The 230686-nt window shown below is 35.6% G+C and carries 233 protein-coding genes and 1 tRNA gene (1 of these 234 cut by a window edge); 99 read left to right on the forward strand and 135 right to left on the reverse strand.

All coding sequences use genetic code 11. The features are described from left to right. Nucleotides 1-360 precede the first annotated feature (360 nt). The gene (locus tag GZ212_RS10730) at nucleotides 361-744 is read right to left on the reverse strand and encodes a hypothetical protein (protein WP_053971541.1); all 384 of its coding nucleotides are present in this window, start codon (nucleotides 742-744) and stop codon (nucleotides 361-363) included. A gap of 106 nt (nucleotides 745-850) precedes the next feature. Here GZ212_RS10730 and GZ212_RS10735 point away from each other — a divergent pair, with 106 nt between their 5' ends. Beyond that, a complete protein-coding gene (locus GZ212_RS10735; protein WP_053971542.1) occupies nucleotides 851-1291 on the forward strand; it encodes an Lrp/AsnC family transcriptional regulator in 441 nt (146 codons plus the stop codon). On the opposite strand, the gene GZ212_RS10740 is transcribed toward GZ212_RS10735, so the two are convergent. Together GZ212_RS10740 and GZ212_RS10745 are read right to left on the reverse strand one after the other, a co-directional pair. Then, nucleotides 1278-2246 (reverse strand): YpdA family putative bacillithiol disulfide reductase, encoded by a 969-nt coding sequence (locus GZ212_RS10740; protein ID WP_166959960.1) that lies wholly within the window; start codon nucleotides 2244-2246, stop codon nucleotides 1278-1280. The genes GZ212_RS10735 and GZ212_RS10740 overlap by 14 nt on opposite strands. A 3-nt stretch (nucleotides 2247-2249) precedes the next feature. Further along, a complete protein-coding gene (locus tag GZ212_RS10745) occupies nucleotides 2250-3482 on the reverse strand; it encodes an MFS transporter (RefSeq protein WP_166959963.1) in 1233 nt (410 codons plus the stop codon). Nucleotides 3483-3703: 221 nt separating this feature from the next. Between GZ212_RS10745 and GZ212_RS10750 the strand changes: the two genes are divergently transcribed. Then, a complete protein-coding gene (locus GZ212_RS10750) occupies nucleotides 3704-4306 on the forward strand; it encodes a DUF1684 domain-containing protein (protein ID WP_166959966.1) in 603 nt (200 codons plus the stop codon). Nucleotide 4307: 1 nt separating this feature from the next. Here the strand turns inward: GZ212_RS10750 and crcB are convergent, their stop codons facing one another. After that, the gene (gene crcB / locus GZ212_RS10755) at nucleotides 4308-4679 is read right to left on the reverse strand and encodes a fluoride efflux transporter CrcB (protein ID WP_166959969.1); all 372 of its coding nucleotides are present in this window, start codon (nucleotides 4677-4679) and stop codon (nucleotides 4308-4310) included. Between the two features lie 8 nt (nucleotides 4680-4687). Then, entirely contained in the window at nucleotides 4688-5719 is a 1032-nt protein-coding gene (locus GZ212_RS10760; RefSeq protein ID WP_166959972.1) for an SRPBCC family protein, read from the reverse strand. Nucleotides 5720-5837: 118 nt separating this feature from the next. Here GZ212_RS10760 and GZ212_RS10765 point away from each other — a divergent pair, with 118 nt between their 5' ends. Next, nucleotides 5838-7847, forward strand: a complete 2010-nt coding sequence (locus GZ212_RS10765) for a dipeptidyl peptidase 3 (protein ID WP_240923803.1) — start codon at nucleotides 5838-5840, stop codon at nucleotides 7845-7847. Nucleotides 7848-7914: 67 nt separating this feature from the next. Here the strand turns inward: GZ212_RS10765 and GZ212_RS10770 are convergent, their stop codons facing one another. After that, nucleotides 7915-8100 (reverse strand): hypothetical protein, encoded by a 186-nt coding sequence (locus GZ212_RS10770; RefSeq protein ID WP_166959978.1) that lies wholly within the window; start codon nucleotides 8098-8100, stop codon nucleotides 7915-7917. A 49-nt stretch (nucleotides 8101-8149) separates the two neighbouring features. Here GZ212_RS10770 and GZ212_RS10775 point away from each other — a divergent pair, with 49 nt between their 5' ends. Continuing rightward, nucleotides 8150-8536, forward strand: a complete 387-nt coding sequence (locus tag GZ212_RS10775) for a nucleoside triphosphate pyrophosphohydrolase family protein (protein ID WP_166959981.1) — start codon at nucleotides 8150-8152, stop codon at nucleotides 8534-8536. A 34-nt stretch (nucleotides 8537-8570) separates the two neighbouring features. Here GZ212_RS10775 and GZ212_RS10780 read toward each other — a convergent pair whose 3' ends face one another. Further along, on the reverse strand, nucleotides 8571-9641 hold the full coding sequence (locus GZ212_RS10780) for a branched-chain amino acid aminotransferase (protein WP_166959984.1): 1071 nt from the start codon (nucleotides 9639-9641) through the stop codon (nucleotides 8571-8573). A 113-nt stretch (nucleotides 9642-9754) separates the two neighbouring features. Between GZ212_RS10780 and GZ212_RS10785 the strand changes: the two genes are divergently transcribed. From GZ212_RS10785 to GZ212_RS10800, 4 genes are all read left to right on the forward strand, one after another. Further along, nucleotides 9755-10261, forward strand: a complete 507-nt coding sequence (locus tag GZ212_RS10785; RefSeq protein WP_166960023.1) for a DUF4920 domain-containing protein — start codon at nucleotides 9755-9757, stop codon at nucleotides 10259-10261. Then, the gene (locus tag GZ212_RS10790) at nucleotides 10261-10692 is read left to right on the forward strand and encodes a hypothetical protein (RefSeq protein WP_053971553.1); all 432 of its coding nucleotides are present in this window, start codon (nucleotides 10261-10263) and stop codon (nucleotides 10690-10692) included. The genes GZ212_RS10785 and GZ212_RS10790 overlap by 1 nt, the downstream gene beginning before the upstream one ends. 1 nt (nucleotide 10693) lies before the next feature. After that, entirely contained in the window at nucleotides 10694-11401 is a 708-nt protein-coding gene (gene mnmD / locus GZ212_RS10795; RefSeq protein WP_166960026.1) for a tRNA (5-methylaminomethyl-2-thiouridine)(34)-methyltransferase MnmD, read from the forward strand. Between the two features lie 119 nt (nucleotides 11402-11520). Then, entirely contained in the window at nucleotides 11521-12426 is a 906-nt protein-coding gene (locus GZ212_RS10800; protein ID WP_166960029.1) for a TIGR01777 family oxidoreductase, read from the forward strand. Between the two features lie 49 nt (nucleotides 12427-12475). Here GZ212_RS10800 and GZ212_RS10805 read toward each other — a convergent pair whose 3' ends face one another. Next, nucleotides 12476-13129: a YceI family protein gene (locus GZ212_RS10805; RefSeq protein WP_166960032.1), complete on the reverse strand. Its 654-nt coding sequence runs from the start codon at nucleotides 13127-13129 to the stop codon at nucleotides 12476-12478. A gap of 159 nt (nucleotides 13130-13288) precedes the next feature. On the opposite strand from GZ212_RS10805, the gene GZ212_RS10810 reads away from it, so the two are divergent. From GZ212_RS10810 to GZ212_RS10850, 9 genes are all read left to right on the forward strand, one after another. After that, a complete protein-coding gene (locus tag GZ212_RS10810) occupies nucleotides 13289-13834 on the forward strand; it encodes a nucleotide exchange factor GrpE (RefSeq protein WP_053971557.1) in 546 nt (181 codons plus the stop codon). 3 nt (nucleotides 13835-13837) lie between these two features. Then, nucleotides 13838-14965: a molecular chaperone DnaJ gene (gene dnaJ / locus GZ212_RS10815; RefSeq protein ID WP_053971558.1), complete on the forward strand. Its 1128-nt coding sequence runs from the start codon at nucleotides 13838-13840 to the stop codon at nucleotides 14963-14965. A gap of 305 nt (nucleotides 14966-15270) precedes the next feature. After that, nucleotides 15271-16203 carry an ABC transporter ATP-binding protein gene (locus tag GZ212_RS10820; RefSeq protein ID WP_166960035.1) on the forward strand — a complete coding sequence of 311 codons (933 nt, stop codon included), beginning with the start codon at nucleotides 15271-15273 and terminating at the stop codon, nucleotides 16201-16203. Further along, complete coding sequence (locus tag GZ212_RS10825; RefSeq protein WP_166960038.1) at nucleotides 16200-17510, forward strand: ABC transporter permease; 1311 nt, start codon at nucleotides 16200-16202, stop codon at nucleotides 17508-17510. The genes GZ212_RS10820 and GZ212_RS10825 overlap by 4 nt, the downstream gene beginning before the upstream one ends. Before the next feature lies 1 nt (nucleotide 17511). Continuing rightward, nucleotides 17512-18336 (forward strand): mechanosensitive ion channel family protein, encoded by an 825-nt coding sequence (locus tag GZ212_RS10830; RefSeq protein WP_053971561.1) that lies wholly within the window; start codon nucleotides 17512-17514, stop codon nucleotides 18334-18336. A 6-nt stretch (nucleotides 18337-18342) separates the two neighbouring features. Further along, on the forward strand, nucleotides 18343-19239 hold the full coding sequence (locus GZ212_RS10835; protein ID WP_232635537.1) for a DUF6268 family outer membrane beta-barrel protein: 897 nt from the start codon (nucleotides 18343-18345) through the stop codon (nucleotides 19237-19239). A 1-nt stretch (nucleotide 19240) separates the two neighbouring features. Further along, nucleotides 19241-20404: a sigma-54 dependent transcriptional regulator gene (locus tag GZ212_RS10840; RefSeq protein ID WP_166960041.1), complete on the forward strand. Its 1164-nt coding sequence runs from the start codon at nucleotides 19241-19243 to the stop codon at nucleotides 20402-20404. Between the two features lie 110 nt (nucleotides 20405-20514). After that, nucleotides 20515-21393 carry a polyphosphate kinase 2 family protein gene (locus GZ212_RS10845; RefSeq protein WP_166960044.1) on the forward strand — a complete coding sequence of 293 codons (879 nt, stop codon included), beginning with the start codon at nucleotides 20515-20517 and terminating at the stop codon, nucleotides 21391-21393. A 69-nt stretch (nucleotides 21394-21462) separates the two neighbouring features. After that, the gene (locus GZ212_RS10850; RefSeq protein WP_166960047.1) at nucleotides 21463-22866 is read left to right on the forward strand and encodes a M20/M25/M40 family metallo-hydrolase; all 1404 of its coding nucleotides are present in this window, start codon (nucleotides 21463-21465) and stop codon (nucleotides 22864-22866) included. Here GZ212_RS10850 and GZ212_RS10855 read toward each other — a convergent pair. Beyond that, complete coding sequence (locus GZ212_RS10855) at nucleotides 22863-23762, reverse strand: mechanosensitive ion channel family protein (protein ID WP_053971565.1); 900 nt, start codon at nucleotides 23760-23762, stop codon at nucleotides 22863-22865. The two genes, GZ212_RS10850 and GZ212_RS10855, sit on opposite strands and share 4 nt — an antisense overlap. A gap of 260 nt (nucleotides 23763-24022) precedes the next feature. Between GZ212_RS10855 and nadA the strand changes: the two genes are divergently transcribed. The 3 genes from nadA (at nucleotide 24023) to GZ212_RS10870 (ending at nucleotide 27242) form a co-directional block, all read left to right on the forward strand. Next, a complete protein-coding gene (gene nadA / locus GZ212_RS10860; protein ID WP_166960050.1) occupies nucleotides 24023-25009 on the forward strand; it encodes a quinolinate synthase NadA in 987 nt (328 codons plus the stop codon). Between the two features lie 7 nt (nucleotides 25010-25016). After that, on the forward strand, nucleotides 25017-26588 hold the full coding sequence (gene nadB / locus GZ212_RS10865) for an L-aspartate oxidase (protein WP_166960053.1): 1572 nt from the start codon (nucleotides 25017-25019) through the stop codon (nucleotides 26586-26588). A gap of 81 nt (nucleotides 26589-26669) precedes the next feature. Continuing rightward, nucleotides 26670-27242, forward strand: a complete 573-nt coding sequence (locus GZ212_RS10870) for a hypothetical protein (RefSeq protein ID WP_166960056.1) — start codon at nucleotides 26670-26672, stop codon at nucleotides 27240-27242. Between the two features lie 6 nt (nucleotides 27243-27248). Here the strand turns inward: GZ212_RS10870 and GZ212_RS10875 are convergent, their stop codons facing one another. From GZ212_RS10875 to lysA, 10 genes are all read right to left on the reverse strand, one after another. Then, complete coding sequence (locus GZ212_RS10875; protein ID WP_166959949.1) at nucleotides 27249-27992, reverse strand: DUF6090 family protein; 744 nt, start codon at nucleotides 27990-27992, stop codon at nucleotides 27249-27251. Nucleotides 27993-27996: 4 nt separating this feature from the next. Then, nucleotides 27997-28806, reverse strand: coding sequence for a DUF6090 family protein (locus tag GZ212_RS10880; protein ID WP_166959952.1), 810 nt, complete (start codon nucleotides 28804-28806; stop codon nucleotides 27997-27999). A gap of 3 nt (nucleotides 28807-28809) precedes the next feature. Beyond that, nucleotides 28810-29535, reverse strand: a complete 726-nt coding sequence (locus tag GZ212_RS10885; protein ID WP_166960059.1) for a DUF6090 family protein — start codon at nucleotides 29533-29535, stop codon at nucleotides 28810-28812. A 91-nt stretch (nucleotides 29536-29626) separates the two neighbouring features. Next, nucleotides 29627-31042 (reverse strand): MBOAT family protein, encoded by a 1416-nt coding sequence (locus GZ212_RS10890; RefSeq protein ID WP_166960062.1) that lies wholly within the window; start codon nucleotides 31040-31042, stop codon nucleotides 29627-29629. A gap of 2 nt (nucleotides 31043-31044) precedes the next feature. Then, entirely contained in the window at nucleotides 31045-32082 is a 1038-nt protein-coding gene (locus tag GZ212_RS10895; protein WP_166960065.1) for a hypothetical protein, read from the reverse strand. A 20-nt stretch (nucleotides 32083-32102) separates the two neighbouring features. Then, nucleotides 32103-33146: a hypothetical protein gene (locus GZ212_RS10900; protein ID WP_166960068.1), complete on the reverse strand. Its 1044-nt coding sequence runs from the start codon at nucleotides 33144-33146 to the stop codon at nucleotides 32103-32105. Between the two features lie 4 nt (nucleotides 33147-33150). Next, on the reverse strand, nucleotides 33151-34401 hold the full coding sequence (locus GZ212_RS10905; protein WP_166960071.1) for a DUF418 domain-containing protein: 1251 nt from the start codon (nucleotides 34399-34401) through the stop codon (nucleotides 33151-33153). Next, nucleotides 34385-35746, reverse strand: coding sequence for an MFS transporter (locus tag GZ212_RS10910; protein WP_166960074.1), 1362 nt, complete (start codon nucleotides 35744-35746; stop codon nucleotides 34385-34387). The genes GZ212_RS10905 and GZ212_RS10910 overlap by 17 nt, the downstream gene beginning before the upstream one ends. 151 nt (nucleotides 35747-35897) lie before the next feature. Beyond that, entirely contained in the window at nucleotides 35898-36623 is a 726-nt protein-coding gene (locus tag GZ212_RS10915; protein WP_166960077.1) for a hypothetical protein, read from the reverse strand. Between the two features lie 221 nt (nucleotides 36624-36844). Further along, on the reverse strand, nucleotides 36845-38050 hold the full coding sequence (gene lysA / locus GZ212_RS10920) for a diaminopimelate decarboxylase (protein WP_166960080.1): 1206 nt from the start codon (nucleotides 38048-38050) through the stop codon (nucleotides 36845-36847). Nucleotides 38051-38231: 181 nt separating this feature from the next. Between lysA and sucC the strand changes: the two genes are divergently transcribed. After that, entirely contained in the window at nucleotides 38232-39422 is a 1191-nt protein-coding gene (gene sucC, locus GZ212_RS10925; protein ID WP_053971583.1) for an ADP-forming succinate--CoA ligase subunit beta, read from the forward strand. A 194-nt stretch (nucleotides 39423-39616) separates the two neighbouring features. On the opposite strand, the gene GZ212_RS10930 is transcribed toward sucC, so the two are convergent. Then, on the reverse strand, nucleotides 39617-39991 hold the full coding sequence (locus GZ212_RS10930) for a hypothetical protein (protein ID WP_166960083.1): 375 nt from the start codon (nucleotides 39989-39991) through the stop codon (nucleotides 39617-39619). Between the two features lie 277 nt (nucleotides 39992-40268). Here GZ212_RS10930 and GZ212_RS10935 point away from each other — a divergent pair, with 277 nt between their 5' ends. Both GZ212_RS10935 and GZ212_RS10940 read left to right on the forward strand, forming a co-directional pair. Further along, complete coding sequence (locus GZ212_RS10935; protein WP_166960086.1) at nucleotides 40269-40865, forward strand: hypothetical protein; 597 nt, start codon at nucleotides 40269-40271, stop codon at nucleotides 40863-40865. A 388-nt stretch (nucleotides 40866-41253) separates the two neighbouring features. Beyond that, nucleotides 41254-41655 (forward strand): hypothetical protein, encoded by a 402-nt coding sequence (locus GZ212_RS10940; protein WP_053971586.1) that lies wholly within the window; start codon nucleotides 41254-41256, stop codon nucleotides 41653-41655. On the opposite strand, the gene uvrB is transcribed toward GZ212_RS10940, so the two are convergent. From uvrB to GZ212_RS10985, 9 genes are all read right to left on the reverse strand, one after another. After that, entirely contained in the window at nucleotides 41652-43658 is a 2007-nt protein-coding gene (gene uvrB / locus GZ212_RS10945; RefSeq protein WP_166960089.1) for an excinuclease ABC subunit UvrB, read from the reverse strand. The genes GZ212_RS10940 and uvrB overlap by 4 nt on opposite strands. 18 nt (nucleotides 43659-43676) lie before the next feature. Further along, complete coding sequence (locus GZ212_RS10950; RefSeq protein ID WP_166960092.1) at nucleotides 43677-45992, reverse strand: T9SS type B sorting domain-containing protein; 2316 nt, start codon at nucleotides 45990-45992, stop codon at nucleotides 43677-43679. Between the two features lie 67 nt (nucleotides 45993-46059). Then, a complete protein-coding gene (locus tag GZ212_RS10955) occupies nucleotides 46060-50898 on the reverse strand; it encodes a T9SS type B sorting domain-containing protein (RefSeq protein WP_166960095.1) in 4839 nt (1612 codons plus the stop codon). Between the two features lie 119 nt (nucleotides 50899-51017). After that, complete coding sequence (locus GZ212_RS10960; protein WP_166960098.1) at nucleotides 51018-55844, reverse strand: T9SS type B sorting domain-containing protein; 4827 nt, start codon at nucleotides 55842-55844, stop codon at nucleotides 51018-51020. A 116-nt stretch (nucleotides 55845-55960) separates the two neighbouring features. After that, nucleotides 55961-57790, reverse strand: a complete 1830-nt coding sequence (locus tag GZ212_RS10965) for a gliding motility-associated C-terminal domain-containing protein (RefSeq protein ID WP_166960101.1) — start codon at nucleotides 57788-57790, stop codon at nucleotides 55961-55963. Nucleotides 57791-57828: 38 nt separating this feature from the next. After that, nucleotides 57829-60276: a T9SS type B sorting domain-containing protein gene (locus GZ212_RS10970; RefSeq protein ID WP_166960104.1), complete on the reverse strand. Its 2448-nt coding sequence runs from the start codon at nucleotides 60274-60276 to the stop codon at nucleotides 57829-57831. 5 nt (nucleotides 60277-60281) lie between these two features. Then, nucleotides 60282-63584 carry a T9SS type B sorting domain-containing protein gene (locus GZ212_RS10975; protein ID WP_166960107.1) on the reverse strand — a complete coding sequence of 1101 codons (3303 nt, stop codon included), beginning with the start codon at nucleotides 63582-63584 and terminating at the stop codon, nucleotides 60282-60284. A gap of 27 nt (nucleotides 63585-63611) precedes the next feature. Further along, on the reverse strand, nucleotides 63612-64439 hold the full coding sequence (locus GZ212_RS10980; protein WP_053971593.1) for an ABC transporter permease: 828 nt from the start codon (nucleotides 64437-64439) through the stop codon (nucleotides 63612-63614). 29 nt (nucleotides 64440-64468) lie between these two features. Beyond that, nucleotides 64469-65362: an ABC transporter ATP-binding protein gene (locus GZ212_RS10985; protein WP_053971594.1), complete on the reverse strand. Its 894-nt coding sequence runs from the start codon at nucleotides 65360-65362 to the stop codon at nucleotides 64469-64471. Nucleotides 65363-65456: 94 nt separating this feature from the next. On the opposite strand from GZ212_RS10985, the gene GZ212_RS10990 reads away from it, so the two are divergent. Further along, nucleotides 65457-66518 (forward strand): hypothetical protein, encoded by a 1062-nt coding sequence (locus tag GZ212_RS10990; RefSeq protein ID WP_166960110.1) that lies wholly within the window; start codon nucleotides 65457-65459, stop codon nucleotides 66516-66518. Here GZ212_RS10990 and GZ212_RS10995 read toward each other — a convergent pair. From GZ212_RS10995 to GZ212_RS11015, 5 genes are read right to left on the reverse strand one after another with little or no spacing between them, the layout of a single operon-like run. After that, nucleotides 66515-67030 (reverse strand): plasmid pRiA4b ORF-3 family protein, encoded by a 516-nt coding sequence (locus tag GZ212_RS10995; protein ID WP_166960112.1) that lies wholly within the window; start codon nucleotides 67028-67030, stop codon nucleotides 66515-66517. The two genes, GZ212_RS10990 and GZ212_RS10995, sit on opposite strands and share 4 nt — an antisense overlap. Before the next feature lie 36 nt (nucleotides 67031-67066). Then, on the reverse strand, nucleotides 67067-68083 hold the full coding sequence (locus tag GZ212_RS11000) for a COX15/CtaA family protein (RefSeq protein ID WP_166960115.1): 1017 nt from the start codon (nucleotides 68081-68083) through the stop codon (nucleotides 67067-67069). Continuing rightward, nucleotides 68080-68538: a GNAT family N-acetyltransferase gene (locus tag GZ212_RS11005; protein WP_206080435.1), complete on the reverse strand. Its 459-nt coding sequence runs from the start codon at nucleotides 68536-68538 to the stop codon at nucleotides 68080-68082. Before GZ212_RS11005 ends, GZ212_RS11000 begins: the two co-directional genes overlap by 4 nt. Beyond that, nucleotides 68531-69964: a CCA tRNA nucleotidyltransferase gene (locus GZ212_RS11010; protein ID WP_166960118.1), complete on the reverse strand. Its 1434-nt coding sequence runs from the start codon at nucleotides 69962-69964 to the stop codon at nucleotides 68531-68533. The genes GZ212_RS11005 and GZ212_RS11010 overlap by 8 nt, the downstream gene beginning before the upstream one ends. A 43-nt stretch (nucleotides 69965-70007) precedes the next feature. Beyond that, complete coding sequence (locus tag GZ212_RS11015; RefSeq protein WP_166960121.1) at nucleotides 70008-70604, reverse strand: L-threonylcarbamoyladenylate synthase; 597 nt, start codon at nucleotides 70602-70604, stop codon at nucleotides 70008-70010. A gap of 10 nt (nucleotides 70605-70614) precedes the next feature. On the opposite strand from GZ212_RS11015, the gene GZ212_RS11020 reads away from it, so the two are divergent. Genes GZ212_RS11020 through GZ212_RS11030 form a run of 3 tightly spaced genes read left to right on the forward strand, consistent with a single transcriptional unit; the run spans nucleotide 70615 to nucleotide 73568 of the window. Next, nucleotides 70615-71499 (forward strand): polysaccharide pyruvyl transferase family protein, encoded by an 885-nt coding sequence (locus tag GZ212_RS11020; RefSeq protein ID WP_166960124.1) that lies wholly within the window; start codon nucleotides 70615-70617, stop codon nucleotides 71497-71499. After that, nucleotides 71500-72645, forward strand: coding sequence for a glycosyltransferase (locus tag GZ212_RS11025; RefSeq protein WP_166960127.1), 1146 nt, complete (start codon nucleotides 71500-71502; stop codon nucleotides 72643-72645). It abuts the gene before it with no gap. A gap of 11 nt (nucleotides 72646-72656) precedes the next feature. Further along, nucleotides 72657-73568 carry a hypothetical protein gene (locus tag GZ212_RS11030; RefSeq protein ID WP_166960130.1) on the forward strand — a complete coding sequence of 304 codons (912 nt, stop codon included), beginning with the start codon at nucleotides 72657-72659 and terminating at the stop codon, nucleotides 73566-73568. Here the strand turns inward: GZ212_RS11030 and GZ212_RS11035 are convergent. Beyond that, complete coding sequence (locus GZ212_RS11035; protein WP_166960133.1) at nucleotides 73565-74521, reverse strand: hypothetical protein; 957 nt, start codon at nucleotides 74519-74521, stop codon at nucleotides 73565-73567. The two genes, GZ212_RS11030 and GZ212_RS11035, sit on opposite strands and share 4 nt — an antisense overlap. Nucleotides 74522-74614: 93 nt before the next feature. Here GZ212_RS11035 and GZ212_RS11040 point away from each other — a divergent pair, with 93 nt between their 5' ends. Both GZ212_RS11040 and GZ212_RS11045 read left to right on the forward strand, forming a co-directional pair. Then, nucleotides 74615-75520 (forward strand): hypothetical protein, encoded by a 906-nt coding sequence (locus GZ212_RS11040; RefSeq protein WP_166960136.1) that lies wholly within the window; start codon nucleotides 74615-74617, stop codon nucleotides 75518-75520. Continuing rightward, complete coding sequence (locus GZ212_RS11045) at nucleotides 75520-76305, forward strand: glycosyltransferase family 2 protein (protein ID WP_166960138.1); 786 nt, start codon at nucleotides 75520-75522, stop codon at nucleotides 76303-76305. Before GZ212_RS11040 ends, GZ212_RS11045 begins: the two co-directional genes overlap by 1 nt. 3 nt (nucleotides 76306-76308) lie before the next feature. Here GZ212_RS11045 and GZ212_RS11050 read toward each other — a convergent pair whose 3' ends face one another. Continuing rightward, nucleotides 76309-77055 carry a glycosyltransferase family 2 protein gene (locus tag GZ212_RS11050; protein WP_166960141.1) on the reverse strand — a complete coding sequence of 249 codons (747 nt, stop codon included), beginning with the start codon at nucleotides 77053-77055 and terminating at the stop codon, nucleotides 76309-76311. Nucleotides 77056-77136: 81 nt separating this feature from the next. Between GZ212_RS11050 and GZ212_RS11055 the strand changes: the two genes are divergently transcribed. Continuing rightward, nucleotides 77137-77856: a polysaccharide deacetylase family protein gene (locus tag GZ212_RS11055; RefSeq protein WP_166960144.1), complete on the forward strand. Its 720-nt coding sequence runs from the start codon at nucleotides 77137-77139 to the stop codon at nucleotides 77854-77856. Here GZ212_RS11055 and GZ212_RS11060 read toward each other — a convergent pair whose 3' ends face one another. After that, the gene (locus GZ212_RS11060; protein ID WP_166960146.1) at nucleotides 77857-78594 is read right to left on the reverse strand and encodes a glycosyltransferase family 2 protein; all 738 of its coding nucleotides are present in this window, start codon (nucleotides 78592-78594) and stop codon (nucleotides 77857-77859) included. It lies immediately after the preceding gene. An 80-nt stretch (nucleotides 78595-78674) separates the two neighbouring features. Here GZ212_RS11060 and GZ212_RS11065 point away from each other — a divergent pair, with 80 nt between their 5' ends. Both GZ212_RS11065 and GZ212_RS11070 read left to right on the forward strand, forming a co-directional pair. Further along, nucleotides 78675-79493: a glycosyltransferase family 2 protein gene (locus tag GZ212_RS11065; RefSeq protein ID WP_166960148.1), complete on the forward strand. Its 819-nt coding sequence runs from the start codon at nucleotides 78675-78677 to the stop codon at nucleotides 79491-79493. 8 nt (nucleotides 79494-79501) lie between these two features. Then, complete coding sequence (locus GZ212_RS11070; protein ID WP_166960150.1) at nucleotides 79502-80320, forward strand: glycosyltransferase family 2 protein; 819 nt, start codon at nucleotides 79502-79504, stop codon at nucleotides 80318-80320. On the opposite strand, the gene GZ212_RS11075 is transcribed toward GZ212_RS11070, so the two are convergent. Further along, nucleotides 80311-80898 (reverse strand): class I SAM-dependent methyltransferase, encoded by a 588-nt coding sequence (locus GZ212_RS11075; RefSeq protein WP_166960152.1) that lies wholly within the window; start codon nucleotides 80896-80898, stop codon nucleotides 80311-80313. The two genes, GZ212_RS11070 and GZ212_RS11075, sit on opposite strands and share 10 nt — an antisense overlap. After that, on the reverse strand, nucleotides 80895-81956 hold the full coding sequence (locus GZ212_RS11080; RefSeq protein ID WP_166960154.1) for a glycosyltransferase family 9 protein: 1062 nt from the start codon (nucleotides 81954-81956) through the stop codon (nucleotides 80895-80897). Before GZ212_RS11080 ends, GZ212_RS11075 begins: the two co-directional genes overlap by 4 nt. A gap of 77 nt (nucleotides 81957-82033) precedes the next feature. Between GZ212_RS11080 and GZ212_RS11085 the strand changes: the two genes are divergently transcribed. Next, nucleotides 82034-82813: a lipopolysaccharide kinase InaA family protein gene (locus GZ212_RS11085; protein WP_166960156.1), complete on the forward strand. Its 780-nt coding sequence runs from the start codon at nucleotides 82034-82036 to the stop codon at nucleotides 82811-82813. A 49-nt stretch (nucleotides 82814-82862) separates the two neighbouring features. On the opposite strand, the gene GZ212_RS11090 is transcribed toward GZ212_RS11085, so the two are convergent. Then, on the reverse strand, nucleotides 82863-83678 hold the full coding sequence (locus GZ212_RS11090) for a 2,3,4,5-tetrahydropyridine-2,6-dicarboxylate N-succinyltransferase (protein WP_166960158.1): 816 nt from the start codon (nucleotides 83676-83678) through the stop codon (nucleotides 82863-82865). Between the two features lie 110 nt (nucleotides 83679-83788). On the opposite strand from GZ212_RS11090, the gene ruvX reads away from it, so the two are divergent. The 4 genes from ruvX (at nucleotide 83789) to mazG (ending at nucleotide 86206) form a co-directional block, all read left to right on the forward strand. Then, nucleotides 83789-84199 (forward strand): Holliday junction resolvase RuvX, encoded by a 411-nt coding sequence (ruvX, locus tag GZ212_RS11095; protein WP_053971616.1) that lies wholly within the window; start codon nucleotides 83789-83791, stop codon nucleotides 84197-84199. Between the two features lie 89 nt (nucleotides 84200-84288). After that, nucleotides 84289-84879, forward strand: a complete 591-nt coding sequence (def, locus tag GZ212_RS11100) for a peptide deformylase (protein WP_166960160.1) — start codon at nucleotides 84289-84291, stop codon at nucleotides 84877-84879. A gap of 40 nt (nucleotides 84880-84919) precedes the next feature. Next, nucleotides 84920-85345, forward strand: coding sequence for a DUF5606 domain-containing protein (locus GZ212_RS11105; RefSeq protein WP_053971618.1), 426 nt, complete (start codon nucleotides 84920-84922; stop codon nucleotides 85343-85345). An 87-nt stretch (nucleotides 85346-85432) separates the two neighbouring features. After that, nucleotides 85433-86206 carry a nucleoside triphosphate pyrophosphohydrolase gene (mazG, locus tag GZ212_RS11110; RefSeq protein ID WP_166960163.1) on the forward strand — a complete coding sequence of 258 codons (774 nt, stop codon included), beginning with the start codon at nucleotides 85433-85435 and terminating at the stop codon, nucleotides 86204-86206. 250 nt (nucleotides 86207-86456) lie between these two features. Here mazG and GZ212_RS11115 read toward each other — a convergent pair whose 3' ends face one another. The 13 genes from GZ212_RS11115 to GZ212_RS11175 form a co-directional block, all read right to left on the reverse strand. Further along, nucleotides 86457-88376 (reverse strand): DUF349 domain-containing protein, encoded by a 1920-nt coding sequence (locus tag GZ212_RS11115; RefSeq protein WP_166960166.1) that lies wholly within the window; start codon nucleotides 88374-88376, stop codon nucleotides 86457-86459. A 92-nt stretch (nucleotides 88377-88468) separates the two neighbouring features. Continuing rightward, nucleotides 88469-89209, reverse strand: a complete 741-nt coding sequence (locus tag GZ212_RS11120) for a shikimate dehydrogenase (protein WP_166960169.1) — start codon at nucleotides 89207-89209, stop codon at nucleotides 88469-88471. Then, a complete protein-coding gene (locus tag GZ212_RS11125) occupies nucleotides 89202-90224 on the reverse strand; it encodes a DUF368 domain-containing protein (RefSeq protein ID WP_166960172.1) in 1023 nt (340 codons plus the stop codon). The genes GZ212_RS11120 and GZ212_RS11125 overlap by 8 nt, the downstream gene beginning before the upstream one ends. Continuing rightward, complete coding sequence (locus GZ212_RS11130; RefSeq protein WP_166960175.1) at nucleotides 90225-91238, reverse strand: DUF368 domain-containing protein; 1014 nt, start codon at nucleotides 91236-91238, stop codon at nucleotides 90225-90227. It lies immediately after the preceding gene. A 58-nt stretch (nucleotides 91239-91296) separates the two neighbouring features. Then, nucleotides 91297-92682, reverse strand: coding sequence for a tetratricopeptide repeat protein (locus GZ212_RS11135; RefSeq protein WP_053971624.1), 1386 nt, complete (start codon nucleotides 92680-92682; stop codon nucleotides 91297-91299). 143 nt (nucleotides 92683-92825) lie between these two features. Beyond that, nucleotides 92826-94028: an aspartate aminotransferase family protein gene (locus tag GZ212_RS11140; RefSeq protein WP_240923804.1), complete on the reverse strand. Its 1203-nt coding sequence runs from the start codon at nucleotides 94026-94028 to the stop codon at nucleotides 92826-92828. After that, complete coding sequence (locus tag GZ212_RS11145; RefSeq protein WP_206080436.1) at nucleotides 94015-95832, reverse strand: OstA-like protein; 1818 nt, start codon at nucleotides 95830-95832, stop codon at nucleotides 94015-94017. The genes GZ212_RS11140 and GZ212_RS11145 overlap by 14 nt, the downstream gene beginning before the upstream one ends. 127 nt (nucleotides 95833-95959) lie before the next feature. After that, nucleotides 95960-97231, reverse strand: coding sequence for an adenylosuccinate synthase (locus GZ212_RS11150; RefSeq protein ID WP_166960178.1), 1272 nt, complete (start codon nucleotides 97229-97231; stop codon nucleotides 95960-95962). Nucleotides 97232-97246: 15 nt separating this feature from the next. Next, complete coding sequence (locus GZ212_RS11155) at nucleotides 97247-97696, reverse strand: Fur family transcriptional regulator (RefSeq protein ID WP_053971627.1); 450 nt, start codon at nucleotides 97694-97696, stop codon at nucleotides 97247-97249. Nucleotides 97697-97724: 28 nt separating this feature from the next. Continuing rightward, nucleotides 97725-99941, reverse strand: a complete 2217-nt coding sequence (locus GZ212_RS11160; protein WP_053972120.1) for a bifunctional (p)ppGpp synthetase/guanosine-3',5'-bis(diphosphate) 3'-pyrophosphohydrolase — start codon at nucleotides 99939-99941, stop codon at nucleotides 97725-97727. 91 nt (nucleotides 99942-100032) lie between these two features. Continuing rightward, a complete protein-coding gene (locus tag GZ212_RS11165) occupies nucleotides 100033-101265 on the reverse strand; it encodes a M48 family metallopeptidase (RefSeq protein WP_166960181.1) in 1233 nt (410 codons plus the stop codon). A 4-nt stretch (nucleotides 101266-101269) separates the two neighbouring features. Continuing rightward, the gene (locus GZ212_RS11170) at nucleotides 101270-102064 is read right to left on the reverse strand and encodes an RNA methyltransferase (protein WP_166960184.1); all 795 of its coding nucleotides are present in this window, start codon (nucleotides 102062-102064) and stop codon (nucleotides 101270-101272) included. Beyond that, the gene (locus GZ212_RS11175) at nucleotides 102064-103131 is read right to left on the reverse strand and encodes a DUF3810 domain-containing protein (protein WP_166960187.1); all 1068 of its coding nucleotides are present in this window, start codon (nucleotides 103129-103131) and stop codon (nucleotides 102064-102066) included. Before GZ212_RS11175 ends, GZ212_RS11170 begins: the two co-directional genes overlap by 1 nt. Nucleotides 103132-103206: 75 nt before the next feature. Between GZ212_RS11175 and GZ212_RS11180 the strand changes: the two genes are divergently transcribed. Continuing rightward, complete coding sequence (locus tag GZ212_RS11180; RefSeq protein WP_166960190.1) at nucleotides 103207-104667, forward strand: aminoacyl-histidine dipeptidase; 1461 nt, start codon at nucleotides 103207-103209, stop codon at nucleotides 104665-104667. Nucleotides 104668-104730: 63 nt separating this feature from the next. Here GZ212_RS11180 and GZ212_RS11185 read toward each other — a convergent pair whose 3' ends face one another. Genes GZ212_RS11185 through GZ212_RS11195 form a run of 3 tightly spaced genes read right to left on the reverse strand, consistent with a single transcriptional unit; the run spans nucleotide 104731 to nucleotide 107470 of the window. Then, on the reverse strand, nucleotides 104731-105885 hold the full coding sequence (locus GZ212_RS11185; RefSeq protein ID WP_166960193.1) for a peptidylprolyl isomerase: 1155 nt from the start codon (nucleotides 105883-105885) through the stop codon (nucleotides 104731-104733). 27 nt (nucleotides 105886-105912) lie between these two features. Next, a complete protein-coding gene (gene gldI / locus GZ212_RS11190; RefSeq protein WP_166960196.1) occupies nucleotides 105913-106458 on the reverse strand; it encodes a gliding motility-associated peptidyl-prolyl isomerase GldI in 546 nt (181 codons plus the stop codon). Further along, the gene (locus GZ212_RS11195; protein WP_166960199.1) at nucleotides 106451-107470 is read right to left on the reverse strand and encodes a bifunctional oligoribonuclease/PAP phosphatase NrnA; all 1020 of its coding nucleotides are present in this window, start codon (nucleotides 107468-107470) and stop codon (nucleotides 106451-106453) included. The genes gldI and GZ212_RS11195 overlap by 8 nt, the downstream gene beginning before the upstream one ends. Before the next feature lie 88 nt (nucleotides 107471-107558). On the opposite strand from GZ212_RS11195, the gene GZ212_RS11200 reads away from it, so the two are divergent. Beyond that, a complete protein-coding gene (locus GZ212_RS11200; protein WP_053971635.1) occupies nucleotides 107559-107978 on the forward strand; it encodes a nucleoside-diphosphate kinase in 420 nt (139 codons plus the stop codon). 101 nt (nucleotides 107979-108079) lie between these two features. Beyond that, complete coding sequence (locus GZ212_RS11205) at nucleotides 108080-110629, forward strand: M4 family metallopeptidase (RefSeq protein ID WP_240923805.1); 2550 nt, start codon at nucleotides 108080-108082, stop codon at nucleotides 110627-110629. 59 nt (nucleotides 110630-110688) lie between these two features. Here the strand turns inward: GZ212_RS11205 and GZ212_RS11210 are convergent, their stop codons facing one another. Genes GZ212_RS11210 through GZ212_RS11220 form a run of 3 tightly spaced genes read right to left on the reverse strand, consistent with a single transcriptional unit; the run spans nucleotide 110689 to nucleotide 112480 of the window. Continuing rightward, complete coding sequence (locus GZ212_RS11210) at nucleotides 110689-110985, reverse strand: DUF721 domain-containing protein (RefSeq protein WP_053971637.1); 297 nt, start codon at nucleotides 110983-110985, stop codon at nucleotides 110689-110691. Further along, nucleotides 110985-111398: a hypothetical protein gene (locus GZ212_RS11215; RefSeq protein WP_166960202.1), complete on the reverse strand. Its 414-nt coding sequence runs from the start codon at nucleotides 111396-111398 to the stop codon at nucleotides 110985-110987. Before GZ212_RS11215 ends, GZ212_RS11210 begins: the two co-directional genes overlap by 1 nt. Next, nucleotides 111395-112480 carry a DNA replication/repair protein RecF gene (locus GZ212_RS11220; RefSeq protein ID WP_166960205.1) on the reverse strand — a complete coding sequence of 362 codons (1086 nt, stop codon included), beginning with the start codon at nucleotides 112478-112480 and terminating at the stop codon, nucleotides 111395-111397. Before GZ212_RS11220 ends, GZ212_RS11215 begins: the two co-directional genes overlap by 4 nt. Before the next feature lie 133 nt (nucleotides 112481-112613). Between GZ212_RS11220 and GZ212_RS11225 the strand changes: the two genes are divergently transcribed. The 8 genes from GZ212_RS11225 to GZ212_RS11260 all read left to right on the forward strand — a co-directional run bounded on the left by GZ212_RS11225 (nucleotide 112614) and on the right by GZ212_RS11260 (nucleotide 119036). After that, on the forward strand, nucleotides 112614-113393 hold the full coding sequence (locus tag GZ212_RS11225) for a tol-pal system YbgF family protein (protein WP_053971640.1): 780 nt from the start codon (nucleotides 112614-112616) through the stop codon (nucleotides 113391-113393). Nucleotide 113394: 1 nt separating this feature from the next. Next, a complete protein-coding gene (ribH, locus tag GZ212_RS11230; protein WP_166960207.1) occupies nucleotides 113395-113877 on the forward strand; it encodes a 6,7-dimethyl-8-ribityllumazine synthase in 483 nt (160 codons plus the stop codon). A 97-nt stretch (nucleotides 113878-113974) separates the two neighbouring features. Continuing rightward, complete coding sequence (locus tag GZ212_RS11235; RefSeq protein WP_053971642.1) at nucleotides 113975-114196, forward strand: hypothetical protein; 222 nt, start codon at nucleotides 113975-113977, stop codon at nucleotides 114194-114196. 8 nt (nucleotides 114197-114204) lie between these two features. Continuing rightward, nucleotides 114205-114486 carry a riboflavin synthase subunit beta gene (locus tag GZ212_RS11240; protein WP_166960210.1) on the forward strand — a complete coding sequence of 94 codons (282 nt, stop codon included), beginning with the start codon at nucleotides 114205-114207 and terminating at the stop codon, nucleotides 114484-114486. Beyond that, the gene (mutL, locus tag GZ212_RS11245; RefSeq protein WP_166960213.1) at nucleotides 114486-116354 is read left to right on the forward strand and encodes a DNA mismatch repair endonuclease MutL; all 1869 of its coding nucleotides are present in this window, start codon (nucleotides 114486-114488) and stop codon (nucleotides 116352-116354) included. The genes GZ212_RS11240 and mutL overlap by 1 nt, the downstream gene beginning before the upstream one ends. Before the next feature lie 11 nt (nucleotides 116355-116365). Further along, the gene (locus GZ212_RS11250) at nucleotides 116366-117127 is read left to right on the forward strand and encodes a rhomboid family intramembrane serine protease (RefSeq protein ID WP_166960216.1); all 762 of its coding nucleotides are present in this window, start codon (nucleotides 116366-116368) and stop codon (nucleotides 117125-117127) included. Then, nucleotides 117124-117999, forward strand: coding sequence for a rhomboid family intramembrane serine protease (locus GZ212_RS11255; protein WP_166960219.1), 876 nt, complete (start codon nucleotides 117124-117126; stop codon nucleotides 117997-117999). Before GZ212_RS11250 ends, GZ212_RS11255 begins: the two co-directional genes overlap by 4 nt. 14 nt (nucleotides 118000-118013) lie before the next feature. Next, a complete protein-coding gene (locus GZ212_RS11260) occupies nucleotides 118014-119036 on the forward strand; it encodes an endonuclease/exonuclease/phosphatase family protein (RefSeq protein WP_166960222.1) in 1023 nt (340 codons plus the stop codon). On the opposite strand, the gene GZ212_RS11265 is transcribed toward GZ212_RS11260, so the two are convergent. From GZ212_RS11265 to GZ212_RS11295, 7 genes are all read right to left on the reverse strand, one after another. Continuing rightward, entirely contained in the window at nucleotides 119019-119330 is a 312-nt protein-coding gene (locus GZ212_RS11265; protein WP_166960225.1) for a DUF6122 family protein, read from the reverse strand. The genes GZ212_RS11260 and GZ212_RS11265 overlap by 18 nt on opposite strands. Further along, complete coding sequence (locus GZ212_RS11270; RefSeq protein ID WP_166960228.1) at nucleotides 119331-119954, reverse strand: WbqC family protein; 624 nt, start codon at nucleotides 119952-119954, stop codon at nucleotides 119331-119333. It lies immediately after the preceding gene. 25 nt (nucleotides 119955-119979) lie between these two features. Beyond that, complete coding sequence (gene lepB, locus GZ212_RS11275) at nucleotides 119980-121578, reverse strand: signal peptidase I (protein WP_166960231.1); 1599 nt, start codon at nucleotides 121576-121578, stop codon at nucleotides 119980-119982. A gap of 65 nt (nucleotides 121579-121643) precedes the next feature. After that, entirely contained in the window at nucleotides 121644-122345 is a 702-nt protein-coding gene (dapB, locus tag GZ212_RS11280) for a 4-hydroxy-tetrahydrodipicolinate reductase (RefSeq protein WP_166960234.1), read from the reverse strand. Between the two features lie 3 nt (nucleotides 122346-122348). Continuing rightward, nucleotides 122349-122972 (reverse strand): DUF5683 domain-containing protein, encoded by a 624-nt coding sequence (locus GZ212_RS11285; protein ID WP_166960237.1) that lies wholly within the window; start codon nucleotides 122970-122972, stop codon nucleotides 122349-122351. Beyond that, entirely contained in the window at nucleotides 122962-123861 is a 900-nt protein-coding gene (locus GZ212_RS11290; protein WP_166960240.1) for a ParB/RepB/Spo0J family partition protein, read from the reverse strand. The genes GZ212_RS11285 and GZ212_RS11290 overlap by 11 nt, the downstream gene beginning before the upstream one ends. A 3-nt stretch (nucleotides 123862-123864) precedes the next feature. Further along, entirely contained in the window at nucleotides 123865-124629 is a 765-nt protein-coding gene (locus tag GZ212_RS11295) for a ParA family protein (protein ID WP_053971654.1), read from the reverse strand. Nucleotides 124630-124802: 173 nt separating this feature from the next. Here GZ212_RS11295 and GZ212_RS11300 point away from each other — a divergent pair, with 173 nt between their 5' ends. Continuing rightward, entirely contained in the window at nucleotides 124803-127568 is a 2766-nt protein-coding gene (locus GZ212_RS11300; RefSeq protein WP_166960242.1) for a pitrilysin family protein, read from the forward strand. Nucleotides 127569-127641: 73 nt separating this feature from the next. Here the strand turns inward: GZ212_RS11300 and GZ212_RS11305 are convergent, their stop codons facing one another. The 6 genes from GZ212_RS11305 to GZ212_RS11330 are packed head-to-tail and all read right to left on the reverse strand — an operon-like array spanning nucleotide 127642 to nucleotide 132203. Continuing rightward, nucleotides 127642-128310 carry a hypothetical protein gene (locus GZ212_RS11305; protein WP_166960244.1) on the reverse strand — a complete coding sequence of 223 codons (669 nt, stop codon included), beginning with the start codon at nucleotides 128308-128310 and terminating at the stop codon, nucleotides 127642-127644. A gap of 10 nt (nucleotides 128311-128320) precedes the next feature. Next, nucleotides 128321-129685: a methylmalonyl-CoA mutase subunit beta gene (locus GZ212_RS11310; protein ID WP_370520483.1), complete on the reverse strand. Its 1365-nt coding sequence runs from the start codon at nucleotides 129683-129685 to the stop codon at nucleotides 128321-128323. Beyond that, a complete protein-coding gene (locus GZ212_RS11315; protein ID WP_053971658.1) occupies nucleotides 129675-130001 on the reverse strand; it encodes a septum formation initiator family protein in 327 nt (108 codons plus the stop codon). The genes GZ212_RS11310 and GZ212_RS11315 overlap by 11 nt, the downstream gene beginning before the upstream one ends. A gap of 1 nt (nucleotide 130002) precedes the next feature. Further along, entirely contained in the window at nucleotides 130003-130611 is a 609-nt protein-coding gene (udk, locus tag GZ212_RS11320) for a uridine kinase (RefSeq protein ID WP_053971659.1), read from the reverse strand. A 50-nt stretch (nucleotides 130612-130661) separates the two neighbouring features. Further along, nucleotides 130662-131081 carry a cytochrome c gene (locus tag GZ212_RS11325; protein ID WP_240923806.1) on the reverse strand — a complete coding sequence of 140 codons (420 nt, stop codon included), beginning with the start codon at nucleotides 131079-131081 and terminating at the stop codon, nucleotides 130662-130664. A 3-nt stretch (nucleotides 131082-131084) separates the two neighbouring features. Beyond that, nucleotides 131085-132203, reverse strand: a complete 1119-nt coding sequence (locus GZ212_RS11330) for a PQQ-dependent sugar dehydrogenase (protein ID WP_240923807.1) — start codon at nucleotides 132201-132203, stop codon at nucleotides 131085-131087. A gap of 78 nt (nucleotides 132204-132281) precedes the next feature. On the opposite strand from GZ212_RS11330, the gene GZ212_RS11335 reads away from it, so the two are divergent. The 21 genes from GZ212_RS11335 (at nucleotide 132282) to GZ212_RS11435 (ending at nucleotide 150276) form a co-directional block, all read left to right on the forward strand. After that, a tRNA-Pro gene (locus GZ212_RS11335) sits at nucleotides 132282-132356 on the forward strand. 152 nt (nucleotides 132357-132508) lie between these two features. Then, nucleotides 132509-133075 carry a porin family protein gene (locus tag GZ212_RS11340; RefSeq protein WP_166960247.1) on the forward strand — a complete coding sequence of 189 codons (567 nt, stop codon included), beginning with the start codon at nucleotides 132509-132511 and terminating at the stop codon, nucleotides 133073-133075. 173 nt (nucleotides 133076-133248) lie between these two features. Further along, the gene (locus GZ212_RS11345) at nucleotides 133249-133803 is read left to right on the forward strand and encodes a hypothetical protein (RefSeq protein WP_166960250.1); all 555 of its coding nucleotides are present in this window, start codon (nucleotides 133249-133251) and stop codon (nucleotides 133801-133803) included. A 109-nt stretch (nucleotides 133804-133912) separates the two neighbouring features. Then, entirely contained in the window at nucleotides 133913-134539 is a 627-nt protein-coding gene (locus GZ212_RS11350) for a hypothetical protein (protein ID WP_166960253.1), read from the forward strand. 227 nt (nucleotides 134540-134766) lie between these two features. Continuing rightward, the gene (locus GZ212_RS11355) at nucleotides 134767-135054 is read left to right on the forward strand and encodes a hypothetical protein (protein WP_166960256.1); all 288 of its coding nucleotides are present in this window, start codon (nucleotides 134767-134769) and stop codon (nucleotides 135052-135054) included. Nucleotides 135055-135161: 107 nt separating this feature from the next. Continuing rightward, nucleotides 135162-136376, forward strand: coding sequence for a serine hydrolase (locus GZ212_RS11360; protein WP_166960259.1), 1215 nt, complete (start codon nucleotides 135162-135164; stop codon nucleotides 136374-136376). Nucleotides 136377-136739: 363 nt separating this feature from the next. Then, nucleotides 136740-137168, forward strand: coding sequence for a peptidylprolyl isomerase (locus GZ212_RS11365; protein WP_166960262.1), 429 nt, complete (start codon nucleotides 136740-136742; stop codon nucleotides 137166-137168). 250 nt (nucleotides 137169-137418) lie between these two features. Then, nucleotides 137419-137970 (forward strand): SRPBCC domain-containing protein, encoded by a 552-nt coding sequence (locus tag GZ212_RS11370; RefSeq protein ID WP_166960265.1) that lies wholly within the window; start codon nucleotides 137419-137421, stop codon nucleotides 137968-137970. A 136-nt stretch (nucleotides 137971-138106) separates the two neighbouring features. Further along, nucleotides 138107-139174, forward strand: a complete 1068-nt coding sequence (gene rsgA / locus GZ212_RS11375) for a ribosome small subunit-dependent GTPase A (RefSeq protein ID WP_166960268.1) — start codon at nucleotides 138107-138109, stop codon at nucleotides 139172-139174. Nucleotides 139175-139294: 120 nt separating this feature from the next. Beyond that, a complete protein-coding gene (locus GZ212_RS11380) occupies nucleotides 139295-139828 on the forward strand; it encodes a GNAT family N-acetyltransferase (protein WP_166960271.1) in 534 nt (177 codons plus the stop codon). A 69-nt stretch (nucleotides 139829-139897) separates the two neighbouring features. Further along, nucleotides 139898-140461, forward strand: a complete 564-nt coding sequence (locus GZ212_RS11385) for a Crp/Fnr family transcriptional regulator (protein WP_166960273.1) — start codon at nucleotides 139898-139900, stop codon at nucleotides 140459-140461. Between the two features lie 60 nt (nucleotides 140462-140521). Next, entirely contained in the window at nucleotides 140522-141100 is a 579-nt protein-coding gene (locus GZ212_RS11390) for an NAD(P)H-dependent oxidoreductase (protein ID WP_166960276.1), read from the forward strand. A gap of 134 nt (nucleotides 141101-141234) precedes the next feature. Then, entirely contained in the window at nucleotides 141235-142377 is a 1143-nt protein-coding gene (locus GZ212_RS11395) for an alpha/beta hydrolase-fold protein (RefSeq protein WP_166960279.1), read from the forward strand. Nucleotides 142378-142577: 200 nt separating this feature from the next. Next, nucleotides 142578-143240: a hypothetical protein gene (locus GZ212_RS11400; RefSeq protein WP_166960281.1), complete on the forward strand. Its 663-nt coding sequence runs from the start codon at nucleotides 142578-142580 to the stop codon at nucleotides 143238-143240. Nucleotides 143241-143328: 88 nt separating this feature from the next. Next, nucleotides 143329-144501: an amidohydrolase family protein gene (locus tag GZ212_RS11405; protein ID WP_166960284.1), complete on the forward strand. Its 1173-nt coding sequence runs from the start codon at nucleotides 143329-143331 to the stop codon at nucleotides 144499-144501. Between the two features lie 71 nt (nucleotides 144502-144572). Further along, nucleotides 144573-145310, forward strand: coding sequence for a hypothetical protein (locus GZ212_RS11410; RefSeq protein WP_166960286.1), 738 nt, complete (start codon nucleotides 144573-144575; stop codon nucleotides 145308-145310). 42 nt (nucleotides 145311-145352) lie between these two features. Further along, complete coding sequence (locus GZ212_RS11415) at nucleotides 145353-145724, forward strand: DUF2200 domain-containing protein (RefSeq protein WP_166960288.1); 372 nt, start codon at nucleotides 145353-145355, stop codon at nucleotides 145722-145724. Between the two features lie 138 nt (nucleotides 145725-145862). Further along, on the forward strand, nucleotides 145863-146246 hold the full coding sequence (locus GZ212_RS11420; protein WP_166960291.1) for a hypothetical protein: 384 nt from the start codon (nucleotides 145863-145865) through the stop codon (nucleotides 146244-146246). Between the two features lie 136 nt (nucleotides 146247-146382). Beyond that, on the forward strand, nucleotides 146383-147228 hold the full coding sequence (locus GZ212_RS11425; RefSeq protein ID WP_166960296.1) for a hypothetical protein: 846 nt from the start codon (nucleotides 146383-146385) through the stop codon (nucleotides 147226-147228). Next, a complete protein-coding gene (locus tag GZ212_RS11430; RefSeq protein ID WP_240923808.1) occupies nucleotides 147212-149218 on the forward strand; it encodes a TonB-dependent receptor plug domain-containing protein in 2007 nt (668 codons plus the stop codon). Before GZ212_RS11425 ends, GZ212_RS11430 begins: the two co-directional genes overlap by 17 nt. Nucleotides 149219-149412: 194 nt before the next feature. After that, complete coding sequence (locus GZ212_RS11435; protein WP_166960299.1) at nucleotides 149413-150276, forward strand: SdiA-regulated domain-containing protein; 864 nt, start codon at nucleotides 149413-149415, stop codon at nucleotides 150274-150276. A gap of 30 nt (nucleotides 150277-150306) precedes the next feature. On the opposite strand, the gene GZ212_RS11440 is transcribed toward GZ212_RS11435, so the two are convergent. Further along, nucleotides 150307-151674, reverse strand: a complete 1368-nt coding sequence (locus GZ212_RS11440) for an NAD-dependent succinate-semialdehyde dehydrogenase (RefSeq protein WP_166960301.1) — start codon at nucleotides 151672-151674, stop codon at nucleotides 150307-150309. Between the two features lie 243 nt (nucleotides 151675-151917). On the opposite strand from GZ212_RS11440, the gene GZ212_RS11445 reads away from it, so the two are divergent. From GZ212_RS11445 to GZ212_RS11460, 4 genes are read left to right on the forward strand one after another with little or no spacing between them, the layout of a single operon-like run. Beyond that, complete coding sequence (locus GZ212_RS11445) at nucleotides 151918-152253, forward strand: YtxH domain-containing protein (protein WP_166960303.1); 336 nt, start codon at nucleotides 151918-151920, stop codon at nucleotides 152251-152253. Further along, nucleotides 152253-152603 carry a hypothetical protein gene (locus GZ212_RS11450; protein WP_166960306.1) on the forward strand — a complete coding sequence of 117 codons (351 nt, stop codon included), beginning with the start codon at nucleotides 152253-152255 and terminating at the stop codon, nucleotides 152601-152603. The genes GZ212_RS11445 and GZ212_RS11450 overlap by 1 nt, the downstream gene beginning before the upstream one ends. Before the next feature lie 4 nt (nucleotides 152604-152607). Then, nucleotides 152608-152820 carry a DUF6327 family protein gene (locus GZ212_RS11455; RefSeq protein ID WP_053971678.1) on the forward strand — a complete coding sequence of 71 codons (213 nt, stop codon included), beginning with the start codon at nucleotides 152608-152610 and terminating at the stop codon, nucleotides 152818-152820. Between the two features lie 48 nt (nucleotides 152821-152868). Then, nucleotides 152869-153303 (forward strand): hemerythrin domain-containing protein, encoded by a 435-nt coding sequence (locus tag GZ212_RS11460; protein WP_166960308.1) that lies wholly within the window; start codon nucleotides 152869-152871, stop codon nucleotides 153301-153303. 98 nt (nucleotides 153304-153401) lie between these two features. On the opposite strand, the gene GZ212_RS11465 is transcribed toward GZ212_RS11460, so the two are convergent. Further along, complete coding sequence (locus tag GZ212_RS11465) at nucleotides 153402-153806, reverse strand: arsenate reductase family protein (RefSeq protein ID WP_166960310.1); 405 nt, start codon at nucleotides 153804-153806, stop codon at nucleotides 153402-153404. Between the two features lie 188 nt (nucleotides 153807-153994). On the opposite strand from GZ212_RS11465, the gene trxB reads away from it, so the two are divergent. The 5 genes from trxB to GZ212_RS11490 all read left to right on the forward strand — a co-directional run bounded on the left by trxB (nucleotide 153995) and on the right by GZ212_RS11490 (nucleotide 159948). Further along, nucleotides 153995-154975: a thioredoxin-disulfide reductase gene (gene trxB / locus GZ212_RS11470; RefSeq protein ID WP_166960311.1), complete on the forward strand. Its 981-nt coding sequence runs from the start codon at nucleotides 153995-153997 to the stop codon at nucleotides 154973-154975. 129 nt (nucleotides 154976-155104) lie between these two features. Continuing rightward, nucleotides 155105-157270 carry a prolyl oligopeptidase family serine peptidase gene (locus GZ212_RS11475; protein ID WP_166960313.1) on the forward strand — a complete coding sequence of 722 codons (2166 nt, stop codon included), beginning with the start codon at nucleotides 155105-155107 and terminating at the stop codon, nucleotides 157268-157270. Between the two features lie 173 nt (nucleotides 157271-157443). Further along, the gene (locus GZ212_RS11480; protein WP_166960314.1) at nucleotides 157444-158010 is read left to right on the forward strand and encodes a YceI family protein; all 567 of its coding nucleotides are present in this window, start codon (nucleotides 157444-157446) and stop codon (nucleotides 158008-158010) included. Between the two features lie 25 nt (nucleotides 158011-158035). Then, nucleotides 158036-159334, forward strand: a complete 1299-nt coding sequence (locus GZ212_RS11485; RefSeq protein WP_166960316.1) for a hypothetical protein — start codon at nucleotides 158036-158038, stop codon at nucleotides 159332-159334. 29 nt (nucleotides 159335-159363) lie between these two features. Next, complete coding sequence (locus GZ212_RS11490; RefSeq protein ID WP_166960318.1) at nucleotides 159364-159948, forward strand: YceI family protein; 585 nt, start codon at nucleotides 159364-159366, stop codon at nucleotides 159946-159948. Here the strand turns inward: GZ212_RS11490 and GZ212_RS11495 are convergent. The 5 genes from GZ212_RS11495 to GZ212_RS11515 form a co-directional block, all read right to left on the reverse strand. Then, nucleotides 159943-160773: a GIN domain-containing protein gene (locus GZ212_RS11495; RefSeq protein WP_166960321.1), complete on the reverse strand. Its 831-nt coding sequence runs from the start codon at nucleotides 160771-160773 to the stop codon at nucleotides 159943-159945. The two genes, GZ212_RS11490 and GZ212_RS11495, sit on opposite strands and share 6 nt — an antisense overlap. An 85-nt stretch (nucleotides 160774-160858) precedes the next feature. Next, nucleotides 160859-161575: a head GIN domain-containing protein gene (locus GZ212_RS11500; RefSeq protein WP_240923809.1), complete on the reverse strand. Its 717-nt coding sequence runs from the start codon at nucleotides 161573-161575 to the stop codon at nucleotides 160859-160861. Between the two features lie 100 nt (nucleotides 161576-161675). Beyond that, the gene (locus tag GZ212_RS11505; protein ID WP_166960324.1) at nucleotides 161676-163448 is read right to left on the reverse strand and encodes a PspC domain-containing protein; all 1773 of its coding nucleotides are present in this window, start codon (nucleotides 163446-163448) and stop codon (nucleotides 161676-161678) included. Continuing rightward, nucleotides 163441-163785, reverse strand: coding sequence for a PadR family transcriptional regulator (locus GZ212_RS11510; RefSeq protein ID WP_053971690.1), 345 nt, complete (start codon nucleotides 163783-163785; stop codon nucleotides 163441-163443). Before GZ212_RS11510 ends, GZ212_RS11505 begins: the two co-directional genes overlap by 8 nt. A 52-nt stretch (nucleotides 163786-163837) precedes the next feature. Then, a complete protein-coding gene (locus tag GZ212_RS11515; RefSeq protein ID WP_053971691.1) occupies nucleotides 163838-164284 on the reverse strand; it encodes a DUF4870 domain-containing protein in 447 nt (148 codons plus the stop codon). 144 nt (nucleotides 164285-164428) lie between these two features. Between GZ212_RS11515 and GZ212_RS11520 the strand changes: the two genes are divergently transcribed. The 3 genes from GZ212_RS11520 to GZ212_RS11530 all read left to right on the forward strand — a co-directional run bounded on the left by GZ212_RS11520 (nucleotide 164429) and on the right by GZ212_RS11530 (nucleotide 166082). Beyond that, entirely contained in the window at nucleotides 164429-164884 is a 456-nt protein-coding gene (locus GZ212_RS11520; RefSeq protein WP_166960327.1) for a DUF4442 domain-containing protein, read from the forward strand. Nucleotides 164885-164949: 65 nt separating this feature from the next. After that, nucleotides 164950-165750 carry a TIGR00266 family protein gene (locus GZ212_RS11525; RefSeq protein ID WP_053971693.1) on the forward strand — a complete coding sequence of 267 codons (801 nt, stop codon included), beginning with the start codon at nucleotides 164950-164952 and terminating at the stop codon, nucleotides 165748-165750. A 134-nt stretch (nucleotides 165751-165884) separates the two neighbouring features. Beyond that, nucleotides 165885-166082 carry a hypothetical protein gene (locus GZ212_RS11530; RefSeq protein WP_053971694.1) on the forward strand — a complete coding sequence of 66 codons (198 nt, stop codon included), beginning with the start codon at nucleotides 165885-165887 and terminating at the stop codon, nucleotides 166080-166082. Between the two features lie 55 nt (nucleotides 166083-166137). Here GZ212_RS11530 and GZ212_RS11535 read toward each other — a convergent pair whose 3' ends face one another. After that, a complete protein-coding gene (locus GZ212_RS11535; protein WP_166960330.1) occupies nucleotides 166138-167079 on the reverse strand; it encodes a LysR substrate-binding domain-containing protein in 942 nt (313 codons plus the stop codon). A 114-nt stretch (nucleotides 167080-167193) separates the two neighbouring features. On the opposite strand from GZ212_RS11535, the gene GZ212_RS11540 reads away from it, so the two are divergent. Next, nucleotides 167194-167673 carry a Dps family protein gene (locus tag GZ212_RS11540; protein ID WP_166960333.1) on the forward strand — a complete coding sequence of 160 codons (480 nt, stop codon included), beginning with the start codon at nucleotides 167194-167196 and terminating at the stop codon, nucleotides 167671-167673. Nucleotides 167674-167724: 51 nt separating this feature from the next. On the opposite strand, the gene GZ212_RS11545 is transcribed toward GZ212_RS11540, so the two are convergent. The 7 genes from GZ212_RS11545 to GZ212_RS11575 form a co-directional block, all read right to left on the reverse strand. Next, nucleotides 167725-168147 carry a DUF2141 domain-containing protein gene (locus tag GZ212_RS11545; protein WP_053971697.1) on the reverse strand — a complete coding sequence of 141 codons (423 nt, stop codon included), beginning with the start codon at nucleotides 168145-168147 and terminating at the stop codon, nucleotides 167725-167727. A 110-nt stretch (nucleotides 168148-168257) separates the two neighbouring features. After that, nucleotides 168258-169589, reverse strand: a complete 1332-nt coding sequence (locus tag GZ212_RS11550; RefSeq protein WP_166960336.1) for a DUF58 domain-containing protein — start codon at nucleotides 169587-169589, stop codon at nucleotides 168258-168260. A gap of 11 nt (nucleotides 169590-169600) precedes the next feature. Further along, nucleotides 169601-170584, reverse strand: coding sequence for a MoxR family ATPase (locus GZ212_RS11555; RefSeq protein WP_166960339.1), 984 nt, complete (start codon nucleotides 170582-170584; stop codon nucleotides 169601-169603). Continuing rightward, complete coding sequence (locus GZ212_RS11560) at nucleotides 170566-171795, reverse strand: DUF4350 domain-containing protein (RefSeq protein WP_166960342.1); 1230 nt, start codon at nucleotides 171793-171795, stop codon at nucleotides 170566-170568. Before GZ212_RS11560 ends, GZ212_RS11555 begins: the two co-directional genes overlap by 19 nt. After that, complete coding sequence (locus GZ212_RS11565) at nucleotides 171792-172523, reverse strand: DUF4129 domain-containing protein (RefSeq protein ID WP_166960345.1); 732 nt, start codon at nucleotides 172521-172523, stop codon at nucleotides 171792-171794. Before GZ212_RS11565 ends, GZ212_RS11560 begins: the two co-directional genes overlap by 4 nt. Further along, nucleotides 172524-173393, reverse strand: a complete 870-nt coding sequence (locus GZ212_RS11570) for a hypothetical protein (protein WP_166960348.1) — start codon at nucleotides 173391-173393, stop codon at nucleotides 172524-172526. Next, complete coding sequence (locus tag GZ212_RS11575; protein WP_166960351.1) at nucleotides 173371-174357, reverse strand: stage II sporulation protein M; 987 nt, start codon at nucleotides 174355-174357, stop codon at nucleotides 173371-173373. Before GZ212_RS11575 ends, GZ212_RS11570 begins: the two co-directional genes overlap by 23 nt. A gap of 33 nt (nucleotides 174358-174390) precedes the next feature. Here GZ212_RS11575 and GZ212_RS11580 point away from each other — a divergent pair, with 33 nt between their 5' ends. Further along, entirely contained in the window at nucleotides 174391-175107 is a 717-nt protein-coding gene (locus GZ212_RS11580) for an RDD family protein (RefSeq protein ID WP_166960354.1), read from the forward strand. A 3-nt stretch (nucleotides 175108-175110) separates the two neighbouring features. Next, on the forward strand, nucleotides 175111-175752 hold the full coding sequence (locus tag GZ212_RS11585) for a trimeric intracellular cation channel family protein (protein ID WP_166960357.1): 642 nt from the start codon (nucleotides 175111-175113) through the stop codon (nucleotides 175750-175752). On the opposite strand, the gene GZ212_RS11590 is transcribed toward GZ212_RS11585, so the two are convergent. Continuing rightward, nucleotides 175742-176446 (reverse strand): peptidylprolyl isomerase, encoded by a 705-nt coding sequence (locus GZ212_RS11590; protein WP_166960360.1) that lies wholly within the window; start codon nucleotides 176444-176446, stop codon nucleotides 175742-175744. The genes GZ212_RS11585 and GZ212_RS11590 overlap by 11 nt on opposite strands. A gap of 170 nt (nucleotides 176447-176616) precedes the next feature. On the opposite strand from GZ212_RS11590, the gene GZ212_RS11595 reads away from it, so the two are divergent. Next, nucleotides 176617-177132: a CoA pyrophosphatase gene (locus GZ212_RS11595; RefSeq protein ID WP_336245953.1), complete on the forward strand. Its 516-nt coding sequence runs from the start codon at nucleotides 176617-176619 to the stop codon at nucleotides 177130-177132. A 49-nt stretch (nucleotides 177133-177181) separates the two neighbouring features. Next, nucleotides 177182-177994, forward strand: a complete 813-nt coding sequence (locus GZ212_RS11600; protein ID WP_053971710.1) for a 1-acyl-sn-glycerol-3-phosphate acyltransferase — start codon at nucleotides 177182-177184, stop codon at nucleotides 177992-177994. Here GZ212_RS11600 and GZ212_RS11605 read toward each other — a convergent pair. Next, nucleotides 177991-178632, reverse strand: a complete 642-nt coding sequence (locus tag GZ212_RS11605; RefSeq protein ID WP_166960363.1) for a hypothetical protein — start codon at nucleotides 178630-178632, stop codon at nucleotides 177991-177993. The genes GZ212_RS11600 and GZ212_RS11605 overlap by 4 nt on opposite strands. Nucleotides 178633-178636: 4 nt before the next feature. Then, on the reverse strand, nucleotides 178637-179131 hold the full coding sequence (locus GZ212_RS11610; protein WP_053971712.1) for an RNA polymerase sigma factor: 495 nt from the start codon (nucleotides 179129-179131) through the stop codon (nucleotides 178637-178639). Nucleotides 179132-179257: 126 nt separating this feature from the next. On the opposite strand from GZ212_RS11610, the gene GZ212_RS11615 reads away from it, so the two are divergent. Next, nucleotides 179258-180535: an NAD(P)/FAD-dependent oxidoreductase gene (locus GZ212_RS11615; protein WP_166960366.1), complete on the forward strand. Its 1278-nt coding sequence runs from the start codon at nucleotides 179258-179260 to the stop codon at nucleotides 180533-180535. Between the two features lie 65 nt (nucleotides 180536-180600). Here GZ212_RS11615 and GZ212_RS11620 read toward each other — a convergent pair whose 3' ends face one another. The 21 genes from GZ212_RS11620 to GZ212_RS11720 form a co-directional block, all read right to left on the reverse strand. Then, complete coding sequence (locus GZ212_RS11620; RefSeq protein ID WP_166960369.1) at nucleotides 180601-181263, reverse strand: lysoplasmalogenase; 663 nt, start codon at nucleotides 181261-181263, stop codon at nucleotides 180601-180603. Nucleotides 181264-181303: 40 nt separating this feature from the next. Continuing rightward, the gene (locus GZ212_RS11625) at nucleotides 181304-182035 is read right to left on the reverse strand and encodes a sulfite exporter TauE/SafE family protein (RefSeq protein ID WP_166960372.1); all 732 of its coding nucleotides are present in this window, start codon (nucleotides 182033-182035) and stop codon (nucleotides 181304-181306) included. 122 nt (nucleotides 182036-182157) lie between these two features. Beyond that, nucleotides 182158-182430, reverse strand: coding sequence for a DUF4242 domain-containing protein (locus GZ212_RS11630; RefSeq protein WP_053971716.1), 273 nt, complete (start codon nucleotides 182428-182430; stop codon nucleotides 182158-182160). A gap of 267 nt (nucleotides 182431-182697) precedes the next feature. Further along, nucleotides 182698-183294 carry a diheme cytochrome c-553 gene (locus GZ212_RS11635; protein WP_166960375.1) on the reverse strand — a complete coding sequence of 199 codons (597 nt, stop codon included), beginning with the start codon at nucleotides 183292-183294 and terminating at the stop codon, nucleotides 182698-182700. A 228-nt stretch (nucleotides 183295-183522) separates the two neighbouring features. Beyond that, a complete protein-coding gene (locus GZ212_RS11640; RefSeq protein WP_166960378.1) occupies nucleotides 183523-184161 on the reverse strand; it encodes a YdeI family protein in 639 nt (212 codons plus the stop codon). 76 nt (nucleotides 184162-184237) lie between these two features. Further along, entirely contained in the window at nucleotides 184238-184630 is a 393-nt protein-coding gene (locus GZ212_RS11645; RefSeq protein ID WP_053971720.1) for a DUF302 domain-containing protein, read from the reverse strand. A gap of 208 nt (nucleotides 184631-184838) precedes the next feature. Beyond that, a complete protein-coding gene (locus GZ212_RS11650) occupies nucleotides 184839-185615 on the reverse strand; it encodes a DUF1206 domain-containing protein (protein ID WP_166960381.1) in 777 nt (258 codons plus the stop codon). 248 nt (nucleotides 185616-185863) lie between these two features. Continuing rightward, nucleotides 185864-186661, reverse strand: a complete 798-nt coding sequence (locus GZ212_RS11655; RefSeq protein WP_166960384.1) for a DUF3667 domain-containing protein — start codon at nucleotides 186659-186661, stop codon at nucleotides 185864-185866. A 137-nt stretch (nucleotides 186662-186798) separates the two neighbouring features. Beyond that, on the reverse strand, nucleotides 186799-187482 hold the full coding sequence (locus GZ212_RS11660) for a CPBP family intramembrane glutamic endopeptidase (protein ID WP_166960388.1): 684 nt from the start codon (nucleotides 187480-187482) through the stop codon (nucleotides 186799-186801). A gap of 143 nt (nucleotides 187483-187625) precedes the next feature. Then, entirely contained in the window at nucleotides 187626-188399 is a 774-nt protein-coding gene (locus GZ212_RS11665) for an NAD(P)-binding domain-containing protein (protein WP_166960391.1), read from the reverse strand. Nucleotides 188400-188526: 127 nt separating this feature from the next. Continuing rightward, a complete protein-coding gene (locus tag GZ212_RS11670; protein WP_166960393.1) occupies nucleotides 188527-189030 on the reverse strand; it encodes a hypothetical protein in 504 nt (167 codons plus the stop codon). After that, nucleotides 189011-189229, reverse strand: coding sequence for a hypothetical protein (locus tag GZ212_RS11675; RefSeq protein WP_166960396.1), 219 nt, complete (start codon nucleotides 189227-189229; stop codon nucleotides 189011-189013). The genes GZ212_RS11670 and GZ212_RS11675 overlap by 20 nt, the downstream gene beginning before the upstream one ends. Before the next feature lie 17 nt (nucleotides 189230-189246). Next, entirely contained in the window at nucleotides 189247-189966 is a 720-nt protein-coding gene (locus GZ212_RS11680; RefSeq protein WP_166960399.1) for a hypothetical protein, read from the reverse strand. A 74-nt stretch (nucleotides 189967-190040) separates the two neighbouring features. After that, on the reverse strand, nucleotides 190041-190352 hold the full coding sequence (locus GZ212_RS11685; RefSeq protein WP_166960402.1) for a hypothetical protein: 312 nt from the start codon (nucleotides 190350-190352) through the stop codon (nucleotides 190041-190043). Nucleotides 190353-190463: 111 nt separating this feature from the next. Further along, nucleotides 190464-190919 (reverse strand): hypothetical protein, encoded by a 456-nt coding sequence (locus GZ212_RS11690; RefSeq protein ID WP_166960404.1) that lies wholly within the window; start codon nucleotides 190917-190919, stop codon nucleotides 190464-190466. Nucleotides 190920-190998: 79 nt separating this feature from the next. Next, nucleotides 190999-191787 (reverse strand): TlpA disulfide reductase family protein, encoded by a 789-nt coding sequence (locus GZ212_RS11695; RefSeq protein WP_166960407.1) that lies wholly within the window; start codon nucleotides 191785-191787, stop codon nucleotides 190999-191001. Between the two features lie 185 nt (nucleotides 191788-191972). Then, a complete protein-coding gene (locus GZ212_RS11700; protein ID WP_166960410.1) occupies nucleotides 191973-192521 on the reverse strand; it encodes a hypothetical protein in 549 nt (182 codons plus the stop codon). Between the two features lie 43 nt (nucleotides 192522-192564). Beyond that, entirely contained in the window at nucleotides 192565-193347 is a 783-nt protein-coding gene (locus tag GZ212_RS16145; protein ID WP_240923810.1) for a hypothetical protein, read from the reverse strand. A 6-nt stretch (nucleotides 193348-193353) separates the two neighbouring features. Then, nucleotides 193354-193893, reverse strand: a complete 540-nt coding sequence (locus GZ212_RS11710) for a hypothetical protein (RefSeq protein WP_166960413.1) — start codon at nucleotides 193891-193893, stop codon at nucleotides 193354-193356. A gap of 109 nt (nucleotides 193894-194002) precedes the next feature. Beyond that, nucleotides 194003-194296: a hypothetical protein gene (locus GZ212_RS11715; protein ID WP_166960416.1), complete on the reverse strand. Its 294-nt coding sequence runs from the start codon at nucleotides 194294-194296 to the stop codon at nucleotides 194003-194005. A 247-nt stretch (nucleotides 194297-194543) separates the two neighbouring features. Next, nucleotides 194544-195329, reverse strand: a complete 786-nt coding sequence (locus tag GZ212_RS11720) for a DUF6090 family protein (protein ID WP_166959955.1) — start codon at nucleotides 195327-195329, stop codon at nucleotides 194544-194546. Nucleotides 195330-195659: 330 nt separating this feature from the next. Here GZ212_RS11720 and GZ212_RS11725 point away from each other — a divergent pair, with 330 nt between their 5' ends. From GZ212_RS11725 to GZ212_RS11740, 4 genes are all read left to right on the forward strand, one after another. Then, the gene (locus GZ212_RS11725) at nucleotides 195660-196988 is read left to right on the forward strand and encodes a 2TM domain-containing protein (protein ID WP_166960419.1); all 1329 of its coding nucleotides are present in this window, start codon (nucleotides 195660-195662) and stop codon (nucleotides 196986-196988) included. A 2-nt stretch (nucleotides 196989-196990) separates the two neighbouring features. Beyond that, entirely contained in the window at nucleotides 196991-197302 is a 312-nt protein-coding gene (locus GZ212_RS11730) for a 2TM domain-containing protein (RefSeq protein ID WP_053972122.1), read from the forward strand. Between the two features lie 32 nt (nucleotides 197303-197334). Beyond that, nucleotides 197335-198087 carry a LytTR family DNA-binding domain-containing protein gene (locus GZ212_RS11735; RefSeq protein ID WP_166960783.1) on the forward strand — a complete coding sequence of 251 codons (753 nt, stop codon included), beginning with the start codon at nucleotides 197335-197337 and terminating at the stop codon, nucleotides 198085-198087. A gap of 90 nt (nucleotides 198088-198177) precedes the next feature. After that, a complete protein-coding gene (locus tag GZ212_RS11740; RefSeq protein WP_166960422.1) occupies nucleotides 198178-199779 on the forward strand; it encodes a lipocalin-like domain-containing protein in 1602 nt (533 codons plus the stop codon). A 3-nt stretch (nucleotides 199780-199782) separates the two neighbouring features. On the opposite strand, the gene GZ212_RS11745 is transcribed toward GZ212_RS11740, so the two are convergent. Further along, nucleotides 199783-200961: an LETM1-related biofilm-associated protein gene (locus tag GZ212_RS11745; RefSeq protein ID WP_166960425.1), complete on the reverse strand. Its 1179-nt coding sequence runs from the start codon at nucleotides 200959-200961 to the stop codon at nucleotides 199783-199785. Nucleotides 200962-201113: 152 nt separating this feature from the next. Between GZ212_RS11745 and GZ212_RS16185 the strand changes: the two genes are divergently transcribed. The 4 genes from GZ212_RS16185 to GZ212_RS11765 all read left to right on the forward strand — a co-directional run bounded on the left by GZ212_RS16185 (nucleotide 201114) and on the right by GZ212_RS11765 (nucleotide 206030). Next, a complete protein-coding gene (locus tag GZ212_RS16185) occupies nucleotides 201114-201764 on the forward strand; it encodes a DUF4331 family protein (protein WP_166960428.1) in 651 nt (216 codons plus the stop codon). Between the two features lie 20 nt (nucleotides 201765-201784). Further along, nucleotides 201785-202360, forward strand: coding sequence for a DUF4331 family protein (locus tag GZ212_RS11755; RefSeq protein ID WP_166960430.1), 576 nt, complete (start codon nucleotides 201785-201787; stop codon nucleotides 202358-202360). 88 nt (nucleotides 202361-202448) lie between these two features. Further along, on the forward strand, nucleotides 202449-203753 hold the full coding sequence (locus GZ212_RS11760) for a cell surface protein (RefSeq protein ID WP_166960433.1): 1305 nt from the start codon (nucleotides 202449-202451) through the stop codon (nucleotides 203751-203753). A gap of 48 nt (nucleotides 203754-203801) precedes the next feature. Continuing rightward, entirely contained in the window at nucleotides 203802-206030 is a 2229-nt protein-coding gene (locus tag GZ212_RS11765; RefSeq protein WP_166960436.1) for a TonB-dependent receptor plug domain-containing protein, read from the forward strand. A 99-nt stretch (nucleotides 206031-206129) separates the two neighbouring features. On the opposite strand, the gene GZ212_RS11770 is transcribed toward GZ212_RS11765, so the two are convergent. The 4 genes from GZ212_RS11770 to GZ212_RS11785 all read right to left on the reverse strand — a co-directional run bounded on the left by GZ212_RS11770 (nucleotide 206130) and on the right by GZ212_RS11785 (nucleotide 209361). Then, nucleotides 206130-207344, reverse strand: a complete 1215-nt coding sequence (locus tag GZ212_RS11770; RefSeq protein WP_166960438.1) for a glycoside hydrolase family 172 protein — start codon at nucleotides 207342-207344, stop codon at nucleotides 206130-206132. A 5-nt stretch (nucleotides 207345-207349) separates the two neighbouring features. Then, entirely contained in the window at nucleotides 207350-208147 is a 798-nt protein-coding gene (locus GZ212_RS11775) for an anti-sigma factor domain-containing protein (RefSeq protein ID WP_166960441.1), read from the reverse strand. Further along, entirely contained in the window at nucleotides 208144-208680 is a 537-nt protein-coding gene (locus GZ212_RS11780; protein ID WP_166960444.1) for an RNA polymerase sigma factor, read from the reverse strand. The genes GZ212_RS11775 and GZ212_RS11780 overlap by 4 nt, the downstream gene beginning before the upstream one ends. 99 nt (nucleotides 208681-208779) lie before the next feature. Further along, nucleotides 208780-209361 (reverse strand): superoxide dismutase family protein, encoded by a 582-nt coding sequence (locus GZ212_RS11785; RefSeq protein WP_166960447.1) that lies wholly within the window; start codon nucleotides 209359-209361, stop codon nucleotides 208780-208782. Nucleotides 209362-209499: 138 nt separating this feature from the next. Between GZ212_RS11785 and hemN the strand changes: the two genes are divergently transcribed. After that, complete coding sequence (gene hemN, locus GZ212_RS11790; RefSeq protein ID WP_166960450.1) at nucleotides 209500-210864, forward strand: oxygen-independent coproporphyrinogen III oxidase; 1365 nt, start codon at nucleotides 209500-209502, stop codon at nucleotides 210862-210864. A gap of 64 nt (nucleotides 210865-210928) precedes the next feature. Beyond that, a complete protein-coding gene (locus GZ212_RS11795; protein ID WP_166960453.1) occupies nucleotides 210929-211762 on the forward strand; it encodes a universal stress protein in 834 nt (277 codons plus the stop codon). Between the two features lie 2 nt (nucleotides 211763-211764). On the opposite strand, the gene GZ212_RS11800 is transcribed toward GZ212_RS11795, so the two are convergent. The 9 genes from GZ212_RS11800 to GZ212_RS11840 form a co-directional block, all read right to left on the reverse strand. Then, a complete protein-coding gene (locus GZ212_RS11800; protein ID WP_166960456.1) occupies nucleotides 211765-212589 on the reverse strand; it encodes a universal stress protein in 825 nt (274 codons plus the stop codon). Between the two features lie 46 nt (nucleotides 212590-212635). Then, nucleotides 212636-213337, reverse strand: a complete 702-nt coding sequence (locus GZ212_RS11805; RefSeq protein WP_166960458.1) for a sulfite exporter TauE/SafE family protein — start codon at nucleotides 213335-213337, stop codon at nucleotides 212636-212638. Continuing rightward, on the reverse strand, nucleotides 213338-213784 hold the full coding sequence (locus tag GZ212_RS11810; protein WP_166960461.1) for a FixH family protein: 447 nt from the start codon (nucleotides 213782-213784) through the stop codon (nucleotides 213338-213340). It lies immediately after the preceding gene. Nucleotides 213785-213802: 18 nt separating this feature from the next. Then, nucleotides 213803-215227 carry a cytochrome c oxidase accessory protein CcoG gene (gene ccoG, locus GZ212_RS11815; protein WP_053971744.1) on the reverse strand — a complete coding sequence of 475 codons (1425 nt, stop codon included), beginning with the start codon at nucleotides 215225-215227 and terminating at the stop codon, nucleotides 213803-213805. A 6-nt stretch (nucleotides 215228-215233) separates the two neighbouring features. Then, the gene (locus GZ212_RS11820; protein ID WP_053971745.1) at nucleotides 215234-216199 is read right to left on the reverse strand and encodes a cbb3-type cytochrome c oxidase N-terminal domain-containing protein; all 966 of its coding nucleotides are present in this window, start codon (nucleotides 216197-216199) and stop codon (nucleotides 215234-215236) included. Continuing rightward, complete coding sequence (locus GZ212_RS11825; RefSeq protein WP_053971746.1) at nucleotides 216196-216381, reverse strand: cytochrome c oxidase subunit IV; 186 nt, start codon at nucleotides 216379-216381, stop codon at nucleotides 216196-216198. Before GZ212_RS11825 ends, GZ212_RS11820 begins: the two co-directional genes overlap by 4 nt. Before the next feature lie 6 nt (nucleotides 216382-216387). Next, complete coding sequence (ccoN, locus tag GZ212_RS11830; RefSeq protein ID WP_053971747.1) at nucleotides 216388-218583, reverse strand: cytochrome-c oxidase, cbb3-type subunit I; 2196 nt, start codon at nucleotides 218581-218583, stop codon at nucleotides 216388-216390. A gap of 2 nt (nucleotides 218584-218585) precedes the next feature. Then, on the reverse strand, nucleotides 218586-218780 hold the full coding sequence (gene ccoS / locus GZ212_RS11835) for a cbb3-type cytochrome oxidase assembly protein CcoS (protein WP_053971748.1): 195 nt from the start codon (nucleotides 218778-218780) through the stop codon (nucleotides 218586-218588). A 79-nt stretch (nucleotides 218781-218859) separates the two neighbouring features. Further along, a complete protein-coding gene (locus tag GZ212_RS11840; RefSeq protein WP_166960464.1) occupies nucleotides 218860-221232 on the reverse strand; it encodes a heavy metal translocating P-type ATPase metal-binding domain-containing protein in 2373 nt (790 codons plus the stop codon). 101 nt (nucleotides 221233-221333) lie between these two features. Between GZ212_RS11840 and GZ212_RS11845 the strand changes: the two genes are divergently transcribed. After that, the gene (locus tag GZ212_RS11845; protein WP_053971750.1) at nucleotides 221334-222011 is read left to right on the forward strand and encodes a Crp/Fnr family transcriptional regulator; all 678 of its coding nucleotides are present in this window, start codon (nucleotides 221334-221336) and stop codon (nucleotides 222009-222011) included. A 100-nt stretch (nucleotides 222012-222111) separates the two neighbouring features. Here the strand turns inward: GZ212_RS11845 and GZ212_RS11850 are convergent, their stop codons facing one another. The 10 genes from GZ212_RS11850 to GZ212_RS11895 all read right to left on the reverse strand — a co-directional run. Beyond that, complete coding sequence (locus GZ212_RS11850; RefSeq protein WP_166960467.1) at nucleotides 222112-224076, reverse strand: prolyl oligopeptidase family serine peptidase; 1965 nt, start codon at nucleotides 224074-224076, stop codon at nucleotides 222112-222114. 232 nt (nucleotides 224077-224308) lie between these two features. Then, nucleotides 224309-224626 carry a GIY-YIG nuclease family protein gene (locus GZ212_RS11855; RefSeq protein WP_166960470.1) on the reverse strand — a complete coding sequence of 106 codons (318 nt, stop codon included), beginning with the start codon at nucleotides 224624-224626 and terminating at the stop codon, nucleotides 224309-224311. Between the two features lie 133 nt (nucleotides 224627-224759). Next, entirely contained in the window at nucleotides 224760-225275 is a 516-nt protein-coding gene (locus GZ212_RS11860) for a GNAT family N-acetyltransferase (protein ID WP_166960473.1), read from the reverse strand. A 154-nt stretch (nucleotides 225276-225429) separates the two neighbouring features. After that, the gene (locus tag GZ212_RS11865; RefSeq protein ID WP_166959957.1) at nucleotides 225430-225891 is read right to left on the reverse strand and encodes a hypothetical protein; all 462 of its coding nucleotides are present in this window, start codon (nucleotides 225889-225891) and stop codon (nucleotides 225430-225432) included. 311 nt (nucleotides 225892-226202) lie between these two features. After that, nucleotides 226203-226769 carry a hypothetical protein gene (locus tag GZ212_RS11870; protein WP_166960476.1) on the reverse strand — a complete coding sequence of 189 codons (567 nt, stop codon included), beginning with the start codon at nucleotides 226767-226769 and terminating at the stop codon, nucleotides 226203-226205. 108 nt (nucleotides 226770-226877) lie between these two features. Further along, complete coding sequence (locus tag GZ212_RS11875; protein ID WP_166960479.1) at nucleotides 226878-227393, reverse strand: SMI1/KNR4 family protein; 516 nt, start codon at nucleotides 227391-227393, stop codon at nucleotides 226878-226880. 271 nt (nucleotides 227394-227664) lie between these two features. Next, nucleotides 227665-228255, reverse strand: a complete 591-nt coding sequence (locus GZ212_RS11880) for a hypothetical protein (protein ID WP_166960482.1) — start codon at nucleotides 228253-228255, stop codon at nucleotides 227665-227667. Nucleotides 228256-228535: 280 nt separating this feature from the next. After that, the gene (locus tag GZ212_RS11885) at nucleotides 228536-229150 is read right to left on the reverse strand and encodes a hypothetical protein (protein ID WP_166960485.1); all 615 of its coding nucleotides are present in this window, start codon (nucleotides 229148-229150) and stop codon (nucleotides 228536-228538) included. A gap of 153 nt (nucleotides 229151-229303) precedes the next feature. After that, complete coding sequence (locus GZ212_RS11890; protein ID WP_166960488.1) at nucleotides 229304-230131, reverse strand: hypothetical protein; 828 nt, start codon at nucleotides 230129-230131, stop codon at nucleotides 229304-229306. A gap of 51 nt (nucleotides 230132-230182) precedes the next feature. Next, nucleotides 230183-230686, reverse strand: the 3' portion of a protein-coding gene (locus GZ212_RS11895; RefSeq protein ID WP_206080437.1) for a DUF1214 domain-containing protein. It continues 534 nt past the right edge of the window; 504 of the gene's 1038 nt are visible here — the last part of the coding sequence; the start codon falls outside the window, past its right edge; its stop codon occupies nucleotides 230183-230185.

Here is a 230686-nt window from a genome sequence, read left to right on the forward strand (position 1 = left end):
GCATTGTGGGAGAGTAGGTCGCCGCCTTTTTTGAAAGCACTTGTCATTTGACAGGTGCTTTTTTTGTTTTTAACAATATGGGAAAGAAATAATCTCCTTTACAATCTATATATAAATATTTATAGATAATGGTTATTCTAGCTAAACAACCAAAAGTGTGATTGATATACTTATCTTCTGGATAACTAACTAATTAGTTTATTGAAGGATACGTTGATTATATAGATCAACTATAGTAAAAATATATAGTTTGTAGGGCTCTCAGGGCCAGAACCGAAAATTCCCTCACATCTTACCATGTGATGAGCAATAGTATAATACTAAGCAGTATACTTAACTAGGTTTAAATGAAGCGTTTACTTATAGGGTAAGTGACCAAGCTCGCTCCAACTTTCTGAACTTGTGAAGTTCTCTTCGAAGTAACCATACATAATCACGTCCGTTGCTGTTGCAGTTTTCTAATCTTCTACAGCTATGATATAGACGGTTGGTTAGTCTTCTAACAGAGGCAATGTGTTTATATTTTTTCTCGCTACAGATTTCTTGTTCTGCTTTTGCAATTTCAGGAGCCAAAGAAATCGATTGTTGGACAATATCACCAGAAAAGTATATGTGACGATTTTCCTTTCCATCTGTGTAGATTTCAGAAAGATCATGATTCAAATAGCTGGAAATACTCCTTGAAAGGACAAATATTTCTAGTGCTTTTTGATAAATAGGTTGTTCTGTAAAATGTGATATCATATCTTTTCTAAGCAATTATTCAAAATTAGTGACAACTAATGAATTCCTGCTTTAAATATTAAATTAAAATGATATATTTACTTTAATATTTAATTAAGATGTTGACATGCCCATAGATAATTTAAACTGGAAAATCTTAAAATGTCTTCAAAGGAATGCTAGACTATCTCATACCGCTATAGGTAAGGAGGTAGGGATAAGTTCGCCAGCAGTATCAGAACGAATAAAGAAAATGGAAGATGCTGGAATTATAGAGGGATATTATACTGCAATATCTTATTTTGATGTAGGATATCAATTAAAGGCTATAATTACGATTAGAGCTTTTATGGGGAAATTAAAACCATTTTTGGAAAAGGTTAAAACCTTTGATGAAGTCATTAATTGTTATCGTATCACAGGCCATGAGAATATTGTAATGGTAGTAATATTTAAGAATCAAAAACATTTGGAAAGCTTTATAGATCAATTAATTGTCTATGGAGAAACCAAAACACAAATTGTTTTATCTGATGTCGTTAGAAATGGAGAGGTTAGACCTCTTTAAGAGTTTTGGATAAATTATTGGCTATCAGTTTAGCATGAATTATTGAATTTTCTATGAACCATTTGTGAGTTTCTTTACCTCCACAAATGACGCCAGCTAAGTAGATACCTTTTACATTACTTTCCATAGTTTCACTATTGTAGACTGGGATATCATGATGGTCCTTCTGTAATTGAATTCCTAAATTTTTAAGAAATTCAAAATTTGGTTGGTAGCCTGTTAAAGCTAAAACATAATCATTATTTATTGATTTTAATCCAGTAGGTGTTTTTATAATTATTTCTTTTTCTTTTATTTCGGTAACTTCAGAGTTATAGAAAACCTTAATGCTTCCTTCCTCAATTCGATTCAAAATATCTGGTCTGACCCAATATTTAACACGCTCTCCTATTTGATTTTTACGTATTATCATGGTGACATCTCCTCCTTTTCTCCAAATTTCAAGGGCCGCGTCAACAGATGAATTGCTTGCGCCAATGACAGCCACTTTTTGCATGGAATAAGGATGGGCCTCTTTATAATAATGAGCCACTTTATCCAAATTTTCTCCTGGAACATTTAATAATTTTGGAATGTCATAGAAGCCAGTTGCAACGATAACATTTTTTGCTTGAATGTCTTGTTTAGTGGTTTTAATTAAAAAATGAAGGCCTTGTTTCTTAACATAAACCACCTCTTCATATAAATTAATAGTCAAATCATTATTGGAAACAACTCTTCGGTAATACTCAAGAGCTTCATCTCTATTTGGTTTAGGATTTGTGCTCATAAACGGAATATTATCAATCTCCAACCGTTCAGAAGTGGAAAAGAAAGTCATTTTTAAAGGATAATTAAACAAGGAGTTTGTTAATGCTCCCTTGTCTAATACCAAATAATCCCAACCTTTTTTCTTACATTCAAGAGCACAAGCGATTCCGATAGGACCAGCTCCAATAATAACGACATCTTTCATAATTTATAATTCCATTTCAAAATGAGGGCCTAAATTTTTTCTTCTTTTCATGTGAAGATTAAGAAACATCAAAAGTAATACACATAGGACTGCTAAAAAAGTTATGAGTAACCAAGTTGTGTTAAAACCTAACCCATCCACCATATGTAAGCCGGCATTATGGGCAATAATGTGAGAAATAGAAAAAGCAACACTGTAAAGTGCCATGTATTCTCCTTGGTTTCCTCTTTTGGCCTGTTGTAATGCAAAAGCATTTGAGAAGGGAAAGGTTATCATTTCTCCAACAGACATTAAAACCATTCCAACAATTAAAATTCCTACCCAAGAGAACATGTTTAAAATAATAAAGCTTAAACCTGTTAAAAGTGCCCCAAAAAGCATCAACCCAGTTTTGGTAAAAGTTTTTGTTTCTAACCACTTAATTAATGGCATTTCTATTATAAAAATTAAAAAGCCGTTGAGTCCCAAAAGCAGTCCTATATATTTTTCATTTAAACCATACACCTCCTTGTAATATATGGGCATTGTGGAGAAATATTGTAGAAATATGACACCAAATAGAATCATGGCCAATAGGAAAATCATAAATGGGAAATCTGTAAAGGCTGATTTTGGTTGCATATTTTTATAGTCATCTAAAACTTTAACTTTTTTGGGATGCAATACTTTCAAAAGGACTAAGCTTGCTGCAATACAAGTAATACCATCCACCCAAAAAAGACCTCCATATGACATGGAAGTTATAATATAACCACCAATGGCTGGACCAGCAGAAAAACCAAGGTTTATTGCAAGTCTTATTAATGTAATAGATCTTGTTTTATTTTCAATTTTGCTATAGCTGTTTAGAGCTACAAACATGGCAGGTCTAAAAAGATCGGCAACGGTCATCACCAAAAATATTCCCAGGCAAATCAGATTGAAAGTTTTTAAAAACTGTAGCCAGATAAATAATATTCCTGATAAAAAAAGACTGAAAACCATGACTTTATAAAAGCCAATTTTATCAGTGAGTTTTCCTCCCAACCAAGATCCGGCTACTGATCCTAACCCAAAGGCACTCATAATCCATCCAACCTGTCCCAAGGAAAAATTTAGGTCAGTGGTTAAGTAAAGTGATAAAAATGGTATAACCATTGTACCCGCTCTATTGATTAGAGTAATCAAGGCCAACCACCAAACCTCTCTGGATAGACCAGAAAACGTATTGAAGTACATTTTTATTAATTTAATCATGACTCTAGGATATAAAAAAAGTCCAACTGTGAAGTTGGACTTTTTAAAATTGTTTTCGTTAACAGTTATAGCATAATCACAATAGTAAAACCATCCATCTTCCTGATTCAGAAGCGGTTCTTTGTTTGCAAATTGTGACGTAAGATTTCATTTGATTTTATTTTGTCAATCAAAACTAGTAAAAAATGTTTTAAGTTGTACTTTTAGAAACAAAAATAACGATGAAACTTTTTCAAATTTTCTTTCTATTATTAGCGATTTCTGCATGTTCCCAAAAAAGAGAGACTTTACCTGGAGACACAGAATGGCAAAAACAAATGAATGCTGATTTTAAAGATGCTACTAAATCACCTTTAAAAGAAAAGGATAGAAAATCGTTTAAAGGATTGGAATTTTTTTCTATTGATTCCATCTATGTTGTTGATGCGATACTTACAAGAACACCAGAAGAAAAGCCATTTAAAATGAAAACAACGACCGACAGGCTTGCCGACTATGTCAAATACGGAATTGTTCAGTTTGAAATTGAAGGCCAATCCTTTAAACTAGATATATATCAAAATTTAGGTTTAATGGAAAAGGAAGGCTATGAAGATTATTTATTTCTACCGTTTTTAGATAATACTAATGGCAAAGAAAGCTATGGTGGAGGCAGATATGTTGAAGCTCATATTCCAAAAGGGAATAATATTGTTATCAATTTTAATGAAGCCTACAATCCTTATTGTGCTTATAATGATAAATATTCGTGTCCTATTGTACCAAGGAATAATTACTTAAATAGGAAAATAGAAGCTGGCGTAAAAGCATATGATAAGCACTAAACTAAAGCCATTTTACAAGATACATTCCTGCAAAAACAGCTAAAAACCCTGTAATAAAACTGGCAATGGTATAAATAGCAAAGCTGGTGAAGTCTCCTGTTTTTAAAAACACATGATTTTCGTAAGCAAAGGTGGAGAAGGTTGTAAAGCCACCACAAAAGCCCGTTGCCATCAAAAGGGTTTGTTCATGAGATAGTCCATTATTTTTAGAGGCATATCCAAGTATCAATCCAATGAGAAGGCTACCTAAAATATTAGCTACAAACGTACCATATGGGATTCCTGTTTCTGAGCTGTTTAAGAATTTTCCAATTAAAAAGCGAAGGACACTACCCAGTCCGCCACCCAAAAAAACAAGAGCTAAGTGTTTCATTAAAACAATTATTCTGCTGGTTGTTCTATAGCCACATATAATTCTGTAATCCAGTTGGCAGGATTGGGCTCCCGAGTTGGATCGGTGACATAAGATTCAATCATTGGACCTGTTTCGGCGGATTTTAAATCGTATTGTTTTAAATAGGCCATGGTTTGGTCCCAAGCTTGAGAAAGGTTGCTGTAATCTCCTTTCAAGGTAGTTTTGACACCTTTAAAGGGATCCAATTGCCCCGTTAAAATATCCCCTTCAGGTATAATCACCCTATCAGTAGTAGGAACACAACAAGAAAACATAGTAGTGCCTAATGTTTCATCCCAAGAATGGTAAATAGTAAATGGCGGGCCTGCCATGGTAAGGTTATTTTTCATGGCATAGGAGCTTACTTCGGTCATCATTTTTTCAATAGCTGTGCTCATTTCATCGAATCTACTGGATGTGGTCTTATAAATGTAAAAACCACCTCCGTGTTCGGAAATACCATTCACTTTAATGTCAAATTTCTTCATGGCGGCCATGGATACACTATCTAATTTTTCTAGACCTCGTTCAAAATCGGGACCAACCATTTTATCGAAACCTCCACTTAATGCAGCAAAGCCTTTAAAAATAAATGGGAGGTTATCACCTGTCATGGTCCAAGTTACATTGGTTTTTCCATCATCTGTAGGTTCAAAATCCCACAAAATATGGGATGGTTCATAATCATCAAATTGGATTTCCTGTATGATAGATTTATCAGTGTTAGCTGAAAGAGTTTTCATTTTTCCAATACCATCTTTGCCTTCCCAAGAATAGGAGCCTCCTTCGCCTTCAGTTTTATCAGCATAAGCTAATTTGATTGTGGGCTCCTTTTCAATCCAAGGAGACCAAGCTTCCCATTTTTTTAAGTCAATGACTTCATCGTATACTACCGACGGTGGAGCGTCAATGGTTTTGGTTCTAGAAACTTCATAGGAGTTTGGTTGAACAGCTACATAAATGGCAACACCAATAAAAGCTATAAGTAGTATAAAAACTATTAATTTAAGGAATTTCATTAGAGAGAGTTGATTGTTAACAATCAAAGATAATCAATTTTACAAACATGTATGAAATGCTTAATTTTGTGGGAATACTAATTTAATTAAAATGATGTTTAAAACAAGTTTAAGGTTAATGCTGGTACTTCTACTAGTATTATCATGTGGTAAAGAAAAGTCTGAGCCAGAAGTAATGGTTACAGAGGAAAAATCAGAATCCTTTGAGTACGTTGTTGATCAATTTGCTGACCTTAAAATTTTAAGGTATCAAATTCCTGGATGGGAACAATTAAGTCTAAAAGAGCAAAAATTGGTTTATTATTTAACCCAAGCCGGTTTATCAGGTCGAGATATTATCTGGGATCAAAACTACCGACATAATTTAACAATCAGAAAAGCTTTAGAGACGGTTTACTCTGATTTTTCTGGAGATAAAAATACTGAGGAGTGGAAGGCTTTTGAAGAATACTTAAAGCGTGTTTGGTTTAGTAATGGAATTCACCACCATTATTCCAACATGAAAATTAAACCAGGATTTTCAGCAGATTATCTAAAAGAACTATTAGCAGCTTCTGGAGCAACTTTAGAAGGAGATGCATTTGATGTTATATTTAATGAAAATGACTCAAAAAAAGTGAATTTGGCTCAAGGTGTTGATAATATTGCTGTTTCTGCCACCAACTTTTATGGTCCTAATGTGACTAGTTCTGATGTAGAAACTTTTTACGGGAACATGAAATCCCCAAATCCTGAAAAGCCATTGTCATTTGGTTTAAATGCGCAATTGGTCAAAGAAAATGGAGTGGTCAAAGAACGTGTTTATAAATCTGGAGGTTTATATGGAGCAGCCATTGATGAAATTATTAAGTGGTTGGAATTGGCCAAGGGAGTTGCCGAAAATCAACCACAGGCCGATGCTTTAGGATTATTGATTGAGTATTATAAAAGTGGTGATTTAAAAACTTGGGACGACTACAATGTGACTTGGACAGCTGCTACAGAAGGTAATGTGGACTATATAAATAGTTTTATAGAGGTTTATAATGATCCGTTAGGGTATAAAGGGTCTTATGAAAGTATCATTCAAATTAAGGATTTTGACATGTCTCAAAAAATGGCAGTGCTTTCAGAAAATGCCCAATGGTTTGAAGATAATTCTCCATTAATGGATGATCATAAGAAGAAAAATGTCGTTGGAGTAAGCTACAAGGTTGTCAATGTAGCTGGAGAGTCTGGAGATGCTTCTCCCAGTACCCCTATAGGGGTCAACTTGCCAAACTCTAGTTGGATTAGAAAAGAGGTAGGTAGTAAATCTGTTTCCTTGGGAAATATTATCCACTCTTATAACAACGCAGGAAGCACTGGTAGGTTAAAGGAATTTTCCAATGACGAAGAAGAAGTTATGTTGGAAGAGAAGTATGGTCAATTGGCCGATAAACTTCATACAGCATTACACGAGGTGATAGGACATGCTTCAGGACAATTGAATCCAGGTGTTGGAACAACCAAAGAAACTCTAAAAAATTATGCATCAACCTTGGAAGAAGGTCGAGCTGATTTAGTAGGATTATATTATTTATACAGCCCAAAATTGCAAGAATTAGGATTAGTTGATGATTGGAAATCTGTAGGGAAGGCTGCATATGATGGGTACATAAGAAATGGTTTGATGACTCAACTTATTCGATTGGAATTGGGTGATGATGTTGAAGAGGCCCATATGAGAAACCGCCAATGGGTGAGTGCCTGGGTTTTTGAAAAGGGAAAGAAAGATAACGTGATTGAAAAAGTATCCAGAGATGGGAAAACGTATTTCAATATCAATGATTATGAAAAGCTTCACGAATTATTTGGGGAACTATTAAGAGAAACACAACGTATTAAATCTGAAGGTGATTTCAATGCAGTTCAAGAACTTGTGGAGACTTATGGAGTCAAAGTAGATCAAGATTTGCACTCTGAGATTTTAGAAAGAAATAAACAATTTAATTCAGCCCCTTACAGTGGTTTTGTAAATCCTGTATTGGTTCCAGAGATGGATGATCAAGGAGAAATTATCGCCATTAAAGTAACGCAACCGGATTCCTTTGAGGAACAAATGATGAATTACAGTAAACTATATCATTTTTTACCAGAGGTAAATTAAGTTATATGTTGAGACAAAAAAGAAAGAGGATGTGAAAACATCCTCTTTTTTATTTTTAGTTATTGGTTTACATGAATATAAACTTCAACATGGCAATAAAAGCAATAAACGATATAAAAGCAATCAAAACCCATATGGTACCTTTGTAGTATTTTTTATGAAGTTTTAAATCTCGTCTGTAAGTATAAGCAATCACTACAAAAAACACAACTGCAAATAAAATTGCAAAAACCCATTGTCCTTTACTGAACATATATTTATTTTTAAGCAAAAATAGACAAACAAGATATAATTATTGTGAAATGAAAGATAAAATTGAAGCCGTTAAACAATTCCATACAGCCTTTAAATTGGGATATTTAGAAGCGCCTAAGGCAGATCTCGGACAGGATAAAAATTTACTTCGCTACAAGTTGATGCGTGAAGAGAATGAAGAATATTTGGAAGCTGCCAATAACAATGATTTAGTAGAGGTCGCAGACGCTTTAGGAGATATGTTATATATATTATGTGGTACCATAATAGAACATGGACTTCAACATAAAATAGAAGAAGTCTTTGAAGAAATACAAAGAAGTAATTTGAGTAAATTAGGTTCTGACGGGGAGCCTATTTATAGAGAAGATGGTAAAGTTTTAAAAGGGCCTAATTATTTTAAACCAGATATAGAAACCATTCTTAACAAATAAAAAAAACGGAACCTTTAAGGTTCCGTTTTTTTTACTAGTCAACTTTGACTCTCCAACCAAATGGGTCTTCTGAGCGATTATATTGTATATCGGTAATTAATTTTTTCAATTTACTAGCATAACTATCTGTTAATTCTGGAAGATCATAGTCTGTTCCTTCATAGCCAAAGCCTGCAATAGGAGAAATAACGGCTGCGGTTCCAGATCCAAACATTTCTTTAAGTGAACCTTTCTCGGCAGCTTCAATAATTTCCTTAACAGAAACTTTTCTAACCTCTACAGGGATGCCATTGGCTTTTGCAATTTCAATAATACTTTTTCGGGTTATTCCGTCTAAAATTCTATCACTTGTAGGAGCGGTTAATAAGGTGTCGTTAATTCGAACAAAAATGTTCATAGCACCAGCTTCCTCAATAAACTCATGGGTGTTATCGTCTGTCCAGATAACTTGGTTATATCCTTTTTCGATGGCTAATTGAGTTGGATAAAATTGACCAGCATAATTTCCGCCAGCTTTTGCATATCCTACACCACCATTAGCCGATCTCGAGTATTTTTGCTCAATAGCTACTTTAACTTTTCCAGAGAAATAAGAACCAGAAGGAGCAGTAGCAATAATAAAAGTATACTCCTCAGCTGGTGAGGCATGGAAGCCATTTCCTGAAGCAAAAATAAAAGGTCTAATGTAAAGAGAACTGCCACTGTCTGTGGGTATCCAATCGGCATCTACCTTTAATAGCGTTTTTAATCCTTCCATGAAGTAGTCTTCTGGTACTTCTGGGATGGCTAATCTTTTAGCAGAAATATTCAAACGCTTGCAGTTATCTTCTGGTCTAAATAAATAGATATCATTATTCTCATCTTTATAGGCTTTCATTCCTTCAAAGACAGATTGACCATAGTGAAAAATCTTACTTGCAGGATCCAAAGTAAGGGGTTGATATGGTACAACTTTAGGCTCATTCCAAGAACCATTCTTGTAATGGCAAATTAGCATGTGATCAGAAAAAACTTTTCCGAATGATAAATTGTCAAAATCAGTTTCAGATAATTTTGAGTTCTTGGTTTTTTCAACCTTAATGTTTTTAGCTAAAATTGTAGACATTTTTTAAAAGTTTAAGAAGAGGCAAAAATACTGAATTTAAGCCTGATATAAAACTTAATGTTTACTTAAAAATACAGTATATTTGGCCCTAAATACTTTAATATTAAGCTATCATGAAACATCTTTTAAAAATTTTATTTATTACATTATTTATTATTTCCTGTAAAAACGGAGGGGAAAATAGTCCAGAACCTTCTGAGGCTCAGGATGAAATAGCCTATGTGTCTTTTGGTGAAAAAATTCAAGCCGATCAGGCCTTGGCCGCTAAGGAGATGAATGAAAAATTTAAAGATTTAACACCAGGAGATAGTGTTCGGGTTAAAATGACTTCTAAGGTAAATGGTGTTTGTCAAACTAAAGGTTGCTGGATGCGTTTGGATCTTGGAAATGAAGAAGAAGTCATGGTGAAGTTTAAAGATTACGGATTTTTTATGCCAAAAAATATTGCAGGCCAAGAGGTAATTATTGATGGTACTGCTTTTGTTGATGAAATGACCGTAGAAGAGCAAAAACACTATGCTCAAGATGCTGGTAAATCTGAAGAAGAAATAGCAGCTATTACTGAACCAAAAAGAACCTACACCTTTGTTGCTGACGGTGTTTTACTAAAAGAAGAATAATGAGAATACCAAGTATAGTCATCGTTCTTTTAATCTTTGCTACTGCTTGCAAAAGCAAGGAGACGGAAACACCAAAAGATAAAAAGGTCTATGATATGTATGAATTTTCAGAGATGGCTCTTTTGATGGAGCAAATGTATGGACATAATCAAAGAATCAAACAGGAAATTTTGGAGGGAAAAATTCCCACGACATTTCCTGTCGATTTTTTAAGAATTCACTCAGCAGAGATGACTAAGCCTGAAGAGCGTAATGCTAATTTTGAGGCATTTTCCAAAGTGTTTTTAGAAGCACAAAAGGAAATTTTTAATGATTCATCTAAAGTGTCTTTACCCGACAGGTTCAACACCATGGTAGATGCCTGTATTTCATGCCATCAAACTTCATGTACGGGGCCAATTCCAAGGATCAATAAATTACGTATCCAATAGTTTGAAACGTCAAATAATTACAACGGGTGATGGTTCAAAAACCATTCAAATTGAAGAGTGGAATGAGCAGTATCATTCTGTCCATGGCGCCATTCAAGAGGCAAAGCACGTTTTTTTAAAGCATGGTTTACATTATTTTTTAGATCAGGGACAAGTTGTAAATGATGACGGTAAAACCCTTTCTCAAAATGTTTCAATTTTAGAAATAGGTTTTGGTACGGGTTTGAATGCGTTTTTGACACTTTTGGAATCAAAGTCCAATAATTTACTTATAAATTATGTTGGCGTTGAAGCTTATCCCGTTTCTGAAACTGAAATTTCAGAATTGAATTATCCAGATCAACTTCAATTAGAAAAAGGTTCAGATTTATTCGAAAGGTTGCATCAAGTATCATGGGAGAGACCTCATTTAATTACTTCAGGTTTTCAACTTACCAAAATTCAAAAATTCTTTCATCAGATCACATTTAAGGAAACATTTGATATTATTTACTTTGATGCCTTTGGGTCTCGGGTTCAGCCCGAATTGTGGACGGAGTCAATTTTTGAAATAATGTTTTTAGCATTAAAAAGCGGTGGAGTTTTGGTCACTTATTCGGCAAAAGGTTCTGTGAGAAGAGCTATGCAAGCTGTAGGGTTTTTGGTCGAAAAATTACCTGGTCCACCAGGAAAACGAGAAATGCTAAGAGCGGTCAAGCCTTTTTCTTAAATTTTTTTTGAATAGATTATTTTCTGTTAAAAGTTTCAAATAGTCGTGTTAAACCTAAATTAAATGATACAAGTATACTCTTACAAATATGTACCTTTGTTGACATATATTGTGAGTTTATGAGGGTTTTAATTACAGGAGCGACTGGTTTAGTGGGGAAGGAGATAGTAAAAAAATGTCTTGAGAATGATATTTCCGTTCATTATTTGACAACTTCAAAACATAAACTTCAAAATCAAAAAAATTATAAAGGATTTTACTGGAATCCTTCCAAAAATGAATTGGATGCAGGTTGTTTTGATGGTGTTGATGCCATAATCAATCTTGCTGGTGCCACTATTGGAAGTCGATGGACCAAAAGCAACAAACAAGCTATTTTAGAGAGTAGGACCCAGAGTCTTCATGTTTTGAAGGAGGCCCTGTCAAAACATGATCATTTAATAAGCCACCTTATTACAGCCAGCGCCATTGGAATTTATAAGGATTCCTTGACCAAATATTATGAAGAAGGATGCAACCATTTATCAGGTAATTTTCTAGGGATGGTTGTTAAGAATTGGGAAGCAGCTGCAGATGAATTCATGGATTTGGGAATAGCCGTTGCAAAAGTAAGAATCGGTTTAGTACTCGATACTAACTCTGGAGCCTTACCGCAAATGGTAAAGCCAATTAAATATGGTTTGGGCGCTGTTTTTGGTAAAGGCAATCAATGGCAATCTTGGATTCATATTGAAGATTTGGCTGATATTTTTGTTTATATTTTAAGAGAAGAATTGCATGGGGTATATAATGGAGTAGCTCCAAACCCCGTCACCAATCACGAACTAACACATTCTATCGCTAATGTTTTAGATAGGCCATTATGGTTGCCAAATATTCCTAAAGTTTTGATGAAAACAATCCTTGGAGAAATGCATATACTATTGTTTGAGAGCCAAAGGGTGAGTAGTAAAAAAATAGAAGAAAGAGGTTTTGAATTCAGTTTTCCAAATTTAAATCCAGCACTTCAGGATTTGTTAAAATAAAGAAGCCAGCTATAAAGCTGGCTTTTCTTCTAAATTTATATAAAATGTATTAAGACTTATTAGCAGTTAAGCTAATTTTTAATTCTACATCATCGTTAATAAATTTATCTCCTAAATCATCAAAAAATGATTTAGAGCCATATTTTACATTCCACTTAGAACGATCAATGCTGAAAGTTTCACTTGTTAAAGTCACGCTATCTTCAGTTTCATTCAAAGTAACTGGAATTGTAATGTTATTAGTAGCATCTTTCATTTTTAAATTTCCAGAAAGCATTAAAGCACCATCTTTTTTCTCAGATCCTGTTACAGTGAATTCTGAAGTTGGGAATGCTTCAACATCAAAGAAGTCTGCACTTTTCAAGTGACCAGTTAACTTTCCGTTCATTTCATCCTCTACAGGAATATCATTAACTTCCAAAGATCCCATGTCTACCTTGAAAGTTCCGCTTTCAACCAATCCGTCTTTAACAGTTAAAACACCACTTTCTAGAGCAATAACTCCATGGTGCGATCCGGTTGGTTTGAAACCTTTCCAAGTAATGGTAGAGGCAGTAGTATCTACGGTATATTCAGTTGAAACGACAGTTGCTTCGGCTGTTTCTTCGGCTGCTGTAGTCTCTGCTTCTTTTGCTTTTTTACATCCAACAATAGCCATGGTAATAGCCACTACCATTAATACATTTAAAATTCGGTTTTTCATAATACAGGTTTTGTTTTAGTGTTAAGTGTAAAAGTAAACATTGGTCAATAATTTTTACATAAAAAAATATTAAAATTCTTTGGTGACATTTTGACATTTTTCCAATAATGGCAGTACTTTTGCCAAACTAATTTGAGAATTTAACGTTGAGTTAGAACCATGAGCAAGAAAGATAAAAAAGCTAAAGATTTGACAGATAATCAAGTGGAAGAACAAAATGTGGCCACAGAACAAGTAGAGCAAGCTTCAGAAATTTCTACAGAAGAAAAACTCCAAGAAGAGTTAAAGTTAGAAAAAGATAAGTTTTTAAGGTTGTTTGCAGAGTTTGAAAATTATAAAAGACGTACTTCCAAAGAGCGAATTGAACTTTTCAAGACAGCTAGTCAGGATGTCATGGTGGCCTTGTTGCCAGTTCTTGATGATTTTGAGAGGGCTTATAATGAAATTGCAAAAACCGAGGAAAAAGAACTTCTCAAAGGAGTCGAATTGATTAACAACAAACTTAGAAACGTTCTTAAAGGTAAAGGTTTGATGGAAATTGAATTGAACCAAGGGGATGATTTCAATGCAGATGATCACGAAGCGGTTACTCAAATACCAGCCCCGTCAGACGATTTGAAAGGAAAGATCATTGATGTTGTTGAAAAGGGATATAAATTAGGTGATAAGGTAATTAGATTTCCTAAAGTTGTAACTGGAAAATAAGATATGGCAAAGAGAGATTATTACGAAATATTAGGAATAGATAAAAGTGCCAATGCCTCTGAGATAAAGAAGGCTTATAGAAAGATGGCATTAAAATATCACCCAGATAAAAATCCGGATGACAAGGATGCTGAGGCCAAATTTAAAGAGGCTGCAGAAGCTTATGAAGTTTTGAGTGATGCTGATAAAAAGGCCAAGTATGATCAGTTTGGACACCAAGCATTTGATGGTGCAGGCGGATTTGGCTCTGGAGGTATGAACATGGATGATATCTTTAGTCAATTTGGAGATATTTTTGGAGGAGCTTTTGGAGGTGGAGGTTTTTCTGGTTTCTCTGGATTTGGAGGAGGTCAGCAAGTAAGGCGAGTAAAAGGAAGTAACCTAAGAATTCGCGTTAAGCTTACTCTGGAAGAAATAGCCAATGGTGTAGAAAAGAAAGTTAAGGTTAAAAGGAAAGTTCAAGCTAAAGGAACCACATATAAAACTTGTGGAACTTGTAATGGTTCTGGGCAAGTTACCAGAATAACCAATACCATTTTAGGTAGAATGCAAACAGCGACCACTTGTAACGTTTGTGGTGGCGCAGGTCAAGTTATTGATAAAAAGCCTTCAGAAGCAGACGCTCACGGTATGATTGTTAAGGAAGAAACCGTAGCCATTAAAATACCTGCGGGAGTTGTAGACGGAATGCAGTTAAAAGTTTCTGGAAAAGGGAATGAAGCTCCAGGAAATGGAATTGCTGGTGATTTGTTAGTTGCCATTGAAGAAGCTAGACATGAAACCTTGCAACGTGAGGGGGATAATCTTCATTACGACTTGTATGTTAGTTTGCCAGATGCGGTCTTGGGTACATCTAAAGAGATAGACACCGTGACAGGTAAGGTACGTATCAAAATTGAAGCAGGAGTGCAATCTGGGAAGATTTTGAGATTGAGGGGAAAAGGAATTCCGAGTATCAATGGATATGGCAAAGGAGATTTATTGGTGCATGTCAATGTATGGACTCCAAAGAATCTGAATAAACAGCAGAAAGAGTTTTTTGAATCCATGAAGGATGATGAAAACTTCACTCCTAAGCCAGAAAGTGGTGATAAATCATTTTTTGAAAAGGTAAAAGACATGTTTTCTTAAAGGAAATTGAAATAGAAATAAAAAAAGCCACAACTACTTGTGGCTTTTTTATTTTATAAGGGATAAAATTATAATAATTAAATATTTATTTATAAAAAAGTACTATATTTGGTTTATCACTATTTCTAAATAATAGTGGTATTTTTCTTTTTCATAGCAATTTTTTCCCATCCTTGAATTTATTTAAGGGTGGGTTTTGTTTTAAGGGTTTTCCCTATATTAAACTCAAATTAGGGAGTAAACCTTTAGTAGTTTTAATATATTTACACAATCGATTTAGCTTTAGCTTTTAATGATATAATTTTATGGATAACTTATTAGAAACGCATGCAGTTTCTAAAAAATTTGGAAATTTTACAGCACTTAATGAAGTTTCCATTTCTGTTCCAAAAGGAAGCGTATTTGGGTTACTTGGTCCAAACGGAGCAGGAAAAACCACCCTAATAAGAATTATTAATCAAATTACCATGCCTGATACTGGAAAGGTGATTTTAGATGGAGAACCTCTAAAAAATCATCATATTCAGGATATTGGTTATTTGCCAGAAGAGCGTGGGTTGTACAAGTCCATGAAAGTTGGTGAACAAGCCATGTATTTGGCAAGACTTAAGGGGTTAAGTAAAGCTGAGGCCAAAGAAAGGCTTCAATATTGGTTTGATAGATTGGAAATTCATGGCTGGTGGAACAAAAAAATCCAGGAGCTTTCAAAAGGGATGGCACAAAAGGTGCAGTTTGTAGTAACTGTATTGCACAATCCCAAATTACTCATTTTTGATGAACCATTTTCTGGATTTGATCCCATAAACGCCAATTTAATAAAAGATGAAATCTTGAGGTTGAAGGAAAATGGATCTACTGTGATTTTTTCAACACACCGCATGGAATCAGTTGAGGAATTATGTGATCACATTGCCTTAATTCACAAGTCCAATAAAATTTTGGATGGCCCATTGACAGAAATTAAGAGAACCTTTAAGAGTAACATCTATGAGGTAGGTATAAAGAGTCAAAATGATGTAGCTTTGGAGCAAGAACTTGCCTCCAAGTTTGAACTTTCCAAAGCAAATTTTAAAACCCTGGGAGAGGAGTTAAAACTAAATGTAAAACTTAACGCCGATGAATCAGCAAATGATTTGTTGAGATATTTAACTTCTAGGGGTGAGGTTTCTCATTTTGTTGAGCTTATTCCAAGTGCTAACGATATTTTTATTCAAGCGGTTAAAAATACCAAAATATGAACCATTTACCATTAATCATACAACGTGAATACCTTAACAAGGTTAGGAATAAATCGTTTATAGTGATGACCATTTTGAGTCCTATCATTATGATTATTTTGGTTGCCTTTGTTGCTTATTTATCACAATTAAATAACAATAAGGAAAGAACTATCGTCGTATTGGATGAATCTGGTTTTTTGGAGGATGCTTTTCAGTCTACCGACAATACTACTTATAAATTTATAGATGATCTTTCCCTCGATGAAGCAAAACGAGATACTGAAGCTAATGGAGATTATGGTCTTCTTTATATTGAGGATGTCGATGATTTCAATGAATTGGGAGAACATATAAAATTCTTTTCTACGGATTCACCTTCCTTGATGTTAATGTCTGATTTGGAAAACAATATCCAAAAGGAGCTTTCTGAGATGAAATTAATTGAGGAAGGAATTGATATTGATAAAATTAAGGAATCAAAACTAAGAGTAAATATTGCCCAAGAGAGTTTTGTGGGTGAAAAAACATCTAAAATAGACAGTATAGCTAAACTATTTTTTGGTTGTGCGGCTGGGTATCTCTTGTTCATGTTTATTATTATATATGGTAATATGATAATGAGAAGTGTGATAGAGGAAAAGACCAATAGAATCATTGAAGTGATAATTTCATCTGTTAAGCCTACTCAATTGATGTTAGGAAAAATCATAGGGACTTCCTTGGCTGGTATAACCCAGTTTCTTATTTGGCTTATCCTAGGAGGTGTTTTGGTTTCAATTGTTTCGGCTATTTTTGGGGTGGATGTCCTACAAACTCAGCCAGTGGACCAAGAGGCTATGAGACAAGCCATGGAAAATACTAATTCTCCAGAGTTTCAATCAATAGTAATAGCAATTAACAACCTTCCTATTGGTAATCTTGTAGTGGCGTTTCTATTGTTTTTTCTTGGTGGTTACTTGCTGTACAGTTCTCTTTATGCTGCCATTGGGGCAGCAGTTGATAGTGAAACAGATACCCAACAGTTTCTTTTGCCAATTTTGATGCCCCTCATCTTAGCCGTTTATATAGGTGTTTTTACGGTTATAGAAGATCCTCATGGGACTGTTTCAACCATATTTTCGTTCATTCCATTTACTTCTCCGGTAGTCATGTTAATGAGAATACCATTTGGCGTACCTATTTGGCAGCAGCTACTTTCGTTTGGTTTGTTGGTGGCTACCTTTCTTTTTGCAGTTTGGTTTGCATCAAAAATTTACAGGGTTGGAATTTTAATGTATGGTAAAAAGCCTAGTTATAAAGAACTAATTAAATGGATTAGATATTAGAATGAGGGATTTCCTTAAATTTTTAAATAGAAATTTTGAATTAGGCAAAGACATTTCGCTAAGCTTGATGGATGTTATCATTGCTTGTATGGTGCTTTTAATGGCTACTATATTGTTGAACATCCTTAGAAAAATTATAACAAGGAACCTCCCCCTTGATGATAGTAAAAAGTTTAAAGTTGTTTTTTCCTATGCGAGATGGCTTGTTTACATATTGATTCTGCTAATCACTTTTCATATGATAGGTGTTAATGTGACGGGAATCTTTGCAGCATCGGCAGCTCTTTTGATAGGAATAGGTTTGGCACTTCAAACACTTTTTCAAGATATCATATCGGGTGTCTTTATACTGGTAGATCAAACGGTTCATGTTGGTGATATTATAGAGATTGAAGATAAGGTGGGAAGAATTGAAGAAATTAAATTACGTACAACTAGAGCTGTAACCATAGATAATAAGGTCTTGGTGATTCCAAACCATTTGTATTTGACCAATACCCTTTATAATTGGACCCAAAATGGTACTACCACTAGGGAGTTTGTAACGGTAGGAGTCGCATACGGAAGTGATGTTCAGTTAGTTAAAAAACTTTTAATTCAAGCTGCAGAATCTTCACCAGATGTACTTCCAGATCCACCACCTACTGTGGTTTTTACAGATTTTGGAAGTAGTTCATTAGATTTTAAAGTAATATTTACACTTAATGATAGTTTTAAAGGGCAATTTCCAAGGAGTGAAATACGTTTTGAAATAGATAGATTGTTTAGACAACATAATATTACGATTCCTTTTCCGCAGAGGGATATACATATCATTAAACCATAAATGCCTATGCCCAACCGACTCTTACGCCATGTCCTAATCTTTTTTTTGTTGTTTGCTATAGCTTTTTCGGCTCAGGCACAATTAAGTGATTTGGCAAGGTTGGAGTATTCATTTGTTCCCAAAAAGGAGTCAGAGGATGAGTATTACAGGTTAAGAGGGTTGGTCAATTTCCCAATTAGAGTCAAAGACAAGAATTTTATTGTTGTTGGAGCTGAATATAATGGTGTGATAATGCACCTTGAAGATCATTATCCATTTCCAAAGTCAGAATTGGATCGGTTTCATATCATTGATTTCAGTTTGGGATATACCTTTGTCAATAAAAAGGATTGGCGTTTCGGTGGTAAAATTGTACCCAGAATAGCTTCAACTTTTTCGAAACCTTTAACTTGGGAAGATTTTTTTATCAATGCCGGTGTTTATGCTGTTAAAGATAGAATGAAAGATGAAACAGCACGAAAGCCCAATCGTTTGATTCTAGGTGTTACCTACAACAGTACAACTGGTTTGCCTTTTCCATTGCCTTATGTGAATTATCACAGAAGATTTCATCCACATTGGTCCTACGTTCTTGGGGTTCCCAAATCAAATATGAAATATCATTTTGACCCACAAATGGACAAGGATGTTTTACAATTGTATGTTACTTTAGATGGTTTTTATGGTCATGTTCAGAATAAGATTATGGTTTATGATAAAGAAGCCGAGTATATGTCTATGAGCATGGTTGTGACGGGTTTGGGCTATGAACATAGTTTTACAGATCACCTCGCTTTCTATATTTATACGGGTTACACCTTAAGGCAAAGGACCATATTAAGGGACAAAAATAACGACGAAGTTTTTAGATTAGATGATTTAAACACCTTCTACTTTCGTGGAGGTTTAAAATATAAAATATAAGATGCCAAAAATTTTAGTAATAGAAGACGAAGCAGCCATTAGGAGAGTCCTCGTGAAAATTCTCTCAGAGGAAAATGATAAATATGAACTTGAAGAAGCCGAAGATGGACTAAAAGGACTCGAAGCTATAAAAAATGAGGATTATGACTTAGTTCTCTGTGATATTAAAATGCCAAAAATGGATGGAGTTGAGGTTCTTGAAGCCGTAAAGAAAATTAAACCGGAAATTCCAATGGTGATGATTTCAGGACATGGGGATTTGGATACGGCTGTAAATACCATGAGATTAGGAGCGTTTGACTATATTTCAAAACCACCAGATTTGAACAGACTTTTGAATACTGTCAGAAATGCCTTGGATCGAAAGGAATTGGTTGTTGAAAATAAGAAGCTAAAAAGAAAAGTCAGTAAGAATTACGAAATGGTAGGAGAGAGCGCAGCCATTTCCCAAATTAAGGATATGATTGAAAAAGTGGCACCTACTGATGCTAGAGTTTTAATCACTGGGCCTAATGGAACAGGTAAAGAGTTAGTTGCTCATTGGCTCCATGAAAAAAGTGAACGGTCTGTAGGCCCGATGGTTGAGGTCAATTGCGCTGCCATACCAGGAGAACTTATTGAAAGTGAATTGTTCGGTCATGTAAAGGGGTCTTTTACGGGAGCCAATAAAGATCGTGCAGGAAAGTTTGAGGCTGCCAACGGAGGGACCATTTTCCTTGATGAAATTGGAGACATGAGTTTGTCTGCGCAGGCTAAAGTTTTAAGAGCCCTTCAAGAAAATAAAATTCAAAGGGTAGGTAGTGATAAAGATATTAAGGTAAATGTCAGGGTTGTAGCTGCTACCAATAAAAATCTGCAGAAGGAAATTGAAGATGGTAAATTTAGAGAAGACTTATACCATCGTTTGGCGGTTATTTTAATTAGTGTGCCAGGGTTGAATGATAGAAGAGATGATATCCCTCTTTTGATTGAATATTTTTCCGAAAAAATTGCAGAAGAGCAAGGGACTTCAAAGAAAACATTTTCAAATAAAGCGGTTAAGTTACTTCAAGAGTATGATTGGACTGGAAATATTAGGGAATTGAGAAATGTGGTTGAACGGTTAATTATTCTTGGAGAAAAAGAAGTCACCGAGAATGATGTCAAACTGTTTGCTTCAAAATAAACCAAAAGGCTGTTCAATACGAACGGCTTTTTTTTTTGCATTGATAATTAAATCTTTTTTTCACTGAGGTGAGATTTACTTATCTTTCAAAGAAGAACAAAAATTATAATATGAAGGATATATCAGTTGATTCATTTATTGCACCAAACACGGTACATTTAGACACTATTGACACCAAGTATGATTTGGATGCTTCCGAAAAGAAAATAGAAAAGGAATTGGAGGAGGTGCGTGAAAAACTAGGTAAGTTTCAAGATAAACTCTATGCACATTCAAAGTATGCCGTACTTATTTGTATTCAGGGTATGGATACAGCGGGTAAGGATAGCTTGATACGAGAGGTGTTTAAAGATTTTAATTCCAGAGGTGTGGTTGTTCATAGTTTTAAAACACCAACAGATCTTGAACTCAAACACGATTATCTTTGGAGGCATTATATCGCACTTCCTGCAAGAGGGAAATTTGCTGTTTTCAATAGAACACATTATGAAAATGTGTTGGTAACTCGGGTACATCCAAATTATATTTTAAACGAAAATTTACCAGACATCCATTCTGTAGCTGATATCAATGAAGCCTTTTGGCATAGTCGCTTTGAACAAATCAATAATTTTGAAAAACATATTGCTGAAAATGGCACTTTAATTTTTAAATTTTATTTACATCTGTCAAAAGAAGAGCAAAAAAACAGATTGATTAGAAGGCTTGATAAACAAGAGAAAAATTGGAAGTTTTCGCCAGGTGATCTTGAGGAGCGTAAACTTTGGGATGATTATAAGGCCTGCTATGAAGACGCGATTAATAGAACCTCTACACCCCATGCACCTTGGTACATTGTGCCTTCAGACGATAAACCAACCACACGATATATCATTGCAAAAATTCTTTATGACACCTTAACTCGATATGAGGATATCAAAGAACCAGAATTAGATGATGACATCAAGGACAAAATCGATTTTTATAAGAAGCAATTACAAAGCGAATAGATTTTATAATTTCTTTTACAAAAGGGTTCTTGTTAAGTGTTATTTTAGTGTCCTAAACCAATCAAGCTTATGAAATTAAAACTTGTAGCCTTACTATTTTTAGTATCTCTCACGGGGTTTGCCCAAACCGATGAAACCTTATTAAAAACAATTTATACCAATTCGTTAACCAAAGGAAAAAGCTACGAGTGGTTAAATTATTTGTCCAATACTATTGGTGGTCGATTGTCGGGGTCATTAAATGCAGAAAGGGCTGTTCATTATACAAAGGATGAATTGGAAGCTTTAGGTCTAGATAGGGTATGGTTACAACCTGTTATGGTACCGAGATGGGTAAGAGGCGCCAAGGAGTATGCTTACATTAAATCTTCTTCGGGACAATCAACTACGGTTAATATTTGTGCTTTGGGAGGTTCGGTGGCAACAGATGCAGTAGGCCTAACGGCTAAGGTTGTTGAAGTTAAGAATTTTGAAGAATTGGAGAAATTAGGTAAGGAGCAAATAGAAGGCAAGATCGTTTTTTATAACAGGCCCATGCAAGCCGATTTGATTCAAACATTTGAAGCATATGGTGGATGTGTCAATCAAAGGTATAAAGGGGCTGTTGAGGCTGCTAAATATAATGCCGCTGGGGTCATCGTGCGTTCCATGAACTTACGTCTGGATGACCTGCCTCATACGGGTAGCATGACTTATGACAATCTGCCCAATTCAAAACGAATTCCATCTGCAGCTATAAGTACTAATGATGCAGAAATGCTCAGTAGTATGCTAGCTTTGGACAAAAACTTGGATTTTTATTTCCGTCAGAATTGCAAACAAATGTCCGATGTGGAATCTTTCAACGTTATTGGAGAAATGAAAGGGTCTAAATATCCAAATGAATATATCATTGTTGGCGGACATTTAGATTCATGGGATTTAGGAGATGGGTCTCATGATGATGGGGCCGGAGTTGTCCAATCTATGGAAGTTTTAAGACTGCTCAAGGAAAGTGGTATTAAGCCGCAAAGAAGTATTAGAGTGGTTTTGTTTATGAATGAAGAGAATGGACTAAGAGGTGCTACTAAATATGCTGAGGTAGCTAAGGCTAAAGGGGAGAACCATATTTTTTCTTTAGAAAGTGATGCTGGTGGCTTTACACCAAGAGGGTTTAGTTTTGATTGTTCTGATGCTGTTTTTAATAAAATTGAAGGATGGAAACATCTTTTCAAACCCTATTTGATTCACTATTTTGAAAAGGGTGGAAGTGGAGCCGATGTGGGTCCTCTAAAAACCGAAACCAATGTTACTGCTGGATTAAGACCCGATTCACAAAGATATTTTGATCATCACCATGCATCCAATGATACCTTCGATGCCGTGAACAAACGTGAACTGGAACTTGGAGCTGCAACCATGACTTCCTTGGTCTATTTAATTGATAAATACGGAATTTCACCGATAGCAAATAATCCGAGCTTAAAAGATTAATCTGTATTTGGTTTGGTTTCGGATACCAATTGTAATTTGTTTTTTCCAAAGTCCAAGGTTCTGATAGGGAATGGAATATTGATGCCTTCTTTGTTGAAATGCTGTTTGATTAATTTGATAGCTTGATGTTTGGCTTCTAATTTGGGTTTGGGCTTGGTACTGTCTATCCAAAACCTGACAACAAAATTAATTGAGCTATCACCAAATTCTGTAAAGAAGAATTCAACCTCCTCATTTCTATTTTGCTTGAAGTGGTCGGTAATAATTTTTCTAACCAAATCTTCTACCTTTTGAAGGTCACTTTCATAGCCAATTCCGCATGCTACATCAATTCTTGATCTTTTTGACCAGGAATAATTGACAAAAGGGTTTTCAATAACCATAGAGTTTGGAATCACCACAAACTCATTGTCGGTTTGCCTAATAAAGATGTTACGTAAACTAATTTCTTCTACATAACCAGAAATATCACCAGTTTGTATAAAATCTCCCAACCTTATTTTTGGGAGAAAGGATAACAATAAACCAGAAAAGGAGTTATTCAGGGTGGCTTGTAGCGCTAATCCAATGGCTAGACCAATCACTCCTGCACCCGCTAGTACCGAGGTTAAAACTTTGTCCAAATCCATCACCCCTAGAGCAATAAAAAAGCCTATTATCAGAATGACGGCAAATAGAATTCGGCTTAGAATGTCTTTGATAGATTCCTGACTTATTTTCTTGAAAAGCACTTTTTTGGAAAATCTTCTGATAAACTTGGCCAGAAAATAGAACATGAACATGACCAAAACAGCCACGACAAAGTTTGGTAATTTTAAAATAATGGCTTCAAACCAACCATCTAGTTTATCAATAAGATTAGAAATAGCTTTCGTTATTGAGAAATTCTTTTCCATTTGGAACTATTTGAAGGTTTATTGTAAGGGTGCGATAAAAGATAATTAAATCTGAAAAATCATTTTGTTAAAAATAAAATAAAAATGTTCAAAAGTCCGCTTCTAATGAAGAAAAAGAGCTAAATCATAATTTTTCCTTTGCTTGATTTTAAGGGTGTTTTTATATGAAAAAAGGATATGGTTATTTCCCATTTTTTTGATAGGAATTAAAATCTCCTCGCCTAAAATTCCGTAAATTTAGGGCTTATAAATTTTGGCTTATGGATGTTGTAAATGATGTGTATAAAAGAGGCTATATACCTTTGATAGATTCTGAAAAAAAAGTGGATTTGGTATCGGAAATTAAACGATTAAAGAAGGAAAAAAATGCGGTGATTTTGGCTCACTATTATCAAGAGCCAATTATTCAAGATTTAGCAGATTATGTGGGAGATAGCTTAGGCTTATCACGTAAGGCGGCAGAAACTGAAGCAGATATTATTTTATTTGCAGGTGTTCACTTTATGGCTGAAACAGCAAAGATTCTGAACCCAACTAAAAAGGTCATTTTACCAGACCTTAATGCAGGATGTTCATTGGCTGATTCTTGTAATGCTGAAGATCTTGCCAAGTTCAAGGAAAGGTATCCCAATCATTTGGTGGTTACCTATGTGAATACTTCTGCAGAGGTCAAGGCTATTAGTGATATTTGTTGCACATCTTCAAATGCCGAAAAAATTGTGCAATCCATACCTCTAGACCAACCCATAATTTTTGCTCCTGACAAAAATTTAGGTTCCTACATTAAGAATCAAACAGGTAGGGATATGGTACTTTGGGATGGAGCCTGTATTGTGCATGAAGCATTTTCATTGGAGAAATTAATAGCACTATACCAAAAACATCCAAAGGCTCAAATTATTGCGCATCCAGAATCGGAGGCCCATATTTTGAAAGTTGCTAACTATATTGGCTCTACTTCTGAACTTATTAACTATGTAAAAACCAATCCCAATAGTGAGTTTATTGTCGCTACTGAAGCTGGCGTTATTCATGAAATGCAAAAGGCGGTGCCAAATAAAGTATTGGTTGCAGCTCCTGCCAAAGAGGATAACACTTGTGCCTGTAGTGAATGCGCTTACATGAAAATGAATACACTTGAAAAAGTTTATAGTTGCTTAAAGTATGAACTTCCTGAAATTCATGTGGACCAAGAAATCCAAGAAAGGGCATTGATTCCAATTCAAAGGATGCTAGACATATCTTAGAGGTAATATGACAAAATACGAAACAGATTTTTTAATTCTTGGATCGGGAATTGCAGGTTTAACTTGTGCCATACGTTTGGCTCAAGCAATGCCCGATAGAGTGATTTCCGTCGTAACTAAGGCAAATGAAAATGAATCTAATACTAAATATGCCCAAGGAGGTATGGCTGTGGTTTGGGATAAATTAGATTCATTTGAAGATCATATCAATGATACCTTAGTGGCCGGAGAATTTCATAATAATCCAGAGGTAGTGAGAATGGTGGTTGAAGAAGCTCCAAATTGTTTAAGACAATTAATTTCTTGGGGTGCAGATTTTGACGCTAACACCAAAGGTGAAATTGATCTTGGAAGAGAAGGAGGACATTCAGCCCATAGAATAGTACATCATAAGGATATCACGGGATTTGAAATAGAAAAAACGCTACTGAAAAAGGTAGCAAGTTTAAGTAATATTTCAATGTTTCCTTATCATTTTGCTATCGACCTAATTACCGATCATCAACTAGGGCATGTTACTGGGGAAGGTTCTGATGTAGGCTGTTATGGGGCTTACATTCTCGATCAAAAGACCAATGAAATTAACCGGTTTATGGCATCACAGACCATTTTGTGCACAGGGGGCATCGGACAAGTTTATGCTTCGACAACCAACCCTCTGATTGCAACTGGTGATGGGATTGCTATGGCCTTTAGGGCTGGAGCCAAAGTAAAAGATATGGAATTCGTTCAATTCCATCCCACGGCTCTTTTTGAACCAGAACAGAGTCCTTCATTTTTGATTTCAGAAGCGGTAAGAGGTTTTGGTGCTTATTTAAGAAACAAAAACGGTGAGCGATTTATGGTTGCTATTGATGATCGTGCCGAACTTGCGCCAAGAGATGTAGTTGCAAGAGCTATCGATAACGAGATTAATACTTCAGGAGATCGGTTTGTTTATTTAGATTGTAGGCACTTAAATTATGAAGCTTTTTTAAAGCATTTTCCAAATATTAATGAGAAATGCTTAGAAATGGGAATTGATATACGGGAGCACATGATTCCCGTTGTTCCGGCAAGCCACTATGCCTGTGGTGGTATAGAGGTCGATACTAATGGAGCCACCAATTTGATTAATCTTTACGCAGCTGGAGAATGTTCTTGTACAGGACTTCATGGTGCAAATAGATTGGCATCCAATTCATTACTAGAAGCTTTGGTTTATGCCAATCATATTGCAGATGCTATTATTGAAAAGGAAGAAGAACTGCAAGGATTTCAAGGAGATGTTCCGGTTTGGAATGATAAAGGGACTTCTAAGCCTAAGGAACTGATATTAATTACCCACTACCGCAATACGATTCAAAGTATTATGTCTGATCTAGTGGGTATAGTCAGGGCTAATGACCGCCTCAAAGAGGCCGCGAAGCATTTAGTGTATGTAGATCAATCCACACATGATTTATATGTGAATTCCAAACTATCCGTTCAAATTTGCGAATTACGAAATTTAAATACCATTGCAAGTCTTATTGTGAATCAATCACAAAAACAAACCAAAAATTTAGGAGGATTTTATAACATTGATTTGCTTCAATGATTCCTATTCTAGGGTGAATTTTGGTATATTGGCAATCAAAAATAAGTTTCGCTTTATAGTAGCTTTCCAAATCCTTAACAAATGAAAAAGAAGTATCTTTTAGTTTTATTAATGTTCATTTCTTTAATCCCAATGCAGGCACAGGAAAACACGTTGCCTTACAGAGAAATATCTGATGATTTAGAAACCTACACGGCCGGAACTGTAGCGGCAAGAATGATTGATGGTTTGGGCTTTAGGTATTACTGGGCTACTGAAGGATTGACAACGGCCGATTTAAAATTTAAGCCAAATTCGGAGGCCAGAACTTCTGGAGAGACCGTGGATCATATACTTGGACTTTCTCGTGTCATTGTTAATGCCACTCTTCAAAAAGCAAACACCAAAGTGGATGATTCTGGTCTAACATTTGAAGAAAAGCGTGAATTGACACTGAATAATTTGAAAAGAGCAGCAGATATCTTGAGGGATAGTGAAGATATTTCAAAGTTTCAAATTGATTTCGGAAGTCAAAAATTTCCTTTTTGGAATGCGATTAATGGACCAATAGCTGATGCCATTTGGCATTGTGGCCAAATAGTTTCTTTCAGAAGAAGTTCAGGGAATCCATTTACTTCAAACGTGAGTTTGTTTTCAGGAAAGTTAAAAGAGTAATAGGCCTTAATTGTCCAAACTTTGGTTGATTAAACCTATTAAACCGATGGTTTGTTTTTTGGTTCTAAGAACCCCTTTGAGAGCAAATCTTTTTCGGAACAGACTCGTACGGATCCTATTTCTCGTGTTTATAGTTTTCAGGAGGGAGTCAAAAATTTGTTTTCTTTGATTTTCAGAATTTATGTAATCAAATTCATCACTGAGGTATGGGGTTTCAAAGGCTTCATTGTAGTACCAGTAATCGGCGTCCTTTTTAGAAAATTCAGCTTCCCATTCAATTACGGAGTTGAACCGATCCACTTGACTGGTATAATAATAAGTTATGGAGTCCATTAATTTTTCATGTCCTTTGATTTCTAGGATACCCATACTTCTCATTTTCTGAAAAGTTTGATCGTTTATTTTTATTTCATCGTATCGTGGTTGAAAAAGTGCGATTATGGAATCCATATTAAGATTTGAAACAGTTTTGGTTTGTAATAATTGGGACCTGTTTTTAGCTAAGTAGTTTAGGAAATCCATGTAGTCATTGAGTTTTAAGGTATCTGAAGCCAAATCTAAAATCATACTTTTCAAGTACTTTTCTGATTGAATCTGCTCCTTTCTTTTTTCGTTCCAATTATTGACTTGTAAAGCAATCAAGATTCCGATCACTACTAGAATTATTTCACCAATAGCATAGCGACTGTAGGCCATGAATTTGTTTTCGGAGGCTAGTTTTTTACGAATGTTTCTAAAGAGTTTTATCATTATTTCACTGCTTAAGATATTCTTCAATTGATATTACCAAATCCATAGCATATGATTTTGCAGTGGTGGCCCATATACAGTGATAATTTACTTCAAGAGCTAGGTAGCGTAATTGGTTCTCAACATCTTTCTGTCCTTTTAATTTTTCCATTGGGTTTTCTAGATCAGATACGTCTAAAGTAAAAATGCCATAATTGTCCCTAAGAAATCGCGTGGTTTCATTAGCCCATTCCTCATGCTCTTCTATAGCATAACCTTCAAGGCGCTGACTTAAAAAACTGTAATAATCTCCTATTTTAGTTTTTAGGGGTTGATTTTGAATATTAGTAAATGAGCCTGTTGAATAAAGTTCATTTATGACTGATTTGTTGAAAGAAGCACTTCCAAATCCACGACCAATCATGGAAAATGCCAAATAAGTAAATTCAGGGTTTAGAGAATCAGGGAAAGCCCCTTTCCAAATAGTATTCATGGCATCATTTTTGGAAAAATCTATCCATTCTATTTCTGTAAAAGGTTGAGTGTTCAAATTTGAATGTTCCAAAATGTAGAAGAGTCCTTTTAGCCTTGTTTTGTTGAAAGTAATGCTTGATTGTAGGGATTCAATGTCATTGTTTAGAGCCTCTTTTAAGTTGCGTAAATAATTATTTGTTTCCTTATTTTCTATCCGATTTGCGTTCCAATTGTTTATTTGAAGCGCAATCAAAATACCAATGACCACGAGAATAATTTCTCCAATGGCATATTTAATATATTTCCCAGTTCTACCTTGGTTGAGAAGGGTTTTCCTAATATTTCTATAAAGTTTTATCATATGTCAATTCAGGGCATTATTAATTTCAGACATGAGTTTTTTATTTTTTCCTTGGGTCTCTCCAATAAAATTGTTTTGGTAATCAATGGTCATAAACATACCATATAAATCGGTGTAGAACTTATTATCCTTGGTTACATCCATATCGTTTATTGATGGAAAGTTATTAGGGAATGGTGTTTTCTCTTTGATAGAAAAATGACTGAAATAATTATCAACGATGGCTCTAGTTCCCTGCCATACCCTTTCCTGATAATTTTCATAATCAAACTCATAATAATCTATTAATTGGTTCCTGATGGTTTCATTTGAAATTAAATTCAAGTTTTCTGATGAGATTAAATTTTTGAAGGCAGTTTCTTTTGGTTTAAATAGCTCATATTTGGTAAAGGAACCTGCATTTTCAATAAAAAGATGGAAGCGCTCATCGTTAGTTAAAGTAGCGTCAAAAATTCCCATGATGTTCTGGGTCACTTCGCTTTTTTGCTTATTAAATATTAGGACTTCCTGAAGTTTCAGGGAATCTACCTTAAGATTAACCACAATTTCAGAAAGAAATAGCTTTTCTTTCTTTTGATCTTGCTTCAATTTATTCCAGTTATTTATTTGAAGCGCAATTAAAATACCAATGACGACGAGAATGATTTCCCCAATGGCATATTTGAGGTATTTGCCAGTTTTGCCCTCATTGAGTAGATTTTTACGGATATTTCTAAAGAATTTTATCATATCAATTCAGTAATTGAAAATGTAAACAGTAAATCCAATATAATCAGCATTGTAGGGTTTATTTTATTTGCACATTACAGTTCCTTTTAACTTAAAACTGGAAATAAATAAACTGTTCGCCACTACCTTGGGCAATAACTATTAAAAAGGTCATGATGGCCCAAACAACTCCTAAAACCCACGGTGAAGTTTTAAGTGATAATTCTTTCATGGAAGAATTTCTCATAAACCAATGACATAGAAACATGATTAGAATAAGTGTGGTAACTTTTAGGATAGTAAAGGTTTCTAGAATTTTCTCTCCATCGGTTTGCATGTAGAACATAGATTTGATCATGTTCCAAGCCGTTTCAAATTTTCGAGCTCTAAAGAAAACCCAAGTAATGTTGACACAACTAAAAGTGATAAATGCCAAGAAGATGCCATTGTATTTAGTGATTTCAAAAGGCAGATACCTTCTTTGAAGTCGCTCTAAGATGAGGTAGGTGCCATGGAGTCCACCCCATACCATAAACGTCCAAGCGGCTCCATGCCAAAGACCACCTAAAAGCATAGTAAGCATCAGGGCCACATATAAGCGGGTAATTCCGTGACGATTTCCTCCCAAGGGGATGTATAAATAATCCCGTAACCAACTGGATAGGGAGATATGCCAACGGCGCCACAAGTCTGAAAATCCTAGGGAAGCATACGGGTATTTGAAGTTGTCTGGTAAAATAATTCCCAACATCAGGGCAATACCAATGGCACAGGTAGAGTAACCGGCAAAATCAAAAAAGATTTGTCCAGAAAAGGCAATGGTGCCCACCCAAGCATCAACTCCATGTAACAAGCTTTCGCTTCCAAAGACTTGATCGGCGGTTTCCGACAATAATGTGTCTGCCAAAACCACCTTTTGAAAAAGACCTATGGTGAGAAGAAATAAGCCCCAGATAAATTGATTGGCAGTCGCTTTTTTCTCTTCATAAAATTGAGAAATTAACTCTTGAGCCCTCACAATTGGACCGGCAACCAATTGAGGAAAGAAGGTGACGTATAGCGCAAAATCCAAAAACGTTTTGGCTGGTTTTATTTTGTTTTTATAAATGTCTATGGTATATGACATGGTCTGAAAGGTGTAAAATGAGATTCCCATGGGGAGTATGATATCCATAGGTTTTGCCTTAAAATCTAATCCAATCAGATTCATGAAATAAACAAAGTTTTCCAAAAGGAAATCTCCATATTTAAAGAATGCTAAAAATCCCAAGTTAACAAGCAAACTGAGCATGAGCCAAAATTTGCGAGATTTGGTATTTGTGGTTTTAGACAATTTTTTACCTGCTGTCCAATCCACCACAGTAGAAATCCATAGTAATAAAATTAAGGGAGGATTCCACATGCCGTAAAAAACATAGCTGGAAACGAGCAACATGGCTTTTTTACCTTTCCAGCTTAAAAGCGGAGCATAATAAAGGGCCAAAACAATGATTAAAAACAGAACGAAACTTAAAGAATTAAATAGCATGGTTAGTTGGTTTTAAGGTTAGTCAAGGCTCCATCATGTTCCATGATTTTGAGCATTTCAAGGGTGAAGTATTCAGCATCTTCTTTTGAAAGGTGCGATTCTTCAGGACAGGTTAATTCCTTTAATTGCGGATAATCTTCAAAGTGATAGGAGTCTACCTTGCTTAATTCGACCAATTGGTCCCAGAATTCGTTTCTTGGTAAGAATTTATTTTCTGCAGCTCGTAATCCACCGCTAGAGGGGCATCTCACCAATATGGCTTTACCTCCCTTAGCTTTAAATGCTTCAAGATCTTTTAAGAAAAATTCGGTAGTTGATTTCTTATCAGGTGGCGGAGCTAAACTTCCAAAGAATTTCCACACCCTGATCACTGAATTGGCAAAAGCGGTATCGGTTGCCGTCTTTTGAGCCATACTCATATTGCGATCTAAATTGACATCACCAAAGTAATAGAAAGGCGGCGCCGGGTCTTTTCCCAATCTACTTTTCAAGTGGATTCTTCTAAGTAATGATTTCAAATCAATATCATCATCCCATTCTTCTTCATCCGCAGACATGAAAACAAAATTCTGTTGCAGAGGGATGGAAAGTTGATAGTTCAACCATTGTGCATGGGTTTTATCGAAGTAATAATCTACCTTGTTTTGCCCTCTGGACCAAGGAGAAGCCTTGGGATATGTTGTGGAAAAGAAGAGTCCAGGGGTGACGCCAATAATGACCGTTCCTGTAAAATTGGTGTTATTTACCAAGTCATGCAAGGTTGGTAGGGGTGAGGTACCTGGAATAGCAAGTTGAATGGGAGCCTTTCCGTAGAAATTTTCAAAGGTTTTGACTTGAAAATCAAAATAAGCTCGAGAGGAGCCAAATATGACAATATCATTTTTTTGAGCGTCATCAACTTTTTTGCGATGTTCGCTCCAAAGGTCTTTGTCATCATTTAAAGTTGGATAATATCCTTGGGATCGCCAATACCATTCCCAAGCAGTAATTCCTGTTAAAAACAGAATTGTAGCTAGAATTAAAGAGTTTTTCAGATTCATAGTTAGTGAGGTTTAGTTAGTTATTTTTTAAGATGTCCATCATTAATAAGTTGATTGACCATATCTCTGGTATAGACTTTGGCATCTTCCATATTGAGATGAGACCAGTCGGGTAAATAGTACTTGGACATGAACGGGTAGTCTTCAAAATGATAGCCGGGACAACCAGACATTTCAATGAATTTATCCCAAACCAAATCACGAGGGAGCATTCTTTTGGAATATTTGTTCCATCCCTCTTCGGCTTTATGTCTAATGAAAATGATTTTACCTCCCCGTTTTTTAAACTTATCTATAAGGATTTTATATTCTTCAAATACCCGAGGAATTTCATCTTTAATGTCCTCATAAACGGGTAAAGTAGGGATCACTTTATCCCATTCATCTGTAATTTCCTTTTGATAGAATTTATTGCCTGTAAGCCTAGGAAACATAAGAAGGTTTCTTTTTTCATCATTGTAGCCTATGTTTGGTAATTTAAATTCAAAATTGTCGACTCTGTGATCGTTAATGGAGATGGTGCCAATAAGTGATTTCAAATCCAAATCGTTATAGGACTTAGCTTCAGAGGCAGATAGAAAAACAAAAGTTCGCTGTAAGGGTTTAGATAAGGTGAACCCTAATTTCTGTGTGGGAGTTCTGTTATAATAGTGATCTACCCATAGATTGGCGACTCGCATTCTGTCGTCCATACCAAAAACATCAAAAAAGGCAATTGGGGTGACTCCAATAATCAAAGTGCCATTAAAATTGGTATTGTTTACGATATCCTTAAAAAAGGGTTTGGGAGGTTTTCCATTGGCAGTAAGGTGAATGGGTTGAATGCCCATTTCCTCCTTCCATATCCATGAGTTAAAATTATAGCCTGTTCTAGAAGCACCCAGCAAAATAATATCTTGAGAGGTCGCCGTTTCTGCTTTAGCCCTTTGTTCGGCATATAGATTTCTGTCGTCCTCCAAATAGGCCGTATAATAATCGGTGTTCGAGCGCCAATAGAGTTCCCAGGAAATGAGACTAATCAAGCTTAATGCCATGGCGATTAAAAGTGATTTCTTGAGATTCATACCATCATCTTTTAAATTTTAAGGATATACCATAGGTTAATTTTCGCCATAACCATTCCATGGGGCCATATTTGAAATAGGATAACCAAACCTTACTAAAAATCATTTGCAGGAAGAAAATGGTAAAAACAATAATCATAATCATTGTAAAGCCTAATTTCCCAGCCAATCCAAATCCTATTCCGTAAAAAATTATAATAGAAATGATGGTCTGTGATAAATAGTTGGTAAGTGCCATTTTCCCCACAGGTTGGAACCACTTCAATACACCAGCACCTTTTCTTACCCAAAGAGCTATCCCTGCTGCATAGGCCATGGCTAATGGTACGGTGCCTAAAGCATAATATAAAATCTTAAGAAATTCTTGTTCTTTATTACCATCACCATAAAATTCCAAACTAGCGCGTAGAAAGTTGAATGGTAGCCCTATAAGGAGTCCCCAAATGAGAACTTTTCTCAAAAATGATTTGTTATTGAGAAGCTCTTCGTTTAAAATTTTTCGTCCAGTCCAAAGCCCTATTAAGAATACGCCAAATACTTTAAACTCCCTACCTTCATCTAGTATTCGACCAATGCGCACAAAGCCTTTACCGAGACTCATTTTGAAATGATCAATTAAATTTGGGTTTTGTAAATAAGCTGGGAAGTTAGTTACCTCTCTACCATTCCACTCCATCGTGGGCATTCCAAAATGGTGAAAAATCACCAAACTTTGATCGAAAGCAATTCCGGGATAGTAGATGCCTGTTTCCTCCATAAAGACCCAATTGACAATTGGGAAGAAAATAAGAAGGGCCGCTAAAGAGAGGAGTGTTCTATTTTCCATTTTGATAAACCAAATTAGAATAAAACCTAACACGGCATAAAGAGTTAAAATGTCACCTGGCCAAAGCAAAAACAGATGAATGCATCCAATAGCCAATAACCAGAACATACGTTTTCTGAAAAAGGGAGGAAAAGGTTTGTTGTGATATGTTAAATTTTGAAACTGAATCACGCATCCAATCCCAAACAATAGAGAGAAAATGGAATAAAACTTTCCGTCAATTAGGGCATACATGATAAAATCAAACGATTTATCAAATGCGAGATTGGCCCAACCAAATCGAAATTCTTCGGGAAAGAAGAAAATGCCAGAAAAGAAAGGGATGTTTGCAGTAAAAATAAATAATATGGCGATACCTCTTAAGATATCCAAATACACAATTCTGTCTTCCTTGGAAATGGGTTTTACTATGTTATTTTCCTGATTCATGTTTTTTTGAGGATTGATTGAAAAATTCAATTGTTTCTAAATGTTTCTTAATTTTTATAAATCGGAAAGTCAAGAGTCCGAAAACAATGAAGGCTAATGTGAAAATGAAAATCAAAGGCCAAGAAAATTTTTCTTGAACCCATCCATAAATAATGGCTCCGGCAGAAATTCCTAAGTTATTCATCATCATGAAAAGAGTGAATTGGGTTGCCGAGATTTTATTCCAGCTTAATTTCATAGATAAGGCTATGGCGGCAATATTATAAAGTGTTATAGATAAACTATACAGGATTACAAAACTGTAAATTATAAAGGTGCTGTCCCAATAGGAGGAAACCAAACTAAAGCTTAGTATCACGATGCTCATAAAGGTTAAGATGATGGCTATCATTTTTTTTGTTCCGAAGAGGTCAATGATTACACCGCCCGCAAACATGCCTATGAACCCTGCCATAATGGTAGCCAGAGAATAAACATTAGAAAATTCGGTATTTGTCCAACCTAAATTTTGAACGGTGAAAATAGGGAGCAAGGTTTCATATATTCCAGAAAATGTTCCTATAATGAACATGCTAATCGCTAAAAGGAAACTGGAGGGTAAAATAGTTACTTTGAAAAGGCTTTTAAGTAGATCCTTCCAATTTGTTGATTGTGCCTGAACTGCCGTTTCGTTGGGTTTTCCAGAAGTCCATGGAAACAACTTTTCTCCAGGGCGCTCCCTAATGAATAAAGGCACCATAATCAACAAAATTATGATGAAGGACATGAAAGTGATAGCGTTGGAAAAGCCGATAGTATTAATGAGAGCGGTTCCTCCTAGTAAGGCTAAAGATTGCCCAATGACTCGAGATCCCCACATGACTCCATTGGCTCTGGCTTGTTGATTTAAAGGAATAACATCAACGGCCATTCCATCTATACCAATGTCTTGCATAGCACCAAATAAAGACACAATGAAACCAACGGTCATAAGCAGTCCTAATTCATTTAAAGGGTCTTCCACCATTCCAAACGCCAGAAATCCAAGAAAGAGACACGCTTGACTAAAAATAATCCATGGGCGCTTCCTCCCCATGGGTAACCAAGTGTAGCGGTCCATCATAGGAGCCATAATTAGCTTAAAACTCCAAGGTAGCGTAACCATGGCAACATAACTGGCAATATCACTTGCGGCAATTCCATTCATGGCCAACCAAGCTGGTATGGCATAAAAAAGAACGCCTATTGGAATACCTTCACAAGCGTACAGAGCGGAGAAAACTAAATATCTTAAAACAGCATTTTCGGTGAGAAACCCCCTTTTTTTTAGTTGGTTTATCTCAATTTGTGCATCATGAGATTTCATTTGGATTGTTGTTCAAGCTCAAAACACACCATTCAAATTTTGTGAGGTTTAATGGGCTTAATTTATAGTTTGTCAGTTTGGAAATTTCAAAATAAAAGATAGAATCCCACGGAATACACCCTAGGATTCTAAAGGTTTTATAAATCTTAGATTAGTTGGACAAATCTGCCATTCTTTTATACAAATAAGACCAGGCGTCATCCAGACAGCCACGAAGTTTGTCTCTGGTTTCCAACATTTTTTTCTTACCATGTGCCTTTTCGTAAACTTCCCAAACGCTGGCTTCGTCCATATCTAGGTCTGAGAATTTTTCATAAGGATTGCTGATAAAATAATCGGCGCCTTCAGGATCACCACCTATTACGCGATACCAATAGGCAGGTCTATTTTCACCTTGAGATACCATGGCAGCTCCAACATCGCTAACCACTTCAGCAAAAGCATTTGAGTTGTTCACTTTAAAATAAGTTACCCAAACTAAACCAGTATTGGCTAAACCTTCTGAACTACCCCAATCCGGGATGCTTCTGGCAATTGATGAATTAATTTTTTCAACATGCGGCATAATTAAATTCATAACCACATGGTAACATTCTTTATTGGCATCTTTTGGTGGAGCATCAAACTCAGCCCAATTTGCCATTCTACCGGTTATAATATAAACAGAACCCTCGCCTTGAATTCTTCGCCACATATTCCATTTATCTTCTCCGTTTTTTTCTAGGTAGCATTCTTTCCAGGCTTTTACACCTTGAATAAAACTGGCTTCTTCTCCTAATTTGACTGTAATTTCAGTGGCATCAAGGATAAATCCTTTGTTTTCTTGCGCCAAAAAGAGCATAGGCACAAAAAACAATACATACATTAATTTTTTCATTGGTTTTGGTTTTAAATTGATTAATAGAAATATATAGTACTTGCAGAGCAAGAATTTATTTGTCCTTAAATCAATTTAGGGCAACCAAATAACTAAAAATAGTGAAGGGGCATTCCGATAAAAATGGGGAATACTAGAAGTTTATTCTGTGGGAGAATACTTAAATGTACAAAAAAATATTTTAAAAAAATAAAGGCAGCTAATTTAGCTGCCTTTCCCTTTTAAAAATCTATTTCAATTTGATTTTTTATAATATCATCAAAGGTTTCCCTTTTTCTTATCAATTTGGCTTCGTTATTAGTCCACAACACTTCAGCTGGACGGTATCTAGAGTTGTAGTTTGAAGCCATGGAATAACAATAGGCACCAGCATTTTTAAATGCTAATATATCACCTTCTGTTATTTCATTGATTCGTCTGTTGTTTGCAAACGTATCTGTTTCGCATATATATCCAACGACACTGTAGAACCGTTCACGTCCATTAGGATTGGAAATGTTTACGATTTCATGTTGCGAACCATAAAGCATGGGTCTTATTAGGTGATTAAATCCTGAGTCTATTTGCGCAAAAACCGTTGAGGTAGTTTGCTTAACCACATTTACTTTGGTTAAGAAGTAGCCACATTCACTCACCAAAAACTTACCGGGCTCAAAAGCCAGAGTAAGGTCTTTTCCATACTCTTTACAGAACTCATTGAATCTTTTAGTCAATTTTTTTCCAAATTCCTCAATGTTGGTTTCAATATCGCCCTCTTTGTAAGGCACTTTGAAACCAGACCCAAAGTCCATAAACTCCAATTGTTTGAAATGTTTCGCCGTATCAAAGAGAATTTCACTGGCATAAAGGAATACATCAATATCCAAAATATCACTACCAGTGTGCATATGGATTCCATTGATTTTCATCTTGGTATTTTCAACAATTCTTAAGATGTGCGGAATTTGGTGAATAGAAATGCCAAATTTGCTATCAATATGTCCAACAGATATATTGGTGTTACCGCCTGCCATGACATGCGGATTGATTCTAATGCAAACTGGTGTGTCTGGGAACTTGGTTCCGAATTGTTCCAAAATGGAAAGGTTGTCAATATTGATTTGAACACCCATACTAGCGGCTTGTTCTATTTCTTCCAAAGAAACCCCGTTAGGCGTATAGATGATTTCTTTTGGTTCAAATCCTGCTGCAAGTCCGAGTCTTACTTCTTGTATGGAAACGGTATCCAAACCAGAACCTAAACTTTTCAATAATTTTAATACAGAAATATTTGAAAGCGCTTTACAGGCATAATTTACTTTTAAATGTTTGACCTTATTAAAAGCAGAGGTTAAGCGTTTGTACTGGGAAATGATTTTTTCGGCATCATAAACATAAACGGGACTTCCAAAGTCTTTTGCAATTTGTAATAAGGTATTTGCTTTCATATTGAAATTAAAAATAAATAAACTACAAAACTACATAAGTAATCTGGATTCGCATAAATAAAATGTTAGGTATCTATAAATTATTGAAGATATGTTATCACATTGATACAAACTTTAAAAATTATTGGTAAAATGGCATAGGATACTTACTTTTGTTTGACTTTAAATTTGACAAAACAAGATGAATTTACACGAATATCAAGGAAAAGAAATTTTAAGCAGTTTTGGTGTACGAGTTCAAAGAGGAATCGTTGCTCAAAATGCTCACGAAGCTGTAGCAGCAGCTAAGCAGTTAACTGAAGAAACAGGAACAGGTTGGCATGTTATTAAAGCTCAAATCCATGCTGGTGGTCGTGGTAAAGGTGGCGGTGTAAAATTGGCCAAAAACCTTAAAGAAGTTGAAGAATTAGCAGGTCAAATCATCGGAATGAACTTGATTACACCTCAAACTTCTGCAGAAGGTAAAAAAGTACATCAGGTTTTGGTTGCTGAGGATGTTTACTATCCTGGTGACAGTGAACCAAATGAATTCTATATGTCAGTACTTTTAAATCGTGCGACAGGAAAGAATATGATTATGTATTCAACCGAAGGTGGTATGGATATTGAAACGGTTGCAGAAGAAACGCCTCATTTGATATTTACAGAAGAAATTGATCCTTCAGTAGGATTGTTACCATTCCAAGCAAGAAGAATTGCTTTCAATTTAGGACTTTCTGGAAATGCTTTTAAAGAAATGACCAAGTTCGTTTCGGCGCTTTACACGGCTTACGTGAAATCAGATTCTTCTTTGTTTGAAATCAACCCAGTTTTAAAAACAAGTGATGATAAAATTTTAGCTGTTGATGCTAAAGTAACTATAGATGATAATGCGCTTTACAGACATAAGGATTATGTAAACCTTAGGGATTTACGTGAAGAAAATCCTATTGAAGTAGAGGCTAAGGAAGTCGGATTAAATTATGTTGACTTAGACGGAAACGTTGGGTGTATGGTGAACGGAGCTGGTCTAGCAATGGCAACCATGGACTTGATTAAGCAAGCTGGTGGAGAGCCTGCTAACTTCCTTGATGTTGGAGGAACAGCTGATGCTGCCAGAGTAGAGGCTGCTTTCAAAATTATTTTGAAAGATCCGAACGTGAAGGCTATTTTGATTAATATTTTTGGAGGTATTGTACGTTGTGACCGTGTGGCACAAGGTGTTATAGATGCTTATAAAAATATGGGAACTATCAATGTGCCAATTATTGTTCGTTTACAAGGTACCAATGCCGATGTTGCTAAAGAATTAATTGATAATTCAGGATTGGATGTGTTAAGTGCAACCCAATTCCAAGAAGCAGCAGACAAGGTTCAGGAAGTATTGGCTTAATGGTCAATAAAGGATATAGATTTAAAAGCTCCCAATTTGGGAGCTTTTTTGTTTTAGAGTGCAACCTTTTGATTGTTGCTGCTCACTGAGGAGGAAATGGCAACGTTCTTTTCTACTTTAGATAGAAGCCCTATCAAAGATGAGCACTAGCGGAGGGTACGCAATATGATCGCTTACCAGGGGGCATTACCAACTTAGGGGGCCATACCCAATTGAACTTTGTTTTTACTATATTTAGAATATTTACCCAACTGAATTTTACTTAATTTTGGATTCCTAGTTGAATAAAGTAATTTGAAAGTTTCACCTATGCACCCTTCAGTACCATCTTCACATTTGAAATATACTGTATCCTCTTCACCCTTATAGGATACATTATTAATATAGTATTCATACACAATTCTATATGAAGTTTTATTAACAAATCTAAACTCAACAACCTTACACGTGGTTTCTTCACCGTATTTTTCCAGTTCATTATTCCTTTTAATATTCCTATATACCGCTAATAAGATTAACAACAATAGAAATAAAGCAAATACAATTTTTTCTTGTTTTTTATTACTCATTGTTTTGCAACAAAATTAATACCTATAGACGAACTTAATTCGAAAAGAAATTTATAATAGTACTTAAAGGAGTAAGTGAACTCCTTCAAGCCCCCGCTGCCGCACGAATCCTTTCGTGTGGTTTCAGATAAAAAACCTTTTCCAAAATAACGAAATACTAAACAACATCCAAAATTGGAGAAACCCATCAAAGATGAGCAATAACTGGACTTTTTTTTATGTGTATATAACGCAACCTTTTAATGCTTCAAGCATCTAATTATTAAAGCTATTATCTATGAAACCAACTTCCGCATTTTTGATATTTATAAGTATTCTTTTATTATCCTGTAATGATAGTGATGACTGTTGTGTGACACCTCCAGATAACTTTGAAGGTAATAAATTGGCTTATCTCAAAGTGGATTATACAACCAATCAATTTCAAGGAGGAATGGTTTTTTCCTTTGGAGATGATCAACCTGATACCTTCGCTATTTCTTCTGATTATCATGCACCTGGTGATTTTGGAAGTGTTCAATTATACTATACACCATTGAACGAATTGATTTTTGATGGGACTATTATTTGGATGGGATTGGGAGAAATGCAATTTCCAGAAAGCTTGATGTCTGCAAGTTCATTTGAAACCATTTCCCAGCCGGTTTCCATTCCGGATGAAACTTTGTTGGAACCTGTTATGTATGATGAATATGCCTATTATCCAGAAGAGATTGACTATACTTCTATTTGGGAAAATATTGATAACCTAAATCTTGTTAAGAGTTTTAGGGACAGCAATCCAGAATCTTCAGTAAAATTCTTTCTTTATACGCCAAGTGTCGGAGTAGGTAATCCCGAAGATTGGTACTGGTTGGTCTTGCTTAAAAATTAATCATAAGAAATTGGTTGTGATACATTCATAGCTTAAAATTTTAGTATTGGTTTATGAAATAAAGTTGACATAGCATCTTGAGACCTCTAAAATTGCATTTTTAGAAGTTTATCTTTTATGAATACTTGTTTCACACTCAATCTTTTGCTTTAGAGAATAATACACACTTGATTAAATTACTGATATACAGTTAAATAGTTGGTTTTAGATTAGTCTAAAATCTTAGAAAATTTGCATGAAAACTATGATTATCAGTGTGTTATAGTTGATGAAAGTTAAAATAATCCGATAAAATGTCAATTATTTTTCGACAAGTTACAAATTCTTGCCGATTATAAAATGGGGCTTCTCCTTATCTTTACATAGTCTAATTAATCCAATTCCTCACATGATAAATCGGGTAGAAAAACTAAGCCTCTTATCTGAAATGATTTCGTTTGCCAAAGGCGATCAGGAATTAAAACCTATTGAGTATAATTTTTTGTTGTCTATTGCGAAGCAACTGGATATTTGCCGTGAGGATTTTGACTATCTAATAGAGAATCCTATTAATTATATCCATCTTAATTCCCATAGCGAACGTATTGTGCAATTTCATAGGTTGGTTTTATTGATGAATATTGACAATGAAAAGGACCCTAAGGAAATTTTACGATTGTACAATTATGGTTTGAGAATGGGTTTAAGCCATGAAAGTATCTCTCGTGTTCTATATTTAATGGAGAGTTTCCCTAACAAAATTGTTCCGCCAGATGTTCTTATAGACATTTTCAAGGTGCAATACAATTAATCCTGTTTGAGCTTATCCAGTTGATCTTGATAAGCTTTTATTTTATCCCTGAATTTAGCGGCTTCCAAAAAGTCTAAAGATTTGGCTGCATGTTCCATGTGCTTTCTATTTTCACGTACCAGTTTTTCTAAATCTTTTTTGGATAAATAATCATTTTCCGGTTCTGCTGCTTGGGCAACTTCGCTTTCATATTGATACGTCTTTAATCCAGACTTGGCCAAGGCACTGTCGATACCTTTTTTAAGAGGCGTAGGTGTTATGTTATTTGCGGTATTGTAATTTATTTGTTTTTCGCGTCTGTAATTGGTCTCGTCAATAGTTCGTTGCATGCTATTGGTAATTTTATCAGCATACATAATGGCTTTCCCATTGATATTTCTTGCAGCACGACCAACAGTTTGTGTTAAGGATCTTTCTGATCTCAAAAAGCCCTCCTTATCAGCATCCAAAATGGCGACTAACGATACCTCGGGTAAGTCAAGCCCCTCTCTTAAAAGGTTGACGCCAACCAAAACATCAAATAACCCTTTCCTTAAATCTTGCATAATTTCGACCCGCTCTAAGGTGTCTACATCACTGTGAATATACCTTACCCGTATTTGAATTCGTGCTAGATACTTGGTAAGTTCTTCGGCCATACGTTTTGTCAGGGTAGTGACCAATGTTCGCTCATCTTTTTCAACACGTTGTTGAATCTCTTCAATTAGGTCATCAATTTGGTTTAAGCTAGGTCTTACTTCAATAATAGGATCCAATAAGCCAGTAGGTCTAATCACTTGCTCCACATAAATACCTCCAGATTTTTTTAGTTCATAATCTGCTGGCGTAGCACTTACGTAAATAACCTGATTTTGTAAAGCTTCAAATTCTTCAAACTTCAAAGGACGGTTATCCATGGCAGCTGGAAGTCTGAAACCGTATTCCACCAAATTCTCCTTTCTGCTCCGGTCACCGCCGTACATGGCATGAACTTGAGAAATCGTCACGTGGCTTTCATCAACAACCATTAAATAATCATCGGGGAAATAATCCAACAAACAGAAAGGTCTGGTTCCTGGTTTTCTGCCATCTAGATACCTAGAATAATTTTCAATTCCCGAACAGTATCCCAATTCCCGAATCATTTCCAAATCAAATTCGGTTCGCTCCTTTAATCGTTTGGCTTCAAGATGTTTGCCAATATCCTTAAAATAATCGTATTGTTTTACCAAGTCATCCTGTATGTCCTTAATGGCATTTTGAAGTACTTCAGGAGAGGTTACAAACATATTAGCTGGATAAATATTGAGTCTTTCATAATGTTCAATAACCTGATTTGTTTGCACATCAAAGGCCTCAATATCTTCTATCTCATCTCCAAAAAAATGGATTCTGAAAGCATTATCAGCATAACCGGGAAAGACGTCAACCGTGTCTCCCTTTATTCTGAAATTTCCGTTGTTAAATTCGGCTTCAGTTCTTGAGTACAGACTTTGAACAAGTTGGTGCAATAGTTTGGTTCTTGAAATGACTTGATCACGTTCAATGGTAATCACGTTTTTTTGAAATTCAACAGGGTTACCGATACCATATAAACAAGATACCGACGCGACAACCAAAACATCTCTTCTTCCAGAAAGTAAGGACGAAGTGGTACTCAGTCTCAACTTTTCTATTTCTTCATTTATAGATAAATCTTTTTCTATATAGGTTCCCGTAACTGGAATGTAAGCCTCTGGTTGGTAATAGTCGTAATAGGATACAAAATACTCAACGGCATTATCTGGAAAAAACTGTTTAAACTCTGAGTAAAGTTGGGCCGCCAAAGTTTTGTTATGAGCTAAAACCAAGGTAGGTTTCTGAACATTTTCTACGACATTGGCAATGCTAAATGTTTTACCAGAACCAGTCACACCCAAAAGGGTTTGGTATTTTTCATCAGAATCTATTCCCTCTGTTAATTGCCTGATGGCTTGGGGTTGATCTCCAGTTGGCTTAAATTCAGATTTGACTTGAAATTTCATAGGTTCAATGTAATAGAATTATCGAATCAATGCAAAATGTCCCAGATATACTTTTCCATTTGGTAAAGTCGCTTTATACCAATAATCATTACTGGGCATTAATTGATTTTCATAGAAACCACTCCAACCAGCATCGTTCCCAAGAAGTGTTGTTAACAGTTTTCCGTAGCGGTCAAATATTTGAATGGTCATGCCATAAAATTCGGGACTTACACCATAAGGATTCCAGGTGTCGTTTTCACCATCGCCATTGGGGGTGAAAAATTTCGGGAACCCCAGAATAGCCAATTCTTCGGTAACCGTGCCACAGCCATCCAAGTTTAGAACTTGAACGGTATGAAATCCAGCTGGAACGTTGAAAAAAATATGAGATAGCTGGAATTGGCCGCCATCCAACCCAAATAAATAATCTCCATTACCAGTAGCGTTGACAGTTAAGGTGCTAGGAGCATCCGTGGTTTGTATGTTCTCAATTTGAGCTGGTTCTGATGCTAGAACATCAAAATTCCTGATAGCTGAACAACCGTAAAGATTGGTGGCCGAAACACTGTAGGTTCCTACCTGATTGATTTCAATATTGGGTGTGTCAAAACCTAAAGGCATTCCATTTAAGGTCCATTCATAGGTAAGTGGAGCGGCATTATTAGGATTGGCAGAAAGTGTTATGGTTTCGGGATAAAAGTTTGTACAATATTTTATTTCTTCGTCGGGAGGTAAAACAGGGTTCTCATAAACCTGTAATATCAACTCAGCAATACTATAACACATACTGTTGTTATCAATCCTTACATAAATGGTTTGGTAATAGGCTTGCTCGTTGGTATAGATCGAAGGCAATGAATTTACACTGAGTTCGGCATCTTCCAGTGAATAGAAATAGGTGACTTGCGAACCATTTGGTACGAGGGTTTGAATTTCAGTTGTGTAAGCACTTAAGTTAAAATCGGCAAAGCCATCATTGGGACTATCATCACATTGGGTGAGAGCCTCTAAATCCATATCATTTTGAGAAACATCCAATGTTATTTCAGCAATTGCAAAACATCCAAAAGTGTTTTCGACTCTTGCGTAAACCACTTCGGAAAGTGACGAATTGCTATAGTTTGTCATGTTTTCTATAGGAGAATCCTCTTCTTGTGCCTGTTCCAGACTATTGTAAAACCCCGAAATGAATTGGTCATTGTTTGTGATCATCATTTCTTCGGCAGTGAGTAAGTTGTATGTACTCAATCCATCACCGTTGAAATCACAATTAACCAAGTTTGCATTAGTTGGGTTGGGATTCTCAGAATACTCAATTGTAATTTCGCCATAGGAAATGCAATTGTTTTCTAAGTTAACTTCAACATGATATGTTCCTGCTTCTGTCACTTCATATTCCGTACAATTCAGACATGGGATAGTAGGGATGGGGTCTCCTTCTTTGTACCACAAGTAAGAAGCACCGTTGGATGGTTCTACGCTTAGGATTAATGACTCGCCTTCGCAAAGTGGATTGCCTGTTGATATTAATCTATCGGGGCCTAAATCGGATCCAAGTTGAAAGCTGCCTGCTTCTAAAAATACGGCTGAGTCATATCGGTAGTTTTGTTCATCAGCGATCACTAACTTAACATGATACGTTTGATTCGGGATGACATTTGCTTCTGCCGTCAAAATGCTTGTTTGTCCATTAAAGTTTATAGGTGCAGATGGACCGTTCCAACTACCAAAATATTCTTCATTGATTGGGTTACATCCTCCTGGAATGCCAGAATGAACTGTAGTAACCTTAACCGGAGTTTGCGTGTTGGGGACTAAAGCAATATTGGTGTATTGTTGTTGGTCTGCTGGTCTGATTAAAAACCCGAATAGGTCTGAATATTGACAGGTGTTGCTATTACCCTCTTGATACTCTTCTGAAGCAAAAATGTATCTGAATTTTATTTGGTCAGCTACAGAAACAAAATCAAATTCCAGAATGGTAGCATTGGTTGTATTTGATTCGTCCAAAATATTTTCCAAATCTTGATCTCCACCCCAATTGGGTGCATCATCGTCACTTAAGGTGGTATTGGGACCTGGGACATTTTGAAGCCTTCCAGTACTTAGAACGAGCCCACTATCAAATGGAAAACTGGATCCGTTGGCTTCAAAATAACCATAACTCTGATCGGAACCTCCAAAATTACCACCTACCACATTGGTTACTACAATATCAGTAATACAATCACTGTTGATAAGAATATCTTCAATGAGTTGTTGTGGGGTATAGGTTTGGCTATCCACGGTTACATTCTGTGAAAAGCTTTTTATGGAAAAAAAAATAAAGAATGCTAAAAAGTAGTTCTTCATTAGGGAAAATTATGGGGCAAAGATAGCCATAATTAATAGCCAAACAGGTATAAAAATCTGTTAAACCTTAGCGTTTTAAGGTGAAATGACTCTTTACGTCAAACGTTCTTTGACCTTTCACCACCTTTGCAACAAACCAGTAATCGGTAGCCGGCATATTTTCTCCATTATAGGTGCCATCCCAACCTGGAGAATCGTGGGTCAAAGCAGTTAATAATTTTCCGTATCTATCAAAAATATAAATGATGGTACCCACAAGTTGGTCAACACCTGCAATATGCCAGGTGTCATTGTCCCCATCATTATTGGGTGTAAAATAAAGTGGATAATCTATAACAACAATTTCTTTGATAGCTGAGGCACATCCATTAATGTCAATCACTTCTATGGTGTGAAGGCCCCAAGACACATTATAAAACACGTTTGATTCTTGTGGTGTTCCACCATCAATAGCATATAAATATTCGCCAATACCATTCACCGTTACCGTGACATTATTCGGATCTGCAAAGTCTACAGACTCGGTGAATTCTATGGTGGCCGTTTCTGATTCAATGACTTCAAATGATGTGGTTGTGGAGCAACCATCAATAGTTGTAACCGTAACAGAATAGGTTCCTGGATAGATTATTTGAGTTTGAGGAGTGGTTTGACTATTGGACCAAATATAGGTGTCGGTGTCGAAACCAGTTTCTGCCGAAACTACCAAGTTTTCAGCATTTAAACATATGGTTGAATCTGGGATTTCAACCAATGGAATTCGATGGACAAAAAGCTGAAAGGTCGTGATGCTGAAACAGCTTGTTTCATTATTCTCCACCCGTATAAATATGGTTTGTCCGTCAAAGGCATTGTAATTCAAATCCAAAATTTCATTATTACCATTAATGGCATTCTGAAGTGTTTCATAATAACCAGTGGTATAATTCTGTGGATTCAAACTTCCCAATACCTGGGTGGTTTGCTGAGATAGGTCGAAAGTTAACAGGCCATCAAAATCATCATCACATGACTCTAGGTTATTTGGTTGATTGATATTAGGGTTTGGATAGGTAACCAAATTGAATGGGTAAACCGTATAGCACCCAGTTTCCAAATTTTCAATTCTAATGAAAATTGTGTCGCTATTGGATATGATTGTGTAATTGGTGTCTAATGGATTAATATTGGCATCTGCATCCGCTCCATTTGAATGATATGTAATACCCAACCCATTGGGGTCATCAACAATAATAGTGTTGATGAGGTTCAGGTCAAAAGCAGAACTGTTACCTTGGCATAAAGGATATTCTTCAAACTCGTTTATTTCAGGGGGAAGGTTCAAATTAATGTTTATGGGCACTACAGCGTAGCAATTGGAAACCGTATTATTGATTTTAACGTAAACGGTTTGTGGATTGGTAATGTTGGTGTAGCTTTCTGGGTTTGGAATACTAACGACGTCATTTTCGACATCTTCCATCGTTTCATGATATGAGATGACAATGTCATCTTGCCTGACATCCAAGATTTCCAATTCGGCAACGGTAAGATCATGGGTAGCATATCCATCATCATCGCAAAACTCAATGTCTGAAGGAAAGTTAACTTCAGGTACCGGAATAACGTTGATATCAAAACTTGTGATAGCATTACAAAAGGTACCATTTGCTATTCTTACAAAAATTTCTTGAGGATTTGAGGTGTTAGTGAAATCTAAATTTGTGATGGGGGAAACGTTATTGGTAGCGTCATATCCTGAAAAGTGGAAACTAATTTCAAGATTATCATTAATTCCCTGAGAGATTTCATCTATTTTGGTATTGAGGTCCACCGCAATAACACCATCATTAGACATGTCATCACATAAAAATAAATCTAACGGTTCATTGTAGTCAGGCTCCACTCCAACATTTAAATTAAATGAAGATACTCCAAAACATCCCTGATCTGTCAAGTTTTCTACTCTACAAAAAAGAATTTGTGGATTAGTTGTATTTTGATATATACTATATTTATCAATGATATTGACTCTATTGATGGCGTCATTTTCAGTTTCAAAATAAAGCACTTGTTTACCGGTTTGACCATTCAAAATTTCCTCATCCTTTTCATATAAATAAAAATCACCAACATCACTAAAATTTGCCTGACAATTGATGAAATCTGAAATACCACCTTCAGGAAAAACTGGTAGGGTATTGATGTAAGCATAAAATGAAACGAAAGTATAACAACCTGTGCCTTCATTTTCTATTCTCACATGAAGTTGTTGGGTTGCCGTTGTCACATTAGTTGGGTCTGGAACGGGATTTATATTTGCAACAGCGTCCTCAAAATCGGTGAAAAAAGTAAAGGTTAATCCAGTGGTGTCATCGATAATTTCTGGAATTTTAGTTTCTAAATTGACCGTAAAATAACCATCGTCATCATCGTCACATTCTATAATGTCACTTGGAACATTGACATCAGGAACACCAATAATTTCAATTTCAAGGGGTACTATATCATAGCAGTTGGTAGAAAGGTCAATAACTTTAGCCCAAATGATTTGTGGGTTTGCTACATTAAAGAAAATGGGCGGAAGCAAATTTTCAACATTGGTGGCATCTTCTTCGGTTAAAAAGAATTGTACAGAAGATTGGCTAATATCTCCAACAATCAGTGGTATGATACTTTCTAGGTCAATGGATGTATATCCATCGTTAATATAATCATCACAATAAAGGATGGGTTCTACTTCATCCAATTCAATGGGCGGACTGAGAAAAACATTTACTGAAATTAATCGTTCACAATCCTCCCCAAAAATGGTTAAATATAATGTTGTTGGACTTTCAGTAATTGTATAAGGGACATTTTGGGGAATCGCGTTAATTTCGTCTACTTGATTTTCGAATGACTCATAATATATCACCTCAAAAGATTCAGAATAAACACCAATAAGTTGGTCGGTAATTTCCGTTAAGTCTATTTCTTGAATTCCGTCGTTACTACTATCATCACAAAAATAAAACGAAGAATTTGAAAATTCCGTATTAATAAGGTCTGCAAATAATGTTAAGGGAACAATAGTAAAACAGCCGGTTTCATCATCTACAATCCTAATATAAACCGTTTGAAGTTCTTGAACCACATTTTGATAATTTGATTCATTGGCAATCGGATTACTTCCCGTTTCTGCATTTTCATAACTTTCATAGAAGCTAACCGAAACACCTGTTAAGCCTTCTAAAACATCATCGATAATGGAGGTTAAATCAAAGATATCAAAACCATCTTGATCTTCTTCACAAGCATTTATCCAAAAGGGCTCAGAAGTGTCCACGTCCGGATTCGGAATTACAGTAATGTCTATGGTAGTTGTTACAAAACATCCTGTTTCAGCATCATAAATTCTAATGTAAAGTGTGTTTTCGGGATTGGTGTTTACGTAAGAAAAAATAGGATTGTTCCCCAGAGTGGCATCTTCTTGATTGTAATGGTAGCTGATGTAGATATCAGGATTTTCTTGAGATATTTCATCAGAAATAGGTCCTAGATCAATTTCTGCGAAGCCATTGGATTCTGGCCCAGAACACACTGTTACGGGCTCAGGTTCAGAATATTCTGGTAGCTGGTTGACAATAAGGTCAAAACTGGAATAGGCCAGACAACCATTTTCTGTATCTAGAATTCGTATATATATCGTTTGGGGATTACTTGTATTTTGGTAGGGGGACGATAAGGGATTACTTCCACTCTGAGCTTCTTCCATACTTAAATGGTAGCTTATATTGTAACTAGAGGGAGGTACAGAACTTAGAACTTCACTGTTCTTTATGTTCAGGTCAAACAATTCCAGACCATCTTGGGATGGATCGTCGCATAATGAATAATTGGAAATCGGTTCAAAGGTTTGCTCTGAGTTAAGAATAATTTCCGCTTGGTCTTCTATGGTACAACTCGTATTGCTTATTTGAAAGGAAATTTCGACTTTGTAAACGCCCGACTGTGTTACGGTCAAAGTTTCATTTGTTTCTCCGCTGATTGGTACACCATTTAAAAACCACTGATAATTAGCATTTGGATTTTCTATATTAGCATTTAGAACATAGGATTCTCCACAGGTGTTGATGTCAGGGCCTAAATCTACTGTTGGGTTAAAACTGTTTCCTTCGATAAATACTGCTGAGTCATAGTTTTCATCTGTTTGATCAGCAATAACCATTTTAATATGGTATTGAACGTTGGGTTCTATGGATGCGGTAGCAGTCATGACTACCGTTCTTCCATTAAAATTGGTATCTCCCATATTGAATCCAGCAAAATATTCTACATTTTCTTCTGGACAAAACTCAACTATTTCCGAGTGAATTGTATTTGTGTTTACTGGGATAGAAGTGTCTGGAATTACGGCTATATTGGAATAAGGGTCGGAAGTACCAGCCTCTTTAATCAGCAACGCAAACCCATCTGAGTAATTACAAGGAAAATTTGCATAATATTCTTCGGAGGCCAAAATGTAACGAAATTGAATGACGTTGGCTATGGTGACAAAATCAAACTCAATAGAAGTTGCATTTAAGGTGTTGTCGATACCTAATGCGTTTTCCAAATCGGGGTCTGTACCCCATGAATCATCACCTTCGTTTAGGTGTGTACCTATGAATGTGTTTCCAGCCGATTGAATGGTTCCGGTTGATAATATAATTCCATCTTGAAAAGGAAAGTTTGAAGTGGCCTTTTCAAAATATCCGTAAGAATTTATGTTGATGTTTTGCCCATTGACATCACTTGAAATATTAGAAATCTCCACACAACCTTGGCCTAAATTCTGTTGAATTAAGGTTTCTAAAGTGGCCGTTGAAGTCGTGATTTGCTGAGCATGTATGTTAAAAAATATACCTAGCAAAACAACTAAAAAACAAATAGATGGTTTGCTCATTTTATTGTAGCAATTTTAATTTTTTTGAAAATGAGAAATTTAAATGTAACAAAAAAATCCCCGATTAGGGGGATTTGTAGATTATATTTGATAAAAAGTGATTTTTCTTTGCTAAGTCATTATCTTTTTAGGGTAAAATGATTCCTTACTTCAAACTGTTTTTCTCCTTTTTTCACTTGAGCTAAGAACCAATAATCATCAGAGGGCATGTTGTGACCATTGTAGGTTCCATCCCAACCTTTTGAACTAGAATTCATGGTTTGTAAAAGTTTTCCGTAGCGATCAAAGATATAAACCATAGTGCCTTCAAGCTGCTCTATTCCGGCTATTTGCCATAAGTCATTGTCACCGTCGTTATTTGGAGTAAAGAAGGTGGGCGCATTGATTACCATGATTTCTTTGAAAGCGGAGGCACATCCATTTAAGTCTATAATTTCGATGGTGTGAAGACCCCATGAAACGTGGTAGAACACATTAGATTCCTGAGGTGTACCACCATCTAAAGTGTATAAATAATTTCCAATTCCGCTAATGGTAACCGTAATATTACTCGGATTGGAAAAGTCGATGGTTTCTGTGAAATCAATACTGGCTTGTTCTGATTCCATTACCTGGAAGGTAGTCGTTGTAGAACACCCATTTTCAGTAGTAACCGTAACAGAATATTCACCAATTTGGTTTATTTGAATTTCTGGTCCTATTTGATTGGTAGACCATAAGTAACTATCATTGTTATAGCCTGTAAAAGCTGAAACTACTAAAGGCTCTTCACTATTCAAACAGATGGTCTGGTCTGGGATATCAACCAAAGGAATTCTATTGACAATGCAGTTAAAACTGGTGATGCTAAAACAGCCTGTTAGATTATTGGTTACTCTAGCAAATATGGTTTGTCCATCAAAAGCTAAATAATTTAAATTTGAAATAGGATTGTCTCCAGCTGCAGCTTCTTGAAGAATTTCATAATAGGTAATTGTAAAATCTTCGCTTCCTTGATTTCCTAATATAGTATTGTTTTGTTGGCTTAAATCAAAAACCAACATTCCGTCAGAATCATCATCACAGCTTACCAAATCATTTGGTTGATTAGCATTCGGTAGGGGATTGACGTTTAGGTTGAACGAACCAATAGAGTAACATCCTGACAGACTACTTATAGCTCTTACATAAATAACAGAATTGTTGGAAGTGTAGTTAAAGGTATCTCCTAACGGATTCGCGTCGGCCTCTGCATCTGCTTGAGATGTGTAAAAAATAAAAGTTACGTTTTCTGGTTCTTCCACTAAAGAATCAAAAGCATTGGGTAAATAGTAACTTGTTGTAGAATTGTGACATATTTCTTCTGTGAAAGTGTTAATTACAGGAGGAGCATCCACAATAAGGTTAACAGGAACAGTTACAAAACAAGAGGTAGTAGGGTTTGTTACCCTGATATAAATAGTTTGTGGATTTGATAGGTTCTCATAGTTTTCTGGATCTTGAATAGAATTAATGTTTGCTTCTAAGTCCTCTTCACTTTCATGGTAAGAAATAATCAAGTCATCCTGTCTTACCTCTAAAATTTCTTCCAAGGTCACAGATAAATCAAAAATACTTGTTCCATCGTGGTCTATATCACAAATCACAAAATCAGATGGCATGTTGACTTCTGGAGCTTGAATAACATTCAATCCAAATTCAGCAATACCATAACAGTAACTTCCATTTTCAATTTTTACATAAATCTGCTGTGGATTCTGAATATTGGAATAGTCTAATGGTAGTTCATTCTCTGAATTTTCGGCATCTTCAATCGAATCGTAAAAGGTTATTGTTAAGTCGTCTGAAATTCCTGTCGAAACTTCATTAATGACTTCTTGCAAATCAAATACCTCCGATCCATCATTTGTATAATCATCACATAAATATTTGTCTTCAGGTAAGTTGAAAAGTGGTAAAGAGCCCACCTCTATAGTAAATGAGGATACCCCAAAACAACCATGGTCGGTTATGTTTTCAACACGAACCCAAATGGTTTGAGGATTAGATAGATTGCTGTATGCAGTATTCTTGTCAATTGCATTTTGTCGGTTTAGAGCATCAATTTCACTCTCAAAATAATATGCAATTTTACCAATTTGTCCATTAAGAATCTCACTGTCCTTGTTTACAAAATAAAAATCAGCGGTTTGATTACCATCAGATTCACAGTTTTGATAATTTGAAATGGCAGGGAATTGTGGTTGCGTATTTACTATAACATCAAAAATAGCTAGGGCATGACAACCAGTTTCAAGACTTTCCACTCTCGTATAAATGGTTTGAGTATTAGAATTGAAATTGGATGGATTAATAATAGCATTGGTATTTGAATTGGCATTACTTTGAGACGTATGAAATGAAATGGACACGTCACTATCATTTCCAACTATTTCTGATATTTTGCTTTCTAGGTCAACTTGATAATATCCGTCATAATCATCATCACAAATGATTATGTCACTGGGTTGATTTATACTCGGAGCAGCTAGAACGGTAATTTCAAGTGGTTGTACATCATAGCATTTGGAGTTAGAGTTAGTGACTCTTACAAATACATTGAAAGGGTTTGTTGTGTTCGTATAATTAGATGGTAATTGATTTTCATTGTTTTCGGCATCTATCTCAGTTAAAAAGTATCTGACCTGGGCATTTGGAATGCCTTGATTAACAAATCCATTAAAATCTGATAGGTGAATAGAGGTAAATCCATCTTCATCATTATCACAGTATGTAACAGGTTCTAAAGGTTCCAAAAAGACACCTGGTGCAACAATTAAATTTAAATCAGTGTAATATAGGCAATCATCTTTATGAAAGGTTACATACAAGGTATGTGGGCTATCATCAACAATGTATGGAATTGACTGATCAATGGCATTTTCAAAGTTATCTTGATCGTTTTCTGTTTCGTAATAAGTTACTATGATGCCTCCCATACCATTTATCATGCTTTCTGCAATCTCTTCGAGATCAAAATCTTCAATTCCATCATTTGATTCGTCGTCACATGCAAATTGGTTGGTTACATTTGATCCTTCATTCAAGGCGTTGGCCAAAATATTAATTGGGGAGTAAGAAGCACAACCGGTTTCTGGATTTACAACACGGATATATACCATTTGAGAATCAGCAACTGTATTATCATATGATTCTGGGGTGTCTATAGGATTGTCCCCTGTTTGGGCATCCTCCATAGTTTCATGGTAACTAACTATCATGCCAGATAATCCGGCTAATACATTATCCAAAACAGATGTTAAGTCAAATGTTTCAAAGCCATCTCCGTCTTGTTCACAGGCGTTTATGGTTTGGGTTTGGGTGTTAATTCCCGGAGCATCTAGTATATTTATAATAAAGCTGCTGGTAGTGTAGCACCCTGTCTCTGAATCTTCAACTCTTACAAAAATTTGTTCAGATGTATTAGTATTGACATAGGGAAGTGGAATAGGGTTTGCGCCACTTTCTGCTTCATTCTGCGTTGTATGATACGTAACTATATAGTTTTCATTTCCTTCACTTATGGCCTCCGTAGTTTCTGCAAAGTCTATTTCTGCAAAACCATCCGCACTACCATTGTCGCAAATATCAATCTCCTCAGGTGTGTTGATTTCTGGAATGTCATTTACTATTAAATTGAAACTAGCATAAGAAACACAACCATTATCTAAATCTTGAATTCTAACAAAAATTGGTTGTGGGTTTGAGGTATTAGTGATTGGAGCTGTTATAGCATTTGAATTGTTTTGGGCATTTGATTGAGAGGAAAAATAGGCAATTTGGAAATTGGTTCCAGAAACAACATCTAGAACTTCATCGTCCATATTTGATAAATCAAAACTTGCCGTATTGTTATTTCCAGAATCACATAATATATAATCTGGAATACCTTCAGCCGTTTGTGCCGAATTTAAAATGACTTCAATGGTGTCTTGAATTTCACAAGAGGTGTTATTAATAGGCATAGATATGCTTACAGTATAGCTTCCCGAGTTGACTGCAGTTATTTGGGGACTTGTTTCAGAAGGGAGTAGCTGACCATTGTAATACCAGCTATAAACAGCTAAATCATTGTCTGTTTCAGCATTTAGATTGGTGCTATTGGCACAGGTTGTAATATCTTCACCCAAATCAACACTGGCATTAAAACTATTAGCTTGAATGAAAACTGCTGAATCATAATTTTCATCAGATTGATCTGCAATAACCAATTTAATATGATACTGAACGTTGGGTTGAATGGCGGCACTTGCAGTCATAACAACGGTTCGTCCATTAAAGTTGGTGTCACCAAAATTATATCCATCAAAATATGCTTCATTTTCGGCTTGACAAAACCCTACAATTTCTTCATGAATGGTACTGGTATTCACAGGGATATCGGTTCCTGGAATTAATGCAATATTAGTGTAGGGTTGTGATGATCCAGCTTCTTTGATTAGAAAGGCAAAACCATCGGAATATTCGCAAGGGTAGTTAGCGTAATACTCCTCAGAGGCCAAAATGTAATTGAATTGTACTAAGTTAGAAACCGAAACAAAATCAAATTCTACAGAAGTAGCATTAAAGGTATTGTTAATTCCCAAGGCATTTTCCAGGTCAGAGTCTGGACCCCATTCAGGTTCTCCTTCATTTAATGTATTGCCATTGGCAACATTTCCCGAGGATGTGATAGAGCCAGTAGAAAGAATCAAACCGTTTTGAAAAGGGAAATTTGAACTTGCTTGTTCAAAATAACCGTAACTATCGATACCCATAGGAGCACCATTAGCATTTGATTGGACGTTAGAAATTTCTACACAACCTTGTACCAAGTATTCTTCAACTAAAGTTTGAATACTAATATTAGAATTGGTTGAAATTTGTTGGGATTGGGCACTAAAAGCCAGTATACCAACCAATACCATAAGTAGGTAGCACTTTTTCATTAGTTCAGTTGTTTATGATTGGTCTTGCGACCAAGATTTGGGATTAATCAGGTACAAATATAGATAAAAATAGATTAAATGCAAAAAAATACGACGAAATGCATTTTTTTATACGATTATCTAGTCAAGTAAACCCAACCTGTTAGGATGTCATAGGCCGGATCATTAAGGTTTAAAATATAAAAATAGGTGCCTGTTGGAAGCGGTTTATGAAGGTTATTGAGGCCTTTGTTTGCCTCTCCAAACCACTTGGTGTGGTTATTGCCTTCAAAAATCAAGGTGCCATATCTATTGTAAATCAGTAGGTTATGATTTTCAAAGATGTTGTAGAGACCTTGGATGTTGAACCAGTCATTATACCCATCCCCATTAGGTGTGAAGACTTCTGGAATATATGGTGGGCAGTTTTCAGTTGTTAAATCGAAGGTGTAAATATTGAAGCAAGAGTCGCTTGGGATTTTAACAAAAATAGGTTCTGGATCTAAGCTGTTTTGATAATTTTCCGGGTCAATAATCTCAAAATCACCTAAAAACAGGTCATCTAATGATGTAAAAAATTCAGATTCTGAATAATTAGGGAGGTCTTGAATATGCGCTACTAAATTGAAAAAGGCTTTATTAAAACCTAAATCACATCCCTTCATGGGGTCTAGTTCAAGAATTTCAAAAGGTGAAATTTCTAGACCAACCAAATCGAAATTATTGGTTTCGTTGAGTTCTGTAACTATTCCGGTACCATCGCCAATATCATCGGCCATCACAGTGATGGTAATATAATTTTCGAAGTTTGAGGGCAAATCAATCACTAACTCAAAATATTCTGATTCACCAATTTCAATGTCATCATATGTATACACCGTATCTAAAAGGGTGTTGTCAGCATAAATAGATACCTGAGTGTTTGCGGGCAAATAATCGGTGGCGTTGAAATTATTTATATAGAAGTTCAGGGCTATCTGCTGGTTGCCGCAAAGAACTTGAGCCTCTGTTATATCTGTTGTGGCATCCGGAAGTTGACTATTTAAAACAGTAATAATGTTATTCAAAATGATGAGGTCTGCAGCAAAGTTGCCATTTTCATTGTAATCACCGGTCGTAAGTGTTATTTCTACGGTAGTATCCCCGATATTGATATAATTTTGAATGTTATAAAAATCGATATCACAATTATAAAGTTCGGAAGAATTGTTGAACGAATTAGTGCCATTAAAAGCATTATTACTTGGATTTAATGGAGGATTGGACAAGAGGTTTCCATTTAAGAAAAGTGATTCTCCGTAATTAAGTGCGGTGTCTCCTTCCCAAGCCAAGAAACCAATTTTAGCTCCTTCGTTGTCTAAAATGTTAACATCTTCGAGATAAATAGTTTTTTCTTGCACATTCCTATTTATAATTTCCAAACCTTGAAAAAGATTTATTTGGTTTAAAGGAAGTGTTTCATCTTCAAATACTACATATATGGACCATCCTGCAAAATTGGTTCTATTAGCACAATACCCAGGATTAGATTCTAGCACTTCAGAAAGATCTAAATTGGATAATGTGTAATCTATATTTCCGTTCTCAAGTATAAATTCCGTTATATCTGCAAAACAAGAAAAATAGGTCAAGGTACCATTGATAGCATCTTCATAATCCACGGTATATGTTTCTGTAGCAGTAAAATCTGTATCATTCAAGGTGATATCCAAATCCCCAGATCCAGATCCCGCCCAATATAAATAAGCAGCTACTATATTAGAGTTATCATCTAAGTTTAAATTAGCGCTTGACTGTGGTAGTATTTCGCAAAAGGAATTCCCATTGTTTTCAGCTTCGTTTAATGTGTTTCCAATTGCCAAATAATCATAATGACCATTGAATTGTTGGAAAAGGGAAATTTCCTGACAGTAAATCAAGTTTGTTAAAAGGAAGAAGCTTATTGTTTTAAGCCACGGAAATTTCATGAGAAAAGTTTCAAATAAATGTACTAAAGATTTTTCATTTATCTTTTAAGAGTAAAGTGGCTTTTAAAAATACGTCCATCCTGTAGAGTAATAAAGAACCAGTAATCATCTGTTGGTAGAGGTTCCCCGTTCAGGGTACCATCCCATCCCATTCCCAGAGGATCAATTTTTGTAATTAGTTTTCCGTATCTGTTGAAAATGAGTATTTCGGTATTTGGTTGGGTAAATTGAGTAATCCCAATAATCTGCCAAAAATCATTTTGACCATCATTGTTTGGTGTAAAATATTTTGGGAAGCCAATGACCGAGACCATATTTTCAACCACCCCGCAATCATTTTTCACATCCCTTACGGCGACTGTGTAAATACCCGGAGGAACGTTTTGAAATGTCGTTTGTGGTTGGAAATCGGCAAATAGCCCATTCTGATTGAAAAGAGCAAATTCATATGTACCCTCTCCTGAAACAACAATTGAAATGGTATTGTTTTCTGAAGCATCAGTAACATGTATGGCTTCGATAGTTGCTATATTGGAGGGCGATACAACTATGGTCCTGCTCTTGCTGCAACCCCAAACATTGGTAGCTGTAACCGTGTAGGCTCCCACGGTGTTTACCTCGATATCTGGTGTTGTTTCCCCAGTAGACCATTCAAAGGAGTTATTGGTGCTTCCATCAAAAATGCCGGCATTCAGTGTAATGGACTCCGGTGAATCATTCAGGCAATAGAAAACCTCAACGTCACTTTGCAGGTTAGGAAGTTCGTGCACCCGTAAGGTCACTTCGGCAATCCCGTAGCATGCATTATTGTTTTCTGCGCGTGCATAAATAACCTGAAAGTAGGGAATTGAATTGGTGTATGAGGCTTCAAGGGCATTTTCTTCTAATAGGGCATCATCATATGAGCTGTAGAAAGAAATAGGGAAACTGATGTTGTTGTTATTCTGTATTTGTAATGCCACCTCGTTTAAATCAAACGTATTGATACCGTCTTCAGAGTTGGGCTCATCACAAACACCGGGGACTTCATAGTCTGAAATTTGGGTGGTGCTAACTTCAAGACTTACCTGAGAAACGCTGTAACATCCTGTTGAGGGGTCAAATACCCTGGCAAAAATGGTTTGAGGGTTAGTTGTATTCAGATAGTTGTAATCCAAAGGTTGCAGATTGTCTTGAGCCTCCTCAAAAGATTCAAAATAGGCAATGGAAACTTGGTCAGGCGTGTTTGAAACTAGGCTGTTAGCTTCATTCAAATTGAACAGGGTAATTCCGTCAGGGCTAAAGTCTTGGTCACACTGCAAAAGAGTCCCTTCAAAGGCTTCTGGAGCTGGCAATACAGTTAAGTTAAGGGTGGTAGTACTAAAACAATCGGGGAATTGTGAATCTTCTATTCTAACATAAATGATTTGGTCATTGGGAGATGTATTTGTAAAATCGTTTGGCAATGGATTGGTATTGTTTTGAGCATGGTCTAATGACTCATGAAATGAAATATTTAAGGAATCATTTTCACTATTGCCTTGTATTTCTTCTATCGTAGCGGTAAGATCAAAGCTTGTATATCCATTTAGATTATCTCCGTCAGAAAAATCATCACAAGACGAGAGATCTGTTGGGGTGACAAAACTAGGACCAGAAGTTACGGTTAATACAAATGGAATGACTTCAAAGCAACCTGTGAGAGTATTTTCCATTCTTGCAAAGACCTCCTGAGGGTTGGAAGTGTTATGGTAGATTCCAGAAATGGCATTTTCATCAATGTTGGCATCACTTTCTGATTCATAGTAGGAGACGCTTACATTAGTTTGACTACCAATAATTCCTGGAGTGTTTGAATCTAAATTGAACTCAGTAACTTCATCATCAAATGGAGCCAAAGTATCACAGTTTTCCAAGTTTAAAGCTTCAAAAGAACCAGTTTCATTTGTTGGTGGGCTTGAAAATTGAGCAGTTCCGGTCCATTCCAATGTGAACGGGCTATTGCCAATGGGCCTGTCTATAACAATGAAATAAGAATCTCCGGCCTCAACATCTAACCATCTTACAAAACTGTTGCCATTGGGGCCTGGACCTTCAGAAGTATCTGTTTCTGTACCATTCATACCGGTTAAGTTATTATTTTGGCCAGCAGCTTGTGGGTTGGTAGTTGAGCATCTAATAGCTTGAGGTAGGTTGCCACAATCAGCATTTGGTCCAAAAACAAAAAAATCATAGTCTTCTTGGATTGAAAAACTTTGAGGCGTCAGATTAAAACCAAGGGTTCCCGAAGTAATCGGAGTTACTTTTAACCAAACACTATTGTTTTCCTGGCTAGAACAACTATTTAAACCAGAAAGTTCCTGTATTCCGATGCCTGAGACATCCAAGTTTAATTCTGAATTACCACAAACTACTATGGCATTGGTACAGTCGGTAGGAGCTTGAGAAAATAAGTTGGTGATCGGGAGCAATAGCATACAAATTGCTATCAATGTTAGTTTTTTCAAAGAAATTATCTTTTAAGAGTAAAGTGGCTTTTAAAAATACGTCCATCCTGTAGGGTAATAAAGAACCAGTAGTCATCTGTTGGTAGAGGTTTTCCGTTCAGAGTGCCATCCCATCCCATTCCCAGAGGATCAATTTTTGTAATTAGTTTTCCGTATCTGTTGAAAATGAGTATTTCGGTATTTGGTTGGGTAAATTGAGTAATCCCAATAATCTGCCAAAAATCATTTTGACCATCATTGTTTGGTGTAAAATATTTTGGGAAGCCAATGACCGAGACCATATTTTCAACCACCCCGCAATCATTTTTCACATCCCTTACGGCGACTGTGTAAATACCCGGAGGAACGTTTTGAAATGTCGTTTGTGGTTGGAAATCGGCAAATAGCCCATTCTGATTGAAAAGAGCAAATTCATATGTACCCTCTCCTGAAACAACAATTGAAATGGTATTGTTTTCTGAAGCATCAGTAACATGTATGGCTTCGATAGTTGCTATATTGGAGGGCGATACAACTATGGTCCTGCTCTTGCTGCAACCCCAAACATTGGTAGCTGTAACCGTGTAGGCTCCCACGGTGTTTACCTCGATATCTGGTGTTGTTTCCCCAGTAGACCATTCAAAGGAGTTATTGGTGCTTCCATCAAAAATGCCGGCATTCAGTGTAATGGACTCCGGTGAATCATTCAGGCAATAGAAAACCTCAACGTCACTTTGCAGGTTAGGAAGTTCGTGCACCCGTAAGGTCACTTCGGCAATCCCGTAGCATGCATTATTGTTTTCTGCGCGTGCATAAATAACCTGAAAGTAGGGAATTGAATTGGTGTATGAGGCTTCAAGGGCATTTTCTTCTAATAGGGCATCATCATATGAGCTGTAGAAAGAAATAGGGAAACTGATGTTGTTGTTATTCTGTATTTGTAATGCCACCTCGTTTAAATCAAACGTATTGATACCGTCTTCAGAGTTGGGCTCATCACAAACACCGGGGACTTCATAGTCTGAAATTTGGGTGGTGCTAACTTCAAGACTTACCTGAGAAACGCTGTAACATCCTGTTGAGGGGTCAAATACCCTGGCAAAAATGGTTTGAGGGTTAGTTGTATTCAGATAGTTGTAATCCAAAGGTTGCAGATTGTCTTGAGCCTCCTCAAAAGATTCAAAATAGGCAATGGAAACTTGGTCAGGCGTGTTTGAAACTAGGCTGTTAGCTTCATTCAAATTGAACAGGGTAATTCCGTCAGGGCTAAAGTCTTGGTCACACTGCAATAGAGTAGTATCAAAGGCTTCGGGTGTTGGATTTATTTGCACTGTAAAAAAGTCAATATCAAAGCAATCCTCATTGTTAACATTTTTCATTTTTACATAAATATCCTGTAAAAAAGGTGTGCTATTATAATAGTTTAATGGAAGGCTATTTTCATTATTAATGGCATCGTTTTCAGATTCATAGAATGTTATAGAAAACAAATTGGGATCTTGTCCATTATATATTAAATCAATAAGAGAGGATAAATCTATTTCAGCCTGTCCATTAGTTTGGTTTCCATCGTTCAATCCTTCATCACAGAAAACGATATTTTGTAGCTCGGGGATGATGGGGGTGTCAAAAACAGTGATAAAAAATGAGGACAGATCATAGCAATTAGGGCTTCCGGTTAAATCAACCCTAACAAATATTTCTTGCGGATTGGTTGAATTGATAAAAGGGGAGTCTATTTCATTTTCTTTATTTTGTGCGTCTTCTGAAGATGGATAAAAGTGAACGCTGTATACCTCTGGATCTTGTCCGTTTAGAGCTTGATCTCCCAAAGTGGAAAAATCAAATTGTATAATACCATCATTGTTATCGTCGCACTCTAAAATATCTTCTACTTCATGGGAAATAGGATTAGGGAAGTATTCAATTAAGGCCTCTCCTTCCAAATAATCACAGTCTCCATCAATAAATTCAATTATAACATTATAGAATCCTGCCTGATTAATAACAAGATTATAACTAGTTTCTGGAATGATGTCGCCGTTAAACCTCCATGTATAGATAGCATTATCTAGTTGTGGAGCCGTAAGTGTAAAAGAGGAGCCTTCACATAATGGAAGGTAGGTGGATGTTACTTCTTGATTTCCTATAATGTCGACCTTTTCAGTGAAAAAGGATGTTATAAAAGGCGGTAGACCTTGGGTTGCCAAATTGCTCTCGAGATTTATAGCATTGTTTTCGTAATCGCAATTTATGCCCGCAATATTGGGGTCATTTATAACACTTAAAAAAGGAAGACCTAATTCATAAGTGGCACTCATGGTCCTATATATTTTTCCATTAGGACCTAACTGTAAGGCACTTCTATATAAATTTTGTTGGTCAAGAAGTACTTGAGAATTGTTAATGTTTGTTGCTGTTAAATCAAATTGGACAAGTTTAGAGTGATGGTTGTTGGGATTCTGATCACCTTCGCCAAATAGATCATTTGAAGAAGAAGCATAAAGAAGTTCGCTACTAGGAGAAAATTCAATCCCATAAGGCGTATTGTTGTTCCCGTTAATGAGTAGTTTAAGAGAATTTGATACCACCCCAGTTGCTTTATCAAAATCAAAAATATAGAGTCCATCTTGTCCATTGGCAGCAGCCATTTTAGTGCCATCGGGTGAGAACTTTAAATATCCTCTCAAATCATTAACGTTCAAATTTCCAAAACTTGAAGTAATGGCCGTCGAAGAAACCCCATTTTCATCTACACCAAATACATGAAATGTATTCATTGAGCTTGCTGAATTACCCGTTGGATTGGATAAGGTAACAACCCAAACCTTACCTGTTTCACAGCTTTGTAAAACTGCAGAAATTTTTTCTGAACATTGGTTAAGCAGATTGATATTCTTTTGAACGACATCACCGTTCCCGCCATCCAATGTCATATCTACAATTGAATATTTCAACCCAGTCAAGGATTGATTACTTCCTACCGTAAATATATAATAAATGTTAGGGTCATCAGGTTTGGGGACAATAATGGCCGACTGACTACTAGAAGAATCCCCTAAAAGGCCAAAGCCATTTGGCATAAGGGTATGTAGCTTATTGTAAACAAGTGTTCCATCGGTATACAACAAAAGATTCCCATCATTATCTGAAATCGAAGCACAACCCTCCAAAGTGGTCAGTTGCCCATCATTTACAGATGTAACAGTTCCATCATCATTAAATGTTATTCCAGCATTTTGACCAAAATACCAATTAGAAGCTTCTTGTTGGGCATGGATTTTACTGAAAAAAAGGAGTATGAATATGCCGAGGGTAATCGATCTCATTTTTGATAGCAATAGCTACCAAATATATTATAAATCTCGCTTTTTTAATAATCTAAAAGATAAAAATACAAATATACCCGTCCAAGCCATTACGGTCAATATTTCATGCCAATGGACTGCGTAATCATAGGTAAGGTCTATCTTGTCAGGATACTTGGTCATGATGATTCTTTGAAAAGGTTGGTCTATCAATTTATACATAGAGCCTAAAGGCAATCTATTCCATACTTGCCAGGCTGCATTGGTGCTTTCGGTGATTTCATAAACTCCCCAATAGATCAACCATTCTACAATATAAAGGATAAATAGGAACCCTAGTGCAAACGCAGATTTTCTTAAAAGCATGCCTAAAAGAAGACATAGACTGAAGAAGCCAGTCAGTTTCATAAAATAGGCCAATAAAAAGTCCATTTCTCTAAAGATGATTGAGGCTTCAGTATAACTTGAATAATAGAGGCCAATAAAGAATGTCGCTAGTCCAATTAATAAGGTTGCGACCAGAGAAAAGAATACAATGGTATAAAATTTTGATAGTATGAATTCTTTCTTGCTCAAACCGTCAATAAGGTTTTGTTTCAAGGTTTTATTGCTATATTCATTACTTATCATGCTTACCACAACGATGGCAAAGAACAGTTTAAAATAAGAAGCAAAGAAAGTTGTTATGTGCCAAATTATTGGGAAATTGAAAATTCCCAACTCTCCCAATTCCAACGTGAAAAAGCCAAAGAAATTAATTTTGATGGAGGATAGTATCAAAACAGTAAATGGCAAAATGAATGATATAAATATCAAGATTTTACTCGTTCTGTTAAGAAGCAATTTTTGTAATTCTAAATTAATTAGACGTAACATATGATCTGATAGTTTTAGATGGGTTGGAATTAATTGTCGGTTAGTTGAAGGAATTGTTCTTCTAGGCTTTCTTTTCGTTTAACCAAATGGGAAAGTGTAATGCCATTTTCAAACATCAATTTATTAATGTCTTGGGCCTCCATTGGTTGGTCTAGGAAGGCCACTATCAACCCTTCTTCAATTTTGATCTTTCCAAACATTTTTTTCTCTTCTAAGAACTGAATCAATTTATCTGTATCGTTTGATCGAAGTTCCAAATAGCCATGACTACTGATCATTTCGTCTACAGGGCCTGAATAAAGTTTTTCGCCTTTTCTTAAAACAACCACATGAGAACATACTTTTTCAACTTCATCTAATAGGTGGGATGCAAGCAAAATAGTCGTGCCGTCTGACGCAATCTTTTTAATTAGGGATCTAATCTTATGAATTCCTTGTGGATCTAAACCATTGGTGGGTTCGTCCAAAATCAAAATTTCAGGATCATTTAAAAGTGCAGAGGCGATAGCTAGCCTTTGTTTCATCCCCAGAGAATAAGTTCTGAATTTATGGTCCTTTCTATCCCATAAATCTACAAGCTCCAATTTTTCTTGAATTTTGCTGTAATCCACTTCTTTTATTTTACAAACCAGCTTTAAATTTTCGTAAGCTGTCATATAAGGATAAAAGTTAGGTCTTTCAATAATGGCGCCTACTTTTTTCAAAGCTTCATGTGTTGACAAATTGCCATTAAACCATTGAAATTCGCCAGTGGTTTTGTTAACAACATTTAAAACAATGCCTAAAGTAGTTGATTTACCACTTCCGTTAGGACCTAAAATACCATAAACATTTCCTTTATTTATAGTAAATGATAAATCCTTAACAGCAGTGAGGTAGCCAAATTTCTTGGTAAGATGATTGATGGTGAGTATTGGTTCCAAATTGTTTTTGATTGTTTAGTTAAAAATATGACGAACTTGTCTTCAGAATGTTACAATTTATTTGAAAAACCTAAATTTAGTTTAAATTTAAGCTATGGATGATTTAAAGATATCAAAAAAGAAACCGACTTACCCAGTAAGTAGTAAATTACATGATTATCTGCAGGAATATAACAGAAATATACGCCTGCCCATATTCTATGATGACCTGTTAAGGTTTCAAGGATCCATAGTGGTTTATGATAAAAATGATGAGGACACTATGTGGATTCGAGTTTATTATAATGAATTTGACAGGGAAGAGATTGACCTAAGTTTAAAACGAGTCTATTCTATCTTAATTTCAGATGGAAACGAAACGATCTTTAAATATCTGAATGTAGACTCTATAGACTACTGCACTTTTGGTAACTCTAAACCTTTTAGAGTTAAAGTTAGAAACATACTAAATGACAACTATACTTATTTCTATGTGAAAAAGGCCGATGCATCTAGGGTATATGGTTTGGAGTTGGAGCATATGTTATCACCCTATAATTTGAATTTTTTGGTCTATAAAGATACTTTGATAGAGGAGCACATTGCTGGAATACCAGGGGATGAATTTATCAAACATATGTTGCCTGAATGTAGTCACGCTGAGAAATCTCAAATAGCCAAGGAATTTGTAAAGTTCAATGAACGCTGTATGATAAGGTTGCTAGGTGATATGCGTTCTTATAATTATGTCATTGTTCCCATTCATGATTTTGACCATGTGGTCTATAAAATTAGAGCCATTGATTTTGATCAACAATGTTATGAGGGCAAGTTAAAAATATACCGACCGCAATTTTTCAAGGAAAACTTTAAAATGGTGGAGTTGGTCAAGGAGAAAATTCAAAAGGAGTCCATTGAACAGTATAAAATAGAAGAGCGATCCATCGTTGCCAAAAGAATGATCAGTTATCATGAAAGAATAGAAGAACTTTTGGATTGCATGCAAAATGATACTTTGTCAACCCCTGAGCACATAGCCATCTTAAAAGAGGAAATATATAATTACACGATGGATGTCGAATTTAGGAGAAGTAAGGGAATGGGGCAGATAATGAAAAATGCCTTGGATTTCGTCAAGCGAAATTACCAAGGCATGAATATGCAAAACTTTTTTTAATTCCAGTTTTCGTCAAAATCTAGACTTTCATAATCATCAATGTCGTAATCGTCATCAAACTCATCATTAAAATCGTCTAAATCATCGGCTTCAAAACTCCTTTCTGGTGCTTCATCTGGAATTTGTCCATGGACAAACATTAAATTCGGATAATCGGTCCCTTCAGCCTCCTCAACAATTTCAGCTAATTCAACTAAAAATGTCCACATACTGAAAAAATCGTAAATATAGATAAGCCTGGTTTGAGCCTCATGAACCACATCGTTTAGGGTCGTTTCATTCATTAACCGGGCATTGGCTTCATCACTAATGTCGAACAATGAAATTTCTTCACCTTGTTCCCACTCATCATTACTAACATAAAACGAGGCCATTTCACTACCATCAAACCCAAAAGATTGAGTAATAGTATTATGGAAATCTTCTAATGTGTCATTTTCACGAATCTCGATATCTCTAAAAATATCGTCTTCTGTATCGTTATCCAAAATGACTCTAAATCTGTAAATCATAGCTTTCTTTATTAATGCAAAGTTAGTAGTTTCCTTTTATTTGCTGAAACGATGCAGTGTAAAAGTCATGCCCGTTAACAAGAAAAATGCACCTACTTGGTGTGCCACACCAAGCCAAACAGGAACTTGAAGCAAAATGGTGAAAACGCCCAGTAAAAATTGCAGTCCTACCAGAACAAGTAGATAGTTGATAGATTTTTTTTGTAAATCTGTTAAGGTCAATTTTTTAGATTGGTTCCATATGATCAAAATCATAAGAACTACGATATAAGCTAGTGTTCTGTGTACAAATTGAACGCCACTTTTTCCTTCAAAGAAATTAAGCCATACTGGAGATTGTTCAATTAAAACGGTTTCATGCATAAATTGACCCTCGCTCATCATGGGCCAATGGTTATGAATAAATCCAGCATCTAAACCAGCTACAAAGGCACCATATATTATTTGAATTAACAAAATGACCATGCTCCATCTTACTAAATTTCTAAAAGAAAGATTTACAGTTTTTCGGTTGGGATAAATTAAATCCAAAGCCACCCAGAAGGTATATGCAAAGGTTACAAAAGCGGTTGTTAAATGAGCTGCCAACCTAAAATGACTAACGTCTGGCCGGTCAACCAATCCGCTTTTTACCATGTACCAACCTAAGAACCCTTGGAACGCTCCCATTCCCAAAAGGATGATTGATTTTTTAATGGTTTTTGAAGTTAACTGCTTAGTTATTAAGAAATAGATAAAAGGAATTAGGAAGACAACACCTATTAACCTTCCTATTAATCTATGAAACCACTCCCAAAAATAGATGTCTTTAAAATCTTCTAAAGAAAAATGGGTGTTGAGCTTTTGGTATTCTGGATATTGTTTGTAGAGGTCAAAAGCTTCATGCCATTCCTGCTCTGTGATAGGAGGGATAGCTCCCGAAATCAATTTGTAATTTGAAATGGATAATCCCGAGTGCGTCAATCTGGTAATGCCACCTACAATAACCATTATAAATATGAGAAAACAGCCCGTAAAGAGCCAGTAAATCACTTTTTTGTTGTCTTTCTTCATGATTTATTTAATTGTTTTTCAAAACAAACACTATTTTCAATTCCTTGATAGGGACCATAGTTTTCGATAATCTGATACCCATTTTTCTTGTAAAGTTGAATGGCTTCAGGTTGTTTTTTTCCGGTCTCCAATACGGCTTTTTTGAAACCTATTTCATTGGCCCAATTTTCTAGACCTAATAAAATGGTTGAGGCAAATCCTTTTCCTCTGTAATCAGGAAGTACATACATTCTTTTAATTTCGACGGAAGTAGAATCCATTTTTTTAAAGGCACCACAGCCTATAGCCATACCTCCCTGATAAAAAATTAAACAATGGTGTAGGGTGTCAATACCGTTAAATTGCGCATAAAATGAATGCTCTTCGCCATCTCTTAAAGCCAAATCCAAATCCAAAGCTTTCACTAATTCAATGAAGTCTGGATGAGAGGAATCGGTTCTAAGTAGGTCAATCATTGCTTATTTCTTGATTTATGGTAAGTCCTAGTCTTTTTCCTTCTTCTAGCATCAATTGGAAAGCAGCGTCATGTTCATTTGGAATGTCACCTTCCAGAATGGCTTCCTTAATCGCTTCCTTAATGATACCAATTTCTTTGGATGGCTTAATATTGAAGGTGTTCATAATATCTTCGCCACTAATAGGCGGTTGAAAGTTCCTTACATGATCGCGTTCTTCAACTTCAATAATTTTGTCTCGTACAACTTTGAAGTTGTTATGGTATTTTCTGAATTTCTTTGGGTTTTTTGTGGTAATATCGGCTTCACAAAGTGTCATTAAATCATCCACAAAGTCACCAGCATCAAAGACGAGTCTTCTAACGGCAGAGTCGGTTACTTCTTCATTGGCTAGTACGATAGGACGCGAACTCATCATGACCATTTTTTGAACGAATTTCATTTTTTCGTTCAATGGCATTTTAAGTCTTTTGAATAATCTGTAGACCATTTTTGATCCTTCAAATTCATGACCGTGGAAGGTCCATCCAATTTTCTTATGGAATTTTTTGGTAGGGGCTTTACCTATATCATGTAAAAGAGCAGCCCAACGTAACCAAACGTCATCTGTATTTTCTGAAATATTGTCAACGACCTCCAAAGTATGATAAAAATTATCCTTGTGACGTTGGCCTTCAACTTCGTCGATACCTTTTAAAGCTGTTAGTTCGGGTAATATTTTATCTAAAAGCCCTGTTTTTTCCAAAAGAAGAAAACCTTTTGATGGTTTGGGGCTTTCCAAAATTTTATGAAGTTCGGTAACTATGCGTTCTTTGGTGATTATTTTGATGCGCTCGTTGTTCCTCTCAATCGCCTTTAAAGATTCTTCTTCAATCCAAAAATCCAATTGGGTAGCAAATCTAATAGCTCTCATCATTCGCAAAGGATCGTCACTGTAGGTGATATCTGGATCTAAAGGAGTTTTTATTGTTTTGTCTTCTAAATCCTGGATTCCATTAAACGGATCCAGCAATTCTCCAAAAGCATTTTTACCTAGGTTTAAAGCCAGGGCATTGATGGTGAAGTCTCTTCGATTTTGATCATCTTCCAAAGTACCGTCTTCAACTACCGGATTTCGGCTATCTTCATTATAACTTTCCTTTCGAGCACCTACAAATTCAATTTCCAAATCTTCAAAACGCAACATGGCTGTTCCGTAGGTTTTAAAGACCTGGACCTTTGGTTTGTTTGGTAAATTTTTTGAAACCTGTTTGGCTAAGGCAATGCCGCTTCCAACGGCTACAATATCAATGTCTTTTTTGGAGTCTCTACCTAATAGAAAATCCCTAACAAACCCTCCAATAACATAGCTATCTACTCCTAGTGTTTGAGCAGATTCAGAAATAATTTGAAAAATGGGGTGTTGTATGGCTTCTTTGTAATTCATGAGAATGAAACACTTTTACCTCGTCTTTGGTTGTAAAAGGTTGTTATTTTCTAATCACTTGAACTTTACCATCATTGCTTAATTTGATTATTGCTGATGGCTTCGTTCCAGATTTTACATTCGGCAAATTTACCACATAATCTACACCTTTTAAAATCTCCTCATTAATTTCTTTGAAGGATTTTGGAGTACTTTCACCACTGATATTTGCAGAAGTAGAAACAAGAGGTTTTCTTAACTTTTTTATGAGTTGATGAGCAAAACCTTCACGTATAACTCTAATGGCAAGTGTGTCATCTGCAGCTACCAAATTTTCAGCTACTCTTATGGGCCTATCATAAATAATAGTTGTTGGTTTTACGGCATATTTTAAAATGTCATAGGCAACTTCAGGAACATCCTCAACATACTGATTTAACATCTTAAAGTCGCTTACAAGACAAATCATAGATTTACTTTCAGAACGGCGCTTTAGTTCATAAATTTTATTGATGGCGTCAAAATTGGTAGCGTCGCAGCCAATTCCCCAAACAGTATCTGTTGGATAGAGAAGGGTACCACCTTGTTTAAGGGTTTCCAGAGAATTTACTAGTTCTTTTTGAAATGCAGTATTCAACTTATTTATATCTTTGAAATTCATGCAAAATTAAATGAATCTAATTTATTATACGTCCAATAAAGGAAATTTTGGAGACGATTTAAATAAATGGCTTTGGCCAAAGGTGTTTGGAGATCAATTTCTTGATGAAAATAGTGATACTGCTTTTTTGGGCATCGGGTCTATTTTAATGAGGGATTCAAACTATCTTCATAAGGCATCAGAATTTTCGAAGAAGGTTGTTTTTGGAACTGGTTTGAGATCAATTGATGAGGATTTGGTTTTTGACGAATCTTGGGATTTGATGTTCTTGAGAGGGCCTTTTAGTTCTTTAAGATTGCAAAGGCAAGCCGATAATTATATTACAGACGGAGCTTATTTTATTGCGCTCCTTGAACAATATGAAAAATATATCAATATGCCAAAGCGGCATGAAGTGAGTGTTGTTCCTTATTATCAATCTGTGGATAAGGTTGATTGGAATGCAATCTGTAAGGCTAATTCCTGGAACCTTATTTTACCAACAGGTGATGATGTAGAAGGGTTCATTGAGGAGATTGCTGCAAGTAAGTATGTTATTTCTGAAGCAATGCATGGTGCGATTATTGCCGATGCACTAAGAGTTCCTTGGAAACGATTTAAATTCTACTCTCATAAAATGGAAGGTGATAAGGTAGCCGAATGGAAATGGAATGATTGGATGTTTTCTGTAGGAATTTATGAGAGCCAATATATCGATGCTGAAATAAAGAGAGAGAAATTAAAATATAAGTTGGTCCCTTCCTGGTACCAGGCACGAAATCAAAAGAAAATTTTGGAGAAATTCCAAAACCATGAATTGGTACCTTTTACGTTATCATCTGATGATCGATTTAAGGAAATCGTAAGCCAATTGGAAAGTAAAAAACAGGAATTCATTAAAAAATACCTGTCATAGATGAATAAGGATCCCAAGAAAATTCTTTTTTTTTATCCTGAGAACCCACTTCAGCTTCATCAAGGTAACAATGCTCGGGCGCTTGCTTTATTGAAATATTTCAGGGAGCGGGAATTTGAAGTTGATTTTGTAGGTGAACAAAAGGAAGGAATTTCTTTTTCAGAACTGGAAAGTCTGAAAAATCTTGGATTTGTAAACAATTGTTGGCTGTTACCTGATACTAAAAGCGGAGGCCTTAAATACCTTTTTCAAGTATCACTACCTAAAAAAATGTCTAAAATTCCTAAAGCCTTTGATAGAAGAAAATTAGGACAACAACAAGCATTTAATGATATTCTGAAAGGAAACAATTATGATTTTGTTCTTATTTCCTATTCATGCTGGATTCCTTTAGTATTAAATAATCCTTATTTAAAAGATTCCCAAATCATAGTGGATACTCATGATTTGCTAACCTCACAATTTAAATCTTACAAATCTTTTGAATTAGGTAGTTTTTTTAGCGCTGAGATGCAATTATTGGATGCAATGGATCGGGTTTGGGCGATTTCAATTGAGGAAAAGTACTTATTTGAACAATTTCTGAGTAGTAAGGTAGATTTAGTACCTCATATTCAGCAAAAACATGAGTTTCACGTAGAAAAGAGTATTGATATCCTTTATGTGGCAAGTGATAATGAACATAATCGTATTGGAGCCCGTTGGTTTTTTGATCATGTTTATCCAATGTTGTCAAACGATTTGAAAATTACGGTAGTAGGTAAAGTTGGAGATTTCATTCCAGATGGTGACCAAATTAAGAAGATTAGATATGTAGAGGATTTGACAGAGGTTTATGCGCAAGCAAGGGTTGTTATTTGTCCTATGTTTAGTGGAACCGGATTAAAGATTAAGGTCGTTGAAGCCTTGTCTCATGGACTGCCAGTAGTGTGTAACGAGAGGGGAGTGGATGGTTTAATAAATAAAACAAGGAACGGTTGTTTAGTGACAAACTCTCCAACAAAGTTCTCTGGTTTCATAGATAAACTTCTGAATGATATAGATTTTTATAAGGAGCATAGTAGTTTAGCTCATTCTTTTTTTGATGAGCAATTCTCCAAAGAGCAGGTTTACTCTAAATTAGATAGTATTTTTGAAATTGAATAGGATTGGGATCAATGAAAAAGATTAAAAAGACATGGTATAAGCTTGTTGATAGGGACAAGTATTTGGAAATTAAACAAGAGATCAGACAGGATAAAGTAAGGGATAAATTTTCTCCAAGCTTAATGAATGAGTTAAGCAGAATTAATAATCAGATCGCAACAAAAACATCCTTGAATTTTGTGCATTCCGGTCATATGGGAGATTTACTATATGCCCTACCTGTCATCAAGGAACTTTCCAAAACAAAAGAGTGCCATTTGTATGTCAAGTTAGATGAACAGTATAAGGAGACCTATTACAAACACCCTTCTGGAAATACTTTAATTTCTAAAAGGTCATATAATATGTTGGAGCCCTTATTGCAGGCTCAAACTTATTTAAAGTCGGTAAAACCTTACCAAGGGGAATCCATTGATGTTGATTTAGATTTGTTTAGGGCGTTACCTATCTCAAATCAATTTCATTCTTTTAGATGGTATTTTCATGTAACGGGTATTCATGCGGATATGGCAGAACCCTATTTGGAAGTAACGCCACATGAACAAGTAAAGAATAAGGTTGTTATCGTAAGAACTTTTAGGGCAAGGAATAGTTTCGTGGATTATGGATTTTTAAAGAATTATAACGATTTACTTTTTTTGGGGACTATAGAGGAGTATGAGGAGCTTCATAAGAGTATCCCAAATTTGGAGTTTTATGATGTTAAGGATTTCTTGGAAATGGCTCAAATAATTAAAGCTTCAAGGTTTTACATCAGTAATCAAACTATGGCTTATGCCATTGCAGAAGGCTTAAAGGTGCCAAGATTATTGGAGGCCTTTCCAGATTTTCCCGTTATGTTTCCGACGACAACCAATGGTAGGGATTTCTATTTTCAAGATCAATTTGAAAATTATGTGAAAGAAATGTTTGACAGATATTAAAGACTAAAGATATTTGTTACCCATGATTTTAAAGTGTATTCTTGATATATTTCTTCTGGTAAATTTTCATAATCAGTCGATATAAATGCTTTTGAGGGTACTTTTGAATCTTCCAAAACAAAAATGTTTTCTGGTTTATAAAAGTTATATGCCTTAACAGATTTGTTGTTAGTAATGATTTTCTTTCTTAAACCCATAGCTTCAAAAAACCTAAAACTTAAGCCTGTTTGATTTTTTCTGATCAAATCAATAATGCAATGGCATTGTTCATAAAATGCTAGCATCTCACTTTGTGAAAGTGGTTGAAATTGGAAATCAATAAGATCACCGTAAGATTCAATGAGTTTTGAAAGTTTTCTTTCTTTTCCAACCACAATGCATCTATGCTTAATATTGTATGGTTTTAATTGTTTCAATAGAGAAATTAATTCATCAAAGCGGTCGTCATAGGAACCGACAAAACCTATATCGTAAATCTCATTAGTTTGAATGGTGTTGTCAATGTAATTATAGTTTGAAGTTGGAAGGAAACCGTATTTCGCTATATCCTCTAGGTCAAAGGAATAAATTTTATCAAAAACCCCGTTTAATAAATGGTCAACGGAATATCTGGACATACTATCATAAAGGTAGGCCATATAGTTTTTTGTGAATTCTTTGATCTTGAGATGGTATTTCAACTCAATAATCTCGGGGTTGATAACCAAAATCTGGTCTTGTTGACCAAGTTCCTTTAATCTTTGGATAATATACTCCTGTCTTCTTATTTTTTTTAGGTTTTTTTTGGCGAAAGTTTTACTTAATGCATTCGTTATTTTGTCTTTAAGGCTTTGGTGCTGGTAGTCTCCAATTTTGATATGATGTGCTTCATGCCCAAGGTTATTTAGGCAATTGACGATGTGATAATCATAATTCCAATGATCAAAACTTATGATGCAAATTTTTTGAGGCATTTATCAGGAATTTGAGTTAAAAATAAAGGAAATTAATTTATTGATGACCTAGCCTAATGTTTTTTATATTTTTGTTTGAAACATTCAAGTTCTATGAAAAAGATCCAAGTGGGATTTCTATTGTCCTATGATTATGAGAAACTCAAAAAATCTATTCCAGCGGTGTATGATGAAGCAGATTCTATTTTCTTGGCTTTGGATCAAGAAATGCGAACATGGTCTGGAAAATCATTTACTATAGAGGATTCTTTTTTTAAGTGGCTTGAAGCATTTGATCAAAAGGGGAAGATTCAAGTTTACAAGGATAATTTTTATGTACCTGAACTATCTCCACTTCAAAACGATACAAGAGAAAGGCATATGCTATCCATGAAAATGGGCATTGGAAATTGGTTGGTGCAAATCGATGCAGATGAGGTCTTTACAGATTTTAAAACATTTGTTGCCAAATTAAGAACATTAAATCATTATTTAGATCGACCAGAAACCCATCCCATTCAACTAGGGGGATGGCATTTAAATCTTTATAAGAATCTGGAAACGGGGGTTCTATATGTGGAAAATCCTACTAAGATGGTAATAGCTACCAATTACCCCAATTACAAAGTAGCGAGAAAGACTAAGGAACGTATTATTTACACAGATGCGTTGTTAATACATGAATGTTTAGCAAGAACAGAAAAGGACCTTGCTTTTAAATTGGAAAATTGGGGTCACAGTCATCAAATCAATGAGGAATTCTTTGATAAATGGAAAAAGGCTAACGATACAAACTATGAGCAGTTTTCTGATTTGTTTTATTTAAGTAACAAAGACCTTTGGAAATCCTTAGGGTATTTCAAATCAAAGGACTTAATTGATGTTAAAAGGGAAGTTGAAAATGCACCTCATTTAAAGCCTTCTAAATTCTTTTTAGCTAAAAAGAATTTTGGTCAATGGTTTAAACATTTAAAGATTTTCAAATTGGGTAAAAAGCCTGAATTCGAATCCTATTTCTAATGACAAGTACATTAATCATAAGTACCTATAATTGGCCTCAAGCTTTGGAATTGGTTTTGAAAAGTATTCAAAATCAATCGAAGATGCCAAGTGAAATTATTGTTGCTGAAGATGGGGAGGATGAGGAAACTAAATCATTATTGACCTCTTATTCGGAAAAGTTTGAGATTCCTTTAATTCATATTTGGCATGAGGATAAAGGGTTTAGAAAGGCGGTCATTCTAAACAAGGCAATTGCTAAAGCTAGTGGTGACTATATTATTCAAGCGGATGGTGATTGTATTCTACATAGGCATTTTGTGAATGACCATTTGAGTTTTGCTTCAAACAATATGTATTTATATGGTAGCAGGGTAAATATTCAAAAAAATTATTTAGAAACCTTGTTTGAAAATAAACAGATAAAGTTTTCTCCATTTTCTCGGGGAATAAAGAAAAGAACGAGAGCTCTGTACTTACCACTATTAAGCTCATTATATAAAGAGCACTCTGAATTTTCAAGCAAATATAGAGGATGTAATACATCTTACTTTAGAGAAGATGCCATAAGGGTAAATGGTTATAATGAGTCCATTCAAGGATGGGGTAGAGAAGATTCAGAATTTGCAATTCGCTTACTTAATTCTGGTGTCAATGGAAGACGATTGAGGTATAGGGGCATTGTATTTCATATATTTCACCCAGAAAAATCAAGAGATCAATTAGATCGAAATGATAAAATTGAAAAGGAGACCATTAAAAACAATATCACTTGGTGTAAATTGGGAATAGACCAATATTTATAATCTTTAATTCAGGTGCCTGTACATTAACCATAGTTTAATGTATCTTTTAAAAACGGCAAAAGCATTAACATAACAGAGAATAAACCCTTCTTTACCATCCAAAAAACCTAATCTGAAAACATAATTTTGAACAAATTTGTACCACGGTTTAAATAGAAAGTGGTACAAATTGGGCCTGACATTCTTTTGATATAAATCTTTAGCTTGTAGGTCACTGTATTGCGTTAACTTGTTGTTGTAATGGTCAAACCCTTGATAGCCATAATGCTCCAAAGGTTGGTTTAAAACGCCTGTGGAACCCTCACAAATTAAAGTTTCATGAACCAAGTTGGAATTGTAATGACAATAATTTTTGTTAAACAGACGAGCAACTTTATCGGTTTGAAAACCAGAATGTTTAATGCGTTTTCCCATAAAGTGAAAGTTCCTTTTCACCTCATACGCTTGGAATTTAGGTTCGTTTTTAACCGTAGAAATTATTTCATCAGCTAAACTTGAGTTGATTAATTCATCCAAATCAAAAAAGGTAACCCAGTCATGTTTGGCCAATGAAAGCGCAAAGTTTTTTTGATCTGAAAAATTTTCAAACGTTCTTTGAATCACTTTGGCTCCCAAGGATTCTGCTAGTGAAACCGTATTGTCTGTACTATGGGAATCTACAATAATTATTTCGTCGGCAAATGATAAGCTTTTAATGTATCGCTCAATATTCTGGCTTTCGTTGTAAGTGATGGCAACCGCGCTTATCATGTTGGTTTCTGGAATGGGCTTATTATCTTTGTGTCAAAAGTAAGAAATAAGCTTAAATTTATTTGAATTAAAACCTAAACCATGGCAAAATTACCTGTTTTGATGTATCATAATGTAGTAGATAGCACTAATGAAAGTGAGGGATTGGCGGTTAGTGTTTCAAAACTAGAGGAGCAATTTGCTTATTTGAAAAGTCATGGGTACACTTCCGTGCATTTTAAAGATTTGTCCGTTTTTAAATCTGAGGCTGATTTTCCTGAAAAAGCAGTCATTATTACATTTGATGATGTCTATGAAAATCAATTAATTCATGCTTATCCCTTATTGGAGAAATATGGACTAAAGGCCTGTTTTTATATTCCCTTTGCTTATGTTGGTGGCTTGGATAATTGGAATACAGGTAAGGAAAAAATCATGACGATTGACCAATTAAAATCCTTAAATGAAGAAATAGTTGAGTTGGGGCTTCATAGTTTTAATCATGGGAAATATGATCAAATGAGTGTAGAAGCAATTCAAGAGGATTTTGATCTCTGTAAGGAATTTATTCAGAATAATAGCTTAGTTGTTCATAATACATTGGCCTATCCGTATGGAAAATATCCTAAAAAAGGAGAAGAGCAAACAACTTTTTTTAAGCTCCTTCATGAAAACAAAATAGGATATGGATTAAGAATCGGAAATCGCGTCAATCAATATCCGTTTAAAAATTTGTATGAGATACAGCGTATTGACGTGAAGGGAGAGTATGATTTGAAAACTTTTATTAAACGGCTTAAAAAAGGAAAAAGTTGGTTTTAGTTAACTCATGTTTTTCTTCAGTAACATCAATTTGGCATATCTGGAAAAAACACCATAAGCATTGATGCTCGCAATGGCTAATCCTGGAATGCCATCCAAGAATCCACCCCTTAAAATATAACTACTGAAAAACCGGTAAAACGGTTTAAAAGCCAAATGAAAATAAGTAACCTTTTTATTTTTCTTCAATAATTGTTCAGCCTGAAACCACGCATAGCTATCTTTTTTACCGATATAATGTGCTAAGCCTTTATAGGTGAAATGTAGTACTGGAGTTTTAAGTTTTCCGATGCTGCCATTTACAATCAATTTTTCATGCACCAATCCCTCAAAATGACATTTTTCTCTTAAAACTAGACGTGTTACATCATTGTCGTGATGATATAAAAACCGATTCATAAAAAAATGGGGGAAATTAAGTTTGTAGGCAGTATGTGTACCTTTTTCCATCGCATCATAAATTTCCTTTTTTAAAGGAAAGGTGATCCTTTCATCAGCATCAACAAACAAAATCCAATCCCCAGTAGCATAGGATAAAGCATGGTTTTTTTGATTGGAAAAGTTGTCAAATTTTCTAGGTAAAACTCGGGCTCCAAAGGATTTGGCTATTTGCACTGTTTTATCGGTACTCATGGAGTCTACGACTAATATCTCATCAGCAAATTGGACCGAATGCAACGCATCAGCAATATAGTGTTCCTCATTAAAGGTAGGAATGATGACCGATAAGGTAGGCATAGGCTGTTTTAAGGCAAAGTTATTAAAATAACTTTATCTTTGTGGTATCAAATAAAAGGCCTTTTAACAGCAGTATTTTCATGAAAATTGACACATCAATAGTAATAAGCACATATAATTCTCCTGAATGGTTAGAAAAGGTTCTTATTGGATATAATAACCAGACTTATAGACAATTTGAAATAGTAATTGCAGATGATGGGTCGGGTAAAGAAACCTTTGATTTGATTGAGGAAATGTCAAATAAGGTATTTTATAAAATTCAGCATATTTGGCATGAAGACAACGGTTTTCAGAAATCACAAATCTTGAATAAAGCCATTGTTGCATGCTCTACAGATTATATTTTGATGTCTGATGGCGATTGCATTCCAAGGCAAGATTTTGTTGAACAACACGTTAAATATAGAGAGGAAGGGTTCTTTATTTCTGGAGGTTATTTTATGTTGCCCATGAATATTTCAAAACTTATTACTGAAGAAGATATTAATGAAGGGAAGTGTTTTGATGTCGCTTGGTTAAAGCATCATGGATTAAAATCGTCTTTCAAGAATAATAAGTTAACTGCTTCGGGATTTAAAGCTGCTTTTTTAAATTATGTAACACCTACTAATGCCAGTTGGAATGGTCATAACGCCTCGGGCTGGAAAAAGGATATTATTGCTATTAATGGGTTTGATGAGAGGATGCAATATGGAGGCCAAGATAGAGAGTTGGGAGAGCGATTATTTAATTACGGTGTTAAAAGCAAACAAATAAGATACAGTGCAGTTTGTGTGCATTTGGATCATAAACGAGGCTATAAAAATCAAGATTCCATAGACAAAAACCTGCTGATAAGAAAGGAAACTAAAGAAGAGAAAAAAGTCTGGACCGACTTTGGAATCATCAAAAAGTAGTTTGATGTATGAAATATGATGCATCAATAATAATCAGTACTTATAACCAACCAGATTGGTTGTACAAGGTTTTATTGGGGTATGCGCAACAGACACATCAAAACTTCGAGATTATTGTAGCCGATGATGGTTCAAAAATGGATACTTATCAAATCATTCAAAACTTCAAAAAGCAAACCTCCTATGCCATAAAGCATATTTGGCAAGAAGACGAAGGGTTTCAAAAGAACCGAATTTTAAATAAGGCCATAAGGGCGTCCAAGTCGCCTTATCTAATCTTTACTGATGGTGATTGCATCCCAAGGAAGGATTTTGTAGAAAAACATTTGACTTTAAGAAAGCCCAAAGCGTTCTTGTCTGGGGGCTATTTTAAATTACCTAAAATGATTTCCGAAAAGATTTCAAAAGAGGATATATGTAATCAATATTGTTTTGATAAGTTTTGGTTGATCAAGCAAGGATTAAAGAAAAATTTTAAATTGAACAAATTGACATCTAGGGGATTAAAGGAAAATCTACTTAATCAATGGACTCCTACCAAAGCCACATGGGATGGGATGAATGCATCAGGCTGGAAAAAGGACATTCTAGCGGTAAATGGATTTGATGAGCGCATGAAATATGGTGGGGAAGATAGAGAACTGGGTGAACGCTTAATGAATCTAGGTATTAAACCTATTCAGGCCAGATACAGTTTGATTTGTGTTCATTTGCATCATGAAAGAGGGTATAAAAATACTGTAGATTTCGACCGGAACAAACAAATAAGAAAGGAAACCAAATCAAAGAAAAAGACCTGGACAGATTATGGTATCAATCAGTCCTGAAGCTTTTTAGAAAACACACCGATTTTCCAATATTTATCTGAAACTTCACTCTCTACAGTTTTAAAATCAACAGCGTGAAGGTCTTTTCGTTGAAAAAAGTCCCAACATTCAGGGCGCTCTCTAAACATGGAAACTATTATAATACCGTTGGGATTCAGATAAGATTTCATCAATTCTAGAACTGGTTTTTTCTTGGAATCCATGATGTAATAAAAAATTTCATTGAAAATGATGATGTCAAACTTTTGTTTTGGTTCAAACAATTGAACATCGTTGGTTTCAAATTGAGCTTTAAAATGTTGCTTTTTAATAGCTTTTTCAATCGAAATCGCTGAAAAATCTACGCCATAAAAAAGATTGTAATCTTCAGGAAGTAAATAATCCAATAAAATAGCCTCTCCACAACCTAGAGCCAAAATATCAGGGTTTGAAATACCATAGGTTCTAATGTGCTCTGAAATGGTGAGGTATCTCACACTTTCAGACTCATCCTTGAGTAAATCCCAACGGCCTGATTTATACTGCTTATCCCAGCGGAGTTTTCTTCTCCAAGAATGAAATCTATCTATTGTGTTCATAAATTCATCTCTAAAAATGATTTCAATTTGGGGATAATCATATCGGGGGTTAATTTTTTATAAAGCTCGTGGGGATCTTTTTCTATTTTTCGTCTTTCTTCAACAGTAAAAGAATCATACAGGTTGGGTTTCTCTTCTAAAAGATGAATCGATTGATGTATTTTGCCATCCTCAAAAGTGGCCCAATGATCTTTATTGACATAAGGAGAAAAAATGGTGAAAGTTGGTCTATTCAATGCCTTGGCAATATGAACCACACCTCCTTCGTTTCCTACTAGTAATTGGCATTGGTTTAACAGCTTAATTAATCCCCTTACGCTGTCTTCATAAATGTCTATAATAATCTTGTCTTTATTTTCACACTGGTTATAAATTATTAAGGCTTCATCCTTTTGGTGTGGGGCATAATTAAATATGATATTCAGGTTGTAGGTGTTAGTTATAAAGTTAATAATTTCTACAATAAAATCATAAGGCATGGTTTTTTGGGGGGTACTACCCAAAACTCCAAGCATAATGCAAGGTTTGTATAAATCTATTTTATTGTAATTTTTTTCCTTTTCTGTTAAAACAATTTTGGGTTCGTAGTCAATTTGGTCTTCCATAAGGTCAAAGACCGATTTAACCATATTTACACGATCTTCAATGGCTTTTCCACAACTTTTAGATTTCTTTTTTAGTAAGGGAATGTTATGAGTGTAAAAGTTTAAAGGTGGTTTTTTTTCTCGTTTTTTAAAACCAATTCTTGTAGGGGTTTTTGATAATAGGCAAATAACTCGGCTTTGCAATTTGGCATAAGGATCAAAAATAATATCATACTTATCCTTCCTTATTTTTAAGGCTAACTGTATAAGATTGTCGGCTTTTTTAAGTTCTTTTTCATTGATTTCAATGATGTTGTCAATGGCCGGATTATGTCTTATGACATCTGCTGTATAATCATATACCAGATAATCAACCTGAGATTTTGGAAAAACCTTTTTGATGTTTTGAGCGATAACAGATGCGATTAAAACATCTCCAATTCGCTTGTTTTGTATGACCAGTATTTTCTTCATTGATGTGTAAACATACATGCAAATTATTGCTTTTTCTCCTTTTATTAAAAAATCAATTCATATATCTTTGATCGCGTATGAGTGATTCTAAAAGACATGTGGTTGTTCATCCTGATTATAAGGAATTTGAATCTGAAATTTTGGATTGTATTGAATCATTCAAAAAGGAAGGGGATCTGGTTTTAGATGGAGGAAGAAATATTATTAAATCCTTTTCATTAGGTAGTGAGATTATTAACATCAAATCGTTTAAAAAACCACAATTTTTTCAAGCATTTGTTTATAAGTATCTTAGAGAATCGAAGGCCAAAAGGTCATTTGAATATGCGAGAAAACTTATAAATCTGGGAATTTCTACGCCGTTTCCAATTGCTTATGTAGAAGATTTTTCATCAATAGGTTTGGATTCCAGTTTCTATGTAAGCAAACATATAGACTATGATTTTGACTTTAGGGATTTGATTCATCAACCTCGGTTTCCTGATCGCCAAAATATCTTGGAACAATTTACCGAGTTTACTTTTCAATTACATGAGAATGGTATTAATTTTTTAGATCATTCTCCTGGAAATACTTTGATTTTGAATCAAGGCCAAGGAACATATCAATTCTTCTTAATCGATTTGAATCGTATGGTATTTGAACCGATGGGTTTTGAAAAACGGATGCACAATTTTAGGCGGTTGTGGCTTTCCAAGACCATGGTTGATATCATGTCAAAAAAATATGCCAAGCTATGTAATAGACCTGAGAGTGAAGTTTATGATGCTATGTTTAAGCATAGTAGGGCCTTCCAAAAGAAAATAAATAGTAAAAAACTTAGAAGAAGCGGAAGGAAAATGAATTTTAAAAAATAAAACCCAAAAGCGTTACACCTTTGGGTTTTCAAATTCGGTTAAATTTATTTTAAACCGCAACGTCATATTCACGAAGCGCGTTGTTTAAAGAAGTCTTTTTATCAGTGCTTTCTTTTCTTTTACCAATGATTAAAGCACATGGAACATTAAAGGTTCCTGCAGCAAATTCTTTAGAATAACTTCCTGGAATAACCACCGATCTAGCAGGGACAATACCTTTCATTTCCACAGGTTCATCGCCTGTAACATCTATTATTTTTGTTGAAGCAGTCAAAACCACGTTGGCGCCCAATACAGCCTCTTTTTCTACTTTTACGCCTTCCACAACGATACATCTACTACCTATAAAAGCATTGTCCTCAATAATAACAGGAGCTGCTTGCAATGGCTCTAAAACGCCACCAATACCAACGCCTCCAGAAAGGTGTACATTTTTGCCGATTTGTGCACAACTACCAACGGTAGCCCAGGTATCAACCATAGTTCCTTCATCTACAAAAGCGCCAATGTTAACATAACTAGGCATCATAATAACTCCTTTAGAAATGTAAGCACCATGACGTGCCACAGCATGAGGAACAACCCTAATTCCTTTTTCTGCATATCCGGTTTTTAATGGAATTTTATCATGGTATTCAAAAATTCCAACTTCAAAGGTTTCCATTTTTTGAATAGGGAAATATAAAACTACGGCTTTTTTAATCCATTCATTTACTTGCCAGCCATCCTCGGTAGGATTAGCAACTCTTAAAACACCTGCATCTAAAAGTGAAATTACTTCTCTTATAGCGTTAATGGTGATTTCTTCTGTTAGCAAGGAACGATCATCCCAAGCTTTTTCTATAATGTTTTTTAAATCGGTCATCTCAAAAAATTTATTTGTGCAAAGATACAGTTTAGATCAAATATCAATAGTGCAAACAGTATAATTTGGAAAAATAGCTTCATAATGGATACTTATTATAAATTTGCAGAATGGGAAGATTATTGGCCATAGATTATGGAAAGGTACGCACAGGAATTGCAATAACTGATGAACTTCAAATCATTGCCTCTGGTTTGACTACCGTTGAAACCAAAGAGTTGTTGCCTTTTCTTAAAGATTATTGTGAGAAGGAGCAAGTGGAAAAGTTCATTGTTGGGGAACCTAAACAGATGAACAATCAAGAGTCTGAAAGTGAAGTCTTAATTAAACCTTTTTTGGAGAAACTTCAAAACCAATTTCCTAAAATACCCATAGAGAGAGTAGACGAGAGGTTTACTTCAAAAATGGCTTTTCAAACCATGATTGATAGTGGATTGTCCAAAAAAAAGCGGAGAGACAAATCGTTAATTGATGAAATTAGCGCGACCCTAATTCTTCAAAGTTACCTGTATAATCAATAGAGATGTTTAAAGCTTTCTTAAATCCCATAATTATTATGTGATTAAGCTTTAAGAATTGTATTTTTGTGCCCAATTATAAATGAATTAAAATGGTATTACCAATTGTTGCATACGGAGATCCGGTTTTAAAAAAGGTAGGGGAGGAAATAAGTAAAGATTATCCCAAGCTTAATGAACTGATTGATAATATGTATGAGACCATGGATCAAGCGTTCGGAGTTGGTTTGGCAGCACCTCAAATTGGTTTGGCCATCAGATTGTTTGTTGTGGATGCTTCTCCATTTGCAGAAGACGAATCTCTTTCAGATGATGAGCAAGCTTATTTAAAAACATTTAAAAAAACCTTCATCAATGCGAAAATTTTAATGGAAGAAGGTGATGAATGGGCGTTTAATGAGGGCTGTTTGAGCATTCCAGATGTGAGAGAAGATGTGTTTAGAAAACCGCGAATTACGATGGAATATCAAGATGAAAATTTTGAATCCCACACCGAAGTTTTTGATGGATTGGCGGCTAGAATTATCCAACATGAATACGACCATATTGACGGCATTCTTTTTACTGATAAACTTTCCAGTTTGAAGAAACGTTTAATAAAAGGGAAACTATCCAATATTTCCAAAGGAAATATCAAAGTGGACTACAGAATGAAGTTTCCTAATATGAAAAAAAGAAGATAACACCCTTATTGAAGATTAATTAATTAGACTTTACAAATTTATGAGTTTAGAAAAAGTATTATCTATTGCTGGTAAACCAGGATTATACAAATTATTAACACAAACCCGCACGGGTTTTATTGCTGAATCTTTAATTGACAAGAAAAAAATATCAGTGAGTATTCATCAAAATGTTAGCCTATTAAGTGAAATTGCAGTTTATACGCTAACAGAAGAGGTGCCACTTAGGGAGGTTTTCAAAAAGATTAAGGAAAAGGAAGATGGAGGGGCAACGTCTGTTTCTCATAAGGATTCTAAAGACCAATTGGAGGAATACTTTTTTGAAGTATTACCGGATTATGATGAAGATAGAGTGTATGTGAGTGATATCAAAAAAGTAATCCAATGGTATAACTTATTACAAAAACACGATATGATGGACTTTGAAGCTAGTGAAAAAGTTAAGGCTTCAGACGAGGAAGAATAGTCCTATCATATGTTTAAAAAATATTTATAAAATCTGGTTCTTTCAACCAGATTTTTTTCATTTATAACCTATCTTGAAAATAAAAATATGAATACAAGAGCAGACCAATTAAAGGCATTTAATAGATTGTTGGATATCATGGATGATTTGAGGGAAAAATGCCCTTGGGATAAAAAACAAACCATGGAATCTCTAAGGCACTTGACTATTGAGGAAACCTATGAGTTGGGAGATGCTATTTTAGACAATGATTTGCAAGAGGTTAAGAAGGAGCTAGGTGATGTGTTGTTACATATTGTTTTTTATGCCAAAATAGGAAGTGAAACCAATGATTTTGATATCGCCGATGTCTGTCACAGTATTTGTGATAAATTGGTAGATAGGCATCCCCATATTTATGGAGATGTACAGGTTAAAGATGAAGAGGATGTGAAGCGCAATTGGGAAAATCTTAAATTAAAGGAAGGTAAGAAGAGTGTTTTGGAGGGAGTTCCTAAAAGCCTTCCTGCTTTAGTTAAGGCAAATCGCATACAAGACAAGGTTTCTGGGGTTGGATTTGATTGGGAAGAACCACATCAAGTCTGGGAAAAATTAAAGGAAGAGATTGAAGAATTGCAGCATGAGATAGTTGAGGATAATAAAGATGCCATAGAAAGTGAGTTTGGTGACGTGTTGTTTTCTATGGTGAATTATGCAAGATTTTTAAAAGTCAACCCTGAAAATGCTCTTGAACGAACGAATAAAAAATTCTCTAAAAGATTTCAATATTTAGAAGGTAAGGCTAAGGAATTGAACAAAGAATTAAAGGACATGACCCTCGCAGAAATGGACGTTTTTTGGGAGGAAGCAAAAAAAATATAATTTTTTTTAATCTTCGAAATCCAAAACAGTTTTATCCCCGTATATAATACCAAATGACACGTTCATATTCATAAGTAGATTAATAGCAGAATCATTTCTTACCTTAATTGTGTCATTTAACGTAAGTAGGTTATTTTTTAGTTGGGAAAAAAATAACTGTTTAGTTAGTTTAGTTAGAAGCTAAAACCCTATTTGGAAACTCCAGATAGGGTTTAGTTGTTTTTAGAGGTGTGGTAAAATTAAGAGTTGATTAATACAACTCTTTAATTTTAACCAATTTTGTTTTCCAAATCTCAAGAGAATCTTTGTGTTTCTGAATATTATCAAGGACTTCTTTTACCATTGGATTTGTTTCGTCAACATTAGAGAAAAACTGAAGGTTGTTTTCCAATTGATTGATTTCACTCTTGACTTCCTGAATTTTCTTTCTAATAAAGGCTCGTTCGTTATCCAGTCTTCGGCTATCATCTTCATTGTTTAGGACTTCCAATTTATTATCGAACTTAATTAATTCGGCCTCACTTCGGTCCATTTTTAATTCCTTAAAGATATGGTCGAGGGCATTGTTAAGTTTTCCTTCAATGTATCTTTTGTTAGAAGGGACATTTCCAGCTTCTTGCCACTTACTTATATATTCTTTGATAACCTCAATGGTTTCTTCTTTATTTCCTGTTAATTCAAGCCCTTTAATTTCTTTTAATAGATCATTCTTTTTGTTGTAAGCCTCCATACCTTCTTTATTGGCTTCATCTTTGGCTTCATGGAGTCTGTCAAAATAGTGATTACAGGCTTTTTTAAATTGCTTCCAGATTTTGTCACTGCTTTTTCTTGGTACATGACCAATTTTTTTCCAATCATTTTGGATTTTCTTCATGATTGGAGTAGTGGCTTCAAAATCTTCATTTTCTTGATTGTCTTCAGCAATTTGAATTAATTCAAGCTTTTTCTGTAGGTTATCATATTGCTCCTTTTTAAGATTCTTATAAAAGGCATTTTTATTTCTATTAAAGGTCCTTACGGCTTGTTTGAATTTGGCCCAAGTAGCTTCATTCACTTTAATAGGGACTTTTCCCGCACTAAAAAATTCTTCTCTTAGAGCTTCAATTTCCTTAATTTTCTTTTGCCACTCATTATGAGATTTGGCTCCTCCAGAAGTTACAGCCTCTATTTTTTCTATGATTTCCTGCTTTTTTTCTAGATTCTTCTCGTAATCTTTTTCCAATTCTGAGAAAAAGGCTTGCCTTTTTTGATGGATGGCTTTAGTTGCCGCTTTGAATCGATTCCAAACTTCTTCACGATGTTCTTTACCAACCGGTCCTAACTCTTCCTTCCACATTTTATGTAAAACCTGTAATTCTCTGAACGAATGATTGACATCATTTTCTTTGGCCAATTCCTCGGCGCGTTCTATGATTTTTAATTTCTGTTCGTAATTGTGTTTGAAATCAAGATCCCTTAGGTCTCTATTTAAATGTAAAAAGTCATAAAAGCGTTCAACGTGATGGTGGTAATTGTTCCAAGTATTGTTATATCTATCCCGAGGTATGGGACCAGCGTGTTTCCATCTTTCTTGTAATTCCTTGAAGTGTTTATAGGTTGAATTGATATTTTCTTCAACATTTAATAAGCCTTTAATCTCTTCAATAATTTCTTCCCTTTCAACCAAATTATCCTTTAAGCTTCGTTCAATACTTTTATAATGGGTATTTAGTTTATTACGATATTCCCTATAAGTATCCTTAAATCTTTTTTGAAGTGGACTTGAGTAATAAAAATCAATCTCATTGCCTCCATCATTTACAAACTCTTCTTTTTTCTCATCCAGAAAAGTATCAAACTTAGATTTGAACTCATTTTTTATGTCTTCTACATGAGATTTTATGGCTTGAACCTTTTCATTTTGTACCAGTTTGCTCAATTCATCGACGAGATCATCCATAGACATTTTGTCATAATCCTTTTTGACTATAACGTGTCTATCTTGGTTGCCCTCATCCTCTGCGTCCTCTGCATTGGAATCATCGATTTCTGAAATACCATCATCCTCCTCTTCGGTGGCGTGCTCATTATTTTCTGAAGCACTTACTTCATCCTTTTTGGTTTCTTCAACGATGGGTTGTTTGCTTTCTTCTATTCCATCTGCTTCTGGCAGGTTATCTTTCTCTGACATTTCTGAAAATGTTTAGGTTCATAAAAAATGTGTAGCGTTAAAGATAATAACAAGTTGAATATTTACAAAGACTTCAAGTCTATTTAGAGGTATTAAGATTTCCTATTCCAGATTTTCCAGGCCTTTTCGGCTTGTAACTCTAACATTTGAAGTCCGTTGATGGTTATTGCTTTTTTTTCTCTTCCGAATCGTAAAAATGTTGTTTCATCCGGATTGTAGATAAGATCGTACAAAATATGATTAGAAGTTATACCTAAGTATGGAATGTTTGGATGGTCTTCAATTTTTGGGAAGGTTCCTAGTGGGGTACAATTTATAATTATTTGATGAGAGGAGATGATATCCGAAGTCAACCCTTTATATGTGAAGTCCACTTTTTTGCTTGCGGTTCTCGAAACAAATCGGTACTCTAAATCCAACTTTTTTAATGCATAGGCAATGGCTTTACTAGCACCTCCAGTGCCTAAAATAAGGGCTCTTTTGTGTTTTGGTTTTAAAAGGGGGGTTAGAGAGTTTTTGAAACCATAATAATCCGTATTGTGCCCAATAAGCTTGCCGTCTTCATTAATTTTGATCGTATTGACAGCTCCAATTTTTTTAGCTTTTTTATCCAAACCATCCAAAAATGGAATGATGGATTCTTTATAAGGAATGGTGACGTTTAGTCCCTTTAGATCCCGATTATTTTTTATTATTTCTGGAAATTTTTCAATTTCGGATAGATCGAAATTTTCATAAACGGCATCTATGTTTTGTCTTTCAAACTTGGTGTTAAAGTAATTTCTAGAAAAGGAATAAGAAATATTTTTTCCTAAAAGACCGTATTTATCCATATGACTTTCTGGTTTTGTCTCCGTAGACACCCAATCCCCAAACTATGGCAATGCCTATTACGATGAATGCAAAAGCGATGTATGTTTCTCCAGTCAATTCCGGAAGAAAACGTCTGTAATTTTTAATGACCTTGGCTCCTCCAGAATCATGAATGAATTCACCAGAAGCATTTATTTTATAAACCGTTTCTTTCCAAGGCCAAACGACTCCTAGCGAACCGATGATAAACCCTATAATGGATGCTGTTGTTATGCTTTTGTAATGCTTTAAAATATAATTCAAGATGTGTGAAAAAGTAACCAATCCAGCCAAGGATCCGATGGTGAAGACGGCCAGTATTTTTAACATTCGCATTCTTTCTTCATTATCAAGGAAACTGAAATCCCATTGGATGACATTCTTTATGGTATCATAAAGCGCGTTAACGGAATCAACCAAAAGCAGTACATAATTTCCTAATAAAATTAGAATAAAGGACCCAGAGAATCCCGGTAAAGTCATGCCTGTAACACTAATCATACCGCAGAAAAAAACAAATAGAAGATGATCATTTTCGGTCGCTGGGGGAAGAAAACTAATACTCAATCCTACAATTACCCCAATGAGAACTGCGGCTCGTGTCTTCTTATTCCAGTCATTAAAGTCTTTATTAATATAATGTATAGAACCCACGATCATACCAAAAAAGGCACTCCAAACATATAACTCATAATTTCTGATAAGAAAATCCAAAAGTTTGGAAACACTAAAATAGCTGACAACCATTCCAAAAATCAGAAGGCTAAGAAATCGTCCATTGGTATATAAATAGAAGCTCTTAAAGCGTCTATTGATTAATAACTTAAGGGCCTTTCCGTTTATCCTTTGTAAGGAAAAAATAAACTCCTCATAAAAACCAGCAACAAAAGCGACCACCCCTCCAGAAACTCCAGGAACCTTATTGGCAGCTCCCATTGCTAGTCCTTTAAGAACCAGAAAGAATTTGTCTTGGAATGTCCTTATTTTGTGTTGCATTTATTCTTGTTTGTTACCTATTCTTTCCAATAGGAAAATAGTTAAAAAACCTAAAATGGTTAAAGCAATAGCCCATCCCAATTGGCTTTCGACCAATTGATTATTTATAGTACTATAATGAAATGGCGAAACGCTCTGTTCAGTTACCGTTTTCAGGGTTTCAAAATTTTGCATGTCTTTTTGATAAACGGCTAATGTTCCAAAATCGGATATGGATTGAAAAGGAACTACTTCTCCAGTCTCATTTTTTAATACGGTTAAAGTCTCTTTCCATGGCCAAATTTTATTCAGAGACCCAATAATGAATCCTGTTAATAAAGCCAAAGTCGTATTATAGTAATTTTTGAAGAGCCATTTTAATATCCTGCTGAATGTAAGCAATCCTACAACTGCCCCGGCTATAAACAACAAAATCCTTTTGAAATCAAAATTATGAAGAGCATCGCTTAAAGTTTTATACGCACCTAAAATGACTAATATAAAGGAGCCTGAAATACCAGGTAAAATCATGGCACAAATAGCTAAAGCACCAGTTAAACTCAAAAACAAAGGATGGTCATTTCCTCCCAAAGAAGGCAATGTTGTTACGTAAAAGGCGATTAAAGAGCCAATAATGATTGAAATAAAGGTGAGCGGGTTCCACTTTTTTATTTGCTTTCCAACAAAATAGATGCTGGCCAATATCAAACCAAAGAAAAAAGACCAGATAAGAACTGGGTGATATTCAATAAGGTATTTAGCCAGTTGCATGAAGGTTACAAAACTGGTGACAATTCCTAATAGAAGTGCTATAAGAAATCCGCCGTTTAGTTGATTCCAAAAGGCTTTAAGCCCATGTTTTCTAAAGGTTGTGAATAAACTGAAATTAACATTGCCAATAGTATTGATGAGTTCCTCATAAATACCAGCAATAAAAGCAATGGTTCCCCCAGAAACACCTGGTACGGCGTCAGCGGCTCCCATAGCAACGCCCTTTAGGGATATGATAAAATAGTCCTTGAGATGTCTTTGCATTCTTTGGAATTAAAAAAACGAATTCCAAAGGTATACAATTTTGGATACACCAATTTGTTTAACTTGCCTTTTTCAGTAAGTTTTTAACTTGGGTTGTTTCATAAATATTAGGGAACAATTCTTCCAAAATAAACGCGTATTCCGAATTTGATTTCATGGCGTTTTTCAGATGGTATCTTCCTTTATCATTTTCATGGATAAAGTAGTAAAGTCCGCCTAATCTAAATTCTATTTCCGGATTTTCAGGGTAGAATTCAATGGCTTGTAAAAAGTTGTAAATGGCAGCTTCAGGTTCTCCTAGTTTCAATAAAATATCGCCTCGAGTCAACCAAGTGTTGAGCTCATAGTTTCCCAATTCCAAGGCTTTCTTATAACCATTTTCAGCTTCTTCAAGAAAATTTAAACGATGGTTCAGTTGGGCATATTGCTTCCAGTACAAAACATTTTCTGAATCAATATTGATAGCCTTATTGATATAATACAGGGCTTTCTTGTAATTATGTTTTTTAGTATAAAACTTTGTAATGGCAAGCCAACCTTTATCTAAAAGGGGATCTTCATGGACTGTACGTGTGAAATATTGAATGGCTAAGTCATCTTGATTTAGCTTTTCATAGCAATGTCCAATTCTTAATAGGGCAAAAGAGGTGGGTTCTTCTAATTTTAATGTTAAAGAGTAATATTCCAAAGCTTCTTCATAGCGGCCTAGTTTTTCTAAAACTTTTCCTTTTTCTAGGTAGGCTCCTACAAAAGTATCATCAGAAAAAATGGCAAATTCGTAGGCGGCCAATGCTTTTTTATACTCCTTTAATGAAAAGTATTGTTTTCCTAATTGATGCCAAGCTACCTCACAATAGGGATTTTGGTCCAAAAAGGTATTTAGATATTCAATAGCTTCTTCATGTTGCTCTAGGAAATCAAAACAATAAATCATGTTGTAAAGTGCTGAAAAATCGTTTTGATCGCACTCCATGCACTTCATGAAATAAAATTTGGCTTCTTCAAAATTGTCCAAGAAAAGATATTCCATACCGATAAGAGAATAAATATCTTCCACGTCATCCGTCAATTCTAAAGAATACTTTAGAACTTCAATAGCTTTTTCGTGCTCATCCTTTTTGGATAAAATATTGGCTTTTTGAATGTAAACCTCCTCATTAGTAGGTTCAAGGTCGTGTAACTCATCCAGTAGGACTTCTGCTTCTTCAAACTTGTTTTCAAACACATAAAGTTCAACTTTATAAAGTTTCAAGTTTGATGAGGTTGGATGCTGTTGCAACCCAAGTTTAAGCGCTTTTTTAGCTAAAGCAATTTTTCCTAAAGAAAGATAGTGATGGATGATGTCTTCAAATTCCTCTGAATCAAAAAATAAAACATTGTTAGTCTTAAGCATTGACTCGAACTTTGTCAAGGGTACATTGTTCTCGTTGGGACTAAACTCCATAGGCACATTTATAAGATTTATGCTATTAAATGTAGCATTCAAATTAGGTCATTCGTTAAAATTTTGTAAATGTTTTTAACAAAATAATCAACACGATGACATTTTAAAATTGTTACAAGCTGATAGTCAGTTGATTGGTTCTTTTATCCGTTCTGGATTTCATCAAGTACTTCTTTGATGATTTGACACCCTTTTATAATTTCTTCATTTGAAATGGTAAGGGGAGGGGTTATTCTTATTGCTTTAGGTTCAAATAATAACCAAAATAAAATCAATCCCTTTTCTTGACAACGCAAAACAACTTCATTTGTTATATCAGCTGACGGAGTCATGGCTGCAAGCATCAAACCTTTTCCTCTGATACCGGTTATTAATGGGTGAGACAGTTCTTTTCTAAAAAGTGCTTCCTTTTCAAGGGCTTGGGTCATCAAATTATGTTGGGTAACCTCCTTTAGTGTTGCAAGAGCAGCGGCGGAAATAACAGGATGCCCACCAAAAGTGGTAATATGTCCAAATTTAGGCTCACTCATTAAAAGGTCCATTAATTTTGTAGAGGCGGTGAAGGCACCTACAGGCATGCCTCCTGCGAGTCCTTTTCCCATAACCAAAATATCAGGTACACAGTTGTAGTGTTCAAACCCAAAAAGCTTTCCTGTTCTTCCAATACCTGGTTGAATTTCATCAAGTATCAGCAAAGCACCAACTTTTTCGCAACGCTCTTTTACTTTATTTAAGTAATCATTCTTGGGAGTAATAAAGCCGGCACCTCCTTGAATGGTTTCTAAAATAACACCTGCAGTTTGCTTCGTAATTAGTTTTAAGTGTTCCTCATTATTAAATTCAATAAATCGAATATCAGGGAGCAATGGGCGGAAGGCTCTTTTGCGTTCTTCATAGCCCATAACACTCATGGAGCCCATGGTATTTCCATGGTAGGCATTTTTGGCAGAAATAATCTCGCTTCTGCCGGTTGCACGTTTAGCAAGTTTTAAAGCGCCTTCAATCGCTTCTGTCCCAGAGTTTGTTAAATAGGTTTTTTCTAATGGACTTGGAAGGTTTTTTCCTAAAAATTTGGCTAGCTCAACAGCTGGTTTTTGAATGTATTCCCCATATACCATAACATGAAGATACTCTTCAGCTTGATGTTTGATAGCCTCAACTACACGAGGATGGCAATGACCTAAAGTACAGGCAGATACTCCTGCAACAAAATCTAAATAAGCCTTTCCTTGACTATCATATATAAAGGATCCCTTCGCATGGGAAATTTCCATGGCCAAAGGATTAGGCGAGGTTTGGGCTTGATATTTAAAGAAATCGTTAGATGTCACGTTAATTGTCATCATTATTTTTCAAGGGTTGGGACAATTGATCTTTAGGGTCTTTTTTTAATTCTATCAATTCCTTTTTTGGAATTTGTCTTGATGCTTTTGTGGGATCTTCTTCCTTTATATTAGAATTAGATTTTCTTTCCTCTTCCTCTGCTTTTTTTACTCGTTCCATCATCTCTTCATCAAAAAACTCTTCCTGAGGCACATAATCATCAATACCTTTGATTTTTGGTAATTCCAAAGGAGGGTCGTCAGAGAATAAATCTTCAACACTCATAGGTCTTTCGTCGCCTCTCCAATCAAAATCTTTCAGTTTACGGGCATTTTTTGGAAATTGCGATTCTGGGTATGTGATAGCATCTGGTTGTTGCGCCCTGTAATAGCTTTCTAATTCACCATTGTTAAACTCAATAGTAATACTACCAGATTTAGCTTTGTCAATGCCAATTAATTCCTGCTTGTCATCACGAGCGTAAAAAATAGACTCAGCATTTTTGTTGATATAAACTGTTTTAAGTTTATTCGTCTCATCAAAAAAACCAGTAAGGGTTTTTCCTTTTACTTGATTAAAGCCATCTTCACTTATGGTGTCTTGACTCACCAAAAAGGCATCATAAAAAACATATAAGGAATCAATTGTTTCTGTTTTAGGATTGGAATATATGTGAATGGTATCCCCGGTCATTTGATTTTCCTCATTCCATAGAACAGGACGTCGCTTTACGGCAAACGCATCTTTGGACGATAATCTCGCCAAATTAATCATTTGGGTCAATCCTTTTTCGTGGTCAACATGTATCGAATCTGCTTTTCCACTCATGTCTGATTTATACATCTTCACATTTCTAAATGCCCTAGTAATCCGTTTTTCTGGCTTTCCCGTTACCATTAAGGTATCCGCATGCATGTAAATGGAATCCTTTTCCTGAACGGAAATAGCAAGGGCTCTTTTGGTGATGAACACGGAATCTTTGTCTTTGTAAACTTCGGCATAATGGCCTTTAATAACGCTATTGTTGATGGTGTCAGTTACTTTAATGTTGTTAGTGGCAGAAGCAAAGCTCCGGTTGTTATCAAAGTACATACTATCACCTTCAAAAATTCGGTTGTCATAATCAATTCGGGTATTCTTGACTCCATGACCTATTTTCCGTTCCGTATCATAAAACCCTTTTTCACAATAAGTTTTACTATCGGCAGTCGTAATGGTTGAAGGGCCATACAAATAGGCATAACCCGATTCTGAATAGAAATCAAGTTGGTTGGTGTTGATGGTGTATTCTGGATGAACAAGAATGACATCCTTGACAAATTGATATTTTTTACTTTCCATGTAGTAACGACCGATTCTACTAGTAATTGTTCCTGAAGAATCTCTTACCACACGTCCTCCCGTTCTATAAAAGGATTGTTGTTTTAACCGGTCAAAGTAAAGGGTGTCTGTAGTCAATGTAGAATTAGGTTCGGTTAGAACTACATCACCACTGGCAAATGCTAATTTGGTTTGACCACTATATTCAGCATATTTAGCAGTCATATTAATGGTGTCTCCCTGCTTCATGCTTACATTCCCGTAAGCTTCCAAAAAATTCTCATTGCTGTAAAGAAGCGCTTGATCACAGTACATGTCAACTCCTTCGTGAACTACATGAACTTGACCGGAATCGTCCCTTGTCATCACTTTTAAGCCAGGTGTTTCCTCTTCTTTGATTTCCAAAAAACCACCGTACTTTATTTCAATTTTCTTAGGCTCTTGAGAATAAATTTGGGTAGCAAATAGAAAAAAGGAAAAAATAAATAACGACTTCAATATCTTCAAACTAGCTAAAATTTGGTGTCAAAAATAGTGATAAATATGATGTTTTATCGTGTGTTGTGATTTTTTTAATAATAAAAAAACCTGCCAAAAAACTTTTAGCAGGTTTGAATTTCTTTATAAAAGAAAATTATCTGAAAATCGTTTGTTTTCTATCTGGACCTACAGAAACAATGGTGATTGGGATTTCCAATTCTTTTTCTAGGAAGGCAATATAGTCATTAAGTTCTGCTGGTAATTGAGATGCTTCAGACATTTCTGTTAAATCTGCTTTCCAACCTTTAAAGTCGGTGTAAACGGGAGTGACATTTTCCTCTTCTATATTATATGGTAAATGAGTAATTGTATCTCCTTGATAGTTATAAGCGGTACAAACTTTTAAGGTCTCAAAGCCCGAAAGTACATCAGCTTTCATCATCATTAACTGGGTGACACCATTTACCTGACAAGCATATTTAAGAGCTACTAAATCTAACCAACCACACCTTCTAGGTCTTCCTGTAGTTGCACCAAATTCATGACCTACACGTGCCATGGTTTCGCCATTCTCATCAAATAATTCAGTAGGAAATGGTCCGGATCCAACTCTTGTGGTGTATGCCTTGAAAATTCCAAAAACATCTTTAATTTGGTTTGGAGCAACACCTAAACCTGTGCAAGCCCCAGCTGCTGTTGTGTTACTTGAGGTTACAAATGGATAAGTTCCAAAATCGATATCCAATAAAGATCCTTGGGCACCTTCAGCTAAAATAGTTTTATTCTCCTTTTGAGCTTGGAAGATGTATTCTTCGGAATCAATAAGCTTTAAAGATTTTAAAACGCTCACAGCTTCAAAGAATTCCGTTTCCAACTCTTTTAGGTTATACTCGAGTTCAACGTTGTAGAACTCAATCATGGCTTCATGCTTATCTGCTAGAGCTCTATATTTATCTTTCCAATCTGCTAGTTCTAAATCACCAACACGAATTCCATTTCGTCCCGTTTTATCCATGTAAGTAGGGCCTATTCCTTTTAAGGTAGAGCCGATTTTGGCCTTCCCTTTTGAGGCTTCACTCGCAGCATCCAGCAAACGATGGGTTGGTAGGATGATATGAGCTTTTCTGGAAATAAATAATGTTTTCTTATAATCGACGTTTTGTTCGTCTAATTTATCAAGTTCTTTTTTAAAAATGACAGGGTCAATTACAACTCCATTTCCAACTAGGTTAATGGCATCTTCATGGAAAATTCCCGATGGGATGGTGTGTAACACATGCTTTTTTCCATTGAAAACTAGAGTGTGTCCCGCATTTGGGCCTCCTTGAAATCTTGCAATAATATTGTATTTAGAGGTTAGAACGTCAACAATTTTTCCTTTGCCTTCGTCACCCCATTGTAAACCTAGTAGTAAATCTACTGCCATTTTAATAATAAGTTATTAGTTGTTTTTTCTATTCCCGTAAAAGTAAAGTGAGTGGTTTTTTATTTCAATATCAAACACTTCTTCAATGGTTTTTTTAATGCTTTGAATCCTTGGATCACAAAACTCAATAACCTCTCCAGTATCGGTAAGGATGACGTGGTCGTGTTGTTTATCAAAATAAGATTTTTCATAGTGGGCTTGGTTTTGGCCAAATTGATGCTTTCTTACCAATCCACATTCTAGAAGTAACTCAATGGTGTTATAAAGTGTTGCCCTACTAACACGATACTTTTTGTTTTTCATGTTAAGGTAGAGCGATTCTATATCAAAATGTTCTTCACTATCATAAATCTCTTGAAGGATGGCATATCTTTCAGGTGTTTTACGGTGCCCTTTTTCTTCTAAATAGGCCGTGAAGACATTTTTTACAATTTCTTGATTTTTACTATCTGTTTTTACACTCATAATTCCAACTGCAAATTTACACTAATTTTTAAACTCTAGACACTTTCTCGATACCATTAATTTTTTTCAAATGATCCATAAGTTTATTGAGCATGTTATTGTTCTTGACTACCACATTTATTTTTCCGTGAAATACACCGTCGTCACTTTCAAAACTGATGCTCTTCATATTAACATGCATGTTTGAGGATATTACCTGAGTGATATTGTTGACGAGTCCCAAATTGTCAATTCCTGAAAGTTTGATTTGAGTGGTAAACTCCTGTTGAGATGAATCTACCCACTTAGCAGACATGATTCGGTATGCATAATTTGATTGCAAACTCAATGCATTTGGACAATTTTTCTTATGCACCTTTAAACCATCGTTAATGGTTAAGAAGCCAAAAACAGGGTCTCCTGGTATCGGATTGCAGCAACTGGCCAATTTGTACTCCAGTCTTTGTTCATCTTTACCAAACACAAGCAAATCATAATTGGTTGTAATTTCGTCCCTTTCTAATTCTTCCTTGGGAATAGAGTGGGTTTTACGTCCAATTTTTCCTTTGATATAACTCATCAAGGCATTACTTCTTGAAGAAGCATATTCCTTGATCATTTTGCTGTCTATCGTTCCTATTCCTACCCGATAAAATAAATCTAAACTTGTGCTCAATTTAAAGTAATTGACCATTTCATTAATAGACCTCTCATTGAGTTCTATTTTGAGCTGTTTTAATTTCCTTCGTAGTATTTCCTTGCCATCCTCGGCAATTCGCTTTTTATCGGCTTTAAGAACAGATTTTATTTTACTTCTGGCTCTGGCTGTTGTGGCGTAATCCAACCAATTGGTACTGGGTTTGACTGACTCTGAAGTTAATATTTCTACACGGTCACCACTTTTTAATTCGTAACTCAAAGGAACCAACTTGCTATTCACTTTGGCACCTCGGGTTTTCATTCCTACCTCCGTATGTATGCTGAAAGCAAAATCAAGTGGAGTTGCACCCTTTGGCAGAGATTTTAATTCACCCTTAGGTGTGAACACGAATATTTCTTTGGAGTATAAGTTTAGCTTAAACTGTTCAACAAAATCCACGGCACTGCCTTCAGGATTTTCTAAGGCATCCTGTAGTTTTGAAATCCAGCCGTCCAAAGAATCATCATTATCATCTCCTTCTTTGTATTTGTAATGAGCGGCATAACCTTTTTCAGCTATTTCATTCATTCGCTCACTTCTTATTTGAACTTCTACCCAACGGCTTTTTGGACCAATAACTGTAATATGAAGTGCCTCATAACCTGTTGATTTTGGTGAAGAAATCCAATCTCGAAGTCGAATTGGGTTGGGTCTGAAGTGGTCTGTTACAATCGAATAAATCTTCCAGGCCAGAAATTTTTCATTCTGCCTATCACTTCTATAAATGATTCTAACGGCGAACTTGTCATAAACTTCGTCAAAGGAAACCCCTTGATTCAACATTTTTCTCCTTATCGAGAAGATGGATTTAGGACGTCCCTTAATCACATAGTTCAAACCTTCCTTATCCAGTGATCTTTTCAAGACATCACTGAATTCAGCAATGTACTCATCCTGCTCTTCCTTACTTTCTTTCATTTTGGTAAGGATATCATTATAAGTTTCAGGTTCGGTATATTTCAAACCTAGGTCTTCTAGCTCAGTCTTGATGTTATAAAGACCAATTCTATGAGCCAAAGGTGCATAGATGTAAAGCGTTTCAGAAGCTATTTTTTCCTGTTTGTCAGACCTCATGGAATCCATGGTTTGCATGTTGTGAAGTCTGTCAGCTATTTTAATTATTATTACTCTCACATCATCATTAAGAGTGAGAAGCATTTTTCTGAAATTCTCAGCTTGAAGCGAAATATCACCAGATTGCTTTAAGGAAGAAATTTTAGTTAGCCCATCAACAATTCTGGCCACTATGGGTCCGAACATGTTATGGATGTCTTCAACAGAATAATTTTCATTGTCTTCAACTACATCGTGAAGAAGAGCAGCTGCAATAGAGGTAGCATCAAGACCAATTTCTTGAGCCACGATTTTAGCAACCGCAATAGGATGAAATATATATGCCTCACCAGACTTTCTGCGTTGATCTTTATGGGCTTCTAAAGCAACTTCAAAAGCCTTTCTTATCAATTTTTTATCCGTGGAAGAAAGGGTTCTGTAACTTACCTTAAGTAATTCCCTGTAAGCCTTGGCAATGGCAGCATTTTCCTTCTCTATGTCTACATCGGTCATCATATATCTAAAATAGCAATAAGAAAATTAATGAACAATATTTTGGTCAGAATTTAAGATGAAGTCTGGGTTTGAATAGATAAATGGTTAACTACTTTTTTAAATTCTTAATACGTTGTAACAAAGTAGGGTGTGAATAATGTACAAACACATAGCTTGAATGCGGTGTGAGATTGCTCAAGCTGTTTTTGGATAACTTTTTTAGTGACGTAATAAGAGGTGCTGCTCGAAAAGTATTTTTGGCATAATCATCGGCTTGATATTCAAATTTTCTAGAGAACCAATTCATAATAAGTCCCGTGATTTCCGAAATAGGAGAGTAAAGCAATCCGAAGGCTACAAGGGCAATATGAAAGCTGTGTTTTTCAACGCCTAATGCTTCAGAAAGTAAAGGGTTGGAAATAAAAAGGGATAAAATATAAAAGGTGAATCCCGTTAATAAAATGGACGTTATTAAGTTGAAAATAATATGCTTCTTTTTGTAGTGACCCACCTCATGAGCCAAAACGGAAACAATTTCATCTTCATCCAAATCGTTGATTAAAGTGTCATAAAGCGTGACCCGCTTTTCGCTACCAAAACCCGAAAAATAGGCGTTGGCTTTAGTGCTCCTTTTAGAACCATCAATAACAAAAATTTTGTTTAGGTGAAACCCAACGGATTCAGCGTATTCTGAGATTTTATTTCTTAAAGATCCTTCTTCTAAAGGTGTCTGTTTGTTGAAAAGTGGTACTATTAATCTGGAGTAAAACATATTCATAAAAACAGTGAATACGGTTACTATTCCCCAAGCGTAAAACCAAAAATAATTTCCTGTCGATTTATAAAACCAAATGATAAGAGCTAAGATGCCTCCACCCAAAACAGCCGACATAAGCCATCCTTTTATTTTATCTAAAAAGAAGGTTTTTTTGGTGGTTTTGTTAAATCCAAAGGCTTCTTCAATTACAAAAGTTTTATAATATGAAAAGGGTATAGTGATAATGCTGCTTGCCAGCATGATGATTCCGAAGAAAATCAAGGCTACGAAAATATCATTATCAGTTAAGGTTCTGGCTAAATTATCTACAATTTCAAATCCATCCAAAAGGATAAAGCCAACTGTTAAAATCAATGAAAAAGTTGAGGACAACAATCCAAATTTGTAATTGGTAGCTTTGTAATGTTGTGATTTCTTATACTCTTCTGGATCATAAACATCCTTTAACTCATCAGGAAGATGGTCATTAAAATGTTTGGCATTAAGGCCATCTAGAATTTTATCGATGATAAAATCAATGATAATAATAGCTAAAATGATGTATAAAAGGGAGGAGGCAGTCATTGGGTTATAAAAAATTGCGTTGTCTTTTGGCTTCAAAAATAAGAATTCCTGCTGCAACCGATACGTTCATGGAATCAATTTCTCCTTGCATCGGGATCACTATATTTTGGGAGCTGTTATTTAACCATAAATTACTAAGTCCGGTCGCTTCGGTACCAACTACAATAGCCGATGGCTTGGTGAAATTTTGTGTCTGATAGGGGATGGAGGCCTGTAAAGCGGCACAAAAAATAGCGACTTGATTTGACTTAAGAAAGTCAATGATTTCTTGTGTGGATCCCGTAGCTATGGGCTTAGTAAAAACACATCCCACACTTGAACGAATGATGTTGGGGTTGTATAAATCTGTTTTTGGGTTGGCAATAATTACGGCATCTAAGTTGGCTGCATCTGCGGTTCTTAATAAAGCACCAATATTTCCAGGTTTTTCAGGAGCTTCAGCAACCAAAATTAAGGGGGCTTCATTTTTAAATATCAAATCACTTAAATGATGTGATTTTGATTTGGCAACAGCAATCACACCTTCAGTGGTGCTGCGGTGAGCTAATTTTTGAAAGACTTCCAGTGAAATTTCTATGATGGAAGTCCCTTTTTTTTCATATTCTAAAGCATCAGATTCTGAAAAAAGCTTTCCATAGAAAAGCAACATGTCCAATTGATAACCGCCTTTAATGGCTAGCGCCAATTCTCGTTGTCCCTCAATTAAAAATAGCCCCGATTTTTTACGATCGCGGGATTTGTCCTTAAGTTGAACCAGTTGTTTAATTAAAGGGTTTTGCGGACTAGAAATGTGTTTCATCAGAGTGCATTATTTTCAAAATAATTTACCACCAAAGCTACAACATAACTATAGCTTTTCATACCATCTTGTTGATTGTTGACCTTCAAAAAATGGTTGTAACTGCTTTGGAACAATGGTTCCAACGGATTTTGGTATTCCATCCAAAAATTTTGAACCTCTTGATAATTTTTTAAAATACCAACATGGATTTTTTCCTTCAAAATTTCATAGGCTTCAGGGTCTCTTCTGTAAACCTCTAGCAAGCAGTGTTTTAAAGCGAAAGTGTAGCCACAATAATTAAAATAAACATTTGGATGGTTGATAGCCGCTAAACTACCAATAAAGTTAGCCTCATTTTCTGCAGCATACCCCAGTTGATGAGCTACCTCATGAGAAGATACAACAGGAAATCTATAAATAGGAATGTAACCATCCACATGGGCTTCATTGGTTAGCGGATTTAAATAGCCACTAAATCCCATGTAGGTCAGCGGCAAGCTAAATAATGATTTTTTGATGCTTTTAGGTTTATAGTCTAAATCTGGAAATTCTTCCCTTAGACGATGGTAGCCCTCAGGAACCATTTTAAAAACTTCCATTTCTTTGAATGGTACTTGCACTTTTACAGAATCATTTTTGGCAAGTTGAAGTTGTAAAGCATTGGATTTTTCAATCAGTTTTTCCGTGACAGCCATAAGTTGTTCAGTGGAATAATCAGCTTCCAAATTCAATTTTTGATGAAGTGGAAGTCGGTAATAGTTCATTCCCCATAGCAGGTGAAATGCAAAATAGATCACAGAAAAAGCCGAAAAAACATCCAGAAACCAACCTTTGGTGTCTTGTGTAATTCTTTTGGCATTGAGTATGAGCCATCTTAACATATAAATGATAGCAATGGCGTAGAAAAGGTCTCCAAAAGAAAAAGGTAACCATCCTAAGGTGAATCTGAAAACTTTTGAAACTATGGGATAAAATCCCAAACTATAATGGGTTTCCACGGTTTCAGGATAAACGGAAATCCACTTAATAAAAAGGATTTGTGGAATAATGGCAAGTGCTAGGAATAATTTTGGGCTTTTCCTCATAAACCCAAAAATAGGGAATTGTTTGTAATACTTTTATGCTTATCCATACCTTTGTGAAACATTTAATACACAACTATGAATTCAGATATAAAATCTTTAGTACCGCAAGAATTGTGGCAAAACTTTGCAAAGCTTAATGCTGTACCTCGAGCCTCTAAAAAAGAAGAAAAGGTCATTGCTTTTATGAAAGCATTTGGTGAAAAGCTGGGACTTGAGGCCTTTGAGGATGAGGTTGGTAATGTCATTATAAAAAAGCCTGCAACTTCTGGCATGGAAGACAGAAAAACCATCGTTATGCAATCGCATTTAGATATGGTGCACCAAAAAAATAATGATACCCAATTTAATTTTGATACCCAAGGTATTGAAATGTTTGTTGATGGCGATTGGGTAAGGGCAAAAGGAACTACATTAGGAGCTGATAATGGATTAGGTGTGGCAACAATTATGGCTATTTTAGAAAGCAAAGATATACCGCACCCAGCGATAGAAGCACTTTTTACCATAGATGAAGAAACGGGTATGACTGGTGCTATGGGTCTAAAAGGGGGCTTGCTTCATGGTGAGATTTTATTGAATTTGGATACGGAAGAAGATGATGAGATTGGTGTGGGATGTGCAGGAGGAGTTGATGTTACGGCTACTAGAACTTATCAAGTTGAAGAAACTGCTCAAGATCAGATTGGGTTTGAAATTAATGTGAAAGGTCTTCAAGGCGGGCACTCGGGAATGGACATCCATAAAGGGCTAGGAAATGCCAATAAGATTATGAATCGCTTGTTGTTTGATGGATTTGAGAATTTCGGATTACGAATTTCTGAAATTGAAGGAGGGAGTCTGAGAAATGCGATTCCTAGAGAAAGCAAAGCTTTAGTTGCTATTGATAGCATTCATGAAGACGCATTTATAATGGAAATGGCCCAATTGTCACAAACTATAAAAACGGAGTTAAGAACCATGGAACCCCAGTTGGATATTTCGGTATCTAAAACCAAAGTACCCAAATTGGTCATGGACTTGGGTGTTCAGGAAGGTTTCACAAAGGCTGTGTATGCTGCATGTAATGGCGTGTATAGAATGAGTGCTGATATTCCAGGATTGGTTGAAACCTCAAATAATATTGCTAAAGTTTTAGTTAAAGACGGCGAATTAAAAATTGAATGTTTAACTCGTTCATCAGTGGAGAGTTCCAAATGGGATTTGGCCAATTCCCTTAGGTCATCATTTGAAATGACCGGGTGTGATGTTGCTTTTTCAGGAGATTATCCAGGTTGGACTCCTAATATGGATTCTCCAATTCTGAAAGTGTTAGAATCTCTATATATTGAAATGAACGGAGAAAAGCCACATGTGGCAGCTTGTCATGCTGGTTTGGAATGTGGTATACTTGGACAAAATTATCCAGAGATGGATATGATCAGTTTTGGCCCCAATATTAGGGGAGCTCACTCTCCCGATGAAAGAGCTCAAATATCCTCAACTCAGAAATTCTGGGAGTTTGTAAAAGAAATTTTAAAGAATATTCCAAAGAAGTAGGTTGGAGCAAATAAAAAAAGGAGCTTGATTTCAAGCTCCTTTTTTTATTTAACGGTATTTCGTTTATTCATCAATCGCCGTTAATTTGATATCAAAAATCAAATTGGAGTTAGGCGGTATTGGACCATATTGTCTATCTCCATAACCTAAATAAGATGGGATAAATGCTTTTACTTCCTCTCCAATTTTCATTTGCAACATACTTTCCCTAAAACCAGCTACAAGAGAAGCTGTTTCATTATAAGGCATCGAGAAGGGTTTGTAAGCCCCCTTATTGTCCGCTACCTCTTGATACATATTGTTTTCTTGAGCCACCTCTTTCCAAGTTGTCCAAAACAGTTTTCCATTTTCAAAATATCCCGCACAATCAATTAACACACGTTGACTAGGATCAGGCTTAATACCATCGGTTTCTTTGGTAAAGATCATGGCTAAACCGGTAGGCGATTTTATCACTCGGGAATCTTCGGTTGCATATTTTTCAAGAAATTTCTCAGCAGAAACAGCAGCATCTTCCTTTAATTTCTGTTTCTTTTCTTCCTTAATTTGTTGTTGTCTTTCCTCAACTTTAGGAAGTTCTTCAGTATATACCTTGGCCGCATTAAAAGCTTCGGCTTCACTACCTTTTCTGATGATGTTTAGTTGAGAGATTATTACATCCTCAACTGGTTTGTTTGATCCGGGTGTTACTTTAACATTAGAGATGGAATCCAATACTTCTAGACCTATCACCAATTCTCCAAAGACAGCATGTTTGTTGTCTAGGTGTCCCGTTGGAACCTCGGTAATAAAAAATTGACTTCCGTTTGTATTTGGACCTGAGTTGGCCATAGATAAAATACCCGGTTTGTCATGCTTAAGATCAGGATAGAATTCATCAATGAATTTATATCCAGGGTCTCCCATTCCTGTTGCTGTTGGATCACCTCCTTGAATCATAAATTTGTCTATGACTCTATGGAAAGTAGTACCATTGTAATATTTCTTGTTTTTCAATGAATCTGTAACATTTGGGTGCGTTCCTTCTGCGAGAGCAACAAAGTTGGCAACAGTTACAGGTACTTCTTTGTAAAATAATTTAGCAACCATAGTCCCTTTATTCGTTACGAACTCAGCATATAGTCCGTCTCCTAAATCGGGATATTTCTGACTGCAAGATGTGAAACTTGCCAATAGGGCTAGCATTAAAATTCTAAATGAATGATTTAAAAATTTCATAAATATAAATTGTAAATAAGTATAATTTTAAGGTGTGTTATTATCAATAATGGAGTGTATGGTTACTTCACAAACCAAGGGAACATTCATCCCGATACGGTTCTCGTCACCATAGTACCCATATGCTTTTTGTGAAGGAAACAAGAATGTCACTGTTTCTCCAGATTTCATTAATTTGAGACCTTCTCTCAATCCTGAAAACAGTTCTTGCTTATCCATAATGTAGTTTTGGGTTTTCAAATCCTTCTTTGAGTAAATAAGGTCGCCATTGATGGTTTTGATGTTATAATCAAATTTAACCAGGTCCCCAAAATTTGGTTTTATCAAAGAGTCTTCAATTTTGGTGTTGTAAAAATACCAAAAACCATTCTGGGAAGAGAAATAGTTGATTTCAGGATTGTCTTGCATCATTTTTTCAAATACGGCTGTTTCCCTAGCATTCAATTCGATATTTCTGGCAACTGATTTATCGATAAATGAACCGCTTTTGGCAGATACTGGTCTTCTGGCTTCTGGAGATTTGCATCCCAACAGCAACAGGCCAAATATGAAACAAGTGATGAGACTACGCATTGTTTAGGGCTTTTAAATAGTTTGGTAATATACTAATAAATTTTTCAACTGTAGCCTCTAAGCTCAATTCGCTTCTTCCACCGGCAGCATTGATGTGTCCTCCACCATTGAAATGTTCCCTTGCAAAGGCGTTTACAGAAAACGTACCTTTTGATCTCAAGGATATTTTAATGATGTCATTGCCTTTATCTTCTATAAATATGGCAGCAAAGGCAATGTTTTCTATAGATAAAGCATAGTTGACAAAACCTTCGGTGTCTCCTTTTTTGTAATTATATTGATTTAATTCTTCTTGGGAAAGTGTAATAAAAGCGGTTCTGTACTCTGGTTTGACCTTTAGGTTGTTTAAAGCTCTTCCTAAAAGTTGCATGCGGTCAAAGCTGTTGGTATCAAAAACGTTGTTGTAGATTTCAGAATGATTGGCTCCTTGTTCTATCAGATAAGCCACCACGCGATGGGTTTCACTGGTGGTGGAAGGAAATCTAAACGAACCAGTATCAGTCATCATCCCTGTATAGAGACAAGTAGCAATATTTTCGTCTATTAATGATTGGTCTCCCATCCAAGTTATAAAATTGTAGACCATCTCACAGGTGGAACTCATTTGCACATCAGAATACATGTAAGTAGCGTAATCTGCAGGTTCTTGGTGGTGGTCAATCATGATTTTAATTGCTGAGCTTTCAGTAAGAAATTGCTCCATATCACCAACACGGTTTAACGCATTGAAATCTAAGGTGAATATGATATCAGCTTCCTTTATAAGTTGGTCAGAATGATCTTTTTCCAGCTCATACTTTAAAGAAAGATCATCAGCTGGCATCCATTTCAAGAATTCTGGATAATCGTTAGGGGCAATAACGGTTACTTCTTGTTCATGTTTTTTTAAATAGTGATATAGTCCTAAACAAGATCCCATGGCGTCTCCATCAGGATTCTTGTGGGGTACAACAACTATTTTTTTTGGAGAGCTAATCAGGCTTCTTATTGCAATTATATCATCTTCAGTCATAGGGGACGAATATACAATTTTTTAAAATGTTGCATTCTTGTTTTTTTAGATAAATCCATTACTTTTGCAGCGAATTTAAAACAAGAAAATGGCAACAAATAGAACATTTACAATGCTTAAGCCAGATGCTGTTGAAAAAGGGCATGTTGGTGCAATTTTGGAAAAAATCAACGCTTCTGGGTTTAGAATTGTAGCAATGAAGTTAACCCAAATGACAAAAAATGATGCTGAAACTTTTTATGCGATCCATAAGGAGCGTCCATTTTTTGGAGAGTTGGTTGAGTATATGACAAGAGGTCCAATAGTTGCAGCAATCTTAGAAAAAGATAATGCTGTTGAAGACTTTAGAACATTGATTGGTGCTACAAATCCTGCTGAAGCAGCAGAAGGAACTATCAGAAAATTGTATGCAGCTTCAATTGGTGAAAATGCTGTACACGGAAGTGATAGTGATGATAATGCTTTAATTGAAAGTACCTTCCATTTTTCTGGTAGAGAAATGTTTTAACTAGAGGTAATACCAAGAATAAAATGAAAGCTCGAAATAAAATTATTTCGAGCTTTTTTTTTTAAATAATAACTTATCTTGCCGACCCAAAAAGAAGATACATGAAAAAGACAATTAGTTTTTTTATGCTCCTTGGAGTGTTCATTCAATTAGCTATAGCTCAAGATAAGAGTTTCTCTTTAGCAGATTTTAAAGCACAGACAGGAGCCGAAGTTTCTGTAAACAGGCAAACTGGGACTCCAGAGTTTATACGTTTTTCCAACAATCATTTTCTACAACTTTCTGGTAGTACGTTGATTCAAAAGGTTAATGCTTTTTTTCAGTTTTATCCCATTTTTAAACATGCCGATTTCACCCAGGACTTTGATGTTCAACAAGTGAAAGAGGATAGGAATGGATTCAAAATAGTTATCTTGTTACAAAAGCATAATGAGGTGCCTATTTTTGACGGTGTCCTAAAATTTCACTTTAATAATGAAAATGAACTAACAGCTATTAACGGGAACTATCTAGAGCAAATAAAAATAAGTTCGGAACAAGAATTAAGTGTTAATCAAGCTAATGCCATTGCTATTAATGAGGTGCAGAGTCAAGGTTTGAATGGTTCGGGAATTGACCTAGAAGCATTTCAAAGTGATTTGATGTATTTTCAAAAGGGATTGGTTCAAAATAATATTGCAGGTGTTTTCCTTGTGTATAAGGTAGAAGTAACCAACAAACAGGATGTGCGTGAATTTGTTTTCGTTGATGCACATACTGGACAAATTGTTGAGCAATTTACGGGAATGGCACATGCTCTTAATAGAGAATTATATGAGGCCAATACATTTAATTTGATTTGGGAAGAAGGAGATCCATTTCCTGGCACTTTAGATATCTGGCAACAAAATGAAGTGGAAGCGACTGGACATATTTACCATTTAATGAACAATGCGTTTGGTTTTGATTCATTTGACGATGCAGGAGCCACAATGATTACTATTAATAACAATCCGAATATCAATTGCCCAAATGCTAATTGGAATGGATTCACTACCAATTATTGTGATGGTACAGCTTCTGATGATGCTATTGCACATGAATGGGGACATGCCTATACCCAATATACGAGTGGGTTGATTTATGCTTATCAATCAGGAGCTATTAATGAGTCGTTTTCTGACGTCTGGGGAGAAACGGTTGATCTTATTAATGACTATGAAGATGAAGATGAAGATTTGTCTCTCCGTACTATTTGTGGAAGTTCAGATCGTTGGATTATAGGTGAGGATGCATCTTCTTTAGGTGGTGGTAACGGTATAAGAGATATGTGGTTGCCTACGTGCTATGGAAATGCGGGAAAAGTAACTGATATTCAATATTATTGTGGGTCAGGGGATTCTGGTGGTGTCCATTTAAATTCAGGCGTTCCTAATCATGCCTATGCCCTTTTGGTTGATGGTGGTAGTTATAATGGGTATGCTTTTTCTGGTTTGGGATTAACCAAGTCGGCTCATATTTTTTGGAGAGCTCAAAGTGAATATTTAACGGCAACAAGTGATTTCTATAACCTTGCTGATGCCTTGGAAGCTGCTTGTACTGATTTGATAGGTGTGAATTTAGAAGGCTTATCAACTACAAGCACACCCGCAGGTCTTTCAGGCGAAATACTTTCTGAAGAAGATTTAACGACACTTCAAGAGGTTTTATTAGCCGTTGAGTTACGTTTGGATACCAATTGTGGATATGAAACCCTATTGGCTGAAACGGAGGATCCTTGTGAGGCTGCGGGGTCTAATCCAATATTCTTTGAAAACTGGGAAAATGGATTGGGAGATTGGACTGCGACTGAATTGCCAGAAAATCCTTCTACTTGGGAATCAAGAAATTGGATTATAGAAAGCAATCTTCCTGATGGAAGAGATGGGCAAGGAATATTTGCTTCAGATCCTGTTAATGGCGATTGTAACACAGATTTGCAGAACGGAATCTTAAGATTGGAAAGTCCGGTGATTACCATTCCAGATTATCCTACTGGGACCTTTGAAATGATGTTTGCCCATAATATGGCTACGGAGTTTGAGTGGGATGGTGGTAATATAAAATATAGCTTGAATGGAGGAGAGTGGACTTTATTACCCTTAGAAGCCTTTACGGCTAATGGTTACAATGATGAAATAAATGGCATTTTTGCCGGTAATGATAACCCGATGGCCGGACAGGTCGCTTTTACTGGAACGGATGAAGGTTCGGCATCAGGAAGTTGGGGTAGGAGTTATGTGGATTTATCAAGTATCGGAGTTTTACCTAATGATACGCTTCAACTAAGATGGGAATTGGGAACTGATGGATGTAATGGTAGAGTCGGTTGGTATTTGGACGAAATAGCTATTTACAATTGTGAGTATCTTTTATCTATAAATGACAATCAATTATCAAGTCTTTCGGTTTACCCTAATCCGTCAAACGGCAGTTTTTACTTAACGAATCCACAAGGTCAATTGTTAGAAAAGGCAGATATTTTTGATATAAATGGACGATTAATTCAAACGGTTAAACTTGGAGCGGAACCAAAACACGAGATTCGTCTAGAGGGTATTGCTTCGGGAATATATTTTATGAATATTCAATCCAATTCTGCCAATGAAGTCATCAAACTAATTGTAGAGTAGAATAGGATTAGAGAATTACTATTTATAAAAAAAGCTTGTATTTAATACAAGCTTTTTTTTTACCTCAAAATCAATTCATCGATAAGTTCCTTTTCAAGGTGCTCATTGAGCATGCTAATAATTTTGGATTTTCCGTAGCTGAGTTCTTCCCTAAGCGTACTCGAACTCAGTTGAACATATAGGGTTTTTCCTTTAACGGTAATGTTTGTTGTATAGTTATTTACCCCATTACCCATCATTTCTTTCCAAGCATCCCTAATATTAACCTGGTCTAGGCCTTTATCTAGATGGTTTACCTCTACAAATTCCTTAAGAACGTCCGATAGTTTGAGATGTTCGGTGTGCCTTTTGCTCATTAATCTAAAATTAAAGGTTGGTAATGTTTGTATGTATAGATTATTTGGTTTTGGTTGATGACTTTTAAGTACTCCTCATTTAGCATCAATATGGTTTCTTTCCATTGACTATAAGGTGTTTTGTAATAGAGGTTTAAACTATCATTTTCTTTTCTAACTTCAAAGGATTCTTTTAGGTTGGATCCTTCAAAATCTCCATCAATTTTTGGCTTGAGTTTTTCTCTTATCCCGTTTACGGAATCTGTTAATTCTATATAATCAATGGTATTGTTGTACGTGTAGTCCCTTTGAGATCCATCAGGTAATTGAACTTCTTCAATTTCCCAATATCCGTTTAATTGCATTAAATCAACATTTTTTTCCTTACAGTTGAAGAAAACAATGAGAAGTAAAAGAGAAGCTGTTTTTTTCATGAGCCTAATTTGAATATTTCATAAGATTGGTGAACTTGTTTAACAACTTGTTCAGTTCGATCTGCATGGGTATCACTAATAAAAAGTTGTCCAAAATTTTCATCATCTACCAATTTAATTATTTGAGATACACGTTGCTCATCCAATTTATCAAAAATGTCATCGAGTAAGAGAATTGGTATTTCTCCACTTTGCCTTTTGATGAAATCAAATTGAGCTAATTTTAAAGCTATCAAAAGGGATTTTTGTTGACCTTGACTTCCAAATTTCTTAATGGGATGTCCTTCAATTTCAAAAATGAGGTCATCTTTGTGAATCCCAACACTCGTATATTGTAGTGCTTTATCTTTATTTAAATTTTCTTGTAATAAATGGTCTAAGGTTTTTTCCTGTAAGTCACTAGAATAAACAATCTCCACCTCTTCATTTCCATTGCTGATAGCTTGGTATCTGGATTTAAAAATAGGAATGAAAACTTTGATGAATTCCTTTCGCTTTTCAAAAACAGCATGTCCCAATTCGTTGAGTTGAAAATTATATACTTCAAGCGTGTCTTTGTTGAACGTATTGTTTAGTGCAAAATACTTCAGCAAGGAATTTCTTTGAGATAAAACCTTGTTGTATTTAATAAGGTTTGTAAGATAGGCTTTGTCGCTTTGTGAAATAACACTGTCTAAAAAGCTTCTTCGTGTGGCACTTCCCTCAATAATTAAATCCCTGTCCGCTGGAGAGATAATGACCAATGGCAAAAAACCGATGTGGTCACTAAACTTGTCATAGGGTTTCCCGTTTCTTTTGATTACTTTTTTCTGTCCCTTTTTTAAGCTTACAATGATTTTTTCTGCTTCATCATTTTTATTGTAATCTCCCGAAATTGCAAAAAACGATTCGTCATGTTTAATGTTTTGTGAAGATACTGGGTTGAAATAACTTTTTCCGAAGGATAAATGATATATAGCATCTAGGACATTTGTTTTGCCAACACCATTATTTCCAACAAAGCAGTTAATCTTATCATTAAAATCAAATGTTTGACTGTCGAAATTCTTGTAATTGGTTAATGTCAATGACTTTAAAACCATAGAGTTAAAAAAATAAAAGGTATATGCTGAATATTATATCAAAAAGATGTGCAAATTATTGAAAATAATCAAATAATAAGGCTTTTATTTTTTAAGAAAAATTATATTTTTGCGGCGCATTAATAATGAACATATGGCGACGTACAAAAAAAGAGGCTATAAACCTAAAACAAAGAAAGAGAAGGAAGAAGTAGAGGAAGTAATTGATGGTCACTCAACTACTGAGGAGGTATTTAATACCTTAGATGAGTCTGCATCAAAAACAGAAGATTGGGTTATAGCTAACCAAAAGTATATTTTTGGAATCATTGGCGTTGTAGCTGTGGTTGTATTAGGGTATTTAGGTTACAATGAATTTTTAGCCAAACCCCAACAAACGGAGGCTATGAATGAGATGTTTCAAGCAAAAAAATATTTCAATGAGGCGGTAACTGGTACCGAAAAAGATTCACTTTACACTTTAGCACTTAACGGTGGTAATGGTAAAATGGGAATGGTGGACATCGCTTCTGAATATAGTGGTACCTCTGCAGGAAACTTAGCAAACTATTATGCTGGTATGGCTTACTTAAATTTGAAGGACTACAAAAATGCCGTTTCTTATTTGAGTGATTTTAGTAGTGATGATCAAGTTTTATCCGCTATGGCTAAAGGTGGAATTGGAGATGCTTTTATTCAATTAAACCAAGCTAAAGATGCCTTAGGTTATTATGAGCAAGCTGCAAAAATTAAAACCAATGAGTTTACAACTCCTATGTTTTTGTTAAAAGCAGGAACTACTGCCATGGAACTTGGAGAAATGGATAAGGCTTTGACTTATTTCAATCAAATAAAAGAAAACTACCCATCTTCATCACAAGCTGCTAATGTAGATGTGTTGATAGGGAAAGCAACAGTATTGGCTAAAAAATAATATGGCAACAGCTAATAAAAATTTATCAGTTTACGATAAAGAAACAATCCCAGACGCGAAGCAATTTCGGTTTGGGATTGTTGTTTCAGAATGGAACGATTCTATAACGATTCCGCTTTGTGAAGGTGCTATCGAGGCCTTAAAAGAAAACGGTGTCTTGGAAGAAAACATTATTAAATGGGATGTTCCGGGAAGTTTTGAATTGATTTATGGCTGTAAAAAAATGCAACCTTATGTAGATGCTGTCATCGCTATAGGTAGTGTGATTCAAGGTGAAACTAAACATTTCGATTTTGTATGTGAAGCCGTTTCGCAAGGAATTAAGGATTTAAATGTACTGCATGAAACTCCGGTCATTTTCTGTGTTTTAACAGACAATACCATGCAACAAGCCATTGATCGTTCTGGAGGAAAACATGGTAATAAAGGAACTGAAGCTGCCATTGCAGCCATAAAAATGGCACAACTAAGGAAGGAAGCATAAAATCCTTTCCCTGTACTGTTAACAATTTTTGGCACAACCCACTCTTTATTTCTTCGTATTTTAAGTAACTTTGAGGTTAAACAAAGGAAGCTTTGGTATGCTTTTTGGACAACGAAAGAACAAACAGTTCAATTATAAATCAAGATTTAATACTGACAAAGAATCTGCTTCGGAAAACAAACCCAAATTTGAATTTCATTGGGCCGAAGAGAGCAAACTGAGACAGCAAAAGGCGAGTAAAATTTTTTCACTCCCTATGCTAGTCTTGTTTTTGGCTATGATTTTGATTCTTTGGTTTGTTCTAAGTCGTTATGAATAATCAGCGTTATGGGTATTTTCAAGCAAAGAAAGAATAAGAAATTTAGTTACACACCTCGACATTATCAAGGGGAAGGTAATCCCTTTGAGATTAAGCATAAGTTTGATGAATATAGAAAGACTGTTGGTAATGCAGGTGGTATTAAAGGTAAATTCAACGATGCCTTGGATGATTACAAAAACAACGTTGATGAAAAAGCGAACAAACGCGTTTTAATTATAATCGGTATCCTTATTTTACTCTTCCTTATTTTCATAGAGTTTGATTTGTCAATTTTCTTTAAAAGCTAATGGCAGATATCATTCAGTTATTACCAGATCATGTTGCCAATCAAATAGCAGCAGGTGAAGTTGTTCAAAGACCTTCATCCGTTGTTAAGGAATTGATGGAAAATGCTATAGATGCTGGTGCTTCTACAATAAAACTGGTCATAAAAGACGCAGGTAAAACTTTGATTCAAGTCATTGATGATGGCTGCGGTATGAGTGCTACCGATGCTAGGTTGAGTTTTGAGCGTCATGCTACTTCTAAAATTCGCTCTGCTGAAGATTTATTTCAATTACACACCAAAGGATTTCGAGGAGAGGCCCTGGCCAGTATTGCGGCTATCGCTCATGTAGAAATGAAAACAAAGCAGGATTCCAATGATTTGGGAATCCATTTAATTATAGAAGGAAGTGAAGTAGTTTCCCAAGAGGTTATTGTTACTCCTGATGGAACGTCCATTGCTGTTAAAAACCTTTTTTATAACATTCCTGCCAGACGAAATTTTTTAAAATCCAATCAGGTGGAGTTACGTCATGTAATTGATGAATTCCATCGGGTGGCATTGCCTCATCCGCAAATAAAATTTGTTCTTATTCATAATGGTAGTGAGGTCTTCAATTTGCCTTCCAGTAATTTTAGGCAGCGGGTAGTCAATATCTTTGGAAGTAAGACCAATGAGAAATTGGTGCCTGTAAATGAAGAAACCGAAGTCTTAAAAATTGATGGTTTTGTTGGGAAACCGGAGTTTTCAAAAAAAACCAGAGGTGAGCAATTCTTTTTTGTGAATGATCGCTTTATTAAAAGCAATTACTTAAATCATGCTATTTCCTCGGCTTTTGAAGGATTGTTAAAAGACGGGCATCATGCCAGTTACTTTTTATTTCTTCAAGTTGACCCCAAATCGATAGATATTAATATTCATCCCACCAAAACGGAGATCAAGTTTGATGATGAGCACACATTATATGCCATTTTAAGAGCCTCGGTAAAACATAGCTTGGGACAATTTAATGTAGCTCCTATTTTAGATTTTGAAAGGGATTCCAATTTGGATACCCCTTATAACTATCAGAACAAGGAAGTGAATACACCTCGTATTGAAGTGGATAGTAATTTTAACCCCTTTGCTTCCAGCTCCAGTAAAATTAGTAGTAAGCAAACCCAAACTACCTTCTCACGAAAACAGACTCCCAATGATTGGGAAAGTTTGTATGTAGGTTTAAAAGATGAAGATGCAGAAGGAGAGCCTTCTAAAGAGTTTACTGAAATACGATTTGAAAGTGAAGAGCAAACCCTTTCAGTTTTTGATGAGGTGTCGCATGTTGATAAGGTGTATGCTACTTATCAATTACATAACAAGTATATAGTAAGTCCTATCAAATCGGGAATGTTATTGATAGATCAAAATAAGGCACACCAAAGGGTTTTATATGAAGATTTTCTTCAGAATATTACCGTTAAAGAGAGTGTCAGCCAGCAATTGTTGTTTCCAGTAGAATTGCATTTTACACCTCAGGAAATTGAGATTATTAAGCAAGTTCGTGAAGATTTGGAATATGCTGGTTTTATCTTTTCTAATTTTGAAGTAGATAGAATAGAAATTTCTGGGGTTCCTGTGAATGTGCCATCTAGTGAGGTGACTATTATTTTGGAGCAGATAATTAGTGATATTGAAAATGATATTCCAGACAGTTGCTTTAGTGCAGCCGATTTGTTGGCCAAATCCATGGCTAAAAGTTTATCGGTCAAAACAGGACAATCTTTATCAATAGAAGAACAGGAACATTTGGTAAATAGGTTGTTTGGGTGTAAAGAACCTAATATGACCCCTAATAATAGACCAACTTTCGTGACTATGAGTATGGAAGAGTTGGACAAAAAGTTTATTTAGAATACAAACAAATGAATTTAAGAATTTCAGAAACCGTCAAGCATTTACTGATCATTAATGTGGTCATGTTTATAGGAACAATTATCGTTGGAGATGGTATGTTGTTTAACAGGTGGTTTTCAATGTTTTTTCCGAAAAATAATTGGTTTGAGCCTTGGCAAATTATTACTCATATGTTTATGCATGGAGGTGTAACCCATATTTTGTTTAATATGTTTGCTTTGTGGATGTTTGGTACACCTGTAGAACAGCGTCTGGGAAGCAAAAAGTTTTTATTTGTTTATTTTTCCGCCGGATTGGGAGCTGTTATTTTACAAGTAGGCTATTCCTATTTTCAGTTCAATAATTTGATTTCTCCTCTCGTGGAGCATGGGTATACTATGAAAGAAATAGTTGCTGCTTTAAATTCCGGAGGCTTGAATAAAAGTGTGGTTAACCCAATTATTGGTCCAGATAACCTAGATAGTTTAAATAATATTTTTTATGGAAGGCTTGTGGGAGCCTCAGGCTGTATCATGGGGATTTTAGCAGCTTTCGGAGTTTTATATCCTGAAGCTAAGTTGATGATGATCTTTTTGCCTATCCCAATTAAAGCCAAGTATTTTATTCCAGGAATCATCCTATTGGACCTAATTTCGGCTTTAAGCGGTAATTCGTTCTTTAGCCCAAGTAATACGGCTTATATGGCTCACGTGGGTGGAGCGTTGGTTGGGTTTTTCATTATGTGGTATTGGAGAAAGAATCAGTTTAATAATAATAGATGGGATCTATGACATCCTTAAATCAAGACATATCCAGTAAGTTAAAAAACCTTAACGGCCTAGAAAAATTGATTGCTGTTAATGTGTTCGTTTTTTTTATTGTAACCATTTTAAGGGCACTAGTTGGTCGTTTTATGATTTTGGATTGGTTGGAATTGCCAAGTGATTTCTACAGTTTCCTTATCAAACCATGGACGCTAGTTACCTACTCTTTTTTACATTATGATTTCTTTCATATCCTATTCAATATGCTTTGGCTGTATTTTGTGGGTAAAATGTTCTTGACTCTTTTCAATGTCAAACTAGGAATGAACGTCTATTTTTTGGGGGCCATATCTGGTGGGTTGCTTTATTTGTTGGGATATAATGTGATACCTTCTTTCTTTTCGGGACCTAGCCGATTAGTTGGTGCATCTGCGGCAGTAAGAGCCTTATTGATTTTTATCTGTGCCTATTCGCCATTTATGGATGTTCGTATGTTTACCTTTAAAATCAAGCTATGGCATATTGGAGTGGCCGTGGTTGCTATAGATATCCTTGGGCTTTTCGGAGCCAATTCAGGAGGGAATCTAGCTCATTTGGGAGGTGCGATTTTAGGGTATGGTTATGCCGTACAACTTCGTAAAGGCAATGATATAGGGAAGGGGTTTGAAAAAATGATGGACTCTCTGTCTAGTTTATTTTCAAAAAAGGAAAAGTCTCCCTTGCGAACCGTTCATAAAACCAGAGGAAGAAAGGAAAAAATGGCAGGATATTCAAAGGAGGAATTCAGTGAATTCAATACCCAAAAGAAAATCGATGTCATTTTGGATAAGATTAGTAAAAGTGGTTATGATAGTTTAACGAAGGAGGAAAAAGATTTTTTGTTTAGAGCAGGTAAATAATTAACTTTCCCCTTATGAAAGGACTCAAGTGGTTTGATAAACTTATCTATTTCTTAAATGCGCTTTTGGCCTTTGCTCTCTTACTATCTTACATACTTCCATACCTGCCACCCAAAACATTCGCCATATTATCTGTGTTGAGCCTAGGAGTTCCCTTATTGATAATGGTTAATGTGATTTTTTTATTTTATTGGTTAGTCAAGCTTAAAAAGCAGTTGCTTTTATCCCTCTTGGTCTTAATGGTTGGCTATTTTTTCTTAGGAGGTCTGTATAAAATATCTTCTGAAGAGGAAGTGACATCATCTGACTTATCAGTCATGAATTATAATGTACGCCTTTTCAATGTATATGAATGGATTCCCAGAAAAGGAGTGGAAAACGATATTGTCTCATTTATCAAGGATAAAAGCCCTGACATTTTGAGTATTCAGGAATACCATCCACACAAAAGTATCGATTTGTCTTTTTATAAATATAAGTTTGAAAATGTATCTGGTCAACGTGTCAAATACGGTCAGGTTATTTTTTCGAAATATCCCATTATTAATTCAGGGTCTATAGAATTTCCAAACACCTTTAACAATGCGATTTATGCTGATGTGGTAAAGGGTGAAGATACTGTCAGGATATATAATTTACACTTACAATCCTTGGGGATAGATCCGAATATCGATCACCTTAAAAAGGAGGATTCTGAAAAATTATTTGGGCATGTAGGGAATACGTTCAAGATGCAACAGTCTCAAGCTGAATTATTTTTAAAGCACAAGGCTAGTTGTCCTTATAAAATGATTGTATGTGGCGATTTCAATAATACAGCTTTCTCCTTTGTTTATAGAAATATTAAGGGAGATTTAAAGGATGCTTTTACAGAAGAAGGAAATGGTTTTGGACGAACCTATAATTTTAAATTTTTTCCCATTCGGATTGATTTTATACTAAATGATCAATCCTTTGAAGTAGAATCCTTTAAAACTTTTGATGAAAACTACTCAGACCATTACCCTATCATGGCTAGATTAAAATTGGGAGAGTAAACAATCCACACCATCTGATAGCATATGGATGATTAAACCCAGCGCCACCAGTCTTGTTTTTTTGGGGATAAGCATAAGGAAATAAACAGCTATGGCCCAATACGTATGAAGGGGGTGAAAGTTAATACTACATCTATTGGGATCAAATATGGGAGTCGCCAATAGGTGATCCAAGTCAACTAAAAATGCAGCAATCATTATGAAATAGGCTTTGACCCAATGAGCTCTAAAACCAAAAAGGGCTACAAATAGGGGAAGAATAAAATGGCAACCGTAATGAATGAAACCCTGCATTTAGAATGATATTCTTTGGGATTCCAAATAATTTAAACTGTTAGGACCTTCATTAAAAAGTAAATCTAAAATACTCAGGTTTTCAATAAAACCGTGTTTGCTTTCAAAGACTTGGGTGTAATGCTCCAAGGCATTTGAAAACTTGTGTTTGACATTTACCAGCGATCGAAAATCCAAAACGTCTATAGGAGATTTATCATAGATTTCTGTTTTCTGGAAGTCCAAATCCAATTGCAAACAATCACAAACAGTATCAATGCATTTAAAATTAAAATCCATTAGATTGTCTACTTTCTCAAAAAAAAGAGGTTTCAACTCATCCTCATAAAACTCAAAAAATGGAGATGTTTGATAGGCTGATTGCAAGGATTTCCAGTGGTTGAGCTGCCAGTTTTCTTGATCCATGACCATTTGAACTGACTTGTATTTTTTCCGTTCTTTTTGAGAATGCCACACTGGAATATTTAATAGCAAAGGCCCATTAGCAGCATAAATATATGTTCGGCTTCTTAAAGTTTGTTTTTCAAAATTATCCTCCATTTCCCATAGAACCTTATCGGCTTGAATCATAGCCGAAAAATGCGCTATGTTTGGAAAATAGGTTGGATGTAAGAGAACCTTCATGTCTTAATAAAGGAATTAGTAGTACCTATGCCTGTTCCTTTTTTCTTTTTCTGAATTTGTTAAATCCGTAACCTACAACCATCAAAATTAGGAATGGAATGAAGTAGGAGGTTGGTTTCCCACTGCCATTTACGGTTGTAAACAAACGATCCCATCTTATTTTTTCTCCAATACCTTTACCATGTTGGTTATAACTCATCCAAATAAAGACGGGTTTACCAACGATATGATCCATAGGAACATAACCCCAAGAACGAGCGTCTTGTGAGTTATGACGGTTATCACCCATCATCCAGTAATAGTCTTGTTTAAATGTATAGGTCGAAGTTTGTTGTCCGTTTATAAAGATTTGATTGCCTTTAACCTGCAATTCATTGTTTTCATACTCAGTAATCAATCTTTTGTAAAGAGGCAAAACATCAGTGTTTAACTCAATAGTGGCACCAGCCTTAGGGATGTATAAAGGACCAAAGAAGTCATTATTCCAATTATAGGCTGGATCATGTGGGAACACACTGCCTTCACGCTCCCCTTTTTCACGCATCAAAGGTTCTATTTTGGCAACATTAGGGTGGTTCTTAAATTTCTCGACGGTTTCATTAGTGATACCAGGGAAATAACACACCGTGTAATTTTGATTGTAATGAGGGAAATCAGTGATGCCATATCGTTTAGACAGTTCGTAATTATCAAACGGACCATTTTTAGTTTCTACTTTATAGGAGAATTGCAATTTGGCTCGGTCTGGTAATTCGTTCTTTTGTCCATTAATATATACATAACCGTTACGTACCTCCAAAGAATCTCCAGGAAGTCCTACACAGCGTTTTACGTAATTGGTTTCTTTGTCTATCGGTTTTTTATAGGCTCTATTGGCAGGCTTGTACATGTTGTACAAAGTATCAACAGGCCAATTGAAAACAACTATATCATTGCGTTCTACGTTTTGAAATCCGGGTAATCGCAGATAAGGCAATTGAAATTTATTGATTAAAGAGGTCTTTTCTTCTTTTGCATTATCGTTGTATAAATATGATTTTGTTCCTAAAACAGGTATGGTATCATGAACCATTGGAGCTGCAAGAGTAGTCATGGGAATACGAGCGCCGTAGTGAAATTTACTCACAAATAAGAAATCACCAACCAATAATGACTTCTCCAGTGAAGAAGTTGGAATGGTATAAGGTTGAATGAAATAGGTGTGAACAATGGTTGCGGCCACAATGGCAAATAAGATGGAACTTACCCAATCTCCAGTTGCTGTTTTAGGATGCAAATCCCTATTTTCAATATAAGTTAGATTGTCACCCGCATAATTAAGGTAGTAATTATAAAAACCGAGACTTAAAATGGCTAGCCATGTATCGGTAGTAGAGCTTTTTCCAAAACTTCTGGCAGTTTCTACCCAAATTACAGGGAACATGATCAAGTTTACTATTGGAAGGAACAGAAGAATGGTCCACCACCAAGGTCTGTTGATAATTTTCATTAAAATGACAGCGTTGTACACAGGGATAAATGCTTCCCAAGCTTGCCTACCTGCTTTTTGATATAATTTCCAGGTTCCTAATCCATGAATTACTTGAATGATTAGGATAAAAATAAACCACTGTACAAGAGTCATAATTGTTTTCTTTTATTTTTTGGTTAGTGCAAGAACTGTTAAAATTGTTACTTTTCCAAGAGAAGTTAACCAATATTTAACACATCTTTCATAGTGAAAACGCCTTTTTTGCCAACCAACCATTCGGCGGCAATAACTGCTCCTAGAGCAAAGCCATCCCTACTATGTGCTGTGTGCGTCATTTCGATGGTGTCTGTTTTACTGCTATAGGTAACCGTGTGTGTACCGGGCACATTTTCGATTCTTTTGGCTGTAATTGGAACAGCATTTGGTGCGTCTTGATCCAATACCCACTCTGAATAATTTTGGTGTTCCTTGATGATGCCTTCGGCAAGAGATATGGCTGTTCCGCTAGGAGCATCCAATTTTTGAGTATGATGAATTTCTTCCATGGAAACTTTATACTCATCAAGCGGTCCCATCAACCTAGCTAATGTTCTATTAAGCTCAAAGAAGATGTTCACGCCCAAGCTAAAATTGGAGGCATAAATAAATCCGCCGTTTTCTTCTTTGCAAAGTGCCACGGCTTTATCATAGTTATGAAGCCACCCAGTAGTTCCCGAAACCACGGGTACACCATGCTTTAAACAATTGGCGATATTAAAAAAGGCTGCATTAGGAACGCTAAAATCTATGGCAACATCTGCTTGAGTGATATCATACCCACCTTCTTCCGAAGTGGCTATAACTATCGTGTGTCCTCTTTGTTTGGCAATGGCTTCAATTGCTTTTCCCATTCTGCCATATCCTAGAAGCGCTATTTTCATAATCTAAAATTTAAAATTTAAAGTGAGGCCCACGTCTCCTTTGTTGTTCAAATCATTAATCTTATAGTGGGGCCTTACAGTCAATGCATCATCCACATTAAACTGCATAAGGTGAGCATTTACATTGGCTTCTATGATATTTAAAACATAGAAACCTAAAGTAACCAGCAAGGAAATTTCCTTATTTCGTCTTAGTGTTTTTTGGGCTCTTACCAGACCATCATCGGTTACTACTCCATAAAATTCATCGGTAGTATAACCTGCTAGTCTGCTTTTATAGGCATCCCTATAACGGTCATATTCTCTATCGTTATCAAAATAGAAATAAAGACCACCGCCAATGAATGCATATACAATAGGGATTTTCCAATATTTTTTATTGTAAGCTTGTCCTAAACCAGGTAAGATGGCTGAATAGAATGCTGCTTTGGAAGGCGCTAAAGGGTCAATAGGCTTTTTGTCCATTGCCGCTTGCTCCACCACTAAATCCTCTGTATCAATATAAGATTTGGATTTTCGTACGTTTTGCTGCTCTTCTGTTTTTTCCTCATCGTTTTCTTGAGAAAAACAAACTGGAATAACAGAGATACAAAACAGAATTGTTATTATGAATAGCCTACTTGTCACGTTTTACAAGTTTCATGATACGGTTAAAGTCTTCTTCGGAATGAAAGGGGATGGTAATATTTCCTTTTCCTTTATTAGATACCTTAACGCTAATTTTATGACCAAAGTATTCTGAGAATTCCTTAATTCCTTTCTTAATATATTTCGGAATTTCTTTATCAATAGGATCCTTCTCGGGAGTATCTGAATGAAAGTTTCTTACCAAAGCTTCAGTTTCTCTAACCGATAGTTTTTTGGTAATAATTTTCTCATATAAATCCAATTGATCTGTCTGATCTTCAATGTTGATTAAAGCTCTCCCGTGTCCCATACTGATGAAACCATCGCGCATCCCAGTTTGGATGATTGGGTCCAATTTCAACAATCTGAGGTAATTGGCTATGGTAGAACGTTTTTTTCCCACACGATCACTCATTTGTTCTTGGGTCAAATTGATTTCGTCAATCAATCTTTGGTAAGAAAGAGCTATCTCTATAGGATCTAAATCTTGACGTTGAATGTTTTCAACAAGCGCCATTTCCAATGATTCTTGGTCATTGGCAATTCGGATGTAAGCTGGAATAGATTCCAGTCCTAATAATTTAGAAGCGCGAAAACGACGTTCTCCAGATACCAACTGGTATTTGTTGAAGTCTAGTTTTCTTACTGTTATGGGTTGAATAACACCTAATTCTCTAATGGAAGATGCAAGTTCTTTTAGAGATTCTTCGTTAAAATTTGTTCTAGGTTGAAAAGGATTGAGGTCTATGGCATTCATGTCCAATTCCACAATATTTCCTATAACCTGATCAGCATTTTTATCTTTTGCAGAAGAAATATCGTTATCAGGATCTTTTAATAAGGCTGATAACCCTCTACCTAAAGCTTGTTTCTTCGTTGCCTTCGCCATAAATTAGGAGTTTTTGGTAATGATTTCTTTGGCCAAACTTAAGTAATTTGAAGCGCCTTTGCTTGCTGCATCATAATTTATAATGCTTTCACCATAACTTGGGGCCTCACTTAAGCGTACATTTCGTTGAATAATGGTTTGAAAAACCATGTCGTTAAAATGCTTTTGTACTTCCTCAACTACTTGGTTTGAAAGTCTTAACCTAGCGTCATACATGGTCAATAGTAAACCTTCGATATCCAACTTTTGATTGTGTATTTTTTGAACACTTTTAATGGTATTTAATAGCTTGCCTAAACCTTCCAATGCAAAATATTCACATTGAATCGGAATAATTACAGAGTCGGCCGCAGTTAAAGCGTTCAACGTTAAAAGCCCTAAAGAAGGTGCGCAATCAATTAATATAAAATCATAATCATTTTTGATGTCTGCCAAAGCCTTTTTTAGCATGTATTCTCTTTCATCCTTATCAATCAACTCGATCTCTATAGCCACAAGATCGATATGTGCTGGAACGACATCTAAATTGGGAGTGTCTGTATTAATAATAGCTTCCTTAACATGGTTGGTATGCTCTAAAAGTTGATAGGTTCCAATCTCTACGGATTCAACATCAATACCTAAACCTGAAGTGGCATTGGCTTGAGGGTCTGCATCGATAAGAAGCACTTTCTTTTCTAAAACTCCTAGTGAAGCAGCTAAATTAACTGAGGTAGTGGTCTTTCCAACACCTCCCTTTTGGTTAGCAATAGCTATAATTTTGCCCATTAAACGATTTGGTTTTAATAGCGTAAAAATACAATTATTTATCAGTTTAGAAAACGTAAGTTGTTAACAGTATCTTAATTGATAAGTGCTTTATTTTAAGGCAATATTAACAATGCTTTGTGGGAACTTTTGTATTAAGTTGTATCTTTAGTCCACTATTTAAATCACAATTTATGAATCAATTTTATCATCAATCTAAAATGATGCTAGCCAGTTTATTGTTTTTGGCTGTCTCATTTTCTACTCAGGCCCAATTAAAGCAAACGGCGAGCGTAGAAGGTATCACAGAGTATCAACTTGACAACGGACTTAAAGTCTTATTATTTCCCGACAACTCTTCACAAACCATTACGGTGAACATTACCTATAAGGTAGGTTCAAGACATGAGGGTTATGGAGAAAAAGGAATGGCTCACCTTTTGGAGCATATGTTATTTAAAGGATCTACAAATCATACTGATATTCCTCAAGAATTAACAACCAGAGGGTCTCGACCTAATGGTACCACATGGTATGATCGCACCAATTATTATGAAACTTTTAATGCTACTGAAGATAATTTAGAATGGGCTTTAGATTTAGAATCTGACAGAATGGTCAATTCTTTTATTGCCCAAAAAGATTTGGAATCAGAATTTAGTGTGGTAAGAAATGAGTTTGAAAGTGGAGAGAATTCGCCTTCAGGTGTATTGATGGACAAAGTAATCGATGCTGCTTATTTATGGCATAACTATGGAAGTTCAACCATTGGAAACAAATCTGATATTGAGCGTGTACCCATTGAAAACTTACAAGCATTTTATAAAAAGTACTACAGACCGGATAACGCCATCTTAATGGTTACTGGTAAATTTGACAAGGATAAAACCTTAAAACTGATTGAAGAGAAGTTTGCTGGAATTAAAAATCCGGCAGAACCAGTAAGAAAATCTTATACAGTAGAACCAGCTCAAGATGGTGAGAAATATGTAACCCTAAGTAGAGTAGGGGATTTACAGATTGTTTCTGCACTTTATCACACCCCAGCAGGTTCTCATGAAGATTATGCTGCAATTGCCATAGCAGAGCAGATTTTATCTGATAATCCATCTGGGCGTTTGTATAAGGCTTTAGTAGATGGAAAAAAAGCATCAGGAATTTGGTCTTTTAGTCCGTTTACTCATGACCCTGGATTTATTTATTTTAATGTTAATGTGCCATCAGATAAGTCTTTGGATGAAGCTGAAAGTACATTATTGACTGTTTTGGATGATTTCTCCCAAAAGCCTGTGAGTCAGGAGGAATTAAATAGAGCTAAGGCTAATCTTTTAAAGCAAATTGACCAAATAAGTAGAAACTCTTCTTATTTAGGAACTTACATGAGCGAATTTATTGGTGCTGGAGACTGGAGATTGGCATTTATTCACCGTGATCGTATTGAAACGATGACTGTTGAAAAAGTAAATGCAGCGATTCAAAGATATTTTATCAAAACCAATAGAACAGTAGGGAAGTTTATTCCAACCAAAACACCAGTAAGAGTAGAGATAGAACATACAGAAGGCCTGGAAGATTTGGTTTCTTCCTATAAGGGAAGAGAAGGATTTGATGCAGGAGAGGCTTTTGACCCATCTTATGACAATATCAACCAACGTTTGGTACAAGGTACTTTGAGTAACGGTATTGAGTATGGATTCATTAAAAAGAACAACCGTGGAAATACTGTGAACCTTTCATTCGTTCTTAGAGCAGGAAACTTAGATCAATTAATGAATATAGGATTGGCAGATAGTTATACCGCAAGAATGTTGAATAAAGGAACTACTTCAAAATCAAGACAGGAAATTGAAGATAAGTTAAGTGAATTAAAATCATCTATTAACTTTAGCGGTAGTAATGGGCGCCTTTATGCTCGAGTAAGTTCAACTGAAGAAAACCTAAAATCAACATTGGACTTAATGGTTGAAATGTTGAAGGATCCTGATTTTAAGCAAGAAGAACTTGACAAAATCAAAACGCAAGATTTGGCAAGAATTGAATCCAGCAAAACGGAACCTACTTTCTTGGCTGGAATGAAATTGAGGCAAATTAATCAACAATATCCAAAAGGACATCCAATGTATGCTATGTCTCTTGAGGAGAATATCGAGGCTATTAATGATGTCACCATTGAAAAGATTAAGAAGTATTACAACACTTTCTACGGATTATCAGATTGGTCTAGTGTGGTAGCTATCGGTAATTTGGATGAAGCATTCTTGAAGACTTATTTTGTAGAGCAATTCAAAGATTTTAAATCGGGATTGAAATACAAAAGAGTTGCCGACAAATATTTCGAAAACAAAGCTGTAACTGACGAAATTTTAACACCAGATAAGAAAAATGCCTTTACTGTTGGAGCCTTAACTTTTGAGGCGAGTCAATATGACGAGGATTTTGCAGCCTTGGAAATGGCTGGAGCTATTTTTGGTGGTGGTTTCTTAAACTCTAGAATCGCTACGAGATTGCGTCAACAAGACGGTGTGAGTTATGGAGCAGGAGGTAGTGTTAATGTAGATGGCAATAAGGATGATAAATCGTCTTCTATATTTGTTTATGCTATTTATGCACCTGAGAATGAAGCTAAGGTAAAACTTGGATTTGAAGAGGAAGTTGCTAGATTTATCAATGAAGGTATTACCGAAGAGGAATTGAAGAATGCCAAAGAAGGTTGGATTCAAAATGAGAGTGTCTCAAGAGCGAAAGATAATGAGTTGCTTAACACAATCAGTAACAATATGTATTATGACAGAGACATGAATTTCCAAAAAGACATTGAAGAAAAGGTTAAAAAATTAACCGTGAAAGATGTTAATAAGGCGATCAAGAAATACTTCAAGACATTTGATCAGTGGACTGTAGTTTATGCTGGAGATTTCGAAAAAGCCGATATCAAAAAGGAAGAAGAAAAAGTGGATTAATATATTTTGATACCATTTGAAATAAAAAGCCCATCTCTTGAGATGGGCTTTTTTATTGTAGTCAAATTAAGACTTATTTTTCTGATTGGGAAGATTGAATCCTTTCCGCATTTTTAAGTTGTGTAGGGTTTACTTTGGGTTCGTTTTCATTGGCCGGTTTTTCAGTAACCTGAGTAGGATCTACATCAAATAATTTGGAGTAATACCAATCTAAAGCAACAAAGGTGGCTAAATATCTGTCTTTTGGAGCTCTTCTGATTTTTGTTCTTAATGGAGCGGCAATTAATGGCGCTCTCATACTGTTGGTCGCAACCAGGGCTTTAAAAGTAGTTTGGAAATCTTTATCTGAAAAATTGTTGCTTACACATTCAAAGATAGGTGCTTGGTAATTCACCGAGTGGTCTTCGTTAAATAATCCAGCTTCGGCTTTAAGGGCTTCAAACACTTCCATAGAATGTGGTGAAACAGCAGCTTGATAATCCATTCTTCTATTGTTTACATTAGCAAGAAAGGAGCTGTATGCTTTGGGTAAATTATTGGTTGACTGATTGAAATATTTTTTAATGTCTTCCTCAAAACTCAATACAGCCTCTTCAAATAACTTGGTGTTTGTATTAGGACAGTTTATGCTGGAACCATCTTGGGCAAATTTATAATCAAGCGTTGGTTTGGTTTCCGTTTTACAACCAAACAGGCTTATTCCTAAGGCGATAACAAATACTTTAATCATCGTGTGTTTCATAATGTAATTTTTATTCGGTTTTTAATCTATTTTGTTCTTGGGGGTCAGAAATTCTTTTTTCAATAATGGGTTCTAAAAGGGTTTTTCGAGGAGCCATTTTTAAGAAGGGATATAGCTCCAGTTGGTCGGTCATTTGGTCCTGAGGGTTGATGTATTTATTGGTTCCTACCAGTACCAATTCCTTATTGTCAAACTGTTCCAGTTCTTTTTGGGAACTTTCCTTAATTTTTTTCTGGATAACGCCATCTTTAAGTTGCGTTAAAAAGCCGCCTCCGGCCTCAATATCTTTAAAAATGTCCAAGGCTTTTTGGGCTAATTGGTTAGTGAGTGTCTCTATGTAGTAGGCTCCTTCTGTAGGATTGACGACTTTATCGAGATAGCTTTCATGTTTAAGCACTAACAATTGGTTTAAGGATATGCGCTCTCCAAAATCATTTACCTTTTTAAAAACGGTATCATAAGCCAAGTTGTTGATGGTATTGGCACCGCCTAAAATAGCACTCATGCATTCTGTTGTGGTGCGCAGCATGTTGGCATTATAATCAAATAGCGTTTTGTTTCTTTTTGTGGGTTGTGCAAAAATATGGCAAGAGCTGTTTGCTTGATATTCTTTTGATAGACATTCCCAGAGCAGCCTCATGGCCTTCAGTTTGGCAATCTCAAAAAAGTAATTGGAACTAATGGTCATTTTAAAGGAGAATTCCAGTTCCTTCATTTCTTTTTCCGTGCTGTTTGAAGTCAAATGGTCTAAATAGGCATTGGCATGTGATAAGGCGTAAGCCAATTGCTGGGTTATATTGGCTCCAGCATTTTGATACAAAGCAGCGTCAATACTTATTTGTTTGGTGTTTTTGATAATTGCTTCAAACTTTTGGTGGTCATCCTTTAAGTTTGTGAACCAATTACCGCTCCTGGCCAAATTCCCAATGATGTCGGTTTCTAAGTTTGAATTGGGATGGGTTTTTTTGACCTCTGCTACCAATTCAGGATTAAGAAATTGAAATTCAAAATAAAGAAGCGTTTCCTTAGGAATACCTTCAAGCAGTCCCTTAATGTCGATATCCTTTTGAGGAAGGATAAATTTGATCGTATCTGCTCCCTGTCTAAGAAGCGCTATGGCATGCTGGTTAGATTTTTCAACGTCTGCTACAAAGATGGTTTCACATATTTGCCATTGTGTGCAATCCACTGATTTTTCGATGGGCAGATTTTCAATATCCTCTGAAACATAAAAAGGTTTGACGTCAATACCTTCATTGGAATGCCATATTAAAAGGTCATTATAGTCGGCACCTTTTAAGTCAAACTGTAACTTTTGCTTCCATTGTTTTGAAGAAATATTGGGGAATTCGTCAAAAAGTGATTTACTCATCATGTTTTGTTTTTACAAGGCTGTCCTGGTATTCAATGATGTAAATTTCTTCGTTTTCCCGTTTCATATAGTAGGTTTCCCTAGCCAGTTTTTCAACACCTTCCTCAGTGCTTAGCTCCTTAATAGCCTTTTTGTCTTTATTGATTTCATTTTGATAGTATTCCTTTTCATTTTCAAGTTCATTAATATCTGAATTCAGCTCGTAGTGAATCAAAAACGAATTGGCATCGAAGAAAATCATCCAAACCGCAAATACAACGAGTATCAAAACAAAAATGTTTCTAAAGGGTTTCAGGTATTTGTTGTTTTTAATGCCCATATCAAATAAGACGTTCGTTAATGATGGTTTTCACAATATCAACGGCTACTGTATTGTATTTGTTATTAGGAATAATAATGTCTGCATATTCTTTTGAGGGCTCTATAAATTGCTGATGCATGGGCTTCAGAGTACGTTGATACCTAGTGAGCACTTCGTCAATGTCTCTGCCTCTTTCTGAAATATCCCTTTTTAACCTCCTTATCAAGCGTTCATCACTATCGGCATGAACAAATATTTTGATGTCAAACATGCTCCTTAACTCAGGATTGGTTAGTATCAAAATACCCTCAACAATCATCACTTTTCTTGGGTGGGTCACTATGGTATCTCCTGTTCTGTTATGTTTGACAAAAGAATAGACGGGTTGCTCTATGGTCTCTCCTTTTTTTAATTCTTTTAAATGCTCTTCCAGCAATTCAAAGTCTATGGACCTTGGGTGGTCAAAATTGATGGCGGTTCGTTCTTCAAAAGTCAAGTGGGAGGTCTCCTTGTAATAAGAATCTTGAGTGATGATTCCAACCTCACCTTCTGGCAGTTCTTCTAGAATTTGGTTGACTACAGTGGTTTTACCACAGCCTGTTCCTCCAGCAATACCTATAATTAACATGAATGATGCATTTAAATAAGTAACACAAATTTAAATATTTGGAACAAATGTCACCGTTCAATTTTGGAAACTTGTTTAGGAGTTATTAACGTCTCATTGGTATTGCCCCAAGAATTGGTTACATAGTTAAGAATATCTGCCACTTCTTCATCCGAAATTCCTAAAGGTGTCATAACGCTGTTATAGGTTTGTCCGTTGACGGTGATTTCTCCCTGCTGGCCATATTTGACGACATGTATGGCACGGGGAATGTCTTCCATCAAGAAATCAGATTTTGCTAGGGGAGGAAACACGTTTTTTACACCTTGTCCTTCCTGCATGTGGCAACTGATGCAATAGACGTCATAAAGTTGCTTTCCTTTTTCCATGCTGGCCTTTAAGTTTTTCTCTGATTTACTTCCTTGATTTGAATTGTTGCAACCAACCATGAAGGTGGCGGTCAATAGAAGGGCTTTAAAAATATGTCGCATAGGTTAACGCTGGAGCTTAATAATTCCTAATCCTTCTATACCAGCATAGATGTAGCCATCTGGGCCTTGTTCTAGAGAACGAACTCGTCCTATGCCTTCTAGAAGTTTCTTTTCTTTTACCACGGAATTTCCGTCTAAAAAGCAAAGTGCAAGATACTGAAATTTCAGGGAACCGACTAACAGATTTCCTTTCCAATTGCCATATTTATCACTGGTTATAAAAACCATACCGCTAGGGGCAATTGAGGGGTCCCAATAATGAATGGGCGGTTCTATGTCGGGTAGGGTGGTGTACGGCGTTAACTGAGAGCCGTTGTAGTTTTTTCCGAAACTTGCTTTAGGCCAGCCGTAGTTCTTTCCGGTTTTGATGATGTTTATTTCATCACCTCCCATGGGGCCATGTTCATGGATCCAGATGTCTTGGGTGACCGGGTTGCGTTTCATTCCCTGCGGATTTCTATGGCCGTAGGTGTAGATGGCTTTTTTGGCATTTGATTGGTTGCTAAAGGGGTTGTCATCAGGGATGGTGCCATCGTCGTTGAGACGGTATATTTTACCGCCATCCCTAGTGATATCTTGCGGGTTTACGTCTCTATTGCCACGTTCGCCAACACTGAAATAGAGATAACCTTGGTCGTCAAATTCTATTCTGGAACCAAAATGCCTGCCGTCTGTGGAATTGGGTTGTGCCTTATATAGTAGTTGTTTGTCTACCAATTGGTTGTTTTTTATACGGGCCCTCATGAGTGCGGTATGGCCTCCTTTTTTATCTCCTGCTGGGGAGGCGTAAGTAAAATAGAGCCAGCCATTTTGGGCATAATTGGGATGAAGTTGCAGGTCTAGTAAGCCCCCTTGGCCTCTTACATAGATTTCTGGAAGTCCCTTGATATCGGTTTTTTTACCGTTGATGAAATGAACGAGTTTGCCTTCTTTTTCGGTGTAAAGAATGGAGTTGTCTGGGAGAAATTGAAAGCCCCAGGGGATGTGGAGATCTGGAACGATGAGCTCATAGGACAGCTCTTGGCTGCCTTGATTGGCCGCTAAGGTTTTCTTTTTTTTCTGTTGGCAAGAACCTGTAAGTATGGCGCCTAACAACAGTGGGATAACCATTTTTTTTATCATAGTTCTGGGATTTCTATAAAATTAAAAATAATATTGTTTGAAATTCGAGAAATAACAATATCTTTGCAGTCCAAAATTCGGGGTGTAGCGTAGCCCGGTTATCGCGCCACGTTTGGGACGTGGAGGCCGCAGGTTCGAATCCTGCCACCCCGACAGAAAGCTGAACAGAAATGTTCGGCTTTTTTTATGCTTTTTATTTGGTTTATGGAAGTCCCTAGTTTGAGTAGGAAATTTTTTTATTTTTGAAGGCCCATACATAAACTAATTAAACACCTTAGAGCGTTTAACGCCTGTTGTAACAACTTATGAGAAGAGCCCTAATACTATTAATTGTTGTACTGACGTCAAATTTAACTGAAGCACAATTTATTAAAGAAAAATCGATAAATGCGCAAATTGGATATGGCTTAAGTGCCCCAAATAATAGTGTTGATAATATCGTGAACGATGGATTTTTTGCCCAAGGGGAACTAGTGTTGAAAGTAACTTCTTGGTTCCAATTAAGACCTTATGTAGGTTTTATTTTTACAAACTCTGATGGAAAAGATCTAGATGATAATCCAACCGACGAAAAAGCGGAAACAAAGGCATTTTTGCTTGGTGGCAAAGTAAGATTACTTGCGCCAATTCCTTGGGTAGCACCTTACTTTGAAATTGGGATAGGTACTTCAATTGGAAAATTTGAAACATTTACGGCTTTCGACAATATTGACAAGGGCGGCATTATTTATCACATACCGATTGCAATCGGTTTGGCATTAGGAAAAAATAATAATGTTGATGTAGCAATTTCCTACAATATTCAACCGTCTGTAGAACAGTACGTTGGTGCATTTGCGATAGGACTAACATTTCCGCTTAATAAAAAATAATCTTGTACAATACAGTATTTGAAAAATGGCTTCTGATTTTGCTATTGCCAGTTTGCACTTCGTGCTTGTGTCATAAAAGAAAATACTTGGAGACAAAAGCGCCTACTTTTTCATATATTAACTGTTGTGGCGCAATTAATAAAAACATTTTGAATTTAAACAAAGCCCTTTTTTTGCCGATTTTATTTTTGCTGTTTAACTGCAATCTGAAACAGCAACGAACTGAAAAAAAACTCAATTCTGAATCTGAATTGAAAACTTGGTCGGAATCGGAAACTCCAAATTATAAGGAGGATGTTTCTGAATTTGCTATGAATTTTTTACCGAAAGGAGCAACTTCTTTGGACTCAATTCCCGGAAACATCATTAAAGGATTTAGAGAATTAAGAACTATTGACAAAAGTGCTCACAAAAAATATGTGACTTTGGTTTTTACCAAACTTTATGCTGAGCATTTACTATGTTGTCATCAATCCTATGTCATTGAACATTTCCCCAAGGACAAATCGGAATATGATTTTCACAAGCTAACTATGGTAAATGAGTTTGCTTTTATGTCAAATTATCTGGACAATGAAAAATTACCTGAAATTTGGACTTCAGGAATTATCGAAAAATGGTTGGCTGAAAATCCAGAGTTGTTGGAATTTGAACCAATTAAAAAATATAATCAATCCATCAAAACAATTTCTGAAAAGATTAAGAATGGTGATTATTGGGACAATTAAAAAGAACATACTATGCGACCACAAAGACCATAGTTCATTGAATCTAATTTTTCTCACAAGAACTTCTCACAATTTTGCTACCTTAGTTTTTTACCATTAGTGATATAATATGAGATTAACATTGATTTTTATTCTGTTTGCTTATTGGGGTTTCGCCCAAGAAAAACCAATTGTTTTTTACAATGAAAGTGGGGAGAAAGTAAATAGACGGAAATTCATAGAGGCTAAAGATTATAGTAAAAATTTAGACTTATATTTTGAAAATGATACAACTCAAATAGGTTTGTTGGTAACAAGAGAAAAATTCGGTCAGCTCGATGAAAGTACATTTGAGAATCTCAAATCATACTTGACAGAATTGACCGACAAAACAATTGACTCAACTCAAAATATTGTGATAAACTATTTAACTGCATTTCCGAAAAAAGCTGATAACACCAAATCAAGTTCTACCTGGAATGTTTTAGATAAGGACTATTTAAAAAAACTTCATAAAATTGCTGATATAAATCAATTTTGGATAAATTCACCTGAATCTGACAATCTTGAATATTACCATCAAAATAAAATTAATTGGATAGCAGATAAAGAGAGTTTATTTGAAAAATTATTTTTTCCTTACGAAATAAGATATGGAAATTTTATTCTGATTAAACCAGACGGAAAGTTTTATTATTATCTAGGAGAGCATAGTAAATATGAAATTTGGGAAAAATCGAAAAAGTATTTTAATTAAAAAACGATTTGCCAACACTGTGAAAAATTATTGATTGCTTCTAGGATATTTGGAAAATCCTAGCAGATTTTCCTCTGGTTTGTTCCATATTTACTAAGTTAGTTTTTTTTTGAATATAGAACTATCCTAACACAAACCGTTAGCCGCAATATCAATAAAAAATGTGATTTTGATTTTAAGAACACTTAAATCAAAAAAACAAGCAGTTTTATGCTTAGTATTAAATAATGAAAAAAATAATAATCACACCGTTTTTAATTGTCATTGGAATATTGGAAGTATTGCTCTTCTTTATGGCATTTTACTACCTGCTAATTGATAATAATGGAGGAAAAGCTTTGGGAGGAACAATTGCCTTTATAGGATTTATATTATTTTTCATTATTTTAGTTATTGAGCAATCTATTCTCATAAATAGAAAAGAAATAAAAAAGCAAAGTATCTGGATTATTGAAACCATAATTTTGATTTGTCTAGCTATTTACATTTGCATAAACGGAATATCTATTGGCTAAAAAAATCATCAGCTAACACTAGGTGAAAATAAAGCCAAATTAGTTGCTTGAAGATACAACTACCCTTCCACAAACCGTTATTTCAAGCTAAAAAATGCACTGCAAAAATGAAAAACATACTTTTTATCTTCTTAATCATTTTATCGGTCTCTTGCCAAGATAAAAAGAATGATAAGCCAGCATCTCAAATTGAAAAGACGAAAGATTTAGCAGATAGGTCATTTATCAAAAAATTGGACAGTTTGTATGATATAGGTGTTTTTAATGGCTTTTCTGCTGCGGTAGTGGATACAACGGGCATACTATACAATCAAGGGTTTGGATATGCTGATGTAGATAATAGGGCAAAATTTACAGAGAACACAATCATCAATATTGCTTCTATTTCTAAAGTCTTTGTGGGAGTTGCGCTTTTAAAAGCAGAAGAATTAAGTCTTATAGATTTAGACGACCCCATCAACAAATATTTACCATTTGAGGTTGTAAACCCCAATTTTCCAAATGAACCAATTACGGTTAGGCAATTGGCTACGCATTCAAGTTCTATTATCGATACCGATATGTATATGCAGACGGATTACATCAATAAGGACGACGTAGATATAGCTGAAAATCTAAAAGAAAAATATGGCTTGTATTATCAAAACCCTTCAAAGGATTGGGTTCCTTTGTCGCAATACCTTGAAAAACTTTTAGATAAAGGAGGTGCGCTTTATGATGCTTCAACTTTTGCAAACAGAAAACCCGGCAAAGTTTACGAATACAGCAACATTGGAACTGCTTTATGTGCTTTGGTTATTGAATATGCATCCAAGCAACCATTTAACGAATTTACCAAAGAATATATTTTTAGCCCTTTGGATATGTCATCTACTGGTTGGTTTTTTGAAGAAGTAGATCGTGCGAAGTATTCAAAATTATATTATGATGACCAAGTTTTGCCATATTATAAAATCCTTTCTTATCCCGACGGTGGCCTTATAACTTGTAGTACAGATTTGAGTAAATTTTTAGTGGAGCTAATCAAGGGCTATTCTGGAAAGGGAACCATTTTAAATACTGATAGCTACAACGAATTTTTTAAATCCCAATTAAAGGAAAAAGCGTTTAAGAAAGCAAATTACAATGTGGGAATCTTTATAGAGAAAGAATTGGCTTATCATGAGATTGGGCATACTGGTGGCGACCCAGGAACGAATACCCTAATGTATTTTAATACGGAAACCAAAAAAGGAAAAATACTTATTTTAAACACTGACTCTAATAAGGAAAATAGTATGGATGTTTATTGGGGTATTTGGAAAACACTTGATGAATTTTAAAAATCCCGCAGGTAACAAAGCACTGGGTTTTTATACTATTTCGTTTAGTTCTATTGTGCCATACGGCGTTGGTTCTACAGTTTGTGCTTGGTGCTGGCGGATTTTATTCATTTTATGCGTGTCTACTTACGGTATTCAATAATTTGTTGGTCTGCTAGTCTCGACATCATGGATGAATCATGAATAGGATGCTGCATTTTTCCATTATCATATTCATGGCACAACTTCAAGATCATTTAGGGGTTGTTAAGGTTTTAGGATTTCGTTTGAAATATTCCTAATTCTCTGGGATAGTTGCGTATTCTTATGGGGGTTCCATATATATGTGGTAATTTTGTATAAATCATTGAAAAATAATTTATTATGAGTCGAGTAAAGGAAGACGATACGGTAAAAGTACATTACACTGGAAAGCTAAAGAACGGTCAAGTTTTTGATACATCTCTTCAAAGAGAGCCTCTAGAGTTTACTTTGGGCCAAGGAATGTTGATTCCTGGGTTTGAAAATGCCGTGGTAGGAATGGAAGTGAATGAAAAGAAAACTACAGAAATCCCGATGGACCAAGCCTACGGAGATATTAATAAAGAATTGTTCCACAGAGTAGAAAGGAATCAATTGCCTCAAGACATTACACCAGAATTAGGGATGGGATTAACTTCTCGTTCTGAGGATGGGAGAGAGCACCAATTTAAAATCGTTGATGTAAAAGATGATCACATCATAGTTGATGGGAACCACCCATTGGCTGGACAAGATCTTACTTTTGAGTTAGAGCTTGTAGAAATTTTATAAGTTACAAAGAGCCCATAATTCACGGCAAAAAATATTGAAAACCACAGTTTAAACTGTGGTTTTTTGTTTTAATTCCATCGTGTATTTTCAATAATCCCTTTAGGACCTAGTTAGCTAGGTGACTAATTAAAATTTACTAACTTTATTTAGCCTAAGCTTTTACTTCTAGAAGTATAGGGACAATGGATTAAAACAAGTTAAATTCGGCGTCTATTATTAAAAAAAATGGGTGTCTAAAATTTAAATTTAAATGAACAATAGACTGACCATACTCCTTTCACTTTTTCTGGTTTCAATCACATTTGGACAAGAGAAAAGAGTGATATCGAAAATTGATTCGACAAAAACATCTGAAATAGTTCTCATTCAAGAACTAACTGTTAAAGCATCCATTGATGCGGTTTGGGATGCCTATACTACTAAAAAAGGTTGGGAAAGTTGGGCTGTGCCGCTTGCAGAAATAGATTTGAAAGTAGGAGGATTTATTAAAACAAATTATAACGAACAAGGCCAAATTGGGGATAGCACAACCATTGTCACCCATATTATAAACTATGTACCTAAGAGACTTTTAACTCTCCAAGCTGAATTAACCGACAATTTTCCCGATTTTATGAAAGACGATGCCAAGGATTTTTATAATGTCATTTATTTTGATGAGTTAGAAAATGGAAGCACACATATTAAATCATTCGGAATTGGATATAAAAACACGCCAAAATATCTCTCATTAATGAATTATTTTATTCCTGCCAATGAAAAGACCTTGCTACGTTTGATAGCTTACTTGGAAAACGATTGAAAAAGTGTAAAACTGCAATTTGCATGATATTATGAAGAAAGATTAAACCTATCTCTAAATTTGAAAGCAGTTAATATGGCTCAATGAACATCCTTTAAATCATATTTAAGGTTAAGGCTAAAACATACGGAAAGTAATGACACTAGAAGAATTAGGATATACTTTAGAATTTGAAAATTATAGAAAGGAACAAAATCTTGATTCTTTTGGAGTGGGCCGTGTTATCTCAGAGCACAAGGAAAGATACGTTGTAAAAACCAGTGACAAAGAATATGATGGTGAAATAATTGGGAACTTGCGTTTTACAGCCCAAAGCAGGTCTGATTTTCCCGCTGTGGGTGATTGGGTTGCGATTTCTGAATATGATGAAAATAAGGTACTTATTCATTCTGTTTTTCCAAGGAAAACGATTATTGAACGGCAAGCCGTAGGAAAACAAGGGGAGAAACAAATTATAGCGACAAATATCGATTATGCCTTTATTGTTCAGGCTGTTGATAGGGATTTTAATATCAACCGAATTGAAAGGTATTTGACCATTTGCAATACATCTAACGTAAAGCCAATTATTATTCTCAATAAAATTGATTTGATAAATGAAAGCGCTTTATCAAAGCTGATAACAACTGTTCAAGAAAGGATAAAACAAGTACCCGTATTCCCCATAAGCAATGCGTCACGACAAGGATTTGAAAAACTGATAAAGCATATAGAAAAGGGTAATACCTATTGTTTGTTAGGCTCATCGGGAGTAGGGAAATCAACCCTTTTGAATAGCCTTTTGGGGAAGCAATTGATGAAAACCAATACCATTAGTGCAAGCACGAGCAAAGGACGACACATTACAACGCACCGTGAATTATTGGTGCTCGAAAATGGCGGCATTCTTATTGACAATCCGGGAATGAGAGAAGTGGGAATTGCAGATGCTACCGATGGATTAGAATTGACATTTGAAGCTATAATTGCATTGTCCAAAGATTGTAAGTTTAAAGATTGTACCCATACGTCTGAAGTGGGTTGTGCCGTTTTGAAAGCAGTTGAAAGTCATGATATAGATAAATCGTCCTACGAAAACTTTTTGAAAATGGAACGTGAAAAGGAGCACTTTGAGTCAACAGTTGCTGAAAAACGCAAGAAGGACGGGGATTTTGGGAAAATGATAAAGAATTATAAAAAGCGAAATAAGCACAACAATATTTAAAAGTAATTGTTTATCCTCCTCTAATTCTGAAAACCCGTGGTATTTTTGGTGTTCATCAATTTGCTCAAATTGAAACTTGAAAATGACATAGAAACAGTTACCGCACCTTAAAAAAACTTAATGGATCATTATATTTTCAAATCGGATAGACTGGGATTTAGAAATTGGACTGAGGAGGACAAATCTAAAATGGGAATGATTAACTCGGACCCTAAAGTGATGGAGCATTTTCCGTCAATACCAACTCAAAAACAGACGGATGAATTCATTGACAGAATGAGAGATCAATTTTCTAAAAATGGATTCTGCTATTTTGCTGTTGACAAACTTGAAAATAATGAATTCATAGGCTTTATTGGAATTGCAGAACAAACTTTTGAGTCAGATTTTACCCCCTGTGTAGATATAGGGTGGAGATTGGCTCAAGCTGAATGGGGAAAAGGATTTGCAACAGAAGGCGCAAAAAAATGCTTAGAATTTGGATTTAATGAGATGGGACTGGAGAAAATAAAATCAATCTGTCCTGAGATTAATACCCGATCAGAAAAAGTAATGAAAAAAATAGGAATGAAAAAATCTAAAAGTTTTAATCATCCCTTTCTTTTTGAATATAAAGAATTAGAAAAGTGTGTGCTTTATGAAATTGAAAAATAACGTTTGGAAATATAAAACTGAGCTAAAAATTGTGATTTCTAGCAACATATCTGTAGTAACAAAGCAAAAATGAAAAACTATTTAGCAACCTTTGGTATACTGACGGAAGAGGAAATAGATCTATTTGAGAGAAAGGTTGTCCATAAAAAATTAAAAAAGGGAGATTTTTTTATCAAAGAGAGGCAAACCTGTCAAGAGGTAGCTTTTGTAACCTCTGGATTGTTCAGGTCATTTTATTATTCATCGTTAGAAGAGGAGGTAACTTATTGTTTTACATTTTCCAACTCGTTTGTTAGTGCCTATTCTTCATTTTTATCCCAATCTAAAACTGTTGAGAATATTCAAGCTTTAACTGATATTGAACTTTTATCCATACCACGTCATGAAATTTTACAATTGGAGCAATCTAGTGTGAATTGGTTGAAATTTTTTAAACATTTAGCAGAACAAGAATATATCCAGATGGAAAAAAGAATTTTCTTGTTGCAAAAGGAATCCGCTGAAAAACGGTATCTCGACTTACTCCATAACCATCCCAAATTTTTACAATTAATTCCTCTTAACTTTCTGTCATCTTATTTAGGGATATCACAAAGACATTTAAGCCGGATAAGAAAGTCGATATCGAATTAGACAAATGTCCTTTCAAAGCTTTTTGATTGTGTAGTTCTTTGTGAAAAACATAGAACAATCATGAAACAAGTATTAATAATCAATGGACACCCCGATAAAGAAAGTTTTAATTATGCTTTATCAGAGGCCTATAAAAAGGGAGTAAATACATCTAACGCAATGGTCACTCAGATTAACATTTCAGAATTGGAATTTAATCCTAATTTAAAGTTTGGTTACCGTAAAAGAATGGACTTGGAACCTGATTTAGTGGCGGCCATTGACAAAATCAAAAAGGCAGACCATATGGTATGGCTATTCCCTATGTGGTGGTATGGTTATCCCGCAATTATGAAAGGTTTTGTTGATAGAACCTTTCTTCCTGGAATCACTTATCAACCTATTGAAGGAAAACCGCTCCCAGAAAAACTCTTGAAAGGAAAGTCCGCCCGTTTAATCATCACAGCTGATACGCCAAAATGGTATGATTTCTTAATTATGAAGCGACCTGCCATAAATCAATTCAAGAAGGGCACTTTGCAATTTTGCGGTATCAACCCGGTTAAGGTGACTTACATCGCGACCATGAAGAACTCCAGTTCCGATTTAAGAGAAAAATGGTTAAGAAAAATATCGGTATTAGGAGAACAACTCAAATGACTTTACTCATAATAGGGTGTTTTTATAAAGTGCTCATTATTAGTTTCTTTTTCTATCTTTAAGCGAGAATAAATAACAAAGAAGGGATTGTTGAAATGTAGATTTTATTTCAATGAACCAAAAATAAACTATAAATGAACAAAACCTATTTCTCGCTTTTTTTGACCCTTTTTTTAAGTCAGATGCTTCTAGCACAGGATTATCAAGTGTATAAGTCAAAAAAGGACACCACTTTTGTGTCATCCCATTTAGGCTACGAGAAGAAGATCTCAATCATATTGCCAGATGACTGGCAAAATAACAATCAAAAAAAATACCCGTTGGTTATAATTTTTGATAGGCAAAATAAAAGAAGTTACGGTCAGATTGTAAACACCATAGATTATTTAACGGCTGCAGAACAAATGCCTCGTTCTATTATTATGGGCATTGAGTCTGATAATTCTAAACGAATAAGTGAGGCGAAAAGCCCCAAGTCTTCTAAAGACGGTAAAGCACATCTCAATGAAAAATTTCTCTTTGATGAAACTATAAAATTGGCCGAAACAAAATACAAAGCAAGTTCGTTTAGAGTCTTAGTTGGTCATTCCTGGTATGGTCATTTTAGCACATCCATGTTTGTTAAGAATATTCATCGTTTATCCGCGGTGATAGCCTTAGATCCATTTTTTAAGCAAGAAAACATTTCTCTAACTGATTCCCTTTCGGATTTAAACAAACGCGAATTAGAGCACACCAAATACTTCCTTTATGCCATAGGCAAAGATTATCCTCAAGATTATAAAGCTGTTGAAAAGGTTAAAGTTGAAAATACCAATTCAAAACTTGATATTCGAGGAACTTATTTTCCCAAAGCATTTCATCATGCCGTTCCGGGCTTGGGAATTGGGGAGGCCTTATATGATTTATTTGAATATTGGTCCGTTCAGCAATATACTTTTTTTGAACCCTCAAATAAAAATGTTGACTTATTTGATGAATTAAAAGGCAATTTGATCAATCATTATGGCTCTAACTTGGATTTTTCGTTGGGTGTCTTGAATGGGAAAGGTTGGGGTTTTTACAATGACGAAGATTACCTGAAGGCTATCAAGGTTTGGGAAGAACTCATTAATCAATATCCAAGCTTTTCTGAAGCTTACCTTTATATCCTAGATGCCCAACAACAATTGAATCAGGATACTTCAGAAACCATAAGCAAATTCAAAGAGAGCTTGAAACAATCTCAATTTTATTCAAAAGAAGAAAAGGAAGAACTACTTTCTGAATTAAAATAATGACATATCTACCTCATTTATAGCGACATGAGAATCTAATTTTTATAACTTTAACAAAATTCAATTCCTGTTCCTAGAAAATAGCAAATCCTATTATTGAATCACCTAGTCCTTTTAGATGTTACTAAATTGGTTGGGTTTTATTGTTGGAGAGCGTGGAATTTAAAGTTAAATGAACTGGAATCAATAACATTTTGAAAATGGAAATACAGATAAAACCTGAATTAAGAATGGGAGGCCTCCTTTTAGGTTTAGGAGCCTTAATAACCATAATCTGCATACTTCTTGAGGTCAATGCGGGATGGGCATCACTGGTTGTTGAAATGAAAAGGACAGATTTGGAAGCTGGGAAATTTCTCTACGAAAATTGGGATGAAATGAATTCTATTTGGAATTGGGCCCTATATGGGAACGTATTTTTGGCTTTGTCATCTATGATTCTTTTTAAGGTCAACCAGAAAATAGGTTGGTTTCCATTAAGCCTTTTTTGGGCAGTGTATTTTTTAGGAAGTTTAATACTCATTATTTCATTTGCACTTAGTTTAGGTAGCTATCCTCATGCTTTCAAGGTCTTAGATGATGAATTGTATCTGTTTGAGGCTTTGCGTGGGGCCCCTCTTTTTCTTTTTAATTTGGGAGCTTTATTTCAAACAAGTGTCTTTATCATATATTTTTTTGAAGGATTCAGCAAAAAGGGTAGGGTACCTCAATGGATAGCCGGTATAACACTTTTACTTATGGTCGGTTCTTTTGTTGCAGTCATTCTTGGAGCAGTGTCCTTTGCTGTTTTTGCTATAACATGTTTTGTTCCGCCATTAGTTTTAGGTCTCTTCTACATGAAGGAAACTCGGAAGACCAAATAGTTAAGCCATATAAATTTATTAACTTATAAGACATTATTCAAAATCATTGGATATGTTACTGATGGTTTTGAATTTGAAATCAATAAAAATGAAAAGAATATCCATTTTACTTCTCATAGGGTTAGCTTTTAGTTGCTCCGAACCTGTCCGTCACGATATGGTCATAGAAAATATTCATTTTTTTGATGGTCATAAAGATCAAGGTGTTGTGAACATTGCTATTAATGGAGATACCATTGCTGCCATTTCATCCACAAAGCTCGAAAGTGATTCATTGGTTAATGGGAATGGAAAATTTTTAATGCCTGGTTTGGTGAATGCCCATGTACATGCTTCCAAATTAGAAGATTTAAAAGCTGGATTTCCTCTGGGTATCATGTATTTGTTGAACATGCATACTGGATTGGAAGACAGGGAAAGTAAATGGAAGCATATGTCAAGCGATTCTATTGGCTATTCAATCCTCTATGGATCGGGTCATGCAGCAACCGTTCCTGGAGGACATCCCACTCAATTTAGTCCTGATATGGAAACCATCAATGATTCCCTTTCAATTCAAGAATGGGTAGACCATCGCATTGTAAATGGCGTCGATTATATTAAAATAATTCATGTGGATCACGGATTTATGGGAGATCCTGCTCCACCTAGTTTAAGTTATAGGCAAATCAAAGACATTATTGCATATGCTCATGACAATGGGTTTAAAGTGGTAGTTCATGCAACCACAGCAAAAGAAATGATAGAAATAGCCAAATTCAAACCCGATGGATTTGTTCATATGATTGATTTTAAAGATGAATTGCCTTTAGACGATCACTATTATAAGATTATTAAAGAAAGCGGCGTGTTTATTGTGCCAACAGGGGGCATCTCCTTAAAATCTTTGGATGGTCTGCCACCTTTTATGGTCGAATGGGTACAGGATAATCTGTTAAATGCAGAAGAACGAGCAGCAATAATAAAAAAGTATCATGAAAATAATATTTTACTTGTCGCGGGAACTGATGCTCAGGAAGGACAAATGGATTTTGCTGAAGATTATTTTCTGGAATTAGAGTTATACCAAATGGCTGGATTGTCAAATCTAGAAATTTTAAAGGCAGCCACAGGAAATGCAGCCAAAGCTTTTGAATTGCCGATTGGAGAATTACGTCCAGGAAGTAAGGCGACCTTTTTAGTCTTGAATAAAAACCCTTTGGAAGACATAATGAATATCAAAACAATTAATCAAATTTGGAAGAACGGTAAAACCAAATGATTCATTGATGGAGCCAATAATTGACTTTTTATAAAAATCATTAACTAAACCAAGCTAAAATTTAATGAATTATGAAACGATTAAAAAAACGACTATTTCTATTTTTCGTTTGTATAAATTTTGTGGGTTTTGCTCAGCAAAAAAAAGATACGCTTAGAGTACACTTTGTAGGTAATAGTTATACTTATAAATCGAATATTCCGCACCTAGTGTCTTTAATTTCTGATCATACCAATACAAAATTAATTACTTCAAAGAGTGTGGCAGGAGGTGCGTGGTTGTTTCAGCATTATAAAGGAGAAAGAAACCTTCAAACCCTAGATAAAATAAAAAGTGGGGGTTACGATATCGTAGTGCTTCAGGATCACAGTATGGGAGCGATAGCAAGACCTGATAGCCTATTGCTTTATGCAGGGAAGTTTTCAAAGTATATCAAAGAATATGGTGCTGAACCTTATTTTTATGCCACTTGGACCAAGGAAAAAGTACCGCAGTACCATGACACTATAAGAAAGGTCTATACTCAGGCTGCTAAAGAAAATGATGCAGGGATTGTATACGTTGGAGATGTTTGGGAGAAGGCTAAAACGCTTCGTCCTAATATTGAATTATATGAGGATGATGGAAGTCACCAATCTGATTTGGGAGCTTTTTTAACAGCTTGTAAATTTGTAAAGGAATTAACAGGAGAATTACCAAACGATTTACCTGAGTATTACGATTGGAAAGATGAGAATGGAGAGTGGATTTCACTCATTGAACTCGACCGGTTTGATGTGGTCTTTTGTGTTAAGGTTGTCAATGAGTAAATTTAAAAGATTAAATTTAGCCATTAAAATAGAAACATCAACATGAAAGTTACGGCTGAAAAGAATAATCAGGTTGCCCAGATGACCTTCGCATCCATTTATCCCCATTATGTGAGAAAAGTTGAAAAAAAGGGGAGGACCAAAGAAGAACTTCACCAAGTAATCTCTTGGCTGACTGGATTTGATGAGGAGCGATTGCAAGACCTGATACAGGAGAAGGCCACTTTTGAAACCTTTTTTCAAAAAGCGACTTTACATCCTAATGCGCATCTTATTAAAGGAGTCATTTGTGGGTATCGCATTGAAGATATTGAATTTGATTTGTATCGAAATGTGAGATACTTGGATAAGTTGGTTGATGAATTGGCAAAAGGTCGAGCTATGGAAAAAATTTTAAGAGAAGAAAAGAAATAGTTTCTCTAAAATAAGTCCATTCAAGATTGCTTCAACTTTCACAAGTTTTATAGCCCTAGATCTCAAAATTTAACTTAAAAAAGTTGACAATTTTTTGATTGCCGTTGAGGTAAGTTTTATTTTTGCACCGTGAAAATTTTGACACATCAACTCACCGCTTTAATCTTGGTGGGTATCTTACTTTTTAATAACCTCAATGCGGTAGTGATTGTGGTCAATTTTTTGGCCAACCAAGAACTTATTTCCAAAACTTTATGTGTTCAAAAGGATAACCAGCAAGGGTGTAATGGGAAATGTCATCTTAAAAAGCAGCTGGCCCAAAATGAAACTGGAGCAGAGAATCAAACACCGCTTCCAGAATTAAAAAGGTTAAGTTTGGATGCTTTTTTTATCTCAGAAATTCATGTGGTTGAGCCCCAACAATGTTTATGTTTAAGCACAAAACATGCTTCTGTATATAAAATCCCTTTTTTATATGAGAGCTTTATTTCTATAGAGACACCACCTCCCAATTTGGGTTAATTCATATTTACAAATAGAACGGAATCACACTTGCTTAATAAAGTTGTGGTGATTTCGTGTATTATCAATTTAAGTTAAGGGCTGTTTGGGCTAAGGACCTGAGCAAGCACTTAACCTACCATAAATTTGAATTAAAATGAAATTACAATTTATATACCCAATTATTTTATTGGTGTTATTTTCTGTGGCCTGCTCAGAAGATGATACTGAATTTTTTCCAACCAACGAACTTGAGGGATTAACCAAGATTCAAGAACTTTCCAATGACTCCCATGTCGTTGAACTTTATAGTAAATCGGGAACGCTTTCTACAGGATATAATGTGGTAAGTGTTAGAATCAAGAATCTATCCAATAACACGTATGTAGAAAACGCGGAGATCACTTGGTTACCAGTCATGCAAATGCCAACTATGAATCATTCCTGTCCCAAATCTGATCCATTGCAAGTCACTAATATGAATACCCTATATCAAGGTTTTATGATTTATCAAATGACCAATAGCGATGGATCTGGATGGTCGCTTACCATAGATTATACCATCGAAGATGTCTCTTATACCGTTAGTTCTGAACTTATGGTTTCTCAAAGCAATTTACAAAACGTCAGTAGTTTTATGGGTAGTGATGATTCTCGCTATGTTGTAGCTCTAATAGAACCAGAAACGCCTATCATTGGAATTAATGAGATGGTTGTTGGTGTCTACAAAATGGAGACCATGATGTCATTTCCGGTAGTTGAAAGTTATTTATTGACTTTAGATCCCAGAATGCCAGGAATGGGAAATCACAGTTCGCCCAATAATACCGATTTGACATATCAAGTTGAGGATGAGTTGTACCGAGGAAACTTGTCACTAACCATGACCGGTTATTGGGTGCTTAATCTGAAATTGTTGAATGAATTAGGAGATGTTTTAAAAGGAGAAGATGTTACCGAAGACAACACACAAAGCAGTTTGTATTTTGAGTTGGAATTCTAGGTTTACCACCGTTCTTTTCATGTTTTTTGGTTTTTATTCTTGGTCACAAGAAGTTGAGCCAAGGGTATCACCTGATACGCTTAATTTACAGGAAGTTATTGTTCTAGCTCCGCATAAATTAAATCATTACAAGCAAGATAAACCCTTGTCAAGTATTGATGATTATTTGGAAAAGGCCCAACGAGTGGGCATGATCAAACGAGGTCGATATGCTTGGGAGCCAAGTTTGAATAACATGACAAGCGAGCGTCTCAATGTTACCATTGATGGCATGTATGTTTTTGGAGCCTGTACCGATAAAATGGATCCCATCACCTCCTATGTGGATGTGTCCAATATTGAACAGGTGACCGTTTCCTCTGGACAGGAGGGTACAGAACATGGACATAATATTGGAGGCGCTATCGATTTGAAATTTCCAGAAGCGAAATACGGCCCTAAAAAGTTTAAATCGAGTCTGGATTTGGGTTATGAAACCAACGGAAACTATAAAACTACGGGGATGGACTTAGCTTATACCAATACCTCGTTTTATTTGAATTTAGATGGTATTTACAGGCACGCAGATAATTATGAGGCCGGTGGCCAAGAAGAAGTGCTTTATTCTCAATTTGAGAAATACAATGTATCGGGTCAAATGGGGTATCTGTTTAATGCAAATCATGCATTAGAAGCTCATTTTATCTATGATAAAGCCACAGATGTTGGATATCCTGCGCTACCCATGGATGTTTCTTTGGCAGAAGCTCTGATTGGTTCAATTGGCCATAACTACCAAAGTGATTCCACTTTAGTCAAGCAATGGGAAACCAAACTCTATGCAAACACCGTTACCCATATAATGGATGATTCCCAACGTGTAGATGTACCTATTAGGATGGATATGCCAGGTTGGAGCGATACATATGGTTTTTATAGTAAACTTCAAGCTGAGCGATTTCATCACGATTTAAGCTTGAATCTGAATGGGTATTATAACCGGTCCTTGGCAGAAATGACTATGTACCCCAATGATTCTTCTCAACCTAGTATGTTTATGTATACCTGGCCCGATGTAAGAACATGGTACACGGGATTGTATGTGGAAGATCGTTACCGTTTTACTCCTTCAAAAATTTTGTCGGCATCTATGAGGTTAGGATACCAAAACAACCGAGTTGCTAATGACGAAGGATTAGAAAGTTTGAAAATCTTTTATCCAAATATGGGAGATGGTAAAAATAGGATGCTATTTGCTTTTTCTTCTAATTACCATTTTGTTAAGAAGGACTTTGAAGCCATTTTTGGTTTGGGTTACGGCGAAAGAGCGCCATCGGTTAGTGAGGGATATGGGTTTTACTTGTTCAATAGTTTTGATCGATTTGATTATATAGGGAATCCAAACTTGGCGAATGAAAAATCCCTCGAGGCTCAGTTCAAAACCAATTACCGTTTGGATCACTTTCAGATTGGGTTGGAGGCTTCCTATTTCCATATTATGGATTATGTGATAGGTGAGATAGACCCTAGCTTGAGCGTTATGACCATAGGAGCTAATGGTGTCAAGCTGTATACGGCTTTGGATTATGCAACTATTTTTGATGTATATCTTCATGCCAATTTCCATTTCTTTAAACGGTTTTTGTTACATAGTGCTCTGGGGTATAATTATGGAAAAGGCAGTCATGGAGGGAATCTGCCTTTAATTAAGCCCTTTTCTTATATAGCTGAGGTATCTTATACCGCTCCTTATTTCAACGTGGCTTTGCAGTTGCAAGGAAATGGTAACCAAAGCAGGTATGGTTACAATTATGGGGAAGATGAAACTCCAGCCTATGGCATCCTGAATATGAATTTGGGACATGTTGTCCCTTTCCATTCTAATAAACTGGTATTCAAATATGGTATTGAAAACGTTTTAGATACCTATTATTCAACCTATGCCGATTGGAATAACATACCTCGGGAAGGAAGAAACTTCTATATTAATTTGTCTGTGGTTATGAATTGATATTTAGAAATTAGAGCGAGTGTTCTTCTTTTGATAGAATTTTGGTTCCAGGTTTAAACGTTTCATGTGACCTATTGTTTCTTGAAAAGCTAATGATAAAGACTGTATTTTAAGATTATTTTAAAATACAGTCTTCTTTTATAAGCGTGAATAATCCTAAATTTGTTAGAATCACACCCTTAAGGTGATTTTATATGAAGATAGCAAAGATTCTTATATTAGTTGGAGGCCTTATTATTTCAGGGCTATTTATTTCCTTGATAGCCGAACCAAATTTTTACAGTCAGATTGAGCCCAAAGAAAAATATCATTACACCACTATTAAAACATGGGATGTACCAGGAGTTCTGGAGGAGATATCTGGTATTTTTTGGTTAGGGGATCAAAAAATGGCAACCATCCAAGATGAGGATGGTGTTATTTTTATCTATGATTTGAAAGCTAAAAAGATAAGTGAAGAAATACCATTTGATAAAGGAGGTGATTATGAGGCTTTGGCCATTGTGGATGATGTGGCTTATGTGATGAGAAGTGACGGAAAGTTGATCGAGATATCAAATTATATGAATGAGGATAGGGAGTTAAAAGTCTATGATTCATTCTTTGATGAAGAAAATGATATGGAATCCCTTACTTATGATAAAAAGCATCATAGATTACTGATGATTGCTAAAGATGAAGACCCCAATTTTAAAAAGACAAAAGGGATTTATGCCTTTGATTTGAAAAGTAAAAAGTTCTTGTCAAAACCCGTTGTTTCTATTGATTTTAAGGATGATGGTTTTAAAGATTATAGACATAAGGACGCATATAAAACGTTTCGACCATCTGATATGGCCATCGACCCTAAGTCAGGAGATTATTATCTTTTAGAAGGTGTTGATCCGAAAGTCTTGATTTTAAATTCGCAGGGTGATTTTAAATCTATCTACAAATTGGATAATGATGATTTTGAGCAACCTGAAGGTATCACCTTTGATAATTATGGTGAATTATATATTTCCAATGAAGCTGTAAATCATTCCGCGAATATTATACAGCTTCGATTGGATAAGTAAGGTTGTTTATGATTTATTTTTTTATGAGCATTATTTATTAATGTAAACGGCTTTTTTGTTTACAAACTCCATAATACCTTCTATCGAGAGTTCCCGGCCATAACCAGAAGCTTTGGTACCTCCAAATGGCAATCTTGGGTCTGATTTAACCATTTCGTTAATGAAGAAAGAGCCATCTTCAATGCTGCCAATTCTTTCAAAGGCATCATCAATATCTTCAGTAAATACCATAGTTCCTAATCCAAATCTTGTGTTGGAGGCCAGTTTATAGGCTTCGTCCTTATCTTTAACTTTCATGATGGCCGCTACGGGACCAAAGGTTTCTTCGGTAAAAACGGGCATGTCCTCAGTGACATCAGTAACAACCGTTGGTTGATAATAGGCTTTATCTCGATGGTTACCATAGGCAACCACGGCACCTTTATCTACAGACTTTTCTACTTGTTTAAAGAGTTCTTCAGCCAAGTCCTCTCTGGCAAGCACCCCAACTTCTGTTTTCTCTTTTTCTGGGTCGCCAGATTTCAGGTTTGAAACTTTTTCTAAGAAACGGGCTAGGAATTCATCATATATTTTTTCCTCAACTATAAATCTTTTGGCGGCTATGCAACTTTGTCCTGAGTTTTGCATTCTGGCATTGACCATAGTATCTAAATAGGCGTCCAAATTGGCATCATTTAAAACGATACAAGCGTTATTTCCACCAAGTTCTAGAACCAATTTTTTTAAGTTTTTACCAGCAATTTCAGCAATTTTCCTGCCTGCTCCTTCACTTCCCGTTAAGGATATGGCTTTAATGCGGTCATCAGAAATTAACTGTTCGATAGCATCATGTTTTGCCAATACGGTTTGGAAACATCCTTCGGGGTATCCAGCATATTCAAAAAGGTTTTGAATTAATAAAGCGCAACCCGAAACATTGGAGGCATGTTTTAGGATAGCTGTGTTACCCGCTGTAAGAGTTGGTACGGCAAATCTCATAACTTGCCAAAAGGGGAAGTTCCAAGGCATAATGGCTAGGATGGTCCCCATGGGGTCATAACTAATAAAACTCTCATTGGCTTCTGTTTCAATCAAGGCATCGGCTAAAAACTGATCGGCATTTTTGGCATAGAAGTCACATAACCATGCGCATTTTTCTACTTCGGCTTTGCTTTGGGAAATGGGTTTACCTACTTCTTGGGTCATAAGCAATCCGTAGGAATCCTTATTTTTTCTTAAAAGCTTAGCTAACTTCTTTAGCAGTTTGGTTCGCTTGGATATATCAGTTTCTTTCCAAACCTTAAAGGTACTATCGGCCTTTGCTAATATATGTTCTATGTCTTGTTTGGTATGTAGGTTATAGGATTGTAAAGTTTTACCTGAGTAAGGATTTATGGTGGTGATTGTGGATGTTTCCATGGGATTGAATTTTAATAGTAAGTTAGGATTAATCTTCTGAAATGAAGAATGCTTTGACTTAATATTAACGTTTGAAAAGGAGAAAAGTTAAATAGTATTAAAATGTACTTTGAATGGGGTTTAAATACTTATTTTATAAAGGGTTAAGTGTCAAATTTTATAAATTATTTAACGACATTGAGTAGGTAATTTCTTAACTTAGAATCGTAAAACTTATTGTCTAATTTAAAACGAACGAAAATTATGGGAAAAGATAGCAGCACGATATTAGGTCTTTTGGCTGGAACAGCAATTGGAGCTACTCTTGGTATTTTATTTGCACCGGATAAAGGTGAAAAAACAAGAAAGAAAATTGCAGATGAAGCCAATATAGCCAAAGAGCGTCTTACGGAAAATGCAATGCATTTAAAAGATGCTGTAGTAAGTGGTGTTTCTACAAAAAAGCAAACTTTGGATGAGCAAGTTGAACATATTGTTTCTGATGCCAGTCATAAGGCAGAAGATGTTATTACAACTTTGGAAAGAAAACTTGCAGATTTAAAAGCTAAGAATAAAAAATATCAAAAACCAGTCGTTTAATGAGTAACGTTTTTGAGTCGATTAGTGAAAATTCTTCCAAAGCAACCGACCTTGGGGAGAAATATATAAAGAATACTCAGGACTACATTAAACTTAAAGTTTTTCAACAACTTACTATATCAATTAGTATGGTTGTGAAAATGTTTATAGTGGGGAGCCTATGTTTTGTAGGCTCTCTATTTCTAGCTGCGGCAGCAGCTTGGTCCATTGGAAAACTTTTAGGCAGTTTGGCCTTAGGTTGTCTTGTAGTGGCTTTTTTATTCTTCATTTTGGGCTTGATAGCCTATCAATTCAGGCAAAAAATCAATTCAGTGGTTATCACCAAAATGTCTGAAAAATTCTTCAATTAACATTATGAATAAAAATTACCAATCTTTTGAAGACATAGAATATGATTTAAAACGTCTTAAGTTAGAGCGCCAAATCATACAGGAAGAACTGAAGGGTGTCCGTAACGATTTGCAGGACGATTTGACACCGGCCAATTGGGTTCAAACCGTATTTAGTGCGTTTAGCAAGTTTGGACTATTTATGCTAATGAAAAAATTCTTGACAAAAAGCAAGTAAATCCTTTTTGCTTGCCGAAATAATTAAAATTCAAAATCTATATTACGTATGAACATATTTGAAGCTATCAGAAAAGATCACGACATTCAAAGAGATTTACTCGATAAATTGGTTGATACTTCCGGAGATAGCAAAAAAAGGGATGAACTCTTCAAAAAAATAAAAAAAGAACTCCAGGTGCATGCTAATGCTGAAGAAAGGCATTATTACAAGCCTTTAATAGATGTGGATGTCATGCAGGAAAAAGCCAGACATGGTATAGCCGAACATCATGAAATAGATGAACTTATTGAGGAACTTGAAGAAACTGAATATGATTCTTCGGCATGGTTAAAAATAGCAAAGGATTTAAAGCATAAAGTAGAGCATCATTTGGAAGACGAAGAGCATAAATTCTTTCAACTTTCTGGTAAGGTTCTTTCAGAAAACCAAAAAACCGCTTTAGCCAAGGAATATATGGATTATATGGAGGAAAATAGGTAGTTATAACAACCTTATACTTTATCAATTTCAGTGAAAACAGTTTCTATGTGAATTGTGTTGGTCATTGCCTTTAAGATTGGAACCATTAAAATTCCAATTTAAAGGTATTTTTTTTCGTCAATGGCTTTGCTGTCGAAACTTAATTGTTCCACGATATCAGAAGGATTTTTAATCTGTAAATATTTCTCTCCAAAAATTAAGATTGGGTAAGCTAATACTTCAGGGTGTTTATTCAAGATCTTGATCCAATCATTTTCATCCAAATCTAAATCTTCATCATAGTTTTCAGTAAATGTGGGATGTTGCTTGTCAACTAATTCACCTATGGATTTATGTAAACCATCGGCCAATTCCTTCCATTGGGTTCCTGTAACCTTTGTTTGAAGTATATCAATCGTCAATAATTCATGGTCTGAAGCTTGTAGGTAGCCAAGTACTTGCTTCCCTAAACTGGATTGCGAATTGAAGAATAGTTTATTGGTGCTTTTGTTGGTAGAAATCACAGACATCATTTTTGTTGTTAGACATTACCCTTAAAATTAAGCTATTATCTTGGAAGTTTCTGTTAAAGTAATTTTAATTCCTCTTTAATAAGAAAATCAAATAGTTCTATTAGAACTGTTAATAACTTATAAGTAAGGTTTTCACCAAAAAACCTACTTTTGTTTAGTGTAATTAACGATAAGAGATTATGTCAGATTCAATAGAAAGAGTGAAATGTTTAATTATTGGTTCAGGTCCTGCGGGTTATACGGCGGCAATATATGCATCAAGAGCCAATATGAATCCTATTTTGTATCAAGGAGCCCAACCTGGTGGTCAATTGACAACCACAAATGAAGTAGAAAATTTTCCTGGTTATCCTGATGGAATTACTGGTCCAGAAATGATGATGGAATTACAAAAACAAGCAGAGCGTTTTGGAACCGATGTAAGAAATGGATGGATTACCAAGGTGGATTTTTCTGGAGAGGTTCATAAAGTTTGGGTTAACGATGAGAAAGAAATTCACTGTGATACCGTTATTATTTCTACAGGTGCTTCTGCCAAATATTTGGGATTGGAATCTGAACAAAAATATTTAAAATTAGGAGGTGGAGTTTCTGCATGTGCTGTTTGTGATGGTTTCTTTTATAGAAATCAAGAAGTAGTTATTGTTGGAGCTGGAGATTCTGCTTGTGAAGAAGCACATTATTTATCAAACCTTTGTAAGAAGGTAACCATGTTGGTTAGACGAGATGAATTTAGAGCCTCTAAAATCATGGAAGCCAGAGTTAGAAATACACCTAATATTGAAATATTGATGAATACCGAAACTGAGGAAGTGATAGGTGATGGTCAATTAGTAACAGCAGTAAAGGCAAGAAACAAAGAAACGGGAGAAGTTATTGAAATTCCTGCAACCGGATTTTTCGTTGCCATTGGTCATAAGCCTAATACTGATATCTTTAAAGGCTTTTTGGAATTGGATGAAACCGGTTACATTATTAATAAGCCAGGTTCTTCGCGTACCAATATTGAGGGCGTGTTTGTAAGCGGTGATGCAGCTGACCATGTGTATAGGCAGGCTATTACGGCTGCTGGAACAGGCTGTATGGCAGCTTTGGATGCAGAAAGATATTTAGCTTCAAAAGATGCTACATTTGAAGTAAGTACTTCAACATACAACTAGAAATACAAACTAGATATTTTGTAAGTTATTGAAACCGAAGCATATGCTTCGGTTTTTTTTGTATATTAGAAGGAGATTCCCTGTAGTAGTCTATTAATAGCATATTAAAAACACTCTAAAACCTCTAACATGAAACGAGTATTATATGCTTGGTGTCTCTTTGTAAGCGCCATGGTTTGGTCTCAAAAATTGGCTCAACCAGAAGTCCTTCCTCAAAACATTGTAAAGAATACCTACCATGGTGTTACCATTGAAGATCCATACCAGTATCTGGAAAACTTAGATGACCCTGCGGTTATCAATTGGATGAAGGGTAATGCCCAATATGCCAATTCTGTTTTGGATAACATTTCTGGCAAACAAGAAATGCTGGACAAGATGATGGAATTGATTAATAGAACATCTGCGGCCATAAGCAGTTTAAGGATTACAGATGATAATACTTACTTTTATTTAAAGCGCGTTCCTGGAGAAGAGATTTTTAAAATGTATAAACGTGATGGTTATGAGGGCAAGGAAACGCTCTTTTTTGACCCTAACAAATACAAAAAAGATTCTGGAAAGACATACACCATTAATGGGATTGCCCCTAATGTTCAAGGGGATAAGGTTGCCGTAACGCTGGCAGCTAATGGATCTGAAAATCCAGAAACACTTATTTTTACTAGTGAAGGAGAGAAATTTAAAGAAACCATAGAATTGGGACGCGGGATTTCTTGGCTGCCTTCAGGAGATGCATTCTACTACAACAAATTCCATTCTGCCGATGTGACTGACATGAACCGAAAAATGTTTACGAATGTCTATGTGCATCAATTGGGAACCGAACAAGAAGCGGATACCATATACTTTTCTAAAAAAGAATACGGGACTTTAGGTGTCGATGGGATGGAGATTCCAATGATAATTTATGACAAAAACGCAGGAATGAATGTTTTGGTTATAGTTTCCGTAGATAAAAACACAAGAGCTTATTTTCAATCGCCATCTGGTAATTCAAAAGTATGGAAGTCCTTATCCCAAAGGTCAGACCTGATTGTTGATTATGAAGTCAATGATAAGCATCTTTATTTCATGACGTATTTGGATAGCCCCAATTACCAGATTAAAAAAGTATCTCTACAAGATTTGGATATATCTAAAGCAACTACTGTAGTTCCCGAATCCAAGAATGAAATTATTACAGGGATGAAATTAACAAAAGATGGCTTGTACTATACTACCATGAAAAATGGAGTAGAGGCTCAAGTTTATTTTTTAGCATACAATTCATCTACTCCTAAGCAATTAAAACTACCTTTTACGGCGGGTGATGCTTCTTTATCGAATAAGGGCTCAGAATTTAGTGATATTTGGATTTCCATCTCAGGATGGACTTCACCAGACAAGCGATATCTTTATCATCCTAAGGACGATGTATTTGAATATCAACCGCTTTCTACTCCAGCAGAGTACCCAGAACTTAAAGACTTAATAGCTAAAGAAGTGATGGTTGCTTCTCATGACGGGGTTATGGTGCCTGTTTCTATTATTTATAATAAAAACATCAAATTGGATGGCTCCAATCCTGGGGTAATCTATAGTTATGGCTCTTATGGAAATTCAACAAGTCCGTTTTTTAGCCCTATTACATTGGCTTATACTCTTTATGATGGGGTTTTGATAGTTCCTCATGTAAGAGGCGGCGGAGAGTTAGGAGATTCATGGCATAAAGCGGGTCAAAAGTTGAATAAGCCTAATACGTGGAAAGATGCCATAGCCGCAGCAGAATATGTTATTAAAGAAGGATACACATCTTCTGATAAATTAGCCATTTTTGGAGGTAGTGCAGGGGGGATCTTGGTGGGACGCTCTATAACTGAACGTCCAGATCTTTTTGTGGCTGCCGCACCCATGGTAGGAGCTATGAATACGGTAAGAATGGAAGAGACACCTAACGGACCAGTAAATACGCCTGAGTTTGGAACGGTTCAAGATCCAGAAGAGTTCAAGGGTTTATTGGAGATGGATTCTTATTTAAATCTCAAGCCGGGAACAGACTATCCAGCAACCCTTATTACTGCTGGGATTAATGATCCTCGAGTTATAGCCTGGCAGCCAGCAAAATTTGCGGCCAAGTTACAACATGATAATGTAGGTGACTCACCGGTTCTTTTCTTGACAGATTTTGAAGGCGGACATGGAGGCGGTGTCGCCTTAACGAAGGCATTAAATAATTTTTCGAATGTGTTTTCATTTTTTTACTGGCAATCGGGACACCCGAAATTTAAGATGAAAGAACCCATTAAGGACTAAAAATATAACCCAAAACCTAGATTGTTTAGTCTAGGTTTTTTATTTTTTAAAAGAAGTTTTAGAACTATAACGGTTTAGTAAAGGTTGTGTGATAAAAGTTACACATAGTATGATTTATGTCATGTTTTTGAATTGCATTCCGTATTACATTTGTATCAAACAATTAATCAGATATGAGACATTTTATCCAATTAGCCATCGTGGCTTTGTTGCTGTGTCCAATTTCTTCAATCGGGCAAAGCTTTAAGATCCAAAAAACAGGATCATCGATCATTATTTCCGGAACATCCAGTCTACATGATTGGGATATTGAAGCCGAAGATTATTCAGGAACTATTGAGTTTAGTGATTTGGCTGCCGGTCAAATTTCTAACCTTAACATGTCAGTTGTTTCAGAAAGTTTAAAAAGTGGAAAAAGCGGTATGGATAGCAATACCTATAAAGCTTTGAACACTAAAAAGTACAAAAACGTAACTTTTAAATTTTCTAAAGTCAACAAACTGGAAAAGGTAGATGACTCCACCTTTAAATTGAATGTGGCAGGAACATTAACGATTGCGGGGGCATCTAAGAAGGTCAACTTTGAAATGCTTTTAACTAAGCTTCCAAGTGGCGTTAACTTAACAGGTAGTGAATCCATAAAAATGACGGATTTTGGTATCGACCCGCCTAAAGCTTTAATGGGAACCATTAAAACTGGAGACAAGGTTACCATCAAATTTAATACAACTTTTAAATAAATACTTAACAAAAACGAAACTAGAAATGAAAAATTTTAAAAAACTATCGGTTTTATTTCTATTGGTGCTTTCTTTTAGCGCCGTACAAGCACAGAAAAGACATTTGGATAATTATAGAGATCCAGATCAAAGAGGTATCAATGTATTTGAAGCGCCTAAAGATACTATCTCCACATTTGATGGAGTAAGGGTTAGAATAGGTGGATCATCTACTCTTCAATTCCAAGCTATTGATCACGAAAATGGTGTGCCTCAAAACTTAATTGATGACGGAACAGTTCTTCCATTAAAAGAAATTGGAAGCAACTTTAACCTAGCTACTGCCAACTTAGATTTAGATGTAGCTTTGGCAAAAGGTGTGAGAATGCACTTAAGAACTTATTTGTCTTCTCGTCACCACCCAGAACCTTACGTAAAAGGTGGATATTTTCAAATTGATAACCTAGACTTTATTAGTGAAGGTACTTTAGGTGAACTAATGAAATACACCACTATTAAAGTAGGTCACATGGAGAATAACTATGGTGATGCCCACTTTAGAAGAACTGACAATGCACAAGCCATGTTCAACCCATTTGTTGGAAACTTAATTATGGATTCGTTTACTACAGAAGTAGGTGCTGAGGTTTACTATCAAAGAAATGGTTTTATCGGTATGGTAGGTTTCTCTAATGGTAAGTTAAACCAATCTGTAACAACAGGATCTAATGGAAAAACTGGTGGAGCTTCATTTTTGGCAAAATTAGGTTACGACAGTCAACTTAGTGATGACCTAAGAGTGCGTTTAACAGGATCTTTGTATAACACAGGTTACGTGCCTTCTAACTACTTATATACTGCAGACCGTGCTGGTTCTAGATACTATTTTGTTATGGAAAATGAGGAAGCATCTGCTTCTAGCCCATTCAGATCAGGACGTTATGATCCAGGTTTCAGAAACAGTATAACAGCTATTATGTTCAATCCATTTGTGAAATTTGGAGGTTTGGAATTCTTCGGAACTGCAGAATTTGTTAGTGGTAGAGCTTCATCTGAAGTAGATGACCGTAAAACAACTCAATTTGCAGGAGAACTTATCTACAGATTTGGAAGCACTGAAAACTTCTACGTAGGTGGACGTTACAACACTGTTAAAGGGGAGTTAGCTAATGGAACTGAACCAGATATCAACAGAACACAACTTAGTGCCGGTTGGTTTATGACCAAAAACATTTTAGCAAAAGTTGAGTATGTGAATCAAAAATATGATGGATACGACAATACTAGTATTTTATATGATGGTCAATTTAATGGAGTAGTAGTAGAAGCTGTAATTAGTTTCTAATTTCCAGAAAATTTGGTTAAATTTATAAAGTGAAGCCTATAATTTTAATTCTGGTCAGTGTGTTATGTTTTAAATCTCTAATAGATGATAAGGGATTTAATGAAGCAACATACCTGATATCCGAAAGGAGTGAATTAAAAATTATAGGCTCCACTAATGTTAACAAGTTCACTTGTGCTTATGATATGAGCCGAGTGGAAACCAAACAAAAAGTAAATTTCAAACAGGAAAACGATAAGCTTGTTTTTACAAACACCGATTTAATTTTAAAGAGTACAGCTTTTGACTGCGGTAGTAAAATGATCAACAAAGACTTCAATAAGTTGATGCAAACCGATGTCTTTCCTGATATTTCCCTAAAGCTTATAGAAATTACTAAAGAAAATATTGAACATCATGTGGTTTACACCACAATGGATGTCACTATTTGTAATCGAACCAAGCGCTATAAAGTACCTGTCAATATTTCTGATAGCGTTAAGTTAGGAGTTAAAGGTAATTTAAGAATCAATATCACAGACTACGAGCTCGAAGCCCCTAAAAAGGCGATGGGTATGATTAAAGTTTGTAATGATATTGATATCGATTTCAATCTCTTCTTTCAAAAATTATAGTTCCTTTTTCTTTAATTGTGAGGTACCATCAAATTTGTGAATGGTAATTTGAGGCGCTCCATAAAGATCCACATCTCCATTACCTATAGATTCTAATTCAAAGGAATTATTGACATGAATGGAAATTTCGCCATTATCCTGAATAAAAACTTTAGCTGTATTTGTAGTTAAATTATTTCCTCTTAAATCTGAATTTCCAGAACATTTCAAGTCCAATTTTTGCAAATTTCCTTCTAAAGTCGCATAGGCGTTATCAAAAAGGTCCAGTTTAAGTGATTGACTATTTATTAATGCTTCTATTTTACTATTTTCATTAAGGTCCAAGGTTGTAGAATCGCTTTTTATATTAAATTTCATGTCACCTTTTCCATGCCCATTCAACTGAAAATAGCTTGTTTCTATATTCAAGGAAATTTCAGCATCATCTCTGGCTTCTATTTTAAGGTTATCCGTGACCATCGTGCTAATCGCTGCTATTTCAGAATCTCCTTTCCCTATAATATAATTTAGGTCACTGTTATAGTTAACCGTGATTTTTAATCGTTTACTTGAAACAATTCGTTTTGTAGTTTCTATTACCAAGGCACCTTCTGAAACTGTAATATGAATGATATCGTGAAGGTTTTCATCAGCTTCTATTTCAACAGACGTGTCAAAAGATTTTTTTAGGATAACTTCAAAATCATCGCCAACCACCAATTTATGGAAGGGGTCAACTTTTGTTTCTACGGTAGTAACTTGTTTGTTACCTTTTATTTTTTCTTGACTTAAAGCAGACTGAATGATAGAGAATCCAATCAAACAGGTTAGTAAAATGTTCTTCATATAAATGGTTTGGTGCAAATATAGAAAACCATCCTGATATGTTTTAAACACAACAGGATGGCATTTTTTGGTGGTCAGATGATATTTATTCTTGTCTTACAGAACCAGAAACCCCATCGGTTTTGTCTAAAATTTCTGGATTCCCAATATATTTCACATCAGCACCACTACTGGCCTTTGCAGTTAATTTTTTCTGCGTATTCACAGTAATGCCTGAGCCGCTACTAGCTTTAACCTGCGAATTTATTGCAATTAGTTTTTCTGCATCAATGCTACTTCCACTACTGGCCGTAGCCGAAAAGTTATTGACGCTTCCTTCAAGATCCAGTTCACTACCACTTGAAGATCTGGCGGAGATGGAATTGGCCTGAACCTTAAGATTTAGATCGCTTCCGCTAGAGGTTCCTAATTCCAAATGGTCTGTCTGTATCTGGTTGGTGGTAGTCACATCGCTTCCACTAGACGCTGAAATAGACTGGATGGTTTTAGCTGTTACAAAGATCTTTCTGGATGCTGCATGAGAAATATTTTGACTGGCAGTTACTTTTAAAACACCATTATTTATTGAAGTTTCTATGATGTTTAAAAGGTTTTCATCTGCTTCTACAGTAACACTTTCTGAGGAGCCCTGGGTGATGAACACATCTAGACCTCGACTTACTTCAATAGCATTAAAGGACTCAGAAACCGGTCGGTTTTCCGTAGCAACGTTTCCATTTCCACGAACCCCCATATCAAACATACAAGAGTTTAACAGTAGTGATAAAATGGCTGTTACGATTAATTTGGCAATTGTTCCCATGATAATAGATTTTTGATTGATTTTAGATTGTAAATATGTGATGATTAATTGATTCTTAAAATTATAGTTCCTTCAGTTGTTAAATTTGATGGCTTAATTGTTATTCGTTGGTAATGTGGATGCCATCTTCTGTAATATCCATTTTCACATCATCAGAAGATCCCTTGATACCATCGCTATTTATTTCGAGACTATCACCATTGTCTTTGATCTTGATGCCTTGACTGTTGATGATTAATCCGTTTTCCTCTTTTTGGATATTGATATTTACATCAAATTCGTCTTCAACATCACAATCAATGCAGATGACTTCGTCTTCCATGACCATTAATAAATGTGAGGCGTCGCTAAAGGAAACCAATCCACCCTCATAGCTTCTGTGGTCTAAAAATGAAGCTGTGTTTTGGTCTAACTTAAATACAGTTCCCACAGGTAATTGTAGTACCAAGTTGACATTCTGGTCTAGAAACTTGTTCTCGAAATCAGTATGTAAATAGTTATTCAATGACAAGGTCTTTCCATTGAAGCTGTAATTATAGTCAATATTCTCTGCTGTGTTTCTGGCTTCAATAAAATCACTTCCTTTAGCTTCTTTCATTATTATAAGGCTAGCTACAGAATCTTGTGTCGATTTAATGGTAAGCCTTACATTTCTTGAAAAGATTACTTTTTCATCCTCGGTATTGTACTTTACCTCAAAACCGTTGCTTCTGTGCATACCATATTTATACTTGTCATAATCACTAGCCACCATCTTAATTTGTAAGGTGTCTAGTGGGTTGATGGTCAGTTTTTCTGTTTGCGATACAGAATTTTCAAGTGCAAAGTGTGATGCTTCTTTGATGCTAATTACAACCAATCCTACTATGGATAATAACCAAAGACCTAACAGTGTGAATTTGGCAACCCTACCTATAGACTTCAGGTTGGTAATCAAAATTCTTAAGCCTAAATAAAGGATGAAGAATAATGGAATTCCGAAAAGGAAGAACAATAAAACCGATCCCAACCATAATGGTAATCCTGTGGTGTTTAGTGCATCTGGGTAATCAAGCCACCATGGATGAAAATAGGTGGAACTACCAAATGACAATAAGCTTACTATGAGTCCGAAGAGCAGCGAAACGCCAATGATAATTAAGATGACCCCTATGAATTTAGCAAAGAGCTTTAAGAGAAATAAAAGGACATCGCCTATGGTGTCAAAAAAATTTTTAGAACCACTTTTTACACGTTGCCCGTATTTCTCATAATCAACGTTTTTTACCGTTTCGGAGACATTATCAATCCCGTCTCGAATTTTTTTTTCAATGTTGCTGATATTCACAGGCTCTCCGGTCATGGTCAATTTCTCAGCGGTAGTTACGGCCTCAGGGACCAAAATCCAGAAAAGAATGTAAATAAATATAAACGTACCGCCAGAACCTATGGTAAGCAAGATCCAAAGTAAACGTACCCAAATGGCATCGATACCCAAGTAGTGACCCAAACCAGAAGATACCCCAGCAATATAGGAGTTGTCGCGATCTCGGAATAGCTTTTTGGTTGATGATGATCTGGTTGACTTGCTGTAAGAGGAAGACATAGGTTCGTCCTCAAAAATCTCGTCGTCTACCAAATAATCTTCAGGCTGTCCCATAATGCCAATGACTTCTTCAACTTCCTTGGTGCCTATAACTTGTTTGTCGTGTTTTACACGCTCGCTAAACAATTCGGCAATACGGGCCTCGATATCAGAAATTATTTCTGCTCGACCTTGAGAGTCTGTAAATGAACGTTTAATAGCCTCAAGATAGCGTTGTAATTTTAAGTATGCATCTTCATCTATGTGAAAAAATATACCTGCTAAATTTATGTTGACTGTCTTATTCATCTCGTTTTATTTTTTGGCTTGTTACTAGGTTTACAGCGTTTTGTAATTCGCTCCATGTGGTGTTTAATTCTTTAAGAAAGAGCTTACCAGTTTCGGTAAGTCCGTAATATTTTCTCGGTGGACCTGAAGTAGATTCTTCCCAACGGTAGTTAAGAAGTCCAGCGTTTTTAAGACGGGTCAATAAAGGGTAGATGGTACCTTCCACTACCAGCATTTTGGCGTCTTTTAAGGTATCTAGAATTTCTGCTACATAAGCATCTTCATCCCTGAGGATGGATAAGATGCAGTATTCCAAAACACCTTTACGCATTTGAGCTTTTGTGTTTTCTATCTTCATGTTTTAATTCGATTTAGATGTGAAACTGTTCATTTTTTGATTGATATGATGATTATTTGATGAAATTGATGGTGAAAGGATAGTGATATGGCTTCCCTTCTCTAGCCGTTAAGCTTGCTCTTATTATTAATACAAGTTCTATGATGAAACCAATAAAAGCGATGACTCCTAAACCTCCTGTGATGAAAAGAAGAGGAGACGGTTTGCTAATACTGATATGAAAATGATCAAAATTGTTGAAATTGATAAAATCAAATCCGCTAAATAGATTGAATGCAAACAATGGGATAGCAATGCTGCCTAATATTAAGGCATATAATAAAATGCTTATCTGAAAATTGATAGCTTGTTTCCCGTGGCTATCCACAAATTCTGACTTATCCTTATTCAATGCCCATAAAACAATAGGCGCGATGAAATTTCCCAAAGGGAAAAAGAACCTGGTGAAAGTAGATAGATGTATTAAAGTGGCGATATTTTTTTGGTGGTTGTCTAACATGATTTCAATTCATATAGTAATTTCTTATACAAATATATATCTAAAAGAAGGTATTATGCAAAACATAGTACTTAAAATTAACAAATTATTAACAATTGAAGTCTTGAGTATTTTCAGTAATTTGGTGTTCTATTTTAAATATATATGAAAATTTCACCCAGTAAACTCAATACATTTTTAATGTTTAAACTTCCTTCAGCCTACCTAACGGGCGTGCGTGTTAAGGAAATTAATGCTTCAAGCTGTGTTGTTTCTGTAAAACATAAGTGGCTTAATCAAAATCCCTTTAATTCCATGTTTTGGGCAGTTCAAGGAATGGCCGCCGAATTGACAACAGGTGCCTTGATGATGATGAAGATTAAAGAAAGTGGAAAGAAAATTTCCATGCTTGTAGCCAATAACAAAGGTAACTTTACCAAAAAGGCAACTGGACGTATTACTTTTAGTTGTCATGATGGGAATCAATTGGATGAGACCATAGCCAAGGCTATTGAAACGGGGGAGGGACAAACCATTTGGATGCGGTCAACGGGAGTTAATGAAGAAGGGGTAGAGGTTTCTAATTTTCAGTTTGAATGGACTATAAAGGTTAAAAGTTGAGGATGATGTAACGAATAGAACATTTTCTTCACTAATAGTGTATAATCAATAAAAAACGAAATAAAATGACATCACACGAAATAGATTACAGGATTTATGGTGAAGAAATGCAATATGTAGAAATTGAATTAGATCCTCAAGAGGCCGTTGTCGCTGAGGCTGGAGGCATGATGATGATGGATGAAGGCATTCAAATGGAGACCATTTTTGGAGATGGTTCTGAAAAGAATAAAGGTTTTTTAGGTTCTATTTTAGGAGCAGGAAAACGTGTACTAACAGGAGAGAGCTTATTTATGACCGCTTTTTATAATACACAAGTGGGTAAAAAATGTGTCAGTTTTGCGTCCCCTTACCCAGGGAAAATAATTCCTATTGATTTAACGGAATACAGAGGTAAGTTTATCTGCCAGAAGGATGCCTTTTTATGTGCTGCAAAAGGTGTGAGCGTGGGTATTGAGTTTAGTAAACGTTTAGGCCGGGGATTCTTTGGAGGAGAAGGATTTATTATGCAAAAATTAGAAGGTGACGGACTGGCTTTTGTGCATGCTGGAGGTACCTTGGCCAAAAAGACCTTGCAAGCAGGTGAGGTTCTCAAGGTGGATACTGGTTGTATTGTTGGGTTTACCCAGGACGTTGATTATGATATAGAGTTTGTAGGAGGTATCAAAAACTCCATATTTGGTGGAGAAGGTTTGTTTTTTGCCAAACTACAGGGACCAGGAACCGTTTATATCCAATCGTTACCTTTTAGCAGATTGGCAGGAAGAGTTTTGGCAAGTGCACCTCAAGGAGGAGGAAAGGATAAAGGAGAAGGTAGTATTTTAGGAGGTTTAGGTGATTTACTAGATGGCGATAATCGGTTTTAGTTAATAACTTAGTTGATATTTTTTGTTAAAAATTTAAATTATTTCTCACACTCAAACGTTTTTTTATTACATTTAATGAAACTAAATAACTGAGTGCTTATAAACACTACTACCAAAAACTAAACCCTAAAATTATGGCTAGAGCAATGTTTGAGTACACCAAAACGGTACTTAGAAAAGTGAGTTTTGATGTTTCATTATTTTGCAAGGAAGTTCAAAAGGCCCTTCAAAGATTACTACCGTATGAAATTGAAGAATTAAAAGTCTTTATTGATTCCTTGATTACACAAAACCCAGAATTGAATCAATGTTTAATTTATTTAAAACCATAATTAAATAAAAAGAGCGACTGAAAAGTCGCTCTTTTTATTTTTAAGTTGTTTGTTGTCATTTCACAGGAAGTGGACTAACAATTTTTACATTTTGGAAGGCAATAGCTCCTCTTACAATGCCTGTAATAACTTTATGAAGCGCCTCAATAATTTGAAGCTTTAGTTCACTTTTATGATAAATCAAGCTCACTTCCCTTGCCGGACTCGGTTCGTAAAAGTAATGTAGGTTTTTCTTGTAATTTTCGTTAAGATCAAAGGTGTGTAGGTAAGGAAGTAAAGTCATTCCCAAACCTTCGTTTGATAATTTGATCAAGGTTTCAATACTACCACTCTCTAATTGGAATTGATCTGATTCTTGATTTTTAAACGTTTTACACAAATTGATGATGCCCTCCCTAAAACAATGGCCATCTTCTAGAAGTAGCATATCATCTAACGATAACTCTTCTATTTTGATTTTATCTTGAGAATGGAGTTTGTGATTCTCTGGAATATAACCAACAAATGGTTCGTAATATAAAACGCGTTCTTTAATATGTTCATTCTCTAGAGGAGTTGCAGCGATAGCCGCATCTAAATGACCTTCGGTAATTCTAGAGATGATCTCCTCCGTTGTTAATTCCTCAATCTTAAGATTGATTTTTGGGTATTTTTTGATAAAAGTTTTCAAAAACATGGGTAATAAGGTAGGCATGACTGTTGGGATGATACCCAATCTAAATTCTCCCCCAATAAAGCCTTTCTGTTGGTCGACTATATCTTGAATTCGGTAGGATTCATTTACAATGTTTTTGGCTTGAATAACTATTTTTCTTCCAACTTCAGTTAATTCAATGGGTTTTTTACCTCTGTCAAAAATTAAAACGTCTAATTCATCTTCTAATTTTTGAATTTGCATACTCAAAGTTGGCTGAGTTACAAAGCACTTTTCTGCAGCTTTTGTGAAGTTTTTATGTTCGGCTACAGCCAAGACATAATATAGTTGAGTTATTGTCATAAGTTATATTGATTGCGGCTATAAAATTATAAAAACTATCAATAAAACTTATCGAATAGATTGTTAATTATAGATTAAATTTGTAGTAGAAATAAGATAATAAAACACATAGATATGACATTGAATAGTATAGGATTAGATGAAAAAAATACCAAAGCATTAGCAGAAGACCTGAATGTGCTTTTGGCTAATTTTCAAGTGTATTACCAAAATTTAAGAGGTATTCACTGGAATATTAAAGGAAAACGATTTTTTGATCTTCACGCAAAATTTGAGGAATTATATACCGATGCGAATTTAAAAGTAGATGAAATTGCAGAACGTATTTTAACTTTAGGATCAACACCGCTACATACTTTTGAGGATTATACGAATTCGGCTAAAGTACCAGTAGGTAAAAATATTTCGGAAGATGAAAAAGCAGTGAGATTGATTGTTGATTCGTTAACAGAATTGCTTAAAATTGAAAGAGATATTTTAGGCAAGTCAGATGAGTTTGATGATGAAGGTACCAATTCCATGATGAGTGATTTTATCACCGAGCAAGAAAAGACCGTTTGGATGATGAAAGCTTTCCTTGGTGAAACTGTATAATTAATAATAGAAAGATTGAAAAAAGCGCCCTTATCCTAGGGCGCCTTTTTTTTAAAACCTGACAGTCATTTCGATATCCTGATCGGTAACCTCAAATTTGGCGTCATTAAAGGATGGAGGTCCAAATAACATCGGATTGTTGCTCATTCCATAAGACTCAGCTGGCATTCCTGAACCGTCAAAATCCATGCGGTTGTTGTCATTTTCATCATGTAACACCATGATGGCATAGGTTCCTGGCTTCACATTATCAAATGTGACCTGCACCTTTCCATCGGTTATTTCTTTCTTGTATCCTTCAATGCCCTTTCCTTTCATAAAAGTTTCCTGATTGTGAAGCCCTATTAAAGCATGTCCCTTTTCATTTAAAAAATTGTTGACATGAATGGTTACTGTGTAAGTTGATTTTTCTTCTTGAGCTTGTGTTACAAATTGCGTCAAAAGACAAACGATAAAAATAGCTAGAGTTCTCATAATTGTAATGTGTTTCTTGATTAATACACTTCAAAGATTGTTGAATAACACAAATTTGGAAATAATTATTTCCTGAATTGTAGGGAAAGTGGAGTGAATTGTAAAAAGGTTTATAGAAGCCCTTTGGCTTTTACTTCTAGGTATTTATTAATAGCATTGACAGTCAGGTTTTCTGGTTTGGTAAGTATGGTTTGTATCCCGTGTTTTTGCAATTCCCTTACCATCGTATACTTTTCAAGGCTGAATTTTTCGGCGATAGTCTTATGGTAAATGCTGTTTAAGTCTTGGGTTGGTATAGAAATTAATTCTTCTAGTTCCGTATTTTCAAAAATAATAACGACGAGTAAATGCTTTTTTGCTATTGCTTGAAGGGACGGCAATTGTCTTTTAAGAGCACTAATATGTTCAAAATTAGTATAAAGCATGAGCATGCTCCTATGACTTATTTGTCTTTTTACTTGGGCATAAAGTCTTCCAAAATCAGAATCCTGAAACTGAGTATCGATATGGTATAACTGATCCATGATTTTATTTAAATGGGTCAGTTTATCTTGGGCAGGTAAAAAAGCTTCTATGTTTTTGGAAAAAGTAAGCAAGCCTATTTTATCGTGTTTCTTTAAAGCAACATTACTAAAAGCGAGGGAAGCATTAATGGCATAATCCAATAGTTTTAATCCTTCAAAAGGCATTTTCATGACGCGTCCTGTATCAATGATGGAATAAATAGGTTGGGACCTTTCATCTTGATATTGATTGACCATCAGTTGGCCTGTTTTTGCTGTAGCCTTCCAGTTAATGGTTCTGAAATCATTTCCAGGCACATATTCCTTAATCTGTTCAAATTCTTGGGTATGCCCAATACGTCTTATTTTTTTAAAGCCAAATTCGGTTAAATGATTGCTGATAGCTAGAAAATCATATTTCTGCATTTGTACAAACGAAGGATAAACTGCTACGGTATCATGTTCTTGAAATGTAAATTTTCGCTTGATTATTTTGAGTCCGGTGGAAACAAAAACATTGAGGTTTCCAAAGATGTATTCTCCACGATCTACAGGTCTTACAGTATAAGAGAAATCTTTTGTTTCATTTGGTTTTAGAGCTGTCCGATACTCAAAATCACGCTTTTGAAATTGCGCAGGGAGTTCATCAATTACTTGAAGCCAAGTTTTGATGGGATATCGGTTATGTAAACTGATATGGACTAGATTGTCATCACTGTTGGAAAATTTTTTTGGAAGCCACCTTTTTGCTTCAAATGCATTTTTAAATCGGTAAAGCAAGATCAAATCAATACAGGCAACTAGAGAAATGATTAAAACCAATACCCAAGCCAGAGGATATAACCAGTGAATCCAAAATGATAGGAGGAAACAGGCTGACCCAAGGGCTAGAACCTTGAAAAAATTTGGATGAATGTAAAGTGATTTTAAAAATTTCAAGAACTCAAATTTTATCGTGGTACTTCAATAGATTGTATGATCATATCTAAAACGCGTTCGGTACTTAGGCCTTCCATTTCTCTCTCTGGAGTTAGAATAATGCGGTGATTCAAGACTGGTTTGACCGCTCTTTTAACATCTTCTGGAGTTACAAAATCTCTTCCAGACATGGCGGCAAAGGCCTTAGCGGCATTTAAAATGGCAATAGAGGCTCTAGGGGATCCACCCAAATATAAATGGGAATGGTTTCTGGTTTTAGTTACCAATTCTGCTATATATCTAATGATTTTTTCTTCAACAAGGATTTGTTGGGTTTTTTCTTTAAAATCGGCTAATTGTTTGGTATCAATGATAGATTCTATTAAAGTATGTGGTTTTTCACCTTTTCTTTGGTGATGGGTTTCAATAATTTTTATTTCATCTTCCAGTTGAGGATAATCCACCTTCACCTTAAAAATAAATCGGTCTAATTGCGCTTCTGGCAATGCATAGGTACCTTCTTGTTCTATAGGGTTTTGGGTAGCAAGAACCATAAAGGGATCTTCAAATTTATAAGTGTGTCCATCTATGGTTGCTTGTCTTTCCTCCATAGTTTCAAACAAGGCAGCCTGTGTTTTTGCGGGTGCTCGATTGATTTCATCAATAAGAATGACATTAGAGAAAATAGGACCAGATTTAAATTCAAAGTCTGATGTTTTCATGTTGAGAATCGAAGTTCCCAATACATCACTTGGCATTAAATCTGGAGTGAATTGAATACGGCTAAAATCGGTTTTCAATACCTTGGCAAATAATTTGGCAGTTACCGTTTTGGCAATACCAGGAACACCTTCTATTAAAACATGGCCATCAGCCAACAAAGCGGCTATCAAAAGGTCAATAAATTCTTCTTGGCCTACAATCACTTTTCCCAACTCACTTTTAATGGACTCAACGGCCATTTTTAATTCTTCTAGCGGGACGCGGTTATTAAATTCTAAGTTGTCGCTTTCCATGTATTTTTTGATTTAAAGGTGTCTATTTTGGTTTCCAATAACTCCAATTCTTTTACACTAACATTTAAGGCTTTATTTAACGATGCAATCCATTCAAACAGAGCCTTGGTATCGTCTAGGGAATTGTTACTTCTAGCCGATAGTTGAGATAAAAATTGATTGTCTATTGTTTGTGTATCTAAGTAGTAATGGGTTCTAATAAAATTTAAAAAATATTGAATTTTATGATGTGCCATTTCCTTGTGTTTTCCTTGTTCCAAATACATGTTTGAAATGGTTCTGGTAAAATCCAAGGTTTGGTTTTTTAATGGAGGAATAACCGGTATCGGTCTTTGCTTGCGCTTACCCTCAAATATAACATACAGCAAAACGCCTAAAAGCATGAGGTAATAAGCCCATTTCAATTCTTTGTTATTTAAAAATACGTACAAGGGAGAGATGTAAAATGTCTTTCCCGTTTTGTAGTGATTATCAAATAAAATGGGTTCTTCAGGAGGAAAATAAGACATCAGTCCTGCTGTAAAGTCTTTATTGGTGTTCTTTAAGATGAAATAATTGGTAAAGACTTGGGGTGTTGTACATAATATAATATGTCCTTCGCCAAAGGATTGATATGCGGTTGTAATATGCTCTTCCTTTAATTGCTGTGTATTTTCCTTTATAGCACCAATAACTGCCACCCCGGTTACATCAGATGAATCTACTTTTTTGAGGTAGTTGATATAATCCATACGATCTAATGGAAATAGATCGGAGGAAAGTTGTGGATTTTTTAGCCCTAATGAAAACGCATTATCCATATTGTCAAAATTGCTCAATAAAGACGTTTTTAATTGCAATGTATCCTGAAGCCTTTTTGGTATTTCCTCTGAGGCAAATAATAGGGTGTTACCTTTGTCTACCCAATTAAGCAACGTTTCCAATTCGTCTTCACCTAATCCAATATTGTTGTTCAGCAAAACATAAGTTCCCGAAATAGAATCATTATAGGTCAAAAACTCATAGGGAGATTGATTGATATCAATCAGTTGTTCTTTTCCAAAATGGGACTCCAACAAATCGTGGAAAACATAAGTTCCAAATGGAATTTTGTGTTGTTTGGCATAGGATGGAAACCAATTCACCTTTTCTGGCTTGGTGTATTCGGCTAAAACCATCAGAACAATAATCAAGATGGCCAAACCTAAATATATTTTCCCCTTTTTATTCATGCCGCTTGGATGGTTTGGTTGAAATCTTGAAATACGGTTTGGTACTTGAAGTATTTTTCCTCATTAATAAGAAACGACCCATACCACACATAATCGTAAATTCGGGTAAGGTTGGTAAACGAGGTTTTTAGGTCAGAATTGTTAAGTTCCCAAATATAATCTGTATTTGTTTTATCTGGTTGCCAGTTAATCAATTCCTTTTCTGTTAAGCGTTTTAAGGTCAACAAATATTGATACCTCAGTGCGAGTCTAAATTGTTTTTCTTTTAAGGCGTCTAGAATAAGGTTTTCAAGGTCTGCCTTTTTAATCAATTCTTCTTCGAGAGTCAAAGAAATACTGCCCTCAGGTTTCTTCCCGGTAACAAGTGTTTTAGTATTGAATTTCAAGAAGAGTTTAATTAGCAAATAGACCAAAACTACTAACAGAAGATATGGTAGTGCCTTTAAAATCATGCTAAAAATACCGCTCGCTTTTTCTACCCCAAAAATGGCTTCCAAGATTTTTAAAAGGAGATTTCTTAACCAAATCATGAGATCATCCCAAAAGGGAATTTCGGTTGGTGTTTCCGAATAATCAAAATCGGAGTCCTCGAGGTAGGGCTCCAATTCTGATTCTGAAATTTCTTGAACCTGAAGAGGCGTGTGATCGGCAGCAACCACCAACGAATCTACTTGAGCAAATCCATGCCAAGTAGTAAATAGAAATAAGATGCCGATTAATAATTTCATTTAAGAATCAGATCCGATAGATTCGATTTGCTCAAAAGTACCTGTTAGGTGTTTTTTCTCATTAAGGTTGAAGTACACCAAAACAGCACTAATTACCAAAACAAGGTTTAACACGTACTGAAAAAAGTACGCTATTATATTGAGAAGAATCATAATTGGGTCAAAAAAACTGCTCATATCCGATGGGTCCAATTCAATTGAGAATGTTCCTATTTTTATCATGCTATATAACGAAGCAGGGAGACTAAATGCATAACCTGCAATCGTAATAATAATGTACATGATGATTAGGGTAAAGAAAGTCATCCAGAACTCATCTTTGATTAAGGTAAAACTGTAACTATAGGAATCAGACACATCTTTATCTTCAAAGACATAAATGGAAAATACTATAAACATGGGGACCATTAAATACAGAACGGGTAGAAAGCAAAGCATAGCACCTATTATTAGTGTAATCCATTTCAAAATTCCTAAGCCCAAAAAGCCGGTGATTTGTTGGTAAACCGCTTGTTTTATTTCACTTTCATTGATAACACCATTATTATGAATGTAATTTTTGATGTAATGCAGTGCAGAGGCACTTGCAAAAACATAGGCTAGAATGGCAGATACTACAAACAATCCAACCGAAAGAAGCATGATGCCACCACTAAACAAACCATTTCTTGAAGAGCTGTTGAATTCAAACATGTCTACAGCTGCATATAGATAAAAAACCATGCAACCCAAATAGATTAAAATAAATGGGGCGCAAATTTTTAGAATGGTACTGAAAAAGGGCTTGTATTCATGTCTTATAAAACCAAAGCTATCACTTATGATTTCACCGAGTTCACGTTGCTTTTTAAATTGAAAGAATGTTTTCATGTTGGTTACTAGTAGATTTTTTATTGAGATAAATTGGATAATAGACGTAATAAAATAGAATGAGGCCTAATGAAAGGGCAATTATAAAAATGGCTAACCAATCGGGCATTTCGGTATGTCTTGTGACAAACCCTTCCAAAAATCCAGCGACGATAAAAAAAGGAATGGTGCTCATTAAAATTTTTAAACCACTTTTTATACCTCTTTTAAAAGCTTCTAGTCTGGTGTAGGTTTCTGGAAAAAGCATGCCTTCTCCTAACGTCAGTCCAGCACATCCAGCCACAATGATAACAGATATTTCGATGGTTCCATGAATCCAAATGGTTCTAGCTGATTCCCAAAGCAGTCCTTTTTCATAAAAAAAGTATTGAAAACTACCTAACATCAATCCGTTTTGCAGCATAATATACAAAGAGCCAATACCAACCAAAAGGCCATAAGCAAAGGCCATAAGAGCTACCTTGATGTTATTAAGTGTGATGCCTAAAAACATATTGAACTCACCTTGTTGCTTATACACCGCCATGGGGTCTCCTTTTTCAATGTTTTCTAGGGTCATGTTGACATAACCATCACCCAAAAATGAACGAACAAAGTCCCCTTCACTAGCTGCAGAAAAGGCTCCTATGATAACGAATAGTGCAAAAACTAAAAAAGCAATGAGTAACTTTCTTTGATGGTGGTAGAATTCCATGGGGAATTCTTTGGTGAAAAAGGTGATGATCCTGTTTTTAGATTCTTTTTTGGTCTTGTAAATTTTTTGATGAGCGCTGGAAGCCAGTTGATTGAGATAAAATTCAGTATTGCTTTTTGGGTAGAAGGTTTTGGCATAACTCAAATGATCTGTTATTTCGATATAAAGGTCAGAGAGATCATCGGGATTCATGGAGATTTTATTTGAAAGAAGGTTTTCAAAAGTGGACCATTTATCCTTATTTTGCTTCACAAAAGCAGCTTCACGCATTTATAGGGCTTTTGCTTTCAAAGAAAAGAAAATATGGAAGAATTTCAAATTGAAACCGCGCAAAATATAGGGATAAACCAAAACGTTGCCCACTTAGGAGATAGAATGTTGGGTTACTTGATTGATTCTTTGGTGATTTTCCTATATATGTTTTCGGTCATTATGTTGCTCAATACGTTAGGGTTGGATATGATGGATTCTTGGTCGGTTTACTTAATAGCTAGTTTACCTGCTTTTATGTATTATGTGTTGTTAGAAACGTTTTGGGACGGTAGAACCATTGGTAAATATGCCGCCAAAACCCGAGTGGTAAAGTTAGATGGTTCTAAGCCTGCTTTCTCAAATTTTTTGACCAGATGGTTGTTGCGTATTATTGATGTAACCCTAACAAGTGGAGGGTTGGCTGTGTTGACTATTTTATTGAAAGGTAACGGGCAACGTGTAGGGGATATAGCTGCCGGAACGACTGTGATTAGTGAAAAGCAGAGAGTTCGCTTAAGGGATACCATTATGGTTCAATTGCCCGATGATTATCAACCTAAATACAGTCAGGTGACTGTATTTTCTGATCAAGAGATGCAGACTATTAAAAGTTTATATGAAACGGCCGTATCTAAGGGGCAACACAATGTGATATTGTCGCTTTTTAATAAAACCAAAGACGTTATGCAAGTGCAGCCGGAGGAGTTGCCCATGGATTTTATCAAGCGAATTATCAAGGATTATAATTACTTTACACAGCAAATGTAATTGATGGTTGAAGGTGTTTTCACAGAGGAGAATTTCATTTATCTGATTGAGATTTTTGGTACCATAGCCTTTGCTATTTCAGGCGTATTGGTAGCCCTAAATAAGCGAATGGATTTTTTTGGCATCATCATCATTGCTTTTGTGACTTCGGTTGGGGGTGGGACATTACGTGATGTTTTAATGGGGTATACACCTGTTACCTGGATGACCCACTTAATCTATGTTCACCTTATTTTAGGTGCTTCTGTTTTTGCTATTATTTTTAGACACAAATTGGATCGGTTGAGACGATCGCTTTTTTTATTTGATACCATAGGTATTGGTCTGTATACGGTAATTGGGGTAGAGAAGGGTCTTTCGGCAGATTTAGATCCCCTGATTTGCGTAGCCATAGGGACCATGTCTGCCTGTTTTGGAGGTGTGATAAGAGATATTTTGTGCAACGACATCCCAGTAATATTCAGGAAGGAAATTTACGCAACGGCTTGTATCGTTGGTGGAACCACCTATTTTTTATTAAGTCAATTGCCGATAGAGCGTAATTGGGTTTTTGTGATTTCAGGCCTAGTGGTTATAACAATTCGTTTGGTGGCGGTAATTTTTAAAATCAGTTTACCAGATATTTATAAAAGATCTAATCGATAATCCTGACACTTTTGATATAAATGTTGTGAACGGGCCAATCAGAATCATCTGTTTTCTGTTTGGCAATTTCATCAACAACATCCATACCATTTATGACCTTTCCAAAAATGGTATAGGAGCCATCCAAATGATGTGCGCCCCCTTCCTGTTGAACAATAAAGAACTCATAGGGAGATGCTAACTTATAAGCATTTTCAATTTCACTACTAGGCATACTAATGACGCCACGATCGTGTTTAAAACCACGTTTGGTGTCTGGTGGTAAAAGATATTTTCCTATTCCAGCTCGTTTGTTCATGATATCTGGGTCATCGGTACTACCTCCTTGAACAATAAAGTTGTTGATGACTCGATAAAATTGGGTGTTGTCAAAATACTTCCTTTTGGTTAGGTAAATGAAATTAGCCCGATGGAATTTGGTTTCATTAAAAAGCTCGATATCAATATCTCCAAAATCTGTCTTTATTCTTACCTTATTTTCTTTGTTGTGTTTTTCATATTCCAAAAAAAACTCCATCGCTGTTTTATCTGTGAGAAATGGAAATTCTGGTTCTTTTTCTTCGACAGTATCTTTTTTAACGACTTCTTTTTTTTTGGTTTTTGTTTGATTAATAGGGGTTCCCTTTTTAATTTTGGTATTGTTGTTACAGTTTAAGAGAAGTAGGGAAAGAAAAATGACGGAAAAATATTTCATATAAGGATATCTTCTTGTAAGCTGCAAAATTCAAAGAGAGGTCAATGAATTTCGATAGGTTTATAAATATAGTGCCAAAATTAAAAAATATACCTCTTCCAGCCGAATCATCTCAATTTAAAATGTCTCCACCATTCCGACAGGAACTTATAAAAAGGGAGCAAAAAAAGATGAAATTCGCTAGGAAGGCAGGTGTAATGGCCCTGTTTTATCCAGATGTGACCAATACCACCAAACTCATTTTAATTTTGAGAAAAACCTATAGGGGTGTTCATTCGGCTCAGGTGGCATTTCCGGGAGGGAAAGAGGAGGAGCACGATGATTCCTTAATGGCGACAGCTTTAAGGGAGACCGCAGAGGAGGTTGGTGTGCCAGAGCATCAAATTGAGGTTTTGAGAGAAATGACGCAAGTTTATATTCCGCCCAGTAATTATTATGTCTATCCTTTTATTGGGATTTCTAAAGAAACGCCTCGTTTCATCAAACAGGAAACCGAGGTTGAAGAATTATTGGAAATTACTTTTCAGGATATGATAAGCGATTCCAATGTGGTGACAGAAATTGTAAACACGAGTTATCAAAAAGCCATTAGTGTACCTGCATTCAAATTAAACGGTAAAATTGTTTGGGGAGCTACTGCCATGATGCTCAGTGAGATTAAAGACTTGTTAAAGCAAGCCCTGTAAATTTCTTACTTTTATTACCTTTGTACCCTTAATTAAGCATGAAACAAACATGGGGTTGATAAAAAAGAATCCTTTCGGACATATCCTTTTTTTGAAAAAGTGGCTCATTAGAAGCATGGGAGCAATAACCCACAGGAGGTTTAGAGGGTTTAATGAATTACAGATTGAAGGATCTGAAATCATCAGAAACCTCCCTGAAACCAATGTGCTATTTATTTCAAACCATCAAACATACTTTGCCGATGTGGTGGCTATGTTTCATGTATTCAATGCGAGCTTGAGTAATAGGGATGATTCTATCAAGAATATAGGATATCTATGGAACCCAAAGTTGAATATCTATTATGTGGCGGCTAAGGAAACCATGAGATCTGGATTTTTGCCTAAGGTTTTGTCTTATGCAGGAGCTATTCCTATTGAAAGAACCTGGAGGGCAGATGGTAAAGAGGTTAACAGACAGGTGAAAATGAGCGATATTACCAACATCAAAAAAGCACTTCAAGATGGTTGGGTCATTACATTTCCGCAGGGAACTACCACGCCATTTAAACCCATTAGAAAGGGAACCGCCCATATTATCAAACATTATGAACCCATTGTGGTGCCTATTGTTATTGATGGTTTTAGACGGTCTTTTGATAAAAAGGGCATACGTGTGAAAAAGAAGAATATCCTGCAGTCTATGGAGATAAAGGAGCCTTTGGATATCGATTATAAGAATGAAACCATCGAACAGATTGTTGAAAAGATTGAATATGCCATAGAGCAACATCCATCCTTTCTAAAGGTGATACCAAAAGATGAGGTTGAAGCCCATATGGCGCTTAACAACAAGCGTAGGTGGCACCCCACTGAATATTAGATTTCCAGTTTTTTTAATTCTTTATAATTTCTATTTAGGCCTTTCAGTAAAATCCCATACACCAACCAATAGAATAATAGAAATACGCCAATAAGTAGAACTAAAGCTATGAAAACCGTAGCAAAGAAAATGGCGTAAAACTTAAATATTTCACCATTTGCAGAGGCCTGACTTAGGTGGTCGTTTAATTCCTGGTTCTTGTCAAATTCAATAAAAAGAGCCGCAATAAAGCATACGATTAGGTAAATAATATTGAAAGCCACATATTGCTTGACGGTTCTTCTTGTTTTTAGGATATTTTCCATCAGTGCTTTAGCACTATCAGTCACAGAAATTCTTTTGTAATTTTTAAAGAACGCGATAAAAAAGTAAATCAAAATTCCAAAACCAATTATGGCTATAGGAACAAGGATGTTCTCTCCGTGGAGTTCTCTAAAATGCTTCATGCTTTCTGTATCCCTAAAGGCAACGCTGATAAAAGACCAAAAAACAAATTCAATGATGCTGATGATAAATATCCATTTCACAATGGAGGATGACTTCTTCAAAATCATCTTATAAATATCGTCATAGGACAATTTAGGATAGTTTTTATCCTGTTTTTGCCAATCTTTTTTCAATAATTCTAACTCATCCATAGCACTACGGATTTAAAATGGTTTTTAGCTTGGTTTTAATTCGGTTCATCTTCACACGGGCATTAACCTCGCTTATACCAAGAGTCTCACTAATTTCTCTATAATCCTTGTCTTCTAAATACAAGAAAACTAAGGCTTTTTCAATGTCGTTCAATTGATGTACTGCTTGATACATCAATTTGAGTTGTTGTTCTTCGGTGTCATCATAAGGTTCTGATTTGATTTTAAACTGAACCATATCAAATTCCTGTGTGTTGACACGTCTTTTTGATTTGCGATAAAGAGTTATTGCTGTGTTCAATCCCACCCGATACATCCACGTACTGAATTTGGAGTCCCCTCTAAATTTAGGATAGGCTTTCCAAAGTTGAATGGTGATTTCTTGAAAGAGATCATTGTGTGCTTGTTGGTTATTGGTGTACAGTCTGCACACCTTATGCACAATATTTTGATTCTCCTCAAGTAGTTTTACAAAGCTATGTTCTAACTCTTTACTCAATCAAATGGTTGTTTAGTTTTCCTATAGGTATACGAAAACGTTATAATGTTACAAAACTTATAAAATCTTTATAAAAATAGGCTTTATAAGGGTTTTGCAATACATTTGTTATACAAATTTAGCACCATGAAAATACCTGAAACCAACCTCCCAAGGGTGGTTGTTGTTGGTGGCGGTTTCGCTGGAATCAACATTGTAAAGAAATTGGCTAACAAACCCGTTCAAGTCATTTTAATTGATAAACGTAATTACCATACTTTCCAACCTTTACTATATCAGGTTTCTTCCGCTGGATTAGAAGCCGATGCCATTGCATACCCTCTACGGAAATTTATTAAACGCTATAAAAATAGTTTCTTCAGACTGGCAGAGGTACATCGTGTGGTTTCAGAGGAAAATAGAATTGAAACATCTATAGGAGATATTACTTATGACTATTTGGTTCTGGCTTTAGGTACAAAAACCAATTATTTTGGAAATGAGACCATTCAAAAATTTGGAATGCCTATGAAAACGGTGCCTCAAGCTCTAAATATCAGGAGTTTGATTCTTCAAAATTTTGAAAAGGCTGCCATAGAGGATGATTTGGAAGAGGTTAAGGCTCTACTTAGCTTTGTTATCGTTGGTGGTGGGCCAACAGGTGTGGAGTTGGCTGGTGCTATAGCAGAGTTGAAAAATCAAATTCTCCCACGGGATTATAGGGATTTAAACTCAGACTTGATGGAGATTCATTTGCTGGAGGGTAGCGATCGTGTATTGCCGCCTATGAGTCAAAATGCATCCAAAAAGGCAGAGAAGTTTTTAAAACGATTGGGAGTTCAAGTCCACTGTAACACATTTGTAAAAAATTATGATGGGGTAAAGGTAACCACCAATACTGACCTCAAACTGGAATCGGAAACCTTAATTTGGGCTGCTGGAGTTACATGCAGAACAGTTGAAGGATTACGTGACGAATGTTATACAGAACGTAACAACCGACTCAAGGTAAATGAGTATAACCAAGTGTTGGGATATGACAATATTTTTGCTCTTGGTGACATTGCCAGCATGGAAAGTAAAGACTATCCAAAAGGGCATCCTCAGGTGGCTCAACCAGCTATTCAACAAGGGAGTTTGTTAGGTAAAAACTTACTTAAATTGATTGCAGGAAAATCGATGAAGAAATTTAAATATATCGATAAAGGTTCCATGGCCACCATAGGAAGAAATAAGGCTGTAGTTGATTTAAAGCCTTATAAATTTGGCGGATTTTTTGCTTGGTTTATTTGGATGTTTGTTCACTTAATGGCCTTGGTTGGATTTAGAAATAGAGTCATTACTTTCTTTAATTGGGTGTACAATTACATCAATTTTGATAAGGCATCACGCTTAATTATCAGACCATTTAAAAAGTTAAACTGATAATTTAAAATAAGTAAATTATATATCTGATTAGTAGATTGTTAAGGTGTTTCTATAAATTTTATCTATCGTTGTTTTATAAGGCCTAAAACAATGAAAAGTTGTGCTGTTGCATACGTAAACATAATACTTAAATGTGACATTGCCAAAGGGGTGTAAAATTTATTGATTGCTAGAATGCTATCAGATATCAAAAAGAAAATAGCTCCTAAAAAAACGAGTAAAAAACTGGAGGCTGATACTTGTTTTATTCTTAAGAATGAGGTGACGGCCATGATCAAAATGACTCCCATATATATCGCTACAGGTACCATGAAATCTCCAAGATGATTTTTTAAGAGGTGAAAAATTAAAATGGCATAACTAGCTAAAAGGGCATATAGTAAATAAGGTTTTTTATGCGGATTTCTTCGCTTAAGAAAAGTTGAAATATACAGTAGGTGGGCCAGTAAAAAGGCAATTAATCCAGCCAGAAAAAAGCTTGAGGTATGTTCTGCAAATAGAAGTAAAATGTCACCTGTAAGAGAACAAATTAATGCTAAAAGTGTTAGTGATTTACTTATGCCATCTAGGTGTTTTGCCCGCAATAAAAAGAAGATGATGAGCGATAAAACAAGGAGAGGTTTGGTTATTATTCTATAAGGTTGGAGACTGGCAAAATGGGAGCATATAAGTTCAATGGCCAGTAGCAAGCAAAAAAAGGCGATAAATCCTTTATTTGATGTCATAGGTTTTTAGTTTGTGTGTGTTCCAAATATAAATATTATGTCAAAAATTTAAAAGGAGTTTTATGATGGTTACCAATCCAATTAATAGGATTAAGGAGAGTGAAATCTTTCTGAAACGGTCTTGTGGAATATAGTTAAGTATGAACTTTCCTATGTAGGTTCCAACGAACCCAATGACAAACAAAAAAGGAAGATATGTAAGTTCTTGTTTTTGAATATAGCCATTGTCATAATAAACAAAGGTCCTTGAGAAGTCTATCAATAAGTCAATAAAAGCTGAGGTGGCTATAAAGACATTTTTCTCAAGATTAAAGGCCGCCATGGTCAAACCTCTTATGGCTCCTCCCGTACCAAGCAAGCCAGCTGAAAACCCAGATAGGGTTCCTCCTGCAATGGCATTTCTATTCGTAGGTTTAAATGTGAGAGTGTTTTTTATAAGGAACAACAGGCTTAAAGCCACTAGAAAAACACCAAGGAATACCTCAAGCCAAAAACTATTGACCATTTTAGATAAATAACCTCCCAAAATAACAAAAGCCACAGAGGGAGCTCCTATGTAAAGCAGTAGTCTTTTATCTAATCCCTTTTTGAACAGGAAAACCTTACTTAAATTACTTGATAAGTGAAAAATAGCGGTCATCCCAAGAACCGAATAGAAGTCGAAGTAAAAATTACCTAAAGGAACAAAAAAGACAGAGGATCCAAAGCCGCCTATGGTGCCAATTATTTCGGCTACTAAGGCCAACAATAGAAAAATAACCCGAATGTTCATATCTCAGGAAATAGTTCCATTAAGGTACAATTATTTAACCAGAAAAAACATGAATAATGTCAAGTTAAGCCATAAGAATCCATTAGGGCTTATGGATTCAAGTTTAGAAGAGAAAGGTTTAATTATTCGGCTGTAACAGGGTCAATTATAGAATAAACTCTTTCTACAGAATTTGCAGGAAACCCACCTTGTTGGGCGTGTTCTCTAACCATTTCTTCATTAGGTGCATTATAAATGCAATAAATTTTATTGCCAGTTACATAACTGTGTACCCATTGAATTTGTGGTCCCATTTTTTCCAAAACACCACAGGATGTTTCAGAAATGGCCTTTAGCTCCGTAGGACTTGATTTACCGATATTCGGAATATCCCGCTCAATGACATATTTAGGCATGACAAAAAGGTGTTAAACCCTACTCGTATGGCTTTTCGGTTCCGCCCCGTTTGGTTTGGTCTCTGGACTCCAAGCTATTAATCAGTCCAAAAATTGGTTTAGTTGTTGGTTTGTTGAAAAAGCATTTAGTCTTCTAAAGGTACAAAAAGGAGTGATACATTTTAAATTTAAATGCGTTTTTATTTTTAAAATGTTAGGTAAAAATGAAGATACACCCAAATTAGAAAGTATTGCTATTAATCAGTATTTGGGTGTATCTGTAAAGACTTAATTGACGGGGGCAGGGGGAATGTAACTTGGTACTACATTCTCGATGGGTTTGATGGATTTTAAGTATTCAAAAATAGCCATCATATCTTCTTCCTTCATATCGACATAAGATTCCCAAGGCATGGGAGGCATTAAAGGTCTGCCATTTTCCATTCCTTTATATTTTCCTTTAGTCATAGCTATTTTAAATTGATCGTATGACCAACTTCCTATTCCTGTATCATCTGGGGTAATATTGGCACTAAATGAAACTCCCCAAGGGCCAACAGCAGCTGTTAAACTATTGTTGAACAATAACCATTTATCAGGTCCTAAAGCTTCTGTAACAATCGCTGGGAGGGTATCATTGGCAGGATGCCCCATTAGCCAACGATCCGTATCAGGTACGGGGCCATTGGGTGTCATTTTTTTTGGTGTATGGCAATGATCACAACCTATGGTTTTGGTGAGGTATTCGCCTCTAGTAATTAGTTCTTCTGTTGTGGGTTCATTGGTAACGGTAGTCTCAATAGGTTCCGATTTTTTATCAACGCAGTTAAAAAATAAAATGACAATAAAAATTGGAACCACACTGAACAGGTTTTTTCGAGTCATGTGGAAAAGGTTTTGGTTGGTTTGTAAAGTTTTGATTTACGTTAGCATTCTGATATAAATATAATCATTTTTTAATATTAAATTAACTAAACGTCTAAAATTCAATTATTTATTTATTGACAAGAATTGAATTACGAATATGCGATAGAAAGCCACTTAGAGAATTTATGGGCTTAAAGGCTATACTATTGTCTTATTTTTGAAAAGCAAATGGTATCACAAATAGGGTTAATTGTCATGAAATCCTTTTCCATTTAGGATATGGGAGGTATATTTTTCTATTCTCGAGGCTTTTGTTTTAGATTGTTTTGGAGCTGAGAAATAAATGAGATAGCCTCTTTGTCTGCCCGGTGTTAGTTTGTAAAAAGCCGCTTTGAATGCAGGGTCTCTTATAAAGACCGTATCCAATTCTTCTGGAATAGGTTGCTCTGGAGCTTTGTCCAAATCTACTTTTAACCCCTTTTCTTCCACTTCCATAGCTTCAAAGATGTATTCTTTTATTTTGGAGCGTAATGCTTGAAAGTTTGTTTGTTTATCCAATCGAATCAACCTAACTATTCTGGAATTTTCTCCAGGCTTGTCAAGTATTTGGTATGGGTCTTTTAAAAGTATTCCCTTAAAAAAACTAAGGGTACAATTGTCTTTAAAGGCATTAATTAATAAGATATTGTTTCCTTTGTATGTGTAACAAGGGATGCTCCATTTTAACTCCTCGGTCAAACCGCATTCCAAAACTAGAGTTCTTAAATGACGTAATTCATTTTGCCAAAGATGCACCTTGCAGTCTGAAGTTTTGTATAGACTACAGCGTCCGCATCCATCTTTTAGATAGAGATCTACGGCATTATGGTTGGAATGAGGTTGCAAAATAAAAATGCATGAGATTAAAAAATAACCTGCTTAATTTTTTAGAGGATACACCTTTTAGATTTTCGAATGATGACTACTTCAAGTTTTCAATAACTTGTTTCATCTTTTTCTGAACTTCTCCAGCTATAGGTCCCAAAGATTCATTTTTTACAGAACTCATGGAGGCAATAGGATCTACGGCAGATACTTCAATATCTCCATTGTCATGTTCCTCAACAATGACATTACAGGGAAGAAAGACTCCAATTTTGTCTTCACTTACTAATGCCTGATGGGCAAAATGCGGGTTACATGCTCCCAAGATGCGGTACTTTTTAAAATCAACATCTATTTTCTTTTTTAAAGTGGCTTGCACATCAATTTCTGTAAGAACCCCAAAGCCTTCTTTTTTTAGTTCGGAAGTAACAAGATCTAGTGCTTCTTCAAAAGAAATTCCATTTAGGGTGGTATTGAAATAGTAACTCATGGTTGTTGAATTTATAATACTTAAAGTTACTAAATTTTATTTCCAAAGTTGCTTTAAGGTACAGTAAATTTATGAGGTTTTAAACGCAAATAAAATGGTGTTAGGTACATTAAAATCCTGTTTTCTATATGGTGAATTGAGACCATGCATCAACACCATTTTTAAGCTATTTCTTAGGTTTATAAGAACAAATGGATTTTTATTGAAATCAGATTAAGGTAATAGAAGGATATTTTGCTTTGATAAACATATAAATACCGTAACCTATTAAACCAACAGAAATAACACCTAATACTAAAGCGCCAAATTGACTTTCAATAAAGCTGAATGCATCTGTTTGGGTACTTACCGAACTGCTAGAATTTAAGCCAGATTTGATAGTCAAAAAAGCCATCAACCCAAACACAAGCCCCCTAGCTGTATGACCAAATCGTCCTGCATTTATCAATATTTTTTGTTGATTTTTACTTAAGTCACTTTCCCTAATCTCGTTTCTATATTTTCCAGAATAGGCTCTATACAAATCATAGATGGCTTTTATGGCAAATCCTATTCCAACCATTATGGCAATAAGGTTGCCATAAGATCCTGAAAAAAAATTTTGAGTTAATGACGAACTGCTGGAACCAATAAATCCATAGATGGCGAGTTTAAAAGCGTAGAAGGCTAAACCTCCATAGGCCAAACCACTTATAAAGTAAGCAATGCGTGTCGCATAGCCCTTAAAATCGCTTGTTATATTACTGGGATTTTTAAAAACTTGGTAGAACCTCCAAAACAAATATCCAAGCAAACCTAAGCCCATTAGAATGAGTAATACTTGTCCAAAAGGTTGTTTTGCTAGGAATTGTAATGCTCCGGTACTTCCCGCCTTTTCACCACCATTGCTAAAAGCTGCTAAACCCGTAAGTATACCTATAATACAATATACTGTGCCTTTGGCTGCCATTCCGAATCTGGCAAAGTTTTTTTTATGTGAGCCCATACTCTTTTAATCCTTATCTAAGTGGTTTGTTTCGTATAATTTTAAGGGCTAATTTCATTTGGATTGACCATATTAATTATGAGTTACGTTATGTTTTTTAAAGCAATTCAATCTTTCCAAACCGTTCCAAATAACTTATCTACCTTTCATTACGTAATATATGTATTTTCATCTACGTGAGCTACTGTGATATGGGGCTTATTCTTTTTTAACTGTTATTCAAATTTTTACTCCTATTAAATTTCTTATCAACCAAAGGGCGAAAAAGTAATGGCGCCAAATTCCCAATTGGTTGCAAAACCAATAAAAGCAAGAAGCAAGATGAAGGCTTGGAGAATCATTAGAATAAAGAACAAAAGAATTCTGAGGATTATTCCCCAACGGGAATAATCTGGAGCAAAGGCATTGTAATACCCGTAGGCAATGTAGCATAATACCAATAAGGGAGTGCCATAGTTGATGCTGGTTGCAATCACTTGACTTTTAGTAAATAGATACAAAAAGAATAGCAAATTGCCCATGGTAGATATGAGTAACATCCCTAGTAATATCATACCGGCAATAATAAAGTGCTCACTTAAGTTCAAGGATTTTCTTTTGAATAACAGTAAACTGTTGATGGCGGCAAATGGAACGAACAGAAATACAATCAATTTTCTTTTTTCTGAAATCATGCGATCCAATCTCTTACTGGCCTCGTCTTGTAATGCAGTGTCATTTATAACGTCACCTTGAGCCATGGCCAACTGCTCATAAAAATGGCGCAGGAACAAAATCAACCCAAATAAAAACAAGCCAAAAAGGAACAGATTGTAATACCGCCTGCGTTTCCCGTAAATATATTCCAAAGCAGCTTTTCCAGGACGAAGTAGGGCCTGTTTTGCTGTAAACACCATGCCTTTTTCTATACTAAAAGTGCCGTGGAGGATATCATTAAATACAAAGTTCTTAAAGGAAATGCGACGTGTATCTGCTTTTTGTCCGCAACCAGCACAAAATTCACCTACTAATTCTTTATTACAATTAAGGCAGTGGCTGGTGGTCATGTATGAAAGTTTGGGTTAAGTGGTTTTGAACCAAGCTTTTGCTTTAAATATACTGTTTAAATTGAAAAATGAGCACACAGAATTCTAGAGGCTTCTAATAATTTGTCTTAAGGAACAGCCTCCAAATCATTCTAATTTTAAGGTTCCTTTTTCACAAAATACTTTATGTAGATAATTATCAAGATTGGAACAAGAACCAAGCCACTAATAAAATTTAATAAGGAAGCCCAATCGGTCAATTCATTTCCGCTTTTAGAAACCAAGATCAATTCGCCCAAAGGCCCTTTTGAAAATAGGGTGTTGTAAATGACATTCCATCCTAAGTGAAGGCCGAAAGGTAGCATCATGGATTTTGTTTTAGAAAAAGCCCATGCCCAAGCGTATCCCATTATTCCGGTTCCAATAAAAACTAAAATCATAGCCATAACATTCCCCAAAACACCATATGAGAACCAATGATAAACCCCAAAAGCAATAGCAGAAATAAGAATGCCTTTTGATGGACCAATTTTTTGGATGAGTATATATAACAAAGCTCCCCTAAAAATAAGTTCTTCGGTAAAGACAGATTTAAAATCCCACCAAAGGGACTTCAATATTATGGCACTTGTAATATTATCATTTAGAATCCAAGTGGATGATTTTAGATGAGCCTCTAAATACTGAACTGCAACACAAAGGATTCCAGTAATTAAAAATCCTAAAAAGAATTGTTTCAATCTTTTGGGTGTAGGGAGGATTCCTAAAACTGAAAGAGTCTTGTTTTCAATGAAGTATAATAGCAACCACGAAATAGCAATTGCAACTAAAATTCCTATCATTTCTTAGTTGGTTTTAAATTAGGTTCATGGACCTTATTATTGGTTTGATTGCTAAGTTAAGGAATAACAAGTTGTTTTTGAGGTTGTTGAGTCGATGTTTATTTAAGAAGTGAATTAAAAATAACGAATTGTAGCGCAAGATTTCACTTAAAATCACCCATTAAATCATCATATTTAAATTCATAATTCAACAAGCGCCTCAGTTTCGTGCTATCAATTATTTTGTATTCATTTTTCGAATTTTCATTAAAGGAGATGGAGGAACGTCCTACTTTCTTTGATTCTTTAAGGTAAAACTCACGTCTTTTGGGGTGATTGGCGGAACAGGCATTCAGGGCTTCATTCCAAAGGTCTTTTAAAATGATTTGCTTGATGATTTCGATGCAATCGTCTCTATGAATAAAATTAATATACCCTTCTGGATTGTCAACCGCTTTGTTTGGTTTAATGAAATTTCCTGGTTTTCTGTTATAACCAAACAATCCGCCAAACCTTAAAATGGTTGTTTTGAATGAGGTGTTGGTCATAAGTAATTTTTCAATTTCAACAAGAGCACTCTCAGTGGTGGGTGTTTCTTCAGTGACAATACCGTTAGTAAATGGATATACAGAAGTGGAACTGATAAATAGGACTTTTTGAACCTTGTGGTGTTGTATTTTATCAATAAGCTTCTTAATATCCTGAATGTTCTTAGAGGTCATAGAAATGATTAAGACATCAGAATTTAAAAAATCCTGAATGTCCAGATTGGCTGAGCCTATGTCAATAAGAAATGGTTTAACGCCATTTTCAGAAAGTGTTCTGATTTTATCTTTTGAGGTCGTGGAGCCATACACCTCATATCCTTTTTCAATGAGATCAATAGCTAAGGCTAACCCTAGCCAACCACATCCTAATATGCTGATTTTTTGGTTCAATTTTTTTGGTTTGTGAGGTGATAACAAAGTTATCAAATAAAAATAGGTCTTAGATTGGTGGAATGATTATCCGAATGAAAATCTAGAAGTAATGAATCACATATATTTTATCTCAAAGCTTTAATTTTTAGTTGTTTTTTATTATTTCAAAGGTGTTCAAGTCGTAATCTGTGTGCTCATATTTTTTATAAAAAAAATGAGCATTTCTTCTTTTTATTTTAATGTAATTGAAGGTTTTAAAATTTTCTGAAAAGATGAAATGCTCATGGTACCACGAAATAGGTTCACTTATTATGATATTATCTTTAAGAAAATAGACAAGATATGTTCCCTCAAGATACTGAAATGGGTCATAGGATGGAACCAATACGCCATTTGTTAAATACCCAAGTATTCTGTGGTAGTAATGAGCATCTGTTACAAGAATTTCATCCCATTTTTCACAATAGAATATCTTATCGAAATTATAACTGGAATTAATCTTTAAATTAGAGAGATTAGAGAAATGTGTGTTAAAGGACTCTGTAATACAATTACTTGAGAGTGTGTAATTGTTATATGATTTATAAATAGTGCCTAAACCGAAATAGAGCATTGCTCCTAATATTATTTTAAATATTATTCTTTTCATCTTTATCCTTAATGGCCCATTTTTTAATCAGTTCGTTTAATGCACCAAAGCCCAATATGGAAAGTAGCATTCCAATGGGTATTCCTATTAAAGTTCGCCAAAATTCTTTCGGATCTATGCGATAATCAGGAAGGTAAGCCCAATATAAAAACCCTCCAAAAAGGATGATAAAAACAGAAATGATTAGGAATGTAGTCATATGTTAAGTTGTTACTTCTATTTGATATTCAATTGATTTTTTACTTTTGGATGCTTCATTATCATCTTTTTAAATACCTCAAAATTTTCGTAGTTATTGGGCGAATCATTGATTTGTTCATAAAAGAAGGATTTGTCCTTTTGAGGATAAATGATGATGGTTTCTCCAAATCGTAAATCAAAAAGTTTCATGTTCAAAATTAAAGTTGAATATCCATCTGGACTTGCCGAAAATACCCAATCAAATTCGTTGTTTTGCGCTTCAAAGGTTCCTTCAGCGGTTAAGTAAGGATAATTTCGAGATTCAACCAAGGTATTTTCGCTAGAGTTTTTGTCATTTGTTAAAACAAGCAATGTTAATTTATCAATTACGGTGTCACTTTCAAGGTTTTCATAGGCCCCAATTCGAACGCCTTTAAAAACCAAGTCACCAATTTCTATGATAAATGGAACACTAGAGACCGCATAATCATATACAGCCACAGGGAAAGGTGATTTGTTTAAAGGGTAACCTTTAAATATTTCAGAATAGAGGTCATAGGTTTCAATATCTTGTGCAAACAGTTTTAAATCCCATTTCGTACTGTCAAGATGTTGGCGGGATTTAAGACTTAATTTTTCAATGTCCCATTTTTTTACTTCTGGACTATCTAAAACAGCATTCGTTTTTTCTTTCTCTTGACAAGATGAAAAAGCAAATCCAAAAGCAAGCACTGTCAGTATTTTGGTTATTTTCATAAGGTTGTAAAATGGTTTTTCATGATTTCGTTGATGAGAGGTTAGGCAGAATTTGGCATGTGAATCAAGTCAAGTTAAAGGGGATGATTTTTGGTTTTTCTTATTTGTTTTAATAATTCCACAAGCAGAAAATATATAATTGTTGCATAGATGGCAATATTGAAAAGTAATCCAATAAAAAAGATAATGTCAGATGTTGGTTTTACAATTGTATTGAAAGGGAATTGAAATATGTTGGCCAAAGCTAAGATTAAAGAATTTCCCATTATTCCAAAATCTGCTGTTTCCATTTTTACTGCATCGTACAATAGTGCGGTAATGCCAGATAAAACAAATAGGATTAAATAAATTCCTATATAAATATTGAAATTGATTTTTTTTAACATTTATAGGTGTTTATTTCTCTGGTTTCTACGTATTCTAATTTTTAACCAAAGTTGCTACTTGAAATAGTGAATTTAGAATGTAACTTACATATGATGTTTTGCAAACTTATTTTAGTTAGCAGTTATTTGATCAGAGATTGTAATGCCTCCAAAATTTATCCCAAAACTAGGATTTGAGCTGAAGTTAATATAGTAGTCATTTATTTTACTGTCAAGAGTAATTTCGAAGGGATATGACCCGCCATTTGAATTCAATTTTTTTGGTTTAATTAGTATACCGTTCTCTACCTGTTCAGAGATATTCACTTCCATATTATCATTGAACCCAATCAATACAAATTCACTTTTAAACTCAGTGTCTTTTCTAAAATTATTATTTGGAGAATCGATCAAACGGAACGTGACATGATCAAAAACATACTTAGAGTTTACTTCAGTAAGTATATTTTTAAGGCTATCATTTTCAATTTTTAATAATTCAATTTCTTTCTGTAATACTATAGAGTCATCATTACAACTAACAAAAATGAAAGAGGTAATAATAAAAAGAAAAATTCTTGTCTGCATTGGTTTTAATTTTTAATCAAAGTTACCACTTGAAAAAGTTAATTAGTACGTGAGTTACACATAATGTTACTCCCCATTTTTATTTTGCTAGTAACGCTTTTATTCCTTTTGCTAGTTTATCAACGTTACCTTCTGAATTTCCAATGGAAATATATCTGATAATTCCGTTTTGGTCAATAAGGAAGCTTTTGGGAATGCCTCCGGTGGCATATTGGTCCCAAATTTCTTTTTTCGGGTCAATACCTACATTAAAGTCAACGCCGTATTTTTTCATTTTGTCCATTTTTGCTGCAACTTTCTCTTTGCTTTCTCCAATAGAGATGGCTATTAAGATAAAATCATCCTCTTTAAATGGTTCAAGTATTTTTTCAGGGAATTCTGCAAATTCCATGAGGCAAGGTGCGCACCACGTAGCCCAATAGTTTAAAAGCACTACTTTCCCTTTTAAATCTGAAAGGGATTTTTTCTGCCCATCAATCATTTCAACAGTAAAGCCAATGGCAGGGTCGTTAATGTTTAGCTTTAATTCGTTGTCTGCATTTTTTTCTTCGGGAGCAACTTTAAGGGCAGTCGTGTTTTTATTTTCGCGTTCTAATTTTTCTTTTTCTGTTAGCACTTCTACTTTGATGATAAATTCTCTATCGCCTATTTTATCTCCAAATTTTTGGGCGAGTTTGTTTCGTTCTTCCTCAGTAACTCCTTTATTCATCCCTTTAACCCATCCTTGTTGGCTTAATTCATTGAGTTTTTCTTTAGTGATAATCTCATTATTGGCAATGATGACATATTCTGGCTTCTTGATATCTTTTTCTTGAGCAAAGAGTGTAAATCCAAAAAGTATGAAGATGAGTGCAACAATTTTTTTCATGGTCGTTTTAAGGTATTTAGTTTGTTGTTTGATCTTTTTGGTAATTGTTTTTGTGATACCGCCGTTTCGGCTTAGTAAGAATTAAAGATAGGCATAGAAAGTTGATATTATAAGTTTGGGAGGATTTTCCGAGTAGGCAAGAACCAAGCAATTATTTTTACACTTTGTTGTAACACGTTTTTTATTCAACTTTCTAAAAATCGTAAATCCAAATAATTGTTATTCGGATTTGTTGAGTCAACATATAATTCAGTTTCTTTTTTAATCGCAAAGTGCATTTTTAACTTCGTAGTATCCATATCAATGTTCAATTTGTATTTAATTGAGTCATTATTGTATTGAACATCAATCAATATTACGTTATGATTAACATCAATATATTCATTCCGCGTGTTGTATCCGCCTCCAACTTCGATTTCTTGTTTATAGCTATTACAATGTATTTCTAAATTATCTAAATTGACAATAACTTTATCACCAGTTCTAATTAGGTTAGCAATTCTTTTGCTTTCTTCATCTTTTGCTTTATTAAAAAGAATTGTGGTTTTAAGCATGTAAATAAGATAAGGTAAAATCAAGACTATTCCGACCGCTATAAAATAAAAATTTGTTTCTCCTGTAGCTTTATATCTTCCTCGAGCCCCAATTCCTGCATAAATAATTATGAATCCTAAAAATGTAAGTCCAGCAAAAATCCAACTTCCAAAATCAGATAATATTTTTTTAATATTCATTTAGTTCGGTTAAATGTGTTATGCATGGTGTTGTGGATAGTTTTTATTTCAAAGGCATTCCATATGGTCCACTTTTAGAAATACTTTTTGAGAAGGACTTTTTGGTTTTCAAGTCCATTATTAAATATTCAATACCTTTTACAAACACTCGTACAATATGGTTATTCCATTCTATTTCTATATTTGCTTCAACAAGGTCTTTTATAACGGAATACTTGTTTTTATAATCACCCAATAGAGGTGGAGCAAAACCTTGATTATCATTTATATAGGTTTCGATTTCATCTTTGGTTTGAATTATGGTGCCTCTAGAACAAATAAATCCATCAAATTCAATTTCATCTTTGTTATCGGTAATATCAATAACATATGCCCAAACTGAATGAATATCACCTTGAACCAAAATGCATTTATTCAATTCATAGTCGTATTTTGATTTTAATAATACTTTTGATTCGATTATTTGTTTAACATATTTCTTATGATTCTTAAATCCGTTCTTTTCAGGGTTTTCCAAATCGATAAAATCATTTAGACTTGTGTCATAAATTTGCCAATCGTAAATTTTTGCTAATTCAATCATTTCAAAAAGCCCATTTTCACCATAGAGATTAATCATTTTTGTACCAGTCGCTTCTTGGTCACTGAAAAACTCTATCGAATAATCAATTCCTATTATTTCCCTATGGTTATTCTGAGTTTTAATTTCTGGAAATGACCTTTCAATGATATCACTAAAAAAAATTGGTTTTAGGATATTTTCATCAAAATCCAAATCAGAAGGAATCTGTTGGTTGGAATTAAATAATAATATGGCCCAACTCATTCTTTACTAGTTTATTAAAATGTATAATCTCCAGTTCTTGTCTGCTTTAAATCCGTGTTCTGGTTCCGCAATTTTTTTTACTTCTTTTCCGTTGCTTATTCGGTCAGAGTAAAATTCCGATTGCTTTGATTTAAGATAATCAAATTTGTTTTCATTCATTTCCTCATTCCAAGCAACGGTTTCACAAACTAGACATTTATTTTCTTTTACAGCGACAATTCCGCAAACTCCACAGGATTTTAAGGAGTCAATTAATTCAGCCACATATTTAAAATCAAACTCTTTAAAGGTGGATGGCACATATTGAATAAGTTCATACCACCCAATATGGTTATTATTTAAAGCGATTTGTCCATCCGATTTTTCAACAATAACTTCATTATAGTTATCAGAAAATCGTATGGTTTGTAAATCTTCCCAATTATATAATTTTGGTTTTGCTCCAAAAGGTTGATTGATGGAGAAACCGTTTTCAGTTAGGATGATTTCCGTTAATTCGGACGTCAGATTTCTGTAAAATACTTTACGCGTTAAATAACCTATCATTTTTTTTATATTAACTTCCAACAGCTTGCGCGTAGTTTTTTTGCATAAAAATCTGCTAGACATGAGCACTAATTAGGAGCAATGCATTTTGGCATTCATGAAAAAGCAATTAATCACATAGTTTAATTTCACCTAATCGAATTTTTATTTTCTTAATTGAATCAACTTTACTTTGGTATTCTTTTCTCCAATTGTCTTTATTGATTTCGTTTAGGTGCTTATTGATTACTTTGTTGTAGGATTTAATACCATTTAATTCAGGAAGACTTACAGCACATCCAAATGAGATGTTCTCAAATCCATAAGGCTTACTTATTTTATTTAAATCAGTATGGTATACAATCTGTTCTCCAACCAAGATTTTCTTCGGTTCATTATTTATAATATCAATTTTGGCGGTCAAATAGTTATATCGACTGAAAAATCCAAAATACCATAAGATTATTATGCTTGAGATTAGTATCGTAATTGATGGAATATAATTTTTCAATCTTTCTTTTGTATTATTTATGGGGTGAGCAATAGTTATTTTTAAAATATACAACAACAAGTCTTATATCAGTCATTTATCCGTTTAGTTTGTTTGGTTTTACCACAGTGCTTTGTTGTGCTTCGTTATTTTGTTTTAATCATAAATTCGTATTAGCTTTTCAACTAATTATCTCCAATTCTTTTTCTATCATATTTATTACTTCTAAGTTGTCATTTTTTACGCTTGTATGAATAGCCGAGAGCATTTTGGACATAGTTTCAATATGTTTAATAATTCCATGCAATTCGAAATCCTTTTTTAAGATTTCATAATTTCTGATATTTCTAAAGAATTGAAATTTCAATAAAGTTTCAACACTTCCTTTTATGATCAGGTCATCAGGTATATGCTCCAACATTAGAACCTGAGTTCCATAATAAGGTGAGACCTTAGATTCTAGCGCATTGTTGTAGACAATACGCTCGCTTTCCCAGGTTTTTAGATATTTATATCTGGCTTCGTATAAATCTGTGATTCGATTTCTTATGGTGTCGTTTTTGATAATATCGAGTCCTTTAGACAGTAATAGTTTATAACCATTTGATTTGTAATTGAAATGTGGATAGGTCTTAAGATAAAAGAAGAAATATCCTAAAGAATCATTATAATCCAAATCGTCTTCGAAGGCTTTTAAAAGGGAAGCACTCGAGGTAGTTTTATTTTCAAGATGCGTAATGTTACTTTCAAAATCCTCTAAATCGAAAATCAGATTATTCCTAATCTCTTTTAGGATTGTAATTTCAATTTCTCTTTTCTTATTATTTTCATTCCAATTGTTGACTTGTAATGCAATTAATATCCCGATTACCACAAGAATAATTTCTCCAATCGCATAAAGAAGATACTTATTGAACTTATTTTCAGAGAGTAGTTTTTGTCTAATTTTTCTAAAGAATTTTATCATTGGTTAATAGTTGGTCATAATGAAGCACAACATAGGGATAAACACACTAGTGTGTTTATCTTATCTTATATACACACCTTAAAAATACATAAAATTCTTACTTAACGCTACGAGTTTAATAACTGAAAAGAGTAGATCCACTACAAATCACTGATAAGATCTTCCTTTTACCTTTTCAATCACAGGTTACAATTCAGGCATTTGTTTTTACAATTGAGTCAGCTTCCTTTTTAAAAGGACTGCTTTTGTCCCAATTTTGGGGTATCAATCAAAAACTAAACAGGGCATCAATCAATTTAATGTTACCTTTAATATCCCAACAGAGATTATATGAAAAAACTTCGTAAAAATACCATCCTAGTTTTCATCATCGGTAGTGTGGTATTTGGAATAGGAAACTCCCTCTCATCAAAAGGGTTTCATTTTGAGTCTACTAAAGACCTGATGGTCAATTTCCTGTTCTATCAAGCCTATGCGTTTCTGTTGGGGTATAGTAACATGTATTACTTTGCCTTTTTGGAACGCAAACAGTGGAACAATAGCTTAAAACGCATTTTTGTTGGTATTTTCGGTTCGGTTCTTATAACCCTCTTGGGTCTATTTGTACTCAATCTTTTGACCGCAGTGTATTATGACGGTTATACGGTACGAGCTTTTTTAAGTCAAACCTCTTGGAATCAATATGCCTTTGGAGTGTGGATCACCTTGACCATCGTTATCATTTTCCATCTGGTTTATTTTTACAACCGCTACCAACAAAACAAAATCAAGGAACAAAAGGTAATTGCTGGTACGGCTAGTGCCAAGTTTGATGCACTTAAAAATCAATTAGACCCCCATTTTCTGTTCAATAGCTTAAATGTGCTGACCAGCTTGATAGAAGAAAACCCCGATGCGGCACAAAAGTTTACCACCTCACTATCTAAGGTATACCGCTATGTGTTGGAACAAAAAAATAAGGAACTGGTAGGGGTCGAAGAGGAGTTGCGGTTTGCAAAAACCTATATGTCTTTATTAAAAATGCGGTTTGAAGACAGCATCGTGTTTAGCATCCCAGATCAAGTAAGCGACCCAGAAAGCAAAGTAGTGCCCCTATCGTTGCAATTGTTGCTTGAAAATGCCGTAAAACACAATATGGTAAACAATAAGCATCCGTTGCACATCAAGATTTATGAAGATAATGGGTATTTGGTGGTAGAGAACAACCTGCAACCCAAACAAATAGTAGGTAAAAGCAGCGGCGTGGGACTGAGTAATATCAAGCAGCGTTACCAACTTTTAACAGATAAACAAGTAAACATCAATCAACAAGCAAACTGGTTTGCCGTGGCAATCCCTATGCTTACAAAACAAGTATCAATCATGGAAACAATCAATTTTGACCAAAACGGTTCTTATGAAAGAGCCAAAAAGAAAGTAGAAGAAATCAAAGGATTTTACAGCAATGTGTTTTCTTACCTCATTGTAATACCCTTTCTTATTTTTATCAATTACAGAACCTCTTGGGAGTTTAAATGGTTTTGGTTCCCACTTTTAGGTTGGGGTATTGGTATTGCATTTCATGCCTTTGGGGTGTATGGTTTTGGAAAATCCTGGGAAGAACGTAAAATCCAACAGATTTTGGATGAAGAAGAACGCAAACAAAGCAAATGGAGCTAATCATGGAAACTAAATTTGAAAAACAACGCCGAATTGATCGAGCCAAAAGACAGGTAAAACGCATCAAGGGTTTTTATACGCATCTGTTGGTGTATGTGGTAATCAATATTTTTATTTTGGTAGTCAATTTTTCTAGGACAGGCCTAGGAGAAAACACCTTTCAGTGGGAGAATTTCAGTACGTTGATATTTTGGGGAATCGCCTTATTGATACATGCAGCTTCTGTGTTTATGCCAAACATTATTTTTGGCACCGAATGGGAAGATCGCATGATCAAAAAGTATATGGACAAGGAAAAACAGGGCTGGAAATAAAACACTTACCAAAAGAATTTTAAAATACTATGATGCAAGTAATAATTATTGAAGATGAAAAGCCATCGGCCAGAAGGTTGCAGCGTATGCTGGAAAAACTGGACATGCAGGTTCATACCATGTTACATTCGGTAGAGGAATCTATCGCTTGGTTTCAAAATAATACGCACCCAGATTTGATTTTCTTAGACATTCAGCTTAGTGATGGTCTGTCGTTTGAAATCTTTGAGGCATTAGATATCAAGTCTTCCATCATTTTTACAACGGCTTATGATGAATATGCTCTAAAAGCCTTTAAGCTGAATAGTATTGATTATTTGCTGAAGCCGATAGATGAAGAAGAGTTGGAAGCGGCCGTAAAAAAATACCAGACTATGGCTCCCAAACCATCTGTGACGCTCAACTTTGATGATATCAAGCAGCTTTTGGTCAATCCGATAGAACGGGAGTACAAAAAGCGTTTCTCGGTAAAAATTGGTCAACATATCAAGCTGGTGAATGTCGAAGATATTGAATGCATTTACAGTGAGAACAAGGGCACTTATTTACACACCGTAGATGGCAGGAATTATTTAATAGACCCAACCTTAGAGGAACTGGAGGTCGAATTGCCTCCCAATCAATTTTTTAGGGTGAATCGTACGTTTTATGTCCAAATCAATGCCATCAAAGACATCATAAGTTATACCAATTCCAGACTTCAAATTAAATTGCAAAGCTATCAGGAGCAGGAGGTGATTGTGGCTAGGGAACGGGTTAAGAATTTTAAGGATTGGTTGCAGTGATTTTCGGTTAAATCTCATTTTAAGGGTGTTTATCAAAAAAGTTTTGCAAGTTGATTTAATAATAGTAGCTTTATTTTAAACAACTTGAAAATGAAACAAATAACTACCCTGCTACTATCGCTTTTTATGTTACAATCCTTCGCCCAAGATTGGAACATGTATCCTTACGAACCTGTTGGGCAAATTGCTTTTCCTTTGGATGAAGGTCGTCATGATGGCGAGGAAGTGGAGTGGTGGTACACCTCTGGCTTTTTTGAAGGCGCTACTTCTGGTACCTCATACAGTTATATGGTTAGCTATTTCTACTATCCCGCGGCTGGCTTTGATGGATTTCGAATACTGAATATCACTAATTTGGACACTGGTACTTTTTACAAAGATGTTCTACCAGTCACTTATACAACCATGTCAACGACTTCTTTGGACATAGAAGCAGCCATATTTTTAGGTGGTACCGAAACTTGGTCCAATGCGTTGGACGGTTCCAACAATCCCATACCTTTTGAGTATGACTTGAGTACGGGAGCTAGTTTTGGTGATTTAACCCTGAATATGGATGTGACTAAAAGACCACTTTTGGTTGGTGATGATGGCTTTGTAGACCAAGGTTTGGATCGATATTCCTATTATTATTCCTTTACTGGAGTGTCTTTATCTGGATCGTTATCCTTAAACGGCACCACCGAAGCTATTACTGGAACCGGATGGTTGGATAGGCAATACGGAAATTTCAATCCTTATTCCAGTGAAGATTACGAATGGTTCAGCTTGCAATTGTCTAATGGCATGGATATCAACCTTTGGAATATTTTTACAGCAGAGAGCAGCATTCCTGATGCGCCGGAATATAGTATTCTTTCAGCTTATGTAAGTGAAGATAACCAATACACAACCGCTGATCTAAGCATTGAAAGGGAAGCGTTTTTCTGTACCACCGAAGATGGAGAGGAAAAATGCTATTCCAAACAATGGCACTTAACATCCGCTATCAATGATGTCGATCTAGTGATGACTGCTCAATATGAAGATTCTGAAATGCAATTGCCTTTCCGTTTTTATGAAGGGGCCACAACCATAGAAGGGACTGTCAATGGGGTAGAAGTGACAGGAATCGGCTTTGCAGAACTATTACACGGTTATGAACATCCAGAGGTTGCCATAACCACACCTACAACTGTTTTTGAAACGGGTTCTCCTATAACTTGGGAGTTAAATAACCCTGATGATGGTAGACCAATTTATTATGACCTTTCCTACAGTGTGGATGATCAAGTAAGCTTTTTACCTTTGGTAGAGAATAGTACAGAATTATCTTATTTATGGGAAAGCCCAAGCATTAGTGAAGATGATGTCTTATACTTTAAATTGTTTGCTTATTCGGTGGATGGTACTTTAAACAATGAAATTATTGCAGGTCCTTTTACTGTCAATTTGTTGTCTATGGATGAGGTATCTTTTTCTGAAGTTAAAACCTATCCAAACCCGGTTCAGGATACTTATTATGTGCAATTTCCAAATGTTGTAGATGGAACCTGGCAATTGTTTGATATCAATGGCAGAAGCGTATCAAGTGATGCTTTTCAGGGGGTTTCTATGCAACAAATTCCCGTTGCAAGTTTATCCAAAGGCGTTTATTTCCTGAAAGTAGAAGTAGATTCTAAGACTTGGATGAAAAAACTGGTTAAACTGTAGCAGTTATTCTTCAATACGGTTGTCATCAAAAGCAGATGGCAATAATTGGGGAATGATCTTGACAATTAAAGGGAGTAGAAGGGAGCCGCCTGGTAATAAAAAGATTGCCAAACTAGGAATGGTCTTTATGATGTCCATTAATTGGTGGTTGACCCTTTTTTGTTCTTCCTCTGTTAAATCTCTTACGGTTGATTTGGTAATCAATTTCATAAGGTCCTTGCTTTGGGAAACCTCTTTAAGTAAGCGCTTGCTATTCCGTTTCAATAGTAAATTGACCAATTTACTGGAGTTGGAATAAAAGGTCTGTACGATGTTTTTGGAACTGAGCAATCCTATTTTTTCCTTATGACTTTGGTAAAAGTAAGTCAAAGCACTTAAGGAGTTTTCAACCCTGTCTTTGGGTAGATTAAGTTGTGTGCCTAATTGCTTTAGGATATCTTGTTCGGTTTTTTCAACCACCATATCCGTCCATGCCGCCATACAAGCCAAATCCATGATGTAATACTTTTCTAAATCCTCATTTATGAAGGTGATACCTTCCTCCAAGCTGATGGTGGGATGATTTTGAAAGCGCAAAGAACGCTCCAGCAAATCAATCAAGGTATCATCATATTTTGATTTTTTGACTTTAGAGTCCAATACTTTCAAAACGATGGATTCAATTACGGCCTCCAAATGCTGTAAATGGCTATTGGTAATTTTTCCTCGTTTCAAAAAATGTTGGTAGGCCAGGACATCAGTAAACAATAAGGCATTGGTCACAAAGTAATTAAAACTTTTCCCAATAAACTTATCCTCAATCAAAACCCTTTTGTGTAGAATATGCTCTAGAAGGGCATGGGATTTCAGTTCCCCCAAAAGCTCTGTAAAAAAGGTGGGTTTATGGGCGTCTATTTCCTTGTAAAATTGAATGACAGAATCCAAAAAGGAAGTGTCTGTAATATGATTGTCCTTGTAGATATAATAAAAGGAAAGAGCCAAATTGATTTTACATAACTCTTCTTCAGTATAGTCATAAAAATCAAAACTATTGTTAATGACTTCAATGTTGCTACCATATATAAAGCCACAAGTCCTTAACTCATCATAAAATTGAGCAGGTGATTTTTGGGTCCAATCTATGGATTCCTTGCCTAAAACCTTGATGAGTTTCTTGATCCAGCCTTTACTAGAAGGGTTCATTGCTATCAACTTTATCGGGGGATAAAGATATTAGATTCTTTCAAATCCATAACATCTTTTTTGTGTTAACAAATATTTAACAAAACCGCTTTTGGAGTTATTGCGTAGGTAGAGGTGAATGCAAAAAAAATAATTAACAAAACCTCATGATTATGAAAAAAACAAAATGGATTTTAGGAATCGGTCTACTAGCTGTGGCTGGTTTCTTTTTAGTGGCAGCAGATCATATTGATGCGCCTGCAGTACAAGGTGGTTCTAGTGACATCACCGATTTTTATGCCTTTCAAGGTGAAAATACAAACAACATTGTTTTTGCCGCCAATGTAATGGGATTATTAAGTCCTACAGCAACCGCCGATGCTATGTTTGATGAAAATGTATTGATTGAATTCAACATTGACAATACTGGCGACAACGTAGAAGATTTGGTAATTCAGGCCATACCAAGAGATGGCAAAATATATTTCTTTGGACCTGCTTCCCCAGGAACCACAGGATTAAGTAGTACTATTTTAACCAACAACATGTTGGGTTCGGTAGATATTTCTGCCTACGGTTCGGCTGCCATGACAAATAGTAACAATGGCGCTATGATGTTTGCAGGACCGCGTGATGACCCATTTTTTATGGATTTTGCCCAGTACAGTGAGATTATAGCAGGAAATGCTTCTGGATTTAATGATCCGGGGAGTGACACCTTTGCTGGAACCAATGTGCTGTCTGTAGTTGTGGAAGTGCCAAAATCTAGTGTTGGTGGTTCAGGAACCATAAACACATGGGTAGAAACAAAAAGAAAACAATAAAAACTTTAAATCACGAAATTATGAAACGAATAACATACATAACCCTAGCAGTCTTGCTAGCAGCTTTTACTTTTAATTGTTCAAATGATGATGATAATATGATGGGTGATATGGATAATACCAACCAGCCATCAGAACCTGACTTTTCGGGAACCTACATGCAGGAGGACCAAGTGGCGAGACCTGCTGTTAATACGGTGTTTACTTCTCCAGCATCAAAGGACATGTTTAATGTGACCATTCCTTCGGAACAAGGTGCTGCTTTTCAATCCATGTTTCAGACAAACTTGGAGGGCTTAAGTCCGGCTTATGCCAATCCTGGTGACATGAATGCCTTGGGATTGGATTCAGCCACTTTTACGGGATTATTGGCCACTGACGTCTTAAATGTAAGTCTAGATGGTACCACAACTTTTTATGATGGCACCAATGTGTTGACGGGTAGAGCCCTGGCTGATGATGTAATAACAGTAGAATTGCTTTTGATTTTTGGAGGTGAAGATTTTACAGAAAATCCAACCCTTTCAAATGATCATGTTGATGCAAACGATAAACCTTTTTTGACCTCATTTCCATACTTGGCTTCGCCATGGTAGTTTAGAATATATCAGGGTATATCAGTCCGTTATACCCTGATATTTTTACCAATGAACCATCCTACAAACCAAACAAAACTGAAATACCATGAAAACAAAACATACATTTTTATTACTTCTGGTTTGCCTTGTATTCAGTTGTAATACAGTGAACAGAAAGAAGAGAACAAGGAATGTGACAAATGAACATGATTATGGTGGATTTTTTGAGTTGAAAGAGAATGAGGCGCTGCAAAAGGCAAAAAGCGAATATGCTTTTTGGGAAAAAAAGCTAGAAAAAGAACCGAGTCAATATCCGTACCTTGCTAAAATCGCAGCGTCTCAATCTCAATTATTCACGATTACAGGAGATATCAAATATCTCAAAGAGGCTGAATCAAATCTTGCGGCCTTAAATGAAAAATCTCATTACACTAATTCCGGTAGTTTAAGGTCTTTAGCCCATAACTATATTTCGCAACACCGCTTTAAAGAAGCGTTAGCACTTTTAAAAAAGGCAGAGACTCAGGGAGAGCGATTGAAATCGACCCAAAAGATGCTTTTTGACGTGCATTTGGAACTTGGAAATACCGCCGAAGCCAAACATTATTTGGAGACTATTAAAAACTTAAGCGATTTTGATTATTTAATTCGCTTATCAAAATGGAGTGATCATCAGGGTAATTTGGAGGCTGCCATTAAGTATATGGAAAAAGCACAAATTATTGCAGAACGATCCAAAGTTAAGAGCCTTAAGGAATGGGCGTATACCAATATAGCAGACTTTTATGGACACCACGGTGATATTGAGAAATCTTACAAGCATTACATAAGGGCATTACAATTAAACCCTAATAATGCCTATGCCAAAAAGGGGATAGCTTGGATTGTCTATTCGCATGAAAGAAATCCTGAAGAGGCTTTAAAAATTTTAAATAGCGTAAGTAAAGAACATAACGCTCCAGATTATCTGCTTCTTAAAGCAGAAATAGCATCGTATATGGGAAAAAATAAAGAAAAAGAAACCTATCTGGAAACTTATGTAGAGGCTGTAAAAAGGCCAGAATATGGCGATATGTATAATGCTTACAACGTTTTATTATACACCGATGAATTCAATCAAGCACAGAACGCCATGGTTTATGCTAAAAAAGAAGTAGCCAATAGGCCTACTGCTTTATCATATGATTTGCTAGCATGGGCCAATTTAAGTGAAGGAAATAAGTTAAAGGCTTTAGAAATAGCTCAGTCTCATGTTGTTGGTAAAACTTTCGAGCCAACAGCGCAATATCATTTGGCGGAAATTTTTAAGGCCAATGGCTTAGAGAATGAAGCACAAAAAATCAAAACAGAATTACTTGAAAGTACCTATGAACTTGGTCCTTTAATGGAACAAGAAATTAAGAAAATTTAAACATTTGACCCTATTAGCATTTTGTATTTTCGCCAAAAATTATCCCCTATGATTAAATCATTACTCACTTTCTGTTTACTGTTTATTATTAGTTCCTTAGCTCATGGGCAAACCATGCAAGGTCATGTGTTGGATGAAAATAATAAACCTCTAGATGGCGCTTATCTATATAATAAAAATTCCAAAAAGCATGCGCATTCCAACGAAAGTGGCAGTTTTATTTTGGAAGGTAATCAGGTAAATGACTCCATAACCATAGGGTTGTTAGGATTTGAAAAAAAGATACGTATAGTATCTCAAGAAGATTTGAATAACATGGTAATCATTCATTTGGTAAGTAAAGCATTTTTACTAGACGAGTTGGTATTGACCAATGAGGTCAATGCGTTGCATACCGTAGCAAAATTAGATTTAGAAACCAATCCCGTTAATTCATCTCAAGATATTTTGCGGAAGGTTCCAGGGCTTATCATCGGACAACATGCTGGAGGAGGAAAGGCAGAACAAATATTTCTACGCGGTTTTGATGTGGACCATGGTACCGATGTGAGTATCTCGGTAGACGGTATGCCCGTAAATATGGTTTCTCATGCCCACGGTCAAGGTTATAGCGATTTGCATTTTCTTATTCCAGAAACAATCAACAATATTGAGTTTGGCAAAGGTCCTTACTATGCCGAGAAAGGAGATTTTGCTACCGCAGCTTACGTCGATTTTAATACAAAAGAACGGTTGGATGATAGCGAAGTTCTTTTTAGTTACGGACAATTTAACTCCTTACGCACTGTGGGATTGTTTAATTTAATGGATAAGAGTAGTTCTCAAAATGCATACGCGGCTATCGAATACATAGAAACGGATGGTCCCTTTGAATCACCTCAAAATTTTAACCGATTAAATCTTTTTGGGAAGTATACAGCGTTGTTAAAAGACCATGATAAGATTTCATTAAATGTTTCCCATTTTACCAGTCGTTGGGATGCGTCTGGACAAATTCCACAACGGGCAGTTGATAGCGGTTTAATTTCAAGATTTGGTGCCATAGACGATACTGAAGGTGGAAATACCTCTAGAAGTAATATCAATGTGTCCTACATGAAATTTATGGATGATCATACGAGTGTAAAAGCCAATGCATTTTATTCACACTATAATTTTGAGCTGTATTCTAACTTCACTTTCTTTCTGGAAGACCCTGTTAATGGTGATCAAATAAAGCAGTATGAGGATCGAGATATTCTAGGTTTTAATGCCGAAATTAAAAAACACAAACAGCTTGGGGAAATAGATGTGAATATCTCCTCAGGGGCAGGTTTAAGACATGATATCATTAATGATATAGAGTTGTCACATACATTGAATAGAATTGAAACTTTGGAATACCTGCAATTGGGTGATGTGAATCAGACCAATCTGTTTACGTATGTCAACACCGAATTTCTATTTGGTGCCCTAAAAGTAGTCCCAGCCTTACGATTGGATTATTTCAAATTTATGTATAACGATCATTTGACAGATTCATATGCAACCCAAAGTAATTCCAAAACCGCTTTGTCTCCCAAATTGAATGTGTTTTTTACGCAGAATGAGAATTTACAATGGTATTTGAAAAGTGGTATAGGGTTTCATTCCAATGATTCTAGAGTTGTGCTACAGGAAAGAAAAGATATTCTTCCAAGAGCCTATGGGGTAGATCTGGGAACTACATGGAAGCCAATCCCGAAAATGTTATGGAATGTCGCTATTTGGACCTTATTTTCAGAACAAGAGTTTGTTTATGTAGGCGATGCTGGTATCGTGGAACCAAGTGGCAAATCTGAAAGGTATGGGGTAGATCTTGGGGTTCGTTATCAATTTACCAATTGGTTGTATGTGGATACAGATGCCACCTATACCCATGCAAGAGCAACAGAGGAACCCAGTGGAATGGATTACATTCCTCTAGCACCAGATTTTACTTGGACGGGTGGTCTGGCTGTGGTTGATTTGAAAGGGTTTAGTGGTGGAATTAGATATCGTTACGTTGATGATAGACCAGCCAATGAAGATAACTCTATCGTGGCCGAAGGTTATTTTGTGACCGATTTTAATGTGGCATATGAATATAAAAACATGGGAATTGGTATTACTATTGAGAATTTGTTTGATGTAGATTGGAACGAAACCCAATTTGCCACAGAATCGAGGTTGTTTAATGAACCAGAACCAGTTGAAGAAATACATTTTACACCTGGGACTCCCTTTTACATTAGAGGAAACCTCACTTATAAATTTTAAAGTAAACTAACCTCTGTCCAAAGTTATTGGGGGATTTGTTTGGTAGAGTTTTTGTTGGTTTGGAAGCGTCATTTCACATGGTTGGAGGGCGCTTCTTTTTTATGGCTTCTCGTGAAGATTGGAGGTTCTTATGTCAACAGGTGCCAGTTGCGGTAAATTGCTGACTGGTGCATTTAAGAAAAAATAGGCGGTAGCAGACACATCATCACTTCTATAAAAGTTGGTCCAACCTTTCAATATATCGGGATGGGTAAGGTCAACCGGCTGTGGCATTTCAAGGAGTTTGTGGAAGCTTTTATTGCTTACGCTTATGGGTTTCATGGGCACCCCGTTCTTAATCATTTCCCGAACTTTTTCTGCTGGAGCTCCACCAATTTGTTGAATGGTCACTTCCATATCTTCATAAAAAAACACAGGATCAGGAATGTGATATCTGTAGAAAGCATATTCACCTTTTTTAGCATCAGCGATTGGTGAGCCTTGGTATTGATGACTAAAAGGCCCTTGGCCATAGGCTGTTCCTATATAGTCTTCAGTCCCCGATCCAACCAAACTAGGATATTCCTTATCTCCATCTAAGTAAATTTTAACCTCTCCCTCTCCAAACCAAGTATCTTCATAGACGGGGTCTGTAAATACACCAATATTAGTTCCTAAAAATCTCCCAGAGCCTTTGATTTTGGGAAGCACTTTAAAATCCTCAGCCAATTTGGTATGAAGGTCTCGGCTCCAATAAGTATGAAAATAAAGCACATCTTCTTGATGCTCTTCCATAAGCACATCCACATCAAAAAAAATAGCTTCTAGATCTTTTTGAGACTCATTGGTAACTGAAATTTTTGCCTCAGTTTTAAATGGCATAGGAATAATACAGTTAAAAGATCGTCCTTCTGGGTCACTAAAAAGGGCACTTTCAAAAGGAACACGTTGGCCCAAACCAACTCCGAAGAAATCCCCTATGGGAGCTGATACGGCTGGCTTGTCACTGCCGTCCCAAAACATTTCAATTTTTAGTGAACGCAGCATCTCAGGACTTCTATCACTAAATGTTAACCAAATACGCTTAATAGTGCCGCTGCCTTCAAGATTTACCAAATTAACAGACGTGCCAGCTTTGATGTTATCAAATGCATGTCCCTTGGCTCCTTTATTTTCTATACCACCTTGGCCTTTATCTCCTGATATGTTTTCAAAACTCACCCATTTGGTATGCTTATTTTTAGGAAGTTGATATAACTCTTGGGAGAATAGGGTAGGGCTCCCACTTATAATAAATAAAAGGACTAAAAGCGATTGTTTATGAATTAGCGACATAGTTGTTATGAATTTGTTTCCACAGCACCCAAAGTATATAATTGATCCATAGTTGGAGACTCACTACCTCCAGCTGGTTCTAAGGTAATTCCAAAAGCTTCAGAATCATAAATATTCTCTAGGGTGAAAATTTTATTCTCGTTTTCGGTAAAATCATCAATAGTTCCCAAACTGGTAGGCGTTAATGGGGTAAGCGTTAAAGACCAAATTTGATATACCTTACCACTAGGAGGCGTTGGAAGTCCTTGCAAATCAAAATAAACCTTATCATGATCTTTATCCCAATAGGCCTTTGCATAAGCCTCGGGATAAACAGCTTGTCCTGATAAAGGAATAGAAATAACATTTTTATCTCTTATAATGGATAAGATTTGTTTGGTTTCTACCAATTTTTGATCTGTTTTTTCTAATTCAACCTCTATCAATTCTTTCTCTGTTTCTACTGTTTGAATATCAGATTCCAATTGCTGCTTTTGATTGAACAACCAAATAAGTCCGGCAAACAATAAAATGGAAGCTGCCCAACCGGTATACGCCATCCAGCGGGTATTGGGTCTTCTTATTGGAACAACTTGATTTGATAAGCCTAATTTTTCCTTTACTGAGGCAAATAGATATTTAGGGTCAGAAGGAGATGCCATTGCCGTTAAAGAAATAATGGATGCTTCAATTTTTAAAACCTCTGAAAGGACCTCGGGAGATTTTAAAAGCATGTTGTACACTTCCTCATTCTCTTGGTCTGAGAGAGCACCGGCTACATAAAGCTCTAATATTCCAGATTCTATTAATTCCTTTTCGTTCATGAGTTCACATTGAGCATGTTTCTAAGCTCATTAATACAATTCCTGTTTCTTGTTTTAACGGTGCCTATGGGCATTTTTAATTCTTCCGAAGCTTCTTTTTGAGTAAAACCTTTGAAGTATAATAACTCAATAATTTCAATACATTTATTCGCTAATTTCTTTACAAAGTTTTGAATGCCTAAGGCATCCATTCGACTGTTCAAGTTTTCTTGATTCTCTAAAATATCTACGAAAAACTGGGCATTGAGGTTTTTCTTAGAATTTTTAAACGTTTTGGAGCGGGTTTTATCTATTGCTGTATTTCTCGCTATATTAAGAATCCATGTAAAAAAGCGCCCTTTTTTGGCAGAATACGTATGGGAATGATTCCAAGCCTTAATAAATACATCTTGAGTTAGTTCTTGAGCAATATCGTGATCTCTTACAATATTGAAAATAACACCATGCATACTTTCGGCATACATGTTATATAAAGTTTCAAAGGCTTTTTCATCTTTCTTTTGAAAACTTTTGACCAAATGGGTTATGTCCATATTGTGGGATTTGTAGGTTTGAATTTATAAAATATTATTTTAATAAAAAAAGCTACCTGTTTTAGGTAGCTTTTTAAAAATATCGTAATAAATAACTATTTATTCAATAATGCCTCCGCAACTCACGCGTCCTCCAGCATCACCAGTAGGTTGCGTAGTAAAGTCATCGGTTCCTTGATGCACGATTACGGCTTTTCCAACAATATCTCTGTTAGGGTCACCACATCCTATACACCATTCACCACCTGCGTTGAAGGTAATAGTTCCATTACCATTTTCATCGGCAGTAAAGTTTCCGATGTCTCCTTTATGGAAACCTTCGGCAGCACCCCATTTTCCATGAGGCTGATTTGTAGGGTTCCAGTGTCCTCCTGTTGAAGTCCCATCTGGAGCCGAACAATCTGCTTTTTCATGAATGTGGATGGCGTGAGAACCAGGCTGTAAACCTTCAAAAACGGCCACAACGGTTACTTGCCCGTCTTTATCAGTAAAAACGGCATTTCCAGAAACCTGAGTATCACTTTTAGGTTCCATTGCCAATTTAATTTTTTTGACTTCTACTTTCGTTTCAACAACTTGTTCTTCTGTTACGGTTTCTTCATCTGCTTCCTTTTTCTTGTCGCTTTTACAGCTAGCAAATACAAGAGAAAAGGCACATAATGCGATAACTACTTTGTTCATAATGGTTGAGTGATTTTAATGTTTAAAACTAAAATTACATAGAAACCCATAGAATCTAAAATTATTAAGAAAGGTTTATGATAAATGTCATAGTTTAACCCCAGCCTTACTTGTAATTTTGAATTCATAAAGTTAGGTATGAAAACATCTTTGGTAACAAAGTATAATGTGGCTGGCCCCCGTTATACAAGCTACCCTACGGTGCCTTATTGGAACTTGAGCACTTTCTCTAAGGGACGTTGGGAAGATTCTGTAATACAGGCATTTTCTGAAAGTAACACTTCGGAAGGGATCAGTATTTATATACACTTGCCCTTTTGTGAGAGCCTGTGTACATTTTGTGGTTGTAACAAACGAATTACAAAAAGGCACGATGTAGAGTTGCCCTATATAGACCAACTTTTGAAAGAATGGAGTCTGTATCTGGAATTGTTTGATTCCAGACCCATAATCAAAGAACTTCATTTAGGTGGTGGGACACCAACCTTTTTTTCCCCAAGGAATTTAACCAAACTCATTCAGGGCATTTTTAAAGATGCCGATAGGGCCCCTGAATGGGAGTTTAGCTTTGAAGGGCACCCAAATAACACAACAAAAGATCATTTACAAACACTATTTGATCTTGGTTTCAAACGGGTAAGCTTTGGGGTTCAAGATTATAATGAAACTGTCCAAAAGGCGATTCATAGAATTCAACCGTTTGAAAATGTGAAACAAGTTACCGAATGGGCTAGGGAAATAGGGTATACCTCTGTGGGACATGATATTATTTTCGGACTACCGTTTCAAACTCTTGAAGATGTGCTTTACACAATCAAAAGAACCCAAGAGCTCATGCCAGACCGAATAGCATTCTATAGTTACGCCCATGTACCTTGGATAAAAGGGAATGGCCAAAGAGGGTTTAAGGATGAAGATTTACCTACACCCGAAACCAAACGGGCACAATATGAAATGGGTAAGGATTTATTACAACAAGTAGGTTATACCGAAATAGGCATGGATCATTTTGCCTTACCTTCAGATGGTCTATATGAATCTATGGTAACCAAAAAACTTCATAGGAATTTTATGGGATATACGGCTTCCAAGACCCAGATGATGATTGGTTTGGGGGTATCTGCAATTAGCGATAGTTGGTATGGTTTTACCCAAAATGTGAAGACATTAGAGGAATATCAAGAACTTATTAAAGAAGGAAAATTACCAGTATTCCGCGGTCACATGTTGAATGAAGAAGATTTAATCATCCGTAAGCACATATTAAACCTTATGTGTCATCAAGAGACTTCTTGGGAAAATCCCAATCAAAAATTTAAGGAATTACAAAGTACGTTGGCTAAACTTTCTGAGATGGAAAAAGATGAATTGATCAGTATTGAGGCCAACGGTTTGAAAATAACGGAAAAGGGAAGACCTTTTGTACGTAATGTGTGTATGGCTTTTGACCTGTTACTGCAAAGAAAACAGGCAGATAAACAATTATTTTCAATGACTGTGTAAAAGGTCGGGAGCTTTAAATAATATTTTTAACTTAGTACAAATTTTAAACAACTTAATCATTACCATGAATAAAATTATTGTACCCATCGATTTTTCTGATTATTCAGAATACGCCTTACAGGCTGCGGCTTCTTTGGCGAAAAAAAACGACGCTGAAATTCTTGCTTTACATATGTTGGAGCTTTCTGATTTTATGTTGACAATTTCTGGTTCTGCATTAGATGAGCAAACGGTGTTCTATTTAAAAATGGCAGAGAAGAAATTCCATGAATTTTTAGATAAGCCCTATTTAGAGGGTGTAGAAGTTACCCCAATAGTAAAGCATTTTAAATCGTTTGTTGAAGTAAGTGAAATCGCAAAGGAGCATAATGCCGATCTAATTGTAATGGGATCACATGGTACACATGGCCTACAAGAAATGTTTGTGGGGTCCAATACTGAAAAGGTCGTTAGACATTCTGAAATCCCTGTACTGATTATCAAGGAAGAATTGAAAAGTGTAGGTTTTGACAATGTCGTATTTGCTTGTGATTTTTCAGATGAGGCTATCCCAGCTTATAAAAAAGCTACTAAAATATTAAGCGAATTAGGTGGTCAATTGCATATCTTATATGTAAACCAACCTGCTGAACGTTTTAGAAGTTCTGACGAAATTGAAAACAAACTTAAGGAGTTTTTAACCAAGGCAGATGGTAACACAGATAACTTTAAAAATGTAGCCATAACCAATGCATATACCGTAGAGCATGGAATCTTTGCTTATGCTGATAAAACGTCAGCCGATTTACTAGCTGTGGCCACTTACGGAAGAACAGGAATTGCACACTTCTTTGAAGGCAGTATTTCTGAAGATGTAGCAAATCATGCTAAGCTACCGGTTTTAACTTTCAAAATTTAATTTTAGTGATGAACAATCAGTAAGGGCAAAAACAAGCTCTTACTGATTTTCGTTATTGAAGAACCTTCCATTAACCGTTGTAAGACGGTTTCTTTTTTTGCTATAACGCCTGCTAAATCAATAGTGTGAACTTGCTCATAAGTCAAAACGGCGTCGTGAAGGGATACCCCATGAATGTAATGGTAGCTGTAATTTCCTTTAAATTGAACTAACTTAAGCTCATCTTCTTTTATTCTTAAGGGATCATCTGTTTTCGTCACTCTCAAGAAATGGAATCTTGGGTTATGGGAGGCCATGACGTTTAATATCTCATTAAATTCGTCACTGTTTAAATGGTCATCATCACTCAATGGTACCAGAAGACTGTTTGGTTCCTTATAGTTAAAATCCCTTGGTATAACCAAGGTAGGTTTCTTGATGTTTCTTATGATTTGAAGAGTGTTAGATCCAAAAATTACTTCCATTACATTGGATGCTCCATTGTATCCTGCAACCAAAATATCAATCTTTTTTAAGGCAATAACTTGATTAATGGCACTTAAAAAATCATCATAGTCTATAAGGTACTGAAAAGAATGATTTGGGTTCTTATTGGTGTTCTCTAATTCCAAACAAGCTCTTTCTAGAGCCTCCTTTTCATTGGCTAGCAAACTACTATAGATATCTGCTTTAGGATCTTTAATAAGTTCGCTCATGGTAAAATCATTGGGCCTATGCACATACATTAAATAAAATTCACAATGTTCCTTATGGAAAAAATGAAGGGCATAATCAATAGCGTTTACAGCGCTTTTAGAGAAATCGGTAAGTAGGAGAATTCGTTTCATAACCTTAATTTTCGTACAATTAAGATACAAAAAAATAGGCTTTTAATTAATGACAATTCATGGAACTTGTAGCCATATCTACCATAGGTTTAGGAGAAATATATGGGATTCCTAATCCAAGTCCTCTTAAAATAAATAGAATGCCAATAATGATTACAAACACAGGGATGGCTTTTTGAATACGTTGCTTAATGTTGGCGTTCAAAAACTTACCCAGATAAATGGCTGAGGTCATGAGCGGAATTGTACCCATGCCAAATAAAATCATGTACATACTGCCTTCCAGGGCATTGGCGCTTACTAAAGATCCAAACACGGCCATATATACCAAACCACAAGGTAAAAAACCATTTAGGAATCCGATGGTCAAAAAAGTATCTGCCGTTTTTTTCTTAAGGGATTTTCCTAAAGCCGATTTGACTTTAGAAATTAATTGATAGATAGGTTGAGAGATTTTAAAGCGGTTTAATTTGTGTGCAGGAATTAAAACCAAGACAATCATGGCGGCTCCAATAATTATGGAAAGTTGTTGTTGAAATCCAAATAGATACAAGCCCTTGCCAACCAGTCCAAACATCAAACCAATCAAGGCATACGCTAGTAACCTTCCTATATGGTAGGTCGTAATCTGACTGACTTTTCTAAAGGAATTAGACCTGTCTACGGGCAACATAAAGGCAATGGGACCACACATTCCCACACAGTGAAAACTTCCCAAAAGCCCAAATATGAAAGCCGACCACAACATTTAATATTGGATATCTTCTTTAAATAAATAATTAATGTTCTTATATTGCCAATCTACTTTAATGTTCCAACGGCCATCTGATAAACGCGTGTCAGGTATGAGCAAATTATGTGTGGACAATGAGATTGGCGTCTCAAAGTCCGATTGTTTATCGGATGGCCTATATAGGAACACTTTTCCTGAAATTTTGGTGATATCCATTTCCTCAGGGAATTGAATCACCAAACCATCGTTGGTTTTATTTATTTCTAAATTATGTGCCAAATTCTTGGCATTGTTTTGTTTGTTGATGTCCTCCTGAAATTTGACTTCTTGCTTATAATAGTCTTCGGTCACTAATTCATGGTTGTATTTTTCGTTGGTACTCATGTTAATGACAAAATACATGATAAACGAAATGAATGCTATAAATGCAATAACGATACCGGTTCCCCAATTAAATTTCATTTGTTACGAGGTTTATGTTTAATTATAACTTCTTGGGCCTAAAAAGTTGACACTGGTAGTTTCAATCAGCTTTTCTTTGCTGTAAACATCAATTGTCAGTTTTACTTTATCGTCCTCCAAATTAGCTTTATCAATTTCTATAAATATGGTTCCTTCAGCTAGTCCTTGCTCTGGGACATGAATGACATCTTCTGTAGAAACCAGTTTGATTTCACCTTCAACACCCCTAAGTCTAAACGTTACATGGTTATACTCATGAGAAGTTTTGTTGATGATTTTATAGGTGAATACATTACTTATAATGTTTCCTTCCTTATGTTCATATAGTTGCCCTGGTAATCTCAAAATTCGAGCATCTAAATCACTTCGTAATAATAACATTCCGGCAAGCACTCCAGTCAAAATGGTCAGAACGGCGATGTAGCCTTTCATTCTAGCTGTAAGCTTGAACTTTTCCTTTTTCTCTATTTCATCTTCACTAGCATACCTAATAAGTCCTTTGGGCAGATTGATGCTTTCCATAATATGATCGCACTCATCAATACAGGCGGTACAATTAACACATTCCAACTGTGTTCCATTCCTGATGTCTATACCTGTAGGACATACATGCACACATTGAAGACAGTCAATACAATCACCATGTCCCAAGGCTTCGCGATCTTCATTCTTTCTGAACTTTTTACGTCCGTTTTCACCTTCTCCTCGTTTATGGTCATAGGCTACTACAATGGATTTGTTATCCAAGAGTACACCTTGTAAGCGTCCGTAGGGACAAGCAATGATACATACTTGTTCTCTAAACCATGCGAAAATAAAATAGAAAACAGCAGTAAAAATTAATAGTGGGAAAAGAGTGCCTAAATGCTCTGCTGGCCCATCCGTAATGTCACTAATCAATTCATCGCTTCCTATCAAATAGGCTAAAAAGATGTTCGCAATCAAAAAGGAAATGATGAGAAAAATAAACCACTTTAAGAGTCTTTTTCTAATCTTTTCAGCATTCCAAGGCTGGTTGTCCAGCTTACGCTGCTTGTTCCTATCTCCGTCAATCCAGTATTCGATTCTTCGGAAAACCATCTCCATAAAGATGGTTTGCGGACAAATCCATCCGCAGAAAATCCTTCCAAAACCAACAGTAAAAAGGGTAATGAAAACCACACCGATAATCATCGAAATAACAAATAGATGAAAATCTTGTGGCCAAAATGGAAATCCGAAAATGTTAAAGCGGCGCTCCAGAACATTGAACATGAGAAATTGGTTGCCATTTATTTTAATAAAGGGCGCAGCAAACAAAAAGGCTAATAGGAAGTAGCTTACTATTTTACGTTTGTCGTAAAACCTTCCACTTGGCTTTTTGGGATATACCCAAGCACGCTTACCTTCATCATTGATGGTACCAATTGAATCTCTAAAGTTTTCGTTTTCTGGAGCTTCCATCTTGTGTTATTCTCTAAGTAATATATCAGTAGAATCTACTTTTATAACTTGTTCTTCAATCGTTGCAGGTACTTCCACATCTTCTACATTTACCTCATCCGTGGTCCAAATATCACCTTGCGGTTCTTTTGGTTCAGCTGGAGTGGTACCTTGTAAAGACAGTACATAACTGGCAACTTGTGCCATTTCTGATGGCTTTAAACTTTGCTTCCAGGCAACCATTCCTTTTCCGGCACGTCCACCTTCTGATATGGTATGGAATACATTTTTAATACCGCCGCCTAAGATCCAATATTCATCGGTCAAATTTGGTCCAATACCACCACCACCATCAGCTTTGTGACATGCTACACAGTTTTCTTGAAATATAACTTTTCCAGCATTTAGGTCTGAGGCATCAGTCAATATTTCTACAGTATTGAAATCAACCAAATCTTTTGCCGTTTTTTTGTACTCTTCAATAGATATTTGGGCTTCAGCATATTCTTGTTCCAATTCTTCAAATTGATTGGCACCATTAAATACATGGTATCTCAATAAATAGATAGCGGCAAAAATGATAGAGGCGTAGAAGCTATACAACCACCATGGTGGCAGGGAGTTATCAAGCTCTTTAATGCCATCATAATTGTGATCTAAAATAATTTCATGTTCTTCCTCAATTGGTTTTTGGTCTAAGGATTTTTTATAAATATTTTGAATCCAACCTATCAATTTAGAAGGCTTTTTGGCTTCAGCCAAATAGGTTTCTTTGGATTTCTCGTCCAAACTTTGAAAAAGTATATTCTCTAGGGAACTTACAATAGCCTCTATTCCTATCAGGAACATTAATACCAAAACCAAGAATAGGGCCACCATTGGGAATTTAATAAATGCCGGTTCGTTTCCAGAATCTATAAAATACTCAGCTAAGGCTGCAATAGCAAAGAAGATGACCGGTACTCGGATCCAGCCTGGAATTTGTCGTCTCATAATTCTGCGTTTTGTTGGTTATCTAATGGTAATTGGCTTACGGTATTGATGTATTCTTTTTTTGCGGTTATAACCCACCAAAAGAGGATAACAAAAAATAAAAAGAATATGAGGAGCGATATCATGGGATAGATTTCTATCCCAGTGATACTTTCTAAGTGATTTTTTACAAATTTTAGCATGGTTGATTAGTTTTGAGTAGCACCAAGTTCTTGTTCTAATTCTTGAACCTTAATATCGGTTCCAAGGCGTTGTAGATAAGCAATCAAAGCTACAATTTCACGGTTTCTCATTTCTACAAAATCACTACCGCCACTTTTCTTATCGGCTTCATAGGTTTCTGCAAAATCAGGATCGGTGTAGAGGTTTTCCTCAATTTTGGTTCCTTGAGCTAGCATGTTTTCTTGTGCTTTGGCAATGTCTTCATCTGTATAAGGCACGCCTAATTTCACCATGGTTCTCATTTTGGCTTCCGTTTGTGATTTGTCCAATTCATTTTTAATCAACCATGGATAAGGTGTCATAATAGAACCAGAAGATGTACTGGTAGGGTCATACATATGGTTTAAGTGCCAGTTGTCTGAGTATTTACCACCCACACGATGTAAGTCAGGACCAGTACGTTTACTTCCCCATAGGAATGGGTGATCATAAACATATTCACCAGCTTTTGAATATTCTCCGTAACGTTCTACCTCACTTCTAAAAGGACGCACCATTTGGGAGTGACATCCCACACAACCTTCTCTAATATAGATGTCTCTACCTTCCAATTCTAGTGGGGTGTATGGTTTGACTGTTGAAATGGTGGGTATGTTTGATTTGACCATAATGGTCGGTACAATTTGAATCACCCCACCAATAAGAATGGTGATTGTAGCTAAAATGGTTAACTGAATAGGTTTTCTTTCCAACCAAGTATGGAAGCTTTCACCAGCAATTCTTCTTTTAGATACACGCTGTAAAGCAGGAGCTTCTGCCAACTCATCGGTTACTGAAGACCCTTGTTTCATGGTCATGATGATGTTGTAGGCAAGGATAAACATTCCGAAGATGTACAAGGAACCACCTATGGCACGCATCCAATACATTGGGATAATCTCAAATACAGTTTCTAAAAAGTTTCCATATAGTAAGGTTCCATCTGGATTGAATTGCTTCCACATCGTAGCTTGAGTAAATCCAGCTACATACATAGGTAAGGCGTATAAAACAATTCCTAAAGTGCCTATCCAAAAATGGAGGTTAGCAAGCTTGATTGAGAATAAGGTTGTTTTGAACAATCTAGGTATCAGCCAGTAAATCATACCAAAGGCTAAAAATCCGTTCCAAGCCAAGGCACCAACGTGTACGTGGGCTATAATCCAGTCAGTAAAGTGAGCAATGGCATTAACCGTTTTTATAGATAGGGTAGGTCCTTCAAAAGTAGCCATACCATAACCAGTAATGGCCACAACCATAAACTTCAATACAGGGTCAACACGCACTTTGTCCCAGGCGCCTCTTAAAGTCAATAGACCATTAATCATACCTCCCCAAGAAGGCATTAATAACATGATAGAGAAAGTGGTTCCTAAATTTTGCGCCCATTCTGGAAGCGCAGTATATAATAAGTGGTGTGGTCCTGCCCAGATATAAATAAAGATCAAAGACCAAAAGTGTACAATAGATAATCTATAGGAATAGATGGGTCTGTCTGCCGCCTTAGGCACAAAATAGTACATCAACCCAAGGAATGGTGTAGTTAAAAAGAATGCTACGGCATTATGTCCGTACCACCATTGAACCAAGGCATCCTGAACTCCGGCATATACCGAGTAGCTTTTCATGCCACTTACAGGCAATTCCAAACTGTTGAAAATATGAAGTACAGCAACCGTAACAAAAGTGGCTAAATAGAACCAAATTGCTACATACATATGACGTTGACGACGTTTTAAAATGGTACCGATGAGGTTCCATCCAAAGGCAACCCAAATCAAGGCGATGGCAATATCAATAGGCCATTCCAATTCGGCATATTCTTTAGAGGTGGTTAATCCCAATGGTAGAGAAATAGCGGCAGCAACAATAATTAATTGCCACCCCCAAAAATTAACATTACTTAAAAGATCACTGTACATCCTAGCTTTAAGCAACCTTTGAGAGGAATAATAAACACCAGCATAAATGGCATTACCTACAAAGGCAAAGATGACAGCGTTGGTATGCAAGGGTCTTAAACGACCAAAACTTAACCAAGGGATTCCCTCTGTAAGGGTGGGAAATAGAAACATAAAGGCAAGGAGTAACCCTACCAACATGCCCACTACGCCCCAAACCATGGTGGCGATCAAAAACTTTTTGACAATTTTGTTGTCATAATAGAACTGTTGAATTTCCATAATTAATTAGTAGTTGGATTGTGGTTTGATGATTTATTTTTTGACTTGGTTTTAACCAATTCGTCTTCAAAGAGCATTCTAACAGACGGCGTGTAACTGTCGTCGTACTGTCCGCTCCTGACGGCTGTGATAAAGGCAATAAAGAATATTATTGCTACAATCACACTAATAGTGAGTAGAATATAAATAACGCTCATACCTAATTAAGAGTTTAGTTCAAATTTATAATGGCTCCAAGTTTTAAAACATGATTTTTATCATGATTTCTATTTTTTATCATTTTAATTTTCGTCCTAAATAATTGGTTGCTACCGTAGTAAAAATGACAATGCTTATGGAACTCAAAGGCATTAATATGGCAGCGATCACGGGTTTTAGTTGGCCAGTAACGGCAAAATAAAGTCCGATAACATTATATATGAAGGAAAAAATAAAACTCCACTTAATGATTTTTATGGCCGACTTGGAAGCCATAATGTAGTCGTTGAGCTGGTTAAATTTACCAGCATCCAAAATAGCATCACAGGCAGGGGAGAAGACATTGATGTCTTCTGAAATAGCAATACCCACTTCGCTTTGGGCTAAGGCACCCGCATCATTCAATCCATCTCCTACCATAAGTACTTTAGCACCTTCACTTTGATGGTATTTGATGTATTCTAGTTTATCCTGGGGCTTTTGGTTAAAAATCAGTTTGGTTTTGGTAGGTAGTAATTTTTTTAGGTTTTCTGCTTCACCTTCATTATCACCTGATAAAATAACCAAATCAAATGTCCTTTTTAATTTGTTGAATAACTTAGACAACCCTGGTCGGTACGAATTGTAAAAAGTATATTTTCCTTTATATTGGTCGTTACTGCTTATGTGGACTGAAGTACTCAATTCAGGTAGGGCAGATACTTGTCCTACAAAAGCAGGTGATCCTATTTTGATTGTGTTTGAACCATCCGCAGCTACAATCCCTTTTCCCAAGTGTTCTTCAAAATTGGTTAAAGGCACAATTTGGTGTTCGGCCAGTAGTTGGTACAAAGAGCGACTCAAAGGGTGGTTAGAACCCCTAAGCGAACTCTTTAAAAGTGCTTCTTCTTCTCTTGAAAGTTGAATGCCTTCATAATTGGCAGTACTTTTTTTATTGGCAGTGATGGTTCCTGTTTTATCAAAAATAATGGTGTTGATCTGCGCCAATTGCTCAATAACCGAGGCGTTCTTTAGATAAAATTTCAACTTGCCAAAAATACGTAGCAAATTACCCAATGTAAAAGGGGCTGCTAAGGCTATGGCGCAAGGACAGGCAATTATAAGTACGGCCGTGAAGACATTCATAGCTTTAGACATATCCACGATCATCCAATAGCTGGTGGCCAAAAAAGCAATACTTAATACGGCAATGGTAAAGCGCTTGCTTATAGTGTTGGTTAAAGTTGTAAAGGCATCTTCCTTATTTTTGTTAAAGACATCATTACTCCATAATTGAGTGAGATAACTTTGCTCGACAGATTTTAAAGCCTCAACCTCTATAACACCAGACGTTTGTTTGCCTCCAGCAAACAGTTTGTCTCCTGAGACTTTGTGAACAGATTCAGATTCGCCAGTAACAAAACTGTAATCCACATTGGCATTCCCATTTATAAGAATGGCATCTACCGGAATCAACTCCTCATTTCTTATCAAAAGCCTATCACCTTGTTGTATGTCATAAACTTGGATGGGTGATTCTTTGCCTTGATCCAGTTTGGTAACCGCAATGGGAAAATAGGATTTGTAGTCACGCTCAAAGGAGAGGTACGCATAGGTCTTTTGTTGGAAGAACCGTCCCAGTAATAAAAAGAATACCAAGCCTGTCAAACTATCAAAAAAGCCAGCGCCCAAATCAAACATGATTTCAATGGTACTTCTAACGAAGAGTACCAAAATACCTAGGGCAATGGGAACATCAATATTGAGTATTTTGGAACGTAGTCCTTTAAATGCGGAAATAAAATAATCTCTACCGGCATAGAAAACTACTGGTAGGGAGTAGGCAAACATCAGCCATCGGAATAAGCCTTTATATTGATCTAGCCAAAACTCATTAACCTCAAAATACTCAGGAAAGGAGAGGAACATGACATTCCCAAAGGCAAATCCAGCTACACCTAGTTTATAAATGAGACTGCGGTTTACCTTGTTTTTTCCGGTATTGTAATCTTCAAGAGAAATATAGGGCTCATAGCCAATACTACTTAGAAGCAAAACCAATTCTTTTAAGGAAAAAGCGGTTGTTTTATAGGTGGCTCGTACTGTTTTTTGCCCAAAATTAACTTGTGAAGCCGTAATGTTTGGATTTAATTTATTGAGGTTTTCTAATATCCAAATACAGGAGCTGCAATGGATGTGTGGAATTTTGAGTGTCACTATTTGAGTTTGCCCGTCATTGAATTCCAGTAACTTATCTATGATGGCTTCTTGTTCTAAGAAGTTATATTTGCCTTCAATTTCTTTGGGTGTAGCACCTGGGGCTTGTTGTAAATCGTAGTAGCAAGTGAGATCATTTTCATGGAAAATCTCATAGACGGTTTTACAACCGTTACAACAAAAAGATTTTTCGTCAAAAGTGATACTCTCGTTTTTACATGGATCACCACAGTGGAAACAGTTTGTTTGTTCCATAAAACTTGCTCAATTTACCTAAGACAAAAGTCTGTTTTAAGATATTAAAAAAATATGATAATTGTCAGCTTTTCACTAATTTTACGGTAGATTTCGAAGATATGAGTAAATGTGAACAATGCATCGTCAAGCAATTTAATTCTTTAAAAGCCTTAACCAAAGATGAACTGATTAGGATCTCTGGTTGTAAGGAATCTAGAACCATCAAAAAAGGGGAGATTATTTTTGAAGAAGGAGAAATTCTTAACGGTATATTCTGTATTAGGGAAGGTATTTGTAAGCTTTCCAAATTGAGTTCCAACGGTAAAGACCAAATAGTTAAATTGGTAGCTCGAGGGGACATTATGGGGCAACGGTCCTTGATTGGTGATGAGTCGGCCAATCTAAGTGCTGTGGCTATCAATGATATGGAAGTTTGCTTTATTCCTAAAAGTGAGATTCTGGACGACCTTCAAAAGAACAATAACTTTTCAATGACTATGCTGCAAAAGATGGCTGATGAACTTAAATTGTCAGATAATATTATTGTAGACATGGCTCAAAAGAGTGTCAAGCAAAGAATGGCAGAAGCCTTGGTTCAGATTTATGAAACCTTTGGAACTGAAGAAAACGAAGCCTTAAGCGTGATTCTTTCAAGAGAGGATTATGCTAATATTGTGGGGACAGCCACGGAATCGGCTATTAGAATCCTGTCTCAATTTAAGAAGGAAGGACTTATTAGTACCAAAGGGAAACAAATCATTATTGAAGACGTCAACGGATTAAGACGCGTAGAATAGCGGCCATTGTCATCCTGAACTCGCTTAATTTTTTTGAATCTTCGATTTCAGGATGAACTTTTCATTTTAACTACAAACTTTGCTGCCTACTGCCTACTGTTTACTGACTACTAACGTCATCAACCGCCTCCATATCAGCTTGTGGTAATTCTCCATCCATTTTTTTGGTTGGATTTTTAAGGTATTCATCAAGAAAGTCTACCACTTTACTATAGGCCTTTATTTGATTTTCTTTTTTCACAAAGCCATGGCCTTCATCTTCAAACAATACATATTCTACGGGCACGCCATTTTCCCTTACCCCAGCAACAATTTCATCACTTTCCACTTGCAGTACCCTTGGGTCTTGTGCACCCTGTAAAACCATAAGCGGTTTGGTAACTTTATCGGTGTGGAAAAGGGGAGAGATCCGTTTTAATCTAACCGAATCGGCACTGTAGGGATCCCCTAATTCCAAATACAATGATTTACGGAAGGATTCCCAATAAGGGGGAATACTTTTGAGGGTTCTCATCCAGTTGGTTACCCCAAACAGATTAACGCCTACATTAAACTCTTCGGGGGTGTAGGTTAGGGCTGCCATAGTCATGTAGCCACCGTAAGAGCCACCTATGATTCCTATTTTATCTGCATCAATTTCTGGTTGGGTTTGAAGCCAATTTTTCCCTTCAACACAATCTTGCAAATCTTTTTCGCCGTGGTTTAAGTCATCCATCTTATAGAAGGTTTTACCATAACCACTACTACCACGATTGTTTAGCGCCAGAACAGCATACCCATGATTTACCATGTATTGGAGCAAGGAGAAGTAACTTTGTCTTGTTTGTCCGCCGGGACCACCATGTACCCAAACCATGGCAGGTACTTTATGGTCTTTTGAAGCTTGATGTGGCAGGTAATAAATGGCTGGTATCACGGTGCCGTCAAAGGATTTGTAACGCACCACTTGTGCTGTGACCAAATCATCGATATTAATGTCTTTGTTTAGAACATTGGTAATCCTGTGTAATGCCTTGTTTTCAATGTTGTAAGTATACAAATCAGAAGGGGTGTTAGACCCGCCCACATACAAGCGCATCCATTTTTCATCATCGCTAAAACTCACACTGGTAATACTCATTTGACCAAAATCTGGTAAGTCTAGTGGTTGTTTGGTAGCTGTTTCTGTTACTTCTACGGCATTTTTTCCATCCTCATTTACATAGACAACCATATAGGTGCCATTTTCAGTAAAACCTGCACCCATAACATCCCAATCCTTTTGTACAACGATTGATTTTTCTTTGGTGCTGAGGTCATAAGCCATCAAATAAGAAAATTCCTGACCATCATCGGTGGTGTAGTATAGGGTTGTATTGTCTTTGGAAAACCCTTGGGCTGAATTCGCACTAAGCTGGTCATTGATCTTAGTAGATTCCTTGGTTTGCATGTTGTAGAGATACAGGTCGCTATCGTTGGTGTTTAATGATTGACTCAATGCAATATATTGCTCGTCACCAGAAATGGCACTAAAGTTCATACCGTCATTATTCTGGTAGATCAAGCTAGGTTTAAAAGTGTTGATACCCATTTTATACACATCAAAATACTTGGGGTCTCGTTTGTTTGATAAATAATAAAACCCTTGTTTATCTTCTGTCCAATCTAGGAATTGGGATTTAGCCTCTTTCTCTGGGGTAAGATCTGTCAGGGTCCCTGTGGTATCTCTTAGGTAAATATGATCTATTTCATCGCCATTGCCATCGGCTGAAAGCAACATGCGGTCATCACTAGGAAAAAAAGACTGGGCAAAGTATGATGTGCTGTCTGAAGCGGTTATGGGCGTGTAGTCCCCTCCTTGGGTAGAAACAGTGTATGCATTGTAGATGCCTGACTTGTTACTACTAATGAGTAATTTGGAATTATCATGAGAAAAGCTACCACCGCCTACGGACTCGTTATCCATAAACTGTTCAATAGTATATTGTGGGATTTCTCTTTGGGCTGTTTCGGTTTCTTTGGTTTGGTTTTCGTTCTTGCAGGATACAAGTATAAGTACAAAAATAAGGAGGATGGATTGCTTCATGATATCGTATTTGATTGATTATAAGCAATAAATATAATCAAACTTTACATAACACCCTTATAATGAGGCAGAAAAGTATATAAAGGTTTTAATTCTCCTGAAAGCCGCAACCCTGATTGTCTGGGAAAATAATTTACAGCGCAATTCCAACTGAAATTTAAGGCTGTTATCCAGAACCCCAGCCCTTGTCACCGTGAACCCCAGCCCTTGTCATTCTGAACCCCATCCCTTGTCATCCTGAACTTGTTTCAGGATCTAATGGTCGATACAGGTCCTTCCATTCTGGATTAAGGTTTTCAATAAGATTAATCTTCCAATCCCTGTGCCAATTTTTTAACTGCTTTTCTCTCTTTATAGCGTCATAAACGTATTGAAACTCTTCATAATATACCATTTTCCTTAATTTATATCTAGATGTAAAACCACTATTAGAACTAAGATGTCGTTCCATTCTATCATCTATACCTCCTGTAATGCCAATGTATAAGACGCCTCTTGGTTTGTTTGTAAGAATGTAAACCCAGTAGTTGTGATAGGCGCGTCTCATCATGTATTAAAAATAGTGATTTTGTGATAAGATGCTGAAATAAATTCAGCATGACAGTTCGTTTATTGAACCCCATCCCTTGTCATCCTGAACGTGTTATCTTCGATTTCAGAATCTAAATGTCGTCAAGACGTTCCTATCTGGTTATTTCAAACAGCAACAACTCGGTGTCATCATTAGGAAGAAAGGTGGTGCCTATCCGTTTCAACCCGAGTTTAATTAACAGGTTTTGGGAGGACACATTGTCTTTGGTGGTAAATCCTCTGAGGGTTTCTATGCCAAAATGGGTAAAGGCGGCTTCCTTAATACAATGGGCGGCTTCAAAACCGTAGCCCATTTTCTCATAGGCAGGTAGAAAGGCAAACCCAATATCAATGCCGTCTACGCCTTCCCGAGCGTAAAGTCCGCAGGTGCCTATTTTCTTTCGGTCTTGCTTCCTGATCAAGGTGTAGTTTGAAAAGCCCAAACGCTCTAGTTGGGGCAGCACTTTCACACGGATGTAACTTTCGGCATCCACTTCTGTTTTAAGGTGGCGGTCGCCTATGTACTTTAACCACTTGGGGGTATTTAAAAGCTCTAAAATAAAAGCCGCATCCTTAACACTGGTAGGTCTTAGGAGGAGTCTTTCGGTTTCAAAGGTTTTATAGGCCATGGCTGTTTTTATGCGGGGTCACGCACGTAACCGTACCCAAGGTAGTAAATTGGAACAGATTTTCAGAAGAAAAACACTTCTAAAGAAATGACTATCACTTTAGTCTTATGACGACCTTGGGCTTTTGTAAAGCCAATAACTTAGGCCTATGTGGCTACTTCTTTTTAGACTTGCCTTTGCCGTTTCCTTTGCTTTTACTGTTTCCTTTGCCTTTGTTCTTGTTTTTGCCGGCGTTGTTTTTTAATTGGTGAAATTCAGGCGAACCGGGTTTGATGCCTAGTTCTTTGGCGATGACGCCCCAACCTTTCTTTTTGTTGGTTTCATACACCGTAACCACGCGGTCAATAGAGACTCTAGAGAGTTTGGATAGCTCAAATGCCAAGTAAATTTCTCCAGGTGCCATGTGCAGGCTTGTGTGCATGTGGTCAATTTTCTTGCCGCTCACACCAAAAGACAGGCTTAGATCGCTTCTAAAGGCACTAAAGTTGGCCGTGGCTCTTGTGTTGATCATGTTTAAATCGGTGTCCAATTGTACACTGCCGGTGTTAAAGGAAATCTGTGCCGAAGCTGAAAAGGCCAAAAGGGCCAGTAGGAAGAAAATGCATTTTCTTATCATATCATTGTAGGTTAATGGTTCATGTTTGCTGCTCTAGTACGCGACACCTTGGGGAGATGGCAGGTATTTAAACAGGCTTGGTTGCTCTGGTTGCTTATTAGGGCGTTCTATCTCTAGAGGGATAGCATAGCTAAAATAGTCATTTTTTTGGTTTTTGGTTGCTGGTTTATAGGTTATGGTTGATGGTGTTTAGTTGGTGGTTTTTGGTTGATTGTAAAGACGGATGACAGAGGGTGGGACACGAGCTTGATGCTCTTGCTAGCCTAGGGGTGTACCACGCGATGGAATCGCGCGGTAGAGGGGGGCTTTTTTTAGTTCATTTCTTTTTTGGGTCTCCAATTTCGGTCAAATTTTCTGGCTTCTGGCCCAATATTTCCAAAGTCATATGTCACTGTACTATTTTCCGAGTCATTATTAAAGAAATTATCCCAAATGAGAACAAAACTTGTTAGTAAAATCGGGTTGCAGTTGTCGTTGGCAATTAAATGATAATTGTCTCCTTCAAACCAAGATACAGCTGATTTGTCAAACCAAGCAATTTGTTGGTCGTTTTTAAAGATTGATACTTTTCGACCTTTATGTCCATAAATGTCGTAAGAGTCCTTACCAATTTGACATTTATAGTGCATTTTCCAAATTCTAATAGTTCTAAAAGTCCAGTCACCTACATCATGTCCTGAGAAAATATATTTGGCTTTTAACCAGTCAAATTTTCTTTCAATTGTCGCTATTTGTCTGTCCTGAAAATTGCTTAGGATTATTTCGGATAAAAAGAATCGGAAAAGCTTTGTTCTTGACTTATAGGTCAATTCGTTGTCGACATATATGTTGTATTTATCACTAATTGCAATCTTATGTTGGTTAATGTCTATAGTCATTTCTTAATGCCCATTAATGTGTTATATCCTTACTAAAATAGTTTTTATTCCTTGATTTGTGGGGGTATGATTACGTTTTTGTTTCAGATCTTGTAGGCATTCGTTTTTTTATTTATTTTCTTCAATACAATCATTCATAAATTCTAATACATCAGTGAAATAATGTTCTAGATTCTTAAATTCTACTTCGCCAGGTTGCCAAGAAGAGAATTTCCAATATTTCCAATTTTCTAAATCTGTTTTTGGAGGGATAAGTAAAAAATATTGCTCTTCCATACTTCCACCTACTAATATACTTTGCTCTAATTGCTGTCCTATATCTGAAACTCCTTCTTGATTCCAAACTTTTACTAAAAAATCATCAATGTTTTTCAAAAAGTCAATTTTTTCAATCGGTTCAAAAGTAGGTTCTACATTGTTTGGTGCAGAAAACCCATTTGTAATTGAAAGAAACTGTTTATAATCTATTGGTAGTTTGACTTTGAGCTTTTTTTCGGTAAGTTTTATATCAGTTTCTAAGGCTGGTTTGATACCTAACCATTTATTTTCAATCTGCTCTTGAGTAAACTCAAAATCACCTAATTCAATGGCTTTCTCTGATATTTTTTTTAGTAGTGTGATCATATTTCAAATTATCCACAACGGGTTCTATCCTGACTAAAATAGTTTTTATTACTTGATTTGTGAGGAGGTGGTTACCTTTTTTACTATGCCAGACCTGGATCATTCTATGTAAAAGTAGGGGGGCGGTTGAGGGTTACAGCTTATTTATGAGATGCTGAAACAAGTTCAGCATGACAGTTTGGTGGTGAGATACTGAAATCCTTCGTTGGGCTCAAGACAGGCTTGATCCAATATTCTGTAAATGGGTGAAATATGGTAGGATACAGTTTTATTACTCAGGAAACTTATTAATTCTTTTAAACTGCCTGGTTACTATCTTTTCAGAATTCAGGAGTTTTAAAGTTATCTGATTCTCCTCAAATTGGATCTCCCAAAAATCTCTTGCTACTTGGCCTCCATATGGAATTAATTCAACTTCAGGTTTATGTCCATGAACATTATAAACCCCATTTATTCTTCCTTTTTCAGACTTTATAATAAAGCGTTTATCCCATCTAAAGAATATATAATCGTTCATTTCTTTTTTATCCGATTCCTCAAAATAATTACCATTTCCTATTACTTTTTCTAATTTCCAAAGCCCTAGAATTCTATCACCGTAAGTTTCTGGTAGTTTAGATGAACGTTCTAAAGTTACTTGGATATTTTGACCTTCTTCAGTTCTCTCCCATATCATTTCATTTTCATTAATAGATATCACAAAGGGATTATTTAAATCTTTTAATCCGTTTACGTTTTCTATTGATAATTCATTTGATTTGTTATTCAACTTCCAAGTCCCGTATGAATGTTGAAATCTTCCATTGCCCGATTCTTGTGTTAAATCGGAATTAAAACGAGTCCATCTTGCATTTGGGGTCATTTCTTCTTCTCCTGCCTTTACAGATTTAACAATCCATAACCCTTCAATTGTTGATTTATTTTTACAACCGAATAAAAAAAAGAATAACTATTATGGAGAATATGGATGTCTTATTCATGTTTTTGCTTTAATTAGCTATTATTGACTATCCTTACTAAAATAGCTTTTTATTCTTCATTTGTGGTGATGTGATTGCTTTTTTGACATATTAAGCTCTGGATGATACTAAGGTAAAGGTGGTGTTGGTTCGGTTTTTAACTAATTTCTTTGTTGTCAACTATTAGTTTTTATTTTTCAAGTATCCTATACCTAAAACAATTGGAATCAAAAATGATGAAGTTCCAGTAACTTTAACAGGAATCGTCGTAGCTACACCTATACCAATAGCAATTAAAACGAAAGCCAATATTGTTATTCCCATCCATTTGCGAACAACACCATTTTTCTTGAATGTTTCAATTATGAAAATAACCATTAAAAATAGTCCTCCCAATTGAGCAGTTGCGTATAGTGTTCTGATTCCACCACCAATCGTATTAAATACTTCTGGATTTGAAGAGAATACCTCCAATGCTGGTTGATAACTTCCAAGTGTCAAACACATTGCTACAACTTTTAAGCATTCACAAAGAATTAATATAGACCAGAAGAGACTTAATATTCCTTGTGAATTTTTGAAGAAAACAAAGTAGACCAAGGTCGAAATAAAATAGCCAAATGTTTGCCACGACCAGATAAACTTCATTCTATTCCAGTTTTCTAGTAAGAATTGAGGTGTCTCACTCCTTGTTCTATCAACACCAATCCATCCAATGTTATATTCAAATAAAATAGTAACTATTGTTATCAAAGCGCCTACTATCAATAATATTCCCGCGAGTCTATTTTCATTCATAACGGTTGATGTATTTATTGTTGCCAACTTGTTACATCCCTACAAAATAGGGTTTTATTTCTTGACTTTTGTGGAGATGGTTATCTGTTCTACCTTGGTTCTATGTTGGCTATAGTTTTACTAATTAATCAAGAATTCAGTTTTAGATAAACATTAAGATTTTAGTAGTAGTCTAAGAAAATCAGCTATATTATTAAAAACACCTGCTAACACAAACTGAAATAAAATATAAATCAGAAACCCAATCCAGGTAGCTTTGAAAAGTTTACGATATATTATTAAGTCAAAGAGAAATATCAATAAGAAAGGAATGAAGTAGATTACTACTAGCGAATTGAACATTTGAATTTCAAGAAAATTATAAAACCGGAGAATACCTGCTCCGCTTAAGATAATGATGCTCATTAGATAGTATCGCTTATGGTAATGCGGTTTATACCTGTTGATATAACCAAGTACTGTATAAATTACTCCCATTAGCATCAATGCCAACTCACTACCCATAAAGGCAAATGGAGTAGGCTCAAAGGGTAGGGGCTCACGCAATAAAACCACATATATTCCCGTAATAAATATTAAGATGATTATTGGTACCGAAATGTTACCAAGCTTCATATGTAGCTTTCTTTTTTTTAAGACTATTAATAAAACCTGAAGAAAAAAAAGCGTATACCAAATACCTCCTAATGCACCGTGTATTATAGCTCTTAAAGGTATCTCACCGCCATTGGAAATTATATTTTTTGAAGAGTATCCAAAGCCAAGTGAAGCTGTCGTTAAATAATAAATAGCCATAGCTGCAAAGAAGTAATGATCAGCTTTTTTAGTTGGAATTGCTTTGTTCATTTTATTAAATATTACGGTTTTTATTACTTGATTTGTGAGTATCTGATTGCCTTTTTGCTTTGCCAGACTTGATAATTCTATGGTGAAGGAGGGGCTTGGTTGTGCTGTCGTAATTGTGGTTTTATATTGTTTCAAACGTTTCTATTCTTTCAAATCAGTCAAAAATCAAATTATCATTACTTCATCTTAATTTGATTTTTCAACTTCGGGAACCAAGTAATCACCACTCAAAACTTCTTCTCCAGGCAGGTAAACTCTAAATAAAAAATTCCAACCTTCAGGCGCATCAAGACGGTTTGGAACATCGCCACAAACATCTTTTGATCCATAATGTACGGTGAAGGTTCCATCTTCGTTTAGTTGAACATTGGAATTATTCAACAGGCAATTCTCTGTTTTGATATAACCGTCTTCTCCATAAACGGTAATAGACCAAAACCCTTTATGCTCCGGGACCTTATAAGTGGCCGTGTAGCAGTGTGAAGCATTTATTTCTTTTGGCTTATAATTTAAATAGGTAGCAGCTTCTTCAGGCAATAAGCCCCAAGCAGCCGCAGCAGCAATGTGCCTTGTCTCTTCATTTACTTCACCTCTTTTTCCCATCATACCTTTCCAGCTTGAATATTTAGCACTTTCCTCATTATAAACCGCTCTTAAGGAATCTAATGATTCTAAATTCCATTGAAATTT

The organism is Mangrovimonas sp. CR14 (genome assembly GCF_011764015.1).
In the GTDB taxonomy this organism is placed as follows: domain Bacteria; phylum Bacteroidota; class Bacteroidia; order Flavobacteriales; family Flavobacteriaceae; genus Mangrovimonas; species Mangrovimonas futianensis.

Bases quoted from the DNA above. Each gene is read 5' to 3' on its own strand.
- GZ212_RS10730 (WP_053971541.1), bottom strand. From the start codon at position 744: ATGATATCACATTTTACAGAACAACCTATTTATCAAAAAGCACTAGAA.
- GZ212_RS10735 (WP_053971542.1), top strand. From the start codon at position 851: ATGCCCATAGATAATTTAAACTGGAAAATCTTAAAATGTCTTCAAAGG.
- GZ212_RS10740 (WP_166959960.1), bottom strand. From the start codon at position 2,246: ATGAAAGATGTCGTTATTATTGGAGCTGGTCCTATCGGAATCGCTTGT.
- GZ212_RS10745 (WP_166959963.1), bottom strand. From the start codon at position 3,482: ATGATTAAATTAATAAAAATGTACTTCAATACGTTTTCTGGTCTATCC.
- GZ212_RS10750 (WP_166959966.1), top strand. From the start codon at position 3,704: ATGAAACTTTTTCAAATTTTCTTTCTATTATTAGCGATTTCTGCATGT.
- crcB (WP_166959969.1), bottom strand. From the start codon at position 4,679: ATGAAACACTTAGCTCTTGTTTTTTTGGGTGGCGGACTGGGTAGTGTC.
- GZ212_RS10760 (WP_166959972.1), bottom strand. From the start codon at position 5,719: ATGAAATTCCTTAAATTAATAGTTTTTATACTACTTATAGCTTTTATT.
- GZ212_RS10765 (WP_240923803.1), top strand. From the start codon at position 5,838: ATGCTGGTACTTCTACTAGTATTATCATGTGGTAAAGAAAAGTCTGAG.
- GZ212_RS10770 (WP_166959978.1), bottom strand. From the start codon at position 8,100: ATGTTCAGTAAAGGACAATGGGTTTTTGCAATTTTATTTGCAGTTGTG.
- GZ212_RS10775 (WP_166959981.1), top strand. From the start codon at position 8,150: ATGAAAGATAAAATTGAAGCCGTTAAACAATTCCATACAGCCTTTAAA.
- GZ212_RS10780 (WP_166959984.1), bottom strand. From the start codon at position 9,641: ATGTCTACAATTTTAGCTAAAAACATTAAGGTTGAAAAAACCAAGAAC.
- GZ212_RS10785 (WP_166960023.1), top strand. From the start codon at position 9,755: ATGAAACATCTTTTAAAAATTTTATTTATTACATTATTTATTATTTCC.
- GZ212_RS10790 (WP_053971553.1), top strand. From the start codon at position 10,261: ATGAGAATACCAAGTATAGTCATCGTTCTTTTAATCTTTGCTACTGCT.
- GZ212_RS10800 (WP_166960029.1), top strand. From the start codon at position 11,521: ATGAGGGTTTTAATTACAGGAGCGACTGGTTTAGTGGGGAAGGAGATA.
- GZ212_RS10805 (WP_166960032.1), bottom strand. From the start codon at position 13,129: ATGAAAAACCGAATTTTAAATGTATTAATGGTAGTGGCTATTACCATG.
- GZ212_RS10810 (WP_053971557.1), top strand. From the start codon at position 13,289: ATGAGCAAGAAAGATAAAAAAGCTAAAGATTTGACAGATAATCAAGTG.
- dnaJ (WP_053971558.1), top strand. From the start codon at position 13,838: ATGGCAAAGAGAGATTATTACGAAATATTAGGAATAGATAAAAGTGCC.
- GZ212_RS10820 (WP_166960035.1), top strand. From the start codon at position 15,271: ATGGATAACTTATTAGAAACGCATGCAGTTTCTAAAAAATTTGGAAAT.
- GZ212_RS10825 (WP_166960038.1), top strand. From the start codon at position 16,200: ATGAACCATTTACCATTAATCATACAACGTGAATACCTTAACAAGGTT.
- GZ212_RS10830 (WP_053971561.1), top strand. From the start codon at position 17,512: ATGAGGGATTTCCTTAAATTTTTAAATAGAAATTTTGAATTAGGCAAA.
- GZ212_RS10835 (WP_232635537.1), top strand. From the start codon at position 18,343: ATGCCCAACCGACTCTTACGCCATGTCCTAATCTTTTTTTTGTTGTTT.
- GZ212_RS10840 (WP_166960041.1), top strand. From the start codon at position 19,241: ATGCCAAAAATTTTAGTAATAGAAGACGAAGCAGCCATTAGGAGAGTC.
- GZ212_RS10845 (WP_166960044.1), top strand. From the start codon at position 20,515: ATGAAGGATATATCAGTTGATTCATTTATTGCACCAAACACGGTACAT.
- GZ212_RS10850 (WP_166960047.1), top strand. From the start codon at position 21,463: ATGAAATTAAAACTTGTAGCCTTACTATTTTTAGTATCTCTCACGGGG.
- GZ212_RS10855 (WP_053971565.1), bottom strand. From the start codon at position 23,762: ATGGAAAAGAATTTCTCAATAACGAAAGCTATTTCTAATCTTATTGAT.
- nadA (WP_166960050.1), top strand. From the start codon at position 24,023: ATGGATGTTGTAAATGATGTGTATAAAAGAGGCTATATACCTTTGATA.
- nadB (WP_166960053.1), top strand. From the start codon at position 25,017: ATGACAAAATACGAAACAGATTTTTTAATTCTTGGATCGGGAATTGCA.
- GZ212_RS10870 (WP_166960056.1), top strand. From the start codon at position 26,670: ATGAAAAAGAAGTATCTTTTAGTTTTATTAATGTTCATTTCTTTAATC.
- GZ212_RS10875 (WP_166959949.1), bottom strand. From the start codon at position 27,992: ATGATAAAACTCTTTAGAAACATTCGTAAAAAACTAGCCTCCGAAAAC.
- GZ212_RS10880 (WP_166959952.1), bottom strand. From the start codon at position 28,806: ATGATAAAACTTTATAGAAATATTAGGAAAACCCTTCTCAACCAAGGT.
- GZ212_RS10885 (WP_166960059.1), bottom strand. From the start codon at position 29,535: ATGATAAAATTCTTTAGAAATATCCGTAAAAATCTACTCAATGAGGGC.
- GZ212_RS10890 (WP_166960062.1), bottom strand. From the start codon at position 31,042: ATGCTATTTAATTCTTTAAGTTTCGTTCTGTTTTTAATCATTGTTTTG.
- GZ212_RS10895 (WP_166960065.1), bottom strand. From the start codon at position 32,082: ATGAATCTGAAAAACTCTTTAATTCTAGCTACAATTCTGTTTTTAACA.
- GZ212_RS10900 (WP_166960068.1), bottom strand. From the start codon at position 33,146: ATGAATCTCAAGAAATCACTTTTAATCGCCATGGCATTAAGCTTGATT.
- GZ212_RS10905 (WP_166960071.1), bottom strand. From the start codon at position 34,401: ATGAATCAGGAAAATAACATAGTAAAACCCATTTCCAAGGAAGACAGA.
- GZ212_RS10910 (WP_166960074.1), bottom strand. From the start codon at position 35,746: ATGAAATCTCATGATGCACAAATTGAGATAAACCAACTAAAAAAAAGG.
- GZ212_RS10915 (WP_166960077.1), bottom strand. From the start codon at position 36,623: ATGAAAAAATTAATGTATGTATTGTTTTTTGTGCCTATGCTCTTTTTG.
- lysA (WP_166960080.1), bottom strand. From the start codon at position 38,050: ATGAAAGCAAATACCTTATTACAAATTGCAAAAGACTTTGGAAGTCCC.
- sucC (WP_053971583.1), top strand. From the start codon at position 38,232: ATGAATTTACACGAATATCAAGGAAAAGAAATTTTAAGCAGTTTTGGT.
- GZ212_RS10930 (WP_166960083.1), bottom strand. From the start codon at position 39,991: ATGAGTAATAAAAAACAAGAAAAAATTGTATTTGCTTTATTTCTATTG.
- GZ212_RS10935 (WP_166960086.1), top strand. From the start codon at position 40,269: ATGAAACCAACTTCCGCATTTTTGATATTTATAAGTATTCTTTTATTA.
- GZ212_RS10940 (WP_053971586.1), top strand. From the start codon at position 41,254: ATGATAAATCGGGTAGAAAAACTAAGCCTCTTATCTGAAATGATTTCG.
- uvrB (WP_166960089.1), bottom strand. From the start codon at position 43,658: ATGAAATTTCAAGTCAAATCTGAATTTAAGCCAACTGGAGATCAACCC.
- GZ212_RS10950 (WP_166960092.1), bottom strand. From the start codon at position 45,992: ATGAAGAACTACTTTTTAGCATTCTTTATTTTTTTTTCCATAAAAAGC.
- GZ212_RS10955 (WP_166960095.1), bottom strand. From the start codon at position 50,898: ATGAGCAAACCATCTATTTGTTTTTTAGTTGTTTTGCTAGGTATATTT.
- GZ212_RS10960 (WP_166960098.1), bottom strand. From the start codon at position 55,844: ATGAAAAAGTGCTACCTACTTATGGTATTGGTTGGTATACTGGCTTTT.
- GZ212_RS10965 (WP_166960101.1), bottom strand. From the start codon at position 57,790: ATGAAATTTCCGTGGCTTAAAACAATAAGCTTCTTCCTTTTAACAAAC.
- GZ212_RS10975 (WP_166960107.1), bottom strand. From the start codon at position 63,584: ATGAGATCGATTACCCTCGGCATATTCATACTCCTTTTTTTCAGTAAA.
- GZ212_RS10980 (WP_053971593.1), bottom strand. From the start codon at position 64,439: ATGTTACGTCTAATTAATTTAGAATTACAAAAATTGCTTCTTAACAGA.
- GZ212_RS10990 (WP_166960110.1), top strand. From the start codon at position 65,457: ATGGATGATTTAAAGATATCAAAAAAGAAACCGACTTACCCAGTAAGT.
- GZ212_RS10995 (WP_166960112.1), bottom strand. From the start codon at position 67,030: ATGATTTACAGATTTAGAGTCATTTTGGATAACGATACAGAAGACGAT.
- GZ212_RS11000 (WP_166960115.1), bottom strand. From the start codon at position 68,083: ATGAAGAAAGACAACAAAAAAGTGATTTACTGGCTCTTTACGGGCTGT.
- GZ212_RS11005 (WP_206080435.1), bottom strand. From the start codon at position 68,538: ATGATTGACCTACTTAGAACCGATTCCTCTCATCCAGACTTCATTGAA.
- GZ212_RS11010 (WP_166960118.1), bottom strand. From the start codon at position 69,964: ATGAATTACAAAGAAGCCATACAACACCCCATTTTTCAAATTATTTCT.
- GZ212_RS11015 (WP_166960121.1), bottom strand. From the start codon at position 70,604: ATGAATTTCAAAGATATAAATAAGTTGAATACTGCATTTCAAAAAGAA.
- GZ212_RS11020 (WP_166960124.1), top strand. From the start codon at position 70,615: ATGAATCTAATTTATTATACGTCCAATAAAGGAAATTTTGGAGACGAT.
- GZ212_RS11025 (WP_166960127.1), top strand. From the start codon at position 71,500: ATGAATAAGGATCCCAAGAAAATTCTTTTTTTTTATCCTGAGAACCCA.
- GZ212_RS11030 (WP_166960130.1), top strand. From the start codon at position 72,657: ATGAAAAAGATTAAAAAGACATGGTATAAGCTTGTTGATAGGGACAAG.
- GZ212_RS11035 (WP_166960133.1), bottom strand. From the start codon at position 74,521: ATGCCTCAAAAAATTTGCATCATAAGTTTTGATCATTGGAATTATGAT.
- GZ212_RS11040 (WP_166960136.1), top strand. From the start codon at position 74,615: ATGAAAAAGATCCAAGTGGGATTTCTATTGTCCTATGATTATGAGAAA.
- GZ212_RS11045 (WP_166960138.1), top strand. From the start codon at position 75,520: ATGACAAGTACATTAATCATAAGTACCTATAATTGGCCTCAAGCTTTG.
- GZ212_RS11050 (WP_166960141.1), bottom strand. From the start codon at position 77,055: ATGATAAGCGCGGTTGCCATCACTTACAACGAAAGCCAGAATATTGAG.
- GZ212_RS11055 (WP_166960144.1), top strand. From the start codon at position 77,137: ATGGCAAAATTACCTGTTTTGATGTATCATAATGTAGTAGATAGCACT.
- GZ212_RS11060 (WP_166960146.1), bottom strand. From the start codon at position 78,594: ATGCCTACCTTATCGGTCATCATTCCTACCTTTAATGAGGAACACTAT.
- GZ212_RS11065 (WP_166960148.1), top strand. From the start codon at position 78,675: ATGAAAATTGACACATCAATAGTAATAAGCACATATAATTCTCCTGAA.
- GZ212_RS11070 (WP_166960150.1), top strand. From the start codon at position 79,502: ATGAAATATGATGCATCAATAATAATCAGTACTTATAACCAACCAGAT.
- GZ212_RS11075 (WP_166960152.1), bottom strand. From the start codon at position 80,898: ATGAACACAATAGATAGATTTCATTCTTGGAGAAGAAAACTCCGCTGG.
- GZ212_RS11080 (WP_166960154.1), bottom strand. From the start codon at position 81,956: ATGAAGAAAATACTGGTCATACAAAACAAGCGAATTGGAGATGTTTTA.
- GZ212_RS11085 (WP_166960156.1), top strand. From the start codon at position 82,034: ATGAGTGATTCTAAAAGACATGTGGTTGTTCATCCTGATTATAAGGAA.
- GZ212_RS11090 (WP_166960158.1), bottom strand. From the start codon at position 83,678: ATGACCGATTTAAAAAACATTATAGAAAAAGCTTGGGATGATCGTTCC.
- ruvX (WP_053971616.1), top strand. From the start codon at position 83,789: ATGGGAAGATTATTGGCCATAGATTATGGAAAGGTACGCACAGGAATT.
- def (WP_166960160.1), top strand. From the start codon at position 84,289: ATGGTATTACCAATTGTTGCATACGGAGATCCGGTTTTAAAAAAGGTA.
- GZ212_RS11105 (WP_053971618.1), top strand. From the start codon at position 84,920: ATGAGTTTAGAAAAAGTATTATCTATTGCTGGTAAACCAGGATTATAC.
- mazG (WP_166960163.1), top strand. From the start codon at position 85,433: ATGAATACAAGAGCAGACCAATTAAAGGCATTTAATAGATTGTTGGAT.
- GZ212_RS11115 (WP_166960166.1), bottom strand. From the start codon at position 88,376: ATGTCAGAGAAAGATAACCTGCCAGAAGCAGATGGAATAGAAGAAAGC.
- GZ212_RS11120 (WP_166960169.1), bottom strand. From the start codon at position 89,209: ATGGATAAATACGGTCTTTTAGGAAAAAATATTTCTTATTCCTTTTCT.
- GZ212_RS11125 (WP_166960172.1), bottom strand. From the start codon at position 90,224: ATGCAACACAAAATAAGGACATTCCAAGACAAATTCTTTCTGGTTCTT.
- GZ212_RS11130 (WP_166960175.1), bottom strand. From the start codon at position 91,238: ATGCAAAGACATCTCAAGGACTATTTTATCATATCCCTAAAGGGCGTT.
- GZ212_RS11135 (WP_053971624.1), bottom strand. From the start codon at position 92,682: ATGGAGTTTAGTCCCAACGAGAACAATGTACCCTTGACAAAGTTCGAG.
- GZ212_RS11140 (WP_240923804.1), bottom strand. From the start codon at position 94,028: ATGATGACAATTAACGTGACATCTAACGATTTCTTTAAATATCAAGCC.
- GZ212_RS11150 (WP_166960178.1), bottom strand. From the start codon at position 97,231: ATGGCAGTAGATTTACTACTAGGTTTACAATGGGGTGACGAAGGCAAA.
- GZ212_RS11155 (WP_053971627.1), bottom strand. From the start codon at position 97,696: ATGAGTGTAAAAACAGATAGTAAAAATCAAGAAATTGTAAAAAATGTC.
- GZ212_RS11160 (WP_053972120.1), bottom strand. From the start codon at position 99,941: ATGACCGATGTAGACATAGAGAAGGAAAATGCTGCCATTGCCAAGGCT.
- GZ212_RS11165 (WP_166960181.1), bottom strand. From the start codon at position 101,265: ATGACTGCCTCCTCCCTTTTATACATCATTTTAGCTATTATTATCATT.
- GZ212_RS11170 (WP_166960184.1), bottom strand. From the start codon at position 102,064: ATGAAACACATTTCTAGTCCGCAAAACCCTTTAATTAAACAACTGGTT.
- GZ212_RS11175 (WP_166960187.1), bottom strand. From the start codon at position 103,131: ATGAGGAAAAGCCCAAAATTATTCCTAGCACTTGCCATTATTCCACAA.
- GZ212_RS11180 (WP_166960190.1), top strand. From the start codon at position 103,207: ATGAATTCAGATATAAAATCTTTAGTACCGCAAGAATTGTGGCAAAAC.
- GZ212_RS11185 (WP_166960193.1), bottom strand. From the start codon at position 105,885: ATGAAATTTTTAAATCATTCATTTAGAATTTTAATGCTAGCCCTATTG.
- gldI (WP_166960196.1), bottom strand. From the start codon at position 106,458: ATGCGTAGTCTCATCACTTGTTTCATATTTGGCCTGTTGCTGTTGGGA.
- GZ212_RS11195 (WP_166960199.1), bottom strand. From the start codon at position 107,470: ATGACTGAAGATGATATAATTGCAATAAGAAGCCTGATTAGCTCTCCA.
- GZ212_RS11200 (WP_053971635.1), top strand. From the start codon at position 107,559: ATGGCAACAAATAGAACATTTACAATGCTTAAGCCAGATGCTGTTGAA.
- GZ212_RS11205 (WP_240923805.1), top strand. From the start codon at position 108,080: ATGAAAAAGACAATTAGTTTTTTTATGCTCCTTGGAGTGTTCATTCAA.
- GZ212_RS11210 (WP_053971637.1), bottom strand. From the start codon at position 110,985: ATGAGCAAAAGGCACACCGAACATCTCAAACTATCGGACGTTCTTAAG.
- GZ212_RS11215 (WP_166960202.1), bottom strand. From the start codon at position 111,398: ATGAAAAAAACAGCTTCTCTTTTACTTCTCATTGTTTTCTTCAACTGT.
- GZ212_RS11220 (WP_166960205.1), bottom strand. From the start codon at position 112,480: ATGGTTTTAAAGTCATTGACATTAACCAATTACAAGAATTTCGACAGT.
- GZ212_RS11225 (WP_053971640.1), top strand. From the start codon at position 112,614: ATGGCGACGTACAAAAAAAGAGGCTATAAACCTAAAACAAAGAAAGAG.
- ribH (WP_166960207.1), top strand. From the start codon at position 113,395: ATGGCAACAGCTAATAAAAATTTATCAGTTTACGATAAAGAAACAATC.
- GZ212_RS11235 (WP_053971642.1), top strand. From the start codon at position 113,975: ATGCTTTTTGGACAACGAAAGAACAAACAGTTCAATTATAAATCAAGA.
- GZ212_RS11240 (WP_166960210.1), top strand. From the start codon at position 114,205: ATGGGTATTTTCAAGCAAAGAAAGAATAAGAAATTTAGTTACACACCT.
- mutL (WP_166960213.1), top strand. From the start codon at position 114,486: ATGGCAGATATCATTCAGTTATTACCAGATCATGTTGCCAATCAAATA.
- GZ212_RS11250 (WP_166960216.1), top strand. From the start codon at position 116,366: ATGAATTTAAGAATTTCAGAAACCGTCAAGCATTTACTGATCATTAAT.
- GZ212_RS11255 (WP_166960219.1), top strand. From the start codon at position 117,124: ATGACATCCTTAAATCAAGACATATCCAGTAAGTTAAAAAACCTTAAC.
- GZ212_RS11260 (WP_166960222.1), top strand. From the start codon at position 118,014: ATGAAAGGACTCAAGTGGTTTGATAAACTTATCTATTTCTTAAATGCG.
- GZ212_RS11265 (WP_166960225.1), bottom strand. From the start codon at position 119,330: ATGCAGGGTTTCATTCATTACGGTTGCCATTTTATTCTTCCCCTATTT.
- GZ212_RS11270 (WP_166960228.1), bottom strand. From the start codon at position 119,954: ATGAAGGTTCTCTTACATCCAACCTATTTTCCAAACATAGCGCATTTT.
- lepB (WP_166960231.1), bottom strand. From the start codon at position 121,578: ATGACTCTTGTACAGTGGTTTATTTTTATCCTAATCATTCAAGTAATT.
- dapB (WP_166960234.1), bottom strand. From the start codon at position 122,345: ATGAAAATAGCGCTTCTAGGATATGGCAGAATGGGAAAAGCAATTGAA.
- GZ212_RS11290 (WP_166960240.1), bottom strand. From the start codon at position 123,861: ATGGCGAAGGCAACGAAGAAACAAGCTTTAGGTAGAGGGTTATCAGCC.
- GZ212_RS11295 (WP_053971654.1), bottom strand. From the start codon at position 124,629: ATGGGCAAAATTATAGCTATTGCTAACCAAAAGGGAGGTGTTGGAAAG.
- GZ212_RS11300 (WP_166960242.1), top strand. From the start codon at position 124,803: ATGAATCAATTTTATCATCAATCTAAAATGATGCTAGCCAGTTTATTG.
- GZ212_RS11305 (WP_166960244.1), bottom strand. From the start codon at position 128,310: ATGAAACACACGATGATTAAAGTATTTGTTATCGCCTTAGGAATAAGC.
- GZ212_RS11310 (WP_370520483.1), bottom strand. From the start codon at position 129,685: ATGATGAGTAAATCACTTTTTGACGAATTCCCCAATATTTCTTCAAAA.
- GZ212_RS11315 (WP_053971658.1), bottom strand. From the start codon at position 130,001: ATGGGCATTAAAAACAACAAATACCTGAAACCCTTTAGAAACATTTTT.
- udk (WP_053971659.1), bottom strand. From the start codon at position 130,611: ATGTTAATTATAGGTATTGCTGGAGGAACAGGCTGTGGTAAAACCACT.
- GZ212_RS11325 (WP_240923806.1), bottom strand. From the start codon at position 131,081: ATGCGACATATTTTTAAAGCCCTTCTATTGACCGCCACCTTCATGGTT.
- GZ212_RS11330 (WP_240923807.1), bottom strand. From the start codon at position 132,203: ATGATAAAAAAAATGGTTATCCCACTGTTGTTAGGCGCCATACTTACA.
- GZ212_RS11340 (WP_166960247.1), top strand. From the start codon at position 132,509: ATGAGAAGAGCCCTAATACTATTAATTGTTGTACTGACGTCAAATTTA.
- GZ212_RS11350 (WP_166960253.1), top strand. From the start codon at position 133,913: ATGAGATTAACATTGATTTTTATTCTGTTTGCTTATTGGGGTTTCGCC.
- GZ212_RS11355 (WP_166960256.1), top strand. From the start codon at position 134,767: ATGAAAAAAATAATAATCACACCGTTTTTAATTGTCATTGGAATATTG.
- GZ212_RS11360 (WP_166960259.1), top strand. From the start codon at position 135,162: ATGAAAAACATACTTTTTATCTTCTTAATCATTTTATCGGTCTCTTGC.
- GZ212_RS11365 (WP_166960262.1), top strand. From the start codon at position 136,740: ATGAGTCGAGTAAAGGAAGACGATACGGTAAAAGTACATTACACTGGA.
- GZ212_RS11370 (WP_166960265.1), top strand. From the start codon at position 137,419: ATGAACAATAGACTGACCATACTCCTTTCACTTTTTCTGGTTTCAATC.
- rsgA (WP_166960268.1), top strand. From the start codon at position 138,107: ATGACACTAGAAGAATTAGGATATACTTTAGAATTTGAAAATTATAGA.
- GZ212_RS11380 (WP_166960271.1), top strand. From the start codon at position 139,295: ATGGATCATTATATTTTCAAATCGGATAGACTGGGATTTAGAAATTGG.
- GZ212_RS11385 (WP_166960273.1), top strand. From the start codon at position 139,898: ATGAAAAACTATTTAGCAACCTTTGGTATACTGACGGAAGAGGAAATA.
- GZ212_RS11390 (WP_166960276.1), top strand. From the start codon at position 140,522: ATGAAACAAGTATTAATAATCAATGGACACCCCGATAAAGAAAGTTTT.
- GZ212_RS11395 (WP_166960279.1), top strand. From the start codon at position 141,235: ATGAACAAAACCTATTTCTCGCTTTTTTTGACCCTTTTTTTAAGTCAG.
- GZ212_RS11400 (WP_166960281.1), top strand. From the start codon at position 142,578: ATGGAAATACAGATAAAACCTGAATTAAGAATGGGAGGCCTCCTTTTA.
- GZ212_RS11405 (WP_166960284.1), top strand. From the start codon at position 143,329: ATGAAAAGAATATCCATTTTACTTCTCATAGGGTTAGCTTTTAGTTGC.
- GZ212_RS11410 (WP_166960286.1), top strand. From the start codon at position 144,573: ATGAAACGATTAAAAAAACGACTATTTCTATTTTTCGTTTGTATAAAT.
- GZ212_RS11415 (WP_166960288.1), top strand. From the start codon at position 145,353: ATGAAAGTTACGGCTGAAAAGAATAATCAGGTTGCCCAGATGACCTTC.
- GZ212_RS11425 (WP_166960296.1), top strand. From the start codon at position 146,383: ATGAAATTACAATTTATATACCCAATTATTTTATTGGTGTTATTTTCT.
- GZ212_RS11435 (WP_166960299.1), top strand. From the start codon at position 149,413: ATGAAGATAGCAAAGATTCTTATATTAGTTGGAGGCCTTATTATTTCA.
- GZ212_RS11440 (WP_166960301.1), bottom strand. From the start codon at position 151,674: ATGGAAACATCCACAATCACCACCATAAATCCTTACTCAGGTAAAACT.
- GZ212_RS11445 (WP_166960303.1), top strand. From the start codon at position 151,918: ATGGGAAAAGATAGCAGCACGATATTAGGTCTTTTGGCTGGAACAGCA.
- GZ212_RS11450 (WP_166960306.1), top strand. From the start codon at position 152,253: ATGAGTAACGTTTTTGAGTCGATTAGTGAAAATTCTTCCAAAGCAACC.
- GZ212_RS11455 (WP_053971678.1), top strand. From the start codon at position 152,608: ATGAATAAAAATTACCAATCTTTTGAAGACATAGAATATGATTTAAAA.
- GZ212_RS11460 (WP_166960308.1), top strand. From the start codon at position 152,869: ATGAACATATTTGAAGCTATCAGAAAAGATCACGACATTCAAAGAGAT.
- trxB (WP_166960311.1), top strand. From the start codon at position 153,995: ATGTCAGATTCAATAGAAAGAGTGAAATGTTTAATTATTGGTTCAGGT.
- GZ212_RS11475 (WP_166960313.1), top strand. From the start codon at position 155,105: ATGAAACGAGTATTATATGCTTGGTGTCTCTTTGTAAGCGCCATGGTT.
- GZ212_RS11480 (WP_166960314.1), top strand. From the start codon at position 157,444: ATGAGACATTTTATCCAATTAGCCATCGTGGCTTTGTTGCTGTGTCCA.
- GZ212_RS11485 (WP_166960316.1), top strand. From the start codon at position 158,036: ATGAAAAATTTTAAAAAACTATCGGTTTTATTTCTATTGGTGCTTTCT.
- GZ212_RS11495 (WP_166960321.1), bottom strand. From the start codon at position 160,773: ATGAAGAACATTTTACTAACCTGTTTGATTGGATTCTCTATCATTCAG.
- GZ212_RS11500 (WP_240923809.1), bottom strand. From the start codon at position 161,575: ATGGGAACAATTGCCAAATTAATCGTAACAGCCATTTTATCACTACTG.
- GZ212_RS11505 (WP_166960324.1), bottom strand. From the start codon at position 163,448: ATGAATAAGACAGTCAACATAAATTTAGCAGGTATATTTTTTCACATA.
- GZ212_RS11510 (WP_053971690.1), bottom strand. From the start codon at position 163,785: ATGAAGATAGAAAACACAAAAGCTCAAATGCGTAAAGGTGTTTTGGAA.
- GZ212_RS11515 (WP_053971691.1), bottom strand. From the start codon at position 164,284: ATGTTAGACAACCACCAAAAAAATATCGCCACTTTAATACATCTATCT.
- GZ212_RS11520 (WP_166960327.1), top strand. From the start codon at position 164,429: ATGAAAATTTCACCCAGTAAACTCAATACATTTTTAATGTTTAAACTT.
- GZ212_RS11525 (WP_053971693.1), top strand. From the start codon at position 164,950: ATGACATCACACGAAATAGATTACAGGATTTATGGTGAAGAAATGCAA.
- GZ212_RS11530 (WP_053971694.1), top strand. From the start codon at position 165,885: ATGGCTAGAGCAATGTTTGAGTACACCAAAACGGTACTTAGAAAAGTG.
- GZ212_RS11535 (WP_166960330.1), bottom strand. From the start codon at position 167,079: ATGACAATAACTCAACTATATTATGTCTTGGCTGTAGCCGAACATAAA.
- GZ212_RS11540 (WP_166960333.1), top strand. From the start codon at position 167,194: ATGACATTGAATAGTATAGGATTAGATGAAAAAAATACCAAAGCATTA.
- GZ212_RS11545 (WP_053971697.1), bottom strand. From the start codon at position 168,147: ATGAGAACTCTAGCTATTTTTATCGTTTGTCTTTTGACGCAATTTGTA.
- GZ212_RS11555 (WP_166960339.1), bottom strand. From the start codon at position 170,584: ATGGAAAGCGACAACTTAGAATTTAATAACCGCGTCCCGCTAGAAGAA.
- GZ212_RS11560 (WP_166960342.1), bottom strand. From the start codon at position 171,795: ATGAATAAAAAGGGGAAAATATATTTAGGTTTGGCCATCTTGATTATT.
- GZ212_RS11565 (WP_166960345.1), bottom strand. From the start codon at position 172,523: ATGAAATTATTAATCGGCATCTTATTTCTATTTACTACTTGGCATGGA.
- GZ212_RS11570 (WP_166960348.1), bottom strand. From the start codon at position 173,393: ATGAAAACATTCTTTCAATTTAAAAAGCAACGTGAACTCGGTGAAATC.
- GZ212_RS11575 (WP_166960351.1), bottom strand. From the start codon at position 174,357: ATGCGTGAAGCTGCTTTTGTGAAGCAAAATAAGGATAAATGGTCCACT.
- GZ212_RS11580 (WP_166960354.1), top strand. From the start codon at position 174,391: ATGGAAGAATTTCAAATTGAAACCGCGCAAAATATAGGGATAAACCAA.
- GZ212_RS11585 (WP_166960357.1), top strand. From the start codon at position 175,111: ATGGTTGAAGGTGTTTTCACAGAGGAGAATTTCATTTATCTGATTGAG.
- GZ212_RS11590 (WP_166960360.1), bottom strand. From the start codon at position 176,446: ATGAAATATTTTTCCGTCATTTTTCTTTCCCTACTTCTCTTAAACTGT.
- GZ212_RS11595 (WP_336245953.1), top strand. From the start codon at position 176,617: ATGAAATTCGCTAGGAAGGCAGGTGTAATGGCCCTGTTTTATCCAGAT.
- GZ212_RS11600 (WP_053971710.1), top strand. From the start codon at position 177,182: ATGGGGTTGATAAAAAAGAATCCTTTCGGACATATCCTTTTTTTGAAA.
- GZ212_RS11605 (WP_166960363.1), bottom strand. From the start codon at position 178,632: ATGGATGAGTTAGAATTATTGAAAAAAGATTGGCAAAAACAGGATAAA.
- GZ212_RS11615 (WP_166960366.1), top strand. From the start codon at position 179,258: ATGAAAATACCTGAAACCAACCTCCCAAGGGTGGTTGTTGTTGGTGGC.
- GZ212_RS11620 (WP_166960369.1), bottom strand. From the start codon at position 181,263: ATGACATCAAATAAAGGATTTATCGCCTTTTTTTGCTTGCTACTGGCC.
- GZ212_RS11625 (WP_166960372.1), bottom strand. From the start codon at position 182,035: ATGAACATTCGGGTTATTTTTCTATTGTTGGCCTTAGTAGCCGAAATA.
- GZ212_RS11630 (WP_053971716.1), bottom strand. From the start codon at position 182,430: ATGCCTAAATATGTCATTGAGCGGGATATTCCGAATATCGGTAAATCA.
- GZ212_RS11635 (WP_166960375.1), bottom strand. From the start codon at position 183,294: ATGACTCGAAAAAACCTGTTCAGTGTGGTTCCAATTTTTATTGTCATT.
- GZ212_RS11645 (WP_053971720.1), bottom strand. From the start codon at position 184,630: ATGAGTTACTATTTCAATACCACCCTAAATGGAATTTCTTTTGAAGAA.
- GZ212_RS11650 (WP_166960381.1), bottom strand. From the start codon at position 185,615: ATGGGCTCACATAAAAAAAACTTTGCCAGATTCGGAATGGCAGCCAAA.
- GZ212_RS11655 (WP_166960384.1), bottom strand. From the start codon at position 186,661: ATGACCACCAGCCACTGCCTTAATTGTAATAAAGAATTAGTAGGTGAA.
- GZ212_RS11660 (WP_166960388.1), bottom strand. From the start codon at position 187,482: ATGATAGGAATTTTAGTTGCAATTGCTATTTCGTGGTTGCTATTATAC.
- GZ212_RS11670 (WP_166960393.1), bottom strand. From the start codon at position 189,030: ATGAAAAGAATAATATTTAAAATAATATTAGGAGCAATGCTCTATTTC.
- GZ212_RS11675 (WP_166960396.1), bottom strand. From the start codon at position 189,229: ATGACTACATTCCTAATCATTTCTGTTTTTATCATCCTTTTTGGAGGG.
- GZ212_RS11680 (WP_166960399.1), bottom strand. From the start codon at position 189,966: ATGAAAATAACCAAAATACTGACAGTGCTTGCTTTTGGATTTGCTTTT.
- GZ212_RS11685 (WP_166960402.1), bottom strand. From the start codon at position 190,352: ATGTTAAAAAAAATCAATTTCAATATTTATATAGGAATTTATTTAATC.
- GZ212_RS11690 (WP_166960404.1), bottom strand. From the start codon at position 190,919: ATGCAGACAAGAATTTTTCTTTTTATTATTACCTCTTTCATTTTTGTT.
- GZ212_RS11695 (WP_166960407.1), bottom strand. From the start codon at position 191,787: ATGAAAAAAATTGTTGCACTCATCTTCATACTTTTTGGATTTACACTC.
- GZ212_RS11700 (WP_166960410.1), bottom strand. From the start codon at position 192,521: ATGAATATTAAAAAAATATTATCTGATTTTGGAAGTTGGATTTTTGCT.
- GZ212_RS16145 (WP_240923810.1), bottom strand. From the start codon at position 193,347: ATGAGTTGGGCCATATTATTATTTAATTCCAACCAACAGATTCCTTCT.
- GZ212_RS11710 (WP_166960413.1), bottom strand. From the start codon at position 193,893: ATGATAGGTTATTTAACGCGTAAAGTATTTTACAGAAATCTGACGTCC.
- GZ212_RS11720 (WP_166959955.1), bottom strand. From the start codon at position 195,329: ATGATAAAATTCTTTAGAAAAATTAGACAAAAACTACTCTCTGAAAAT.
- GZ212_RS11725 (WP_166960419.1), top strand. From the start codon at position 195,660: ATGAAAAAACTTCGTAAAAATACCATCCTAGTTTTCATCATCGGTAGT.
- GZ212_RS11730 (WP_053972122.1), top strand. From the start codon at position 196,991: ATGGAAACTAAATTTGAAAAACAACGCCGAATTGATCGAGCCAAAAGA.
- GZ212_RS11735 (WP_166960783.1), top strand. From the start codon at position 197,335: ATGCAAGTAATAATTATTGAAGATGAAAAGCCATCGGCCAGAAGGTTG.
- GZ212_RS11740 (WP_166960422.1), top strand. From the start codon at position 198,178: ATGAAACAAATAACTACCCTGCTACTATCGCTTTTTATGTTACAATCC.
- GZ212_RS11745 (WP_166960425.1), bottom strand. From the start codon at position 200,961: ATGAACCCTTCTAGTAAAGGCTGGATCAAGAAACTCATCAAGGTTTTA.
- GZ212_RS16185 (WP_166960428.1), top strand. From the start codon at position 201,114: ATGAAAAAAACAAAATGGATTTTAGGAATCGGTCTACTAGCTGTGGCT.
- GZ212_RS11755 (WP_166960430.1), top strand. From the start codon at position 201,785: ATGAAACGAATAACATACATAACCCTAGCAGTCTTGCTAGCAGCTTTT.
- GZ212_RS11760 (WP_166960433.1), top strand. From the start codon at position 202,449: ATGAAAACAAAACATACATTTTTATTACTTCTGGTTTGCCTTGTATTC.
- GZ212_RS11765 (WP_166960436.1), top strand. From the start codon at position 203,802: ATGATTAAATCATTACTCACTTTCTGTTTACTGTTTATTATTAGTTCC.
- GZ212_RS11770 (WP_166960438.1), bottom strand. From the start codon at position 207,344: ATGTCGCTAATTCATAAACAATCGCTTTTAGTCCTTTTATTTATTATA.
- GZ212_RS11775 (WP_166960441.1), bottom strand. From the start codon at position 208,147: ATGAACGAAAAGGAATTAATAGAATCTGGAATATTAGAGCTTTATGTA.
- GZ212_RS11780 (WP_166960444.1), bottom strand. From the start codon at position 208,680: ATGGACATAACCCATTTGGTCAAAAGTTTTCAAAAGAAAGATGAAAAA.
- GZ212_RS11785 (WP_166960447.1), bottom strand. From the start codon at position 209,361: ATGAACAAAGTAGTTATCGCATTATGTGCCTTTTCTCTTGTATTTGCT.
- hemN (WP_166960450.1), top strand. From the start codon at position 209,500: ATGAAAACATCTTTGGTAACAAAGTATAATGTGGCTGGCCCCCGTTAT.
- GZ212_RS11795 (WP_166960453.1), top strand. From the start codon at position 210,929: ATGAATAAAATTATTGTACCCATCGATTTTTCTGATTATTCAGAATAC.
- GZ212_RS11800 (WP_166960456.1), bottom strand. From the start codon at position 212,589: ATGAAACGAATTCTCCTACTTACCGATTTCTCTAAAAGCGCTGTAAAC.
- GZ212_RS11805 (WP_166960458.1), bottom strand. From the start codon at position 213,337: ATGTTGTGGTCGGCTTTCATATTTGGGCTTTTGGGAAGTTTTCACTGT.
- GZ212_RS11810 (WP_166960461.1), bottom strand. From the start codon at position 213,784: ATGAAATTTAATTGGGGAACCGGTATCGTTATTGCATTTATAGCATTC.
- ccoG (WP_053971744.1), bottom strand. From the start codon at position 215,227: ATGGAAGCTCCAGAAAACGAAAACTTTAGAGATTCAATTGGTACCATC.
- GZ212_RS11820 (WP_053971745.1), bottom strand. From the start codon at position 216,199: ATGAGACGACAAATTCCAGGCTGGATCCGAGTACCGGTCATCTTCTTT.
- GZ212_RS11825 (WP_053971746.1), bottom strand. From the start codon at position 216,381: ATGCTAAAATTTGTAAAAAATCACTTAGAAAGTATCACTGGGATAGAA.
- ccoN (WP_053971747.1), bottom strand. From the start codon at position 218,583: ATGGAAATTCAACAGTTCTATTATGACAACAAAATTGTCAAAAAGTTT.
- ccoS (WP_053971748.1), bottom strand. From the start codon at position 218,780: ATGAGCGTTATTTATATTCTACTCACTATTAGTGTGATTGTAGCAATA.
- GZ212_RS11840 (WP_166960464.1), bottom strand. From the start codon at position 221,232: ATGGAACAAACAAACTGTTTCCACTGTGGTGATCCATGTAAAAACGAG.
- GZ212_RS11845 (WP_053971750.1), top strand. From the start codon at position 221,334: ATGAGTAAATGTGAACAATGCATCGTCAAGCAATTTAATTCTTTAAAA.
- GZ212_RS11850 (WP_166960467.1), bottom strand. From the start codon at position 224,076: ATGAAGCAATCCATCCTCCTTATTTTTGTACTTATACTTGTATCCTGC.
- GZ212_RS11855 (WP_166960470.1), bottom strand. From the start codon at position 224,626: ATGATGAGACGCGCCTATCACAACTACTGGGTTTACATTCTTACAAAC.
- GZ212_RS11860 (WP_166960473.1), bottom strand. From the start codon at position 225,275: ATGGCCTATAAAACCTTTGAAACCGAAAGACTCCTCCTAAGACCTACC.
- GZ212_RS11865 (WP_166959957.1), bottom strand. From the start codon at position 225,891: ATGATAAGAAAATGCATTTTCTTCCTACTGGCCCTTTTGGCCTTTTCA.
- GZ212_RS11870 (WP_166960476.1), bottom strand. From the start codon at position 226,769: ATGACTATAGACATTAACCAACATAAGATTGCAATTAGTGATAAATAC.
- GZ212_RS11875 (WP_166960479.1), bottom strand. From the start codon at position 227,393: ATGATCACACTACTAAAAAAAATATCAGAGAAAGCCATTGAATTAGGT.
- GZ212_RS11880 (WP_166960482.1), bottom strand. From the start codon at position 228,255: ATGACCCCAAATGCAAGATGGACTCGTTTTAATTCCGATTTAACACAA.
- GZ212_RS11885 (WP_166960485.1), bottom strand. From the start codon at position 229,150: ATGAATGAAAATAGACTCGCGGGAATATTATTGATAGTAGGCGCTTTG.